Source organism: Paenibacillus sp. FSL H7-0357 (assembly GCF_000758525.1).
Classification (GTDB): domain Bacteria; phylum Bacillota; class Bacilli; order Paenibacillales; family Paenibacillaceae; genus Paenibacillus_AQ.
In genome coordinates, this window is the sequence record NZ_CP009241.1 from 2,825,100 (window position 1) to 3,055,785 (window position 230,686).

The window sequence follows — 230,686 nt, forward strand, 5'->3', positions numbered from 1 at the left end:
GGGCCGTTGAGCTGAACGGCAGCGATGCCGGTTATAAGGACTGGTTCATTCAGCGCTTCCGGAAGCCGGGCTTCACGGTGGAGCTGGGAATCGGCAAAAATCCGCTGCCGCTGGCTGATTTTGAAGACATGGCGCTGGAAACCGGGCTTATTTTGGGTGCTATACTCTCAAATTTGAAATAAAAATGAAACAAACTTTGTAAATTTGCGTAATATAACAGCAAAGGGTACGGCCGCAGTCATTCCTATACGTGCTTTGCGGCTGAATCCTTTTTTAGGGATATAACTGCTGATTAAGCCCTGACCAATATTATCCGAGTGTCTGGATTCAATATATTACCTACATCATTATTAGGAGGACCGTCATGAAATTCAGAAAACTGCTTTCGCTTAAACAATGGTCCCATATCTTCCGTAATTCCTGGCAGTATGTCATTTCTCCCAATGTAACGATAGGGGACAAGCTGCTGTTCACTATACCGGTGCTGCTCTACTGGGTGCTTCCCGATTTTATGCCGTTTCTGCCGATTGACGACATTGGTGTGACGATGCTGCTGATGGGCTGGTTTGTATCACGGATGGACCGCAAATATCCTGCCCTGAAGAGCGGAAGATGAATTTTTAGAGAATCTTTATACGCTCCATTCTGATCTATTTCGCCGATATGGTTGCTTTTACAGGTTACTTTCCTTAAAATAAATTATTGAGTATTTAAATTTAAGATGCCTGGGAGATGGATGAGGATGAACGTCAAAATTACCCGCAATGCGGCTAAAGTGATAAAGAAAACAATGGAGCTTGAAGGCAACAGCGAGCTCAAGCTGCGCGTAGCCATTACCCACGCTCACGGCGACCATGCCCACTACGGTCTGGATTTGGACACGCCTAAAGAGAATGATGTGGTAGTATCCACGGACAAGGAGATCGATGTGATTCTCGATCCGAACCAGCCGCTGCTGGATGGCGTGAAGATTGATTACCTGTATTTCCCTGAAGAAGGTTTTGTCATCACTAATCCGTCTAAAGGAAATCATGGCGATCACTAAACGTTCGCCCGTACCTTATGGACATAAAGAAGGGTTGCTTTATGGCTAACGAAATACAAATTTGCGATCAATGCAATTACACGAGAATGAAAAGCATTCTTCCCAAGCTGCGCAAGATGGCTCCCGATGCGGAGATCAAGATTGGCTGCAAGTCCTACTGCGGACCTTGCGGCAAGCGGGCCTTTATCTATATCAACGGCCGTTACATCAGTGCTCCGACTGAAGATGAGGTGCTGGCGAAAGCCGCAGCCTTTGTTAAGCAGCCGGCAGTTAAGGAATAACTCCGTCATATATCACGAGGGGTGGCAATCGAACGGTTGTTTTGCCGACCCATTGCCACCCACAATAAGATTCGCCTCCGCTGACAAAGCGGGGGCTTTTTATTTTTCAAATTTGCAGAGGTGTCCTATTCAGTCATTGCGGACCTTTCCAGTTCTGCCCGATCCGCTCAGGCTCTGCCTGGTTTGGGTACCGGGGAGGCACATGGTATAATGAACCTGTTGTCTAAACTGATCTATACATAGGAGGGAATGATACTGTATGAAGCATCTTACCGACGGAACGATTCTGAATAATGGGGTTGTCATGCCCTGGTTTGGTCTCGGCACTTACAAAGCAGAGGGCGAGGAGGTCGCAAAGGCCGTCACGACCGCTCTTGAGCTGGGTTACCGGAGCATAGACACCGCAGCGGTATACGGCAATGAAGAGGAAGTGGGCCGGTCGATAGCCGCCAGCGGCGTAGACCGGGACAGCCTGTTCGTGACCACAAAGGTATGGAACAGTGATCAGGGCTATGATACGACCCTGCGGGCTTTTGAGACCAGCAGCAAGAAGCTGGGACTGGATGTGATCGACCTTTATTTGATCCATTGGCCGGGCAAGGATAAATATAAAGAGACTTGGCGTGCACTGGAGCGCCTTAATCAGGAAGGCCGCGTCCGGGCGATCGGAGTCAGCAATTTCCAGATCCATCATCTGCAGGAATTGCTGAAGGACAGTGACACCGTGCCTGTTATCAATCAGGTGGAGCTGCATCCGCGGTTTATCCAGAAGGAGCTGCATGATTTCTGCGCGCAGCATCACATTCAGATCGAAGCGTGGGCTCCGCTGATGAAAGGCAGACTGCAGGAGAATGAGCTGCTGAAGAACATCGCGGACAAGCATGGCAAGACCGTATCACAGGTTATTCTGCGCTGGGGGCTTCAGAGCCGTATCGTGATTATTCCGAAGTCGGTCACTCCGTCCAGAATTAAGGAGAACAGCGAAATCTTTGATTTCGAGCTGTCGCAGGAGGAATTGGCTGCAATCAGCGGACTGGATGCCGGGGAGCGGATCGGCACCGATCCGGATAAATTGTTGTTCTAGGGAGTCCAGCATCTTTCGCACAAAAAACGAGGCTGTTCCAAAAGCCGTGATCTGGCTTATGGGAACAGCCTCGTTGGAAATATCTAAAAAAACCGGGCAGTGATCCATCCGTTACTGGAGGATCGCTGTCCGGTTTTCTTGTACAGTCTGTGAGACAGCACCGTATCGTAATCAGCTTTGAGGGTTGCGCGGTGGGAGCGGCCCAAGGTATTGATAATACTGGCATTCGATCCGCCCGTTATACAGCTTGCGGCGCTTGTCCGCCTTGCGGCCGTACAATTGCTCGAATTCCTTCGACGGGCTGATGGCGAAGAAGGACCATGTCGGGAGATACAGCATCATTTCACCGAACTGGCGGGTCAGACGTTCGACTTCCTTGTCGTTGCTGAGCCGTTCGCCGTAAGGCGGATTGGTAATGATGCAGCCGTATTCGCCTTCCGGCCGTGCCTTCGCGGCAGCGATGTTCTTGAAGGTGATTTCACCGGCGAGACCGGCGCTTTTGGCGGCGGCTTCGGCAATTTCAATCGCCGCAGGATCAATGTCGCTGCCGGTTAATTGCAGCGGATAATCATCGCGCACGGCGTCGAAGGCTTCCTCGCGGGCTTCCTCCCACAGACGTTTCGGGATTTCCGGCCAATGCTCGGAAGGGAACGAACGCCGCAGTCCCGGCGCGATGTTCCAGGCGATCATCGCCGCTTCAATCAGCAGCGTGCCTGAGCCGCAGCAAGGATCGTACAGCGGACGGTGGCCGTTCCAGCGGCTAAGCTGGATCAGGGCGGCTGCCATCGTTTCCTTCAGCGGCGCTTCTGTAGCCTGACGGCGGTAGCCGCGTTTGTGCAGCGCCGGGCCGGTCGTGTCCAGCGTGATCAGGGCGATATCATTCAGCAGAATCATCTCAACCACATAACGCGGTCCATTTTCCGGGAACCATTCCGTACGGTACGAAAGCTTCAGCTTCTCGACAATGGCTTTCTTGACAATCCCCTGGCAGGCGGGTACGCTGGTAAGCTGGGATTTATGCGAGCGGCCTTCCACAGGGAATTCCCCATTCTCGGGAATCCAGTCCTCCCAGTTGATCGCTTTGACGCCTTCGAACAGCTCATCGAAGGTTTTGGCCGGAAACTGGCCCATTTTAACGAGTACACGGTCTGAGGTGCGCAGCCATAAATTGCAGCGGCAGATGTCAATATAATCTCCGCTGAACAATACCCGTCCGTTCTCGACGGTGGTCTCATAACCCAGCTCGTTTAATTCGCGTGCTACTACAGCCTCCAGCCCCATGGGGGCGGTGGCGATCAATTGTAATTTGCCCAAATGCTCTCAACTCCGTTTAACTTGTAGATGGTAACGCAATGCCAGTACAATAAGGTAGTTACCGGAAGGCGATACAACGTATTGCCGGCATTCTAAATATGCGCCTCGTCAAGGACGGCGCAGCTGATCCTTCTAAGTATAGGGGAATGCGCGGGACTTCACAACATGAACTAAAGGAGAATACATATGCCTAACCAAGAAGAATACAGCGAACAGCTTTATACAGAGGATGAGCTGCTGCTTGAAGTGAAGAAAGCAATCGCCGGGAACCACATGCCTGAGGTGTCCATCGCTCCGGGTTATGGACGGCTGCTCACCATGCTGGTGGGCCTGTCCCGTTCGAGGAACATTCTGGAGATCGGCGCGCTTGGCGGGTACAGCGGCATCTGCCTGTGCCGCGGACTAGCGGACGGCGGAAGCCTGACGTCGCTTGAGCTGAAGGCCGAATATGCCGGACTGGCCGAGCGCCACCTGCAGCAGGCCGGATTCGGCGATACGGTGGAATATAAAATCGGCCCTGCGCTGGACAGCCTGAAGCTGCTCGAAGCGGAGGGCCGGACTTTTGATTTCTTTTTCATTGATGCCGACAAGGAGAATTATCCGAATTATCTCGAATATGCGATCAGGCTGGCCTCGCCGGGTGCGGTCATCGCCGGGGATAATATCTTCCTGCGCGGCCGCACCTTGAACACGGACAAGAACGGACCCGCCGTGCAGGCGATGCGCCGTTTCAACGAAATGATAGCGGCTGATCCACGCCTGAATAGTACACTGCTCCCCGCCTATGACGGACTGGCTTTGGCGGTAGTAAAGTAAACACCGGATTTGCGCTTAGGGTACCTGCCGGATTACTCCCTATGCTAGCGGAATAGCCGCGGCTCCGTATTCTTATACAGCTTGAGCCGTACCCAGACGGTATTGATCAGCAGGAAGCAGCCGGAGATGATGAACAGGCCCTCAATACCGATATAGCCCGACAGGAATCCGCCGATCACCGCTCCCAGCATATTGCCAAGGGCCAAGGTACTGCTGTTGAAGCCAAAAGCCCGGCTCTCCTTGCCATCAGGCGTATAGGAACGGATAAGTGCATTGACGCTCGGAAGCAGCCCCCCCATGAAGACGCCCATCAGGAAACGGACAATAATCAGCTGCCAGACGCTGGTTACAAAAGCCTGCGGGATCAGGAACAGCGAAGCTCCGATCAGCGCAAAGGTTAAGATCCGGTGGGCGCCGATTTTGTCGCTCAGCTTGCCCAGTACCGGGGAGGCCAGCATATTGGAGATGCCGGTAACCGCGCTGACCATTCCTGCCCAGAAGGCGATGTTCACAGCGGAGCCGTGCAGCTTCTCCACATACAGGGGCAGCAGTGACATCGGACTGATCATTGCAAACTGCAGCAGAAAGGTAACGCCGAACAAGGCCGGAAGCTGCGGAACCTTGGCCAGCTCCTTGAAGCCTTCCATTACGGAAACCTGCGGAACCTGCGCAGCCTCGACCCGGTCAAATTTCTCTTTGACGAGGAACAAGGCCAGCAGCGAGGCGACGAACAGCAGCGCCCCGACGACATAGAAGATCGGGCGGAACCCGATCCAGTCAGCCAGCGCCCCGCCGATCAGCGGTCCCAGAATAGTACCGGCAACCGACCCGGACTGCATCAGCCCCATGGCGAAGCCCATCCGGGGTTTAGGTGTCGTTCCCGAGACGAGCGCGATGGAGGCCGGGTTGAAGCCGGAGATGGTTCCGTTCAGCAAACGGAGCAGCAGCAGCTGCATTGGAGACTGTGCAAATCCCATCAGCACAATGACGATCGCCATGCCGAAGCTGGAGCGCAGGAGCATGATTTTGCGGCCGTATTTGTCGGCCAGCTTGCCCCACAACGGCTGGAACAGAAATGAGGTCAGAAAGTTCGCGGCAAAAATAAGCCCGGCCCACATTCCGATTGCATGATCACCCTGCACTCCCAGATCTTTGGCAAGATAAAGGGACAGGAACGGGGTAATCATGGTCATCCCGGCATTTACCAGGAATTGGCCAAACCAAAGCACCATGAGGTTGACTTTCCATGTCTCCCAATTCTTCAAAGTGCTTTCACTTCCTTTCAGAGGATTCAAAGAGAAAATATTCACGAAAAATTGACATTCTATCAGTATATCATAGTTTTTTGGCTGGACGGTGCAACACTTGTCATAGTAATGTCATGGGATTGTCATTCCATGAAGGGTGGAGTGGTTGTTACCTACTTTTAAAAAGGGCATAATAAGTTATATGTGTTTACAAATAACCTATCAAATCTAATGGAGATCTTATGATGACCTACAATGACACTTTTATCCGTGCCTGTAAGAAGCAAGAGACAAACCATGTTCCCGTATGGTACATGCGCCAGGCCGGACGTTATGATCCAGAGTACCGTAAAATCAAGGAGAAATACTCGCTGCTGGAAATCTGCAGCCAGCCTGAACTTGCAGCGGAAGTAACTCTGATGCCTGTTCGCAAGCTGGGCGTGGATGCGGCGATCCTTTATTCCGACATTATGAATCCGGTGGCGTCGCTTGGCGTGAAATTCGACATCGTCAAGAATATCGGACCGGTAATCGAGAATCCGATTGCTTCCGCAGCCGATGTGGACAGATTGAAGCCGATTGATGTAGAAGGGGATCTCAGCCACATCCTCAAGACCATTGCCATGTTGGACAAGGAGCTGGAGGTGCCGCTGATTACCTTTGCAGGCGCGCCGTTTACCATTGCCAGCTATCTGATCGAAGGCAGGCCTTCCAAGAGCTATCACCGCACGAAAGAGATGATGTTCAGCCAGCCCCGGGTCTGGGAGAAGCTGATGGAGAAGCTGGGAGATATGGTGATCGCCTATCTGCGTGCCCATGTCCGCAGCGGCGGTAAAGCGTTCCAGCTGTTCGACAGCTGGGTAGGAGCTCTGGCTCCCCGTGATTTTGAACAATATGTCCTGCCAACCATTACGCGTATTTTTGCCGAACTTTCGGATCTCGATGTACCTAAGATCTACTTTCCCGGCGTAAGCTCCGGCGAACTGCTGCCAAGCCTAACGAATCTTAAGGCTGATGTCATCGGAGTCGACTGGCGTGTGAGCCTGAGTGAAGGCAGACGAAGAACAGGCGGCAGATTTGCGATCCAGGGTAATCTGGACCCTTATCTGCTTACAGCACCGATGGAGGTACTGAAGGAGCGGGCCAAGGAACTGATTGATGAAGGCATCCGGGAGCCGGGGTATATTTTCAACCTGGGTCACGGCTTATTTCCCGAGGCTTCTCTGGACACGCTAAGGGAGTTGACTGAGTATGTGCACGAGTACTCGGAGCAGGCGCTGAAAGAAGCTGCACAACCAAGAGCTTAGGATGAACAGCAGATTGCAGAGTATGGACATTATTCGTAAAAGGGGATGGAATCTGTGACAGCAAAAATCGGAGTTCTCGTGATGTCATACGGCACGCCTGAAAGTTTGGAGGGCGTAGAGGCTTATTACACCCACATCCGGCGCGGCAATGCACCTTCAGCCGAGCAACTGAAAGAACTGAAGGACCGCTATGAGGCCATTGTCGGCGGGGTCTTCCCGCTTAGAGAGAACACGGACCGGCAGGTGGAGGCTTTGCAGGAGGCGCTCAACAGCGGCCACAGCGGTGAGGATGTTCAATATATGTGTTATCAGGGGCTTAAGCATGCACATCCGTTTATTGAAGACGGTGTTGAAGCTATGGCGCGGGATGGCATCACCCAGGCGGTCGGGATTGTACTTGCCCCCCATTATTCGGTAATGAGTGTAGGAACCTACATTAAACGTGCCAGGGAAAAAGCTGAAGCCAGCGGAGTCAACATGGAATTTGTGGAGAGCTATCATCTGCATCCCGAGCTGATTGATGTGCTCACCCGCAGAGTGTCTGCCAAGCTTGACCTCTTTGAAGAGACCGGCGCCGCCCGGGATGAGGTTCGTGTATTGTTCAGCGCCCATAGCTTGCCTGAACGGATTCTGGCCATGGGCGACCCGTACCGGGATCAGCTGCTGGAAACGTCAAAAGCGATTGCCGAGCAGGCCGGTGTAACCTCCTGGCAGTTTACCTGGCAGAGCGCGGGCAGAACGGCTGAGCCTTGGCTGGGCCCGGACATTCTGGATACGCTGCGTGAGCTTGGCGAAGCTCAGGTGAAATACGTGCTGTCGGCCCCGATCGGTTTTGTTTCCGACCATTTGGAAGTGCTGTATGACCTCGACATTGAGGCGCAGGCACTGGCTTCGGAACTGGATCTGCGGCTGATGCGCACCGATTCGCTGAACAGTGACCCGGCCTATATGTCGGTCCTCAGCGATGTGGTGCGCACCAAAGCCAGTCAACTGAAGGTGAACCAGTCATGACGGGTTCACCCCGTAAGGTAGTCATCATCGGCGGAGGCCTCAGCGGCCTCAGCGCCGCTTTTTACGTTCGTAAATACTACCGGGAAGCCGGATTACAGCCGGATATTGTGCTAATCGAGAAGGATAAGGCGCTCGGAGGCAAGATCGAAACATTGCAACGTGACGGCTTCGTTGTTGAGAAAGGGCCGGATTCTTTTCTGGCCCGCAAAACGGCTATGAGCGATCTGGCCAAGGAGCTGAAGCTTGATCATGAGCTGGTCACCACCAATCCGAATGCCAAAAAGACGTACATACTGCAGCGCGGCAAACTCCACCCGATGCCGGCGGGGCTTGTTCTCGGCATTCCTACAGAGCTGAAGCCGTTCCTGAAGAGCGGGCTTGTGTCGTTCAGCGGCAAAATGCGGGCGATGCTGGACTTCGTTCTTCCGCCGCGCCGGAGCAGCGAAGATGAATCGCTCGGCCAGCTGATTGAGCGCCGTCTTGGCACTGAGGTGCTGGAGAATATGACCGAACCTCTGCTTGCCGGTATATATGCCGGAGATATGCGCAAGATCAGCCTACAGGCAACCTTCCCCCAGTTCGGTGAGGTGGAACGCCAATACGGCAGTCTTATCCGCGGGATGACTACGGGCCGCAAGCCTGTTGAGACGCATACGGGAACCAAAAAAAGCGCCTTCCTGACCTTTCGCAAAGGACTGCAAAGTATGGTTCATGCCCTGATTCATGAACTGCATGATGTGGAGCAGCGCACCGGAACGGGTGCCGCCCTTATTACCGTCCGCACAGATAGCGGCCGCTCTTCTTCAGCCGAATCCGGTCCGCGGTACGCGGTAGAGCTGGATAACGGCGAAACGCTGCTGGCTGACGATATATACGTCACCGTGCAGAATTTTGCTGCCGCTGAGCTGCTCCGCCCCCATGTGGATGTGTCCGCACTGGATAACGTCAACTATGTATCGGTAGCCAATGTGGTAATGGCCTTTGCCAAGAAGGATATCGTTACGGAATATGACGGCTCGGGGTTCCTTGTTCCCCGCAAGGAAGGGCGCAATATTACCGCCTGCACCTGGACTTCTACCAAATGGCTGCATACAAGCCCTGAGGACAAGGTGCTGCTGCGCTGTTATGTCGGCCGTTCAGGCGATGAACAGAATGTTGAGCTGCCGGATGAGGCGCTTGCGGAGCTGGTGCGCAAGGATCTGCGGGAAATTATGGGAGTTGGCGCACAGCCGCTCTTCACGGAGATTACCCGGCTGAAGCACTCCATGCCGCAGTATCCGGTCGGCCATCCCGGCCGTATCGCAGCGCTTCGCAGTGAGCTGTCGCAGAAGCTCCCGGGCGTCTACGCTTTTGGCGCCGGTTATGATGGCATCGGGATGCCTGATTGCATCAAACAGGCCAAGGAGACGGCTGAAGCCGCAGCCGGAAGCTTGAACAAGCAGCCCGCACCTGTGGGTGCATCCATAGGTTAGAACCAAACGGTGAAGCGGAGGTGGTGGCGCTTCACCGTTTTTTTTATGGAATTCCCGCCCGGCTATTTTGGAGGGAGCAGCATGAGTTATGCTATAATAGAACCAATTTAAAGGCAAAGGGGATTGTTTGTACCCATGTATCCGCCGAGATCACGCACACGACAGAACAATAAGCGCAGCACTAAACGCCGGCGCAGAAGGGTTTGGGCGTGGACCAACGTAAGTTTGCTTTTGTTGATGACCGCTATGCTAACCTATTATTTTATTGGAGATCACGACAAAGAGAATGCTGCCCCGCCACCGCCTTCAGAGGCGGTAGTTTCGCCTTCACCGGATGCCGTGACACCTGAGCCTGAAGCTACGGCGACCGTAACTCCTGAGGTCACAGCTAGTGCTGAACCTACTCCAGAACCCTCTCCAGAGGCTTCACCGGCACAGGAGAATATAACAGAGGCAACGCCATCCCCCGAGGCTAGCAGAGCTCCAGAGACTGCAATAGGTTCCGGAGACGATGGAGATGGCGGAGATGGTGGTAAGAATACCGGCGATGCGGTTTCCGGATTGCCGGAGAATGCCGGGGACACAGTCACGCTGAATTTTGCCGGGGACGTGATTTTTGCCGGCAAGGTTGGGGAACTGCTCCAGAAGAAAGGGTATGATTATTCCTATTCTGCCCTGAATGGAATGTTTAAGAAGGATGATCTCACCGTAGTGAATCTGGAAACACCGATTACTACGGGTGGTGTGAGCGCCGAGAACAAGCAGTTTGTATTCAAGGGAGCGCCAGAGGCCTTGGATGCGCTGAAGTCAGCCGGTGTGGATGCGGTAAATCTTGCCAATAACCATACGCTGGATCAAGGGGAGCAAGGTCTGCTGGATACTTTGAGCAACCTCAGCAAGCGGGGGATTCCTTATGTAGGAGCAGGAGCCGACAGCAAGGAAGCTTATACGACCCAGTATTTTGAGCGCCAGGGAATCCGGATAGCCTTGCTTGGCTTCACACGTGTTATTCCTCATACCGACTGGATCGCCGGAGCGAAGAAGCCCGGTGTTGCTTCTGTCTATGACAGCAGAGAAGGGCTGAAGGCCATCGCCGCAGCCAAGAAGAAGGCTGACTTGGTCGTTGTAGTTGTCCACTGGGGGAAGGAACGGGTTGAACAATATGATGCGACCCAGCAGGAGCTGGGACGCAGCTTTATTGATGCCGGAGCGGACCTGGTGATGGGCGGCCACCCGCATGTGCTGCAGGGGATAGAGCCGTACAAGGGCAAATGGATCGCTTACAGCACAGGCAATTTTATTTTCACACGGTCCAAGGTTCCTGCTACCTGGGAGACCGCTGTTTTTCAGGCACAATGCACTGACAAAGGCGAGTGTTCGCTGAAACTGAGCCCGATGGACGCCGAATTAGGCCAGCCGGTGCCTATGAATGATGTGGATGGACAGCTTTTGCTGAATAAGGTTCAATCCTTATCTTCAGGACTTGTAACTATCAGAAACGACGGAACCGTCGTACAAGCCGGCAAATAGGGCTAAACCAACAAGATAGTCGTAAGCAGCTCGCACCGGTCCCTGCAGATTTCACGGGGGAATCCGGAGACAGACCATACTTCTGCTGGAGGTACTTATGATGAAAAACATGTGTGTAGCCCACCGTGGATTCTCCGGGAAAGCGCCGGAGAATACGCTCGCAGCCGTTCGCATGGCGCTTGCTCTGCCTTATGTACGCTGGATGGAAATTGATGTTCAGCTGACCAGGGACGGGGTGCCGGTCGTCATCCATGATTTTACGCTGGACCGGACGACGAACGGACACGGCAAGATTAAGAACATGGATTATGAGCATCTCCGGCGCCTGGATGCGGGAAGCTGGAAAGGGCGTGCCTTCCGGGGGGAGCGGGTCCCTTCGCTGGAAGAGGTGCTTGAGCTTGCTTCCGGCCGGCTGCGCCTGAATATTGAACTGAAGACCAGCGGTGATATGTATCCGGGTCTGGAGAAGGCAGTCATTGACCTTATCTCTTCCAAAGGGATGCGGGATGATGTTGTGCTGACCTCATTTGATGCCGGGGCATTGCAGCGGATCAAGGAGCTGGATCCGCGGTTTCGCACCGGTCTGATTTATGATTCCAGAACCGGTGATCCGGCCCGTAAGCTGAAGGAGCTGGATTGCTCCTTTCTGTCCATCAGCTTTGCAAGGCTGAATCCGGGGCTGGCGAAGCTGCTTGCCGAACGCGGTGTCAAAACGATGGCCTGGACGGTGAACAAGGCGAAGGAGATGCGCCGTCTGGCTGAAATGCATTCCGATATCATGATCTGTACGAACCGTCCGGATATCTGGGGCGAAACTTTTCTGAAGGCTTAAGGACATTACCAATGGACGGGAAAGGAGCTGATTATAATGTGTGCAGATGTTAATAACATATACTGTGTTGGACGCAATTATAAATTACATGCCGAGGAGCTGGGAAACCAGGTTCCGGTGGAGCCGCTGATCTTCCTGAAGCCCTCTCATGCGGCGGTATCTCTCGATAAGGCCATTATTCATCTCCCGCAGGATGCCGGACTTATTCACTATGAAGGTGAACTGGTACTGCGCATCGCGCGTGATTATGTACCGGGCATGAGCGTGGAGGAACTGGTGGATGTCATGGCGCTCGGCCTGGATTTCACCCTGCGTGACGTGCATAATGATCTGCAGAAGAAAGGCTTGCCATGGACGGCTGCCAAAGGCTTCAAGAACGCTGCTCCGCACACCCCTTATATTGCTTTTCCCGAGCAGGAGGAGCTGGAAGCAACAGATTTCACCGTGTTGAAGAATGGGGTGGAAGTGCAGCGCGGGAATGTGAAGAACATGATTTTTTCGCTGCAAAAGATTGTTGAATTCATTGCCGCCCGCTACGGGCTTGGCAAAGATGATGTGATATTCACGGGTACCCCTGCCGGGGTAGGTCCGGTTGTTTCAGGCGATTCCTTCGAGCTGTACTGGGGCGAGAAGCTTATGGGCACCTGCCTGATCGGTTAACCTTAATCAGTCCTCGTCTTCCGGAGATTCGTCTCCGGAAGATGCTTATTCTTGCAGAAGCGGAGTTGAATCTATGTTATGGGTGATCGGTGCCTGCGGCGCTTTGCTGGTCGCCGGAGCGGCTTATGCCAAACAGTCGCTGAGCTTATCCGGCATGCTGGCGGCGGTTGTTATGGGGACCATTTATTTTGGTGCCGGAAATGCCTTCTGGTTCGGCATCCTGCTGCTGTTCTTCATCTCTTCCAGTATGTTATCCAAACTTCATCATGAGAATAAGGCCGAACTGGAGCTGACGTATGACAAGACAGGACGCCGGGATGCCGGGCAAGTGTTTGCCAACGGCGGAATGGGCATGCTGCTCGTCCTGCTGAATGCCATTTATCCCCTGGAGATTTGGGGATTTCTCTTTATCGGCGTAATGGCAACCGTGACCTCGGATACCTGGGCCACGGAAATTGGCACGCTCTCCAAGAAACCTCCGCGGTCGGTGCTCACGGGCAAAATCCTCCAGGCAGGAACCTCCGGCGGCGTATCGCTGCCGGGCACTCTGGCCGCCGCCGCAGGCGGAGCCTTCATTGGAGTTGCCTCCTGGGCGCTCCGGGCGGCCTCCGGCATGCCGGACCATTCCTTCCTGCGGCTTACGCTCGCCGGACTCGTGGGCGGTCTCGCCGGCGCTTTCGCCGACTCGATCCTGGGCGCTACGGTGCAGCGGATGAACCGCTGCACTAAATGCGGCCGCGAGGTGGAAGCCTCGCAGCATTGTGGTCAGCCCACGGTGTATGCCCGCGGCTGGCGCTGGATGGACAACGACGCGGTCAATGCGCTGAGTTCGGTCATCGGCGGCGCTGCCGCGCTGCTGATCGGCTTTACAGCCAGTTAGAAAGTCAACAATACAGCAATGCGCCATATAGTCAGGAGGTGAACCGGATGAGCAGTGCAGCAAATCACAAGCATACTGCCATTCTGGATGCCGCTTATGAGCTTTTCGGTTCAGGAGGTTTCTACGAGACGAAAATGTCCGAAGTGGCGGAACATGCGGGAATCGCTAAGGGTACAGTTTATTTGTATTTTAAAAGCAAGGAAGAGCTCTTTATGGCTGTCACCCGCCGCGACTGCGAGGGCTTCATGCAGCAGCTTGAGCACAAGCTGGAGGACTGTACAGCTCCGACAGAGAAGCTGGCGGTGATCGCCGAACATCATCTGATGTATTATTACGAGCGCAAGCAGCACACCAAGCTGTTCTTCCGGGCTCCCAACAACAACCCGGAGCTGGTGGCCTATATGGCGCTTTTTATGGAGGAATATATGCAGGCCGTGGTGAAGGTGCTCCTGGAAGGCGGGGCCTCCGAACCGGAGCTGATGGCTCAATCCTATATCGGGATGCTGGACCGGCTGAAGATGGATATTCTGTTTCAACCCTCCTTTACGGAAGAGGACGCGTATAAGCGGGCAAAATTTGCTGCGGCGCTGTTTATTCACGGGGCAATCGGCAGTCTGAGTGCGGAGAATGGCTATTAAACGGCCAAAAGGGTCAACTAAACGCAGCATAAATCGGTAATGAAAATATAAGGCAAGCGAGGACAGCGTATGAATATTATGACCGTGGAACATCTTTCCAAAAGTTATGGAGAGAAAATTTTGTTCCGTGATGCATCGTTTGGTATGGATGACCGGGACAAGATTGGTGTCATCGGTGTGAATGGAACAGGCAAATCGACCTTTTTAAAAATCATCGCCGGGCTGGATACCGCCGACGAGGGACAAATCGCAATCGGCAACGGTGTGCGGGTGCAGTATTTGGCGCAGAATCCGCCCTATGAACCAGGTAATACCGTGCTGCAGCAGGTATTTGCAGGAGATGATCCTGAGCTTGCTACCATGCGTGAATATATGGAAATTATGGCCCTGCTGGAGAAGAACCCCGGCGACGCCGGACTGGAGGGCAGACTGGTGCGGATCGGGCAATCTATCGATGCCGCCGGAACCTGGCATCTGGAGAGTGAAGCCAAAACCGTGCTGACGAAGCTCGGCATCACCCGTTTTGACGCCTTGATGGAGACGCTCTCGGGGGGGCAACGCAAGCGTGTAGCACTCGCGGCCGCCCTGATTACACCTTCCGAGCTGCTGATTCTGGATGAGCCGACCAACCATATTGATACCGACTCCGTGGCATGGCTGGAGCAGTATCTGCAGAAGCGGCGCGGAGCGCTGCTGATGGTTACGCATGACCGTTACTTCCTGGAACGGGTAGCCAGTGTCATGCTGGAGCTGGACGGAGGGCGTCTGTACCGCTATGAAGCGAACTACTCGCGGTTCCTGGAGCTGAAAGCGGACCGTGAAGAGCGGGAAGCGTCGGCCGAGCAGAAGCGCAAGAATCTGCTGCGCACAGAGCTGGCCTGGATTCGCCGCGGAGCCAAAGCACGGTCCACGAAGCAGAAAGCGCGAATCGACCGCTTCGAGAAGTTGAAGGAAAGCCAGGGCGGCGCTTCGGCTGGAGCAATGGATATTTCCGTCGCTTCGACCAGGCTGGGCCGCAAAATCATTGAAATGAAGGATCTTACCAAGGCGCTGGACGGCCGGACACTGATTAAGGATCTGACCTATATCGCCGTACCGCAGGACCGTGTAGGGATTGTTGGTCCAAACGGCAGCGGTAAGTCAACACTGCTTAATCTGATTGCCGGCAAACTTCAGCCGGACAGCGGCGAGGTTCAGCTGGGTGCAACGGTCAAACTGGGTTACTTTACACAAGAGCATCAAGATATGGACGACACCATGCGGGCGATTGAGTATGTAAAGGAAGAGGCGGAGATCATCCGCACCGCTGACGGCAGTGTCATAACGGCCGGGCAGATGCTGGAGCGTTTCCTGTTCCCTCCGGCGATGCAGTGGACACCCATCTCCAAGCTGTCCGGCGGTGAGAAAAGACGCCTCTACCTGCTTCGTGTACTGATGGGGGCGCCTAACGTGCTGCTGCTGGACGAGCCGACCAATGACCTGGATATCGGGACGCTCGCCGTTCTGGAGGATTATCTGGACGAATTTCCCGGCGTAGTGTTCACTGTATCGCATGACCGTTATTTTCTGGACCGTACGGTGGATAAGCTGATCGCTTTTGAGAACGGGCAGATCCGGCTGCATGTCGGTGACTACAGTGAATATGAGGAGTGGCTGGCGAAAAACGTTACTGTCCGCAGTGATAATGGCAAAGACGAAGCAGCGGGTGGGGGCAAACGCAGCTCTGCCCCGGAGCAGAGCCAGAATGTACAGACCTCCCCTCCAACCCGGGAGAAGCTGAAATTTACCTTCAAGGAACAGCGGGAATATGAGGGGATCGACGAGCAAATCGAGCTGGCGGAGCAGCATCTGGTAGATATCACTGCGCAGATGGAAGCCGCTTTTGCCGACTCTGGCCGGCTGCAGGAGCTTGTGGACCAGCAGCGGCAAGGCGAAGCAGAGCTGGAACGCCTGATGGAGCGCTGGACGTATCTGAACGAGCTGGCAGAGCGAATCGCCGGCAAAGCTTAAGATCAGGGATCAGGTAAGAGAATAAGATGAACATACACAGCAAGCCGACTTCCGTTGCTAACGGAGGTCGGCTTGCTTTTTGATATGCGGCAATGAAAGTTTATTGTTTCATTTTACAGAGGATAAATTCTCTTAACCTATGTAGTCTATCACCCGCTCCAATTGCTGTTAGCGTAATACAGTAATAGGGAGGAGGAGATGTTATGCCAAGAATAACTCAGTCTGTCAGAGAATTGAAAAGGTTTATAGAGAATGCGGAGTCGGTCTGGGTTGAAGTGTTTTACTCGGCTGATACTAACAGAGTAATCATTGTGGACGGAAGGGAATATTTAAGGCTGCCGCTGAGATTCAGTACAAGAGCCAAGGTGATAGCTTATTTCAGAAGATATTGGGGTATTGTTTTGAGCAATAGAATGTTCTGTAATCTAATGACTGTTACAAGAAATGGAAGATTGTACGTGATTGCAGGAGATACAGGTCCCCTGCCATACTATCCCCGGAGACTTCGGGTTACGAGTCGTACATCAACTAGACTTCGGGTTACGGCCAGCCTGTCCTTTGACGTAGATACAGATGAAGGAACTGAAATCATCCGTTACCTGATCGCCAGATCCGGGGAGCGGCTTACGATTCTGGACCGGAGTAATAAGGTCGGTGATCCAAGGTATCAACCCTGCCGGTAAACTGGATGAAGATTGATTTGCACAACAAGTGGAAACGGCTTCGCCGTCCTCAAAAGGACGGTATCCGTTTCAGCGAGAAATAGAAGGATAATTTATAGCGTGAAACATATAAATTCTTATCTTTTAAAAAAAGCAGGCTCAGTCCGATTCCGCTGACTGAGCCTGCCTTCATGTTTTAATTCGTTAAACGGTCTATTTGCCCCCGGCCACGGCAATCATCTGCACCACCGGACGCGAATCGCCGGTTAATACAGCCTCGTCGGCGTTCATCTGCGAGGAGCCGTCACCGTCCAGGAAGATGCCTTCCCTTCCTTCTCCGGGGACATGCTCCAGTACGGCTGTGCGGAACTCTTCCGCTGTACTTAGCGTTGGAGTGACGATCAGCCACAGCTTGCCCGCGCTATCGTAGACCAGGCCGGAGCGCATCCGCTGCTCATCAGCATTAGGAAGATGTTCTGCGGCAGCAGACAACGCCCACAGCTCTTCATGCTGCAGATTCATGCTGATCCCGCCCTGTGCCCAATAGTTGGAGCGGTCAGTGACCTCCAGTTCCTCGCCGGAAGAAACAACCCGCACCGACAGCTTGCCGCTTGCGCCGTCCCAAACCATCGTTCCACGGGCGTATTTGGCATTGAACCAGCCGGAGCCGTAGGCTCCCCGGGCTCCGCTCGACGGATTATCATTCATGATGGCTATCGACAGGAGATCGGTCCCATAGAAGAAACCGCCGTTAATGCCATACGCGGCGATTTGCCGCAAGGGGGCACCGGCAGTACGCAGGACGATATCTTCCGGTGCCAGCGACATCATGTGCAGCTGAACCTTGCCCGAAGTTTCCGCCTCCAGATAGGAGTAGGCATGAGGGAGGCCGTCAAAGACCTCCGCAGGCTGTGTATCCGGTTTAGCCATTGTAATGGCTATCACCGTAATCAAGATAAGCATGAGCAGCACCGCAACGGCAATCAGCCAGTGTTTGCGCCGTAAAATCCGCTGCAGCTTGCTGCCGGTTTCAGTTTGAACCGACATAAGCGGCAAGCAGCTTAGCGGTATTGAGCACGGCCTGCTTGTGTGTGCGCTCCATGGAGTGTGACGCATGCACGCCCGGGCCGATCAGCGCGGCGCGGATATTGTTGCCGCCTCTTAACGCAGCGGAGGCATCGGAACCGTACTGCGGATAGATATCTACCGCGAACGGAATGGCCAGACTGTTCGCCAGATCGATCAGGCGGCCGGTCATGGCATAGTCGTAAGGGCCGGAGGAGTCCTTTGCACAGATAGACACATCGGTCTCCTTGCAGCTCAGGTCATCACCCATCGCGCCCATATCGACAGCGATGAACTCGTTGATCTCTCCGGGGATCCAGGCGGTCCCGTGTCCGACCTCTTCATAATTGGAGATCAGCAGAGAGAGGTTGTGCAGCGGTTTCCAGCCTTCGCGTTTCATGCTTTCCAGCAGGCCCAGCAGAGCGGCCACACTGGCTTTGTCGTCCAGATGGCGGGATTTGATATAACCGCTTGGCGTAATCACTGCGCGGGCATCAAAGGAGATAAAGTCTCCGACGCCAATGCCGAGCTTCAGTACGTCATCTTTGGTAGAGACGAGTTCGTCGATGCGAATCTCCATATTCTCCTCAACGCGTTTGAAATCGCGCGCATCCGGATAGACATGGACCGAAGGATGGCTGGTCAAAATGGTGCCGGTGTAGGTCAACCCGGTACGGGTATGTATGACGCAGTACTCATTCTCAATACTGCTCATGGTAAATCCGCCGACAGAAGTGAGGCGAAGTGTTCCGTTCGGTTTAATGGACCGTACCATAGCGCCTAAGGTGTCCACATGGGCGCTGATACCGATGGTGCGCGAAGGATCAAGGCCGGGGACGGTCAGAATAACGCCGCCTTTTTCGTTCCAGCTTAAAGGTACGTTCAAGGCTGCTGCTTCTTCAGCCACAAGATTCATGACCTGGGCCGTGAATCCGCTGGGGCTTGGAGTATCCAGCAGTTTTTTGAGAATAGAGAGAATATAGTCTTCATTAGGCTGAATGGTAAGCAAGGTTAAGCCCTCCTGTTCATGATTAAGGAATAGAGACCTAGTGTTGAGTAGTGTGTTCTGTGGAAAGGCTGTCATACTGTGTACCCAGAGAGTCCAGTGAACTACCTGCGTCACGCAGTTTGTTCAGCTCTGCTGTCAGTCCTTTAATCTGCTTCTGCAGCTTATACTGGCGGAAAATGCCGTAAGAACCGACAACGACTCCACCGATCAGCGCACAGCCCAGAATGACGAGAATGAGCGGGATGCTGACAACATCAAAACCGAAATTAACCGGTACCGTATCGACGTTCATGACTGCGAACACAGCAGTAAGCAGAGCGAAGAAAAGACCGAGAATAAGCGACCATTGCAATTTCATATGATTTCCTCCTAGACGGTATGACAATATAAATCCCTCGCCCGCAAAGGGCAAGGGATTAATGTAATACTAAGCTTTCTGCCTTATTTGGTCAACTGTTCCATTTGCTCAATCACGCTTTCGAACACGCTCATAGCTTCGCGGATCGGTTCAGGAGAAGACATATCTACTCCGGCTTTGGACAGAATGTTGATCGAATAGTCACTGCCGCCGCTCTTCAGGAAGCCAAGGTAGCGGTCCACCGCCGGTTTGCCTTCTTCAAGAATCTGCTTCGCGAAGCTGGTTGCAGCCGAGAAGCCGGTAGCATATTTGTAGACGTAGAAGCTGTTGTAGAAATGCGGAATCCGTGCCCATTCCATTTCGATATCTTTGTCCACAACCATGTCTTTGCCATAGTATTTGACGTTAAGGTCATAGTACACAGCCGAAAGATCCTGCGGAGTAAGCGATTCGCCGTCTTCCGCGCGCTGGTGAATGATTTTCTCGAACTCGGCGAACATTGTTTGCCGGAATACTGTAGTCCGGAACTGGTCGGCATAATAGGTAAGCAGGTACATTTTTTCCTTCGGATCAGTCGACTTGTTCAGCAGATAATCCATCAGCAGCGCTTCGTTAGTTGTGGAAGCCACTTCCGCAAGGAAAATGGTGTACTGTGCATCCCGGTATTTCAGCGCATTGTCCGAATAGTAGGAGTGAAGGGCGTGGCCCATTTCATGCGCCAGCGTGAACATGCTGTTCAGGTTGTCGTTATGGTTCAGCAGCACATAAGGATGGGTGCCGTAGGAACCCCAGCTGTAGGCGCCGGTGCGTTTGTTCTCATTCTCGTAAATATCGATCCAGCCATTGTCATAGCCTTCCTGCAGCACACTCAGGTAATCTTCGCCGAGAGGCTTCAGGCCTTCTTTGGTGATTTTCTTGGCTTCTTCAAAGGTAATGTCCAGCTTATATTCGTCCACAAGCGGAGCGAACAGGTCATACATATGTAACTCGTCAACCCCGAGCAGCTTCTGGCGCAGCTTCATGTAACGGTGCATCAGCGGCAGGCTTTCGTGAATGGTGTCGATCAGGTTGGTATATACCTCTTTTGGAATGTTGTCACCGTACAGCGACATTTCCAGAACGGACGGATACTTGCGCACACGTGAGTAGAATACGTTCTTATTCACATTTGCACTAAGGGTGGAGGCAATGGTGTTTTTTTGCTTGCCATAAGTTTCATAGACTGCCTTAAAAGCATTCCGCCGCACTTCGCGGTCAGGGCTCTCCAGGAACTGGATATAGCTGCCGTGTGTCAGCTCTACTTCCTTGCCTTCTTCATTCTTGACCTTGGGGAACTTCAGGTCCGCATTGTTCAGCATGCTGAAGATCGTTTGCGGTGCCTGGGAGATATTGCCAACCTGAGCGAGCAGGGCTTCTTCCGCTTTGGACAGGACATGTGCCTTTTCGCGCTTCATTTCCGTCAAAGTGAACGTGTAAGCCGATAAGGAAGGGTCAGCAATGAACCGGTCCAAAGTCTCATCCGGCAGGGACAGAATCTCAGGTGTTACAAAAGAGAGAGCTTCTCCGGCTTCGACACTAAGCTTTTTCGCTTTTTGGGTAAGTGCCTGATAGGTTGGGGCAGCCGTATCTTCATCCTGACGCATATGAGCATATACATACAGGCGTTCAGTCAGCAGCGACAGCTGGTCATCGAGCTCGAAGCAGGCCTTCAGCTTGTCGGAAGAATCAAGCTTTCCCTGGAAATCAGCCGTTTTCTTGATCAGCTCTTTAACTTCAGCATATTCTGCATCCCATTCCTTCTGTGAAGCAAACATATCTTCAAGCTTCCAGCGGTTCTCGGCGGGTACTTCACTTCTCTTCAATAATTGTTCCATAGAAATCCTCCTTGAATGATGGGATGTAGTAGGCATAATCTTCTGCGGCGCAGCTGAAGCGGAATAGTTGCCCGGCAGCAGGCAGAGCGCAAGCAGAAGCGGCAGGGATTTGGCGCGAAAGGACATACTGCAGCCTCCTAGATCTTAAAGTCAGCTTAGTATGCCCTGCCAAATTCTGATTATTAACGCTTAAGCACAATTTACAGAAGTTATGCCAACAAGCTATAAATAATGAAGACAAAAGCCAAGGCAATCAGGATTACGGCAGTCAGGGCCATGCCGCGCTTCATGCGCGGCGGCATCTTGTCCTTGCCCATAATCAGCACAGCCCCAAGGCATAGAACAACGACTACATATATTACGAGATTCTCGTTATCCATGTCCGGTTATACCTGCTTGAAGGCAGCGATGATATTCTTGTATTCTTCTTCATTATCTTTATAGGATTCTTTGTTGAACCGGTTGTTAACCCATTGCATCATGGCCGGACGGCTCATAAAGGTATGCGTTTCTTCTCCCCATTGATCAGAAATTTCACGGAGAATAATATAGCGTCCCTGAACCTCGACAGTCATCATGTTCCACTTGTCTGTTTTGTATATTTCATGTTTTTTGATCATTATCATTACCACCCTGGCGATTTTTGGCTTTTGGCTCAATGATAACGCACCGGGGAAGGGAAAAGCAAATGAAATCACTAATATAGGAAATTCATGGATTGCTTTGCAGGAATAGTTGGGTTATAATGTAAGCATACGCCATATATGGCGGTATTTTTAGGAGGTTGTTCATTTGAAAGGTACAGTAAAATGGTTTAACGCAGAAAAAGGTTATGGTTTCCTTCAAGTAGAAGGCGGCGAAGATGTATTCGTTCACTTCTCAGCAATTCAAGGCGACGGTTTCAAGACTTTGGACGAAGGTCAAGCAGTTGAATTCGATATCACTGACGGTAACCGTGGTCCTCAAGCAGCTAACGTAGTTAAATTATAAGAAACGGCCGGACAGTTCAGCTGTCAGCCGCAATATATATTTGATTTATGGCAAAGCACTTGCAAGAGTGGTAACCATCAACTTACAAGACACACAGTTCTTTCGGGAACTGTGTTTTTTTATTTGGGTTTTTTATTATAGAGAAGAGACCTTACCTACCATAGTCTGGGCAGTAAGGTCTCTTGTTTTATTGAGCCGGCGGGAAGGGCGAATCCGGCGGCTTGCTGGCGGCAGGTTTTATTTTACGGTTAAAATAACGTCCGGGGCCTCCTCCAACATCAACGAGATGCTTGCCGAGAAACCCAAGGAAGGCGAGCAGTGAAAAGCCCGTGGCCACCAGGTAAAAAACTTCGCGTCCGGCGTCCTGAAAAATCAGGCCTCCGAATGTACCGCTTAGCAGGCCGGAGGCGCTGGACCACACCACCGTGAATAGAGCGAGTCCTGTTGCACGCAGATGGTCGGGAATGATCCGTGTAATGTACCGGACGGCCGTCACATAAAAAACTCCGAACGAAATGCTGTGCATCGCCTGAATAGCGATAATGGCCCCGGGAACATCGGCCAGCGACATAAGCAGAAAGCGCAAGGCATACATAAGGCTGCCAATCGCGAGCAGCGGCAGCTCTTTGAATCTTTCTCCATATTTGCTGAGCAAAAAGAAGACAGGGATTTCGCTAAGTGCCGAAGCGAGCAGTGCCCAGCCGATGACTTCATCACCGGCATTCATGCCTTTCAGGCTGAGTGTTAGAAAAGCTTCATTCATTCTGTGGCCGAGGGCGAGTACGAATACACAGCCGAAGAACCACAGCACTTCCTTTTGCAGTAAAATTTCTTTAAGTCCGCCGCTCTTGACAGGGGGCTCTCCAGAGCTGACACTGCTCCCGGTTGCTTCATCATTCCGCTTGGCATCCTTCAGCCCGAAGGTGATAAGGAGTGCGGCAGCAATGATAACAAGACAGACGGTAATGCTGTAGGAAGGACCTAAGGCCCGCAGAACGTAGCCGATGGTGAGCGCGAAGAAGGAATACCCGAGAGAGCCGAATACGCGTATGGCAATGAAGTTGCGTCCGTGGCGCTGCGCTATTTTGATGGCCATAGTGTCTGCAAGCGGAAAAACCGGGTAATAGAAGAAATAGAAAAGGGAAATAATAAGCATAACACTTGTAAAGCCGGTGGCCCTAGCCAGCATTATTGCAGTTACCAATTGACCTGCCAGGAGGATAGCCATGATCTTTTTGATCGTGCCCAGCCGGTCGCTGACCATGCTCCAGAACAGATTGGAAAGAATGGAGATCAGCGGTCCGACAGAATATATCAGTCCGACCTGAGGGCTGCTGAAGCCCAGATGGGTATAGAATAGCGGGAAATACGAAACTACCAGCACACTTGTGCCGTAAAGTGTGAACATAAAGGATCGCAGCCAGTTCTGATCGCTGTACCGGCCGCCGGTCCGTCCTGAATACATGAAGTTGCACTCCTCCGGATATCAAATACGGATAGTATAGCATAAAGAAAAGTCGGCATGTTTGTTAAAATTGAGGTATTTCTGAATCTTTCAACCTTTTGCGAAAGTGATTTTGTTGTTTGTACAAATACGTTGATGATATTATAATAATGATGATTTGGATAAGGAGACAACAATGTGGAGGCACTGTCATTGAGTGAATTTGAGCAAGGCCGTTACCTTAGCCCGCGGGGCCCTATTGGGCTTATGAACAGGGTCTACAAGTACGTGCTGCCGGAAGTGCGGGAATGTCTGGGCTTCTGGCGCCAGGATGCGGAAGGGATTCCCGATCCCGAGCTCCGCAAGCAAGCGCTTGCCAGCATTGAGACGAAGCAGTTTCATTGTGAAGGCGGCGGGATTTATGCCGCCGGTAATTTGTCAATGAGACATATATTGATTCCGTTAATTGTCGCATACCAAACGATCAGTGATTATCTGGACAACTTATGTGATCGCAGTACTTCGCTGGATCCTGCCGATTTCAGGCTGCTGCATCAATCCATGCTGGACGCAATTACCCCCGGTGCAGAGCCTGTTAATTATTATGCGCTGCGCAGCGAGCAGAATGACGGCGGATATTTGTACAGGCTGGTCCGGAAGTGTCAGGAGATGACCGCGCTTTTGCCCGGGTATGCTTCGGCGGTCGCGGAGATTCATGATCTGGCTGTACTGTATACGGATTTGCAGGTTTATAAGCACATAAGCCCCGAACTCAGGGAAGATGCCCTGAAGGAGTGGTGGGCGAAAGAGGGAAAGCGTGCTCCGCATCTTCAATGGAATGAGTTTGCAGCAGCAACAGGTTCCACGCTGGGTGTATTTATGCTTTTTCTGGCCTCTTGCGACCCCAAGCTGACTAAATCGGCATCGGTTTCGATTCGTGCTGCGTATTTTCCGCATCTTTGCGGATTGCACATTATGTTGGATTACCTGATCGATCAGGATGAAGACCGGGCCGGCGGTGATCTTAATTTCTGCAATTATTATGACAATTCAGATACTATGCTGAACCGGATCGCTTCCATCGTGGAGTGGGCCCGTAAGGATGTCCGTAATCTTCCCGAGACCTCCATGCACCGCATGGTGATTGAGGGGCTTCTGGCACTTTATTTATCCGATCCGAAAGTCAGCGAACAGCGGGAGGTTCGCACGGTATCGAAGCGTCTGATGAGAAAGAGCCCGCTGACCAGACTGTTCTTTTTTGTGAACAGCCGCTGGATCCGCAAACACATGTATTAGATGTCGTGGAGCGCATTCCCTCAATAAGGGATGGGCACCGCACAATTTTAAGGAGGAACTAACAGGATGACTAATGTTAAAAAAATCGCAGTATTGACCAGTGGAGGAGACTCACAGGGCATGAACGCCGCTGTTCGCGCGGTAGTGCGCAGCGCAATTTTTTACGGGGTTGAAGTGTATGGTATCCAGCGCGGCTATCAGGGTCTGCTGAACCGCGACATTTTCCCGATGGATCTGCGCAGTGTAGGCGATATTATTCAACGTGGAGGTACCATTCTGCAGTCTGCGCGATGTCTTGAATTCGTGAAGCCTGAAGGTCAGCAGAAAGGTGCGGACATCCTGAACGAAATGGGCATCGACGGCCTTGTGGTTATCGGTGGTGACGGCTCTTACAAAGGGGCTAACAAGCTCAGCAAGCTGGGAATTAAGACAATGGCTTTGCCGGGTACGATTGATAATGACATTTCTTTCACGGACTACACGATTGGATTTGATACGGCAGTAGGGGTAGTTGTAGATGCCATTAACAAGCTTCGTGACACCATGTCCTCGCATGAGCGTTCCTCCATTGTAGAAGTTATGGGACGCCACTGCGGAGATATTGCTCTTCATGCAGGCCTGGCTTCCGGAGCCGAAACCATTCTCGTACCGGAAATGCCTTATGACCTCAACGAGGTGGCTGACCGGATGCGTGACAACTTTGCCAGAGGCAAACGCCACAGTATCGTTATTGTCGCTGAAGGTGTAGGCAAGGGCGAAGACGTTGCACAAGCGTTGAAAGACCGCCATGCTTCACTGGACGCCCGCGTAACGGTTCTGGGTCATATTCAGCGCGGAGGTACTCCGACTCCAGGCGACCGCAACCTGGCAAGCCGTTTGGGTGACTTTGCTGTTCGCAAACTGCTCGAAGGTGAATCGGATAAAGGCTGCGGCATTATTAAAGGTGAGCTGACGCTTACCGATATCGATACTGTGGTGAATACGAAGAAAGATTTCGATACGGAATTGTACGAGCTGGCTTCCCGTCTTTCCCAATAGAATACAAGAGAGCAGCAAATGCTGCTTCACAAGCCGCCTAGAGATAGGCGGTTTTTTTATGTTTGACAATATACCCCCACCCGTATATTATATACCCCATGGGGTATAATTATAAGGAGGAAAAGAAGATGGGTAAAACAATCATTATTATTGGTGGCGTTGCTGGTGGAGCGACAGCTGCCGCGAGGCTGCGGAGACTGAATGAACAGGATGAGATCATCCTGTTTGAACGCGGGGAGCATGTATCGTTTGCCAACTGCGGACTGCCTTATTATATTGGTGAAACAATTGATTCCCGCGATAAGCTGTTTCTTCAGACGCCTAAGGGTATAAAGGAACGATTTAACATAGATGTTCGTGTGCTTACTGAAGTAACGGAAATTGTACGCCAGCATAAACTTGTTCATTACCGTGATGTCCGAACGGGTGAGACGGGGGAGATTCCATATGACATCCTGATTCTGTCCCCGGGAGCCAGACCTATTGTGCCTGATATTCCAGGTCTCTCCGAGACCAAGAATGTGTTCACCTTAAGAAATATCCCGGATACGGACCGGATTAAATCTTTTGTAGACAGTATGCGTCCTAAGCATGCCACGGTTATCGGCGGAGGTTTTATCGGGCTGGAAATGGCGGAGAACCTCCGTGAACGTGGACTTGAGGTGACGATTATTGACCGCGGTGCACAGCTCCTCAATCCGCTGGACCCGGAAATGGCCAAACCTGTGGAAGAGCATCTCCGGATGCACGGCGTGGAAATAAGGCTGAATGAGGGGGTGGAGGCTTTTGAGCAACAGGGCGGAATGCTGCGGCTTTCTTCTGGAGACGTGATCAGGACCGAGATGATCATTATGGCAATTGGAGTCACTCCAGAGAATGAGCTTGCCCGCCACAGCGGTCTAGAGCTGGGAATCCGCGGCGCGGTTAAGGTCAGTTCTACCCTGCAGACCAGCGATCCCGATATTTATGCCATCGGTGACGCCATTGAGGTCAAGGACCGCAATCATGGATTCGCCACCATGGTTTCTCTGGCATGGGGAGCGAACCGGCAAGGCCGTCTAGCGGCAGATCATATCAACGGTCACGCCATCTCCTACGATGGAGCTTTGGGAACGGCAATCATTAAGACCTTTAACCTGACCTCAGCAGTTACCGGGAACAATGAGAAGACGCTCACAGCTCTCGGTGTCCCTTATGAGGCCATTCATATCCATCCCAATTCACATGCGGGTTATTACCCCGGGGCATCCCCGATTGCCATGAAGCTGCTGTTCAATCCCGACAATGGTGATATATACGGAGCACAGGCTGTGGGGGCAGACGGTGCTGACAAGCGGATTGATGTCATTGCCACTGCTATTCGCGGCAAGCTGAAAGTGAACGAGCTCGCAGATATAGAGCTGGCCTATGCACCGCCATATTCTTCAGCTAAGGACCCTGTCAATATGGCCGGGTATGCCGCTTCCAATGTTGTGGATGGATTAGTCAGCAATCTGCAGTGGCATGAGGTGGATGCTTTCTCCGCCAAGGGCGGACTGATCATCGACGTCAGGGACGAGGTGGAACGGCTGGCAGGTTCCATTCCCGGCTCAGTGAACATTCCATTGTCCGAACTGAGAAACCGGCTTGCCGAGATTCCTGCGGATCAGGAGATCGCGGTATCCTGCCAGGTAGGGCTTAGAGGCTATATTGCTGCAAGAATGCTGAGTCAGCATGGGTACAGCGTGAAGAATGTTGATGGTGGATACAAAACGTATGCTGTAATGGCAATGAAGGATATCCTGCCGCCAGAGGAGCGCAGCAAAGATACGGCAGCCCATTTGCCAACTTCTCCGGATTCACTAGATGACAGGGCACAAAGCGGCAGCGGGGAGCAGCTGCTGTTGCTGGATGCTTGCGGACTGCAGTGTCCGGGCCCTATACTCAAAGTATATGAGACTGTAAAGTCCATGCAGGAAGGACAGCAGCTGGAGATTGCTGCTACGGATTTCGGTTTTGCCGCAGATATTAAGCAGTGGTGCCTCAAGACGCAGAATACACTGGAATCGGTGGATGTGTCGGAAGGGAAAGTGAAGGCTCTTGTACGTAAAGGGTTAAACAGGGTGACGGGAGAAGCCTTGCCAGCAGTGCCTTCTGAAGCCAAGGAGGGTACGACGATGATCGTGTTCAGCGGTGATCTGGACAAGACGATTGCTTCCTTCATTATTGCCTCCGGTGCGGCAGCGATGGGCAAGCAGGTGACCATGTTCTTTACCTTCTGGGGATTGAATGTTCTTCGTCAGAGAAATGCTTCTCCGGTTAAGAAAAAAGGGTTGGATAAAATGTTCGGAATGATGATGCCTCAGGGTACCACAAAGCTGCCGTTGTCCAGAATGAACATGGGCGGGCTGGGTGCAAGACTGATACGGCATGCAATGAAACGGAAAAATGTGGACTCTCTGGAACAGCTGATGCAGGGTGCGCTGAATGCCGGCGTAAAGATCATTGCCTGCACGATGAGTATGGACATCATGGGCATCAAGCAGGAAGAATTAATAGCTGGCGTTGATTTTGGCGGGGTAGCCAGTTATCTGGGAGCCGCTGAGGATTCGGGTGTGAATTTGTTTATCTAAAGGATGTGGGATGTATGGAATATGATAAAGGCATCAAAAACAGATTGAAGCGTATTGAGGGCCAGGTGCGTGGTGTGCTGGGCATGCTGGAGGAAGGGCAGGATTGCCGGGAGATTGTGACCCAGCTGACGGCAATAAGAACAGCTGTAGACCGCACTGTGGGTGCTGTTATCGGCGCTAATCTGGAGCAATGCATTCAGGAGGAGCTGGAGCAGGGCAATTCACCGGATAAAGTGATTAAGGAAGCGGTAGAGATGCTTGTAAAAAGTCGTTAACTCAAAAAAAGGAACAGTCGCGGATGAGCGCGCTGTTCCTTTTTAATTAACTGCGAGAACATCACACTTCTTCGGCATGGTGCCGAAAAAAGCAGTGCTGCACTCAAAGCCATTATTGTTCTCCAGCCCCGGTGGCCAAAGCAAACCGCCGCTGGACTTTGACTAGCCGTGTCAGCAGCAGAATGGCTCCAATCGCCAGACCGGTAATCAGTCCAACCCAGTAGCCGTAGGCGCCCATATCGGTATAAGTCGCCAGCACATAGCCAGTAGGCAGGCCGATTACCCAATAGGCGGCGAAGCAAATGATGAATGCCGGGTTTACGTCCTTATAGCCCCGCAGCACCCCTTGCGTCGGTGTGGCAATGGCATCGGAGATCTGGAAGAAGATCGCGTAAATCAAAAAGTGCTGAATCAGGGAGATGACCTCGGGTTCGTCGGAATAAAGTCCGGCAACCGAATCGCCGGCGAATAAGAGGACGAGAGCTGTCAGCAGCGACAGCACGGCGGCCGAGGCAATGCCCATAATGCCGTATTGGCGGGCATCCTTCTGCCTGCCGGACCCGTTCTCAAAGCCGACGAGAATCGTCAGGCTCATACAGATGCTGAGCGGAATCATGTACAGGGTGGAGGCGAAGTTGATCGCCGCCTGATGAGCTGCAATGGTTACTGTGTCGAACCGGCTCATGAGCAGTGTTACTGCCGAGAAAACCGCCGTTTCAAAAAAGATGGAAAATCCGATAGGCACGCCGATCTTAAGCAGCTCTTTGAAGCTGCTCAGCGATATGGCGTAGAACTTGCGGAACAGCTGCAGGCTTTTGAAGGGCTCGGAGCGGTAAATGAAGGTCAGGGCAATTCCGAAGATCACCCAGTAGGTGATCGCCGATGCGACCCCGGCTCCGACTCCGCCAAGGCGCGGGAAACCGAAATTCCCGAAGATAAGCAGATAGTTCAGCCCAACATTGACAGGTAAAGCAATTAGCGTGATGAACATCGAAACTCTTGTCTGCCCTAATGCATCGATACAGCTGCGGACTACCGTATAGCCGAACAGAGGGATGATGCCGAAGGAAATGGCACACAGGAAGCGGAAAGCGATATTCCGTACTTGCGGCTCCAGATTCATAAAATCAAGAACAGGCGACAGAGCGAAACCGCCGATCATGAGGACGAGCAGAGAAACAATCAGCGAGAGCCAGATGCCCTGGGTCACCTGATAAGCGACATCTTTATCCCGGCGGTTGCCTATTAAATTGGACACTATCGGTGTTATACCCATGAGTATGCCACTAAGCCCGGTTTGAATCGGGATCCATAAGCTGGTGCCGATGGCTACGCCGGCCAGATCATCCGTGCCGAATTTGCCGGACATATTGGTATCAAAGAAAGTAATGGCTGACAATGCAATCTGCGTTACAAGAATAGGAAATAAAATATGCAGGAATTGGCTTGCCTTTTGCTTAAGAGAAGAAGTATGTATCATCGGTTTCTGCCTCGTCATCTGAATTTTATAAAAGTGTGTAACCTATAAATCCTTATATTATCAGTAAAAGACCCGGCAGGGCGCCGGGTCCTTGGCTTATATTTGCTGATTGATTTCATCAAGGATAATTGCTGTAGTCATTATTTCTCGTAATCTACACCCGAAGTATAACGGTTGTTAGCATTCCAGAGGAGGAATTCATCCACTTTCTCGTCTTTCAAAGCCCGGATCTGGTCTTCCACCTGCGTCTTGCCGTATTTCACATAATGGCCGCTTCCAAGCCAGCTTGCGGTGAAGTCCTGAATCCAGGGGCGGATAATCGGTTTGTAGCTTCCCAGAGGGTCGAGCTTCTTATGTGTATCCACCATAGAACCCTTAATGGTCGCGTAAGGGTCTTTGTCAGGGTCTTTCACATCGAACCATCCTGTTGAGTAATGGCTTGGGTATACCATCGGGCTGATGACGTCTACATTCTTCGATATTTTCACGAAATCCTGGCCTATGCCTTCCGCAGCGGGAACAGAAGCGGCGTATCCGAAAATATCAACGGATACCCGTACGCCCAGCGGATTTAGCTCTGCTTTGGCGTATTTAACGAAGTCGCCAATGATCTCTACACGTGGTCTGTCGTTCTTGGTATATTTAAGAGTATCAGCACGTTTCTCGAAGCCTTCCGGGAAACGGACGTAATCGAACTGGATTTCCTTGAAGCCCAATTTGGCGGCTTCCTTGGCGATGTCTACATTGTATTTCCATACATCTTCATTATAGGGATTGACGAAGCTGTCTCCGCCTTTATTGCTCCAGACTGTGCCATTTGTATTTACGAATGACATTTCCGGCTTCTTCTTGGCGAGAACAGAGTCCTTAAAGACTACGATCCGGGCAATCGGATATACGTCATGCTCCTTTAGGCGGGTCATCAGCTTGTTGATGTCACCGATGAACGGCTGGGGATGACCCAGCTTCTGAAGTTCCGCATTGTCTGTCTTGTAGGTAATATATCCCGCATCATCCTTAATATCGATGACCATGGAATTTAGTTCCGTTTTATCAAGCAGGTTAAGCAGCGTTTCCATCCGTGCTCCGCCTGCACTGTAGGCTGTCACATAAATACCTTTAACCTTGGGGGCATCCGGCTGCGGATCGGCAAGAATCGCGTCGTCAGTACCTCCTGCTTCATTTCCGGGTGAAACGCTTGTAACCGGAGTAGGGGATGTGGTGCCGCCTGTGGCGTTTGGTGATGCCGATGCTCCGTTTGGATTGCTGCTGTGCTCTGCGATGATGGGGGGATTGGTGGCGGACTGTAATGCAGCCGTCACGTCAGAGTCGTGTCCGCCATGCGGCACGCCAACGCCTCCCAGGGCCATCATCAGTAATGCCCAGGTGATGTTCATTTGCTATTCTCTCCCTTTATGTACATTCCCTTAAAGTATAAAGGAACGGCAGCTGCCAAAAAGAACAGACTTGTAACAATCCCTGTAATTTTTGGCTGTTAAAAATAACCGCTCTTGTTGTTTATAAACGGGATGTACAGATTTTAAACGGTCCTGTTAAAAAGTAAATGCCGCCCGGACCCGGCACATAGCCGAACCCCAAGCGGCAACTATGAAGACTTGCTTCGAAACGTCTTACTCACTGAAGATACGCAGAATTCTGATGCTCGCAAATGCTGTAATGGATGATATCCATGGCATCTGCCGGTTCCAGAATACTCAGACCGTCACGCAGAACGATTACGGAATTCAATTCATTCTGCTTGAGAAACGGCATCATATCAGGATACCACCTCATGACGATTGCTGACAGTTTTACCGTTTCCATTTCCATAAAAATCACCCTTTCCTTTTTCGAATGGTACTGAATTGAATTCAGGGTACACCCGTAAAACGAAGTGCCGGAAAAAAGAGGGGTAAATCCCAATCTTCATGAAATTGTAAGGGTCCTGTGTGAGTATAATATATCACAATTTTAATTTATGCGCATTTCTTTCAATGTGATCTTTTGCGGAAGGAACCCATGACTCCAACGGTTTCCACAATGTTCACAAAAGCCTGGGGATCGCTGGTTCTAATGATTCTTTTAAGCTCTGCGAGCTCGTAGCGGGTAGTCACTGTCATTAGCATGTCCCGTTCAACATGAGAATAAGCGCCCTCTGTTTTGATCTTTGTGACCCCGCGTTGCAGGCCCAGAAGCTGCTGAAGCAGTTCGTCTGTCCTTGTAGTTACGATGTACACAGTCACTTTAACATGACTGATGTGAATCAGGTCGACGACCTTTCCGGTTACATAAATGGAGACCATCGAAGCAAGAGCTAAATTCCAATTGTCGTCAAAATAGGCAGCGGCCAGAATGACGATACCATTCAGCCCTACAAGCACATTCCCGATCGGGAAGTCGCGGTAGCGCGTAATAATGGAGCCGATAATGTCAAAGCCGCCTGTAGATCCTCCAACCCGGAAGGAAATACCGCTGCCGACACCTACCAGCACTCCGCCGAAAACGGAGGCAAGAAGCATATCCGACGCTACAGCTGTCTGCGGTACCAGCGTCATTAGCCAAGTTGTGGCCCCTACGGATAAAATGCTGAGAATAATAAATCTGCGCCCGAGCTGAAACCACCCTGCCACAAGCAGCGGCACATTGAAGAGCAGATATAGCAGACTGATGTTAAGGGGAGTGAAATAACCCACTAACATTGCCACACCGGATACCCCTCCGCTTAACAGCCGGTGGGGGATTAAGAACAGATTGAAGCCGCTCGCTATCATCGCCGAACCCAAGATGATGGCAAGGTAATTTCCTAGTTGTCTTAGTCGTAACAAGCAAATTCACCTCTGACGTGTAATGTAAGTAATGAAAGAAAGGAATACACTGGTATTCCTGATCGGGTTTGTGATATAATGTATAGGATATTCTTGAGTAGAACGTTACAATGGTACTTTTGCATTGCTTCGGATGTGAAGCTACAATTGTTCAGGCTAAATAACCAAGCTTGATCATAGGACATTTTTTCGTCCCAATACGCGTAAACCATGCAGAGATTACGGCATGTTTGGACAGCCTATAAATGTGTTTACCGCTACTTAAGAATACAGACAAGCATGTGGAATGTCCACTGTATAGAAGGAGCATGAATAATTTGAAAACATTCGCAGAATTCGGCTTGGAGCCAAAAGTACTTCAAGCAATCACAGAGCTAGGATTTGAGGAAGCAACACCCATTCAGGAGCAGGCAATCCCGCTCGCGCTGACTGGAGCAGACTTGATCGGCCAGGCACAGACCGGTACGGGCAAAACAGCCGCTTTCGGTATTCCCCTCATCTCCAAAATTGCTCGGGAAGAAGAAAAAATCCTGGCGCTAGTTATGACGCCAACCCGTGAGCTTGCGATTCAGGTTGCTGAAGAAATCGGCAAACTGACCCGCTTCAAGGGTCTGCGTTCACTGGCTATTTACGGCGGACAGGATATCGGCCGTCAAATCCGCGGGTTGAAGAAGAAACCACAGATCATTATCGGAACACCTGGACGCCTTCTGGATCACATCAACCGCAAGACGATCCGTCTTGATGACGTGCAGACCATCGTATTGGATGAAGCTGATGAAATGCTGGATATGGGCTTCATGGAAGACATCCAGACGATCCTCAAGCTCGTGCCGGAAGAACGTCAAACCATGTTGTTCTCAGCTACAATGCCTCCTAACATTCAACGTCTCGCCCAACAGTTCCTGAAGAACCCGCAACATGTTTCCGTAATTCCAAAACAAATCAGCGCTCCATTGATTGACCAAGCCTATATCGAAGTTCCTGAGCGCCAGAAGTTTGAAGCACTGAGCCGTCTGATCGATATGGAGTCCCCAGATTTGGCAATCGTCTTCGGACGTACCAAACGCCGGGTTGACGAGCTTGCCGAAGGCCTCCAGAAACGCGGATATTCTGCTGACGGATTGCATGGCGACTTGTCCCAGAACCAACGTGATGCGGTTATGCGTAAATTCCGTGACGGCAGCATTGACGTGCTTGTAGCTACTGACGTAGCAGCGCGCGGACTCGACGTTTCCGGTGTAACACATGTTATCAACTTTGACCTTCCGCAAGATCCGGAAAGTTATGTACACCGTATCGGCCGTACAGGCCGCGCAGGTAAAGAAGGAACAGCATGGTCATTCGTGACTCCGCGTGAAATGGACCACCTGCATCTGATCGAGCGTGTAACCCGTCACCGGATTACCCGCAAACCGCTGCCAACAATGGCTGAGGCAATTGAAGGCAAACAACGCATCACTGCAGAACGTCTGCTGGCAATGGTTGAAGAAGGCGGCGAGCTGAACGAATACAAAGGCATCGCGATTCAATTGCTGGAGCAATATGATTCTGTACAACTGCTCTCCGCAGCAATGAAATTGCTTACCGGCGACAACAAGGATACACAGGTTGAATTGACACCGGAAGATCCGATCCGCGCAAAACGCCGCGGCGGCAAGAATGACATCCGTAGCGGCCGCAAGCCTAATGGCGGCTACGGCGGCAACCGCACTGGTTCCGGCACAGGCGGTGGCTATAAAGGCAACCGTGATAGCGGCAGCAGCTATGGCGGCGGCTATAAAGGCAACCGCGACAGTAGCAGCGGCAGCACAACCCGTGGTGGTTACAGCAGCGGCTACGGCAGCAACAGCAGCAGCGGCGGTTACAAAGGCAACCGCGACAGCAGTGCCGACCGCAAACCATCGGCGCGTCCAAGCAGCACAAGTACTCGTCCGGCTAAACGCGAAGATTACGACATTTAGCAGCACCGGCGATAATGGAAGAAGACGAGTACCGGTTAACGGTTCTCGTCTTCTTTTTGTACAATTGAACATATTTAGGCTTTGTGTTTCATGCCTTAGATAACAAAAGTACGAGTGATAATAACGAGCAGGATGAACAGAACGAGGATAGTGCCTGTGGAAGTCCAGACGTTGCAGCCAACTGGTGAGGACATAGGTAAAACCTCCTTTGAATTAAGGTGATTGTAATGGTTACGTTCCTAATATATGGACGGATCGCCGGGCTTGCATAGACCATAACCCAGAATCTTAAGAATGGGCGCTGGAAAAGTCCGGGTCAAATAAGGTATAGTTAAGATACGCAGTATGCGCGAGACAGACAGGAGGAAGGGAATTGGAGTTTAAAGGAGCAATGGGCGGTCTATACCGCGTCACGGAATGGATTTCACGTATCGCCTTCAGTAACATTTTGTGGGCAATCTGTTCGGTTCCGTTTCTGTTCATGGGAGTAATGAAGATGATTATGTGGGGATCGGGTGCAGGCGGCCCCAATGAACAGATCACACTGAACTGGGCGATGGGCATTTTGGCACCGTTTACGGTGTTCCCGGCAACAGCGGCACTATTTACGGTTGTACGCAAATGGGTTATGGGCAATAGTGATGTTAGCACATTCCGCACTTTTTTCCAGGGGTACAAAGAAAATTATTTCAAGAGTATGCTTGGGGGATTAATCTACACAGTGCTGTTTGTTGTGATGTACGTAGATGTGACCGTATACATGACGCAAATGGCGAATTTCAGAATCGTCGGTATTTTGATGCTGGTGCTGATGATTATTTTGTTCGTCTCCATGTTTAATTTCTTCTCGATTGTGGTTCATTATCAAATGACCTTCAAAGAAGTGGTGACCAACTCCGTTCTGTTGACAATCGCCCGGCCGATCCGCGTATTCTCCACGCTTATTGGTGCAGCGGTTCTTGTCTATATAGGTCTGAAGTATCCGGTGCTTTACGCCTTGTGTATTCCTACACTTATTGCCTTTTTCGCCTTCTTTAACTTTTACGCTACATACAACAAGCTGCAACTGCAGGTGGAGAAGAAGAAGCAACAGGAACTGGAAGCCCAAGAAGCCCAGGAGGCCGCTGAAAGAGAAGCTGCGGAATTGCTTGAGGCAGAAGATTACGATGAAGATGATGAAGATGACGACGATGACGACGATGATGATGATGAGTATGATTCAGATAAAGATAAAAAACGGATTTAACATTAATTACACATAAGCCGCGAAATTAGGCGAGAAATTTATTCCAGTGTAAATTAAAGCGCATACAGGTTTACTTTTTCGTCAAAACGCAATATAATAGTAACAAATCCTGCGATGTACGTTTACGGTTGCTCGTTGTTTTGAACCAATGATAATGTCTTGGGAGATCTATACGAAGCGCGGCTGAAAGGCCCTGTCTATACGACGCGGGGAATTCAAAAACGACTTCTGCGGTCACCCACCTGCTATAGCAGGTTCAGAAGACACTGTAGCCGGACGGCATAGGCGGGTTTTCTACTGTTTTTGACAAGGTGCCCTGTTTCCCGCTTACCCGCGGGGATGGGGTACCTTTTTGTTTATAGTGAACAAGGTGAAAGTGAGCAATGCCCTTTTGTTCCTGGGATAAGAGTGTTACACTTAGACTAATGAACTTGGGATTTGAAGAGGGGGAAGAATTTTGTCGTTGAAAAGAACCTTGGTCGGTTTATTTCGCAGTCATGACGGAACAAGCGACCGTGCAAAAGATCCGGCATTAAAGACGCGTTACTACACTCTTTCTAGAGATAAGGCGTGGGAAGAAGTATCCTCAACGCTGAAGAAGATTCCTGGCTTCAAGGTGCTTCATGAAGTGCAATCTGTAGGAGAGATTACGCTTGAGAAGAGAACGGCATTCGGGCGTACGCTGGATATTACCGTGTCGGTGCTAAATACCTCACCGGTGCGTTGCGGCGTAGATATGTACTCGGCATCCAGAGGTTCGCTTGGCGACCTGGGCGCCAACTATCGAGTAATTCAGCGTCTGTACCAGTCTCTTGATAGGAAGCTGGGCAAATTCAAGACAGAATAAAGGCAAGCTGCACTTTTCTGTTCAGAGATTGTATACGGTTTCGTGAAGTGTGAAGATGCAGCCTATCATTGAACAATAAGGCTACCCATAAGCAAAAAGCGGGAGAAGGATGACCTTCTGCCGCTTTTTTTTAGAGAATAAGAACTTATAGATTTTCATGTACTACGAATGAAATACAATTCGGCTGCAGGCTACAGCAGTTCCTTTACAGCTGCAATTGCAGCCTCGTAATTGGGATGCTCGGACATTTCGCCGAGGTACTCCACATAAGCCAAAGTATCGTTTTTGTCGATTACGAAGATGGAACGCATGTCCAGACGGAATTCTTTAATCAGGACGCCGTAGGCTTGTCCAAAGGCTGCTTCCTTGTGATCAGACAGTGTGATGACCCGGTCAATGCCGGCTGCGCCGCACCAGCGGGCTTGGGCGAACGGAAGATCCATACTGATGGTGAGAATAACGACATCATCGCCGAGCTCTGCGGCCTCGCTGTTGAAGCGGCGGGTCTGCGCATCGCATACACCGGTATCCAGAGAAGGCACCACGCTGATCAGCTTGATTTTGCCGGCGTAATCACTGAGGGAAGTATCTTCCAGCAGATTCTTGCTCACTGTGAACTGTGGTGCGGAATCTCCGGCTTTGAGCTGCGGACCCACCAGTGTGATGGGGTTGCCTTTAAATGCGGCCACGCCTGTTCTTTCTTGCGTCATATCCTTGGTTCCTCCTTGAATTGCAATATTGGATTCTTACTGCCACAATAAATTATAATCTTTTTAGAAGCTGGATGTCCAACCGACAACTTACATAAAGGGTGGGTGTTATGATATTCATACGATATGAAAAGTGGAGAAGCTATCTCCGGTATTATCCGGTAACCTGTTTGCTTATTTTGGCGAATGTGATTATGTTTATTGTTCTGACGTTAAACGGCGGCTCCACAAATATCCAGACACTGATTGATTACGGGGGAACCGTTAATGTCAGCCCGCTGAAAGAGGAATTGTGGCGTTATGCGACAGCGATGTTTCTGCACAATGGCTTTGCCCATCTGTTCTTTAACTGTTTTGCGTTGTTGGTGTTTGCTCCGCCTTTGGAACGGCTGATGGGCTGGTGGCGCTACGCGCTGCTCTATCTGGCGGGAGGTTTCCTTGCCAATCTTCTGGGAGTCGCGGTCAGCAGCCGTTCAGTGGTGGATTACGGTACGGTGTCAGTAGGGGCTTCAGGAGCGATCTACGCCGTATACGGCGCATTCCTCTATATTGCGCTGCTGCAGAGAGCGATGATGGATGAGAGCTCACGTAAGACGTTGTACGGGCTTTTGGTGATGGGGATTATTATGTCCTTCGCTACACCTCATGTGGACTATACAGCCCATATTGGCGGCCTCGTGGCCGGGTTCTTTCTTTATGGACTTATTATACGGGTATTCAAAAAAAACCGAAGGTAGGAGGTGTTGGATTCGTGGAACTTAGACAGCTGCAATATTTTTTGAAGGTAGCACAAAAAGAGCATGTTACCAGAGCGGCAGAAGAGCTGCATGTGGCGCAATCTGCGGTTAGCCGCCAGATTCATCAGCTGGAGCAGGAGCTTGGAGTGGACTTATTCATGCAAAAGGGGCGCAATCTGCAGCTCACCCCGGTGGGGCAGCTTTTTTGCAAACGGGTAGAGTCGGTGCTGAAGGAATTGGAGCGCTCGGTAGCTGAGGTGCATGAATTTCTGGACCCGGAGCTTGGAGAGATCCGCATCGGATTTCCGCATAGCCTGGGTACGCATCTTATACCTTCCATTGTGGCGGAGTTTCGCCGGCATTATCCTCAGGTTAAGTTTCGTTTCAAGCAGGGGTCTTTTCCGTCTTTGATTAAAGACGTGCTGTCCGGTGAAGTGGATCTGGCTTTTATTTCTCCCTTCCCCGAAAATGACGGTCATGTGGCCGGAGATATTGTAATGACAGAAGAGCTGTTTGCGATCCTTCCGCAGAATCATCCGCTTGCCGGAGAGAAGGTAATCCGGCTTGAACAGCTGCGGGAAGAAAAGTTCGTCTTGTTCAGCCAGGGATATTCACTGAGGCCGATCGTATGGCAAGCCTGCCTGCAGGCAGGGTTTAAGCCGCAGATTGCTTTTGAGGGCGGAGAGACTGATACCATACGGGGTTTGGTTGCCGCTGGCATGGGAGTGAGCCTGCTGCCGGAAACGGCATTGTATCAGACCAATCCTATGCAGCCGGCTCAAGTGAGGGTGATAGATCCCGTTGTGACCAGAACGGTGGGAATCATTCACCGCAGTGAGGGCAAGCTGCCGCTGGTAGCCCGCTCCTTCCGCACTTTCCTGCTGACATATTTCAAAGATAGAAATAACAATACCCCGGTCGGCTCGTAGCCTTCCGGGGTATTTGCTCTGTATATCGACAGCGGGTTAACTAGATGGTTTAATCACGATTTCCCAAGAACATCATGATCAGACGCAGCAGTTCAAGCAGGGAGACCAGAGCGGCAGCAACATAAGTTAAGGCAGCTGCATTCAGGACCTTGGCTACGCCGCGCTCTTCCTCGTTGCGGATGTAGCCTTGCTCAACCATGACCTGGCGGGCCCGGCTGCTGGCGTTGAATTCAACCGGCAATGTGACAAGCTGAAAGGCTACTGCAGCCGAGAAGAAGATAATACCGAGACCAATAAGATTCAATGAGCTGAAAATAAATCCTGCCAACAGCATGAAGGGGGCTACGCCGGAAGCGAAATTGACAACCGGGAACATCCGGTGGCGCAGTGTGAGCATTGGATAATGTTCTTTATGCTGAATGGCATGGCCGATCTCGTGACATGCGACAGAAACAGCGGCGATGGAGCTTTCATAGTATACAGGCTCCGACAGGCGCACAACCCGGTGGACCGGATCATAATGGTCGGAAAGGGTGCCGCGCACAGGCTCGATCGGTACATCATAAAGGCCATTGGCATCAAGCATGCGCCGTGCGGCTTCATAACCTGTCAAACCATTCATGTTGGCAACCTTGGACCATTTATTAAAGTTGCCTTTAACTCTGAACTGAGCCCACAACGAGAATAGAAAAGCGATAATAACTAACAGGTACATCAAAGGCATCATATAACATTCCTCCACTATGGTGTAAAAATAGTATTTACATTGGCGGCCCCTGCAAGAGCAGCAGCCGGATCGCCTCCATGCACGCAACGCCCTGCGGAAGCAGTGCTGACAGCGCTCGTTTGGCTTGGACCGGTTTCAGTCCGCTGATCATCGGTTCCAGTGCCTTCACTTCGCGCTCAAGCCGCTGCATCTGCAGCTCCAGCTCCACGAGTTTATCCGAAACATCGGTTTCTGGTGCGGCTGAATTCCACTTGCTCATCATGGTTTTAATTTCTTCCAATGTATATTTCTCATGCTTTAACTGATTGATACGTTCCAGAGCGATTAAAGTTTCATGGCTGTACAGCCGATAGTTCTTCATGCTTCTGGTTTCTGGTACAATGAGTCCCAGCTTCGTATAATAATCGATTGTACGTTCACTGATGCTAGCAGCTTTGGCCAGTTCGCCAATCCGGTACAGGATCATATCCCCAAGTTCTTCTCACCTCGCTAACAGAATCCGGCCGGTTTGATCCGGCGCTCTTCTTACTATATTTACACTTATAATGATATCAAATGATAAACCGTACAGTCAAACGTGACACTTACTTTAAGTATATGCAGGGTTAAAGCCAAAGATACCTTCGGAAAAGCAGGTCTTCCTTCTATAAGATTGTACACCAAGATTGTACACCGAATGGACCTTGCGATCTGCGGCATAATAACAAGGTTGGATGGGATCTATAATTATATTACACGATGTGTCATGTTTATTGGAGTGACGGAAGAGTGCGCTGCTTCTTTTGCTCATGAAAAGAATAGGGTTCGGCAAAATAAGCGTCATTCTCTTGATATATGTTCAGGATACTTAACATACAATACAGCATCTTGGATCATTTACATTAATGAAAATACATATTCATACATGGAGAAGTCCGTTTTTGCTGTATGCGTTTGCATGAATAAGTTTTGCTGATCGGCTGGAAACCTGTGATTCAACAACGAAAATGCGTAGCTACAGGCAAACAGTGAAGAAATCATGTGCCTCAAGAAATAAATCGCAACATTCATAAAAATAGTCTTGTCAATTTACCTGACTTCTGATTATAATGACATTAAGAGTTTCACGCTTTGTTAGAAAATATAACATTGGGGAGTGGGGTAAAGAATGAAAAAAAAGATGATAATGATGTTTCTGGCCATGATTACACTGATGGTCTACCCGGTCAGCGCATTTGCCGCTGAAGGTCCGGCAGCACCGGATCTCCAAATCGGATTGGATACGGCGTTTACTTTCCTGGCATTTATTCTTGTATTCTTTATGCAAGCGGGGTTTGCGATGCTTGAAGCCGGTTCGGTCCGGATGAAGAATGCAGGCCACGTAGCTGGTAAGACCGTATTGACACTCGCAATTGCCAGCTTGTGTTTCTGGGCACTGGGTTTTGGCCTGGGCTTCGGTAACGGCAACGGGTTCTTCGGAACTACAGGCTTCTTCTATGGTGGTGAAACACAAGCAGCATCATTCGATTCCCTGGCATTCTCAGATGTAACCTTAAACGTTAAATTCCTCTTCCAAATGGCTTTTGCCGCAGTTTCTCTGGCCATCGTATCCGGTGGTATGGCGGAACGCGCTAAGCTTAGTGTATACATTATCTTCGGAATTCTGTTCTCTGTAGTTATCTACCCTGTCGTAGCTCACTGGGTATGGGGCGGCGGCTGGTTGGCTGAACTGGGTATGCAGGACTATGCAGGTTCAACGGTTGTCCATCTTACAGGTGCAACGGCGGCTGTAGTCGCGACAATCTTGCTGAAACCCCGTCTTGGCAAGTTCAACAAAGAAGGCAAGCCGGTTATTATTCCGGGACATAACCAAGTATTCACAGTACTCGGTGTTATCATCCTCTGGTTCGGCTGGTTCGGATTTAACCCTGGTAGCGCGTTGTCTCCAATGGGCGGATTCTTCGGCCACGTAGCATTGACAACTAACCTGGCAGCTGCGGCTGGCGGTCTGGCTGCACTGATCGCTTCTTGGCTCTACTTCGGCAAGTCGGATATCCCGGCAATGCTGAACGGTGTTCTGGCTGCACTGGTTGCAATCACAGGCGCTTGTGCATTCGTAGTGCCTTGGGCGGCAATTCTTATCGGGTTTGTAGCGGGAGCATTCACTTTCATGACTTCACAATGGCTGGAACGTGCCGGCCTTGATGATCCAATCTATGCCTTCTCTGTACATGGTATCGCTGGGATGTGGGGAGCGGTGTCCACCGGGTTGTTCGCAACACCTGATCTGATCGCGGAAGGCGCGCTTGTTGGTAAACCCGGATTGTTCTACGGCGGCGGATTCCACCAGCTCGGCGTACAGGTGCTGGGTGTGGCAGGTACCTTTGTCTTCGTAGCAGTTCTGTCCTTCATCATTCTCTACGTAATTAAGTTGGCTATCGGCTTGCGTGTTACCGAAGAGGAAGAATTGATGGGCCTTGATATCAGTGAACATGGTACTTACGGTTATCCTGAACAAATGAAACTGATTGCAGAATCGGAATCCAAGACCCTTAAAAATTAACTACTTCATAGATGGGGGGCGGACCGAGTGGCTTCGATGGAGTCAGCAGAGTGGAATGAAGATAATAATTATTTGTCCATCGCAACGGCCGGTTCGCCGCAGGAGCTTAAGGCAAGGCGCACGGCCTGTCAAACCGTACTTCTGGTACAGTTAAACGTTGTTCCAATCGGGGAATGGATGACTCGTGTCAATGCAATGCATGACAGTATTGCGAAGGCGGCAGTAATCATATGTGAGGCGCAGATGAAAGAGGCGGGCTACGGCCCGCCTCCCTGCGCCTATTCCTTTATTGTGTTTGGCAGCGCAGGCAGGCAGGAAGCTACGCTCTGGAGTGATCAGGATAACGGCCTGATTGTGGAAGGGGAACCGGATGGGCTCAAGAAGAGTTATTTCCGGGCCTTTGGTGCGATGTTGTCGGATTTATTTGAACAAGTGGGTTATGAGAAATGCAGCGGCAAGGTGATGTGCTCCGAGCCGCTCTGGTGCAAGACACTGACGGAATGGAAAGAACAGCTGCAGAGCTGGATGCACCAGCTGGAATGGGAGCCGATACGTTATCTGATTATTTCCTCCGATATGCGCCATGTAGCCGGGAACGCGGAGTTATCCGCGGAGTGGCGGGAGGCTTTTCATGCCGGATTTATCGGCAACGAGAAGCTGTCCGCGGCGGTATTGCGCAATACAGTCCGCCACAAGGCGACACTAAATCTTCTTGGACAGGTACTGACGGAACGGTTCGGCGATTATGCCGGGGGATTTGATGTCAAATATGGTGTTTATATTCCGCTCGTGAATATTGTTAGACATTTGTCTTTATTTGAGGGAGTCTGGGACAGCTCCACGCTGAAGAGGCTGGAAGTATTGGGGGCGCTTGACAAGTACCAGCACCTTGAAGAGATCCGCCGGGCATTTTTGACCGCACTGCGGATGCGTGCGAACACTCCCTACAGTGTAAACGACGGCTTGTTGTCCAGCAGTGATTATATTGCTGAAAGTGATCTGAAGAATAAGCAGCTCATGTCCGAGCTGCGGGAAAGTCTGCTGCTTGTCAGGCGCCTGCACAGGGCACTGCAGCGTCAGCTCCGGTCAGCGGAAAGGAGACAGTCATGAAGGAGCCGAACAAAGGCGGCGGATTCTGGAACAACCTGAGACAAGGCGGAATGCCGTCCGCCATCGCGTCGATGAGAGGCGGGGAATCGGCACAGCAAACGGCGCAGCAAATGGCCTTTATCCGTTCCCTGATGCGCGAGAAACGGCGTCCTGAAGTGCTGCATACCCCTCTCGCTGAACTTGAGACCGTTATTTTTGACCTGGAAACGACAGGTTTCTCCCACCAGCATGGGGATGAGATTATGTCGTTTGGTGCGATTCGTGTAGTAGGGGAAGAAATAAAAGAAGATGAATGCTTTTATACACTGGTAAACTGCCAGACGGCGATACCGGATAATATCACCAAGCTTACAGGAATTTCCAAAGAGATGACATCCGCTGCACCTTCGTTAATGGACGGGCTGCATAATTTCATGTCCTTTGTGGGCCAGCGGGTGCTGGTGGCGCACGGAAGTGCACATGACAAGTCTTTTCTGAATGCTGCATTATGGAAAACCTCCAAAGTGCAGCTTACCCACAGAGTGCTGGATACGATGATGCTGGCCCGCTGGCTTGAGCCGCACCGCAGCAATTATACGCTGGATGAACTTCTTGCCGTACACGAAATTCCGATCCAAGGGCGGCATCATGCGCTGGAGGATGCCAAAATGACTGCGCGGTTATGGGTGTCTTATCTGAATGAGATCTCCCAGAAGCGGCAGGTTGATACCTTGGGAGATCTTTATGCTTATTTAAGCAGAGCATAGAGCGGAGCATGCAGCAGCCTGTAACCCGCTGTTCCACTTGAATCAGGCAGCCGGTTGATATGAAAGCCCCTCAACGTTATTTCCTCATTCTTGTCCGTACCCGGAGAACCGATCAGGTATACCTTGAATTCGGGACCCAGTGCGCTTAGTCCCTTAATGTCGGAGGGAGAAGGCCAGGGGGCAGAATGGGGATGGGAGTGGAACAAACCGACAGGGGCGGGGTCGTTATAGAGTGCCTTTACCCATTCGCGGGGATCGGGAACGAAGGCATGCAGCGGGTCAGGCGCTACGTTGCTCATGGGGACATAGTCCTTGATGTGCATGCCGCCCGCTGCGGCAGCACCCAGCAGTACGCCGCAAGCTTCATGCGGATAACAGGTCAGCAAATGCTTCCCCAGCATGAGCTGTACGGAGCTATCCAGTCTGATGGGCTGGGTTTTTCCCTGGTATGCTGTCATATATTCACCCCTCTCTCTTCATAGGATTTCGTCTCTGACGGAATCCTCTTTTTTTGGTACAGAAGAAGCTGATTTTACTTGGATGTAAAGGATGGTTTGAAACTGCACATATTGGGGGTACAATAGGAGCAAACCATCCCATTTGCAAAGGAACGGTCTTCCCATGAGAGCTGTGAATAAACGAAATGTAACTGTTGTGGCCTTGATTGTGATATTGGCCGTTCTCGTAATTGCGCATGAATTCAGGGCTGAGCCCGAGTCAGTACCAGTAGTGCAGCAATCAACCAAGCTGGAAAGCGGTGCAGGTGCTGGCTTGCTGGCTCCCCCCTTCACTTTGCAGGGAAACGACAGCACTGTTTATGACGTAGGAGGACCTCGGGAGAAGGCGCTGATGCTTAATTTCTGGGCTTCCTGGTGTGAACCATGTCAGCTGGAGGCTCCAGAGCTGAATGCAATGGCTGTTAAATATAAGAATGTTCTTGATATTTATGGAATCAATGTGACCAGCCAGGATTATAAGCCCAATGCCGAACGTTTCATCAAAAAATATATGCTGTCCTTTCCGGTCATGTTTGATCTAAAGGGCAAGGTGTTCGATAAATATAACGGTGCGGTGTTTCCTACCAATGTGTTGATTGACAAAAATGGGGTAATCTCCGAGATCATTCTCGGTGTCTTGACTCCCGAAGAGCTGGAGAAGAAAATCATCACACTAACCGGCTCTTAAAGAAACGGCAACTATTAAAGCCCCCCTGCGGAACGGGTGTTTTCCCGGCTGCAGGGGGGCTTTGTCAGAGGCATTTGTGAGGCCGAATCTTTAATGGTTGACTAAGCCTCTAGGCTCACTGCTGGACTTCTTGTCGTTTTCGCGTGAGATTTGTCCCAAAAGGGCATAGCGCATACTGTCGACCAATGCTTCCCAGCTGGCCTCAATGACATTGCTGGATACTCCAACCGTACTCCAGGTATTAGTATAATTTCTGGATTCGATCAGAACCCGTACCTTCGCAGCGGTCTGATCCTGTTCATCCAGCACGCGAACCTTATAGTCAGAGAGATGCATCTCATCCAATTGCGGGAAGTAGGGCAGCAGTGCCTTGCGCAGGGCGTTGTCCAGCGCGTTGACCGGGCCGTTGCCTTCTGCAGCGGTATACAGGTTCTCTCCGCCGGCCTTCAGCTTGACGAAGGCCTCGGAAACGACCGGACTGCCGGCTGTCTTCTCCACAAGCATTTTGAACGATTCAAAAGTGAACAGCTCGTTCATCTCGCCGGTGGCTTCACGCAGCAGCAGCTCTAGTGAGGCGTCGGCACCTTCGAATTGATATCCCTGATGCTCCAGGTTCTTGATCTTGTCAATCACCTTGCGGGCCTGCTCGCTGCTTGGGTCAAGACTGAGGCCCATATCCTGGGCTTTAGACAGGACATTGCTCTGGCCGGCCAGCTCAGAGACCAGCACGCGCTGTTTGTTGCCCACCAGTTCAGGAGCAATATGCTCATAGGTACGCGAGTCGCGCATGATCGCAGAGACGTGAATGCCGCCTTTGTGGGCGAATGCGGCCGTTCCAACATAAGGCTGATTAACCGGCATATTCACATTGGCAACTTCGCTCACGAAGCGTGCGGTGTTGGTCAGCTGGGGGAGGGAATCCCCCGGAATACAGTGATAGCCCATCTTAAGCTGCAGAGTGGGAATGATCGAGCACAGGTTGGCGTTGCCGCAGCGCTCACCATAACCGTTGATTGTGCCTTGCACCTGCCGGGCACCTGCGCCAATGGCACTGAGCGTATTGGCGACCGCAAGCTCACAATCATTATGGGTATGGATACCCAACGAAGCGCCCGGAAGGATCCCGGCCATACCGGATACAATGTCTTGAATCTCATTCGGGAGTGTGCCGCCGTTTGTATCGCACATGACCAGCCAGTCCGCACCGGCTTCCCGTGCTTTAGCCAGGACGGCAGCTGCATACTCCGGATTGTTCTTATAGCCGTCGAAGAAATGTTCGGCATCGAAGATCACTTCGAGGCCTTTGCGTTTCAGATAAGCGATGGAGTCGCCGATCATCGCCAGATTCTCTTCTAATGTAGTTTGTAGGGCAGTATGCACATGGAAATCCCACGATTTCCCGACCAGAGTAGCCGCCGGTACGCCGGCATCAATCATTCTTTGGAGATTGTCGTCGTTCTCGGCTACAGAGTTCTTGCGCCGGGTACTGCCGAATGCGGTGATTTTGGCATTTAAATGAAATTCCTTGACCCTTTTGAAAAATTCGATATCCTTATTGTTGCTTCCCGGGATGCCACCTTCAATGTAGTGCACACCCAGATCATCGAGTTTTCTGGCAATCTTCAGCTTATCATCCGCCGACAGGCTGATGCCTTCGCCTTGGGTGCCGTCGCGTAGTGTCGTATCGAAGATGGAGATGGACTTAGACATGGGAGTCCTCCTAAAAGTTTTGTGAGAATGGCTTCCTGGATTTACTCCGTACAGAATTTACTTCGGAAGCATCCGCTTAAGGGAAATGAATTTTTATATTATAGCATTTTTACGCGGGAATGTAACAAAGAACTTTACAGCGTTTCTGCTTTTGTTGACCTTCCGGCAGTTGAAGAGGTATGCTAAATCCGACAATGGAAACCCTGAAGATAAGAAGGTAGATATTGTGCAGAACGTGGATCAGTATTACCCAACGAGCGGCAGGGTTATTCTGCATGTGGATATGAATGCTTTCTACTGCTCAGTGCATGAGGCGGAGGATCCGGAGCAATACAAAGGCAAACCGACGGCGGTTGCCGGAAGCGTGGAGCTGCGAAGAGGGATTATTGTCACCTGCTCCTATGCTGCACGCAGGCTGGGAATCTCAACAGGCATGCAGGTGCAGAAGGCACTCCGGATTTGTCCATCCTTAATTGTTATTCAACCGAACTTTCATCTATACCGTAAGTATTCGAATGCATTCATGCAGATTGCCTACAGCTATACTCCGCTGCTTGAAGCAGTCTCAATAGATGAATGTTATCTCGACATTACCGGCTCCAGACAGTTCGGGACTCCACTGGAGATTGCCGGGGCCATCCAGCGCAGGATCATGGAGGAGCTTGGACTGCCTTGCTCCATTGGGGTTGCCCCCAATAAGCTGCTGGCCAAAATTGCCTCGGATCTGAAAAAGCCCAACGGAATCTCCGTCCTCCGGCTGCGTGATGTGCCGGATATTCTGTGGAACAAGCCATGTAATGAAATGTTCGGCATTGGCGGAAAAACAGCCGAAAAGCTCCGGAAGCTTGGCATCTACAGCATCGGCCAGCTGGCTGCGGCCGATGAGAAGATGCTGGTGGATTATTTCGGGGTCATGGGCTCATGGCTGAAACGGGCGGGCAACGGTATTGACCACGGCATTGTGAATCCCGAGCGCGAACAGAGCAAGTCGATCGGGCATACGACAACCTTGCCGAGAGATGTAGTCGGTCTGGCAGAGGCCCGGCCGATTCTGCTGAATCTTAGCGACCAGGTTGCCCGGCGGCTGAGGAAGCAGGGCTTGGTGGCAGCAGGTGTGCAGCTCACGATCCGCACACCCGACATGAAGACCATTACCCGGTCGCGCCAGCTGGAGACTCCTTCGGAAAGCGCTGAAGACATCTATAAGACGGTGTGCGAGCAGTTTGCCAAGCACTGGAAGGGGGACAAGCCGGTGCGTCTGCTGGGTGTTACCCTGCAGGGACTGAGCCCCAAGGAGGACTCCGCTATCCAGCTGGATTTGTTCGATTATGAACGTCAGCCGAAGAAGGAGTCCCTGAACAAAACGATGGATATGCTGCGCAACAAATTCGGCGAGAATGCGGTGCTGACGGCCGGCATGCTCAGTGACAGCCACTCGGCCCGCCTCCGCAATCATAAGGAGCGCGGCACCTCACTGCAGAAGGACAATCTCGAAAGTGTTGATCCTGATAAAACATGAGAAAAGCCTTGCCTGGCACGGACATTCAAGCAATGGAATATGCGTCGAAAATGGAAACGAATTGAAAACTCATTGAAATTGTATTCTATTTATATTAATATGAGAAAAATAACAGGCTGCTACAGCAGGCTGTATTGTTTAACGGGAGGCAGAGAAAAAATGGCTAAATACACTTGGGTCGAAAAAGATACTTGCATCGCTTGTGGTGCTTGTGGCGCGACGGCCCCTGATATTTTTGATTATGATGATGAAGGTTTGGCAGAAGTGATCTACGAGAATGACAGCAATCACGGGTGTACTGTAATTCCGGATGATTTGTTCGACGATTTGCAGGATTCTGCAGATGGATGCCCAACGGACTCCATTAAAATTGCGGATGCTCCTTTTAATAAAGAAGGTTAATCCAGAGGTTTTTCGTTGACTACAGGATATAAGGATCGCTCAGCGCGAACCTTATATTTACATAAAGACATCTCTTCGCCGGCGTAAATTCGGTTGGGGGATGTCTTTTTTTGATGGACTGACCGATATATATATAGAAAGAATCACAAACCCGCGGAGGCCCCGATGAAAAACTCGCAGCATCTTAAGGCGTATGTTCAGTTGCATCCTGAAAACAAGATGGCATGGTACTTGCTTGGTAAGGAATACTATAAGAACGGCCAGCAAGGCAAAGCGAATTACTGCTTCAATCAGGCCGGTGAAGTATACGAAGCTTTCGAGCACAGCAAGGTGCCGGCCGAAATGCTGCGTGAATATGAAGACGGCCTGCTTCAGGCTGCCCGGCAGCGTCACCAGAACAAGCAGAGAATGCGCCGTATTCTGCTTACGCTAGTTCTGCTGCTGCTGGTGTTTCTGCCGGATGCAGCTGCGCCGGGTACCCTTCCCGGTCCCGGTGAAACGGACAACTCGGCTCCAGAGATTGCCGGCGGAGCTCCGGTAGATTTACCGGAGGAGCTTACGGCAACGGCGGTGCCTGAGACTGGAGTACAGCCGGCCCCGGATCCGGTAAAGCTGGCTTTTACGGCACAGCCGGGGGATGCTGCCGGACCTGGCAAGGCGCTGGCGGGCTTGCTGCAGAGCAGCCAGCCGACCGGCTCAACGGCGATCCTGCGAATGGAGCGCTCCGGCAAATGGCTTATATGGAAGAAGGAGCTGCCGCTCGAGGCAAGGCTGGAGAAGAGTGAGGAAGGTCGGATTGTATACCAATCCTACAATTCGGCGGTCTGTGCCTGCCAGCCCCCGGATTCAGCAGAGCTGAAGAAACAGGCGGCAGGATGGCAGGAGGACCAGGAGGAGCTGGCAGTGCTGTGGAGCGCCATGCGATCCTACAAGAGCAGCAAGGGCGTGCTGCCGAAATCCCTTGGGGAGCTGGAGGCGCCGTTTCCGGGAAATTGGCTGGGTGGAACGACTCCGCTGATGAAAGCGAAGTTTGCCTCGCTGCGTGCAGCAGCTTCCCCGGCAGTCCCGCAGGCCCCGGCGGCTACTGCCAAGCCGGATACTGCCACGGCAACGGGGATTCCTGCAGCTGGCCAGAACGGCAATTCTTCTGGAGCAAGCGGTGATGCGGCGGCGGAAATGCCCTTTTTTACAGGACCGCTGACTATTATTGTAGATAAACAAAAACACCGCCTGGCAGTGACCAGCGGCTCGATAATTCTGCGGAACTATGAGATTGGACTCGGCGGCGACAAAACACCTGAAGGGACTTTTACGATCACAGACAAGGTGGTCAATCCGAATGGCCATGACAACGGGGAATTCGGCAGCCGCGGGATGCAGCTCTCGGACAGCAACTATGCCATACACGGCACAAATGAGCCTGACAGCATAGGCAAAGATGAATCGCTGGGATGTATCCGGATGAACCGCAAAGATGTGGAGGAATTATTCGCTATGGTACCGATGGGAACGAAGGTTCAGATTACTAAAGGGGTTCTGCCTGAGGAGCTGCTGCTTCCGGAGGAAGCCTATCCCTCTGGAGCACCTCAAAATCAGACCAACCCCCACAAAGTCTACCACTGGCTGAATTAATTACCTGCTACAAGAAATAGAACAATAATAAGAAGAATCAGCAAGGCCAGACTTACACTAATCCACAGGATTGCTTTGCGGTTGACTTCTTCCTTCTTCTGCTGGAGTGTAGGAGGTTTGCGTTTAGTTGACATACTGGTCATCCTTCTTTCTCTCTTGATCGGTGATTACCCTTACATTGTAATGCGTTTGCAAGAAAAATACTATACTCTGCATTTCGCTCGCAGACATCACCTGGGCAAAAAACTTTTCTTTTCTTCCCGAAACGGATAAAATTAAGAAGAAACCTATAGAAACGGGGAGTCGCGGGACATCACGTATTATCCCTTGAAGGAGCGAGAACGGTGCTGTATCGAAATTTAGGTAAACCAATTTTCTTTAAAATGGACCCGGAGAAGGCACATCATCTCGTCATAGGCGGTTTGAACAAAGCGGCCTTGGTTCCGGGCGGCAGCGCGGCCATGCGCTTGATGTACGGCGTTCCAGAGACAGCCGATCTTGCGGTAGACCTGTTCGGTCTGCATTTCCCTACTCCGGTGGGTCTTGCAGCAGGACTGGATAAGAACGCTGAAGCGGTGGGCGGCTTCTCATCAATTGGCTTCGGATTTATGGAAGTGGGTACGGTTACGCCCAAGAGCCAGCCGGGCAATGACAGCCCGCGGTTATTCCGTCTTCTTCCGGACGAAGCGCTGATTAACCGGATGGGCTTCAATAATGAAGGCGCAGAGGCCATGGCCCAGCGGCTGAAGGTGCTGAAGAAACGCAGAATTCCTGTGGCGGTCAATATCGGGCGCAATAAAGTGACCCCAAATGAATCAGCACATGAGGACTACCGGCAGTGTATCCGTACGCTTTATCCGTACGGTGATTTTTTTGTGGTTAATATCAGCTCTCCGAATACACCGGATTTACGGAGTCTCCAGCATGGCAGTGAATTATCGAACCTGCTGGCCCAAGTGAAAGAAGAAATGGAACTCCAGCGTGAGAAAAGCGGTATGGCCAAAAGTCTGCTGGTCAAGATTGCTCCCGATGTCAGCGACACCGAGCTTGAATATATGGTACATACACTCTCGGAAGCCGGTGTGGACGGCGTGATCGCTACGAACACCACACTCAACCGTGAGGGGCTGAAGAGTGACAAAGCCGGAGAGACAGGGGGCCTCAGCGGCAAACCGCTGCGCGACCGTTCCACAGAGATTATTCGCAGCATTTATCGCCAGACCGGCGGCAAGCTGCCGATTATTGGTTCAGGCGGTATTTTTACCAGCCAGGATGCTTATGACAAAATCCGGGCGGGTGCCAGCCTGGTTGAAATTTATACAGCTCTCATCTATGAAGGACCGGAGGTTAACCGCAGATTGCATGCCGGACTTAGGCAGCTTCTGCGGCGGGACGGATTCCGTAATATCCTAGAAGCGGTGGGCGCTGATCATCACTGAAGGATGAATGGACAGGAGGACGAAGGCGATGGACGGCAGGGACTGGGGAACTTTTTTGCTTCCATATGAACAGACTGTGGAGGAACTTAAGGTTAAATTCAAGACGATGCGCTCGGAGCTCAAGAAGAGAGAGGAATATACGCCGATCGAGTTTGTAACCGGACGCGTGAAGCGGCTGTCCAGCATTCTGGAGAAGGCCAAGCGGCTGAATGTGAAGATGGAAGATCTGGAGACAGGCATTGAGGATATCGCCGGCATACGCATCATGTGCCAATTCGTTGAGGATATCCGCAGAGTGGCGGAGTATATCCGTGCCCGCAAGGATCTTGAAGTGCTTTACGAGAAGGACTACATCACCAATTACAAGGAAAGCGGCTACCGCAGCTTCCATATGATTATTAAATATCCTGTTCAGACGGCTCTGGGGCAAAAGATTGTGCTCGCCGAGATTCAAATCCGCACACTGGCGATGAATTTCTGGGCAACCATCGAGCATTCGCTGAACTATAAATACCGTGAAAGCCTGCCCGATGAAATGCGGGTGCGGCTCAAGACGGCGGCAGAGGCCGCTTCCATACTGGACAGTGAAATGTCCAGCATCCGTGAAGAAATTCTAGAGGCTCAAAAAACCTTCGAAGAAAATTCCAATATGACGACTCAATTGCTCAAGGCGATTCATCAATTGTATTTCTATCATCTGGTGAACGAGGCGATTGAAAGCCAGGAACGTTTCAATGTGATCTGGCAGGCGCAGGATATGGATGCGATGAAGGAATTGCTGGACCATGTGCGTGAGCTGCTCTCTAATGCGAAGAAGGACAGTCTGCCGGATGGTCTATGAACCGCTGTATCTGGCGTACCTGGTCTATTTCAATAGAGACAGAGATTATTTTGAATGTCATGAGGTGCTTGAAGAGCTGTGGCTGGCTAAAGACCGTGATCCGCTGTACAAAGCACTTCTTCAGGTAGCGGTCGGGTTGTATCATTTCCGCAACGGGAATGTGCGCGGCGGGAGGATTATGCTGGGCGGGGCACATATTGTGCTGCAGAAGTATCCGGATGAAACGCTGGGAATTCATCTTGCGAAGCTTGTACAGGAGACTGGTGAGTATGTCCGCAAGCTGGAAGGCTATGATGAACAGCCGTTTCCCTATTATGATCTGACCCTTGAAATTGCAGATCCCGGTCTGGAAGAGGCTGTAAGGATTGCAGCTGCCCGGATTACACCCAACTTGCCGCAGCGCAGGGGGCCCCAGCGGCCGGCTCACTCACCGCACCGCAAATGAAGCATTAAATACCAGCAAGACAACAAGGAGCACTCCACCGGGGTGTTCCTTGAATTATTCATTCCTACATTCAGAAACAACAAGCAGGAGGAAAGCAACATGGCGGCACAATTGCCCGGCACGTTCACGCAGCGGATGAAAGAACTGTTGGGAACGGAGTATGAACAATTTGCGGAGACCTACAAGGAAACTCCTTATGGCGGCATCCGCGCCAATACCTTGAAAATATCGGTGAAGGACCTGCTGGCGCTAGCACCTTTTGAGCTGGAGCCGATTCCCTGGTGTCCGACCGGATTCTATACCGGGGAAGGCGCCAGACCTGGCAAACATCCGTATTACCATGCCGGCCTATATTACATACAGGAGCCGAGTGCAATGGCTCCTGTAGAGCTGCTTGATGTGCAGCCGGGTGACCGGGTGCTGGATTTATGTGCCGCACCGGGCGGCAAATCTACGCAGATCGCCGCTAAGCTGCAAGGCGAAGGTCTTCTGGTCAGCAATGATCTTCATCCGGAGCGGACCAAGGCTTTGGCCAAAAATTTGGAGCTTTACGGTGTCCGCAATGGCATTGTACTGAATGAAAGCCCGGAACGGATCGCAGCAGCATTTCCCGGGTTCTTTGACCGGATTCTAATCGACGCGCCATGCTCCGGTGAAGGCATGTTCCGCAAGGATGAAGACATGGTGAAGCAGTGGGAGCCGGGAACGCCGGAGAAATATGCGGCGATGCAGCGGGACATTCTTGTCTCTGCCGCTGCGGCGCTGAAGCCCGGCGGGACATTGGTCTATTCGACCTGCACGTTTGCTGTAGAAGAGAATGAGGGGACGATAGCCGATTTTCTGGCCGCACATCCCCGGTTCTCACCGGTTCCGGCAGGAGGCACAGGCTCTTTCGCCCCGGGGTTCGGCGAATTGCCGGAGACGGCCCGGCTGTGGCCGCATAAGGTCAAGGGCGAGGGGCATTTCATGGCCGTGCTGCGCCATGATGGAAGCCTCGCTCCGGAAGAGGAAGACGGAGACCGGGACATTGCGCTTGGGATCGCTGCGCGGAACAAGTCAGGCAAAGCATCACCTTCAGCTAAAGCAGCTGGAGGCAAAACAGAAAGAGGACGCGGCGGCAAAGGCGGCCGTGCATTCGGCAAATCCGGCAACGGCTCCGGCAGAGAACAACAAAGCATAGGAGAAGAGACACGGCTTGCCGCCTATACCGATTTCTTTAAGGAGCAGCTCGGCTGGCAGCCTGCGGGATATCCCGTGTGGTTCGGCGAACATTTGTATATCTCGCCATTGCCGAAGGAAGCCTTGGATGGACTGAAGACGATCCGTCCAGGCTGGTATGTAGGTCATGTGCGCAGCGGCCGGTTTATTCCCGGGCATCCGCTCGCTACGGCCCTGCACCCGGAGGAGAGTTGCCGCAGTCTTTCCCTGTCCGGCAGCAGCGGTGAAGCGGTCTCCTATCTTAAAGGCGAAACATTATCCATTCCGGCAGAACGACTGTCTGTGAAGTCAGGCAGTGCACTCAAAGGGTATGTGCTGGTCTGTATCGACGGGTACAGCGCAGGCTGGGCGAAGTGGCAGGACGGAATGCTGAAGAATGAATATCCGGCTGGGTGGAGGTGGACATAAGGCATGGGGGCATCGGGAAATAATGCTAAGAAACAACGGATCGATAAAGTGCTGTCCCATATGGGCGCAGGTTCCCGCAGTGATATCCGCAAGCAGGCGAAGCAGGGGCTGATTACTGTTAATGGGATTGTGGTAAAGGACAGCGGGTTTCATGTTGACCCCTATCTTGACAGGGTAGAGCTCAATGGGGAGCCGATTCTGTACCGCGAGCATATCTATCTGATGATGAACAAGCCCCCAGGTGTCTTGTCTGCTACAGAAGACAAACGGGACCGGACTGTTCTTGATTTATTAAAGCCGGCGTATGCGCAGTTCGAGCCGTTTCCGGTCGGGAGACTGGACAAGGATACGGTTGGACTGCTGCTGCTTACCAATGACGGCAAGCTCGCCCATGAGCTGCTGTCCCCGCGAAAACATGTGCCGAAGACGTATGAGGCTATCGTGGAGGGCGAAGTAGACGCAACGGATGTGGCTGCATTTGCCGCAGGTGTGGAACTGGAAGATGGTTATGTTACTCTCCCGGCACAGCTGAGAATCCTTGGCAGAGAGCGCGGCAGCAAAATCACCTCACAAATCTCCCTAACCATTACCGAAGGGAAATTCCATCAGGTGAAGCGGATGTTTATTGCGGTTGGCAAAAAAGTGACGTTTCTGAAGCGGGTGTCTATGGGGGATTTGAAGCTGGACGAGAGCCTGCCATTGGGCGCTTGCCGGGAGTTGACGGCAGAAGAGCTGAGTCTGCTCGGTGCAGACGGCCGGGAAACATGAGAAATAGCCCCGCTGCTGATTTAATACCGGCTTAATTAAAGTACGTGTTTTAGTTGACGGGGGTTTTGTAAGCTTGCATATATAGATATAAAAGACAGACAAGGATGGTGGGGTATGAGATACAAACTGATTGCGCTGGATGTAGACGGAACACTGTTGAATGATGATCACCACTTAAGTGATGAGAACAAAGAGGCAATTGCTGAGGTTACGCGGCTGGGCGGCCAGATAGTATTATGCACAGGCCGCAGCCCGCAGAACTCGATTCCATTTATGGAAGAAATGGGCCTGTCGGGGTATGTGCTGGGACACAACGGAGCGGCGACTGTCCGAGTCAATGACCGCAAAGTGCTGCATCAATTTGGGCTGGATGCCCGTGGACTCGACCCTTACATTGATTATTGCCGGCAGCATGATATCCATTTCGATGTTAATACCGCTTTTGATATGTACGTCGATAATGTGGAGAATCTGACCCAAGAGGCTAATTTTATGTACGAGCACTTCCGGATTATGCCTGCTTCACTGCCGGCCTGGGATGATTTCCGTGAACCGATTGTAAAATTCACGGTTTTCACCCAGTCGGACATTCTGGATGAAGCACAGCGTGAATGGGGCACTTGGACGCAGCAGTACAACATTTTGCGCAGCGGCGAATTTTTTGTAGACTTCATGCATCCCGAGGCTTCCAAGGGGAATGCGCTGAAGAATCTGGCTGTGCAGCTTGGGATTCCTCAGGAGGAAGTCTTATCAATCGGGAATTATTATAATGATATTTCGATGCTTACCTACGCCGGACTGGGTGTTGCGATGGAGAATTCACCACTCGAGGTCAAAGCAGCGGCAAACGCGGTTACTGGAACCAACAACGACAGCGGGGTCCGCGACGCGCTGGTGAAGTACTGCCTATCGTAATGCTTGAGAAAGTATGAAGTAAGAATAGTGTGAAGTGAGAATATAAATGTGAAAGCATAGACTGGTGCCCTGAGGCGCTGGTTTATGCTTTTTTTCTGCTTATTTGATCTGCTTTATCAATCTGCGATCACTGATAAAACATTGCTAGATATAAACAGCAGTGCACTAGAAATGCAAAAAAGCGGCTGCACCGCCCCTTAAAGGGACGGCGGGCCGCTTGGTGCCACCGTGCGTTGCTGCTTGAGCGGAATTAGACAAACAACGAACGGGAAATGATGACAAGTAAAATAAAGAGCACCAAAATCGCACCGGTCGATGTAAAGCCTGGATGTGCACCCATGTCTGATTCCTCCCTTAATTCATGTCTAGTTCCCATGCCGCGCTGTTATGCTATGGCGTCTTTGGGATAATGTCATCATATGCCGGGGGAGGCATCACGAACTGGTCAGTTGCCTATTGCTCGTCAATATGGGCTTTTAGGATCCTCAGCCCTTTGGGCAGGTGATTCTTCAGTTGACCGGAGCTGGCTTTGCCCCAGCCAACGGGAAGTCCGTCAACCGTGACCAGTGTCCAGCCGTGCAGCTCAGCCGGAACCGTCAGGCTCTCTCCGCGCAGCCAGACCTGAATTTCATGACTATCGGCCGCAAGGTCCCAGCTACGGGCAGCTTGACTGGGCTGAAGAGACATTGCCAGGGCATGGGCCGGTTCGATCCGGTTTTTCTTCAGATGGGCCACATGCAGCCCGGCCCGCGGGATTTTGAGGCCTTCGAGCAGACCGGCATGCAGGCTATCGTTAAATGTCTCCGGGAGCAGGTACAAGGATTCTCCAAAGAGCAGAGGTACACCCTGGCCGGTGAATCCTGGCAGATGCTCCGCTGCCCAGCCCAGAAACTGCTGGTAAGCATCGCGCACGGAAGAGGTTGTTCGCGGGCTGTTTTTGCCCCGTCCGCTGCCCCGTTTGCTGCGGCTATTCGCAGTTTCTTCTGCAGGTGCCTTGCGCAGCAGGGCGACGAAATGTCCTTCGCCTTTCTCCAGATGCGGCCAGAGGCGTTTCTCAGCAATCAGCTCCATATCGGGATAGTGCTCTATAAACCGGGCGATGGTATCTTCATTCTCGCTGCGGTTGAAGGTACAGGTCGAATACGCCAGGCTGCCGCCCGGTTTCAGCATGATATAGGCATCCTGCAATATATCCCATTGTCTTGCCGCACACATCTCGACATGGCCCGGAGACCATTCGCTTACAGCAGCGGGATCTTTGCGGAACATGCCTTCACCAGAACAGGGGGCATCCAGCATAATCCGGTCGAAGACCTGCGGGAAACGCCGTGACAGCTCCCCTGGAGCTGCACTGGTCACCAGTGCGTGGGAGATGCCGTGGCGTTCGACGTTTTCGGCTAGAATTTTGGCCCGCTCGGGATGGATCTCATTGGACACAAGCAGACCTTGTCCCTGCATTAGAGAGGCGATATGTGTTGTCTTTCCGCCGGGAGCGGCGGCAAGATCCAGCACCGTCTCACCGGGAAGCGGCCCCAGCAGCTCGGCCGCGGACATTGCCGAGGGCTCCTGAATATAATATAGTCCGGCGGTGTGGTAGGGATGCCGTCCGGGCCGGGCCGGATGTTCGTAGTAATACCCTGAGGGGCACCAAGGTACCGGTGTAAGGCCGAATAGTGAAACCGCATGTTCGGCAGCGCGGATGCCGGTTCCAAGCTGGCTTTTTAAAGTGTTGAATCGCAGACCCTGGGTCCGCAGCAAAGTATAGCTTTGCAGAAAAGCGTCCGCCTCCTGCCCCAGCATTTCTCTCATGGAAGTGGTATAAGCGGCGGGCAGCTGTTCTTCCGTCATCATTCATTCTCCTCTTGTCAAAATCAATTCAGGCTCAAGCGTTCTTCTTGGTTGCTGTTTCAGGTGGATACCGATAAAATCAAGGTAGGGGACCTTAGCGTACCAGTAATTGTACATATTTATTACTATATCATAATTGCCGGGTCTCACCGTAATCAGGGCAATTGTAAAGGGGATGTACCAGATGAACTTGCTGCAAGCGCTATTCTTTCCGCCGGAACAGCCCGGTGGTGTTTCTTCAATGATTCCTTATCTCCAGGAACGTTTCCGTTCCAGCCGCTGGGATATGGATCTCTTCTGGTTGCCCAAACGGATTCGCGGCAAGGGGCGCGAAGAGATTGTATTTGAGACCTTTGATTGGACTAAGTATGGCGAAAGTCCGGTTGTACAAAAATATATTCAGACCTACCGCGATTATATATGGTGGACTAAGCTGCGGATGAGTAAAAAGTATGATCTGATCCATGCCCATCATCCGATTGCCGGTCTGGCGATGAAAAAGATCTATCCGGAAATCCCGCTGATCCAGACCCTGCATTCCAGCTATGAACGTGAGCTGATTCTGAATGGAATCATTGAAGAAGGCGGTCCGGAGCATCAATTTCTTGTCTCGGTATACCGTGAGCTGGAGCATGTCAGTGACCGCCTGATGACGGTTTCACGCTCTTTTGCCGATTATTTAGCGCCATATATTGACCAGCCCTCGAGCGTTGGCGTCATTCCAAACGGCTTCGATGAGAAAAGATTCAAGCCTGTTCCGCATGACAACAGCATCCCGCAATTGGTGACCGTAACCCGGCTTGTGCCGGCCAAAGGGATAGATACGTTGTTTAAAGCTTGTGCCGAGCTGAACAAACGGGGCCATGAATATGTGCTGCACATCATTGGGGATGGTCCCAGCCGCGGTGAGCTGGAGTCATTAGCCCAGAATCTGGGCATTTATAATGAGACGATTTTTTACGGATACACTTTACACCCGGAAGAATTCATGCCTTTCTTTGATATTTTTGTACTCCCTTCACGCGCGGAGGCCTTTGGCTCGGTGTTTGCGGAGGCGGCGCTCAGCTGTCTGGCTCTTGTCGGCACGAATGTGGGAGGGATTCCGGAACAAATTGAGGACGGGGTGAACGGACTTCTGGTCAATCCTGACGATGAGGTGGCATTGGCGGATGCGCTGGAAAAAGTAATCAGCGATCCGGGTTACCGCTATGAGCTGTCCCGTTCGGCTTGGGATAAAGCAAAAAGCCTGTATTCGCTGACCCGGGTGGCCAATGAGCTCAAAAAAACCTATCTGCAATATCAGCCGGGAACGAAAGGGTGAGCAGATGATTCCTTTTCGTTTCCTGCATGCCGCGGATCTGCACCTAGACAGCCGTTTTGCCGGATTGGCGCAGCTTCCGCAGGCTATACGCTCCTATTTACGGGAGTCCACCTTCGCCGCCCTCGGGCGGCTTGTTAACGTAGCCGTTCATGAAGAAGTTGATTTTGTGGTCATCAGCGGGGATGTGTACGATGTCTCCGATGCTTCGCTGCAGGGACAGCTGCGGTTTCAGGAAGCGCTGCAGGAATTGGGAAGGCATGGCATCCAGGTCTTTCTGATTCATGGCAACCATGATCCGCTCGACGGGCCGCGTCTGGCAACAGAACCGCCGGAGCATGTTACTGTATTCAGTTCCGGAGAGCCGGGACAGGCCATCGCCCGCCGCCGGAGTGACGGGAAGGAGGCTGCTGTGGTCAGCGGAATTTCCTATCCAACAGCAAAGGTAACGGAGAATACTGCCTTGAAATTTAGCCGCAGGCCCGGAAGCAGCCTGTTTCATATTGCGCTGCTGCATGGCAACGTGGATGGGGATCTTCAGCACGAAACCTATTCCCCTTGCACCCGCAAGGATTTGATCAGCCGGGGATTTGACTATTGGGCGCTGGGACATATACATAAACGCAGTATTCTGCATGAGCGCCCGTCTATTGTGTATCCGGGCAATATCCAGGGCCGCAGCATTAAAGAGACCGGACCCAAAGGTTGTTATGTGGTGGATGTGGATGAAGCAGGAGCTGCATCGCTCCAGTTTCATGAACTGGATTCCATCCGCTGGCAGGTGCGGGAGATTTCCATTGAAGGATTGGCGGATGAGGTGAAATGGATTGAAGCTGTCGAGCAGGCAGTTGAGGAAATCAGGAATGAGCTTCCGCAAATGATGTCGGTTGTGCGGTTTCGGCTTACGGGTAGGGGAGGCGTGCACAGGATACTGGCAGAAAAGGGTGCAGCGGATGATTTGCTCTCTGAGCTGCAGCGGCGTGAGGCGAACCGTGCGGAGCGGAAAGAATATGCCGGTCTCGTGTGGACAGAGGGTTTCTCGGTGGAAACGGGCCTAGCGATAGACCGGGAACGGCTGCTGCAGGAGGACAGCTTCCTGGGTGAAATGCTGCGGCTGTCGGGGCGCAGCGGGGAGACGACAGAAGGACTGGATGAACTAATCGGAAGTGCATTGAAGCCGCTCATGGAGAACCAGGAGCTCCGCAGACTGCTGTCCTCGGCAGATGAAGAGGAGAAACGGGGCTGGCTGAAAAGCGCGTCAGAGCTGGGGATTACACTGCTTAGCGGGGTGGAAGAGACCGCTGAGGGGGAGAAAGCAGACATCAGACTGCCAGGTGCAACGGGTACAGCCAGCGAAGGGACCGGGCAGGAGCGGGGGAGTACAGGATGAAGATACAGCATGTGCAGATCGGAGGCTTCGGGCGTCTGCATAACCGGGAACTGGAGCTGCAGGAGGGCGTAACTGTTCTGTTTGGACGTAATGAGGCTGGTAAAAGTACTACGATGCAGTTCATCCGGGCGATGCTTTTTGGGATCCCGACCAGGGTGAATCTGGCGGAAAGATATGAGCCCGCACAGGGTGGTCTGCATGGCGGCATGCTGACGGCGAATGACGAGCAGGGAGGTCTATGGAGAATCCGCCGTTATGCCGCAGGTGGAGAGACGGCGGGACGCAGCGAAAAGCTGAACATTACCGTCAGCTATCCGGATGGACGGTCCGAGGAAGTGGGGCAGGCGGAAATGGAGCGCCGTCTGCTCGGCGGCATTTCCAGAAGCATGTTCCGGCAGCTGTTTGCCGTGTCGCTGGACGAGCTTCAGGAGCTTGGGGCACTGCAGTCCGAGGAGATGAGCAGCTATCTGTTCCATGCCGGGATGGGCGGTGGCGGCGAAATTATGCGGGCCGAACGGCGGTTGATCCAGGAAGCCGAGAAGCTGTATAAGCCGCGCGGCAAAGTGCAGGATGCGGCCAAAATCCTGCAAAGCATCGACAAGCTGGAACGTGAAATGGCTGAGAGCCGTTCTTATCTTCCCCGGTATAATGAGAATACTGCTGCTTTGGAAAATGCACAGCTGGAGCTGGCGAGGCTGGAAAAGTTGCGGACTTCCACCGGGGAGATGCTGGTCAAACTTCGGAAGGTGCAGGACATCCGCGAGTTGTGGCTGAAGTGGCGGGAAGCGGGGCTGGAGCTGGCAGAGCTGCCGGTGATTGAGGTCTTTCCGGAGAACGGTGCAGTTCGCTGGCAGTCCCTTGAAGGGGAGATCCGCAGCAGCGAAGCAGCGGTATTCCGCATGGAGCGTGTGGAGCAGGAACTTATCGCTGAGCTTGCCCAGCATCCGCCGGATCTGTTGCTGATTGCTCAAGGACCGGCACTTGAGCGTCTGGACCGCCGGCGTTCCAGTTATGAGGACCGGAGGGCGGAACGGCAGCGTCTCACGGGCGAGCTTGCTGCGCTGCATGAGCATCTGGAGCGCATCCTGCGCGGGATTGGCGCAGGCTGGAGCCTAGCCGAGCTGGCGGACTTCTCCGGTGCGGCGGCGGATCGTGAAGCCGCACGGCGCTTCGCGGCATCCTTCGCCGGGTATGACCGGCGAATGGAAGCGCGTGAGGCGGAGCGGCAGAGCCTCCGCTCCCGTCTCGCCGCAGCGGGCGCTGCGCTGCAGGCGGCGGAACGTTCGCTTGCGCGCGAGCACGCAAGCGGCGCCGCGGACTTCGCGGGCCTCGCCCCGCGCAGCCCGCGTGAAGTGCTGCAGCTGTGGGACGAGCTGCAGCAGGCCGCCGAGCGCTGGCGCGAAGCGCAACTCGGCGGGGCAGGGCCGCTGCGCGGCCCCAGCGCCGGTGGCGGCTCCGGCGCGGGAGAGCGCCGGGCTGCACTGTACCGGCGCTTGCTTGCGGCAGGTGCAGCGCTGACGCTGCTGCTGCCGGCCGCGCTGTACCTGACCGGTGCGCCGCCGGTCAGCACCTGGACCGCGCTCGGCCTGCTGACCGCCGCGGACCTTGCCCTGTGGGCCGGTCTGCACGCCGCGCGCAGACCGGGAACGTCCCCGCCGGAGCATGGCGGGGACGGGAGCGTGGCCGCAGCGGAGATGCTGCGGCTGCGCGGGCTGCTGCTCTCCGGGGCGGAGCCGGAGAGTGCTTTAAGCCGGCCGGGCCGCAGGCCGGCGGCAGCGCCCAGCCCTGAAGCAAGCGGGCTGGAGGCTGGCATGAAGGAGCTTCGCAGGCTCATGGAAGCCTGGAATGCCTGGCGGCAGCGGGTGGAACGGCTGGCCGGGGAGCGGGAAACCTGCCTGACAGAGGTAGAGACGCTCTCCGGGCAGGAGCGGGCGCTGGCCGAAGAGATGGACCGTGCTGAGGCTGAATTTACCCAGCTGGATGAGAGCTATGAAACATGGCTGCGCCAGCACAGATTGCCGGAAGGCTTGTCGCCCGAAGGGCTGCCGGATATATTCGCCAGAGTGGAGCAGGGGAACGAGCTGCTGCGCCAGGAGAGCAAACTGGCGGCCCGGCTTAAGGAGCTGCAAGAAGAGTGTGCTGCTTATGAACAAGAATGCCTGAATTTATGGCATGAGGCAGCATCGGGAGGCGAACTGTCGTCAGCTGCCGCCGACAACGCTGCAGCAAGATTAGCAGATCCCTCGGGTTTGTTGCCATCCGTAAATTCTGAGGTTTTATCCCTGAACGATATAGCAAGTACAGGTAATACACGGGTTCTGCCATTAATAGAACCTGTCGCTGGAACTGCCGCGCTCACCTTGCTGAGCTGGCTGGAGATCAGGAAGCGGGATTGGGACCAGCTCAAGACGGAACTGCTCCGCCGGGAAGCTGCCCAAGAGCGGCTGCATGAAGTACAGGCGGAGCTTGCCGGGGGCCGTAAAGCGCTTGAGGTATTGAATGGGCGCAGCGGCAGATTGCTGCAGGAGGGCGGTGCTACGGACGGCGAGGGATTTCTGCGCCGTTCGTCAGCCGTGCAGCGGCGTCTGGAGCTGACCAGATCGATCCGCCAGTGGGAGCTGGCCATGTTCGGCGGATGGGAGAACGGGGAAGCGGTGGAACTGCAGAAGCTGCTGGAGCATCATGATGCTGCTGCGCTGGAGCGGGAACGGTCCGCAGCGGAGGATGCTGCGGCAAGTATTGAGGAAGAACGTAATGCGCTGCTTCAGCACCGGGGCAAGCTGCTGCAGGAGCGCGAGTATTTGAAGGAGCGCTGCCTGGAAGACACGGTGCTCCAGCAGCTGGAGGAGCAGCGGGCGGCGCTGAAGATTCTGGCCGGACAGTATGCTGTATCAGCCTTGGCTGCCGAACTGATGGGAAGGACACGCCGCATCTACGAGCAGGAGAAGCAGCCGCAGGTACTGCAGCTGGCTTCGGCGTATTTCAACAAGCTGACGGAAGGGGAATACCTGAGAATCGTGATGACGCTTGGGCACAAGGAGTTGAAGGCTGAGCATAAGGCTGCCGGGCTTCTGGACAGCGGACTGCTCAGCCGGGGAACGGCGGAGCAGCTGTATCTGGCTATCCGCCTGGCCCTGGCAGAGACGATGACCCGCCAGGCCAGCCTGCCGCTGCTCTTCGATGACCTGTTCGTCAACTTTGATGAACGCCGCCTGCATGCGGCACTGGCACTGATCGGTGAATTATCGGTTACCCGGCAGATTGTCATGATGACCTGCCATCGGCATGTAGCCGAAGCGGCTGCACGTTTGATACCGGCAGCCGCTGTGATCTCTGTATAGAAGCTGTACGGCTGCGAACCAAGCGGCCGTACGGCTCTTTAAATTAAAAGAAATTATATGCTTCACGCTATAAATTATCCTTCTATTTCCCGCTGAAGTGGAGTCATCCGGAGGGAATAGTTGCTTTATCCTTCCAGCTGTTATTTCCGTGTGATCCGAATCACCGGTTTGACAGCTACAATGGTGATGGCTTTGCCTTCCGGGCCGGAAGGGTCAGCTATCCGGGGCGGAGGAGACATAGGCGCGCGCAGCAGCATAATAACCCAGACTAGCGCCAAGGCACCGAATATAGGGTAGAAAACTCCCAATAGTGAGCTGAAGCCAAATTGGCTGAATAAATAACAAATCAGCATCAGCAGGGGAGTGACGAGGGACGGGGCGATGGGCAAATGTTGCTTAAGCTGTACTCCGACTCCATAGATGTTGGCTACAAAAGTGCTGAAGATTTCCAGAAAGATCAGCAGCAGATAAATGCTCTGCACAAGCGGGCCTAGCCGGAAGGCGATGCTGCCCATAGGGATTTCAAACTGCAGGATGCCAGGCATTTGCGAGCTCATGGCAAAATGAGCGGCCAGCAGCATGAACCCGATCCCTGCCCCGCCGAGGATGCCGCCCCGCACCAGGGATTTTTCATCATCGGTATGGCGGGCCAGCGGAACAAGCACGGCTTGGGCCATCCCGAGGTTGAAGGCGGTATAGAGCAGTGGCGACATCCACGCCCCGAAGATGCTGCGATCGGTTTCAAGGAACAGAAAGCGCCCTGCTCCCGGCACACCGAGCGTATTGGAAATGATGATTAGCGACAAAGTAAGCATTAAGGGCACGACAACACTGTTGATTTGCAGGATACCGGAAATTCCGCGTTTCAGTAAAAAGTATGAGCCGAATATTGTAATTAACAGACCTGCCTGGAACGGCAATCCCAGATTCTCCTGGAATATCGCCCCTGCCCCTGCCAGCATGATGCTGTTGACTGCGACGAGAACGATCAAGGTAAAGAGGCTGATGCTGCTGCCAACCCGCTCGCCGAAGAGATGGCGGTTAAAGTCTTCATAAGAATCAGCTTCGATGCGCCGGGCAATCACCATCATTTTGGTGCCCAGCCAAATAAAGAGCACCGTCGCGAGCAGAATGGTTAATACCGCCCAGTGGCCGTACCGGGTGAAAAACCTTAGGATTTCCTGGCCGGTGGCAAATCCGGCGCCTACAATTGTGCCAATATAAGTGAAAGCGATTTGCAATGTGCGGACATGGGATTTCATGGCTCGCCTCCTTCAATGCTATGAATATAAAAAATGGGCACCGCCCGCAGGATTGCCTTGTGCAGTCCATATAGTACAGGTTATGATGAGGAACAGAAGGACATGACTTCCGCCTAATGGCAAATGGGTGTATTAGAGTGGAACGTCTGGAATTATAAAGGGTAATGGAGGTTCAAAGTTATGGAAGTATTGAAACAGCGGATTTTGCAGGAAGGGGTCGTCGTTTCGGATCAGGTACTGAAACTAGACGGTCTGCTCAACCATCAGGTGGATCCCATGCTGACGATGGAAATGGGACGGGAGTTTGCCGGGAGATTTGCGGACGCCGGAGTTACGCGGGTAGTTACCGTGGAGTCCTCGGGTATTGCCGTGGCATTTGCCACCGCTTATGAAATGAAGGTGCCGCTTGTATTTGCCCGCCGCAAAAAAACATTGCTCGCCGATCCTGATGCTTTGTGCGAAAGAGTACCATCGTTCACCAAGGGAATCGTTACTGATATTATGTTGTCCCGCCAGTATATCTCCCCGGATGATAAGATTCTTTTTATTGATGATATTATCGCCAATGGTGATGCAGCACGCGGACTGATCAAGATCATCCAGCGTTCAGGGGCCGAACTGGTGGGGCTGGGCGTAGTGGTGGAAAAAAGCTTTCAGGCAGGAGCCCGCACCATCCGGGAACAGGGCATCCGTCTGGAGTCGCTGGTCCGAATTATGTCTCTAAGTGAAGGAACAATAGTCTTTGGCGACTAAGCAGTGGCAATTAATAGGTGTATAGCCTATTTTTAAAACATCTGCTTTTCACCCTATGACTTTTCCTTTATAATAAACATTAGACATAGGAGAGGAGGCGTCACAATGGGGAAAGAACCGGTGACAGAGCAATTCTTTATAGATAAATTATCCGAGGCCAAGGATCATTTCGAGCGTGCGCTGGATTGTAAACACACGGAGTTCGACGATCTGTATCCCTATATGATTGAACATCCTCAATTTTTCTGGTACAAACGTTATGTAGCCTGGTCGGAACTTTTGACAATCACAGGTTTGTGTAAAGAACTGGATTTCAACTGGAAACAGAATTTCAGTGATCATCAGGTTGAATATCTGGAAGAACGTGTGATGTCCGCTAAAGTTCTTGATTTCTGGTTTGAGAAGAATGAAGCGCTGATATAGTATCTTCATAAGACATACAGAATTGCTTTCTAGTAAGGAACTGAGGCCCAGATGATTTATCATTCGGGCCTTTTTCATGAGTGAATTGCGGGAGACAATGGACAAGCTAACTAACGGAGGGAGGGGAGTATTACCACATGATCAGTGATGAACAGCTGGATGCGTACCGGATATCCGGAGAGAAAATACGTGTCGTACGTGATGCGTTGGAGAGCAATGACGTCAAGGGTATTGTATTGGCCTGGGACGAGTCACAGGTGATGGTGCGCCGTCCCAATAAGCGGATAGTGAAGCTTGACCGTAATTACGTGTATCAGCCTTTTTCGGAGCCTAGACAAGATCCGGACAATATATAAGCAACTCACAGCATGACAGCCCTTGTCCGGTTATGGATAAGGGCTGTCATTATTTATATACTTCATTATGATATTAGATGGACATAGCCATCTGTTCGACGCTGTCTTCCTTGGGGAGAACGGCGAGCTCGGGATTCAATCCGAGATAAGCGCGCATGCGCAGCATCATTTCATTGCGGAATCCAGGCCACAGGATGTTGATCTCTCCCACATAACCGCGGCAGGCATACTGTGCTTCAACGCCTCGCTGATCCTGGCGGATGGTGGTGATCTTCAAATGATGTGAAGCCAGCTCACGGGTTACCTCTTGCAGCATTAGCGAGGTCTTCTTAGTTGCGCTGGACACCAGTTCCATGTAAAGCTGTGGCGTCTTAAACAGACCACTCTTGCCGATCACCCGGCAATCCCGTTCAAATACTTTATGAATAAACGTTAGCAACAGATAGCTTCTGACAAGGGACAATTCGTCTTTGGTTATATCTTCAGGAATAGCTGGTGTGATTAGTGTACTTCTCTTGGTAGTCGCCATTATAAATCACCTCATTTATATTATGCGAACCCTTGTTCTTATTATACCTCTTATTCATCAATAAAAGCAATATTTAACCAAAAATTAATGAAACCAAAGAAAAATCGAAAAAGATTGACTCTGATTTCTCTGTATGATATGATCTATCTTGTGACCGCGAAAGCGAGTCATCATAATATGCGGTCATGGCGGAATTGGCAGACGCGCTGGCTTCAGGTGCCAGTGGTAGCAATATCGTGGAGGTTCGAGTCCTCTTGACCGCATCCTGTTTTACAAAGAAACCCCTTCCTAGGAAGGGGTTTTTCTTTTGTGTGGCTTAGTATATTTAGGCGAATTGAACGTGCCGCCAGCGTTAGTTGCCTTTTCTTCTGGCATGTGAATGTCTTTGTTCAGCTCTTATGGAGTATAAGAATCCGGGGCAAGAAAACAGGGAGGCCTATTGATTTCAAGGAGTAATAACGTTATTCTATGACTATAAAATCAAAATCGGTCATAGAGTATTGAGGAGGCGGCATGGCGAAGAAATTTAGCGATAAGGAAAAGGAAATTATACAGGGAAGGCTCCTAAGCAAGGCTGAGATATGCTGGGGAAAGTATGGAATTAAAAAAACCAGCGTGGACGAGCTCGTCAGAATGGCGGGTATTTCAAAAGGTGCATTTTATTTATTTTATCCATCAAAAGAACTGCTTTTTTTCGATGTTCTTAAAAGCGTTGATAAACGTATAAAGAATGCAATGCTTGAAGCATTAAAAACCTCTAATGAGCCTCCAAAGCAGAGTTTTATCCAGGGTCTAAAGCAAATGTTTATAGAGGTCCAGAAAAACCCGTGGATTCTAAATCTTCAAAACGGTGATTACGAGCTTTTGATCCAAAAGCTGCCGGAAGAAACTGTTAAAGAACATCTATCGGATGACGAGGACAAGATCTCAATGCTCTTAAAGTACCTTGAGGTTGAATGTGATATAGGCTTTGTATCATCTGCGATGAGGGCGATATTTTTCACAGTACTTCATAAAAATGAGATTAGCGGAGAGCATCATGAAGAAGTGGTACATTTCTTTATCGAAAGTCTTGCGGAGAGGATTTTTGAAGGGAGAGTGGAGCGATGAAGTCAATCTATAAAAGTCCCTTGGGTAAAGAAAAAATACTTCACATCTATGACAAGCTGCAATCCCGGCTGGATACGAAATTTGAGAGCAGATACGTGGATACGCGATTTGGCAAAACCCATATTTTAGTCGGGGGTGATGAAACGGCACCACCCTTAATTTGCTTTCATGGAGGAAATGTAGTAAATCCAATAACGCTCAAGTGGTTTGAACCTCTATCGAAGAACTATCGTATTTATGCGCCAGATACCATCGGACATCCGGGCAAAAGTGATGAAATCCGGCTCAATCCCAAAACAAATGAATATGCTGAGTGGGTTTGTGATTTTATGGATGGTCTGGGTCTAGCGAAGGCGAAATTTATCGGCCCCTCATACGGAGGCGGAATACTTATACGTTTGGCTGCCTACGCACCTGAGCGTATTGAAAAAGCAGTATTTCTTGTACCTTCAGGTATTGCGGGAGGTAAAATGACCGGCATGATGAGGAAGATACTCATTCCGCTTGCTGTATATAAAGTTATTTCTACCGATAAAAATTTATACAAGGCTTGTGCAGCAATGTTCGATGATGAAATCCATGAAGATTTGTTGTTGCAGATACAATACATATATGATTATGTCCGGTTGGAAACGGTATTTCCCAAGTATGCAACCAAGGAAGAATTGATGGCGTACACCGCACCTTCCTTACTAATTGTCGCTGATCAAGATATATTTTTTCCTGCTGAACAGGTTGTTCCAAGGTCGAAAGAGATTTTTAATCAGCTGCAAAAAATTGTTGTCCTGGAAAATGCAAGCCATTTTCAAAACAACAGAAACCTTGAAACTATTATTAATGAAATAGAGAATTTTTTTGAATAGTTCTGCCCGTATTGGCAGGCTCTTGATTTGGCAGTGATGCCATCAAGGGCCTTTTTTGTATTTATTAGAGTTATGAGGAAATGGAAAGTGTGCTTTACATTGAAAAAGGTGAATGCTATTATTATGGAAAGTTAACTTTCCGTAATCAGTGAGGTGAAAGCATGGAAAACAGATTGGAGCAGCTTCGTAAGGAGCGGGGGATTAAGCAGGAGGAGCTTGCCGAGGCATTAGAAGTTTCGCGGCAGACCATTGGTTCGCTCGAAAATGGGAGATATAATCCGTCCATTATTCTAGCCTTTAAAATTGCCCGCTATTTCAAGCTGGCCATTGAAGATATTTTTATCTATGAGGAGGAATCGGAATGAAAATGAACAAGACAGTTTGGCTGTTTACTATTCTGCTGCTGCTTGGAGGTATTTTGACTGTAGTCGGCCTTCTGGTGATTGATGAAAGTACAGAAAAGCTTGCCGGAATATGTGTGGGGATAGGCTCGGGGCTGTTCAGTATGAGTGCTGCTAATCTTATCGTTCAAGGGTATTACCGGAAGCACCCCAAGCTCAAAAAGCAGGCTGTGATTGATTTCCGCGACGAACGCAATACAGCTATCCGGATGAAAGCCAAGGCCAAAGCCTTCGATATTATGTTTGTGGTCATGATTGCACTGCCGTTTCTGTTTATCTTTGCAGGGATTTCTCTATGGGTGGTGTTGACTACCATTGGCCTTTATTTATTTGGCTATTTTACGCAACTCTTCTACATGATTAAATACAGCAAACAGATGTAGCCGATTTAGGAGAAGCGGGAATACAAGGAGTTACATAACACTGGAGGAAGATCACAATGGATGTTGCTGCGAAGAACAGGATGCATTGGGAATTAACCTATATTTTTTTTCTTACGGCGCTGATAACGACATTGGCGGGAATTGTTCGTGAGTTGCCACATGCGATTGCCATTGCCGGATTCACAGCTGCGTTTGCGGCAAATATTTGGATCTGGAAGAAGAGTATCAGCCGGACTGTTATTTATCTGCACAATGGTTTGAACATCGTCTGCGCACTGTTTCTGGCGTATATGCTGTCAGCCTACATATTCGTCTCGGAGAGTGCGATTATTGGTGCTGCCCTCGGAGTGGTGGTAATGGATGTGTTTAGTTTCACCAAGAGAGGGCGGTTCACACTTAATGCCAAACTAATGGGACAAAATAATACAGCCGTGCGGCTGTCCATCTGTCTTCCGGTTCCCGGGAAACGGGGGCTGATTCCGGTTATCGGTGTGGGGGATTTGGTCTTTTATTCGATGCTGACAATGGTTGCATTGAAATCGGACAGTGAGTTCGGCCTGTTATTTGCTGTATTGCCCATTCTGGCAGGACAGCTGCTGAACATTGCCGTGATTCTTGCTGTTAAAGATAAAAAGGGATTCAAAGGCTTCCCGGCAACCTTAATGCCCGGATTGTTGTTTATTGGTTTTTATTTTACAGGTATCCCGGCATAAAAAGCGGCTTCCAGACCTCGGGGATTTGCCCGGGGTCGGAGCAATATACCGTTTGCAGATAGCGGCTTACCGGAGTCAATTGCTGTTCAACCAGCACTTCTTTGATCTCGGAAGGTTTGGTTGGGATCGAATGTCCGGCAGCTTCCATGAAACGTTCAATGGGCAGCAGCATCCCGCAGCTCTTGCGGTAAGACATCCGGTGCGGATAACGCGGGGAGCTTCCGGAGTCATATTTGGACAGCCTGATATGTTCAAAATGATCACTCAGCAGTTCATAGGCGGAGAATTTCAGGATGGCAAAATGTTCGCCGGGTTCTCTGCGGGAGTACATAGCAGCCATGGCAAGGCAATCACGCTCTGTCGGCCACAGGAAGACATGCCGGTCAAGGCAGGCGCGGAATTGCTCCGGTGTTGTTTCCGGGTCCATGGCCTCAGGAGTGATCCGCAGATGGGCATTTAACCAGACTGAGCGGCCTTGATAGCGGGACTGCTGCAGCGTCGTCCGGTGCACACCGCATGCATGCTCAGGGTCCAAAAGCACGGATGCGGCCAGTCTGTCCAGTCCGGCAATAGCCGGAAGATTACGTGCTCTGGTGAAATGGTAGAGCGAGCGTCTTAACGGGCTTTTAGTGATAGCTGCTAGGGTGGTTGTTTTCATATTGGCATTTTGTCCTTTACGGTCTACTGTTTTTGAGACGCCGGTAATACAGCCAGGTTCTGCCCGCAAACGACCCGAAGAGGAGCATGCAGATGAACATTAGCGAAGTGTTCCATGCCCGGGAAGCGGTGATTCCGTCATTTAGCATGCCATCAATGAATGCCCCCAAATTCACGCTATAGAGCAGAAGCAGCGGGAGGAATAGCGAAGTATAGCTGATGGCGATTTTTCGGGCGTGCTTCAAGCGGTGGAATTGATCGCTGTATATTTCAGGGCGCTCAGCGCCTTCCGAATATTCCCGGCTCCAGATCGTCCATTTCTGCAAGGAGGAGAGGGAGCTATAGACGTTCTTCCAGCCGGCTTCCCTGTGCAGCTCCAAATAACCTTCATCGGAAATCACTTGATAGTCGGCATGATAGTTCATCCGCCGTGGGCTGCCTTTGCAGAAATAGAACAGCGTCCCGCCTAGACCGACTTTACACAGATTAAATCCAAGCCGTTCTTTGTTCTCAAGCCACTGCTCCAGCCGGTCCGGAGCGTACATCCAGGCTAGTTTGATCCGGATGATCTTGGGTCCGGCAGGGTCGGGCTGTACGTCAAGTTCGTAGCTGTCTTGATTGTCCCCGCGTAATGTTTTATTGGCTGCCCTGATCTTGATAACGGAATAGAACGCGAGTACCAGCAGAGCGATGGCAAAGGCTCCAGCGATATAGGTAACCAGCCACATGGGGCTTTTCACTACCCGGAGGGGCGTATCATGGGAAAGGGAAAAACCTATCGTGATTAGCGGAATTAGTGCAATTAATAACAAATAAAAGATAATCGCCATGAAAAAATAAGAAATCTTCCGGTTTCGCTTGATCGCTTCCTGGCGGGAGGGGTAGGCGTTAATTTGGCCGGGTTGCCGTTCATTGGCATAAATGGTCCACTTCCCTTGATGCACGTTCCTTGTCCAGCCCTCAGCGGCCAGATAGGTGGACAAGGAGGTTTGAGCTGATGGAGCATACCCGATTTGATAGGTAATGTTACCCGGCTTGCCCTGCCGGAAAATAAACCGCCGAAGTTTAATATTCCATCCTTCAAGCAGCCATCCCTGGCTGGCCATCCCGGTCAGCCAGGTTTCTGTTTTGAGCAAGTCATAGCTCCAGAAAGGCCGAAATACAGTCTTCATAAGAATTCCTCCTCGCAGTTAATCGCATTGTTGTGCAGTTCTTTCAATCTGCCAATTTCTACGGTCATCACTTTTTTTCCAAGCTCCGATACCTCATATACCGTTTTTCTCTCTTCATCGGCAAATACGGTGATCAAGCCGTCTTTGTTCATTTTGGTCAATGTTCCATAGACCGTACCTGACCCCAGTCTGAGCCGTCCGCCTGACAATTCTTCAACATGCTTGATGATTCCGTATCCGTGGCGCGGTTTGGTCAGGGACAACAGAATGTAGAATGCTGTCTCGGTCATCGGCACGTACTTTTTAAGTGCTTTTTCAATGGAGGACACCAGGATCACCTTTTTCACAAAATATATGTCTCATCGTGACTATGTCATAACGTGACTATATCACGACGTGACTTATTATGCAAAAAACTTTCCCGGGAAATAAGAAATGAGGGGGATTACAATCCATTAATCCTACTTTTTATTATTTTTGCAGGAGAATATCTTAATCGGTTGAAATTTTTTACAATGAAATAAGGTATTTAATTCTGTGAAACAAATAATCTCATACAGAGAGGAACTGATATTATGAAAACATTAGTCATTGTGGATGATGAGCCCTCGGTGGTGAACGGGCTGCGCACTTATGTAGACTGGGCAGCACAAGGGATTCAATTGATCGGAACTGCGGATGACGGAGATACAGGGCTTACGCTCATACGTGAGCTTAGGCCGGATATTGTGCTGACGGATGTGCAGATGCCTTCCATGGACGGAATTACGATGGCTGCGGAGGTCCGTGCGCTGCTGCCGGATGCCAAAATTGTGTTCATCAGCGGGCATAACGATGCAGAGTATTTGAAATCGGCGCTGCAGATGCATGCGGCTGATTATATTTTCAAACCAGTCAGCAGAAAAGAATTGTACGCCGTGATGGGAAAAGTGACTGCTGCACTGGATGCGGAGAGGCGGGAGCGGGACCGGGTAAAGGAAATGCAGGTTAAGCTGACCCAGAGCATGCCGCTGCTGCGCGAGAAATTTCTGCTGTCAGTGGTCACCGACAACTTCAACATGGCCCAGGTGCAGGATAAACTGCAATTTCTGGGACTGCCGCTGCTCTCTGCGGACAGCTATATCATTATGGTCATCGTAATTGATGATGTTCCGCAGGTAATGGATTCACGCAGTGAGCGGGATAAACAGCTTTTGTCCTATACGGTGCTGAATATCATTCAAGAGTTAACGGATAAGCAAATGCGCGGTGTGACGTTTGAGAAGGAGCCGGGAGAGTATGTCGGCATTTTGTTGACCCGTTCTTTTGGAGGGCAGGAGGCGGACAGGGAGATCAAACCGGAGCTTGCGGGCAGGGCGGCAGATGTTCTAGATGCAGTGCCCCGGCCAGGAGAAGCTGGAGAAAATGCGGAGCCTTCAGCTGACCGCTCTCCCGAGAACGAATTGCTGCTGCTGGCGGAATCGATCCGCGACAATCTGCGGAAATGGCTGAAGCTGAGCGTAACCATCGGGGTGGGGGATGGAGTAGGCAGCCTTTCTGAGGTGCCGGCCTCCTATAAGCAGGCAAGAGCTGCCGCCGACCAGAAATGGTATCTGGGTAAAAATCGCATTCTGACGATGGACAACATTGAGTCCGGAGAGAATCTGCGTTACCGCTTTGAGCCGGAATGGAGCGAACGCGTAATCACCGCACTTAAGTCAGGCGATCAAAGCCGGCTGCAGGGGGAACTGAGTGGAATATTTGGACTGCTGGAGCTGAACCGGGGGCAGGGCTCCCGTTACGCGCAGAATGTCAGTCTCCACCTGATTCTGCAGTCCAGCCAGGTGCTGCTGGAGCTGAACGGCATGACGGCAGAGTGGGAGAAACGGGAAATGGAAGCCTGGAAGCTGGTTATGCGCCAGGAAACGATACAGGATTTGCTGCGGTATACGGAATCGTATTTGCGGCATGTCTGTGATTTTGTGGAGGCCAAACGCAGCGGAAAGTCCAGTGAGGTCATTGAACGGGTCCGCCGCCTAATCGGAGAGCGTTATGCGGACAATTTGACGATCGCCGATATTGCAGCAGGCGTATATCTCAGTCCTACCTATGTAAGGCTGCTGTATAAGCAGGAAACGGGCGAAACCGTGTTTGAATATTTGACCAAAGTACGGATTGAAAAGGCGAAAATGCTGCTGAGAGATCCGCAGAACAAATTTTACGAGGTCTGCTATGCCGTAGGTTATACCGATCCCAGCCATTTCAGCAAGCTGTTCAAAAAAATGACCGGGAGCACACCCAGCGCCTACAGAGAACAGCAAAATTAGAACTTGAGCCTCCCAAGGGCGATACGACAAAAAGGCCGGAGAAATGAGGTGTCACCTTTATGAAATTGGGATGGAGCTATCTGACTGGACTTGGACAGGGGATTCTGGCCGCAAGAAAGTGGCTGCTTGTCTATGCCCTGCTAATCTTGCTGCCGGTGTCCATTTTACTGGCCTCCTTCTATCAGCGGTCCAATGAAATTCTGGAACAGGAAGTTACCCGTTCGATGCAGCTTACACTTAAGCAGGCAGGGCTGAATTTAACCTACAAGCTGGAACACATCCGCGACAGCAGCAATTCAGTGTTTATGAACCAAATCCTCTACGATAATCTGCTCCAGAAGGTCAGTATCACGGAGCAGCTAAAACAAATTAAGGAGCTCCGCAATCTGGCCGAAACCGCACAGGAGAATGAGGATATTTTCCGCCTGCGGTTTTTTGTTGATCCTTCCCGCCTGTATGCCGGAGACCGGATTAATCTGTATTCCTTTGAGGATGCAAAGCAATATCCATGGTATGAATCGGTGATAGAGGCCGGTGGGGGGATGGTATGGACCGGTGTTTATCAGGAGAAGTATAACGACATTGGTAAAAAGAATATTTTCTCCGTTGCCCGGATGCTGCGCAATCCCCAGGAATATGAAGAGATTGTAGGTATTCTCGTGATGGATGTGTCCGAAGGTCTGATCGGGGAGATTATGTCGGAGCTGCAGTTCTCGGACAAGTACGCTCCTTTTCTATCGGATGCCAGCGGCAGATTGATCTACAGTTCAGATAGTGCCGGTCTGAATAAGTCGGATAATAAAGCAGGGAATTTGCAAAAGGACGCGGATGTCCTGCCTAAAGAGCTGTTTGATACCATCGAACACTCGGAGGAAGGCATACTAAAGCGCTCGTTAGGCCGTGAAGAAGTAAACGTAGTGTACACCACCATCGGAACGACTGGCTGGAAGCTGGTCGCACAGGTATCGGAGCCTGAGATTTCACACAGGGCTACAGCGATGAATCAGTTCACCAGTATTGCTACACTCGCGGGAATTACGGTTTTGTTCCTGGTACTGGTCTTTGTTCTCTTCATGTTCATGATTCAAGGCATGCAGCGCAGAGTGCAGATGATTCTTAAAATGATCCGCAAGGAAGGGATCGGCTGGCTGGAAGACCGCCGTTCTATGCCTGATGGTGATTTCCGGCTGCTGGAGCGCAGTGTGGACCATCTTATTCACAAGGTCAATAACCTGATGGAAGAATCGTATCAGGCCAAGATGCAGGAGCGGGAGGCTCAGCTTCGCACACTTCAGGCGCAGATCAATCCCCATTTCCTGTACAATGCCCTCGATATGATCAACTGGTCGGCCATTGCCCATGACGCTGAGGACACGAGCCAGATGATTGAAGCGCTGGCCCGTTATTTCCGGCTCAGCCTGAACCAAGGGCGCGACAACGTCAGCATTGTGGATGAGCTGAATCTGGCCAAGGTGTTCCTTGAGATTCAGCAGAACCGCTTCCCGTCCACGTTTACGTTCACCATTCAAGCGGAACCGGGGCTTGAACAATATATGATGCCGAAGCTGACGCTGCAGCCTCTGGTGGAGAACGCTCTGCTTCACGGCATTCGCAAGACGAAGCAAAAACAAGGGGGAATCATGATCACAGCTGCTCATGAGCAGGGGGATATCGTGCTCACAGTCTCTGATGACGGGATCGGTATGAGCCAGGATCAGGCCAACCGTCTGCTGATCGATCCCTCTGCCGGGAGTCAGCCGGGCGGTTTGGAGGGCTCGTTTGGGCTCTATAATGTCAATGAAAGAATCCGCTATTTCTCAGGCAACCGGTATGGCTTGTCCATTGAGACGGAGATCGGAAAGGGAACCCTTGTTACTGTGAGATTTAAAGCGGTTTCATCAGAATAGTTCCTGCGTTTTTTTTTACAGTCGCCTGAGACCAGAAATAATCGCTTTACCTCCTACAAGAGTACCAGGGTCGATCTTTATAATTAACCCATAAACAGTTGGGGGTGAGCCATCTTGGGCGCAGGTGTCACGGATTTGAACCCGAAGAGCAAGGTTAAGCCAACCAGAATCAGGTCCGCAAGCAGGTGGAGATATGCATGGAGAAACAGGGATTATTATGTACTGCTGATCCCCGGATTATTGTTTCTCCTGCTCTTCAAATATACACCGCTTTACGGGGTGCTGATTGCTTTTCAGGACTTCAACATTTTTGAAGGCATTAAGGGCAGCGAGTGGGTGGGGCTTGAGCAATTCCATAAGCTGATCCAGTCGGAAGAATTCGGAAGGGTGTTTATGAATACGCTGTTAATCAGCGTTTATAAAATTGTGCTGCTTTTTCCGGTTCCCATCTTCATCGCGCTGGTGCTGAACGAGGTTCGGCTGATGTTCTTCAAACGGACGATTCAGACGATCATTTATCTTCCGCATTTTCTGTCTTGGGTCATTATCTCTGGCTTATTCGTGACCATCCTCTCTACATCGGGCGGGCTGGTCAACAACATCATCCAGTGGTTTGGCGGAGAGCCGATCAGTTTTTTTGTCAGTAATGAGTATTTCCGCAGTCTCGTGGTTTTTACCGCAGGCTGGAAGGAAACGGGCTGGAATGCCATCGTCTTCATTGCCGCCATTGCCGGTATCGATCAGGAGCAATATGAAGCGGCTGCTATTGACGGGGCGGGCAGAATCCGTCGGATGCTGCATATTTCCATTCCGGGAATTCTGCCGACGGTGGTGCTGATGTTCATACTCCGTCTCGGTTCAGTACTCGACGCGGGTACAGAGCAAATTCTCACAATGTACAATCCGGTGGTATATGAAACAGCTGATGTCATCGGAACCTTCGTGTACCGGATCGGTCTTGGCAAGATGGACTACAGCTTCAGTACAGCAGTCGGGCTGTTTAACTCCGTCGTCGGTTTCATCCTGATTGTCTCAGGCAACTATATCAGCCGCAAGCTGCTTAAGCGCGGAATCTGGTAATCCGGGAAGGGAGAGAAGATAACAATGACCAAACGAACCAAAGGAGATCTGGTGCTCGATATCTCCGTGTATGTCTTCCTGATCGCCCTGGGGATTATTATGCTTCTGCCGCTGCTGAACGTGTTATCCAAATCGGTCAGTGAAGAATGGGCAATCACTTCCGGTAAGGTGGGCATCCTGCCTGTTGGATTCCAGCTTGACACTTTGAAGGAGGTTATTTCCTCCTCGATGTTCATACGCGCCTTTTGTGTATCCATTGGTGTCACTGTAGTAGGAACGGCTATTTCGATCCTGATGACCGCACTTACCGCGTACCCGTTATCCAAACGTAATCTGCCGGGTATTTCCTTCATTATGGTGCTGTTCATCTTCACTATGCTGTTCAACGGAGGGCTGATTCCCAATTATCTGCTGATGCGCCAGCTGCATTTGATCAACAATCTATGGGTGCTGATTCTGCCCGGGATGATCAGTGTCTTTAATATGCTGGTTATCAAGAGTTATTACGAGAGTCTTCCCGAAGCGCTGGAGGAATCGGCACGGATTGACGGTGCCAAGACGTACACTATCCTGTTCCGGATCATCCTGCCGCTCAGCATGCCGGTTATCGCCACCATTGCCCTGTTCTATGCCGTGGGTTTCTGGAATGATTATTTCGGCCCGATGATCTATATCAACGATACCGCGCTTAAGACTTTGCAGCTGTATCTGCAGGATGTCGTAATGGATGCCAGTGCGGCCAATGCCGTGAACAAAAGCGTGGACGATCTCATGAATATGTCACCGGAAGGCATACGCGCAGCGACTGTGGTAGCTTCCACTGTCCCGATCCTGTTTGTGTATCCGTTTCTGCAGAAGTATTTTATCAAAGGGGTGCTGATCGGCTCTGTAAAGGGCTGAGTTTTGTCCCCGCAGCTTGCGCTATGAAGCCGCTCTTTGACAGAGCGTTTCATATACAGCATCACCCCATATTATTGGAGGAGGGTTATAAGGATGAAATATAGAAAAGGATTGTCTCTCATGATGTGCACCGGGCTGCTGCTTGCAGCAACGGCCTGCGGTTCATCGGGCAACAATGGCAACAAAGAGAGCAAGGGAACAGAGGAGGGGGCGAAGGCTCCGGCGGCTACAACCGCTGCAGTAACTGAAAGCGATTCCAAACCTGAGCTGAAATCGCTCAATCTGTGGTCAAAGGATGATTACAACACGTATCCGCTTGCCAAAGTGATTGAAGAACAGACCGGCTACAAGGTGAAATACGAAATGCTACCGGCGGACAAAGCGATGGATAAGCTAAACCTGCTGATTTCCTCCGGTGAGCCTTATGACGTCATTACCATTTCCGGTGAAAAAGCTGTGTATACCGATTACGCCAAAATGGGTGCCCTGGTGGATCTGGGACCGCTAATTGATGAGTTTGGTCCCAATATTAAAGCTTCTATCTCGGAGGCGTCCTTTGATGCCATGAAGGTAGACGGCAAAATCTACGCTATTCCGAACAGTTCTTCGCAGTTTGCCGGGGCTGATCTGATGATCCGCCAGGATTGGCTCGACAAGCTGGGGCTTAAGATGCCGACGACGCTGGATGAATTTACAGCAGTGCTCAAGGCGTTCAAGGAAAAAGATCCCGGCGGCAACGGCAGCAACGGCGCACCGATGTCAATTGACGGTGCTCTCGCAACGACAGCCAATATTACTGGTGCATTCGGAATTGGCACAAGCTGGAACCAGGTCGACGGCAAGCTGGTGCCGACACCGCTGCACCCGGGATTCAAGGAATATTTAACTTATATGTCCGATTTGTATAAGCAGGGTCTTCTGGACAAGGAATTTGCAGTAAACAAGGATGCTACCCTGAAGGAGAAGTTCACCAGCGGCAAGGTGGGTGTGATTCAGCTTCCCTGGTATGACATTCCGGGCATTGCTGATGCGCTGGCTGCGAATTTCCCGGACGCCAAGTTTGCCTACCTTCCTGCCTTAAAAGGGAAAGACGGGCAAATGGGCCTAGGAATGAGCGGCGGGTTCGACCGCATTACCTTTATTCCGAAATCTGCCAAACATCCGGAAGATGCGATTAAATGGATCAATGCCAAGCTGGAGAAAGAAACGTTCAAGCTGATCGCCATCGGAGAGGAAGGCAAACATCATACGTTTAAAGATGGCGTGTACAGCCCGATTCTGCCGCTGTTCACGGATGAACGGGGCAATGCCAGCAACTATCTGACCGGTATCGACGAAAAGCTGTATCCAATCTATTGGCAGGCCCGTGTCCAGAAGGATGCACGTCTGTTTGCCGGCTTCTCCTTCCTTAACAATGAGCTGCCAGCAGAGGCCAGAATTTCCGATCCGCTTGCGCTTGCTCCATCCCTGCCGGAGTATTCCAAGAGCAATGCTTCACTGGGTCAGATGATCAATGACTTTGCTGTCAAGGTAATCGTAGGTGAGGAGTCCCCTGATGCGGTAACAACATTTGTTGAAAAGTACAATGCAGCTGGCGGAGAAGCGAGTGTCAAAGAAGTTAATGACTGGTATGCGGCATCCGCTAAATAAAAGGCTGAGTGTTTGGAGGAAAACAGAATGAAAACCTACAGGATGCGGAGCAATGAAGTTCCGCTCCAGGACAACTGGGATGTGATCGTTGTGGGCGGCGGCCCTGCGGGCTGCACGGCTGCCGCCGCCGCCGCGCGTGAAGGGGCAAAAACACTGCTGATTGAAGCGACGGGAAGCCTTGGCGGAATGGGAACCTCGGGACTGGTGCCGGCATGGTGTCCATTCTCTGACATGGAGACTATCATCTACAGAGGGCTGGCGATGAAAGTATTTGAAGCCCTGAAAGCTCAGATGCCGCATGTTGACAAGGATGCCATGGACTGGGTGCCGATTGAACCGGAGAAGCTGAAGGTCATCTATGATGAGCTGGTTCAAGAAGCCGGTGTAACTGTATTGTTCCAGACCCTGCTCGGCTCTGTGGAAACCGGTGAAGACGGTAGAGTGGAAGCACTGATTACGGCCAGCAAAAACGGACTGCAGGCTATGCAGGCCAAAGTATATATCGACTGTACAGGAGATGCCGATGTTGCGGCTTGGGCAGGGGCGGAATACCTCAAGGGCGATACCGAAACCGGTGACCTCATGCCGGCCACGCACTGCTTCAACCTCGGGAATGTGGATGAATATGCTTATCTGAACGGACCGTTGCTGCATGGCAATAATAAAACCAGTCCGATCTATGACATTCTGCGGTCCGGTAAATATCCGATGATCCCGGATTCGCATATCTGCAACAATATGATTGCTCCCCGTACGGTAGGCTTCAACGCCGGCCATTTATGGGAAGTGGACAACACGGATGCCTTTTCGGTATCGGCTGCCCTGATGCAGGGAAGGAAGCTTGCCGCAGTTTACAGGGATGCGCTTGCCGAGTTTATGCCGGCTTCCTTCGGCAGCTCTTTTGTAGCCAGTACAGGTTCGTTAATGGGAGTGCGTGAGACAAGAAGAATTACCGGGGATTACGTACTGAGTGTGGATGATTATGTGAACCGCCGCAGCTTCGCGGATGAAATCTGCCGCAACAGCTATTTCATTGATATCCATGGGACGGAAAAGGAAGAGAAGCAGGCTGGAGGCAAGCAGGAAGTCATTAAACGTTACGGTCCGGGCGAATCGCATGGCATTCCTTACCGTTGTTTGACCCCACGGACGTTGAGAAACGTCCTGGTCGCCGGGCGTTCCATCTCTTGTGTGCGCGAGGTCCAAGGCAGTGTCAGGGTGATGCCGGTCTGTCTGGCCATGGGCGAAGCCGCCGGGATTGCCGCAGCACTGGCAGTGAAGCTTCCTGACAATGACGTGCATGCCGTGGATATCCCTACCTTGCGCAGACGTCTGCAAGAAGAAGGAGCATACCTGCCGGAGATAGCCGGGGCAGAAGCCGTCAAACCGCACGATGAAGCGAAGAATGGTGTAGTCTAAAATACCTTAGCCTCACCGAAATCTATTTGCGGATGGGCCTGCGATTGAACAGGAGCGCATTGATCTCGCCGCCGACCAGTATAATGATTGAACTGATGTACAGCCAGATCAGCAGGATCATGACGCCTCCGAGACTTCCGTAGGTTTTGGTGAAATCACTGAACTGGTTGACGTAAATGGAGAAGAGAATGGAGGTTATGATCCAGCCGATGGTGGAGAACATCGCGCCGGGCATAACCTCTTTTAGCGTAAGCCTCCGGCTGGGTGCAATCCAGTAGAGCAGAGTGAACACGACGAACAGCACGAACAGCGGTACAATATATTGCAGCAGATCCCATACCTTCTGCAGACCGTAGGGCAGATCAGCAAGCAGAAAGATCTGTGTCTTCAGCCAGCTCCCCAGTACGAGCAGCAGAATGCTGAGCAGAACAACCACACCGATGATCATGGTGGCCAGGAAAGCAATCCCCCGTATTTTCCAGAACACCCTGCTCTCATCAATATCGTAGGCGCGGTTAAGCCCTTTGATGATAGCGTTGATGCCTTTGGAGGCAGCCCACAGCGTGGCCAGCATCCCGAAGGACAGCAGGGCCTCACTCCGTCCCTCGGACACATCCTGCAGAATCTCTTCAATTATGGAGACGGCTTCGGCAGGCATGATCTGCTGTAGCTCCGCAATCCTGTCCTCGATAGAAATATGGGCGTAACCAATCAGCGTCATAATAAAGATCAGGAAAGGAAACAGGGAGAGGATCAGATAATAAGTCAACTGCGCACTGATACCCTGCACATCGTCGAGTTTGATTTTTTGAAACAGCTGCTTCATCAAAGAGAACAAACCTGCGGTATCCTTAGTCTTGTTCATAGTTCACTCCTCTACCCGCTTTTTCTTTTATGTTATGCATGTACATATTTTTAATATTAACATAACCGCAATTTTTCCAAACATAAACGAAAGATTAATTGTTTACTGATCGTTCCCGATATACTATGATAGCTGTGTAAAGAATGATTTAGGTAGTGGGGTAACAGAAGATGAATTTTTTGCTAATATGAGAACAATCATTCTAAAAAAATAATGAGTGATGTCATAGCTATCTACATAGCGGGTTTTGTTTAATACAAGTATATACTTTAGCTCCAAAGACTTACAGGCTGATCTAATTACGGGAAGGAGAATCATAATGAGTTTACCGCTTATGGATTATAACAGAATTCGCAGCTGGTTTTACCGCAATGCCCGCCCTTTGGATCTCGCCAGATGGAGGTTCCATTTTGAAGAAGGGTCTTTGTCCGCAGTGTTGGAGGCCTTATCTGCTTATCAGAATGAAGAAGGCGGTTTTGGACATGCGCTTGAAGCCGACTCATGGAATCCGAACTCCACACCGATTCAGACAGCGACAGCGGTAGAGAAGCTGCTGGAGGTTCATTTTGATGACCGGACCCATCCGATCGTTCAAGGGATGATGAGGTATCTGGACAGTGGAGCCGAGATGGATGAAGGTATCTGGAGGAATGTAGTGGACTCCAATAATGATTATCCTCATGCCCCATGGTGGCATACGGATTCGAACAGCACTGCCCGCAGTATGTATAATCCGACAGCGATTCTGGCCGGGGCAATCCTCAAATTTGCTGACAGAGACAGCCGGCTCTATGAACAAGGCATGCAAACTGCCAAAGATTTGGCAGGCAGGTTTCTGGAGCATCCCGATATAGAGATGCATCCGCTGAAATGTGTGCTCACGATGCTGGAGTGTATCTCTGCCGCTAAGGCCGAGGAGCATTTCGCTTATCCGCAGCTAATAGTAGCTGCCAGAGCCCAAATCGCAGTGCTGCTGGCACGCGGAGCCGGGGATTGGAACGGATACAGCTGCAGACCTTCTGCATTTATCAAAACTCCGGATAGTTTGGGTGCCGCGGATCACGCAGCGCTGGTTCAACAAGAGCTGGACTACATACTGAGCACCCGAAATCCGGAGGGGGTTTGGAATTTAACCTGGAGCTGGGCTGCTTATGAGAAAGAATTTGCAGTCGCCGAAAACTGGTGGAAAGCGAGTATTGCGATTGAAAAATTGCTGCTGCTGCGCGCATTTAAAGGATTGGGATATTCTTGATGTTTTGGTTATGATGATGGTATACTCATCGGCATAATATAATTTCTCAAGGGATTGTGATGAGGATATGGTGAAATCAGTCGAACTGACCTCCTAAAATGAAAAATGCAATAATTTTAGGAGGTCAGAATATATGAATTTTAATCACATTGTCATGGATAACTGGAGTAGAAAGCCCTATTTTGAACATTATTTAAATAATGTCAGATGCACCTATAGCATGACTTCAAATATTGACATAACCCGTCTGCTTTCAGAACTTAAGACTAAGGGGATTAAGTTGTACCCGGTACTAATCCACATGATAACTACGGTGGTAAACCGACATAGTGAGTTTCGCACCTGTTTTGATTCTGAAGGCCGGTTAGGTTATTGGGACAGCCTGTCACCTAGCTTTACAATCTTCCATGATGATGATAAGACTTTTTCAAGCATCTGGACTTTGTACGGTGAAGATTTTGGTGATTTCTACAGCCGTTATCTTGATGATATGAAGATGTACGGAAGTGTTAAACAATTTGCCGCTAAAGCGAACGAACCACCTAACACCTTCCCCATTTCTAGCATTCCGTGGGTCAGCTTCACGGGCTTTAACCTGAACGTGTATAACGAGGGAACCTATTTGCTGCCCATCTTTACAATGGGGAAATATTTTCAGCATGACAAAAAAATACTGTTGCCCTTATCGGGACAATTCCACCATGCCGTTTGCGACGGCTACCACGCCAGCGTGCTGTATAATGAACTGCAATTACGTGCAGATACCTATAAGGAGTGGTTGCACAACAATTAATTAGCCTGTACAGTTCATTATCAAGAGTTGCTGTAGGCAGGAACATATTCATGTTCATAAATGGCCTGCACTTTTTCCAGAACTTTGCGGCTCTCGGAGGCGAACTTCAGGCGGCTCACCTCATCTTTGACGAGAAATACTCCGGGTACATGGCTGTGCTTGCCGAAAGCCGCTTTGTACAGCAGACCGGCCCCGTAGCTGGGATGGGGGAAGAACAGCTTGATAATCGGCTTCAGATAAAAAGGTAAACCCGATTTTTTGCCGCTGCGGATCGTATTATTGCCCCCCGGGTCTGCGCTGCGGATCATTATTCCTTCAGCGGCTAGCTGCGTGGAGATTTCTTTGGTCCAGAGTGAAAGTGCCATTTTGGAAGTAGCGTAGGGGCCGAACAGTTTTTTGAAGGATGACGGACGTTCCAGGGTATCCGGATTAAATTCCTTCAGTGTCAGAACTGCATTGGAGGCAGTGTTGATCACCGTTTTATGAGTTCCTTTCAGGAGCAGTCCTTTTAGTTCCATCATTATAATGTACGGGACCACTGTTTGCAGCTCAAAGTGCAGCTCCCGCCCCTGCTTGGAATAACTCAATTCCGCAAAGCTGCCGCCGGCGTTGTTAAACAGCAGATCAATCCGGGGTTCAGCCGTGACAATCTCCCCGAGCGCTTTTCCCAGACTATGAAAATCTGAAAGGTCCGCCTTATAAATCCGCAGCCGCTTGCTGCTTAGTGCTTCAAGGATAGGGGCATCATCTTCGGGAAATCCTGAGCGGATGAGTGCGATCACCTCCCAGCCTTCACCCAGCAGTTTGCGGGTCAATTCCAGGCCAATTCCGTTGTTGGCTCCTGTAATCAGCGCGGTTCCGCGCTGTGTTTGTGTTGTCATAGTAATCTCTCCTCAAAGTGCAGTAATAGTGGCCTTAGGCCTGACGGTTGATGATGCGCTCATTGTATAACTTGGAGCCGACTCCAAGTCAAGGAGAGGTGGGTTTGAAGTTGAATAGATTAGGGGATTAGAAAAGTGCAGAGGATGTCTGCTTTGTCCTTGCCGGGCGGCGGGTTCTTCCTTAAACTGATAGGGATTGGAAAAAGGAGGAACTTTATATGAATCAAGTCATCTATTCCCCGTCAAAATATATTCAAGGCGGCGGTGAAATCTCGAAGCTGGGCGCTTATTGCAGACAAATGGGAGCCACAGGGGCTTATGCCATTGTAGATCCTTACATCCTCGCTACCTACGGAAATGATATTGTCAGCAGCTTTGACGCTGAGTCTATGCCGCTTGTTCAGCGTGAGTTCAAGGGAGAATGTTGTCTAAAGCTGGTGGAGCAAATTGTTGCGGAGCTGGACTTGAACGCGACAGGTGTAATTCTGGGCATCGGCGGCGGCAAAACACTGGACACGGCCAAAGCCGTAAGCCGTTATACCGGATTGCCGGTGGTCATTGTTCCGACAGTGGCTTCTACGGATGCGCCCTGCAGCGCATTGTCGGTACTTTATTCGGAGGAGGGCGAGTTTGACCGCTATCTCCCTCTGCTGCAAAGTCCTAATGCCGTAATCGCCGACGTAGATATTATTGCTAAAGCCCCTCCGAGATTGCTGGCGGCAGGAATGGGCGATGCGTTGTCCACTTTTTTTGAAGCAAGGGCTTGCCGTAATTCCGGCGCTGTGACCCATGCAGGGGGACAGAGCTCGATCGCCGCATTTGCGCTGGCGCGTGCTTGTCTGGATACGCTTCTCGCTGAAGGAGCTGAGGCCTTAGAGGATGCCCGCCAAGGAATAGCCTCGGCGGCTGTCGGCCGTATCGTGGAAGCGAATATTTACCTTAGCGGCATCGGCTTTGAGAGCGGCGGACTTGCCGCCGCCCATGCCATTCATAACGGACTGACTGTGCTTGAGGAATGCCGGCATATGCTTCACGGGGAAAAGGTGGCGTTCGCCACGCTGGCGCAGCTGATGCTGGAGCATGCAGCGGAGGAGGAGATCGCTGCCGTTGTTACTTTCTGCCGGGAGGTCGGCCTGCCTGTAACGCTTAAGGATATGGGCCTTTCTGGGATGGAGCCGGGGAAACTTATGGCTGCGGCCCAAGCCAGCTGTGAGGCAGACAGCCCGATGGCAAATATGCCGTTTGAGGTATCCCCGCAGGATGTATTTGATGCGATCATTGCCGCTGACCGCCGGGGGCAGCAGGCCGGATAACGATTGTTAATTATTGCGTACCTGTCCCGTACATATTTCTCCTTCAGGTTCCAAACAATGAGAACAATGGCACCATAGCATCGAAGGAGGAGATCCTCTTGAAAAAGAGCAATCATACGGGCAAACGCACCATTCTGTATCCATTCATTACTGTTGTCGCATTGATGACGGCGCTGGTTCCGGCCGCTGCAACTGCGCACGGAACATCAGCTGGTTCAGTTTCACATCACGTCAGGGGCAGCCGGTCTGTAGTGTCTTCATCCGTCCTTGCCGAACCTGCCGTGATCGGCAGCGCTAAGGCTGAAGGAACCCAGGAGAAGAAACAACATACCCGCAGCAGGGTAGCCATCATTGTCGATGATTTCGGCAATGACATGCGTGGTACGGAGGAAATGTTCAAATTGCCGGTTAAGATCACTGTTGCCGTAATGCCGTTTCTACCGACTACAGAGAAGGATGCACGGCGCGCACATGAGCAGGGCTTCGATGTGCTGGTGCATTTGCCGATGGAACCGAAGCAAGGCAAACCCGAGTGGCTGGGTCCGGGTGCAGTTCTGACCCGGATGAGCGATTCCGAGGTACGCAAGCAGGTCGAGGCTGCACTGGACAATGTTCCTTTTGCCGTGGGAATCAACAATCACATGGGCTCCAAGGTAACCGGTGATGAGCGGGTGATGGGCATTGTGCTGGCGGTCTGCAAGGAACGCGGATTATTTTTTGTGGACAGCCATACGAATTACCGTTCGGTAGCCGGCAGAATGGCCCGTGAGATCGGGCTGCCGCCTGTGGAGAATCATATCTTTCTGGACGATGTTCATACGGCAAGCCATGTCGTGAAGCAAATGCGGCTGGTGCAGGAAAGGGCGCTGAACCAGAACTATTGTGTAACGATCGGCCATGTTGGCATCCAGGGCAAAGAGACCGCTGCGGGCATCCGCAGCGGCATTGGTGAAATAAAGGACAGTGTCGAGTTTGTAGGCATTTCCGAACTGGTCCGGGACGAATGGCAATGGAATTCGAAGCTTACACTTCCATAAGATACCCGGCAATACCGTTAGCAATCGCTTCAGCAATTTCCTCTTGGCCCTTCGGACTGCAAAGCTTCTCGCGGTCGGTCGGGCTGCTCACAAATCCCGCCTCAACGATCACTGTTGTGGCGGTTATTTTGTTGAGCAGATAAAAAGGCTTACCCTGTCTCGGGCTGGCTTTTACATTATAGAGCTGATTGAGCTGGTCCTGTATCGAACTGGCCAGCAGGAAGCTGCGGCCTTCCTGGCGGTACAGCACGAGCGGCCCGTGTTTGGAGGGGGAAGCGGCCCAGTTAATATGAACGCTGACCACGACATTTGCCGGAAGCGTCTCGGCCAGCTCCTTGCGCTGGGCAAGATCCCGCAAATGGCGGGAGGAGCTGCGCAGCCAGCGGTTCTCATCGCTGGGGGCATAGTCACCGGTCCGGTTAAGGATCGCATCAAAGCCGTCACTGCGCAGCAGCAGGAACAGCCGGCGGGAGATAGCGAGCGTGATATCCTTTTCAAGGATGGTGCCATATGACGTACCACCGTCAATTCCCCCATGCCCGGCATCAATCAGAATGATCCGCTGATCATGGCCGAGCATATGCTGGCGCTCTTCTTTCGCCCCGGCTCCTGAAGGCGCCGGAGACGCCTGCACAATTCCTGCATGTCCCAGGGGAAGCATAAGCAGCAGGGCGGTTGACACGATAACGAACAGCCGGCGCAGTGTAACGTTTCCCCGGGTGGATTGGTTTCTGGTTTGGTTCAGGTAGTTCAAGTAGTTCAAGCTGGATGACCTCCTTGTGCGGTAATGATCTTTTGACCGGACTGGATACTTTGTTAGATTGTGCTGGAACAGGCAAACCTATACGAAAAGCAGTATCACGGTTTAGATATAGCTGTTCTAGAGCACACTAGGAACATGGAGATCCAGACAGAAGTCAAAGGTGTGTGCCCAAATTCAGCATTCAGTTACAGGAGGTGGCGAAATGGCTTCCAGCGGTGATGAACTGGTGAAGTATATTACGGAAAAGGTAGTCGTTTATATCGAAGATCCGCGTGCCAGCCGGGCGCGCCGAAAGGCCGAGAAAGAGCCGTGGGCAGAGAAATGGTTTGGCATGCTGCCGCTCGGCTGGTCGATCTGGCGGAGCAAATGGAGCCGGAACGACAAGAAATGATCCGGGTGCAAGAGTACCGGCAAATCGCAAGTACAGCTTGAACTAAAAACAACCTTCCAAGATGCCCTGTATATGGCACTGTGGAAGGTTGTTTTGTTGCATACTAGCAGGAAAGACGTTGTACTGACAAAGGGTAAGCTTAACGTTTTGAATTTGTAAGCGCACCGATCACTGTTTTGGCGGCTAGAGGCAGCTGGTGCAGGGTACCGCTTTGTTGAAGCGCTGAGAGAGGGAGGTAACGTTTGCCTTTCGGACCCGCAGCGGCATAGACGATGGCCGGACTGCTGCCGCTTGTCTTTCCGCTGGAACCGGCAGGCAGCCAGCGCTGATACCCCGTAATCATAAAAGGCGCTCCGGTCGTATCGTTCCTGCCAGCAGACTGAAAGACGAGACTGCCGCTTTGATTCAGCAGAACAGTGAAGTTTTCTGCGCTGTCCAGCATCAGCTTGGGGCTGGTCAGCCACTGCAAATCAGCGTATGGATCATCCAGACCTTCACTCCGGTAGGTCTGCAGGGGAGACCAGTCCGAGTCCAGCCCGGAGATTGTATTGACTCCATCTAACTGTACCTTCAGGACCTCTTCTGCTTTGTCTGAACTCCACGGCAGAACTTGCGGTACCGAAGCATTGATATATATATCCGTATGGTCGAGCGTTAATTTCCACACCGGGAGCAAAGAGGCGTAAAGAGGTGTCAGTTCAAGCTTTCCTGAATAATTTGAAGAGATGAGTTCCTCCTGCACCAGAAACTGGCGCAGATCGGTCAAGCTGTAAGGCAGCCCGGAGGTTCCGGTGCCGTATTCGCTAAGCATATAACCGCCCTGCTCTGTAGCCGAGACAATCAGGTATCCGATGCGCTGCCCGCCGTCCATGATATTAACAAGCCAGCTATGTGTGCCCGGTCCCAGCGGATAATAGTCGGTACGGGCTTCTTTCCAGCTTGTGAAGGGAGCATCGGCGGACAGCTTGCGGATGGTCAGCTTAGTGAAGTCCTGCAGCGATTCCGTTGATGGTTGTGTCTTGATTGCAAGTGAGGCCAGCGCATCATGGGAGACTGCTTGTGTGACAGTGACGCGGGTGTCCTTAGCGGCATAGACAGCCGGAAAGGCAGAGCTTGCCGACAGTCCGATTGTGCACAGGCACAGAATGAGGAGGAAGCGGCCGCGACGACCAGGCACGGCCTTCCGCCTTGATTTTATAGTCATGTCGTCGTTCACCTTTCTTGGTCCAAATCAAATCATATTCATGGAACGGGTATAAATTAATTGTAGCGGACAAGCTCTAAAAAGGGTGTTGCATACTGTCGCGCCGGCTTGCGGGAATTCCGCTGTTTTTTTGCCTGCTTTTAGCGAGCAGGGTCGCATTCTATGTGCTGCGCAGATGGAACAGGCCGTAGGTTACGGCAGAAACTGCAACCTGCGGCTCGTATTGCCAGGAGGTCTCCTTCCGGCGGCGGTTGTATTGCTCCTGGATCGCCAGCCGCTTCTCTTCGTCCTGTTCTTTGAGCAGCTCCTCATAATAAATGTCTACGATGCTCAGCTCAAGCCGCAGCCTTTCCCGGGCCTCCTCCGCCCAGCTGTAGTCCAGTTTCGCCAGCTGTGAAGTCAAATAAGCCTCCAGCCGGTCGGCCCCGGCGGCAATGGTAAGCTCGGAGGGCTGGACGTGAATGTTCTCCGGCAAGCGGGGAGTTAATTCCCGTGAATTCAGCTTCGTGCCAAAGTCGGCGGCAATGACCCCGCTGGTTAAGGAAATTCCGATAAAATGCAGCTCTTCCCGTTTCAGATCGCAAGTCATCTCTACTTTGTAACAGACGCCTAGCCACGGTTCATAGGCCGCAGAGAACAGTGTCATCCGCTGCCTGTTTCCCGGGTCCTCGAACAGCTGCAGACATTTACCTTCATCACGCGCGGCGGCCCAGATCTGCTTCAGCCGCTTGCTGCCGTATACTATATCCTCGCGGCGGATCATGCCCGGTCCGATCCGCGGCAGTACCGGCACAACGCCAAAGTAGCGGGCGAGAATGCCTTCCTGCGGATCTGCTTCAGCGGGAGCTGCCCCTGCGGATGGCGGCTGCCCGAAACCGGCAGCCGGGCTGTCCGCGCCGGCTTCCATCTCTGCCGCGCCATGGTTGCCTCCTGCGCCCGGCAGAAGCCCGGCCGCAGGGCGGCTTGCCGCACCCCGCTGTGCCCGGGGCGGAGGAGCGGCCTGCGCGGCCAAGCTGTCGTACTTCTCCGGGTCGAAGACGAAGGTGAACGACAGCGTCTCCGGATCGACGCCGGTGCGTTCCACGAACCCCCAATAATAAGGCCGGTCGGTGAGCATCCGGTCGGCGCGCGGTGAGAGCTTCACTGTCACATGCAGCGGAGATACCTCAAGGATCGAACACTCCGTTGCTTCCAGATAATCCATGACATGCTTGCGGACTTGCTGCGGAGAAAGGGTCATCAGGTGGCCTCGCTTTCATTCTGTATGCCTTGGGTCAGCTCGCTGATGGATTCGCCGATGTGGTCGAGTCCGCTGCGCAGCTCCTCGTCGCTGCGGGCTTCAAGCATGATTTTATAAAGGCTTTTCTCCAGTGATTCCTTTTTCTCGAAACGTTCCAGGATCACATCCAAACCGCCGATAACCATCTCGAACATGTTGATTTTCTCATGCAGCAGATGCAGGATATGCTCTTCGATGGTGCCTTTTGTGGAGAGGTTGTAGATGACCACATCGTTCTCCTGGCCCAGACGGTGGACACGGCCGATCCGCTGCTCGACCCGCATCGGGTTCCACGGCAGATCGAAATTGATCATATGGTGGCAGAACTGCAGATTGATGCCCTCACCGCCGGCTTCCGTGGCAATCATCACCTGGGCCCGTCCACGGAAAAGATCCATCATCCAGTCCTTCTTGCCGCGGTTCATCCCGCCGGAGTATGACACACACTGCAGCCCGTGTTCACGGAAGTATTGCAGCAGATACTCCTGCGTGGCGCGGTATTCAGTGAAGACGATAACCTTTTCGTTCATTTCACGGATCAGCTCCATCGTTTTCTCCGCTTTGGTATTCGTCTTGACGGTGCGGATGCTCTGCAGCAGCTCCATCATCCGCTCCCGTTTCGGAGAATCGGCAGGTAGCTTTTTGATTAGGTTCACCAAGGTAATGAATACAGCATCGCGGCTGCTGCATACCTCACGCTGAAGCGTAACCAGAGAGAGCATGCTGCTGAGATTGCCGCCTGATTCCTGATATTGGTCTTTGACAAAGGCGGTAACGCCGTCATATAATACCTTCTCTTCCGGTGAGAGCGTGAGCGGAATATTGCGGACCTTGCGCTTGGTGAAGTTGACCGGGCCCTCGCCGCGGCGGTTGCGGATCATAACTTTGGACAGCTCGCCTCTCAGCTGGACTTCATTCTTCGGCTGGCGTTTGTCCACGACGAAATTAGCGGCAAAATCCCCCTGATTGCCAAGCTGCCCCGGCTTCAGCAGGGTGATCAGGTTGAACAGCTCGCCGAGGTCATTCTGTACAGGAGTGGCGGTGAGCAGCAGGCAGTACTTTTTGCGCAACTGCTGAACGAACTGGTAGTTGGTGGACTTCTTGTTCTTCAGCTTATGGGCCTCGTCGATTATCAGCATGTCGTATTCGCTGCCGAGCAGCAGTTCTTTATGCGGATCACGTTTGGCGGTGTCCATGGAGGCGACCACAATGTCATTTCCCCAGGAATAGGACTTCTTTTGTGCTACGGCAGTAATGCCGAATTTGGCGTTCAGCTCGCGTACCCACTGCAGGACGAGTGAGGCGGGAACCAGAATCAGCACTTTGCTTACCAGTCCGCGTACCAAATATTCCTTAAGCACGAGACCGGCTTCGATCGTTTTGCCGAGTCCGACTTCGTCGGCGAGAATCGCCCGGCCAGACATTTCAAAGAGTACCTTATGAGCGGTATCAAGCTGGTGGGGAAGCGGAGACAGTCCTGACAAATGCTTCAGGCATTGCAGCTCGTCGAAGCTGGTGACAAGGCCCGATTCTTCACCCTGCACGGCAAGCCGGGATAACCTCAGGTCTCCCCAAGGCCCGCCTTTCTCCAGTCTCGACTCCAGATCATGCAGCCAGTTTCGCTCAAAGGATAGGGGAACAGGCAGCAGCGGTACGGGTGTCTTGACCTCTTGCGTCAGGGAATTGCGGGATAATTGCGTCATGTTGCAGCCTCCTCCGGCGCTGTATCATATCGAACTAGCGTAGAAGTAGTATGCGCGTAAAAGAGAGAATTCATAACCTGATATGGATTGCGAAAGAGTTGTGCATATTAAAGATTCACTCACCCGCAGATGAAACTTTTAGTTTCTGATTTAATAAAAAAACGAGCAAGAGTGAGAAAAGGCGTCATGAATGCCGATTTTTCGCCATGGGGCTTCTTATATCGAAAAAGACCTCCGATACAATATGTGGTATAGTTTAAAAGCTGACGCACACAATATATTGTTACAAATGCTTGAAATATTGATTTATCAGAGCATTTGACGGTTATTTGTTATTGACAAGAGGAACTTCCTTTGCACAAGCAGGGCAGCTGGGAGTTTTTGTTGTGGGTCACAAAACGTAAGCCCACATCATGGAACGGAAGATTTACATATCATACATCCGGGAGGTTTTTCTATTGAGTACAGTGAAACGTAAGCAGCGCCTTGAGGGCCTTAGCGAGAAAATATTTTTGGACCGGTATGCGTGGAAGGATGCGGACAGCAATAATGCCAAAGTAGGCGATGTTGTTCTCGTCCTGACCAAAGACGATCCCAAATTCCCTACCAAGGAAGTTGGCGAAATTGTGGAGCGCAGCGGACGGATTGTTACCGTGAAGACACGCAGTGGTGAACTGGTGAAATCGGATGTAGAAAAGCTTACGCTTAATATAGAGAAAACTCCGGAGGAAATGTGGGACCGGCTCGCAGCCGCCATGGCTTCGGTAGAGAAAACGCCTGAGCTTCAGGAAGAATGGACAGGCAAGTTCCGCTCCATTCTCGATGACTGGAAGCTTGTACCGGGCGGCCGGATCGCCGCAGGTGCCGGTGCCAGTGAAGAGCTGACGCTGTTCAACTGTTATGTAGTACCTTCGCCTAAAGACAGCCGCGGCGGAATTATGCAGACACTGTCGGAAATGACCGAGATTATGGCCCGCGGCGGTGGTGTGGGGATTAACCTGTCTTCGCTGCGTCCCCGCCGTGCTATCGTTAGAGGCGTGAACGGATCATCCAGCGGCTCTGTCTCCTGGGGCGGGCTGTTCAGCTATACGACCGGCCTGATTGAGCAGGGCGGCAGCCGCCGTGGCGCGCTGATGCTGATGATCAATGACTGGCACCCGGATGTGGTTGATTTCATTACTGTGAAGCAGACTATGGGTCAAGTGACCAATGCCAACCTTTCAGTATGTGTCAGTAACGCTTTTATGAAAGCTGTTAAAGAGGATCTCGACTGGGAGCTTGTATTCCCGGATACGACTGACCCTGATTATGATACGATTTGGGACGGAGACCTTGATAAATGGAAGGCGGACGGCCGCCGGGTCATTCCTTACCGTACTGTTAAAGCACGCGATGTATGGCATACGATTATTGAATCAGCCTGGAAATCGGCAGAGCCGGGCGTCGTATTCATGGAATACTACAACCAAATGTCCAACAGCTGGTATTTTAATCCGATTATCTGCACCAATCCGTGCGGTGAGCAAGGACTTCCGGGCTGGGGCGTCTGCAACCTGTCCGCCGTCAACCTTTCGAAGTTCTACGATGCGGAGAATCATGATGTGGACTGGGCCGATCTGGCGACGACTACCCGTTATTCTGTTCGTTTCCTGGACAATGTCATTGACAAGACTCCGTATCATTTCCCGGAAAATGAAGCCAACCAGAAGTTGGAACGCCGCGTAGGCCTTGGAACCATGGGTCTGGCTGAGCTGATGATCAAACTGAACATCCGCTACGGCAGTCCTGAATCGCTGGAGTTTCTGGACAAGCTGTACGGCTTTATGGCCCGCGAAGCGTATCTGGCCTCAGCGGAAATTGCCGGCGAGAAGGGTTCGTTCCAGGCGTTTGATACCGACAAATATCTGCAGAGCGGATTTATGAAAAATATCACCGAAGTTTATCCGGAGGTGGGTGAATCCATCCGCAAGCATGGCATGCGCAACGTTACCGTTATTACCCAGGCGCCTACAGGCAGCACAGGTACAATGGTAGGAACTTCGACTGGTATTGAGCCTTATTTTGCCTTCAAATATTTCCGTCAAAGCCGTCTCGGCTACGACGAGCAGTTCGTGCCAATCGCACAGGAATGGCTGGAAGCCCATCCGGGTGAAGAGCTGCCTGATTATTTCGTAACTTCGATGGATTTGTCGGCTAAAGATCACATCCGTGCGCAGGCTGCAATTCAGCGCTGGGTGGACAGCTCGATCTCCAAGACCGCCAACTGCCCGTCAGACTTCACCGTTGAAGAAACTGCCGAGCTGTACGAAATGGCCTTCGATCTGGGCTGCAAAGGTGTAACTATATACCGCGATGGCAGCCGCGATGTGCAAGTGCTGGAAACCACAAAGAAGGAAGACAAGAAAGAGGCTCCGGCAGCGGAAACGGCTGCACCGGAAGCAGTAGAAGCTGCACCGGCCAGCGCAGTTGTGGCAGCGAGCCCTGCACCACAGGCCAATGCCAATGTTGTCGACAAGCAATACAAGAAACGCCCGCAGGTGCTGCGCGGCGCAACCTATAAGATCAACACTCCATTCGGCATGGCGTATATCACCATCAATGACCTGGATGGCATTCCGGCAGAAATCTTCCTGAATGTCGGCAAAGCAGGCTCCGACGTCTTCGCCATGGCGGAAGCATTGGGCCGTGTCTGCTCGCTGTTCCTCCGTTACGGCGACCACGGCGAGAAGGTCGAGCTGCTGATCAAGCATCTCAAGGGCATCGGCGGCTCCGGTGCCATCGGCTTCGGCGCGAACCGCGTCGAGTCCATCGCCGACGCGGTAGCGAAGGCACTGGAAACACATGTGCTGAACAATGCACATGACGACCATGTCCCAGCTCCGATCGCGGCAACGCTGGAGCTGGAGGATTTCAACGAAGCGCTGAACGCCGAGTTGAAAGCGAGCGTACCACCATCTGCGGCAGTAGCGGACGACGGCCACGGCGGCCATGCCGCACACAGCCATGGGGCGGTCTCCCGCGACCTCTGCCCATCCTGCGGCAGCGCCTCGCTGGTTAACATCGAAGGCTGTAAGACCTGCAGCAACTGCGGGTATAGCCGGTGTGGGTAAGAAGTAGGTAGAATGTGTTTGTGTTGTAATTTGTGATTTTTCATTTTAAATGAGAATTGTTTCATTTCACGTGAGAAAAAGTTCATTTTAAACAAGAAAAATCTTCAATATTCACCTAGGTGAATATTTATACATTTAGATGCAGTAAGTTTCACGACTTTACTTTCAAAACCGGCAAGCCATTACTTAGGGTTTACCGGTTCTTTTTCTTGACCCTAATTGTAAACGGAAAGATGTTAATATCCGGATGATACTTACTTAATGGAGACACAATCAGCGCGTTTCGATATGGGAGAATCGTTATTTTGGGACTGCCCTAACGGCCTCCTGTATCGTGAAAGTGATAGAAATCCGCCCGTAAGCTGATTTTTTGGCATATAATGGGGTATGATTAATATCTAATTCTATATGATTGACAGGTGAATACATTGGATAGAAACCCACGCGATAGAGATGATTTCTCACGGTTCCTGGTACATTTAACAAGAGATTATAATAAGGATAATGCGCTCGATAATCTTGTGAATATAATCAAAACACAAACGCTTGAAGCACGGAACCATCATTGTCTGTTTAAATATGATTTCGATAAATTAAATTTTACCAAGAAACTCAAAAATAGCTTTAACACAGTATGTTTTACAGAGGTGCCTTTACATCAAATTAAAAATATTACTGCCGATATAAAACGCCAAATCAAACTAAAACCATATGGGCTGGTCTTTTGGAAAGCTGAACTATTTAATAAGGGAGCAAGTCCTGCTATTTATATCAATTCAACAGGCTCTCAATTAAAAAAATATTTGCTAGATGACTTTCGTAAAAACTTTGAAGATATTAGTAGATATGCAGAGTTAACAATTGAAAAATCTGAATTTCATAAAGAATTAGTTCAATATTATTCTCTAATAAATATCGTTGAACCTAAGCATGACTTTATGTGGGAAAGAGAATGGCGCTACACAGGCAGTTTTAAGTTTCGACTTGTTGATTTAGTTGGAATAATCGCAGAGGATTCTAAATCTTTTCGGGAAAAATGCAAAGCGGAAATAACTTCAGAAAAAATTCTTGCAGACTTAAAAAGAGTTCCTATCATTTCACCTGAATGGGGGTATGAAGAGATGTTCGAGGAACTAGCAATTAAACTGTGGAATAATGCTGGAAAATAGGCCCTCCTATATAAGGGACTGAGTCCGTTTGTGAGAAGGGATCAAAACACATTGCAAGTTTAAGCAGCCAGTCGCAGGACTTCAATCGGCGACTGGTTATTTTGTTTCGTTTGAATTCGGATTGAGTTACAGTAGGTAAAGTAGTCTCGAACGGTCTGTAGAGCGATTGTAGTCGTTGTGCAGGTTAGCCCTTCGAGATAGAACGTTTCAGACTTTAGCGTTGAATGAAATGATTCAATGGGGGCATTTCAAAATTACTGATTTTTGTGTGAAAATTGAAAGTGCTTCCTTTATAAGAGATCACTGTGAGTTCTGGATGATTTAGCAGGATGAAAGACACTTAAATAATTGAGGACCTAATAATTTCACAAGAGGTAACAGATTTATTCAATGTGAATTATACGGTACGCTAAAACTTACACTTTTGAGGTACTGAGATAATCAGCACCTCTTTCCAATTCTCTGATGGAGCAACTTCACCAAAGATACCTTCCTTTTAGTGTTGAGCTGTTCACAAAATCAAGAACATCGACACTAATCCTGAAAGTATACGTATAAATTAATCCTCCGGTATCCTACGCATTCGTAAATCTCTTAAAGCCGCTTTGAATTTCAAAGAGTCGTTTAGTAAAATCTCAAGCAGCTTTAGTCTTAAATAATATAAAGGCAGCTTTCTTTTTCCTTTCTCCGAGCTATTGCGCTTTCCAGTCAATTTGATTCTCAACCATTGGTCCAAATGCTCCCAATCAGGAAAATCTTCGGCTAGATCACTTAATAGACTATCATATAAATTATCAAGCCTTCCTGGCCATCTGCCGCTTAAATCATAGATACGATTAAAGTTTTCAACCCTGGCAATGGCTGTGTCTTCTTTTGATGAAGCTGTTAACTGAACAACGAATTTATCACGTGTCCCGAATCTAATATCTATTTCCATTTCATCAATAGCTTCATGTTTGTACGGGATAAATGCCCTTTGAATCGCCCCCGGTATGGCCGAAGTATCAAGTGGGTCTTGTTGAATCTTGATCCGCTCGTTACAGGCTAAACAAACAGGGATGAGATTATCTGGAAGGATCGCCAAGGCCGGATATTCATGTTTGGGAAAATAATGATCCAAATCGGCAATTAAACTTTGTGAAATGTCTATTTCACAAAGACATGCAGGACATAGTTTAACATTTTCATTTTCTTGCTGGTAACCTTCAAAAAAATAGGAGCGTTTAAAAGGGTGTTTAGAAAACGTTCCGATATGGTCAAAACCTGTCTTATTGAAGATTAGACTGTAGAATGGCACGATAAAACCATTGAGTGCACTTTTAAGTATTGGCGGAAGCTTGGTTGACTGAAAACAGAATGTGGATGTATCGTACTGATCGAAAAAGCAGATATCGTTTCGAAAAGCATCATGCACCTGACTCCGTTCCTGAATAGATAACTCATGGAATAAACCCAAGTATCCTGAAACGACGGGGCCATCTGAACTTTTGCTTTTAGATAGATACCATGAGCCCGCTCCGGTTGGTTTACCCGCGTTAAAGTGCGCAAGAAAATGCTTTTCAACAAATTGCGCATGCTGGACTGAATATTCCAACAATTGGTCCACAAAGTCCAAAACTATATTGAATTCATTATGATATTTTGATTTGTTCATTCGAATCAGCATGAGGTTTCAATCCTTCTCCTCCAGCTCCAATAAACGATTGGAGACACGGAAGTAGTGGTAGCCAGGCCCCAGCATATCTTGCAGTTGTTTAAGCTTGTCATAATTGTTCTCCTCATCAGCCAATCGAAAGGCTTCATCAATCAGTTCTTCAGCATACGATCCGATAATGCCTCCAGTCCCAAAAATTTGCTTGCTGATTTCTCCTAAATTAGCTCCGAAGGTGGAAATACGTGTGGACTTGATTTCTGAACGCGGTTGTCCATTGTCCAAAATCAGCTTAAACTGATAGAGCTGTTTCGGATCAACATCGGTCAAAATCATGGAGGAATGGGTAGCAATAACGACTTCATGGCTGGCGGCAGTGTCTTCTAATGAGATGAATTCGTTTAGATAATTGATAAAATTTACATTCCAAGCTTCGTTCAGATGTACATCAGGCTCGTCCAACAAAAGCAGAATGTTGTCTTCACAGCTCATGAGCAGGAGGATACCTAAATGAGCAAGCCATAAATATTCACCATCACTAAGGTTTTCACTAGTAAATATGACATCAGATCCTTTTAGCTTAAAAGCAAGCTCCGCCTGTTCCAACAGTCCCATGCGTTTGGCATAAATCAGGGATGACAGAAAAGACAATGGTGTCGTCGCTTGACTGATATTTTTGTGAAAGTAGTTGAAATGCGAAAAATTAGGGTCTTGCTCCAAACGAAAAACAGCATTCCTACGATAGTGATGAGTGGAGGACTGTGTAAAAACCTGCTTGATTTCACCGTTAAGCTGAGTGAGTGTTCTGCTTACAAAATCATATAAAGGCAAGGAGCCTGATTCCTGTTCGCTGTAAACTAACTTCATAAATTCCCGCTCTATCGAGCCGCTCTCTTTTCCGAACCTGGATGCAATCTTTCCATCGTTTCCCGAAAGCGAAAAAGAAACTGGAGTAAAGTTCCCGACCAGGTCAAAAAGCTTTTTTCTCTTACGGCAATAGATGCGATTTAGTTCAGGATCGCTGGAGATATCAGAGAAAACGCACAACGTAATAATGACATAAAGTGCAGTTTCACCATTAATAAATAAATAACGAGGATCCTCGTGCAGCCGCTCAATTTTGCTGAGAAGACGGTCCAGTCCTGCCGCGTCTTCAACTTCATGTTGCGGATCAGAGATATAATCAAATACGTCACTGATTAAAGCATCTTCCGGCGTTTGAAGTAAGACGTCATCCAACATATTATTGGGACCTGTAGACTGAGCCAAAATTTTGGTTGGATGATACTCCTGCCTGTCGCTGAACGGATTCGTTTGCATATCTTGATTACTGCCATCAATAGAGTAGGTTAAAGGACCCTCCAAATTCCATACGGAGATCTTCGTTTCTCGGCCACTGAGCATTATAGAATAATCGATTTGAAACCGGAATCCCGGTGACTCGTCCTGCATGATGCGGGTGAAAATGAGGCTGATTACCTCTAGCAGGGCCGATTTGCCGGAGCCGTTCTGCCCGATCAGAAAGCGGCAGGATGCCCGGTATTGTGAATTCGTACTCTCGTGAAAGTCAATCGTGAATTTTTTTAACAATTTATATTCCTCAACATAGATTCGATTCAGTTTCACAAATTTTCACCCTCCATATACGAAATTGCCGGCTGCCAGCGGTGTATACTCAGTGGATTTCCCTGGCGATCGACAACGGTGGTTTCGTCTTCAGCCTCATTAAGGGAGTGTATCCTTATCTCCTTATCTAAGGTGCGTTCCAGAATTCCGAAGGATTCAAAGAGTAAAATGGTCTGGAGCGCCGCTTGTACACCGATGATTTTTTTCGCTGCTTCATGCGCTGCAAGTGGTTGGGGATTTCTGAAAAATCGATTAAGAAGCTTTATCTGCCATTCAGCCAGTTCGTTCAAAAACCAACCAAGGTTTGAATTAATACTTTTGCGTTGCTTTTTCATGAGTTGCTTTCGCTCGTTCTGTCTTATATCCATCATGATCTTATGAGAATCTTCTTCTTTCCAGACAGACTCTTGGGCAGGCGGAGAAGCTTCCATAGGAGCATCGGAAAGTTCCTGATTCGTCGTTTCAGCTATCCAACGTGCCTGATCTATAATTTGATGCAGTTCCTCCGCAATTTGCTCTTCCAAATCAAGTACCTCGCGGAGCAATTGTTGCGGATCTCCAAGAGTCTGAGGCTCCGGCTCAATGTAATTGTAATTTGTCGCGCTCAGAAGATAATTTTCTTTCTCAATTTCTTTAAATGAAGCGAATGTAATGTTCTTTGACTCGACATGCCTGAGCGGGTATGAACGGAAAGGGTATGTCTCGTTTTTGGATTTAAACCATTGATCCGCGTCCTGAGTGCGTCTGCGCCAGGCGGAGAGCAAATTGTGAAAAGTATCTTCCTCCTCTGAATGACGATTTTCTCTTTGAGCGACTTCGTTGGATTCCATTTCATAGAACCAGACATATTTAGTCTCGGTTACATTAGAACTCTTTTTTCGAAATAAAAGGACGGAGGTTTTTAACTGAGTATGAGATTTAAACATCCCGCGCGGCATTGAAACAATACCATCCACTACTGCCATTTCAAATAGGGTTTTCCTTGCTTCTGCATGCATTTCGCTGAAGAAGAAACTTTCCGGCAAAATAATTGCAGCTCTTCCCCCTGGCTTCAACAGCGACAGACTTATCCAAAGAAAAAGAATTTCAGACGTCTGCTTTTGTCTGATATTGAATTTGATTGAGGGTGAAATTTTCAAATTCATTTTCATTGAAAATGGTGGGTTGGTTAGAACAACGCTTGCCTGGGATTCCACGTAGTCTACTCCTTTTTCCAAATAGTTATGATGATCTACTGTCGAAGATGTAAAGCCACTTAAATATAAGTTGGCTTTCGATAATCGAACTGAAAAAGCATTAGTATCTAATCCTTTTAGATGCCTTGTAAAAGGTAAAGAAGCAATCAAAAAGCTTCCAATTCCGCAGGATGGGTCTACTAAAATATCAGATTCCTGAACTTCAGTCATGCGCACTAAAGTATTCGCAAGCCTCTGTGGTGTGAATACAGCCGACCTTTTTTGCTTAGCTATAGTAGAACCAAGAATATCAAAGATGTACCCAAAATCTGCACTACCATTAGTCTCCTCAACAATATCCTCTACTAATTCCATAGCTTCAAACAGCATTTGCATCGGTGCATTCCAATAGAAAGGCCCCGTAAAGCCATGACCGGCTGCATGCTCGATTTGCTTCTTGGCATCCTCGACCAGTTCATTGACAGGGAGGTGTATGGTTCTTTCCTTGACTTTACTCCACGTTATTCCCTTGTGCGATTGAGGAGTATCCAGCACTTTAAATAAAAACAGAAATATAATAATGTCAATGCTTTCTTCCGATCCGCTTATTCCGTTTCGCCACAGCAGATCCATAAGCGCGTTTAATTTTTTTTCTAATATTTTCCTATTCAGTTCAAGCATACTGCTCGTCCTTTCTTAAATGAGGGCTATAAAAAATTGTTTTGAGCGAAATCCAATAACTGAACCAGCCGTTCTTTAGCGAGAGATTGGTTTTGCCGAATCATATTCATAGAATAGACGACGTCAGCATATTCCTTTTGAAGCTCAAACGGCGGCACGGGGACCCTCCATGACTTTAAAAATGAAACAGAGATGCGCCGACGTCCAGTACTGCCAGTCAGGAACTGCGCGGTATACTTGCGGGAGCTTGGGAGAGATAATAATCGGTGTATCCAGAAGGCGTGAGTAACATCAGAGATCGGACGAAGCACTGCAAATTCTCTCGACCCAAAACCAATGTCTTGCACCAGACCAGTAATAACGCAGCCTTTTCCATTTTCTAGACTTGGAGAGCTAGTAGGGAACAGAACATCACCGTTAGCAAAAGAGCTATAACTGCCTTCAAGCATTTCTCTAACTCGTCGATAATCAGATAATAAATATCCCTCTGCCAATAGATCTTCCATTTTAATATAAGGTGCCCACAGGTCATCGGGAACCGAAATGCCTTTTTTGGAGGGATTGATTGCGACTGCATCACTTAATGGTATAATATTGAATCCCTTTGGATTTTGAACCGGATCGCCAAAAAAATGGATGAACATTGCATTAAACGTTTGCTGCATCAAGCTGTCCGACTTTCGCCTCATATCAAGCAGGCAGTTTGCTTTTTGGAATACTTGAACAATTTTCTTTTGTATCGGCAACTTAGGAAGAGTGATGCTCTCATGGTAAAGAAAGCGGTATTCAATTGTTGTCCGGTGTACTGTTTTGTTTCTATCCCAAGAAATCGGATAACGAGAGGAATTAAGAAGTAAATACAGGTAATCTTCATCAATAATATCAGGACGAAGAATAATGACCTTACCCGTACCATCAGGAACATTACCATCCTGATTATATTGGGAAAACCTGCCAATATCTGGTCCGAATAGGTTGATAAGGATATTTCCCGCTTTAATATGTTTGCTTTGCGCTGTTAATTTAGTAATACTAAAAAGCTCATTGAGCGGAATGGGGGATGATGAGACCAAAGCGATCCCTACCTTTCTTTATTACGGAAAACTATGGAAGTAATACCATGTGTATTTTCTCATTTCAAGGAACTTCACGCAATAGGGAATTGAATTGGATTAAACGTGCAATTAAAGGGGGGGGAATGCCTGTGCGAAAGAGAAGGTGGACCAAAGTGATGCCAGTTATATTGGCGGCAATCCTCTGTGTGACTATGTTACCCTTGTCTACTGCTGCGACCAATGAACAAAATTGATAATATTTCAAGCAATTTGGGTTTGACTAGACATAGGTTTTATTTTTACTGGTTCTACAATAAAGTTTTGTTCTCAGAAATTATTATAAGGAAATGCAAGAAATATAAAAAAAGTCCCGATTTGGAGTTTGAACTGTGACCCGTAAGATGGAAACTTTGAAAAAAGTGACCCTCTTATGGGTCATTTGTGTTTTAATCGAAATAGCGAAATAGCGGAGGAAGCCTTCATGAATAATAAAACAAGAGGAAGCTCAAAAATATTCAACGAAAAAGAGATTAAACTACTAGAGAACAATCCAAATGTAGAGAACGTGACGGAAAAGAGTATCACCTATTCGTCAACGTTTAAGTTGGCTGCGGTTAAGGCCTATAAGGAGGGTCAAACTCCAATGGAAATCTTCCTTAGTGCGGGATTTGACGTAGATATTATCGGTCGCAAGAAGCCTAAGCATTGCCTAACCCGTTGGCGTAATACGTACAATGCTCTGGGAGATGCTGGATTACTAGAGGAACAACGAGGAAAGGGATCCCCGGGCAGACGACCAGCTGGAGAACTTTCTATCGAGGAAAAGTTCAAACGTGCAGAGGCACGAATCAAGCTTTTGGAGATGGAGAACGATTTTTTAAAAAAGCTAGAGGCGCTCGAAAAGCAGAAGATGCAGAGGGAACATTGACACCCTCCGAGCGCTTTGAAATTATTAACCAAACGATACGTAAGCACGGTTTGCAGCGAGTGACGCGTTATTTGCGCAGGCTAGCCAGTGTGAGCTTAAGCGGATATTACCGTTGGCAAGCTGTTGAGGAAGCCAGACAGTTGCGAGAGGAAGCGGACGAGCGTGACGCTTTCCTCATCAAGAAACACTATGATGCTTTAAATGGTAGAGCAGGAGCATTGGTCGTGAAGATGAGGCTGGAACGGGAGAACGGTATCATCATGAATCATAAGAAAATTCGAAGATTAATGCGAAAATATAAGCTCATTGCTACGATCCGGCAAGCCAATCCCTATCGGAAGATGGCAAAAACCACACAAGAGCACCAAACGTGTCCCAACTTACTCAAGCGTCAGTTTGACCAAAGAGAGCCCGAGAAAGTGCTACTGACGGATATTACCTATATGCATTATGGCGATGGACAATGTGCTTATTTATCCGTGGTGAAAGACGGGGCTACGAGACAGATTCTAGCTCACTACCTCTCTTCGTCATTGGCCATGCCAATTGTAGAACGAACACTGGAGAAACTACTTGAACGACTGGATGGCAATATTCATCCAGAAGCTCTGTTACACTCGGATCAAGGAATGCACTATACTCATCCTAGATTCCGCCTTCTCGTACACAAAGCTGGGTTTACACAGTCCATGTCACGGAAAGGAAACTGCTGGGATAACGCCGCCATCGAGAGCTTCTTTGGCCATATGAAGGATGATTTGGAGTACAAGTCATGTATGACTCTCGTGGAATTACGAACAAGGGTGGATGACTATATCGCCTACTATAACTCCGAGCGATATCAATGGGCATTAAAAAAAATGACTCCCGATGAATTCAGGAGTCACCTATTAACCGCTTCTTAAAGGTCTTCTTTTTTAAACTTTCCACAAATACGGTCACAGTTCAGTTTCCTATATCGGGACTTTTTGATTGTAAATTATTTTCGGCATTTGTTGACATGATATCAAATATCTGATCTTATCAATCCCAGTAGGACAGCAAATCCGTGACCTAAATGAACGGCCCTAGTCTTGATTTTATCTCGGACGATGGATTTTTTATTGTTTTAAGGCTTGTATCGCTTTACAAAATGTCAAAATAACATTAATAAAAATATCGGAAATCTAGATAAACAAATGGAAGTACATAACCTCGGCACTAGGCATAGGCGAATTGGAGAATAACCAAGAAAAAGCCAAATCGTTTTCACTGCTTTCAATAGGCGGCAAAAATGACTTGGCTATTTGTCCTGAATTTTATTAGCTTAATCTTGCTGTTTTGTATAGGCCATTAAATTAAGCAATCTTGAAGAAACTCGAATTCATCTTATTATGTTTGCTTATAATCACTTTTTCATGCGCGTATGCTTTTTCTTTTTGCTCGCAATCTTTTTATTGTAAGCCATCTTTTCTTTAGCAAACGGATGTTTAGAAAGTACAAAGTCTTGGAAAGCTATTTGATGGTCGTATTCATTTAGAATAGGAACGAATATAGGATTGGATTCTAGGCTGTTAAAGAACACTTTCATAGTGTGTGGCTCTATTAAGAATCTCTTGAAGTCTTCAATGGAGGGGTGCTTGGAAGACCACAAGGTTGATCTGGAAAATGTCTTTTTTTTATTGTTGATAATTGAGTACCCTTCGATATCAGGTGAAGTAAAAAACTTACCAATTGATGAAATATCGGTGATGAAGACACCATTTATTTCTGCACCGGTAAATTCAAAGATATTCAGACAGAGTATTTTAATTACTTTTTTGTGGGTAGGAGGGAGTTCGGGAAGAGTAACGCTTGAGTACTCTTTAATCTTTTCCCATTCTTTTATAATTATTTTTTCTCTGCGATTAAGCTGTTTAATTCCATAGTTTATGGTATCGCTCCGTTGTTTAAGTTCTTTGTCCGAGAAGGTTTTTTTAATACATTTCATTTCCATAAGAATCAAATAATCTTCAAATGTAGCTAAAAAATCAAATTCAACCCTCAAACCGTCATAGGCATCAAACTCAATATTATTAGTATTTACATTAATATGGGGGTTATTAGATAGGAGTGTACGTATGATTTCTTCAAAATGTTTGCCTTTTTGTGAGATCTCTATATTCCACAATGCAAGTTGTTGCTCCACCAAGCGAGAAACATTTATTTGCAAAACTAATGCTGGAGCGAAAATAATATTGTTATTACCAACATATACGAGTGGTTGAGAAAACAAATCCAATTTGGAATTGGGTTTAAATACAAACAAATCTAAAATTTCCTCTGCTTTCTTTTCTGGATACTCGTATAAATATTGAAAGTGACGATTTAATAGTTCAAGAGGAATAACAGGTGAAAGATTCTTATGGTCTTTTTTATTATTGATATCAAAGTTAACTGTTTTTTTTCTAAAGAGGAATGCAAGAATATAAAGATATTTAATTCCGTTAAAAATATCATTTATTGAAATATCCTTACTCAAGCCAACTTTTATATCCTGAAACCAAAAATCTATGGAGTATTCCAGGTAAAATGCTTGAGCCTCAATAAATATTGATAGGTCTTTTTCAATTTTAAAAAAGGAATGTTTATCAATTGAAAAAAGTGAATTGATATCCGTAAAATTAACATTATGAGAAATACCGGTAATTGCTTCTGATATAGAATTAATTGAAATGCGATTTCGTACAAGTTTATTTTGAGACTGCATAAAGGCCATATACTTATATCGTTCAATTGCACTTCGGTAAATTTTATATTGCCTTTCATTAGGCGGGACAAAATAATGGATGATTTCACTTTCCTCGCCCCGTACTAATTTCATTTCCCACCCACTATATTTAACTTTCTCCCAAACAAATTCCAATACATTTCTGTGTTGAGTCAAAAAGCTAACTAATTCAATACCAGGGCAACTATAAGGTGAAACTATAGTACTTTCATCTAGTGGTACTGGGTGTTCTATTTCTTTCTTTGATCTGAAATATAAATATCTGAATAAAGTATCTGCCATTTCGATTCCAGCTTCTAAGTCATCATGAATAGAGAATTTGCCTCGACCTTCTTTTTTCATTGAAGCTATGTCAGATTCCAGACCAGTATATAATCCTTCTTTTTTTATTTTTTCAGATAATAAATTATTTGAAAATTGCGCGTGCTTTTCAAGCATTATACAAAATACTTGTATTTGTTGGATTAATGGTAGCTTAAAAAATTCATATTTAACAAGTTCACTGGTGTTTTTTTTATTGTGATCGGCGATGATAAGTATTGTTTTTGCTAAATTAGTGCATATCTCCTTGAAAGGTGCAGCCTCATTACTTAGCATCTCTGAAGAAGACATTGCTTTTTCAGCTAAGTTACACGCCCCGATAAAAACACCAATAATTTCCTTCCTTTTTTCAAAATTAAAATCTAAAGGGTCAGGTAAACAACCAGATAGCAAAACAGTATTCCTAAACTTATTTGGGCTAGTTATGTACAAAGTGCTAATTATTAACGCGGATTGCTTATAATCTTTAGACTCTAAGGATTGCTTTAAAACATCTGCATTAAAATCAGAATAATCAATGTCATCGATTGTCATATAAAAACTCCTCTTTGTTGAGATCAAAATTCTAAACTTTAAGTAGAGTGGGTTACGTAGGGTTGTTGATACTATTTAAACGAGCAATCTTAATTAATTCTAAAAGTTTTGCCATTTCACTCAATTCAATTGAATGCATTAACAGAATTGATTCAAGTGCTGTCTTTACTGAAGAAATTAAAAAAGTTATAGAAAACGATACTACAAGTAATGCCAAAGCCATCGCCATCTTTTCTTCTATCCTACTTCCGCTGCTAATAAGTACTGCTACAGATTCACTCCATACGGGAAAGGCTATAACTGCTGTCAAAGTAACGGGCCACCACTTTTTTGCTGTTAAAGAGTTACTCGAGTTTTTATAGTATTCAATAAGAGTATCAATGTCTATGTTTTGAAAGTCTGGCTCTAAGAGCTTATCGTTTAATTTGTCACTTCTGTAAGCCCTAAGAAAATTTTGTTTATTAGTGCGTTTGAAAAATGATTTTTTGAGCAGAGGTGAATAGTCCGGATAATGTATGAGGGCATAATTAATTGAGAGATAATCAGAAATACGCGTGAAAACAAATGAAAGAATGACTCCAAGTGTAATGAAAAGTGAAACACTATTAATTTCCATTCCCATCAGTTGACCGAAGGCCCCGACTAATATTGATAAAATACTTAGCAGAGTAAGTAATAAGAAAACTTTGGATTTTCCAGTAATCCAAATATGGTTTTCTGTTAACTCGTTTTTAAAGTAATTAAATAGTTTTGCTTCTTTAATCAGAAAATTTGTTGAGAGAGAACTCATAAAATCACTCCAATTTAATGTGTTGATATTGATACGGTTGGCATTGTAAATTAGTTCCATTGTTTAAATAGATGAAATATAGAATCCTAATTAAAAAGCAGACAGATAGTTGGTTTTGCTGTGGTATAATATGTAAAACTGAATTTTAGCGAGAATTCTAACAAGAGAGTTGTCGAAGTTTGGATTATCAAACCAATGTCCCTTCGTTCTTGTATACCCCTCGAAAGACTATAATACATCCACCAGTAGAAACGAGAATACAAGAACTTCTTTTTCAAAATTATCATGGGAAGATTTCGAAAACTATGCTTAAGATTGGTCCAAACTGAGTCGAATATTATTCATTGTCAGTTATAAAGTGGAAGAGGGCAAGATCAAGCCGGAATTGATATCTATGCCAGAGAGAAAGTAACAAATACTTACAAAGTATATCAATTCAAACGGGCGCAGAAGTTCAATCCTGCGAAGAATAAAGAAGCTGTTGATGAATTTGTTGTGAATGAATGGTCCGAGAAATCGAAAACGTTTATTCTATGCACTTCTGAAAGTATGACTGGCACAGAGAAAGCGGACGAACTCGAGCGTTGAAGCTTATAGTGAATCACAGGATATGGATAGATTAATGGTGTTGAAGAAGTTGTTCACTACACAAAAAATAATGGACTTGTTGATAATACTGATGTCTCTCCGTTCTCAACTTCCTTAGATACCTTAAACATACCAACAATTGAAGTTTTAAACCCTGAAGCCAAGGATATTTATTGGATTGAAGTGCTAAAAAAATTGGCTGATCTTGTTATAAAGCATTTTTATTTTTAAAATAGCTAGTTTATAGCTCTGGTACATAGGAGGAGTATTATGTTCAACAGTGACGTTCCTATAAAAGGTGAAGCTGAAGACGCATTAGGAAGATCTGCTTTTGCTCATTCTTTAGGAGAAGCATTTCTTAGATATAAGAACCCTGAAAGTTTTGTAGTTGGACTATATGGAGATTGGGGGACTGGAAAAACATCAATCATTAATCTTTGTTTAGAACACATTGAAAACCAACAAGCAGACCTACAAAAGAAGATGATATTGCTTAAATTTAATCCGTGGAATTACTCTGACCAAAATCAATTAATTCAACAATTTTTTAATGAAATGATAGCAGTAATCAAAAAAAGGACTATTGCAGAAAAGACAAAAATAGTAACACAAAAGTTATTATCTTATTCAGCATTATTGAAACCACTGAAATATTTTCCGGTAGTTAGGCAGTATTCAGAACTGACCTCTGATATAGCAGAAGCTTTGAAGCAAGAGCCTAAAGAATTATCGGAACTAAAAAGTGAAATCAATGAGCTATTATTGAAATTGGAAGTAAAGGTACTGGTAATAATTGATGATGTTGATAGGCTTAATAAACAAGAAATAAAACAAATATTCCAATTAATAAAGTCTTTGGGGGATTTTAATAATACTGCGTACTTAGTTGCATTTGATAAAAATGTTATAGTGACTGCTCTGGAAGAGGTCCAAGGAGGTTCAGGTATTGAATATCTCGAAAAAATTATCCAAGTCCCCTTTGTAATTCCTGCTGTAAGTGAAAGTGAATTAGAACAAATATTATTCAAAAAATTAAACAGTATCATTGGAGATATTCCAGAAGAATCCTTTGATACGACATACTGGGGAAACGTCTATATAGGAGGAATCAGACAATTTATAAGAAACATTCGTGATATCAACAGACTTTGTAACGTACTTTCATTTAGTTTTGAAATGATTAAAGATGATGTGAATCTTGTGGATTTAATTAGTATTGTCACAATTCAAGTGTTTCTTCCTGATCTTTATCGGCAGATAAGAGAAAATAAAGGATTATTTATTGAAACCATAGACTTTTATTGGAATATAGAATACAAGAAAGATGAAATGAAAAAGAAATATGACGAAATCATTGCCTCTTCTACAATCCAGGAAAAGATGGATGATCTTTTGAAAAGAATTTTCCCGAGAATTGAAGAGGTCTTGGGAGGGACGAGTTATTCCGGTTTTGAAAGAACCTGGAGGAAGCAAAAGAGAATTTGTAGTCCGGAGTTTTTTGATAACTATTTTAGATTATCATTATCGAAAGGAGATTTATCCAGTCAAATAATTAAAGAGGCAATCTATGAAAAGAGTATTAATGAAGATGAATTTCGGATTTTTGCTCGAAGTCTAATTAATGACAATCGAATTTATAGATTTCTTGAAAAAATCTTGGATATTGTTGAGGAAGTACCTATCGAAAACATCAGAACAATTACTTCGGTTTTATTAGATTTAGGGGATAGTATTCCTGAGAAATTAGATATCTTAGGTTTGCCTGATTCGGGCTTTAGATTATCCAAGGCGCTTTATCATTTGTTTTGGCGTTTTGATGTTCTTGAGAAAAGAGAAAATATTATATCAGAAGTCATTCAATCATGTAACAATAGCATTTACTCCCCTGTACGATTTTTAAGTCTTTTACGTAAGGAATATGGAATTGAGGGGACCCCTCCAATTTCAAAAGAAAAACAAACAATGTCTGAGGAGAAGCTTCTTAAAGCTGAGGAATTATTGCTCATAAACATTATACAGTGGTCAAAAGAAAGAAGACTTATAGAACATAATAAGTTTGCTTCTATATTATATACTTGGAGACGATATGGAGAGAAAGAGTTACTTGAAGAATATATAAAAAATATAAATAATAACGATAAAGATATAATTCTCTTTATTTCTCATTTTGTAAGCGAAGGAACGGCGTCCTCCCTTGGAGACCATGCTGGGCGTAAAATTTGGAATATTAATAAAAAAAATTTAAGTGAATTTTTCGATTTAGATGAACTCACGGAGCGAGTCAGTGACTTAAAAGAGAGTTTACTATATACAGAATTAGATGCGGAAGAAAAACGGGCAATAAAGCTGTTCCTACAAAAGAAGAACGATGATTGATTTTGACTAGGAAGTGGAGGAACCCACTCAATAGACATTAATAGAACGATAAGTCATTAGGTACCAGTTTGCCACTTGTGCAACGCAATTAGTGTTATGATTGTTATTACTGGTTGTGTATCTGATTAAAATTACTGAGAATATTTTCGATAATTTAAGTGCTGTATATTATGCATGAATGCTGTATAAACCACAAAAGCGTTTTTTCTCGCTTAAAATGAAATATTGGAGGGATTCTAACTGGTTGAACTAAATTTTCTCATTTGAAATGAAACAGCATCCCTTATTATATAAGGGTTTTCTAACAGTAAATTCTCATTTAAAATGAAAAATCACAATTGTTCTGATGGATCATAAAAGCTCAAAAAACTCCACGACTCATGCGAAAAGTGAATAAAAATTAACTCCCCTGCCTACAGAAACTAATATTCTGTAGGCTTTTTATTCAGATTCCCTATATATGATAAAGCGAAAACCAACATCTTGCGAATTGGATATCTACTTCATTAAGCTACCCTGAATATCATTAACGCTGGACACTCAAAAATAGCAATATGAAACTAAGCGCGGCTGACTTGTTTTTTTAAAAGCTGAGCCTTCATTTTGTATGAGGTGGATGGATGTTATGAAGCAGAGGGGGTGGATATTGTAACGGTAAAGCCTAGCTTTTCAAGCCTACGCACAGATTGTTTGACGATCATCTCTTGCTGCCTCGCCTCAAAATAATGGACCCCAAATCACGGTAATCTTCACCGCGAGTTAATAGATAATAAGCAATTGTCATCATGGAATGGGCCACTGCTATTGCAGCTCTGTGTTTCCCCTTGCGCGCTGCAATGCGTCGGGCGATCCCTGGAATGGTGTCCAGCCGGTCCAGTTGTTCCTGAAAAAGGTCGAGCCGTTTTGCTAAAGCATATCCCGGCTGGAAATCCCAGCGTTCTTGGATTAAATTTCGGCGACTAACGGATGGGTTCGCGACACCATAGCTTAACGACCTTCCTCGCCGACCGTAAGAATAGTATAGAACGTCGACACGAAATTTTCATCATCTGTGGTGCCGCGAAGCGCGGCATGGGGGGCTAACGGGCAGTTTAGTGTAGCTGTGGGAACAGAAAATGGCGCCATTTTAGTAGCGCCAGATTTTTAAAGCTACTATCCCAAAAGGAGTGTCTTGTAAAAACCATCCGTAACCATATTGTGAATTGTATAATATAGGTTTGTACATTTTGCTTTTAAGGTCCAAAAGTCAAAGCCTATTGTATTGGAATTATCCAAGGCTTTACTTACTTAATATCTTATAAGAAATTCTTGAAATTACAGAAATTTATCCAATAGGGGGATGCTATTATACAAATACAAATAAAGACGAGGTGATGATATGCAAGCGAAATTGGCAGCGGACGCCATTCCCCTCCCCAAAAAGCGGAATTCATGGATAAGAACGATAAAAAAGTATAAAGTGATGTACGCTCTCTTGTTCCCGGCATTAGTTTACTTTGCCGTATTCAAATACATTCCTATGGCGGGAATCATTATTGCTTTTAAAAACTATAACCTAGCTTTGGGACTATGGGATAGCCCATGGGTGGGATTTAGAAATTTCACAGATTTTATGAACGGTGTTTATTTCTGGGACATCATGAGAAATACGATTATCATATCACTGTATAAGCTATTGTTCGGTTTCTCAGCTCCTATCATACTTGCTTTGCTGCTCAATGAAGTTTATACCCAATGGTTTAAGAAAATCGTACAAACGATCACTTATTTACCCCACTTTCTATCATGGGTCATTGTTTATGGAATGATGGTGGCATTATTAGCCCCAGGGGATGGTCTTTTTAACATGATTTTGAAGGAAGCTGGAGTTGAACCCATCTCATTCCTAACGGAACCTGCCTGGGGCAGACTGCTGATCATCTTATCTGAAATATGGAAGGATATTGGATGGGGAGCGATATTGTACCTTGCAGCATTAGCAGGAATCGATCCAAGTTTATATGAAGCGGCTAGAATTGATGGCGCTTCCAAGTGGAGACAGCTATGGCATGTAACACTTCCCGGCATTCGAGGCGTTATGATTCTGATGCTGATCCTTAAATTAAGCCATATTCTAGATGCTGGTTTTGACCAAATATTCATGTTTGCCAACAGCTTTAATCAGGAGAAGATCGACATTATCGACACATGGGTATACCGTGAAGGGCTCGAGCGGCTTAAGATTGGCTTGGCTACTGCTGTGGGATTATTTAAAGCGGTCATCGGATTTGTTTTAGTGTTGGCAGCAAATAAGCTCGCCAAAAAATTCGATGGGCAAATTTGGTGAGGTGGTTATCAAAATGATCAATTTGACAATCGGAGAGAAGGTCTGGCAAGCAGTCGTTTATTTTATTCTTATTTTGCTAGCTCTACTTTGCTTACTACCCTTTCTATATGTGGTTGCTGTTTCAGTGACGCCAGAATCGGAAGTGTTAAGAAGAGGAATTGTTATCATACCAGAATCCTTTACCTTTCTAGCCTATAAAGAAGTATTCATTTCTCATGGTATCGGGCAGGCGTATAAAATTACATTGTTTCGAACGATAGTAGGCACTGCTCTCAATGTGTTCTTTACGGTAATAGCGGCATATCCGTTATCCAAAAAATATTTGCCGGGGCGAAGCCCATTTTTACTATTCATTGTCTTTACCATGATGTTTGGGGGAGGATTAATTCCGACTTATTTACTAGTCCGCTCTCTGGGATTGCTAAACAGTCCGTGGGTATTGATTATTCCACATCTCATTAGTGCATTTAATCTGGTGATCATTAAAGGCTTTTTCGAGCAATTGCCTGCTGAAATCGAGGAATCAGCGAGGGTAGACGGTGCAAGTGAACTTCAGTCGTTATGGCGGATCATTTTACCTCTGTCCTTGCCCGTCCTTTCCACAATTTCATTATTTTACGCAGTCGGGCATTGGAACAGTTACTTCGATGCTATTGTTTATATCAATGATTCCAACTTAATGCCGCTCCAAGTGATCTTGCGCAACATCCTGCTTAACGTCGCAACACAAAGTGCTGATTCGCTTGCCAATACCGGAGCTGTTAGTACGTTCGCTATACAAATGGCAGCAGTTGTCGTGACTACAGTTCCGATTTTGATCGTTTACCCATTTATGCAAAAGCATTTTACCAAAGGTGTGCTCTTGGGATCGGTTAAAGGTTAAAAAGATATTCCAACCTGAGTTGTTACGGGAAAACCGTGATAATATAGAAGCAAAGGAGAGGTCATTATGCAACGTAAAGCGATTACATTTGCTATTCTGACAGCAATGGTCGGTGTGGGAACGGTATTGTCAGGATGTGGGGAACAAAAAGAGGTTACATCGACTGCTTCGGGTAATTCACAAGGCCAGTCTAGTCCCTTTGAAACCAAATTGAAAATTTCGATGTTTAACCAAGGCACTTTCAACGCTGCTGCGCCGATTCCTCCCCGTGAAGAAGATATCCAACGCCAAATGTTGGAGAAAGCAGTGAATATCGACTTGGAAATGATGATTCCTCAATCAGGGCAAGCAACGACTAAATTAAATACGCTCATTGCCGGCGGAGATATTCCAGATTTGATCTTCTTGAAGAGCCGGGCTGATTTGGCGCAATATTATGACCAAGGCGTTCTTGCGGATTTGACACCGTATCTGGATCAATTTCCTGAATTACAGAAACGTTTTAGCAACGACTCCTGGGAGGCGATGTCCTATCAAGGAAAAACCATTGGAGTTCCAGGTTATGATAATGTAAACGGTATCAGTCGAAGCTTCTTCATCCGCAATGATTGGCTGAAAAAGCTGAATATGGAAGTGCCAACGACACCTGACGAGCTATTCGAAGTTATGAAAGCCTTTACAGAGAAAGACCCGGACGGTAACGGCAAAAACGATACGTACGGATTCATAGGCGGTATGAATAAAGAAGGCAATCTGCAAACCTACGGCTTCGATAGTTTGATGTGGATGTTTGGCGTCAATCCTCCCTCAGCCATTGATGTGAAAGACAATAAACCGGTGTTCCTGTTCACCGATCCAAAAATGAAAGAAGCGCTCACTTATATCAATAAAATGATGGAAGCCAAAGTTGTAGATCCAGACTGGGTGACGATGAATACTCCCGATTTGTTGGACCAAAAGTTATTTAAGGGTAAAGTTGGCTTCATGATAAGAGATGCCCGCAGGCTGGAACCAGATTATCAGCAGAAAATGAAAGAAATCAGTGGAGAGGTGCCGGAATGGATCGTTATTCCTCCAATGATAGGTCCTTATGGTGATCAAATTGTAGAGAGAAAATCGTTCCAAGGCAATTCATGGGCCATATCCAAGAAAGCGGATAAGGACAAAATCATTCGTATCTTGTCCATGCTGAATTATCTCTTTACGGACAAAGAAGCCTATCCGAATTTTGCATACGGAATTAAAGGGATTCATTGGGATTTGGTAGACGGCAAGATCAAAAATAAAACCTCCGAATTATCGAAGGAAATGAAAGATAAGTACCTATGGGTCGATCATTATAGAATGCCGCGTCGTGGTGATGATGCTGAGTACTTCAGCTTCCAGAATCCTAAGACGGCAGAAGCTTTTAAGAACAATCAGAAATACGTTACGGCTACTTTGCCCGGTAATTTATTGACTGAAGACCCGAGCGATTCATTGGCAGCTGACCGCCAACGTTACATTAATGAAAGCTTGGTCAAATTTATGACTGGCAAAGAACCTCTTTCCAACTGGGAGAATTTCCTCAATACACTGGAAACCAAGTTTGACATGCAGAGATATAAGGAGTCAGTAATCAAACAATTTAAAGAAGCAGGCTTAATCAAGTAAATCAAGTAGAAACGGCTTCGCCGTCCTTTTAAAGGACGGTACCGTTTCAGCGAGAAAGATAAGGAACATTTATGCGCGAAGCATATAAATTCTTATCTTTTAAACGAAGAGAGTGGCTGTAAATAGCCCCTCTCTTTATTGTCATATGTTAGTATTTGTTTAATACAGATTTAAAAGGAAGATGCTCGATGCGAAGAAGAATCAGCTTGCCTTTAAAATTATTTTTTATCGTGTTTGCATTTGTATTAAGCTGCATAATCTTGATAAGCCAATTGTCTTATCGCTATGTCCAAAAGGAAATAAGAACCACTGACATTTATTACACTAACCAAATACTTGACAAGATAGACCAGTATTTCACAGTTAATTTTTCCTCCTTCCAGACGATCCTGTTCTCGGTCGAGTCATCGGTGAAAGCCAACATTGACAATACGGACGTGATTAAAAAGCAATTAAGAGAGCTGTATGAACTCAACAGTAATTACGTCAGTAATATTTATTTGATCAAAAGCGATTTATCCATCCTAGGCGGAAGTACACCTACCCGAATATTTGATGAACCTTTATCTGAAAGAGAACCATTGTTTGATGCAGCTGACAAGAACAGAAGGATTACATTTGTCAGTGATCCTTACAAATCTAAATATTCCGGCTGGACAGTTACGATGGTTCGATATCTGAACGGCGCTCCGTTTCCTATGGCCATTGCGGTAGATTTGGATCTAAATTCCATTGAAGAAACCTTGTTCAAGATTAATAAAAAAGAACAAATGAATTTGGCTCTAATCACCGCATCGGGAAAAATCATTGCCGGATTTTCGGAAAATAAAGGACCACTGAATATTCAAGATCATACTTTTTCAATCGGGGAAACGTCAGCGGAACAACTTCTGGATACTACAGAAACAAGCCTTCAACTGCATACCAAGGATGGTATTCCGGTCTCCCTTCTGAAAAAACCGACTGAGAAATTCAACTGGACCATCATCTCGATCAACGATGAATCACGCTTGAAAGCTGCTTTGTCCAGATTGGAAACCTATTATATCGGGCTTCTAGCTGCAGGTTTTCTCTTAAGCCTGTTCATTTCCTTTTTTATTGCCAAATATATAAGGACCCCACTCTATGCGCTAAAAACAAAAATGAAGCGGGTGGAGCAAGGCTCCCTCACAACTACAATATCAATTAACCGAAACGATGAGTTTGGAGATCTCTCCCGAGCATTCGATCGTATGCTGCAGCAAATTGTGGAACTGATTCGGGGAGCAGAGCTTCATAATGAACTTGAACGCAAGCTGGAAATTCAAGTGCTGCAGTCTCAAATAAACCCTCATTTTCTGTATAACACGCTTGGTTCTATCAGCAATGTCATACGACTCGGACAAATAGAGAAAGTAGATGTGGTGATCGAGTCTCTCATTTCAATATTGGAATATGGGATAGCCGACGCTTCGGAGAAGGTATCACTGCGTCAGGAATTGCAAAATGTATCGGACTATATCGCGATCCAGAACATCCGCTATAACAGAAACTTCCACTTAATCGAAAATATCGAAGCAGGGCTAATAGATTTTCCGGTTTTTCGAATGCTGCTGCAGCCCCTTGTGGAGAATAGTATCTTCCATGGTTATAACGGTGGGGGGATCGAAGGCCCTATTACTATTCATGCGTACAGGGAGAGCGGCAATGTCATCATAGAAGTAGTTGATAAGGGCGAGGGGATTCCAACTGATAAAATAAAGCATATTTTAATTTCAGAACCGGGGGATGTGGAATTGAAAAGGAAAAGAATCGGGTTAAACAATATTCATGACCGAATCAGACTTCACTACGGAGAACAGTTCGGGCTCCAAATCATAAGCATACCTAAGGAAATAACCCGGGTTCGCGCCTTATTCCCAGCAGGCTTATTTAAAGGAGATGCATGATGATGAGAGACTACACCTGCTTCATTGTTGACGATGAAGATCTAATCATTCAGAGATTGGAATTGTTTTTTCACGAGCTCTCCCTTAGGGATAGGCGATTTCATTTAGTGGGAAAAGCGAATAATGGGCTGAAGGGGCTAGAGGAGATCGTAAAGCTTAAGCCGGATATCGTGATATCTGATATCGTCATGCCGCGAATGGATGGGATTTCCATGATTGAGCAGCTAAAGCCAAAGCTTCCCCATACCCAATTCATTCTTTTGACCGCTTATTCATCTTTTGAATACGCCCAGAGAGCTATTCAAGCCAACGTATTGGAGTACATTGTTAAGGTTCCGCTTAGGGACGCGGATTTGGATCGAGCTTTAGATAAGGCAGCCGGGATTTTAAATGAGGTAAAGAAAAAAGAATCGGAATTTCAATCGTTAAACGTATCCGTGCTTGAAAATAAATATAGAGTCCGCAAGCAATTTTTTAACGAGCTTATCAGGGGCGAAATTCCTTCTCATCGGGCATCGGATTTTGCCAATCGCATGCAGTTCCATTTCTTTCAAGCCAACTATCGCTGCTTCATTGTCGAAATGAATATGTATGAAAGTTTCCGAAACGATTATTCAGCGTCTGATCAGAACATATTGAGGTATGCGATTACAAATATAATCGAAGAAACGGTGATGAATGGTGGCAGTGGTGTAGCTGCGGATCTATCCGATAATCGTTTTATTGGCTTTCTTTCCTGGGAAAATAATCGCAGTGATCTGGAAACGGAATATGATTGCCAGACATTGGGGGGGCAGATCGTCTCTCATTTGCATCAATATTTGAATCAAAGGGTATCCGTCGCTTTTGGAGGTCAGCACCGAGGCTGGGAATCCATCAAACAAGCTTACACGGAAGCACAAAATGTGAGTGATGATTTCTATTATCATACAGAGAAAGTAGTAAAAACACCCATGCATCGGTTCCATTACCATAATGACAGAAAAGAAGAATTTCAGCAGAAACTGGCTGATTTTCTTGCTGGGGTGAAAAGAAAGGTTTCCAAGGAAGAGCTGGAGAAAGCATTTGCTGATCTGAACCAATTTGTTACGGACCATAAAATCCATAAGTCCATCATGGCGCCTATGCTAAGAGACTTGTACAGAGACATTATTGTGAAATTTAAATCGGGGAACAAGTTGACGACGGAAGTAGCAGAGTTTCCCATAGAATTTTTAGCTTTTCGGGAGCAGCTTGCCTATATTGGCGACTTTACCTTCGAATATGTACATGCTGGCCAACTTTTACATCGTATAGAAATCATGAGTGCTATGCGGTTTATAGAGAAAAATCTGAAACAGCGATTAACGCTCGAGGCGATTGCCGAGGAAGTGAATTTAGCTCCATCGTATTTTAGCAGCTTATTCAAAAAAACAATGAACGAGGGCGTTATCAGCTACATCAATCGTAAAAAAATCCAATTAGCTCTCGAGCTGTTAAATGTTCAGGATTATTCTATTTTGGAATTGTGCGAGGAAGTAGGAATTGTGAATGAAGGTTATTTTTGCAAATTATTTAAAGAATATACGGGTGATACTCCTAAGCAATATCGGATAAAAATGACACGGTATGAATCCAAATAAGGTTGCAAAAAATGTGTGATTTTTTCGCGAAATCATGTAAAAAAAAGGGGAGCAAAAGGATTACCATGATAGAAGGATCTAATCATGGAGGTTATCAAAATGGAGCTTATTAAAGCAGATGTAACCGTCGTCGGCGGAGGTATTGCCGGGATATGCGCTGCCATTGCTGCCGCACGCCAAGGGCTGCAGGTTTCACTTATTAATGATCGGCCGGTTCTTGGGGGAAATGCGAGCAGCGAGGTCAGGGTTCATATCAACGGGTCGGCATATCTCGGAAACAGTCCATCCTATTATGCACGCGAAGGAGGGTTGGTGGAAGAACTCAAGTTGAAGATTTTCCACTATAATCCGTTATACAACAAGAAGCTGATGCTTTCACTTTCGGATACGGTCTTGTTGGATATGGTTTATGCTGAGCCTAACATTTCTCTATTTCTGAATACATGCGTGCATAAAACGGGCATGGAGAACGGCAGAATTAAATGGGTGGAGGGCCTTCAATTGGCTTCCGAAAGGAAATTTCGTTTTGAAAGCCGAACCTATATTGATTGCTCCGGAGATGGAGTTGTCGGATATCAGGCAGGTGCTCTCTTCCGATGGGGGAGAGAAGGGAAACATGAATACAAGGAAGAATTGGCTCCTGAAGTGGCTGACCATTACACCATGGGCGATACGATCCTGTTTCAAGCCCGTGATGTAGGATATTCCGTTCCATACCAAAGACCTGGCTTTGCGTATGATATTACGAAGTTGGCCTTTTTCGATAGTATCAGAAAAGGCTTAAACCATCGGGCTTTTCCAAGAAAAATCAACGGGCTTGGCGGATTGTGGTGGCTGGAATACGGCGGACATATGGATATTATCAAAAATAATGAAGACATCGCGTTGGAGCTGCGGAAATTGGTGTACGGGATTTGGGATTATCTCAAAAATAGTGGTGAATTTGATGATGTAGACAATCTCATTTTGGATTATGTATGCCCGATCCCGGGAAAGCGGGAGTCGAGGCGGTTTATTGGGGATCACATGTTGTCTCAGAACGATCTTACAGCAAAGCCGCATTTCGAAGATGCTGTATCAGTCGGTGGATGGTACATGGATCTACATGCTAATAAGGGCATCTACGATGAGGGGCCGGCTACAGCTTGGAATTTCGTGCCTGGATTGTACAATATCCCTTTCCGCAGTTTATATTCACGAAATATTCCTAATCTCATGTTCGCTGGTCGCAATATAAGTGCTACCCATGTGGCTTTCGGATCTACAAGGGTAATGGCAACCTGCGGTTGTATGGGGCAGGCGGTTGGAACGGCTGCTTCGTTATGCTTGAAATATGAGATAGACCCCGCCACTATAGTCGAAGCTCATATGGGGGAGCTGCAAGCGCTGCTGCTTCGAGATGGGCAAACCATTGTAGGCCTTCAAGAGGAATTGGAGCCTTACTTCGCTGACGGATTAACTATTAGTGCCTCGTCTCAGCGTAGCTATGACAATCTTCATCCAACCGAAGAGATTTCCTTGGAGAAAGGGTTATGTCTGGTCTTGCCGATTCAGACATCCGTGGCTGAAAGTGTACGGATCAAAATTAAAAATAGGTCCAAGCATTCGGGAATTCTACATGTGAAGCTGTTTGGCGGGGAGCGGAAGGAAAACTACATTCCAACCAGCGAGTTGAGAGGCTACCGCTTGGTTATTACAGCCGGTCATGACGACTGGATTACGCTAGACTTGGACTGCAAGAAACCGGCTGACGACAAAATTTACATCGTATTGGAGGGCACGGCGAGCCTTGCCATATACGGTAATGAAGAGAAAATGACAGGAGCTGTCAGCTTCTATTATAGACCGGAAGAGCCGTCCAGACTGAAGAAATTTAATAAGAGCATTTGCTTCAAGGATCTGTTACCATCCCAGAATATGTATAGTCCTGAAAATGTCGTTAACGGCTTCTCCAGACCTTATGGTCTGCCGAACGGCTGGATTTCTAAACGTACGGATGGACAGGAATGGTTGGAATTCTGTTTTGCCAGCCCCAAAAATCTGGACGAAATCCAGCTTGTTTTCAATTCGCAGCTGGATTTGGAGCATTTCGACGATCCGATCGAGTCCCTTATCCAAGATTATGCTATGACCATAACCTTTGAAGACGGAAGCGAGAGGGAAATCATAACTCGTGGGAATTATCTCACCTTGAATAAACATAAGGTGGAGGCGAAAGATGTAACCCGAATCCGCTTCGATTTCTGTGCAACTTATGGTTCGCCTTATTTTGAAGTGTTTGCTGTAAAATTGTTTGCTCCTAAAATCGATAAATGAGGACAGGTGAAGTCACGATGAAGGAATTATTCCCTCGTAAAGGGCTCCCTAATATAATTCAAAAATTGGAAAATGGGGATACCGTAACAATCGTCTATTTCGGCGGCAGTAATACGCGTTCTGAAGGCTACAGGGTCATGACGGCGGATTGGCTTCGTAAGCAATATCCTAAGGCGGATATCCGCTCTGTGAATGCAGGCATTAATGGGACAGGATCGGATTTGGGCTGTGCCCGTTTAGAGACAGATGTACTGCGTCATCGGCCTGATCTAGTATTTGTTGAATTTGTTGGTAATGATGGCGGAGAGCCCGAATCCAAGGCGCGGATCGAAGGGATTGTCCGTCAGATCCGCAAGCGGAGCCGGTTTACCGATATCCTGTTCGTTTATACGCTGAAGGAGCGGGATGTGGCCTTATTTCAGTCTGGGGAATACCAGAAGGGGGCTCTAATGCAAGAGGAAGTGGCCGACTATTACGGTATTCCTTCGATTCATCTGGGCGTAGCCGTCAGTCACTTGGTATCGGAGGGGAAACTCGTTTTTACCTCAAGGGAAGACGTGTCCATTTCCGGAGCCGTTGTTTTTACACATGATTCGATCCATCCGACTATTCCCGAAGGACACCAGATTTACACGGATACGATCACCCGGTCATTTGAGAAAATTAGAGAACTTCAAGATCATCCGGGAAGGTCAGTACATCACTTACCTCAGAATCCGTTGGTCCCGGCTAATCCTTGGGAGTATGCGACCATGCAGTCACTGGATAGTCTTACCGATTTTTCCGCAGGATGGTCTTACATGACTCCCGATGATTGTGCTTTAGTGCGCGAGTACAATTGGTTGTTTCCCGGCCTGTGGCGAGCAGTCGATCCTGGAGAAGCTATTACGGTGCAGTTCGAGGGAACCCACATCGGGTTATTCGATATCGGGGGGCCGGATTCTGGGAGATTGAAGGTGTCGGTGGATGGTGGGGAACCCTTTGTTGTCGATCGATTCACACTACACAACGATCATAATCGTAATCAGTATGTATTCTTGCCGGAGCTCCCGAATGGGAAACATACGGTTCGCTTCGAAGTCGATACCGAGAAGACAGACAAAGCGGCCGTGTTTGAGGCATGCGGCAATGAACGAAGTAGAGAGCATGTTCGGCAGCATCCAGATTGGTATGATCAAACGGTGATCCAGCTTGGGAAGTTGTTATTGGTGCAGCCGCCATTATAATTAATCATTAGGTTTGTCTACTTGGAAGACCTACATCATAACTGACTGCAGTTGAGCGGTGAGTTATGATGTAGGTTTCTTTATTACTGAAAATCTTATAAGAAATTCTAGGAATTAAAGAAATTTCATGGTCATGTGACATGCTAAGATTGTACTAGATTAACCATATTCCTCCTTCGGAAATAACTGAGGCTATAAGCACAGAAAGTTTGAGTTAGAAATGTCATTTATATGACAAGGAGGGATGGTCAGTGGACTGGTTAAGCAAAAAACATGGGTAAAAGCGGATGAACTTTATACCAAAGCGTAGAGTCAATAATATAGGGAGCCGGAATTCCCCTCATATTATTGGGTCAATACCTTGCCGGAACATGTATATCCCTGAAATTATGAAGAGGGTAGCTTATTTTAAAGACCCCAGCATGCTAGGGATCTTCTTAGGTGAACTAAGGGTTAATTTGCTACAGCCGCCAGATCAATTCAGCAAAGTTTTAACAGGCTCTGTTTGACAAAAGGCATGGCTTTGGGTATCTTGGTACTATAAAAACTAATTAAGTACCAATGTGAATCGGGAGGAGTTTTAATATGGACAATATTTCAATAACACATGGCAATCCCAAATCGGCGTCCGGAGGCAGACTCATAGGGATGGCACTGGATTATATGGCCTATCCGCTGATCGGAACGGCAGATAAAGCATTAATTGAGAACACCCTGCAAAAATTATGGGGACTCGGAAAGAACCGTTTCAGCCATCAATATGCTTTTGAAGCAAGACTGGACAACAGAACGATAGGGATCATCTCCTGCTACCCGGTATCTGTAATGGACAAGTTGGTTTGGCCCACTGTCCGGGAGCTAATCAAACTGCGGAAATGGAATCTCATCAAGCATTCGCTGCTGCATTTGCAGGAGCTGTGGTCTATGGTAAGCTTGAATGAGGGAAGAGCGGATGAATACCATATAGGAGCGTTGGCTGCATTGCCGGAAAGCCGGGGGTACGGGGTAGGTTCGAAATTGATTCATTATGCAGAGGAAAAAGCCAGATTAAGCAACTACGGCAAATGCTCCCTGACTGTCAAGCAAGAGAACATACGGGCCATCAAGCTGTATGAGCGGCTGGGATACCGGATTACGGATTCCATAGAGAAAAAACCGTATTATTTGTACCGTATGGTAAAACCCCTTCCGCATATCCTTACATGAGTGTTAAGGTATAGACGCTAAGCTGGATGAAGGGTGGACTGGCAAGGACATGGACAACAGGGTCTATTTAAAAATTTTAAAATGCTTTGGAGCCAAAGGCACGCGGTTTACCACGGAGGACCTGGCGAGAGAACTGGGCACGAGCAAACGTACAGTGTATGCCTACTTTTCGAGTAAGGATGAAATGATAGAGAAAACGATTGATTTTGTCTTTTCGCAGATTATCCAATCGGATACAGACATCCTGGAAAATACAGGGCTCCCGATTCAGGATAAAATCAGACTTTATTTTCAGAATATTCCCGACGCCTATTCGATTGGCACGATCATCAGGCACATGGATGACCTTCAGCGGTATTATCCCCGGCTCCACGAGAAGGTGAATCATCACCTGGATACGATTTGGGATGGTGTTATTGCACTGGTGGAGGAAGGGATAAACCGTGATGAGCTGCAAAAGGTGGACACTGTAATTCTCAAGCTCATGCTGAATGAGACTCTGAGAAAGCTGCTGGACTATGAGTTTATTGCGGGCCATCAGGTCAGCTTCGAGTCCGGCATCAAGGCGATGAGTGATATTGTTTTATATGGCCTGATCAAAACAGACCATCCTAAATCAATTGGGTAGTAGAAGGCGTCCATTATAATGTAGAGAATGGAAACCGGGTAATTCCTGAGGATGTGAAAGACCGTGTAAAGCTCCGGATGAATAAAGAAGAAAAAGTAGGGAATGACCCTATAATGTGAGACAAATCAAAACACCTTCAAGAGAATGTACCCTTGTCGTAGGGTATGAATGGGAGATGATCTTGGGGTGTTTTTGTGTTGGCAACGGCAGCTCCCGGTATTATTCATTTTGTGCTATTCATTATTAGCATTGTACTAACTGCGAAATGCTAATCTACTCTACAATATGAATATTAGTTCAACGAGGAGGCAGTTGCAGAATGAAACTTAAAACGGTGAGAAGTAAAAGCATGTTTGATGAGAGTTGGAGCTTTCACAAAGGGGAGATCCGGATTCCCTACGCAGTCAAGGGTGGGATGACAGGCGGTATTACCGATGCGAGCTCTCTGAAGGAGGGGGAGTGGCTGGATATCGCTTTTAACGATAAAGGGATGGGCGAACAGCAGCTTGAATGGAGTTCTGTGAATCTGCCGCATGACTGGTGTGTAGAGCAGCAATATGTTCAGGATGAGTCGCTGGGCTCGCGGGACGGCAGCCATGGTTATTTGCCGGGCGGGATAGGCTATTACCGCAAAACCTTCGAGCTTCCGGCAGACGCTGCCGGGAGCAAGTGGACAGTACGCTTTGACGGAGTATCCGGCACCAGCACGGTATGGGTCAACGGTCATCTGATCGGCTCGCATCATGGCGGTTATATAGGTTTCAGTTATGATTTGTCGGATGTTCTCCGTTATGGGCACGAAGGCAGAAATGTCATTCTCGTCAAAGTGGATGCAACAGAATGCGAAGGCTGGTGGTATGAGGGCTGCGGCATTTACCGACATGTCTGGCTGGAGAATACAGACCGCCTGCATGTGGCCGAATACGGCACCTATGTAACGACACCGGAAGTTACTAAAGAACAGGCTATGGTCAATATCCGCACCCGCATCCGCAATGATTATACAGAGGGCCTTCCAGTATCCCTGCGCACGGTGATATATGATGGTACCGGATTGCAGGTCTGTGCTAAAATGGAGGACGCCTATGCGGACTGGTACACCGAGACGGAACTGGAGCAGATTTTCGAAGTGGAGCAGCCTGTGCTCTGGTGTCCTGAATCACCATATCTGTACAAGGCAGAATCGACTGTCATATATGAAGGAAAAGAGCTTGACCGGTATGAGACGGTGTTCGGCATCCGCACCATCCGCTTCGATGCGGATGAAGGGTTCTTTCTGAACGAAGAACCGCTGCTGATTAAAGGGACATGCAATCATCAGGATTTCGCCGGGGTCGGCGTGGCGCTGCCGGACAGCCTGATCGAATATAAGCTCAGACTGCTTAAAGAAATGGGCTCTAATGCCTATCGCAGTGCACATCATCCGCCGACTCCTGAGCTGCTGGATATGTGCGACCGGATCGGTATGCTGGTCATGGATGAGAACCGCAAGCTTGACAGCAGCCCTGGCGGCCTGAGCCAACTGAAGCGGATGCTCTACCGGGACCGGAATCACCCTTGTGTGATCATCTGGAACCTGGAGAATGAGGAGGTTTTGGAAGGCACCGTAACGGGCGCCCGGATACTCAAGACGCTCGCAGATACGACCCGCCGGATAGATCCGACAAGGCCGACCTCTGCTGCGATGAACCACGGCTGGAATGAGAATGGCTACAATGATGCAGTAGAGATTACAGGCTACAATTACGGGCACCGGGAACACCTCAACATTGATATCCGAGACCACGAGCAGTATCCGGAGCGTCTCATGATCGGCAGTGAATGTGCCAGTTATACCGCAACCCGGGGAATCTATGAAGATGATCCGGTAAGGGGCTACTGCTCCGAATATGGCACGAATATTCCTTCATGGGGATGCACCCCGCAGCAGGCGTGGAGTGATCTTGTGAATAACCGTTTTTTGACTGGCGTCTTCATGTGGACCGGGTTCGATTACCGGGGAGAACCTACTCCATATCTGTGGCCGTGCGTGAACTCGCATTTCGGGCTGATGGACACCTGCGGGTTCCCTAAAGACAGCTATTACTATATGCAGGTGGTCTGGAAGGATGAGCCGATCGTTCATTTGCTTCCGCATTGGAATTGGCCCGGGTCGGAGGGGAAGCGGATCGAGGTGCGCGTGTTCTCGAATACCGATACGGTGGAGCTGAGCCTGAACGGCAAAAGCCTGGGTGAACAGCAGGTGGACAAGACCGGGTATTTATCGTGGGAGGTCGTATATGAGCCCGGAGAGTTAAAAGCAGTCGGAAAACGCGGCGGTCATGTAATTGCCGAGAAGGCTGTTGTTACAGCAGGCCAGCCATACCAGATTTGCTTGTACCCTGATCGGCTGGAGGGTCAAGCGGATGGTTTGGATACGATTCCGGTTCGGGTTGCCATCCTGGATGAACAGGGGCATATCGTTCCGGCGGCCGACAATGAGATCCGCTTTGAAGTGACGGGCGCCGGGTCTCTGCTCGGTGTAGGCAACGGGAATCCAAGCAGCCATGAGCCGGACAAGTCTTCGATCCGGCGGGCTTTTAACGGCTGGTGCTTGGCCTTGATTCAGACTTCATCAACAGCAGGCTCCATTAAGGTGAAAGCCGTATCAATGGGACTGGCAGCGGCTGAAGTAGTACTAGCGGCAGCACCCGGGGAACCTTTATTTCCGGCCAGTGGAACGATAATATAGACATAACGAATTCCATACAGAGGATGTCTCGCGAATGATGCCTAAGCTGAAGAAATATATGCCTTTTACTTACAAAATGATGATCCCTTACTTGCTGCTAGTTCTCTTGACCGATGTATTCATCGGTTCCATCTCTTATTCGATGCTGACTGATTCAAGGACAGAGATGGCAGAGTCCAACATCAGGACGGGTTTGGAGCAGGCCAGGAATAATATCCGCTATCAAATGGATGAGATACAAAGGATGTCGGACAACTTGTTCGGAAGCCAGCAGTTGCAGCGTGCGCTTGAGCAGAAGGGGACGCCGTTTGAGATTTATCTGACGATGATCGATGATATTATTCCCCAGATAACCGCCCCCTTGCAGCTATTCGGAAACAAGATCCGCTTCATGCTCTATACACCGAACAGTGATCTGAATATTATATCAGGGGATAACCTGGATGAGCCGATCTATGATAGCGACTATTATATTCTGCCCATCCAGGATATCACCGGCAGTGAGTGGTACCGGTCTCTTAAGGATTCGATGCGGGATAATATATGGCTGCAGATTGATACGGACCAGAAGCTGGACAATCTCTCTCATGTCCGCAGGCTGGTCAGCTTCAGTGATAACAAAACGGTGATCGGGTTTGTGCGTGTTACCGTTTCCCTGGAGGATCTGTTCGGCGGCTTCGATACGTTCCCCGTAGAAGAGGGGATTACTCTGCGGCTGGTGGAAGAGACCACCGGGTCCATTCTGTTCCAGCGAGGAACAGCCATTTATGACGATGGACGTGAGAACTTTCTAAGTTTGCATGCGCAGATCCCGGGCAGTGATTTCGTAATTGAAGCCATGGTTCCGCAAAAGTATCTAACCCAGGATGCTGGCCGGCTGCGTAAGGTGATTATTGCAGTCTGTACGCTCAGCTTCCTCGTCATGACCTTGATCGGATATGTGGTGGCTCGTATTTCCGGACGCAAGATGAGCCGGATCGTAGGCTTGGTGCGTTCCTTCCAGGAGGGGAATTTCCAGAAACGGATTCGCTTCTCTGGTAATGATGAATTTGTGCAGATTGCGGATTCATTCAATGACATGGCCGCCAATATTCAGGGGCTCATTAACAGCGTCTATGTGCAGGGGATCCAGAAGAAGCAGGCCGAGCTGGAAGCCCTGCAGGCACAGATTAATCCGCATTTCCTCTATAATACGCTTTCGACCATAAGCAGCCTGGCTAATCTGGGCGAAATCGCCAAGGTCACGGAGATGGTCGAGGGACTGTCGCGTTTCTACCGGCTGACGCTGAACCAGGGCAATGTGTACATTGAACTGGAGAAGGAGCTGGAGCAGGTGGAGACGTACCTGGAAATCCAGCGGGTTAAATATGCGGATGCATTCACTCTGTATGTCGATATGGACGAGGAGATTATGCATATGCAGGTAATTAAGCTGGTGCTGCAGCCTTTTGTGGAGAATATCTTCAAGCATGCCTGGTTTGGTGAGTCGATCGCTATCCGTCTGACGGGCCGGAGAGTCGGCGGCAGTATCGAGCTGAAGGTTATTGACAATGGCATCGGCATGCGGCCCGATGATATCAGGAAAATGATGCAAGGGCCTAACCATTCTGGTGGTTATGGGGTTAAAAATGTGCATGAGCGGATTAAGCTCAGATACGGGGACACGTACGGCGTGACCATTGCAAGCATTTACGGGGCAGGCACAACGGTTCAGCTTCTGCTTCCCGCCGGGCTTCAGGACAGCGAGGAGATTGATGAGCAGTTCCGCTGATAAATTACGAGGTTGCATCATGTACAAGCACAGGAGGAAATAATTTCGATGAGTATCAATGTATTGCTGGTAGATGATGAAGCTGTTGATTTGGAGTGGTTGCGGCGCAGAGTGCTGGCAAGCTCGCTCGATATTGTAGTAGTGGGGACCGCGAATAACGGATTCAATGCGCTTAAAATGATGGAGCAAGTACGGGTAGATATCATCCTGTCCGATATACGTATGCCCATTATGACCGGAACGGAGTTTGCACGCAGGGCTAAAGTGATCCATCCCAAGATCAAAATTGTCTTCATTAGCGGCCATGAGGATTTCAGCTATGCCAAAGAGGCCATTCAGATCAATGCCTCCGGTTATTTACTGAAGCCTGTTAAGGACAAGGATCTGTACGAAATGCTGGGGTCCTTGTGTACAGCCATAGAACAGGAGCGGGAGCAGAACCGTTCCTTAAGCGAAGCACTGTCGCTTGTGAACAAGGAGCTTATCTTACGCTGGTTCGATGAAACCTCCCCTGAACCCGCTGAGCCGCATCTGCGTAGCGCCCTGATTCCGTTGTTGCTGAAGGGGGCAGCGGCGGCAGTTGTCGAGATTGATGATCTGGAATGGAAGATGCGTGATTTGTCCGAGGAGGATGTGCGCGAGAAGACGCGGCAAATGGCCGGATTGATTAAATCCATTGTTGAGAATGCCAAGATGGGTACACTGATTGCCGCTTCGCATCACCGGTTTGTAATTCTGTGCAATCTCCCGCAGGACAGCTTCCTGAATCTGCTGGAGGAGCTTATCCGCAAGGTGGCAGAGTCTTCTCTCTGCACAGTGACTGTCGGCGTCGGTCAATATGCCCAGGAAGAGGCGGGGCTGCATGAATCTTATCAGCAGGCGCAGGCTGCACTCAGCGCGAAATGGCTACTCGGCAAAAATCGCCTGATCCGTGATAGCATGGAGCCTTCGCCGCGAGAGACACCGGGCGTCCGCATTGAACAAACTGTAGAACAACTCCTTGAGGCCATCATTCAGTATGACCTGGTGGCGATCGACGACCATTTGCTGGAGCTGTTCACGAGTGCCAGCAAGAAGGATGTCTATGAGCTGATTATCCGCATCACCTCCAAACTTCATGCGGATTTGCAGCAGCAGAATGAGAATCTATATGAGCTGCTGCAGTGGGAATCTCACCAGCCGGATATTCTGTTCCAGTTCGAGACGATTCACGACATTCTATCTTGGATGAGACGGAGGTTCTTCGAACTGTCAGAGCTGCTGTATGTGAAGCGGCAACGCCAGAAGCGCAGGCTGATTGATGAGATTATAAACTATGTTGAGGAGAATCTGGAGAAAAAGATTACCTTAAAAGAGGTGGCCGCCCATTTCAGCTTCACACCGAATTATTTAGGCTATCTGTTCAAGGAAGATTACGGACTGCCTTTTAATGAATACGTGAAAGAACGCAAGACCAGCCGGGTATTCGAGCTGCTGAGTGATCCAACACTTATGATATACGAGATTGCCGAGCGCATGGGCTACAAGAACCTTATTTATTTCAACCGGCAGTTTAAGCAGATTACAGGTATGACGCCGGGAGAGTATCGTAAAAAGCATAAAGTATAGCCAACAGAACGTTGCCCAGGTCGATCATCGGCCCGGAGGCGACGTTTTTGTATTTTTAGGAAAATTTATATTTTAACTATCGTTGGAAAAGTATTAGTATTTGTTGACATGCTCAATCCACAAGAGATGAATGCTTCTTTATACTAAATACATAGAGAAAATGAGAGATGGAAAGGGGATTCGAGATGAAACTGAAACAATATGGCTTCTGGCACAAAGTAAAGAAGCATAGAACCTTGCTTCTTATGCTGACTCCGGCGGTGTTGTTTTTCCTGTTGTTTGCATACGTGCCTATGGCGGGGATTGTGCTGGCGTTTAAGCAATACAATTATAGCGATGGTATCTTTAACAGTCCATGGAACGGACTGGACAACTTTAAATTTTTCTTCGGTTCCGGTGACGCCTGGCGCGTAACACGAAACACAGCGTTATACAATATTGCTTTTATTGTTGTAAACAATGTGCTGCAGATTTTTGCGGGCATCCTGCTGTTCGAGGTTGCAGGCAAATGGTTCCGTAAGATTACGCAAACAATACTGTTCCTGCCTTACTTCATTTCCTGGGTAGTAGTTGGAGCCATTGCCTACAACCTGTTTAACTTCGATGTTGGTACCGTTAATGTATTGCTTAAGGGGTTAGGCATGCAGCCGGTTGATATTTACAACACTGCAGCCTACTGGCCGGTTATTCTTGTAGTTGTGTCAGCCTGGAAAGCGCTGGGATACGGAACAATCATGTATCTGGCGGCAATTACCAGTATTGATACCGAAATGTATGAAGCAGCTGAAATTGATGGTGCGAATATATTCCAGCGCATCATGAAGATTACAATTCCGAACCTGATCCCTACGGTGATCATTCTGGTGCTGCTGGCTATTGGCAACATCTTCCGCGGCGATTTCGGGATGTTCTACAACATGGTCGGCAACAACGGCCTGCTATTCTCATCGACCGATGTTATCGACACCTTCGTGTTCCGTTCCCTGACGACTTCCAATGAAATCGGAATGTCTGCTGCGGCCGGGTTCTATCAGTCGCTGCTGGGCTTTGCGACTATCATGCTCGCCAATTACGCAGTACGCAAATACGATAAAGATCGTGCTTTATTCTAGGAAAAGGAGGTAGCCCAATGAGTTCAACTACTGCAAAGATCCAAACACCAAAGGTACGCAAACGTGCCAACACAGACCGGCTGGTACTGTCAATCATCGGATACTTGACGCTTACAGTACTCGCTATATTCTGCATCTTTCCTTTCTTGCTGGTGGTATCGGCCTCGCTAAGTGAAGAGAGCTCCATTATCGAGAAAGGTTTCCAGCTTATCCCGTCTACCTTTTCCACGGAAGCCTACAGCGTACTGTTCAAGTATCCGGCTGATATGCTCAGAGCTTACGCTGTGACGATCACCGTTACGCTAATCGGTACCTTGTTTGGATTGTTTCTGACTTCCATGACAGCATATGTGCTATCCCGAAGAGACTTTGAATGGCGCAGCCGCTTCTCGTTCTACTTCTTCTTCACTACCTTGTTCAGTGGTGGGTTGGTGCCTTCGTATCTGTTGATCATCAACTTCCTGCATCTCAAAGACACGCTAATGGTGTTGATTCTGCCGATGCTGATGAACGTGTTCTACATTATCGTCATGAAGTCGTTCATGAGCAGCATCCCTGATGCGATTACGGAATCCGCCAAAATTGACGGAGCAGGCGACTTCCGGATCTTCATGCAGCTGATTGTGCCTTTGTCCAAGCCTGCACTGGCTACCATCGGTCTGTTTATAGCCTTGGCTTACTGGAACGATTGGTACAACGCGCTGCTCTATATTTCGAAGTCCGAGTTGATGCCACTTCAGTACTATCTCTACAAAATGCTGGGCAATATGGATGGCATGCGTAAGGCGATGATGGCCTCGGGTGCGGTTGTAAATACTGATTTGCCAACCGAAGGCTTGAAGATGGCGATGACGATTGTGGCCACAGGACCGATCCTGCTTGCTTATCCATTTATTCAAAAATATTTTGTACAAGGTCTCACTATTGGTGCTGTCAAAGGATAATCCCGGGGCAACCCGGTTATCAATATATAATCTAACCAACTATTTCATTAGGGGGAAACACTTGTCATGACAAACAAGAAAAAGAAACTCACAGTTACGCTGGCAACGATGATGACACTGGGGACCATCCTCAGTGCATGCGGAGGCGGTAACAATACCAATAATACAGCTGCGGAAGCAACGAATGCAGGAGCAACCACTACAGAAGGAGCAGCCACGAATTCCGGCGCTCCTGATACTTCCAAAGAGGTCAAGCTGAAAATGATACTGGTCGGCGGCCAACCTGGCGATTACGACAAAGTATTCGGAGAGCTGAATACCAAATTAAAAGAGAAAATCAATGCTACTGTAGAAACAGAATTTCTGGACTGGTCGGATTGGACACAGAAGTATCCGCTGAAATTTGCCGCCAATGAGGATTTTGACCTCGTTTACACAGCTAACTGGGCTTTCTATAACGATCAGGCGCTTAAAGGTGGATTCATGGAGCTAACTGATGATATGCTGTCCAAGTATATGCCGCAAACCTGGGAAGCTATGCCTAAAGTGAACTGGGAGCAAGCGAAAGTCGATGGCAAGCTCTACATGGTTCCGAACAATAATGTTGAGGTTACCGACAAGGTTGTATTATATCGGGAGGATTTGCGCAAGAAATACAATCTTCCAGAAATCAACAGTCCTGAAACCTACGCCAATTACTTGAAAACGGTTGCTAAAGAAGAAAAAGGCATAACCGCTTTCGGAGCTAAGCCTGCTGATGGCTGGAAGTTTCATGAGTTAGACCAAACACTGCTGGAGCAGAACAACAACTTCAACCTGGTGGATGCGAACCTTCTGCCGTTGGCTTACAAGCTGGATGATGCTTCCGGTAAAATATTCAACATTTATGATACTCCAGAATTCACATCATTGCTTAAATATTATAAAGATCTGGCCGACAATGGCGCATGGTCTAAAAACGTAGTCAGCAACAAAAATGATGTATGGCAGGATATCAAAGCAGGGAAGATTTCTTCTTATGCCCATAACCTGGGTACTGTAGCCGCTAACCTTTCCGAAATGCGCCGCGACAAACCGGATGTGGAACTGGGAATTGCCGATCTCACTCCGGACAAAAAGAAAATCGCCGCGATCTCAACACAGAACGGCATGTCAATTCATGCAACCTCGGAGAATCCAGAACGTGCTCTGATGCTGATCGATCTGCTGCAAAATGACAAGGAAATTCACGACTTGACTATGTATGGTATCTCCGGAACTCACTATAATCCTGAGGGCGATAAAAAGTTCACTGCAGGCCCTGCAGCTGCTAACTACACTGGCTTCTCGAACTGGGGCTGGAATTCCCCGCTGAATCGTCAAGATGCAGCTTATCCGAAGGAAGCTGACGATATGTTCAACACCTGGCAGTCCAGCATTTATCACTTCCCGCTGGAAACCTTTGTCTTCGACACAGCAAAAGTGAAGAATGAAGTGGCAAATATCGGTAACGTAATGCTGCGTTACGCCATACCGCTGGAGTACGGATTGATTGATGATATTGAAAAAGGCCAGGCAGACCTGATCAAGCAGCTGAAATCAGCCGGCATCGACAAGGTCCAGACTGAAATGCAATCGCAAATTGACGCCTTCCTTGCAGCACAAAAAAAATAGCTGAATAAGAGTGGAACTTTATGTAACGGCTTCAGGGCTGCTCTCAAAGCATGAGCTTTGGGGCAGCCCTTTTTCTCTATATAAGGAGGGCCTGTACGTGAACGGTTGACCCCAGGGTAACCTGGTTATCAGAAAAAAATTATTGTATCTTTGAAAGCGCTTAACGAAACTGAGAGGAGAAATCCAAGTTTCATAAAATAAAATATGGAGGCTGTACTATGAAAAACAGAAAAAGAATTCTGGCAATCATTCTTACATTTTCAATGATTCTATCTATGACATCATTTGGTTTACCCGCAAAGGCAATAGCCTCGTCTGCTCCTGACTCATTCTCCAAAGGAGCAGATATTAGCTGGTTGCCACAATTAGAGGCTTTAGGGTATAAATTTTATAATGATCATGGGAAAGAACAGGATCTTCTACAGATTTTAAAGGAGCATGGAATTGATTCCATAAGAATTAGGGCATGGGTTGATCCCTCAGATGACCCTTCCAATGGTCATAACAGTACAGAAGAAGTAGTTGCATTAGCCTCTCGTGTAAGCGCTCTCGGTTTTAGGGTTATGATTGATTTGCACTACAGTGATACTTGGGCTGACCCTGGAAAACAGATCACTCCTGCAGCATGGGCTAACGATGATTTAGAACAATTAAAAGTACATGTATCGGAATATACCTCTGAGGTGATGAATGCACTAAAAGAAGCAGGTGTAACACCAGAATGGGTACAAATAGGAAATGAAATTAATAATGGAATGATGCATCCGTTGGGGAGTTACAGCAATACGTCCAACCTCGTTCAACTGATTCAAGCCGGATCAAGCGCAGCGAAAGCGGTTTTTCCAGGAATCAAGGTTATTATCCATAGAGCAAATGGAGCTGAAGCGGGTGTCGATTCCTTTTTTGCCGGTCTCGTAGATGCCGGTCTCAAAGATAGCGATTACGATATCATAGGCTTGTCCTATTATCCGGATTCAGTCTTTACATCCTCAATTAATGAATTAAGCGAAAACATGAATAAATTGGAAGAGAAATATGGGAAGGAAGTTATGATCGTTGAAGTCGGGGGGGACGTTTCCAAGGATGTCGATAGCGTGTATAACATGCTTGTAGCCGTTCAAAATAAACTGCATAACGTTCCAAACCATATGGGAACCGGTATATTTTACTGGGAACCTACAGGAATCATGTTTGACTATCCCTTATCCGCATGGAATATAGATGGCACATCGACATTCGCTATGGATGCATTCATTGATGGTGCTGCAGAAATCAACCGTAATCCGGTTGTATCGGTGGCTCTTGATAAACATACGGCTAATATTGAAGTTGGTGGGACGGATAAATTATCAGCAATCATCGACCCTACGAATGCAACCTATAAAGGAGTAATATTTACCAGTTCTAAGCCAGAAGTTGTCAAAGTAGACCGTTATAGTGGGACTATTTCCGGAATTTCCACTGGAACTGCAACCGTATCAGTTGTTACCTATGATGGAGGATTTACTGCCTCAAGCGAAGTTACCGTAGTACCCAGTACAAGTTTGATACAGAACCCTGGTTTTGAGGACGGATTGAATTCGTGGAGCATCTCAGCGGATGAAAGCGCGGTTAGCACCGATATTGACGTGCATTCCGGTACATTGGCATTACACTACTATAGTGCGACCCCTGCTGAATTTAGGGCTTCTCAAACCATCACAGGGCTGGAAAATGGAACATATTCATTATCGGCCTGGGTCTCCGGCGGTGGTGGTGAAGAAGTTTCGGAGATTTTTGCCGGCAGCAAAGCTCAGAGCTTTACCAATACAGGCTGGAAACAATGGAGCAAGCCTACTCTGGATAATATTGAAGTCACGGATGGAACGCTAACCGTAGGTGCCCATTATAAACTTTCTGGCGGGCAGTGGGGGAATATTGACGATTTTGAGCTGATCAAGAAAGATAACACCCGATTGGCAGATTTAAAAGTGAATAATGCTACGGTTCCTGGATTTGATCCAAACCTTCAGCAATATAATGTGGTTCTGCCGTATGGTACGACTACCATACCTTTAATTGCGGCAACAACAGCAGACGGCGGAGTGGCAGTGATTACACAAGCAACTGCTTTACCTGGCAGCGCAAAGGTTGTTGTAACGGGAGAGGGTACAAGAACGTATACCATTCATTTCACTGTGGACCCGAACCCTGTTATGAATTCCAGCTTTGAAAATGTCAATGGAGATGGTACTCCTGAAGGTTGGACCATTCCTGATTCTACGCCTTTAGCATCGAATTCTGCTTATAAAGGTGCAAAGTCACTTGGATTTTGGAAGGAAGCGGCATATACCTTTGAAGCATTTCAGACGATTACCGGCTTGACGAATGGAACCTACACTTTGTCGGCTTGGTCGCAGGGTGCTGGCGAAGAAATGAAGAATCAGTTATACGCAGTTAGTGGTGATCAGACCCAATTAATTTCCAGCTTTGCGAATAAGGGTTGGAATGTATGGAACAAAGCAGCTATAGAAAATATTAAGGTCATTGACGGAACGTTGAGAATAGGGGTTTCTCTGGATGCGAAGCCTGGTGACTGGGGTTCCTATGACGATTTTGTTCTGGTTAAAACCAGTGACTCCCCAGTTACGCCAGTTCCCCCAACTAGCGGAGGTACCGGCAATAATCCTTCTGGCAGCGGTACCGGGGGAATTAGTACTCCAAAAACGGAGCCTGTTAGCACTCCAAAAACAGAGCCTAGTACTCTTATCACTGGCAATACTACGTTTTATACCGTGATGGTCAAGGCAACAAAGGATATGGCAACAAATGTAGCCACTGCCAAGCTTGATTCGAGCATGATCACCGACATGGTCCAAAAGGTCAAAGAGTCTGAAGCTGCTGGACAAAAAGTAGTGATCGATATCAAGATTGATGCTGCAGCAAATGAAAAGTCTGTAAGTTTAGTAATTCCGATGGAGGCTCTCAAACCGTTAGTCGACACGGCCAAAGCTGATCTAAGAGTGGATGCAGGCATTGCTGTGATCACCTTTGATCCAAAAGCAGCAGCTGCCATTGGTGGTAGTACAGCAGCGGATAGCAGAATAAGCATCAAGAAGCTTGCAAAATCCGACTTGCCAGAAAATGTTCAGAACAAAATAGGGGACAGACCGGTGTTTGATTTCTCTGTAAAAGCAGGTAATGCTGAAATTACAGAATTCAATGGCGGAAAGTTAAAGATTAGCGTGCCTTACACTCCATTGACGAGTGAAAAGAAGAATGCCATTGTTGTATATTACATCGACAAAGCAGGAAACCTCAAACCGGTTAAGGGAGGTTATGATGCGGCAACAGGAAAGGTGAACTTTCAGACAACCCATTTCTCAAATTATGCTGTGGGATATAACGAAGTGACATTCAATGATGTTAACTTGGAGAACTGGTATAGCGATGCGGTTGGCTATTTGGCGGCAAGAGGAATTGCGAATGGCGTCGGAGAGAGTACATTTGCACCTGAGAAAAATGTGACGCGGGCAGACTTCCTGATGATGGTCATGAATGCTTACGGAATCGAGATAGATACCGCAATAACCGATAATTTCTTGGATGCAGGGAATAAGTACTATACCGGGTACTTGGGCACTGCACGTAAATTAGGGTTCATTTCTGGTGTGGACGGCAATAAATTTATGCCGGAAGCAACGATAAGCCGACAAGATATGTCTGTTATTCTGTACAACATTCTGAAGCAGCTGGATGAGCTGCCTACAGGTAAAAATGTTAAGGGCTATGAAAGCTTTGTTGATACAGCTGCTGTAGCCGGCTATGCAAAAGATGCGATGAAGTTATTAGTGGAGGCGGGATGGATCACAGGAAATGGTAATGAGTTAAATCCTAAGGCCTCTGCTAACCGAGCGCAAATTGCACAGATAGTATACAATTCTATTAAATAACGATATGAATTCAATTTCTAATAGCGGTACAAAACTCTGCTTTTTTACGAATAGATAGTCGTGGTTGGGTTCCAGTGACTGAACCCAATAAAATCATTTTTAAAACTGAAACTGTGGATGAGGATTTAATAGAAGCTCAAAAGAAGTCAGCAGAACGGCAGAGCATTCTAAATCGGTTTTCAGCTCTGTACATGGTCTTGCTCGAATGTAAGTTGGGGGAATTATTAAATCAACTGCGGTTCTTATAAGAGCTGGAGTGGTCGCCGATTTTATTTCTGTGTATTTTTTAATCCTCACATTTTTTTGCTTGTGTTATTAGCCATTTTCAGGTGCTGAAACAGCCTCTACTGAGAAGGTTTCTTCAATGTGATCTCGTTTGATTAACATATTGTAGCCGGCATCGGCAATGATATTAGGATCAGTATCCATTCCGAATTTGTTTATTTTAGTATTCCTGAGGTAGGATTGTATAAAATGATTAACATGATTGAAACCAACAAAACTTGAAACATCAGTAACAGACAAGCTTGTTGTGTTCAATAGATCTAAACTCCGATTGATACGATAATCAATAAGGTAGCGGTAGGGTGTTGTATGGACAATCTTGCGGAAGCATCTACTGCATTCTGCAACACTGATGTTGGCCGATTTTGCTAAGGCATATTTGAGTGCAGTTAAATAAAAATCATGATCGAAATTGTTATCGTTAGGATATTTTTTTAGAGGGTGGAACGTGAAACGCTTAAGGCAGAAAGAGCAATCTGCCTTAAGCGTTTTGTATTAACGCGCGTTTATTTTGGAGGTGAATTAACAGGAGGGTTAGTTACTCGCACAGAGTCTCGATATATGATTTTACCTTGAACAAGAATACGTCCGTTGCGGCGATTTGGGTTGGCTACTTTATCTATAATTGATTTTACTGCTGTAAGGGCCATTTCCTGAATATCAACCTCTACCGTAGTAAGCTGTGGATTGGCAAACGTTGCATAAATATCGTTATCAAATCCAACCACAGAGAAATCCTGAGGAATACTGTACCCCATACTGGTCAGTCTTTCGCACAAATTATAGGCAACCTGGTCACAGTTGCAGACAAATGCGGAGGGCATCTTCTCAGGGAGCTGAATATCAATAAATTTTCCACGTTCATCACGGTCATTTAGCAACAATCGCTCATCATAAGCTAACCCATGCTCAAGCAAGGATTTATAGTATCCCAGATAACGGTCTTGTATGCTGCTGGTCGAATGAATATTGCCGACATAAGCGATTTCCCGGTGACCGCATTGTACCAAATAGTTTGTAATTTCATAGGCTCCATAAAAATTGTCCGAAATGATTGAATCGATATCAGCATGCTCATCGTAGAAATCCAGAAATATCTTAGGGAGTTCCATTTTTTTAACAGTTTCAATATATTTTTTGTCAAACTGTCCGAGAATGATGATGCCATCGACTTTCTTCTCGCTATAAATTCGAGGAAAGTTTAGTTGCTCTTCATCCTCATTGCTTAGAATATTTAATATACCAAAATATCCGTAATGGTCTAAATGAATTGCAATTTGCTGGTACATACGAAGATAGAAGGAGTCGCTAACTCCAGTGAACCGGTAAGGAATCATAACGCCTATATTATATGATAGCCCATCTTTAATTGACTTTGCTGCGGAATTAAATCGATAGCCCATTTCACTGGCAACCTTTTTGATTTTAATCTTTAAGTTTTCACTAACTCCTTCTTTATTGCTAAGAGCTTTAGATACCGTTACGCTACTGACTCCTACTTTATCAGCGATATCTTTCATTGTAATGTTGCCTCGCATTTGCCTTATTCACCATCCTGATTTACTTTATCAAAAATCAGTTTTGAAAAATTGATCATATTTAAGTATACATTTATCCCATCCAAATAAAAAGACTAATTAAATACAGTTATTCAAAGTAATTATTAAGTAATTAATTAAGATAATTATAAACAAAATAAAAGTTTAATGCAAATAATTATTGACTAGAAAACGTATTCAATATAGAATCTGTTTGTAGTTTATCGATAACCTAATTTTTAGATTGAGAGGGGTTAAGGAATGAGAAAGAACAAGATGTTTTTTGGATTTATGGCGTTAATGCTCGTAGGAACAATGATGGCAGGTTGTACTTCAAACAAGAATACGTCCAGCACGAATACGGGTGCTAATACCGGAAGCAATGGAGAAGCAACAGAACAAACCGGAAAGCCCTCTGGTGAGATCACTGTAATCACCCAAAGAACAGATATTGTGGATACAGTGTTCAAAGAATACGCTGCTGAATTCAACAAGATTTATCCTGATGTGAAGGTGAAATTTCAGGCCTTGTCCGACTTTGAAGGACAAATCTCAGTTCGTATGAACTCCGATGACTATGGTGACGTTTTGCTGTTCCCGACAAGTATTCCGATTAAAGATGCTGCAGACTTTTTTGAACCGCTTGGCGATTATTCCGATCTGAGCAAGGAATACATCGGTATTGAGGAAAGAACGGTAGGAGGAAAGGTATACGGTATTCCCACTGCGGTTAACTTCACAGGTATTTTGTATAACAAGAAAGTGTTTGAAAATGCAGGCGTGACTACTACCCCTAAAACACCGGATGAGTTCTTGAATGCATTGAAAGCGATTAAAGCAAAAGACAACTCGGTTGTTCCTTTGTACACCAACTATGCTGATTCCTGGCCTTTGACTCAGTGGGAGGGTGGACTTACGACGGTTGCAGGCAGTGTGGATTATGTAAATGTGGAGCAGCCAAATACGGATGAAAACTTTGTTCCGGGTAAACCACATTATGATTTGTACAAAGTAATGTATGACGCTGCCAAAGAAGGCTTGATCGAAGCTGACCCAACAACAACGAACTGGGAAGCTTCCAAGAATGACATGGCTAATGGAAAAATCGGTGCTATGGTGCTTGGTTCGTGGGCAATCGTTCAAGTTCAAGGGTTAGCTGAAAATCCTGATGATATTGCCTACATGCCGTTCCCTACAAACGCATCTGAAGTAATTTTGCCTTTGGCTGGCGACTATAATCTTGCAATTAGCAAACACAGTAAAAATAAAGAAGCGGCTAGAGCATGGCTCGATTGGTTCATTAAAGAATCCGGTTACCCGACCGAACAAGTCGGCGGTATGAGTCCAGTTGTCGGCGCGGAGCTTCCCGCCTCTTTAAAGCAATTTGAAGGCACTGACATTAAGTTTGAATTGCCGAGTCCTGCCAAGGAGGGGCAAGAAGGTCTGGTCGACAAGATCGACAAAGAGGGTGAAGTCGGCCTCAGACAGCCTGAATTCAAGAAACGTATTATCGAAGCGGCAATTGGTAATACAAACGAATCCTATGATGAAATTATGAAGGATTTGAACGATGCATGGGTGAAGGCACGTGCAAAAGTAGCTCAATAATAGGCGACTTTTTATATCTAGTTGAGGTTAGATGAATATGGATAGGGGAACGTATGACTTAGTACGTTTCCCTTACATTGTTCATTCGCGTTGGCGTGAAATTGTATACAGCTAGATTTATTGGAGGTATGAGTGGTGTTTAAAAATTTAAGCTATAAAGCACAGCGGAAAATTATTATTATTTCCTTTTCCCTGATTCCGGTCGTTTTATTGTTCACCCTTGCTTATTTGCCCGTATTCAATATGTTCAAGTACAGCTTTACCAACTGGAATGGCTATAGCAAAAGCTTTGATTATGTGGGCTTTGATAATTATAAAACCATATTTACGGATTCCAAGTATTTTTCCGTTTTCAAAGTCAGCTTGTATTACTTTGCTGCATCGTTTGTGCAGATGGCGATCGCCCTGTATTTTGCAACCATTCTGAGCTTTAATGTAAAATTCAAAAACTTCTTTAAGGGTGTTCTGTTTTTTCCTTATCTATTAAATGGTGTAGCCATCGGCTTTATCTTCCTGTTCTTCTTCAGACCTGACGGTACGCTTGATACCATCTTGCGCGCTGTAGGGTTGGGAGACTTTATTCAAGGATGGTTGCTTAATCCTAAAATCATAAACGTTTCTTTGGCAGGTGCTGCTATATGGAGATACATGGGCTTTAACTTTATTATATTCCTGGGTGCAATTTCCTCGATCGGCAAGGATATTTATGAAGCTGCAGAAATAGACGGTGCTAATCGATGGCATCAATTCAGACATATTATTCTTCCGAGCATCAAGCAAATTGTTCAATTGAACCTGATTCTTGCGATAAGTGGTGCGATTAGTGCTTTTGACATTCCATATATTATGACCGGTGGTTCTAACGGTAGTAATACATTCGTTATCCAGACTGTAACAACAGCGTTCAAGTATAACAAATTGGGTCTAGCTTCTGCCATGGCAGTCGTTCTCCTCTTTATCGTTATTATCGCCACATTGCTGCAACGGTTGTTGATCAAGGAGGAGAAATAATTCATGTATAGACTAAAGTATGCCGCAGGCGGCCTAGTTAAATATGTATCCCTGCTTTTCGGAGCGTTTGTAGCTCTTGTGCCTATCGTGGTTGTATTTTTTGCTTCATTTAAAATGAATAAGGAATACAGCAGCACAAGCCCTTTGACCCCACCGGAAAATTGGCTGAATTTCGCCAACTATTCCAAAGCACTTGTTAACGGAAAAATGCTGCTTGGCTTCGGAAACACCATCATCATCCTTGTTGTTTCAATTGTTGGCGCTACCTTGATCGGCTCGATGATCGCTTATGTTCTGAACCGCTTTGAATTTCGCGGCAACAAGCTTTTAATGGGGGCATTTTTGCTGGCTACCCTGATTCCAAGTGTAACGACGCAAGTAGCTACTTTTCGTATCATCAACTTTTTCCATTTAGTGGATACCAGATTTGCGCCAATTTTGCTCTATTTGGGAACGGATATTATTGCCGTTTACATTTTCCTTCAATTTTTGAATTCCATATCAGAGTCTTTAGACGAATCGGCAATGCTGGACGGGGCATCCTACTTCACTATTTTCTGGAGGATCATTCTTCCGCTGCTGGCTCCGGCGATCGTTACGGTTATCATCATCAAGGGTGTTGGCGTCTACAACGACTTCTATACCCCGTTCCTGTATATGCCAAGTGAGAACTTGCAGGTACTGTCTACTGCATTGTTCAAGTTTAAAGGTCCATACGGTTCGCAATGGGAAGTTATTTGTGCCGGAATTATGATTACCATTGTTCCGATTCTGGTTATTTTTCTTTCACTGCAAAAATACATTTACAACGGCTTTGCACAAGGATCAGTTAAATAAAACATTATAAATAGTTAGAAGGAGATCATTACAAATGACAACTGTGAAAATTATTGGAGAAAACCTTAAGAATATTCCTTGGCAAGACAAACCGGAGGGGGCTGTTGGCCCTGTCTGGAGACATAGCGAGAACCCTGTTGTTAAGAGAAATCCGGCTAAAGGAATCGCAAGAATATTTAATAGCGCTGTAGTAGCGTATGAAGGGTCTTTTCTTGGCGTTTTTCGTGCCGAGACGATCAATGGACGTCCGCATTTGCACTTAGGTAAAAGTGAGGATGGGTACAACTGGGAAATCGAAGAAGAGCGTATTGAGTTTATTGACGAAGAAGGAAAGCCATTCCAACCTAACTATGCTTATGACCCGAGGTTGTTAAAGGTTGAGAATGCTTATTATATTATTTGGTGCACTGATTTCTATGGCGCATCGATAGGGATGGCCAAGACAACGGATTTTAAAACATTTGTTCGATTAGAAAATCCGTTTCTTCCATTTAACCGTAATGGCGTGCTGTTTCCGAAGAAAATTAACAACAATTATGTGATGCTATCTCGTCCAAGTGACAGCGGACATACTCCGTTTGGCGATGTGTTTCTGAGTGAAAGCCCTGATCTCGTATATTGGGGCAAGCATCGTCATGTAATGACTAAGGGTGGGCAAGGCTGGTGGCAGGCAGTCAAAATTGGCGGAGGACCAGCTCCAATTGAAACCTCTGAAGGTTGGCTGATGTTCTATCATGGTGTAACGGGTACTTGTAACGGTCTTATTTATAGTATGGGAGCTGTTATCCTTGACCGTGATGAGCCGTCCAGAGTGAAATACCGTTCAAGCACATATGTGCTTACACCGGAAGAATGGTACGAAGAGCGCGGGTTTGTGCCGAATGTGGTGTTCCCTTGTGCGACATTGCAGGATGCCGAAAGTGGAAAAATTGCTATCTATTATGGAGCTGCAGACACCTATGTAGGGGTTGCCTATACCACAGTTAAGGAAATTGTGGATTACGTGAAAGCGACCCATGAAGATATAGCAGATGATGCAGAGATTGGAAAAATGTAACTCTTCAATTGAACAAGAACGAGAACGGATTAGATCAAATATGATGTAATCCGTTTCAATATTAAGGAGGAAGAGATCATGGGAAAGGACATGATATTGGAGCAGCTTAATTATTGTTTTTGCAGGAACTCTATTATTTACGATGTCGCTAGGGTTATTTTCCTATCAAATATCAAAACAACTATTCAGAATAATGCTAGATTCACGAATCAACATACCATCTCTCAAACAGCTGACATACTTGAATTAGTTCTGAAGCGTTATGAGGATTCACTCCAGTAGTCATTGTCCAATCGCGATATTCAGGACATGGTCCGACATATTATTTCCGAGCGGCTTACTCCAAATTGCTTCGGTTGCAGTTGATCTGGCTCAGGAAGCTGAACGTGGAAATTCACTAATGGAAGATATTATTGTGGAAATGGGGCAGGTTGTTGGCACCAATCAGGCAAAGGATACAACGCTGTTAGCTGAACAGAAGACGAATATGCTGATAGATAATGTGATCCGTCTTCAGCAGACAGACTTATCGGTAATTAAGGTGTGGGAAGTGATGCAGAACGTAACTAGACAGACGAATAATTACAATTGAAATGAACGACACGGTCAATACAATATCTGAAGTGAGTCCCTTGTATGCGCGTCTGATTAAGGTAGTACAGGATACGAATCAAATTTTCCAGTCTGTGCAGGATAAAGCTTGTTGAGCTGTTAATCGAATTGGAAAACGAGTCAACCAAATTGAAAGAGAAGCTGGCTATGTTCACGACCTAATGTGTGCTGGCCCGGCTTTCACTTGAAGGGAGGTGATGTTCAGGCAGTCATTATTATTCATTATGATGGTAACCGGACGACTAACATCTTGATTATGGAGGGGTAAAATGAGATCGGTAAGAAAGGGTATGATTATTTTTCTGATCATGATTCTGTTATTCACAACATTCGTTCAAGGCACAGTGACTGCTGATTCCTTGTCGGGAACTTCTTCCGCGGGTTCTGTTAATCAGACGTCACAATCACAGCATTGGGCTCAGTCCAGCATCGACAAGTGGACTCGTCTTGGCGTGGTGAAGGGGTACGAGGATGGTACCTTTCATCCCAATCAGCAGGTAACAAGAGCAGAGCTCGCAACGATGATCAATCGGATTTTCGGGTATACTCAGGCTTCCGGGCAATCATTTACCGATGTGCCCAAGGATGCTTGGTACAGCAACGCGCTATCCATAGCCAAAGAAGCTGGATACTATGAAGGTTTCCCTGGAAATCTGGCCAAGGCAACTACATCTGTGTCCAGACAGGATGCAGTAACGCTAATTGTGAAAGCGTTTTATTTGAAGTCCCAGGTAGATGGAGCATCCAAATCTTATTCTGACTATGATGCTATTCGCCCATATGCACGAGAAGCCATCGCTGCTCTAAGTGATGTTTTGAAGGGGTATCCCGACGGTTCATTTAAACCGGATAAATCCATTTCCAGAGCAGAGGTGGTCAAGGTATTTGACTCGTTAGTTTCGGAGTTGTACTCCTCTGCAGGTACCTATAATGGTGGAAAAATCAATAATCATGCCGTTATCAGTGCAGATGGAGTAACGCTTAAGGATTCAGATATTTCAGGCAATCTGTATCTATCTGCCGGGATCGGAAACGGTGATGCAACACTGGAGAAATCGCAAATCAAGGGCATAACTTATGTAGCCGGTGGCGGCGAGAACTCTATTCATATGAATCAGACCACTGTAGGAGATCTTGTAGTTCAGCGTCCTGACGGCAAGGTTCGTATCGTGTTTTCAAAGAAATCGAACGCTGGGAATATTATAGTGAATTCTCCGGCGATTCTAGCCTTCGATAGCGACTCCTCAGTGAATCATTTGACCATTAACAGCGGTGGGGCTGGAACAATCATTGAGGGAGCAGGTACAATTTCTGAAATAACCGTTTTAGCTGATGGTGTGACGGTTAACGGACAAATGCTCACCAAAAACACCAGCTATGTTCTTAAACAAGGCAAGCTTGAGGTTGTAGGCACTAAAACAAATACGACAGGAACGACGGGGAATGGAACTAGTGGTTCCGGCAATCCAGTCGACCCAGTCAATCCAGAGAATAAAACGATTGATTTGGTGGATGTGAATGCTACTGCGGAGACCGGATCGTTGTTCCAATACCTGAATGAAGTTCGGGGAACTCAGGTATTGTTTGGACATCAGCATGATACGACAGAGGGTTTATCTATTACAGCCAAGGATGGTACCCAATCCGATGTGCTAAATGCGGTCGGCGATTTACCGGGAGTGTTCGGCTGGGACACGCTAAGCCTGGAGGGGAAAGAAAAGCCGGGTGTAGGGCTGAACAACAAACAGCAGAATAGGGATAATTTAGTCGCTGTGATGAAGAAGGCGTATGAGGAAGGCGGCGTAGTGACTTTAAGCGCTCATATGCCGAATTTCGTCACCGGAGGCAGCTTCAATGATACTAAAGGCAAGGTTGTATCCAGCATTCTTCCAGGCGGAGAAAAGCATGAGGAGTACAACCAGTTCCTGGATTTGATTGCGGATTTCGCCAACAATCTGAAGGATGATGACAACAAACAGATTCCAGTCATCTTCCGCCCGTTCCATGAGCAAAACGGAGGCTGGTTCTGGTGGGGAGCCCCATACAGAACCAAGGAGCAGTACATTGAGTTATATCGATACACCGTAGAGTATCTGCGTGATGTCAAGGGCGTTAACAACTTCCTGTATGCCTACTCGCCGAACAGTTCGTTCAACAATTCGGAAGCTACCTATATGGAGACTTATCCTGGAGACGAATATGTGGATATCCTTGGCTTTGACTCTTACTATAATGGTAATTCGGAAGGCTGGTTCGGAGGCGTTTTGCAGGATGCCAAGCTGGTCTCCAGACTGGCTGATTCCAAAGGCAAGGTAGCGGCCTTGACGGAATTTGGTTACTCCAATTTGCGGCCGTCCGGAACCAACGATCTTCACTTTTTTACCAAACTGCTGGATGCTTTAAAATCCGATCCGGATGCCAAGAAAATGGCTTATATGATGACCTGGGCCAATTTCAGTACTGATAACTTCTTCGTTCCTTACAAGAACGGGCTGAACGGACTTGGGGATCATGAGCTGCTGCCGGATTTGGTGAATTACTACAATGATCCGTATACTTCCTTTAACAAAGAAGTGAAGACTGACAACATTTACACGAAGGATGTGGAGGCGTCCAAAAAGAATCCTTATCTGCATATCGCAACACCAACCAATAATGAAACAGTTCTTATTGAAAGCGCTTCACTCATTAGGGCACGCGTGTTGCATCAGAATACTGAGAAAGTAGTCTATCTGATCGGCAGTGATTCTGTTGAACATCCGATGACGATTGACAACAGTGGATTCTATTATTTGGCTTCATGGACGCCGGGTGCTGCACTTTCCGGGCTGAGCACGACCATTACAGTCAAATCGTATGCAAAGGACGGCAGCGTCATTAAGCAAACGATTCAAGTATATGTTAATGATACGCTGCCAAATTCAAACACCTTGGTAGTGGATACGTTTGAGAATTACAATGGCAATAATGAACTGCTTGACAATGCATACAGTCCCGGAGGTGACTTGAGCACAATTTCTCTCGACACGGAACACAAGAATAGCGGTCAGTACGGCCTGAAATTCGCTTACAACGTAGGGGTTCAAGGATATACCGGACAAATGAAGAATATGGACAATGTCAACTGGTCCGAAGCAAACCAGCTGAAATTCTGGTATGAGCCGGACGGAAGCAACCAAAAGCTGGTTGTTCAAATCAAGATGAGCGGCATTTCCTTCGAGGCCTATCCATCCTTGGCCGGACAGACGGCAGGTGAGATTGCGATTCCGTTCAGTGAGTTCAAGCCTGCTCCTTGGGATACCGCCAATGCGGGCCAAGTGATTACAAAGAAGTACCTGAAGGATGTCCAAACGTTCTCAATATTTGTGAACAAGAGTTCATCGGTGGCTGCTACAACTGGTACCTTGTACTTTGATGACATCCAGGCGTTCAATGACGGAACAGGCGGAGTTCCCGATGGCGGTACGGCTGCAGGGCCTCAGCTTCTGTATGGATTTGAAACGGATACTGAGGGATGGACCATTGAGTCAAACACTGCAAGTGCAGAGCCGGTGACTGTAACCTCTGAGGCTTCTACAGAAGGCGCTCAGGCACTTCGCGTTGCCTTTTCTCTTGCTGGAACTGAGTTCGAATTGACGAAAAATGTGACATTGGATTTGAGCGCTGTTGATACGCTAAGCGCAAAGGTAAAGCTTTCGAATGGAACAGCGAAGGCTCGTCTGTATATCAAGACGGGTTCCAATTGGACCTGGACAGACAGCGGACCGTTCGATGTGGACTCCACTGCATTTACCACCTTGTCGCTGCCTCTTGCCGGAATTTCCGATTTAAGTCAGGTGAGGGTCATAGGCGTGAAGTTTGACAGCTTTAGCGGATCGGGCAATACTGCGGCTTATCTCGATGAGGTACGAATTTCGACTGATAGCGTCATTCCCGAGAATCCGAATACAATCAAATTTGAGGCGGAGAGCGGCACTTTAAACGGAGGAGTAACTGTATCCACTGAAAGTGGCGGGTTTTCCGGTACAGGCTATGTAACAGGCTTTAAGACTTCCGGGGACACTTTGCAGATTCCAGTCAATCTGGAGCGTGCCGGGACGTATATGCTTGCCATCCACTACAAAACAATAGGCGGAAGTAAAGTAAATACGGTCAAATTGAACGGTACAACCCTTGCCAATTACACCTTCGCTGAAGCGGGTGTCTGGAAAGACGCTGTACTGGGACAATATGATTTTAAAGCGGGCGCCAATACGATCGAGATTGCGACTAGCTGGGGCTGGATGGATATCGACTATATTCAACTGACTGGCGGGGGAGGACCAGTGACCTCTGTGAATCTGAAGTCATCAGGAGCTTCGGGTGCGGTTGACATCCCGGTAACGCTTTATGCGCTCGCAGACAATTCGGCGGAATACCGCTTCCTGGCAAGAAAGGCAGGCGGCGAATGGGAGTATGTGAACAACTACAGCAAAAACTATTCCTATGTATGGGCGGCCCCTGGTTCAGGCGAATACGAATTGAAAGCATATGCGCGGCAAATTGGCTCCACAGCCGAATTCGATGCCGAGAGTGCGATTCTGGATTACACCGCACTGCCTGATTACACTGGCAAGCCACTTGTGAATCCGATATTCAGCAGCCAAATGGTTTTGCAGCGAGACAAGGAAGTGTCGATCTGGGGCTGGGCGGAGCCTGGAACTGAGATAAGCGTCAAGCTTGATGCAACGGCCTTCACGGGAACTGCCGATGCTAACGGGAATTGGAATGTACCGATTGGAGTCAATCAAACAGGCGATTCTCATACGATCACCGTGACAGGTGCGGGGCAGACAGTTACACTTACTGATGTTCTCTTCGGTGATGTATATCTGACATCCGGGCAGTCGAATATGGCATTTCCGATGTCCCAGGTTACCAATGCGGCAACGGAAATCAGTAATGCGAATAACCCGAACATCCGTTTCTTTACCGTTCCGCAGCTGACCAGCCGGTACCCGGTTTCCATGGTTACAAGCGAGAAGAAATGGCAGGTGGCTTCGCCGGAAACAGTACCTGGGCTTACAGCAGTAGGTTATTTCTACGCGAAGAAGCTGACAGAGGAAACAGGCGTTCCAGTCGGAATTATTTTCTCTGCGGTAGGCGGAACAAAGATCGAGAACTGGACCAGCTATGAAACGCTCGAATCCATGCCTTCTTTGGCTCAGGCTGCTTTGGACATCAAGAGCGGAGCGGCGAACATAGATACAGCAACATCTCCAACAGCACTTTATAACGGGATGATTGCGCCGGTAGCCCCTTATACGTTGAAGGGCGTACTGTGGTATCAGGGCTCGGCTAATTGGGGCGAGGCTCGTTATTACAAAGCGCTTCCTACGTTGATCAAGGATTGGCGTCAAACTTTTGGTGATGATCAATTACCGTTTACAATTGTTCAGCTTGCGGCATTCGGTACACTTCAAAGCGTTGACAATCCAGCACAACCCGATACCAACCTCGGTCAGCCGATCGTTCGGGATGCGCAGCTTCAGACAGTGCTGAACGATCCGCTTACGAGTCTGGTTGTAACGACAGATGTGGGTACGCCGGGAGATATTCATCCAACCAATAAGCGAGACGTTGGCGAACGCGCCGCAATTAGTGCGTTGGGCAAAATCTATAATAAACCTATAGAATACTCCGGGCCTATCTATCAATCTATGGAGAAATCAGGAAACAAACTGATTCTTTCCTTTGATCATGCCGGATCGGGATTAATGGCAGGAGTAAAGGTGGATTTGGTGCCGGTAACGGAAGATACGAACGGGCTTAAAGGCTTCGCGATTGCAGGTGCAGACGGCGTCTATCACTGGGCGGATGCACAAATCGTTGGCGACACGGTGGTCGTTTCTTCAGAGCAGGTCAGTGCCCCTGTTACAGTGAAATACAACTGGAATGATTCGCCAATAGGAAATCTATATAATAAAGATGGTTTGCCTGCTTCTCCTTTCAGAACCGACAATGTGTCGTATTTGTCCGTATTTGGCGGAAGCGGCTCCGGGTTCCATACACCTGGCGAAGCGGTAACCATCAAGGCACCTTCCAAGGCAGGCAAGAAATTCGACAAATGGGTTGGGGACATCGGGGCGATTGCGGACCCTCTTTCCTCCAACACGACTCTTGTCATGCCAAATGAGCATTTCACGGAAGTGGGAGCTACGTATGCAGATAGTTCGGAACAGCCGGACAGCATTATGGCATATGCCAAGGATGCAGTCTTGACGGGCGCCGGAGCAAGTTTCAGTAAAACTCCTGTCAGCCCTGACACTGAATATGCAGGAGATGGATATATCTGGTTTAGTGGGGACGGAACGGCCGATTTCACACTAAATATTCCGAGCAACGGTGAGTATGAATTGAGTTTTGGCTACTATATTCCAAACGGTTCGAAACATACATCTGTAAGTATTAATGGAGGTGCGTCCTCGGATATTACGATTCCGGATACCCAAGGTAAAGTGGCCGGGTTCTCACTGGGCAAGCAACAGCTAACGGCTGGTGCAAATGTTGTCAGCTTCGCCAAGGGCTGGGGATATTACGGAATTGAATATGTGAAGGCCGTTGCCGTTACCGAGACAGTTCCAAACAACACGATAGAGGCCGAAAGCGGTATCCTAACCGGGACAACAACAGTTGCGACTTCAATCGGCGGATATTCAGGGGACGGGTACGTAGCCTTCAAAAACGACGGTTCCATTACTCTCACATATGACGCCAAAGCTGCGGGGAATTATGATTTGGTACTAGGATACAGCTCACCTTATGGCGACAAGAAGACCCAACTGACCATCAACAGTGGAGCAGCAGTAGAGTTAAACCTTGCTTCTTCAGGCTTCTTCACAGAGAGTGAAGCGATTCCTGTCAATCTGGTTCAAGGTTCAAATACGATTCTGATCAATAGTGGCTGGGGCTATTACAACCTCGATTACATCAGACTGACCCCTTCCGTTGTTGTTGAGAATCCGAATATCATCAAATTTGAGGCGGAGAGCGGTACGTTAAATGGAGGAGTAACCGTGTCCACAGAAAGTGGCGGGTTTTCCGGTACAGGCTATGTAACAGGCTTCAAAACTTCCGGGGATACTTTGCAGATTCCGGTCAATCTGGAGCGTGCCGGGACGTATATGCTTGCTATCCACTACAAAACAGCAGGTGGAAGTAAAGTAAATCCGGTCAGCCTGAACGGTACGAGAATTGCTAATTATAACTTTGCCGAAACGAGCATCTGGAAGGATGCCATATTGGGGCAATATGACTTCACAGCGGGCGCTAATACCATCGATATTGGAACCGCTTGGGGTTGGATGGATATTGACTATATTCAACTGACTGGCGGGGGAGGGTCTGTGACCTCTGTAAATCTGAATTCAGCAGCAGGAGCTTCAGGTGCGGTTGACACTCCAGTAACGCTATATGCGCTTGCTAACAATTCGGCAGAATATCGCTTCCTGGCAAGAAAGGCAGGCGGTGAATGGGAGTATGTGAACAACTATAGTAAAAACTATTCCTATTCATGGAAAGTGCCTGAACAAGGCGAATATGAATTGAAAGCCTATGCTCGGCAAATTGGCTCCACAGCTGAATTCGATGCCGAGAGTGCGATTCTGAAATACACCGCCCTGCCTGATTATACTAGCAAGCCACTCGTGAATCCGATGTTCAGCAGCCATATGGTTTTGCAACGAGATAAGGATGTGGCGATCTGGGGCTGGGCGGATCCTGGAACTGGGATAAGCGTCAAGCTTGATAATACTACTTTCTCGGGAATTGCCGATTCAAATGGAAATTGGAAAGTATCGATAGGAGTAAACCAAACAGGCGCACCTCATACGATAACTGTGACGGGCGCGGGGAAGAACGCTACATTTACCGATGTTCTCTTCGGCGATGTGTATCTAACATCCGGGCAGTCAAATATGGCGTTTCCGATGTCCAAGGTTACCAACTCAGCAACGGAAATCAGTAATGCGAATAACCCGAACATCCGTTTCTTTACCGTTCCGCAGTTGACCAGCCGGTCTCCGGTCTCAATGGTTACAAGCCAGAAGCAATGGCAGGTTGCATCGCCGGATACGGTACCTGGGCTTACAGCAGTGGGTTATTTCTTCGCGAAGAAATTGACGGAGGAAACGGGTGTTCCAGTCGGAATTATTTTTTCTGCGGTAGGTGGAACAAAGATCGAGAACTGGACCAGCTGTGAAACGCTCGAAACCATGCCTTCTTTGGCTCAGGCTGCTCTGGACATCAAGAGCGGAGCAGCGAACATAGATACGGCAACATCGCCAACAGTTCTTTATAACGGGATGATTGCACCAGTAGCCCCGTATAAGCTGAAGGGTGTGCTATGGTATCAAGGTTCAGCCAATTGGGGTGAGTATCGTTATTACAATGCTCTTCCTGCGTTGATCAAGAATTGGCGTCAAACCTTTGATGATGAGCAATTGCCGTTTACAATTCTTCAGCTTGCAGCATACGGTGCACTTCAAAGCATTGACAATCCTGCACAACTCGAAAACAATCCCGGTGAGACGGTCATTCGGGATGCTCAGCTTCAGACGGTGCTGAACGATCCGCTTACGAGTCTGGTTGTGACGACAGATGTAGGTACGCCGGAAGACATTCACCCAACCAATAAACAAGATGTTGGCGAACGCGCCGCAATTAGTGTGTTGGGCAAATTCTATAATAAATCGATAGAATACTCCGGGCCTATCTATCGTTCGGTAGAGAAGTCAGGAAATAAACTGATTCTTTCCTTTGATCATACCGGATCGGGATTAATGGCAGGAGTTAAGGTGGATTTGGTTCCGGTAACGGAAGATTTGAACGGGCTTAAAGGCTTCGCGATTGCAGGTGCAGACGGCGTCTATCACTGGGCGGATGCACAAATCGTCGGCGACACGGTGGTCGTTTCTTCGGAGCAGGTCAGTGACCCCGTTACAGTGAAATACAACTGGAATGACTCGCCAATAGGAAATCTATACAATAAAGATGGTTTGCCGGCCTCTCCTTTCAGAACCGACAAGGTATATTATTTGTCCGTATTTGGCGGAAGTGGCTCCGGGCCCCTTACACCTGGCGAAGCGGTAACCATCAAGTCACCTACCAAGGTGGGCAAGAAATTCGACAAATGGATCGGGGATATCGGGGCAATTGCAAACCCTTTTGCCTCCAGCACGACTCTTGTTATGCCAAATAAGTATTTCACGGAAGTGGCGTCCACGTTTGTAGAGGATGATGGGCAGACGGACAGCTTAATGGCATATGCTAAGGATGCAATCCTGAACGGAGCAAGCTTCAAAAAAGTCCCTACCAGCCCTGACACCGAATATTCGGGAGATGGCTATGTCTGGTTTGGCGGAACAGACGGAACTGCCGATTTCACACTGACTGTTCCGAGCGACGGTGAGTACGAACTGAGTTTTGGTTACTATAATCCATACGTCGTAAATAAAAAAACATCTGTAAGCATAAATGGAGGTGCGTACTCGGATATTACGATTCCGAATAACGAAGGCAAAGTGGCTGAGTATTCACTGGGCAAGCTACAGCTGGTGGCTGGCGCTAATGTGATCAGCTTCGCCAAGGGCTGGGGGTATTACGGAATTGAATATGTGAAGGCGGTTGCCGTTACCAAGACAGTTCCGAACAACACGATAGAGGCCGAAAGCGGCACCTTAACCGGAACAGCAGCGGTTGCGACTTCTGTCGGCGGTTATTCAGGGGACGGATACGTAGCCTTCAAAAGCGATGGTTCCATTACTCTCAATTATGATGCCGAAACAGCGGGGAATTATGATCTGGTACTAGGATACAGCTCACCGAATGGCGACAAGAAGACCCAACTGGTTATTAACGGTGGAGCCGCAGTAAATGTAGACCTCGCTTCTTCAAGCTCATTTACAGATAGAGAAGCGATTCCTGTCAGTCTGGTTCAAGGTTTAAATACCATATTGATCAATAGCGGCTGGGGCTACTACAACATCGATTACGTTAAACTGACTCCTTCCGAGGAGGTTGTAGAACCATCGTTCCCTTCTTTGGTCTACGGATTTGAAGATCAGACATTACAGGGCTTTGCTTTAAATACTGCCAGCAATAATCAGTATAATACAGCCTTGGCTACTAATCTTTCGGTTACGAACGCTGTGTACGCACAGGGCAACTATTCAATTAAGGCAGATTTCAGCTTGGTTGCCGGCGGCGGATTGTTTCAAATCCGCCACGTAGGTCAAACCGATTTGTCCGGCGCTTCGACAATTACGGCTAAAGTGAAAATCGTACCTAGTGACGAGGGGACATCATTGGCTGGCGTAAGAGTCCATTTGTTTGCACAAAGCGGAGAGTCTTGGCAGGGCTGGACGATCTCAGATCCGTTTACAACTCAATCTGCAGTAGATGAAAATGGATTTATGACCGTTTCGCTGGATATTAGTAGCCTAACAACTTTAAATTTCATGAAAGCATTTGGACTTCAGGTCAGGACACTTTCCGGTCCAACTGGTCAAGCAACAATTTATGTGGATGAAATAACAATAAAGTAAATCTACTAGCACGAAACCCTCGGGTTCATTTCGAGGCCGCTGAAAAAGGTTAAGTTTGGACTTATGAAATGCCCAAAAATAAATAAAGGCGAAATTCCATTCAATTATGAATGAGAATTCGCCTTTATTTTATAGATTACTTCTTGTTTTCTACTTCAATAGTGTCATTATTCTTTTGAGATTTACTGCAACTATGGCCATTGCCCCTTGCATGTGCATGCCAACAAGACCTCGTCCACTCTGCCTTGATCCGCCATGGTCTGATCGACAATCCGTATTTTAGCCATAACGACCTGCAATGCCGATGGGTAGAGGAGAAGAGGTGGTACCGCACCTTTGATTATGTCAAGGGCGACGCAGAGTGCTTGGTTCAGGTTTACGGTTACTTTTTGGTCAACCAGATCCATAATAAAGGGTATCATGCAGTTATTTACCGATGCGCTGGGTAGCTACAGAAGGAGGGGCATTCAGTGAAATCATGCTTATTTCGATGGAATGACTTAAGATTAAGGTATAAATTAATGGTTGTATATTTTGCTGTCGTTTTTATCCCGGTCATGCTGACTAATTCCGCTTTCTATTGGAAAACTGCCGAGAGTGTGCAGAGGCAAAAGACCGCTGATTACCATTTGTCCTTGGAAAAGAATAAGGAAACCTTTCAAAAAATGATTGAAGGATTGATTGGTTACTCCTCTGCACTGTATAGCGATGTTTCCTTATACAATTCACTGGACACCTCATATACCGATGAGGATGCCATGCTTCAGGCCTACAACACCGTCATCAACCCTGCATTAAACCGCTTCGTGCCTATCGAAAAACAACTATATAACGCCTATGTGTATACGAATAACCCTACCTTGATTTCAGCAGGGGTGTTGAAACCACTGTTGAAGGACAAGGATCTGGAGGTATTGTACGAGGAACTGAAGAACGATCAAGCTCCCGGCAAGCTGTTGGTGTACACGAATCCCTCTGTATGTGAGGACCAGACCATTTCCCCGACGAAAGGTGCGTGTGGACAGCTTTACCTTAGCATTATCCGCAAATTGGATTTCTATAAAGGGTATAGCAATTACGATAAGCTGCTCAAAATTGACATCATACCGCAGTTTTTAGAGAATACCTTGCAAGACAATTCAAGTTCAAGGCTTGTATATTTGTTGAACCCGGAGGAAATCGTGGTTTTTTCGTCGGGGGGCAAAGCTGTTGGGGAAGTGTTAGGGGAGCAAAAGACTGATCATACTATGGTGTTGTCCAGAAACTTTGATAACGTGAGCTTTTTGAAAGGCTGGAAGATGGTCGGAGTTTACCCTGATAATCAGGCTTTGCAAGCAGTATTAAAATCCCAGTCGTTTATCTTGTATCTTACGATCGTGAATTTTTTGTTTCCAAGTGTTTTTATTTTTCAGTTCTCCCGCTCATTGAATACAAGAATTGGACTTTTGCTGAAGCAGATTAAACGAGTGAAAAACCAGAGGTTTGAGCCTCTCCCCATAAAGCCCTCTACCGATGAAATCGGCCAGCTAACAGAAGAATTCAATCGGATGACCGTGCAAATCAGCAGGCTGATTCAGGATGTGTACTTGGCGGAGCTTGATCGCAAGCAGGCTCAGTTTAATGCGCTGCAAAGCCAAATCAATCCACATTTCCTGTTCAATACGTTGGAATCCATTCGCATGAATTGCGTGAGCAACGGAGAATTGAAAACGGCTTCAATCATCCGCAGGCTGGCAAAAGGCTTTAGAAGGTCTATCGAGTGGGGGAATGACCGGATTCCGTTGAGGGAAGAGATGGATTTTGTCTCTGATTTTTTGGAGATTCAGAAATTTCGCTTCGAGCAGCGGTTTAGCTACCAGTTGTCCATGGATGATTCTGCATTGAATATTCTGATCCCAAAGCTGAGCATCCTGCCGCTAGTGGAGAATGCCTGTATTCATGGAATCGAGAACAGCGGAAAAACGGGTCTCATTCAGGTATCTGCGCATATTCATGATGGCGTGCTTGTGATTGAGGTAACCGATAACGGACTGGGCATGGATGAAGAGGACATGGAAAATCTGAGGGATTTTATGGAAAAAGGTGTCAATTATGGGCGCCATGTTGGTCTGAAAAATGTCCATGATCGACTAAAATGGCACTTCGGATTAGCAGCCGTTTTAAATATTGATTCTAAAGCAGGTGAAGGAACATCCGTCAAGATTTATGTTCCTGTTAGCGAGGAGTGAGATGATGCTAAAAACCATTATTGTCGATAACGAGCCGAAAGTGAGGGAAGGACTGAAAAAGATCATCCCTTGGGAGACATTTGGCTTTACATTATGCGGTGATGCTGAAGACGGCAAGCAGGCCCTTGTGCTAATTGAACGTGAAAGGCCCTCTTTAGTAATCACAGATATCCGAATGCCGTTGTTGAGTGGATTGGATTTGATGATGGAGGTTTCGGGCCGATTTGATTGCCAATTTGTCGTGATTTCTGGTTACGGCGAATTTGATTATGCCCAAAGGGCGCTGAAATATGGCGCTATCGATTATATTTTAAAGCCCATCGATGAGGAACAATTAATTGAAGCCCTTCAGCGCACACGGTGTCGTATTGCGCTTGCTAATAATTCCTTGCCACTAGAAATACCGGGGAATGTAGTGCAGAATAGCGAAGCAGTAGAAGAGGTCATCCGGTATATTCGAGAGCATTATAAGGAACCGTTAATGATAAAAGAGATAGCGGATAAGGTTTTTCTGAATCCCATTTATTTGGGTCAGCTCTTTAAAAAGCAAACCGGAAGCTATTTTAATAATTTTGTTCATCAAATCAGAGTGGAAGAAGCTAAAAAAAAATTGAAAGGCTCATCCAATAAAATAGCAGATATTGCGTTATCTGTGGGTTACAGCGATTCCGATTATTTCGTCCAGCAGTTTAAAAAACTGGTTGGCTGCACCCCCTCTCTTTATCGGGGGAAATGAGGAACAATGTTAAATTTGTCAGGTATACTCCTAAGATGTCGCGGGTACGGAATCTCCCGAATTCTTGATATGATTTGTAATGTCAAAAACATAAGGAGGTTAACGATTTGTTTAAAAAGAGAACGCTTACAATGATGGCTGCAACAACCATGCTTCTAACAACGGTGCTTGGAGCATGCAGCTCAAATGAGTCCCAGCCCTCATCCTCACCAGAGTCCACACAGAATTCTATCAAGACGGCTAGCTTTTCGTATTTCATTATGACTTCGGGCGACAATGTGCCGGAACACACCAAGCTCGGAGATATTATTCAGCAGAAAACAGGCGTGACCATCAAGTATGAGCGTCTTGTCGGGGAGAAGGATCAGAAGATAGGGGTTATGGTAGCAGGCGGGGATTATCCAGACATGATCTTTACGGATGCAACCACAAAGTTTGTTGATGCGAAAGCGCTTATTCCGTTGGAGGATCTGATTGAGGAGCATGCGCCCAACATCAAGAAGCTCTACGGTCCTTATTGGAACCGCTTAAAAAGCTCCGACGGACATATCTATTCGCTGCCGATGGGAGCTCCTGTGACCAATGCCACCAAAGGAATCAGCGCTGCCTTCTGGGTCCAGAAGGAGGTTCTGAAGGAGGCGGGATATCCCAAGATCACAACCTTCGATGAATATGTTGATGTTCTGCGGGATTACTGGAAGAAGCATCCGCAGATTGATGGCGCAGATACCATTCCTTTTGAAATTCTGACATACGATACCCGCAACTTCACACTCACAACAGCTATGCAGTTTCTGGCGGGTGGTCCCAATGATTCCAGAGCCATGGTGGACCCTGAGAAAAATGAACTGACATTTTACCAAACCGATGAGAACATAACGAAACGGTATTATTCCAAACTTAACGATATATATAATGAGGGTATGATTGACAAAGAAGCATTCGTTATGAACTATGAACAATACCTGGCAAAGCTGTCAAGTGGACGTGTTCTGGGCATGTTCGATCAAAAATGGCAGTTCCAGACGGCCTTGGCCTCCCTGAAGCAACAGGGCAAGAGTAACCGCATGTTCGTTCCGCTTCAGCTTACCTTTGACGATAGCATCAAAGGCGATTATCTGGATCTTCCAGGCATGAACTATAATACCGGCTGGTCCATATCCGTGAATTGTAAGGACCCGGTAGGAGCCATCGAGTACGCGGACTATTTGGCCAGCGATGAGGGCCAAATTCTCCGAAACTGGGGAGTGAAGGGTGAAGACTTCATGGTCAGCGACAACGGGCGCTTCTACCGCACGGAGGAGCAACGCAAATACTTGTCCGATTCCAAAAACGCTCTGAATTGGAGTGGCAACGTTGTTTGGTTCTGGCCAAGCGCTTCCGGCACCATGCCGGACGGAAACCATTATGAGTCTTACAGGCAGCCGGAAATAATTGCTGCCGATTATGATGAGATGGATAAGGAAATCCTGAAGGGTTACGGGGTTCAGACCTATGAGGATTTATTCAATCCGCCGAATACCAAGAGAAAATATTTCCCGTTGTGGAGCATTGAGCTCTCCGATAAAGGAAAAATTTTCAATCAAAAGCTCGACGACCTGAACAAGAAATATCCTCCGCAAATGGTCTTATCCAAGACGAAGGCGGATTTTGAAAAGTCCTGGAAGGATTACGTCGCTGATGTCAACAAGCTGGATGTAAGTAGCTGGCTGGAGGAGCTTACGGCAGGAGTGAAGGATCGTCAGGCTAACTGGTAATTATAATTGATGACGGCACACGGGGGACTAGAATGCCACCTTGTGCCGATCATCAAAGAAAATGAGGAGGGGAACCATGGACGCTGCAAGTGAATTAAAGGCAAATCCAAAGGCAGGATCGGTCAAACCGACCCGTTCATTATGGAAAAAGGTCAAGCAACAGAAAGCTCTCATGGCCATGTCCATTCCTTTTGTACTGTTCGTTATCGTGTTTTCTTATTTTCCCCTGTGGGGATGGCTGATGGCATTCCAAGATTTCAAGCTGGGCACTCCCATGCTACAAAATCAATGGGTCGGGCTGGAAAATTTTCGAGAGCTGTTCCGGGATGATTCTTTCCTTCGTGTCATTCGCAATACATTGGCGATGAGCATTATCAACCTGGTATTCGGCTTTTTAAGCTCCATTACGCTTGCCCTCTTGCTTAATGAATTGCGCAGCATTATGTTCAAGCGTTTTGTGCAAACCATAAGCTATCTTCCCCATTTTATATCTTGGGTTGTTGCGGCAAATCTAATCATGAATATGCTTTCCATTGAAGGAATTGTGAATCATATCTTAGTAAGTCTTCATTTGATACAGGAGCCTATTTTGTGGTTGTCAAAAGGAGAGTATTTTTGGTGGATCATAGGCGCATCCAATGTCTGGAAGGGTGTTGGGTGGGGAGCGATCATTTATTTGGCGGCCATGACGATGATCGACCCTTCTTTATATGAAGCTGCAAGTATTGACGGTGCAGGCCGTTTTCGAAAGATTTTCCATATCACGCTTCCCGGAATCAGACCGATCATTGTCATACTGCTCATTATGAGCATTGGTCATATTTTAGACGCCGGGTTTGAACAGCAGTACTTGCTGCAGACTCCAATGGTTGTGGATCAAGCGGAGACGATTGACCTGTTCGTACTCAAATATGGTATCAACTTATCCAGGTATTCGTTTGCCACCGCCTCCGGCATATTTAAAACGCTGATCAGCGTCATCCTGCTGGTTTCCGCTAATCAGTTCGCCAAGCGCATGGGGCAAGAAAGGCTTTTTTAGGAGGGAAGAGAATGGAAAGAATAGATACGGGGCAGAGAAGAAACTGGAAGCTGTCCGCATTTGATTATGTCAATGTGTTGCTGATGCTGATGCTGTTGGTTGTCACATTATATCCTTTTCTCAATACATTGGCTGTGTCCTTTAACCAGGCTACAGACACTGTGTTGGGCAGCAATTTCATTTGGCCGCGCAAATTTACTACTTTAAATTATTCGAATTTGTTTGAGGACAATATGATTTATCATGCCTTTTACATTTCCGTTTCTCGGACGGTTATAGGAACGATAATTAGTGTATTTTGCACGGCTATGCTGGCTTATACGATCAGCAGAAAAGAATATTTTCTGCGCCGCCAAATATCGTTTCTCTTTATCTTTACCATGTATTTCAGCGGTGGACTGATTCCAGGCTATATGCTTATCAAAAACCTTCACATGAATGGCACCTTCTGGGTATATATTATTCCCGGGCTAATCGGGGCTTTTAATCTGATTGTTATGCGTTCTTTTATGGAAGGGCTGCCGGATAGTTTGGTGGAATCTGCGCAAATAGATGGAGCCAATCATTTTACGATTTTCCTTAAAATTGTTTTTCCACTCAGTATGCCGGTTCTGGCGACAGTGGCATTGTTCGTAGCTGTGGGACAGTGGAACAGTTGGTTTGACACCTTTTTGTACAACTCTTCCAAGCAAGATCTGAGCACCTTGCAATATGAATTGATGAAAAAGCTGCAATCCGCCAGCATGAGCGTTAGTGGAAACGCAGAAACCTTGTTTTCAAACTCCGAGAACCAGCAGGCGAACATTGTTACACCAACCTCCATACGAGCTGCCATTACGATTGTGGCTGCAGTGCCCATCATCGTGATCTACCCGTTCCTGCAACGATATTTTGTGCACGGATTAACCTTGGGCGGTGTGAAGGAATAGGCTAGAAGAGGGGTGCTTGCTTTTATTGCTATTTTCTAAGTGTCCGTGTCTGACGAAATTCTCTTCGTCAGACACGGTTTTTGTGCGCCTTTAAACTAAGATTAGCAAAATAATCAATGGCAAACTGACGAAATAATCGCGCTGCCTGTGGCAGATAGCGTTCTACAGTATATGAGAGAGAGAGGGTTCTCTCACATACAGGTTCTTCAATATGCAAGAGTTTCATAGAAGTGCCTGTAGACCCGCCCCACGTAATTGCAGGTATAAAAGCGATCCCCTGCCCTGCTCTTATAAGACCACGAACCGTTGATGGATCATCGCTTTCAAAAATAACATGAGGTGTGAACCCCGAGTGCTTGCAGAATTTATCAGTGATCTCCCGGAGACCCTGCCCTGTTTTTAGGCTAATAAAATCATCACCCGCAACCTCATTTAAATAAATACTTTCCCGCATTGCAAGAGGATGTTCGATAGGGACTGCAAGGAAAATTTCTTCCGTTAGAATGGGAATACTTGTAGTTCCTTCTAGCTTGATGGCGGATGAGGAAATACATAAATCATAGTCTGGCTTGGTTATTGAATTGGAGAAATGTTGTATAAGGTTGAAACTTATATGTGGATACTCCTTTCGGAAAGAGCTTAAGAGATCGGGTAGCAAATTTGAAGCAGCTAAGACGGCAAGTTTTACGGATCCAATTGATTTTCCAGTTAAATCATTAAGTTCATTTTTACCATCCTCTATAGCAGTCAAAGCTTGTTCTACTCTTCTTAAGAAGGCTCTTCCATATTGATTAAGGTATATATACTTTCCGCGGCGGTCAAACAATAAAACTCCAAGTTCTTTTTCTAATGAAGAAATTGTTTTGCTAAGTGCCGGTTGAGGGATATGAAGTTCTTCCGCTGCTCGTGTAACGTGTTCATAACGGGCAACTGTCCGAAAATATTTAAGTTGTAATAGTTCCATAAATAACTCCTTTTATACATTTAGATGTATACATACTATACATAATGATATCTTAGACGTTATATATATTCAATCTTATAATATAATTAGTGGAGCAGTAGGCTGTTAAAAAGGAGAAAATATATGATGAATGAATTGGACTTAGCTAAAAGTTCAGGACGATCTTGGACCACTCGCCGTGACAAAAAAACACGTCAATTAGCTAAGGTTGAGAAGCTAGTGAAAGGCCGCATAATACCCACTGACAGAATAGTTGAAGTTCTTGAGAACCTTATAGTGACTGGTGACTGTGTGGCACTGGAAGGCAATAATCAAAAGCAGGCGTCTTTCCTTTCTACTGCACTTAATAATGTAGATCCGGGTAAAGTTAATAATTTGCATATGGTCATGTCAAGTGTTTCAAGACCGGAGCATCTTGAAATCTTTGAAAAGGGTATTGCTAGGATACTTGATTTTTCATATTCTGGAGCTCAAAGTCTTCGAATGGCACAAATGATTGAGGATGGCATTGTGAAAGTAGGTTCAATTCATACCTATCTTGAGTTATATGGAAGGCTATTTATTGATTTAACGCCAAACATAGCTTTGGTTGCTGCAGACAAGGCAGATGCAGAGGGGAATCTTTATACCGGACCAAACACGGAAGAGACACCCACTATAGTTGAAGCTACAGCATTTCGTGATGGCATTGTTATTGTTCAGGTTAATGAAATGGTTGATGAATTGCCAAGGGTGGATATTCCAGGTTCATGGGTAGACTTTATCGTTGTAGCTGATAAGCCCTATCAGCTGGAAGCTTTATTTACGAGAGATCCCAGACTGATTAGTGAGATGCATATTCTAATGGCTATGATGACTATTCGTGGAATATATGAGCGTCATAACGTAACTTCACTTAATCATGGAGTAGGCTTTAATACGGCAGCCATTGAGCTGATTCTTCCAACTTACGGGGAATCCCTCGGGTTAAAGGGAAAAATATGCAAAAATTGGGCGCTTAATCCTCATCCCACACTTATTCCTGCTATTGAAAGTGGCTGGGTGGAAAGTGTCCACTGTTTTGGTGGGGAAGTAGGTATGGAAAAATATGTTGCAGCACGACCGGATGTATTCTTTACTGGCCGTGACGGAAGCCTTCGCTCTAATCGGGCGATGTCGCAGGTTGCTGGACAATATGCAGTGGATTTGTTTATAGGATCTACTTTTCAAATAGATGCTGATGGAAATTCATCAACGGTTACCTTAGGCAGACTTGCCGGCTTTGGAGGAGCGCCTAATATGGGAGCCGATCCTCATGGGAGAAGACATGCAACGGATGCTTGGTTAAATATGATTACTGGGGAAAGCCCTGTAGTTCGGGGGCGGAAACTAGTTGTTCAAATGGTGGAGACCTATCAAAATGGTCATACACCTGTATTTGTTGAGTCCTTGGATGCGATTAAAGTTGGGCATGATGCTAAATTGCCTATAGCGCCGGTAATGATTTACGGTGATGATGTTACACATGTTGTAACAGAAGAAGGAATTGCTTATTTATTCAAGGCAAGGAGCCTTGAAGAGCGGCGTATGGCGTTAGCCGCAGTAGCTGGGGTAACACCCATAGGACAAACATGCAGTATTGAGATGGTGCAACAATTAAGACAGGATGGAATTGTGGCTTTGCCGGAGGATCTTCATGTTAGGCGGACTGATGCCAAACGTTCCTTACTGGCAGCAAAAAGTATAGATGATCTAGTGAAATGGTCCGATGGATTATATGAACCACCGGCTAAGTTCCGTAACTGGTAAGGTGATTCATGGGAGGTGTAAGAATTATGGAGCAATTGTCTTTTGAATATAAAGCTACAAAATCCGTGACTAAGCATGCATATGTTGGAGTAGTTGCTTCAGGGGATTTGGAAATATTACTAGAGCCATCAAAAAAAGAGGTTTCGTACGTCGTTGTAAGAACTTCTTCTGATGGTTTCAGGCAGACATGGAAGAGCGTTTTAGACAGATTTTTTTCTGTAAATGACATTGCAGCAAATATTGAAATTAACGATTTCGGCGCAACTCCAGGAATGGTTTCGATGAGATTATTACAGGTGTTGGAGGTGTGCAGCGTTGAAAAAACAGAAGGATAGTTTTGTAGAGCTAAATGCCCGCGAAAGGTCAAGGGCCCTACTTGATAAAGATACGTTTAGAGAATTGCTTGGGCCATTTGAAAGACTGGAATCTCCACACTTGTCACAGCAAGGTATAGTACCGCAAAGCGATGACGGTGTAGTGGTAGCTCGCGGTTTAATTGATGGAAAATCCGCTGTAGTTATAGCTATTGAAGGGGCTTTTCAAGGAGGCGGGATTGGTGAAGTTTCCGGTTCGAAAATCGCCGGAGCACTGGAACTTGCAATTCGTGATAACGAGAAAGGTGTAAGAACTCTTGCAGTAGTTGTGTTGGACAGCGGTGGTGTGAGACTTCAGGAAGCCAACTATGGATTGCTTTCGATTTCGGAAATTCAATCCGCTATTGTTGCTTTACGTAAGCTTGTACCGGTAGTCGGTATTATACCGGGAAAGGTAGGTTGTTTTGGCGGAATGTCCATGACAGCAGGCTTATTCAGTACGATCTTAATGACTCCTGAAGGTAGGCTCACACTGAACGGTCCCGAGGTTATTGAACAGGAGGCTGGTATAGCTGAATGGGATTCTACAGACAGACAAATGATATGGAATACGATCGGAGGTATACAGCGTCATGCTACAGGTTTAGTAGATGTTCTTGTTGAAGACGACATAACTGCGATAAAGGGAGCGCTTCAAACTACTTTCAGAAGTGAACAATGCAACGGATTCAGAAGCTCTCAAGTAGATTCTTATCTTTCCAAGCTTTACGCTATTGACCCTACTAAAACGCTAACTCCTTTAGAATTACGTCAAATGTGGGAAAGCGAAGCTAGTATGGGGGTTGTTGAACATGAAGTAAAGGACCATATTGAAAATTTTGATGAAGAAGTGATAAGTCGCGGGAAAATCTGGTTTAAAGCCCTAACGGGCTTGTTAAATCCAGGATTCGGGAATGTGCCGTCAGTATTATGTGCTGATAATGAATTAAGCGGGGAACTTGTTCGATATATTACAGTGGTTCCAAATCCCAATAGCCGTTTTCCAAGAGCTCGTCATGGTGAAGTGGGTTTGGAGGAAGGTTGGACTATTGCAAAATATGTCCGTGAAGCAATAGAAGAAGATGCAAACAAAGAAATACGTCGGGCAATAGTTGCAGTAGTAGATGTACCGAGTCAAGCTTATGGTTATAAAGAAGAATTACTAGGAATATTTTTATCCTGCGCAGCTTCAGTAGATGCTTATGCAACTGCAAGATATGCCGGTCACCCGGTTATCGCATTACTTGTTGGGCCAGCTATATCTGGAGCATTCTTGGCACATGGATATCAGGCGAATAGGATTATAGCGTTTGATGATCCGGGTGTTATAGTGCATGCAATGTCAAAACAGTCTGCTGCCAGAATTACAAAGCGAAGTGTTGATGAATTGGAGTCAGCTTCTAAAAAAGTCCCGTCAATAGCCTATGATATTCGGTCCTATTCAACCCTTGGAGCTTTGCATGAATTAATGACGGGTATCAATGCGGATGACCCAGGCAAAGAGGATGTTGAAAAGGTATTAACTAGTCTGGCAGCGGCTATAAAAGCTGCACGTGAATCTCCAAAGGACTTGAGCAACCGGCTCACTTCCCATAATGCTGTAACAGGAAGGGCTGCTTCCATAAAAGTACGGGAAAGGCTTGCAGAGGAATGGAATTAAATCCGCACGATTTAGTACGATTTAGAAATATTGACAGTATAATCTTTGATTCACCACAATCTCCATGGGCTATTCAATCTCTGATGAAAGCGCCCTTCGTAGTGGTACGCCGAGCTCCAATACTAGGGTGTGCGGTTCCGGTGGGGATACGCGGAAATCGTCGAAATCAGAGGTCCGCTGCGACTATAGAAATCGATAATATAATTGAGCGTGTCTCTCCAGAAGAGCTCGCATTCCGCAAAAGCTGGAGAACAAATAAGCATCTTCAAGAAATCGGGATTTCTTATGCCCTTGAGTTTGTAGACAGCATTTTAACTCAGGAGGGAATAAGCTGGGGACCGACTGGAAGCATAGGTTATGAGCTTGCTAGTGGAATTAATACCGCTACAAAAAACAGCGATATGGATATTATTATTCGAGTTTCGGAGTGTTTGCCTGTGAACACTTCAAAACAGTTGATGAATAGACTCCTGCAGACAACTGTCAAAGTTGATGTGCAACTAGAAACATTAAAAGGCTGTGTAATACTTGCTGAGTACGCAAGAGGGGAAAGTTCAATTATGCTACGAACAACAGATGGGCCTCGGCTCGTTGAGAGTCAATCACTATAGGATTATGTTTGGAGGTGCAGAGTGAGCATTGCATATTTATTTCCAGGTCAAGGATCACAAGCACCTGGCATGCTTCATGATTTACCTAAACACCCTATAATAACTGAAAAAATTGAGGAAGCAAGCATGGTTTTAGGAGAGGATGCACTTACACTGGATACAAATGAAGCCCTTTCTTCTTCAACAAGGGCAGTTCAGCTTTCTTTACTTATTCACGAAGTAGCAGCAGCCAGCTTATTAAAGTCTAAGGGAGCGGTTGCAGACATGGTTGGAGGGCACTCCATAGGAGCTTTTGCAGCAGCTGTTGTGTGTGGTTCGCTCCGCTTTTCAGATGCAGTAGCTGTAGTGGAGTTAAGAGGAAGGCTAATGGAAGAGGCTTATCCATCAGGTTTTGGGATGGGGGTTATTATTGGACTGGATGAAAGACATTTAACTTTACTAATAACCAAGATAAATACAGAGAATAATCCGGTTTATATTGCAAATCTGAATGCACAGGATCAGATTACGATTGCAGGGAGTATTTCTGCTGTAGAACAAGTTTTTATATTGGCCCGTTCAATAGGAGCGTACAAAACAAAGCTGCTTGACGTAAGTGTACCATCTCATTGCAGACTTCTTAGTTCGGTTTCTAATGAACTCACTAAGGAACTGAAGAGTGTTAAACTTAAGGATTCAAATATTCCGTATATTGGGAACTGTAGGGCAAGGGTACTAAGAAAAGCAGAGGAAATAAGGAATGATTTATCAGAGGGTGTAGCAAATCCCGTTCGTTGGCATGAAGGTACTACATTAATGTTTGAACGGGGCACCCGATTATTTGTTGAGATTGGACCAGGAGACACTCTTACAAATCTCGCAAGGAAGGGTTTTCCTGATTCACGATGCATATCTGCCATGAACAGTGGACTAGATTCGGCGATGTTACTAATTACAAGAGAAAGAGAGAAGTGCAACAACGGATAAGCTGGAATTTTTTGGGGGTATCATGGAGAAAGAAAAAATAGTATTTCTAAACGAAATTTCTTTAACAATCAGTAGCTTCGCATTGCAGTCCATACTTTATGAAGTATCATGTTTTCCATCCCCAGGGCTGGTTTCTCCGACATCTAATGGAGCGCACGAGGATATGGACTACTTTACCTTTATTGATAGCACTGCAGTCTTGAGTAAGTATCTAGCCCTATTTGTGCAGCATGGATATAGTAGTCAAACTTATCTGGAAATTTTTAAAGATGTTAGAGCCCTCGGAGTCAAAGCAGAAGAAGAAATGTTTATGAAAACCAAAGGGATAAATACTCACAAAGGGATGTTATTCCTGATGGGCATAGCTTGTGCTGCAGTAGGTAAAGCTTTTTATGAAAAAAAAACCTTTGGTGAATTAAGAAATATAATAATAAAGATGGCTAACGGTTTGGTAGAAAATGATTTTATAGCACTGCTAAATAAGCCGGAACTATCACACGGGGAAAAAATATACCTGAAATATAAAATTGATGGTATAAGAGGTGAAGTAGAAAGAGGAATGCCGATTGTTTTTCAATATTCCTTAGAACTATTTAAACAAAATGCAGATTTAAGTATTAATGACAGGCTAGTTCATACATTGATTGGTTTAATGGCGCAATGCAATGATACGACGATACTTCATAGACACAGTATAGAAAAACTGGAAAGCGTTAAAGAAAAAGCGAGAGGCATCATTGAAATAGGCGGTATGAAAAGTACCCAGGGTAAAGAACGGATAGCAATAATGAGCCAGGAGTTTATAACAGAAAAAATCAGTCCGGGTGGAAGTGCAGACTTACTTGCCATCACCGTGTTTTTATTTTTAGTTGAACAATATATGAATAAGGAAATTTAAAATTGAACGGGAGTGATTATTATGACAACAAACAGAATGAAGGAGCTTTTACAAGACCCGGAAATTAATGAATTAATAAGACAGAGGGAGCACAGTAATTTTCTTGAATATCAAAAAGCTTTAGTGAAAAAATATAGAATGCGTAATAAGTATATTAAAAAGGGACAGATTTTATTTGTCGGCTCTTCATTAATGGAACATTTTCCTATTGAGGAAATGCAAGCTGTACTGAGTTTAGACCGTTTTATCTATAATCGCGGAGTTGGTGGCATCACTACAAAAGATCTGCTTTCTCTAATGAATGAGTGCATTTTTGAATTAGAACCTTCAAAAATATTTATAAATATTGGATCAAATGATATCGGCGGTGGTCTGGATAATGAAAAAAAAGAAATACTTTTAGAAAATTATAAAGAAATTCTGCTGCGCATCAAAGAAATATTGCCTACATGTGAAGTGTACGTAATGGCTTATTATCCAGTAAATGCAAAGGGGAATTTTGGGCTGGATTCAGAAAGTCAAAGCAACATGTTTGCTTCTCGTAATAATACAAATATTTTGTCAATAAATGAAGAAGTCAAAGAATTAGCTATGAAATTAGGGCTTAACTTTATAAACGTTAATGAAGGTTTAACAGATGAAGAAGGGAATTTAAGAGCAGAATATACTGTGGAAGGTGTTCATATGTGGCCAAATGCATATTCAGTTATTCTTGAGAATATGAAAAAGCACTTATATTAACTCGACTTTCATAGCTTGAATTCGATAACTATTCCTTGATGTAACAGGGATGGGGCAAAGCCAAATCCGCTGCTGGAGTTAATGCTAAATGAGCGCTAAAAGCGTCTTGCCCCTCTACTGACTTTCTAAATCGTTAGTAATATTGTTCAATCTAGTGAAAAGTAGGATTTCATTATAGCGAAGAAATAATTAACGAAAAGCTGATATGGGATTTACAAACGGACTTGTTATTAATCATGAGAATAAGACGCTGATTTGCATTTAGAAATAGAAGTATGCAAGCGTATTATAGCCCATCCCGAAGGGGAATTGAAAAGCTGCAATCGGCTGCAACCTTAATAATAACATCAAAGAAAGCGTTGACATCTTTATTGGTGTATTCTTATAATAGATTTGAAATCGATTTCATTTGTTGCCTTATTCGCTTCAACTATTTTATGGTTTTGAGAGTGGGAGGGATGAAAAGGGGCAATCTGTTTTCTTTAATGAAATCGATTTCAAGAAAATGAGATTCCAAAGGAGTCATATTACATTTGATGCCTTAGGTGCTCAAACCTTTTATACGGTTTTGAGAGAGGGAGGAATGAAAAAATAATTCTGTTTTCTTTTTTTATATCATGAAAATGAAATCGATTACAAATAATGAGAGTCGAAAGGAGTCATGTATGCAGTCCATAAGCACATCGGTAAAGCGCAAGCGGGGGCATAACAAATATTTCGCGGCTGCCATGGCACTGGTTTTGCTGTTCCCAGTCGTGTTCGGGGGAATGGCACGAGATATCGCATACGCGCAGGAGACGCCACCACAGACGCAGACAGACAGCAAGTGGTATCAGAACTTTGAGCAGGCCGGGCCGGATGGAACCTATGGAATTTCTGCCGTTGGCACCTCATCAACAGCGTCGGTTACAGACCGGACACCTGGAGGCGGAAGCCGGGGAAGTGTACGCCTGATCCAGACGAACGACAATAATCCCGGCGGCGGAGCCTGGAACACCGATGTTTACGGGTTCACGGTATCGCCGCAGAAGGATACAGTTACAGAAGCGACCTATTATGATGCTTCTGCCTATAACTATTTAAATTTTTACATTCTGGACGCCGATGTTCATAACCCGAATGTTGTCATCCGGGATGCAGACGGGAAAGTATGGAATGCCAATACGGACCAGGCACTGTCCGTGAAGGATGAGTGGACGAGGCTTTCGATTCCGCTCGATAAGACAAAACTCGATTTTTCGCGGATTGTCTCCATTTCGCTGGGCGAGTATTGGGGCTGGGGCAACATCTATTATTTTGACGAGCTGTACTTTGCCAAATCTGCTGCCGCTCCGCCGCCCGCTTATCCGGATGATGGCGTAGAGCCGTCGGCGCCTGTCATGTACCAGAGCTTCGAACCACCCGGCAGTGATGGCAGCTATGGCTTGGCAGGTCAGGGAAGCGCGACCGCCGCCAAGCGTGTCACCACGGATGCTGCTTATTCCTCAAGCTCCGGCAGTCTTAAAATGGTGCAGAACACCTATACGGACGGGGAAGGGAAGGAACGGAACGAAGCCTGGGACACCGGCGTTTATGGAGCCGGAATTAAACCTGAAGGCGGCTTGACCGTATCCGGTGCGACGTATATGGATGCTTCCCCCTTCAGTTATCTGTTGTTCTATGCCAAGGATACGACAGCGGCAGCCGGATCCAGTATTCATGTTGTATTCAAGGATGCCCAAGGCGGGGTCTGGGATACGGAAACAAGCGCAGCGGTCAAGACGGAGTCAAAGCAATGGGTGAAAATGACCGTAAAGTTGGACAAATCGAAAATTGATTTGTCCAGACTGCAGCAGATTGAGCTCGGAACGTACTGGGGGTACGGTAATGTGTACTACTACGATGATCTTTATCTGGCCCAGAACGAAACGGATGCTTCGCCTGCCTTTGAGCCAGAGCGCACGGCCTTGTTCAATGATTTCGAGAGCGGAACCGGATACTCCGCAGGCAGCGCTGCCACCGCCGAATCCTCAGGGGATATAGCCAACGCAGCAGGCAAGGCCGGTGTCATGGTCACGACAGGCAAAAATGACTGGCCTTATACGGCCGGGAGTTATTTGAGCGTACAGCCCAAAGCAGGCGGTACGTTCGATGCGTCGGCTTATTCATATCTTGCTTTCTATCTGAAGGACACCCAGGGCAGCAATGGAGTGGAATTCCGTATCAAGGACGCCAACGGGGGCGTCTGGGACACGTGGGGAACCTCCAGCTCGACCAAGAATAAATGGGTCAAAATGCTGCTTCCGCTGGAAGGTGCCTCGAAGATTGACCTGACAAAAATCGTTTCGGTCGACGTCGGCTTTTACAATGCCGGAGTGTATTATCTTGATGATATGTATTTTGCCATAGCCGAAGACGATGTGCTGGCCGGCTTCATCAGCGTAACCCAGAATATCGGAGCGGTCTGGTATCAGAATTTCGAGACGAGAGGACAGGACGGACAGTACGGGATTACGGCCGGTACTGGGGTGAGTACCGCACTCAGCATGGAGAAGTCTGCGAGTGCATACAACTCTGCGAGCATTCGGGCTGTGCTGTCCGAGGATTCGTCCAACCCTGCCATGAATGGCATAACCGTCAGGCCGCAGGCGCTCGAAGAGTCCCCGGATAAGAACCTGCCATACGACTATCAGCCGGAGTTCGACGCCACAAATTTCAGCCATCTGATCTTTTATGTGTGGGATGAGCAGGGCGGTCAGACGCTGTCGGTACAGTTGAAGGAAGCTGGCGGCAGAACGGTTGACTGGCAGACCGGAGGGACGACAGCAGACGGCTGGAATCGGATCGTCATGCCTTTGGACAAAAGCGTGAGTTTCCAATTTGCACGCCTTAGCGCGGTGACGGTGACACCGGGGAAAGCGGGGACCTATTATCTGGATGAATTTTATTTCGGTAAAAATGAAAGCGCAGTCTTTCCGAATGCCGGCTTTACGCAATTGGTGCTGAAGGATGTGGACGGTGAAGCGATGCCTTATTCGGGCAATCTGCCGCTGGGTTCTTTCGAGAAGCAGCAGGACAGAACGTACCTCTCTTTAAACGGGGATTGGAAAAAAGAAAGAACCACCCTGGATTCCCAGCTGTCAGCAGCACCCCGGGACAGCGCCAGAACTGCCGGTCTTGAGGAAGAGGCGGGCGGCAGACAGCAGACTGGTTACAACGACTCCGGCTGGGCCGGCAAGACGCTGCCTCTCCCGGAGGATGAGAGCGCGGTTTACGAATCTCCGAGCGGACCGGAGAACAAGAGTGACAAGTCGGGTTATCAGGGCGGGGTATGGTACCGCAAGCATTTTGAGGTGAATAGCTCACTTAAGGGGCAGCCTGCACAGCTTACTTTCCTCGGCGTCAACTATTTCGCGGATGTGTGGATCAATGGACAATATGCGGGCGGGCATCAGGGCGGTTACACGCCGTTCGCACTGGACGCTTCCGGTCTATTGAACTATGGCGGCGACAATGTGATCGCGGTGCGGGTCGATAATCCGAAATGGGACACGTTCAATAACGGGGAAATACTGCCATACGCGACGTCCGACTGGTTCAACTACACAGGAATCCTGCGGGACGCCTACTTTGAATTTATGCCGGACACTTATGTGGTGCGCAGTGATGTGCGTACGCTGGATACCGATGGACATCTGTCGGTCCGCTCCTTTCTGAATCATACGGGCAAAACGGCGGAGCAGGTTCAGCTGTCTTATACAGTCTATGAAGCGGAGATCGGAGAGGGTAACCGGCTCAGCGAATATGCACAGAACCTGACGGGTACGGAAGCCGCCGCGGTGCAAGGAGGAGTATTTACGGTTCCGGCCAGCGGGCAGGCGGTACAAACGGTCGAGGTGAAGGTACCTGAGCCGCAGCTGTGGAGTCCGTCTGAACCGAATCTGTATATTTTAAAGGTAGAGCAGAAGACCGGCGGAGCAGTAACGGACACCTTCTATACCCAGTTCGGTATCCGTACGCTGGAAGCGGAGGGTGTACAGCTTAAGCTGAACGGAGAGTTGGCCCCGTTCCTTACCGGGGTCGGTTATACGGAGGACAGCAGCGACAAAGGACCTTCTCTGGATGATGCTACCCGGTACAGCGACCTGCTGAAGATCAAGGAGGAGCTGAAGGCCAATTTCGTCCGGACCGGGCATTTCCCTCACAGCCTGCCGACCTATCAGTATGCCGACCGGATCGGCCTGGCCCTCTGGCAGGAAATTCCAGCCTATTGGTTCAGCGGAGAAGCCTTCGACCTGCAGCGTCAGCGGGGCCAGGCCAAGCAAATGATGGAGGAAATGATCTTCAGTAATTACAACCGGCCTTCCGTCTGGTTTGACGGAGTCAGCAATGAGTCAGGCGGGCAGCTGGAGCGTGTCAACTTTATCCGAGAGCTGCGCGACGCTGCACATGCCATCGACGGAACAAGACTGGTCGGCCAGTCCGCCGTGGCGAATCCGTACAAAGGCGTGAGCGACCATTCGCATTCCCCGGCGGATATCATCGGAATGACCATGTATTTCGGAGCCTTCTACGGTGCAAATACAGACTTGGAGACACAGGAGGAAATCGAGGCTATACATGCGCTGCATCCGGGCAAGCCGATCATCGCCACAGAGTACGGCTACTGGTCGGGTGACGAAACCGCCTCGGACACAAGGCAGACGACGCTATTCACCGGCACCTTCAATGCCTTTGCCCGCACAGCTACCCGGGCGGAGGACGGAACACCGAACCCGGGCGGACTGCTGAGCGGCGCGGCCTGGTGGACCGCATATAACTGGTATACCAATATTACGGGCCTGCAGACGATGGGCCTGTATCATATGGACCGGACAACGCCGAAGCAGGTGAAGGATATTCTGGCGGAGCGGTATAACCGGTATAACCGGATTTCGGCCGGAACACAGCCGCAGCCGGCAGGTATTTCGGCTTGGTTCCAGAGCTTTGAGTCGGGCCGGGGTTATTTATCTTCATCCGCTCAGCTGCAGCTGGAATCAGCAGCGGACAGTGCAGCCGGCAACGGCACGAAGAGTCTAAAGATCACAGCAGACTCCGGTGCGGACGGGACTTATGCCGCATTTGTTCCGCAGGGCGGCGCGATCAACAGTGATCTGACAGGCTACAATTACCTGAACTTCTACGCTAAGGACAGCGTGGGGGACAGACCTCTTTCCGTTACGCTTGTGGATGCCGAGGGGCGTTCCTGGACAACGGAGACGGAAGGGAAGACGGTAAAAGACACATGGACGCGGCTGAGTGTTCCGCTTCTGAAGGCGCAGGGCGTGCCGCTCTCCAGCCGGCAGCTGAATACGCTGGCGATTACCCAGATCAGGATCGGTGTGAATGCTTCTGAACAGCTATGGGTCGACAACTTCTTCGCGGCAACCTACAAGAACGGCGCGGAGCCCGCTTCGTATCCTGTTGGTTCCAGTGGCTGGTTCCAGTCTTTTGAGGAGACAGACGTACAGGTCGGCCAGGGTGTGAATGCCGCTGCGGCGGTGGACCGGACATTCGGGGTCAATCCTGGAGGAACGGGAAGTGTGAAGCTGGAAGTCACTGGAGACGGCGGCTCACCGGGAGCAGATAAGCAATCTGTCATCATTAGACCCCAGGGCGGCGCAGCTTCGATAGATGCTTCCGGCTTCAATTATCTGGCTTTCTATGTTAAGGATATGCAGGGGTCGAACACCGTCCACGTTACCTTTGCGGATACGGACGGTACGGTCTCCGTGAACAACTGGACCGATGTCGGTTCAGTCAAGGGGCAGTGGACGAAGGTGTATCTTCCGCTGATGAAGACCTCTGCGGACATCAGCCGTCTAAAAGAAATCCGGTTGTCGGAGTGGAATCCCGGCACCTATTATTTTGACGATCTGTACTTTGCCGAATATCCGTCGGATGAAATTCCCGCCACGTATACGGAAAAGATTCCGGAGAAGAACCATCCGGAAGGCCAAATCAAGGTAGCTGCGGTCGGCGATAGCATCACAGCGGGAGCCGGGCTGAAATATGCCGGGGTAACAAGTTATCCGGCACAGCTCCAGTCGCTGCTCGGCAGCAACTTTGCCGTCAAGAACTTCGGTGTCAGCGGCCGTACGCTGCAAAAGGATGGCGACGATCCGTACTGGAAGGAAGCGGCATTTGCGGCTAGCCAGACTTATGCACCAGACGTCGTGGTTATCCAGCTTGGCACCAACGACACGAAATCCTGGAACTGGAAGAAGGGGCAGAACCAGTTTCTGAGCGATTATAAAGAGCTGATTCAATTGTATCAGGCACTGCCAAGTCATCCGAAGGTCTTTGTCAATCTGCCGCCGGTAGTGTTCAACGACGATCCGAACGAGGCTTATGGCATTGTTGCCTCCGTCCTGCAAAACGGAGTCATTCCTCTGATCCGTCAGGCGGCCGAAGCGACAGGCGCAACCCTGATCGACGTGAACGCGGCCACAGCCGGAAGCAGCAGCGACTTCCCGGATAAGATTCATCCGAATCCAAAGGGAGCCTGGACTTTAGCCAATACAGTGGCCAAAGCCATCCGGGGCACACTTTACAGCATTGGGGATACAGAGGTTACGACCTGGAAGGATGGCAAGGCCGGTGCGTATTCGATTATGTACGATGATGGCATCTACGAATCCAATTTACGGTTTGCCGGATTGCATGAAAAATACAGCCTGAAGGGAACATTGGCGCTGATCAGCGGCTGGATCGACGATGCCTATAATGACACTGGCGCTTCCACGGGAACGTGGGAGCAGTGGAAAGCGCTGCTGGATAAAGGGGTTTTCGATGTAGCAAGCCATACGGTTACTCACCGCAATCTGACCACGCTCAGCGCGTCAGATGTGTCCTCCGAGTTCAAGGATTCTGTCGCCCGGATCAAGGAGAAGACCGGCTATAAGCCGGAAACGCTGGCGCTCCCGTACAATACGGGCAATGCGGCGGTTGCGGAGGAAGCAGCCAAATATTTCGTTGCCGCGCGCCAGGGAGGCAACAATGCCGGCAACGCCAGCGGCACAGAACAGTATTACAATCTGAGCAGCACAATGGTTGAAAGTACGACAACGGCTGCCCAACTGGATGCGTGGACCGACTTTGGCATCGCCAAGGGCAACTGGCTGATTCTGACCGGCCATGGCAATGATGGTGAAGGCTGGTCCTCACCTCCGCTCAGCCTGTTTGACAATCATTACGGATATGTAGCCCAGCGGATAGATGCTCTTTGGAATGGTACCTTTGCCGAGGTGGGCAAATATTCGCGTGAAAGACAGAACGCAACGGTTAAGGCTGCTAAAGCCGCTTCCGGTGCAATTGAGGTTAAGCTGGAGGGCACACTGGACCCGGCAGTTTACAATGAGCCGCTGACCTTGAGAACGAAGGTTCCGGCAGAATGGAGTGAGGTTACTCTCACCCGGGGAGCCGCTTTGCAGAACCTGAAGCCGGTCCGTGAGGGTGAAGGCACATTCGTCTATTACGAAGCCGTGCCTGGAACGCAAATGCTGGTTATCAGCAAGAAAGGAACGCCTGCTACCAGCCCGGATACCGGAACCGGCACACCGGCCCCGTCCGTCTCCGCTGGCATAGCAGACGGTGCGAAGTCTGTTCTTGCTCCCGGCACAGCGGAGCTTACGAAGGCGCTTGCCGCCGCTCCGGCGGATGCCAATGGAGTGCGGACGCTTACGTTTGAGGCCGGATCAGCCGCGGGTAAGACAACATTCGAATTGCAGCTGCCAGCCTCGTATCTGGCTTCGATGAAGCAGGTGCTGATCAAATTTATTACCCCTGCAGGCAGCCTGCTGCTTCCGGGCGATATGTTTGCAGGCATGGCTAAAGACGCGAAGCAGATTGCTGTGTCCGTTAAGCTCGCGGATCTGTCCGGTGCGGATGAGGACGTCAAGCAGGCTGCGGGCAGCCGTCCGGTTGTCGAGCTGGGCGCAGCCGTGGACGGCAACCCTGTCAGCTGGCAGAACAATCTAGCGACCGTTACGTTCCGCACGCCTTACCAGCCTTCTTCCGCCGAAGCGCTCAACCCGTCTCGGCTGACGTTCTGGCAGATCGGGGAAGACGGGAAGGGACAGCCGGTAGTCAGCGGACGATATGACAGCGCAGGCGGCGAGATGTTATTCACCACACATCACTTCAGCCGCTATGCAGTTGTCTCTGTAGCCAAGAGTTTCGGCGATTTGGGCCGCTACGGCTGGGCGCAGCCCGCGGTGGAAGCTCTTGCCTCTAAGGGCGCCATCCGGGGAGTCTCGCAGCATTCGTATTCGCCTGCGCAAACTATTACCCGCGCGGATGCGGTAGTCATGATTATGCGGCTGCTTGATCTGCAGGTGCAGGCGTCCCATTCCTTTACGGATATAGCGCAGAGTAATTATTACTATGAAGATGTGAATGCTGCGCGGACGCTGGGCATTGTGCGCGGTACGGGCAGCAGCGAGTTCCGGCCGGAGCAGCCGGTAACCCGTCAGGAAATGATGATGATGCTGGACAACGCCATGCTTGCTGCAGGCAAGGAACGCTCCGTGGGCAGCGGGGAGGCATTGCCGGAATTCCGGGATGCTTCGCAGATATCCGCTTATGCCAGGGAAAGTGTCGCCCGGGCGGTTTCAGCCGGCTTGTTCCAGGGTTATAACGGTTACTTACAGCCCGCTTCGCCGATCACCAGGGCTGAAGCTGCTGTCACGCTTTATCGGTTGTACGGAATAATGTACTAGTTGAATTGGCGGCCGTTTCGGCGAACGTATTTTGCCGGAGAGGGCCCGATCCTTCGAAAGGAAGGGCAGAAATCAGGCATAGCTTGTGCTGTGCCTGATTTGTTTTGCCGTAAAACGTAAAGAAGTGAAGGCTATATTGAATGAACTTAATAACTACACAAAAGGGCAATACAGAGGGAGGGGGATTTTGGAAGATTATTGAGATAACAAGTGGAAAGTTAGAAGGGCTGTAGGAAGGCAGATTGTGTGTCTTCAAGGGCATTCCTTATGCCACGCCGCCTGCAGGCAGGGAACGAAAGGAGATTGAAATCGATTTCATTAATGCTATAATGGATTTATCAAACCTTGAAAGTATGTGAACTGATGAAGGATAGCAAAATTATCGATGTTGCCCGAATTGCCAATGTCTCACCTGCCACGGTATCCCGCGTATTGAACGACAGTCCGCTGGTAACCAAGGAAACGCAAAGCAAGGTACTGAAGGCCATTCAGGAATTGAATTATAAACCGAACGCCATGGGCAAACAGCTCCGATCCCGGAAGACCATGACGCTGGGCGTCGTCGTACTCGATATCGGTATATCCTATCATGCCGAGATTATCAAGGGAATTGAACAAAGGGCGAACGCAATGAATTACAAAATCCTCATCTGTGATTCGCAAAATGAGAAGGAGAGGGAACTGGAGTATTTGTCGCTGCTCCAGAACCGGACAGTAGACGGCATTATTCTGGTGGCGCCGATGCTAAGCGACGGAGAGATCGCAGCCTTCGCTGGTGAAGGCTACACGATTGGGGTTATCGGACGCCGGCTTGGACATCTTAATATTCCCTGCTTCACTACGGATAACTGGAAAATCGGCCGTGATGTGGTCACTCATCTGGCAGCGAACGGGCACCGGCGTATTGCTTTTCTGAACGGCTACGAGGATGCGCTGGATAGCATCGAGCGGCTGCAAGGGTTCAAGGAGGGGCTGGCTGCGGCCGGACTTCCTTTTCTGCCAACTCTGGTTGACAAAGGAGAATTCTCCGAAGATGGAGGATATGCGGCTTTCCGTCGTCTATGGGAAAAGAGCAGTGATTTCACAGCGGTTTTTGCCGCCAATGACGAGATGGCACTAGGTGTGTACAAAGCTTGCTCTGAGTATGGCATTGCGATTCCGGACCGCATGGCGGTGGTGGGCGTCGACAATATCCGGATTACCAACTATGTATCGCCTAAGATCAGCTCAGTTGAACAGCCGCTGTACGAGTTGGGGGCGCTGCTGGCGGACAAGGTTATCGATCAGATCAACGGTAATCTCCAGCCGGGTCAAAGGGATTTTATGATCGATTCCAGGTTGGTTGTCAAAGGTTCTTCGCAAAAAGGGGCTGATTCGAAATGAATGCCTACTTACGCGGCTGGAACAACACTATCCTTTGGTGGGGGGATCATGCATGAAAATGCCGCACAGAAAGGTAGATCGCTACTTCGGGAAGTTTTTTTCCGTAATGGTAGTCACGATTTTTCTGACAATCTCCATCCTGTCCATCATTCTGTATATGAATTTTGAGAAAATCGCGCTCCGCCAATCCTATGATCAGACGATGGACAGTCTGGCGCAGACGACTCAGGAAGCCTCCGTGATGGCTGTGACCGCCGCCACATTCGCCAAGCAGATTCACAGCGACCAGAATGTCGCCAATCTGCTTAATTTTCCCGACGTCAGTGCGCTGGACATCGCCGCTTCCATCCGGCAGCTGACCAATTACCGTGAAACCTCGCCGTTTATCGAGTCTATCTATGTGTACAATGCCGAGGCGCGCACCTTCTATGTCACTTCCGATATGAACGTGCCTTCTGTGTTCAGCGAGCCGGATTTTTACGACCAGGAGCTGCGCAGCATGCTCCATCATGTGAACGATTACAACACGCTAATGCCGATTCCCCGCAAGCTGAGGATCGATGGGCTCGTCGGAAACATCGCTGAGCGGGAACGGGATACGTATACTTTTTTGCTGTATGACACGCTCAGCAAGAAGTCGCGGAAGAATGCGGTCGTCGTCAACATCAAGGAGACGCAGCTGCATAAGCATATCGACGGTTCTCTGACGAATGATCCGACGAATACCTTTCTGATCGACGAGAACGGCACACTTGTCACGAACAGCTGGAAGACACCGATGCTGACCAGCCTTAAGGGCACGCCGTATATAGACCGGATATTGCGCGATCCGGAGGGCTCAGGGTATTTTGCCGCTGCGGTAGATCATGTCAAATCACTGGTCACCTACAGCAGGCCTGACTATCTGGGCTGGAGGTATATCCGCATTGTGCCTTATTCAGTGATCAGCCGGAATATCGACAGTATGCGGACCAAGACGATGATCGTTGCCGGGGGCATCCTGCTCGCCGGACTTGCGCTGTCTTCTCTGCTGTCCCGGCGGATTTTCAGCGGGCTGAACCACAAGCTCTCCCGGCTGGGTAAGCTGGAAACAGAGCAGCGGGAGAGTGTCCAGGCCATGCGCACGGATTATCTCCGCAGCCTGTTGAAGGGATATACACAGATGAACGCCCGGCATGCAGCCGCCCGGTTTGAACACTACAGCATTCCGCTGGATCCTGTACAGCCGGTCCGTGTCTTGCTGATCATGGTGGACGATCACCTGCTGTTCGTGAACCGATACAAAGCGGAGGACCGCAAGCTGTTGCTCTACGGAGTGCTCAACATTGCCCAGGAGCTGTTCGCTGCCGCCGGCATTCCCGCCGCCGCGGCGGATATCGGGGATGAACAGGCGGCGGTGCTGCTTCAGATGTCCGGCGATGCCGAAGGTGACCGGGAGCGGTGCCAGGAGTCGGCTTCCTGGATTCAGGCGGCGGTCAGCGAATATTTGAAGCTGTCGGTCACTGTTTCCTCCAGCCTGAGCGGCCCGGGGATTGAAGCGGTGCACGCCTTATATCAGCAGGCGGTTGAAGCCTCATACAGCTGGGTGTTCAGCGGAGCCGGCAGCCATATCGAAGCTGAAGAGGTGGAACAGAACAAGACCAAACGTTATGAATATCCACTGCATAAAGAGAAGCAGATGATTGATGAACTGATGCTGGGGCGGATAGCTGATGTAAGGCAGCAGTTCCGCGAGATCATTATAGATACGGCTGGTTATACCTATATTTCCTACCAGTTTGCCGTTTCACATCTGACCTTTGCGCTGCAGAACGCGCTGCGGATTATCCGGCAGCATTCTCCGTCGAACGAGGACTGGGAGTTCATTAACCTGCAGCTGTATATGCCGCACTCCAGGATAGAGACGATGGAGCAGTTCATTGAACGTTGTATGTCCCTATTTGATCAGCTGGAGAATCAGATGAATGAACGGAAGAAGAGCCGGCAGGATGAATTACCGGGCCGGATCAAAAAAATTCTCGATGAACGTTATGCTGATCCGAATCTGTCTCTGGACATGCTGGCAGAGGAGCTTGGCATGTCCGCCACCTATATCGGGCGCGTGTTCAAACAGCATACGCTGCAGACGATACTCGGTTATATCCAGGAGGTGCGGATGAGCAGAGTGCGCGAACTGCTGCTGCATACGGATGCCCCCGTCGGAGAAATCGCAGAACGCGCCGGCTTCTCGAACAGCCCGTACTTTTTCAAAGCGTTCAAGAAGTACAATGGTGTAACGCCTGCGGAATACCGCAGAACGGGCCGGGGGCGAAAGGATGATGACGGCGTAGAGGCAGGCATTGCAGCTGATTAGAAGAGAAGGCGATCCATGGCGGCTAAATCGCGCAGGATCGCCTTTTTTAACGGACGGAGGTAGCAAATAAGCAGTCAGTTCGGAAAAAATTAGTCTGCTTTTTAAGCGGAAAGTGAGTCATATCGCATATGGTAAGTTGCCCGGAAAGAGGCGGTCTCCTAGTATGGAGCTTGAAGCCGGGAGTACCGGCGGAATATACAAACAGAAGGAGAAGGAGGCCGATTCGATGTCCGGAAAGGGCGGGATCATCCGGGAGCTGCGTCAGAGCAAGACGCTTCTGCTAATGATTGCACCAACCATTGTGTTTTTCATTGTGTTTAGTTACATCCCGATGATAGGCGTGTATTACGCCTTTACGAAGTTTGATTTTGACGGAGGGCTGTTTGGAAGCCAGTTTGTCGGGATGGAGAATTTCAAGTTCTTATTTAATACTGGAGTGCTGTGGAATCTGACCAAGAATACCGTGCTGTATAATCTGGCGTTCATTTTACTGGGTAATATCATGCAGATTATTTGTGCCGTATTCCTTGCTCAGCTGTCCGGCAAGCTGTTTAAGAAGACAGCCCAGTCGCTGATGTTTCTTCCCTATTTTCTGTCCTGGGTGCTGGTAGGCGCGTTCGTCTATAACCTGTTCTCAGATCTTGGGGTAGTCAACAGCGTACTTAAGCAGCTTGGACTTCATTCCTATGATTTCTACCTGCATACGGCACCGTGGAAGTTCATTATTGTGTTCTTTAGTGTCTGGAAAGGGCTTGGCTACGGCACTGTCATTTATTTGGCGGCCATTATGGCGATCAGCGATGAATATTACGAAGCGGCGAAAATCGACGGGGCGACTATCTTTCAGCAAATCCGCAATATTACGCTGCCGTTGCTGAAGCCTACATTCATTCTGCTGATTCTGTTCAGTCTAGGTGGAATTATGAAGGGGCAATTCGATCTGTTCTATCAGATTATCGGCAGCAACGGTATGCTCTACGATGCCACAGATATTATCGACACGTTTGTGTTCCGTTCCCTGACAGTCAATTTTGACATCGGTATGGGTACGGCAGCCGGCCTGTATCAATCATTCTTCGGCTTCGCTTTAATCATGATTGTCAATTACATCATCCGTAAGACGAACAAGGACTACTCCTTGTTTTAGAAAGGAGGTATACGCATGAGTACCCAAGTCAAACAACTGGCCAAAGCGGATGCCTTCAAGGGCAGCCGGATCAAGCAGGACAAGGAAACCATCGTTTTTAATATCATCGGCTACACGCTGTTGACATTCGTTTCCCTGATCTGTCTCATCCCCTTCTGGCTGATCGTCGCCGGTTCTTTTACCGATGAGCTGGAGATTATTTCAAAAGGCTTTCAATTGTTCCCGGACACGGTCTCGTTCGAGGCGTATAAGTCCTTATTCAGTACGCCGGAGCAAATATACCGGGCTTATGGTGTAACGATCGGTGTGACCGTCGCCGGCTCGCTGCTGGGTATTTTCCTGACCTCGATGGCCGGGTATGTCCTCTCCCGCAAGGATTTCGCGATGCGCAACGGCATTTCGTTCTTTATTTACTTCACAACGCTGTTCAGCGGCGGCCTGATTCCCTGGTATATTCTCATGACCAAAAATCTGGGGCTCAAAGACAGCTATTGGGCGCTGATTCTGCCTCCGCTGCTGAGTGCCTGGAACATTATCCTGATGCGCAGCTTCATGAAGTCGATCCCTGAATCCATTGTAGAGTCCGCCAAAATTGATGGCGCAGGTGATTTCAAAATCTACCAGAGGCTGATTCTGCCGCTGTCGACGCCGGGACTCGCCACAATCGGACTGTTTCTCGCACTCGGCTACTGGAACGATTGGTTCAATGCCAATATGTTCATTACAACGGATAGTAAATATCCGCTGCAATTCCTGCTCTATAAAATCCTGTCCAGCGCAGCGGTGCTGCGGACGAATAACGGGGCCTACTTGGCTGCTAATGTCGTGCCGCCGACAGAAACACTTAAAATGGCCGTTGCTGTAGTGGCGACAGGGCCAATTATCCTGCTATATCCTTTCGTTCAGCGCTACTTCGTGAAAGGGCTTACTGTTGGAGCGGTCAAAGGTTAGAACCGGCTTGCCGGCTAACATAGTATTTTTTTATAAGTAATAAAGGGCAAGGTCAGACAGGCTCGAAGCATTTAGCACATTAATTGAGGAGGAATCAAGTTGGGGAAAATCAAAAAAAGATGGACGCTGCTCGTCTCGCTCTCCATGCTGGCATCGCTGCTGGCAGGCTGTGGCGGATCGAATAACGGTGCGGCGGAAAAGAACAATCCGGATACGTCCGGAGGCAATGCCAGCCCATCGGCAAATGAGGCTACAGCAAAAAAGGTAAAGCTGACCTGGTATCTGGTTGGCGATACGCATAAGGATATGGACAAGGTGATGGACGAATGGAACAAAATGCTGGAAAAAGATTTGAACACTACGGTCGATCTCAAGTTTACCACCTGGAACGACTGGCAGACTAAATATAATCTGCTGTTAACCTCCGGTGAGAAGATCGACATGATCTTCGCATCGAGCTGGGCAGATTTCTACAAGCTGTCCAAGCAGGGGGCGTTCCTGGATCTGACGAAGCTGCTCCCTGAATATGCGCCGGTAACCTGGGGCAATGTGCCGAAGGATGACTGGGGCTCCGTCACGGTCGGCGGCGGTATTTACGCGGTGCCGAATACGGTTCCGGAATACACGCCAGCCGGCTACGTCTACCGGGAGGACTGGCGCAAGGAATTGGGCCTGCCGGAGTTCACCGACCTGAATTCGATTGAGGCTTACATGGATGCCGTGAAGACGAAGAAGCATGTTACCCCGATCAATGGCTTGGTCTATGATAACGTGAAGTTCCTATCCGAATACTGGAATGATTTCCGGATGATTGGCGGAAGTGAGGTGATCGCGGCCAATTCTTACGATACTCCGCGGGACATTCAAATCGTACCGTTTACCGACAAGTACGAAGCTTGGGTCAAGAAGATGAAGGAGTGGGCAGACAAGGGCTACTGGAACAAAAATTCGCTGTCCTCGAAGCAGGAAGCCGGCGATTTCATCAAGACCGGACAAGGAGCGATCTACTGGCGCAACCCGTCCAGCGCCGGAGGCTTTATTAATGAGGTGAAGGCAAAAAAACTGAATATGGACATCGGCTACTTCCCGTTCACCCGGTTCCACAATTATGTAATGCCGACGCTGCCAAGCTCGAACGCGATGGCTGTTCCGAAGAGCTCGGAGAATCCGGAGCGCTCGCTGATGGTGCTTGATAAGCTTCGCAACGACCCTGTTTACTTTGATCTGATGACCTACGGGATCGAAGGCAAGCACTGGGCCAAGGGCAAGGACGCCAAAACGATTGTCATTCCGGCACCGGGTGTCGATCTTAATGTGACGCCGCGTTTCGATATCGCAAGCTGGGGCTGGCGCTATGAGCCCAACATGCTGAAAGAAGAAGGAGGCTGGGACGGCCTCGATAAGCTGAAGGTAGAATTCAATGCAATCAGCAAACCGGATATTTTTGGACCCATTTATATGGATTATGATCCGGTCAAAACTGAGCTTGCAGCGGTCAACCAGGTGTTTGAGCAATACGGCAAGCCGCTGATGCTCGGGCTGATACCTGATGTGGACGCTGCACTCAAGACCTATCGCGACAAGCTGAAAAAAGCCGGGGTCGAAAAACTCCTGGCTTATGTGCAGGAACAATCGAATCAGTATTTTGACGAAAAAGGAATTAAATAAAACTTGGAATGATGAGGAACAGCGGCGGAGGCAATTTCGCCGCTGTTCCAGTTCATATTCAGAGAAGAAAGGGTCAAGTCATCAAAACTGTTAGCACTATAAGGGCATTTTGAGAAGTTCATATTATTCAGGGAGAGTGAACTGTTATGGCAATCAAAAAAATGCTGACTCTGGCAGTTGTTCTGGCTATTTCCGTGCCTATGGGGGCGGTGTCCTCACCGCAGCAGGCGCAGGCTGCAGGTGAAAACGTACAGGTATGGCTGTCCAATCCCAACACAAATACTTGGTTGGCAAGACAATCGGATGTCAGGTTCTCTGCATCCAGCGCAGGTGCCGACTATATGATTGCTGTCAATGAAGGAAGCACGTATCAGACGATGGACGGTTTTGGAGCTTCACTCACAGATTCATCCAGCTGGCTGCTGCAAAACAAACTGTCTGCAGCCAAAAGAACCGAGGTCATGAATCAGCTGTTCAGCGCCAGCGGCATCAACATCAGCGCCCTCCGCCAGCCGATCGGCGCGAGTGACTTCAACTGGGAAATGTGGACCTATGATGATACGAACGGGAACAGTGATGATATGAACCTGAGCGCTTTCTCGCTCTGGAGGGATGAAGCCTATATCCGCCCTATGCTTAATCAGGCCTACAACGTTAATCCGGGCCGGATCAAGCTGTTCGCCGCCCCGTGGAGTCCTCCGGCCTGGATGAAGACGCAAAAAAGCCTCTACGGCGATACGGGCGGCACTCTACGTACCGATAGCTATGATGCCTATGCCAATTATCTGGTGAAATATCTGCAGCAGTATGCTGCACTTGGAACGCCTGTCTATGCCCTCTCCCTGCAGAATGAACCGAAATTTGCCCCACACTATCCCGGACTGCTAATGTCTGCCAGTGAACAAAGCAATCTGATCAATGTGCTGGGCCCGAAGCTGGCACATAACGGACTTAACACTCAAATTATGGCCTATGACCACAACTATGACGATATCAGCTATGCCTCGTCAGTGCTGGGGTCTAGCGCATCTGCCTATACACAGGGCAGTGCTTTTCATTATTATTCGGCCCTTAGCCATTCCAACCTGACCACGCTGCATAACCAGTATCCGACCAAACGGATCTGGTTCACGGAAGGCGGCAGCGGAACGTGGATTGGCGGCGGCACGAACATGGGAATGTTCCAGGATCTGATGATGCATATGATCCGCTTCCCCAGAAACTGGGCAAAGTCCTATCTCATGTGGAATGTCGCGCTGGATCAGAATGGTGGCCCCGCGCTCGCCGGAATTGATACTGCCAACCGCGGCCTGCTGACCATCCGCTCTGACACTACGGACTCAGTGACCTACAACCCGCAATTTTACGGTCTGGGACACAGCAGCAAATTTGTCGACCTCAATGCGTCCCGCATTGATTCGAACACGTTTCAGGACAGCATGGAGGACGTAGCCTATAAAAATCCGGACGGCACCATTGCACTTGTGCTGTCCAACCGGCTCTCCAGTGCTAAGACCGTCAAGATTCAGTGGAATTCCCAGTCATTCACGTACACGGTTCCTGCCGGGGGCGCGATCACATTCAAATGGTCGTCCACCTCGGCCCCGGTGACCGGCGGCACCTATAAGATCTTGAGCAAAACAAGTGAAATGGCCCTGGATGTGACTGATGTTTCTACTGCGGATGGAGCGCTTGTCCAGCAATGGGAGTATACAGGCGGAAATAACCAGCGGTGGACGATCAGCGATGCAGGAAGCGGGTATGTCAATATCGTTAACACAGCCAGCGGCAAAGCCCTGGATGTGATAAACGGCTCCACCACGGACGGTGCGGGCGTTCAGCAGTGGGCGCTTACCGGTACGGGAGGAAATAATCAGCAGTGGAAGCTTGAAGCGGTAGGCGGGGGTTATTATAAGGTGGTGAATAAGCACAGCGGCAAAGTGCTGGATATTCCAGGTGCTTCAACCATGAACGGGACCAAGATCCAGCAGTGGTCCTATACCGGAGCGGACAATCAGCTATTCTTTTTTGTGGCCCCGTAAGGTTTGCTACCCTCCGTATATGGTGAGGGACGTTTATGAAGTAGTCAAAAAAATATAACTATCAACATTAAATAGCTTGTGGCAGAAACTGCCGCAGGCTATTTTACATTTATTTGAAATCTGTCTAACTACCCATATGTATATTAAGAAACAGCGCATAAGAAACTGATGCGCTGTTTCTGTGGAATCCTCTAATTTGATATCTGGACTGCCACATTTAGATAGAATATGAATGTTTATTTTAAGAATTTAACAAATTTGGTGAAAGGCCCATCAAATTACTCTCTAACAAAAAAGCATGACAAGGCATTAATTATAAGTATTAGCTATGGAGAAGCTGTTGATTTAAAATCAAGCTAATTAGCGATGCAATCAGACGATAAGTGCATTCCATATAACAGTTTCAATAAATGAGGAGTGTGACTTTGAATACAGCACTAGTGAACCATAAGTTATTTTCCAATAAAGACTTAAGCAAGCTGTTTATTCCTCTAATTGTTGAGCAATTCTTAGAATTTTCAGTTGGCCTAATAAGCTCTATAATGATCGCAGCTGTTAGTGAAGCGGCAGTATCCGGCGTATCATTGGTGGAGTTTGTCATGGCCTTGCTAATCAGTATCTTTGCCGCGCTTGCTACTGGTGGTGCTGTGATTGCCGGGCAGTTCCTTGGAAACAAGCAAGAGAATGAAGCACGAAAAGTCTGCAATCAATTAATATGGTTACTGGGCTGCTTAGGGTTAATCGTCATGTTACTAATATACTTGATGAAAAATTTCATTTTACATGGACTTTTTGGTCAGATTAGTGAAGAGGTATACGGACATGCTAATACCTATCTGATGATTGTAGCGTTATCCATTCCTGCTCTGGCACTTTATAATGCAGGTGCTGTCATTTTTCGTACGATGGGAAATTCAAAGCTACCCATGAAGATCATGCTTTATATGAATATTTTGAATGTCGTAGGAAATGTATTATTTGTTTATCTCTTTGACATGGGTACTTCAGGTATTGCAATTTCCACATTAGCTTCGAGACTTGGGGCTGCAGGTATGATTATCTTTCTCGCATTCAACCCTAAAAATATCTTATATCTACAAAAGACATTCCGGCACAAATTTGATTTGGGAATGATCAAGCGCATATTGGCGATCGGCGTACCCTTTGGTTTAGAAAATGGCATGTTTTATTTCGGAAGGCTTCTGGTACTGAGTCTTGTATCTACCTTCGGAACAGCTGCAATAGCTGCCAATTCAGTCGGGGGCACGATTGTGTCGTTTCAGGCGCTCCCCGGAATGGCCATAGGGTTGGGTTTGACGGTCATCGTGGCCAGATGTGCAGGTGCCAATGATTATGAGCAGGCCAGATATTATACGAAGAAAATTATCCTCATTATCTATATCGCACAGATCATTAGCTCGATCGTCATCTTGTTGCTGTTACCGGCTATTTTGAATGCTTATGACTTATCAGAAGCAGCAACTCTTTTGACGACCAAAATCGTATGGAGCCATGCCATTGTAATGATGCTAATATGGCCTCTTGGCAATACATTGCCAGTTGTCTTCCGTGCTTCAGGGGATGCAACCTACCCTATGAAAATTAGTATGCTAACGATGATATTCTGTCGTATTGCACTTGCTTATGCATTTGTATATTGGTTCCACATGGATATGTTTGCAACATGGATCGCCATATACTGCGATTGGTTAGTAAAAGGAATCATCTTTGTCTGGCGATATGTAAACGGGAAATGGACAAAATTCCATACTATAAGGAGATGTAGTTAATGAAAACTACAGAAGCCGCAAAAGAGTATCTTGAAAAACTGTTTCCAGGGTATGAATCCAATTTATTGGAGACTGCCCCACTTTAATCGGCTGTCAAGGAATTGACCAGCTTAAATACATGCGTCCGGCCGCACTTAGCTTTGGTGTTTCTCCCGTAGAAGTGTGGATTAATATCATTTTATTAAACTATCCTGCCTTTAGGAGGGTTCGTGGTGGAATTGAGAGTAATAAATTACTATTTAACTGTAGCTAGAGAAGGAAGTATTACCAAAGCAGCTGAGGTTCTTCATGTTTCACAGCCCAATTTAAGCCGCCAACTCAAGCAGTTGGAAGAAGAGCTAGGTGTTACCTTATTTATCCGAGGGAATAAAAAAATCACTTTAACAACTGAGGGGATTCTGTTTCAGCAAAGAGCTAACGAAATCGTTTCCTTAGTTAGCAAGACCACGCATGAATTTACCCATCAGAAAGATTCTGTTGGGGGAACAGTGTCTATTGGATGTGTAGAAACTAATGCCTCACGTATGCTTGCAGAGGTGCTAAGGGAGTTTTCCAATCGTTATCCGCTTGTTCGATATGACCTATATAGTGCGGACGGAGATGATATTCGCGAGAAGCTTGATAAGGGTATCATTGATATTGGGATACTACTAGAACCGATTGAAACCGCAAAATATAACTATATTCATTTGCCAACCTTGGAAAAGTGGGGGATTGTAATGCGTGAGGACGATCTTCTAGCACAAAGAGATTCAATCGGGATAGAAGAAGTGATAAAGCTGCCTCTTATTCCACCCAGAAGAATGATTGTTAGAAACGAACTGTCCAGCTGGTTTGGTATTTCAGAAGAAGAACTCCAGATATTTGCTACCCATAATTTACTGACGAATGCATCGCTATTGGTTGAGGAAAAGTTGGGTTATGCCATTTGTGTCGAAGGCGCTCATGAAATTCGCGGCAGCAAAAATACTCGGTTTATTCCTTTCACACCACTGCTTACCACTGGACATGTATTTGCATGGAAAAAGTCACAAATCTTCAGTGCCGCAACTGAGCTGTTTATTCAATATATAAGGGATAACAAAAAAGCATGAAAAGGCATTGATTATAAGTATTTAGAAATGGCTCATTCGGGAATTTGGTATACATATTTCGGCGTGCAAGCTATATCCACCTCACTAATGTAGCTCTGTCAAACGCGCTAGAGACATTATGGAATTGCAAAGATGTAAACTTGAAGCATGTGTCTGCAAGAGGAGATTACTTTGGGATGAATAGTGAAGGTGTTCAAAAAGAATGGATTTTGTTTTGTACAGGTGTGGTGTAGAAATGTTCTCGTAAACGAGTTGGTATATAAGGACCATCAGTACTCGATAGGAGGGCAAAGCTTTTTGGAGAATCCGTTCTTGAAAGAAAATGTTCTACCCTCATTAAATAGACGGAGTAGGTACATTTAAGGATAATCAAGCGTCTAAAACTACTTTTAAAAACGAAATAGAGTTTGGGCAGATTGATGTATTAGTTAATAATGCGGGTATCATGCCGCAAGCCTTCATGTTTTTTTAAAAAAATGAGGAATGGGAGCAGATGATTGACGTCAACAACAAAGTGGTCTATATGCGATTGCTGCGGTACTCCCGTCGATGAGAGAACGTAAATCAGGTCATATCATTAGGTATTAACAGGCAAATGGTCTTAAGGTAACTATAAATCCAGCAAATTTATTCGACCTGCATAATGGACTTGGGAAAACGTTATTAATGCCCGGACTTTTAGGGGCATCCTCCGGAGCTGTGCTTGCAGCCCTACTCCGGATTAACTTCACTTCAGACATTGTCTTATCTGCTTGTTGAAGCGTGCTAGGATCATTAGCGCTATTGGTACAGAGTATAGAATCGTGCCAACGTGGGTTATATAAAGATTGTTCTTGGTATAGGTCTTATTTTTTTATATTGTTCCTTTTGATTCTACGAATCGTGGAGAGCAGGCGTTTCTTCGGCAGGAGTCGGGGGATTTACCAAATTAGTAGACTTGTCATAATCGTAATTATTATGGATAAACATGAAATAAATATTTTTAAGACTACTAATTCAAAATTATTGTGATATAATCGTAATAATTACGATTAATAATTTGGAGTTGAATGCCATCATTCGTTATCTGTTGCAGCGTTTGCTGCAGATGATCCCCGTGCTGTTAGGCATCTCTTTCATTACCTTTGCGCTGATGCACTTAACGCCAGGTGATCCGGCGGAGATTATGCTGCGTGTTGACGGCATTAAGCCTACACGTGAAGCTATTGAAGCGACCAGGCATATCCTTGGTCTGGACGGTCCTATACATATGCAGTACTTCCATTGGTTGTACCGGGTGCTCCATCTCGATTTAGGGATATCTTACAGCAGCAGCCGTCCCGTGTTCACGGAGCTAATGGATCGTTTTCCGGCCACAATGCTGCTCAGCGCCTGTTCCTTATTGGCTGCAATTCTTATTGCCCTGCCTCTTGGAGTGGGCTCAGCACTGTATCCGGGGAGACTGCCCGATCGGCTGGGCAGAGTAGTCGCACTGCTCAGTGTTTCAATGCCAGGGTATTGGCTTAGCCTGCTCCTGATTTATTATGGTGCAGTGAAGCTTAAACTGTTTCCTGTTACGGGAATGGAGGGGGCTGCCAGTGTAATTCTGCCTGCATTTACACTAGGCTTTGGTATGGCAGGAGTCTATATCCGTTTGATTCGTTCCAGTCTGCTGAACGTTCTGGGCAAGCCGTACATCACGGCAGCCAGAGCCAAGGGACTGCAGGAATGGAGGATTATCACAGGTCATGCACTCCGCAATGCGCTTCTTCCAAGTCTTACCCTCCTTGGTGTTAACATAGCCGGGCTGCTCGGCGGCTCTGTTATTGTTGAAACTATATTTTCCTGGCCGGGAATCGGTAAATATGCCATCGAGGCTATTTTTGGGAAGGACTATGTTGTCATTCAGGGTTATGTATTATTGATGGCTGTTGTCGTTGTCCTGATTAACCTGGCAGTGGATCTGCTGCATCTGCTGCTGGATCCTCGAATCAGGCTGCGGTGAAGCTGTAGAAGGAGCCGCTTGTCATGTTTCGTATTAGCTTATTTAAGAATACAGGAGCCCGGTTGGGAGCGGGCATAGTGCTCTTATTCATTTGTATAGGACTCTTCGCCCCCTGGCTGTCACCCTCCGATCCGCTGCAGATTCACATGGAACACAAATTGAGCATGCCTTCCTGGCAATACCCGCTCGGTACCGATCATCTGGGACGCTGTGTCTTATCCCGGTTGATCTATGGAACCCGGACATCCCTGTATTATTCATTCATAGTGCTGATCGTTGTTTTTGCGATCAGCATTCCGGTTGGTCTTCTTGCCGGTTACGTTGGCGGAAAGCTCGATCACTTGATGATGCGGATCATCGACATCCTGCTTGCCTTTCCGAGCCTGATTCTATCCCTTGCTATTGCAGCCATGCTGGGACCCAGTATGAAGAACCTGTTAATCGCATTTGCCGCAGTGTGGTGGACGGGGTACGCCAGGGTGATCCGCAGCATGGTGCTTGAAATTAAGGAAAGTGGATATATTCTGGCAGCCAAAGCGTCAGGCACTCCCCATCTGCAAATCGTACTCAGGCATATCCTGCTGAACGCTGCCCGACCCATTCTGGTTCTTGCTTCTATGGAGGTGGGTACAATTATGCTCTCGATTGCAGGTTTGTCTTTTCTGGGTTTGGGAGCCCAGCCGCCAACACCGGAATGGGGGATTATGCTGAACGACAGCCGCGCCTACATTCAGACGCAGCCGCGGCTAATGCTGTTCCCCGGACTGGCAATAATGCTTGCTGTCCTGGGCTTTAATCTGCTGGGGGAGGGCTTGCGCCGGTCAGAGCATGATTTCGGTACTATAGGGAAGTGGGGATTCAGAAGATGATGGAAGGACCTGCACTGCTGAAAGTCAGTCATTTATGTACCAGCTTCCATACAGGGAGTCGAAAAGTTACGGCTGTGGATGATGTCAGCATCGAAGTGAAGCCGCAGCAAATTGTAGCACTCGTCGGTGAGAGCGGCAGCGGCAAAAGTGTTACGGCAATGTCCATCTTAGGATTAGTAGATCCGCCAGGCATTATTGAGAGCGGAGAAATCCGGCTGGGATGCAACAACCTACTGGAGTGCTCCAGCCGCCAGTTGAGGAAGCTCCGGGGAACAGAAATGGCTGTTATCTTTCAAGATCCCATGAATGCGCTGAATCCGGTGCTGACTATTGGCAGGCAGCTTATGGAGACGATTATGCTGCACAAGCGGGTATCGGGAAAAGAAGCTAAGGCGCTTGCCTTGAGGCAGATGCAGCAAGCAGGCTTGGCCGAACCTGAGCGGCTTTTCAATAAATATCCTTTTCAGATCAGCGGTGGCATGTGTCAGCGGGTAATGATCGCCATCGCACTGGTTTCCGGTGCACGCCTGCTTATTGCAGATGAGCCTACAACAGCATTGGATGTAACCATTCAAGCCCAGATTCTCAAAGAGCTGGACAGAATTAGATGGGAGAACCATGTCGGCATCTTGCTGATCACACATGACCTCGGCGTTGTAGCTGAGCTCGCAGATTATGTATATGTGATGAAGTCCGGGAAGATCGTGGAATCGGGAAATGTGTTTGAACTCTTTTCGAATCCAGTGCATCCATATACTAAGTATTTGATGGAATGCAGATAACAACTGTAATAACGCATAAACACAAAGGAGGTGGGAGCTATGAAGCTGTTGGAAGCGGTAAGCCTGAACAAAAGGTATAGTGCAGAAAGGGGGTGGTTCACGCATAAGGCCAAGAGTGTTCAAGCCGTGAACAATCTGTCACTCAGTCTTGAGGCCGGTGAAAGCCTGGGACTCGTGGGTGAAAGCGGGTGTGGTAAAAGCACTTTGGCCAGAATTCTGCTGGGATTGGAGAAACCGTCCTCCGGAAGGGTTCTGTACCGAAGCACGGATTATACGGATTGGAGCCACAGCAAGATGCGTATGATCCGCAGCAATATGCAGATGGTGTTTCAGAATAGTCTCGCTTCCTTCAACCCTTTGTTTACGGTAGAGCAGATTATCGGCGAGCCGCTGCGAAACTACGGAGCGGGCAAGGCCGAAAACCTCAGGGAAGTGGTAGCAGATACACTCGATCTTGTGGGTCTGGAGCAGCGGCATATCCGCCGCTATCCGCATGAACTCAGTGGCGGCCAGCAGCAGAGGGTTGGGATCGCCAGAGCGATCGCGCTGCGTCCGGAGCTGATTGTATGTGATGAACCCTTCTCGAGTCTGGATGTTACCTTGCGGAAGCAAATGATGGATCTGCTGCAGGAGTTGAAGCATGGGCTGGGGTTATCCTATGTTTTCATTACACATGACTTGTCCGTTGTAAGCCGTTTGTGTGACAGTGTGGCTGTGATGTATCAAGGGGGAATTGTGGAGAAGCAATCGGGTGTGCATATCATGCAGCAAGGGAGCCACCCTTATACACGAACATTGCTGTCATCAGTACCAGTGCAGGACCCCAGGTTAAGAAAGAAAGTCTAGCAAAGCTTGGCACTACAGCCGTTCTGATGATGTTAAATGGAGAAGGGGAGTACTGGGAATGAGAACGAATTCAAAGACAAACAGCTTATTAACACAACTATTATTCTTAATGCTTCTTGCGGTAATTATGGTGACATCAGGCTGCAGCAACAGCAACAATAATAGCAGCACTCCAACGGCTGGTTCGAATAACACTGCCAATAATGAAGCCGCACAAGCAGCCAACGCTCAGGACAAGGTAATCACTGTTGCTATATCGGCTGATGCCGGTATGGATCAGCTGGACGCCGGTGCCTATAAGGGCTCGATGAATGTGCATGCGATGATATATGACGGATTGGTGGAGTACGGAGAAAAGGGCGAAATCCTGCCGGCTCTTGCGGAGTCCTGGGATATTTCCGAAGATGGAAAAGTATATACTTTTCATCTCCGCCAAGGAGTCAAATTCTCAGATGGTACGGAGTTTAATGCTGAAGCTGTTAAATTCTCCTTTGAACGCTGGATTAAAGATCCGGCCAATTCGTTGAATGTGGCTACAGCGATGCAATCTATTGATGTTGTGGATGAGCATACGATTACCATGACCTTCACCAAAGCTTATTATCCCTTCCTGACTGAGCTTTCCTTTGCAAGACCAGTACGGATGATCAGCCCTTCAGCGGTGGAGCCAGCAGGGGATGTTACCGGCAAATTCATTAAAGCGATTGGAACCGGGGCATGGATGGCCGAGAGCTTCACAACCGATCAGGAAGCCGTACTCGTCAGAAATCCCTATTATTGGGGAGAAATGCCGAAGCTGTCCACAATCATTCTGAAGGTCATTCCTGACCCGCAATCCAGAGTACTGGCGCTGCAAAGCGGGGATATAGACATTGCCGGGGGACAAATGGGTAAGATTCCGGTTGAAAGTGTACCCGTGATCGAAGCGGCTTCGTCACTGACTTTACAAAAAGCACCTGGAACAAACTCTCATTTCATGATCTTCAACTACAATACACCTGTTCTTCAGGATCTGAATGTGCGCAAAGCCATCAATTTGGCAATTAACAAAAAAAGTATCGTCAATGATCTGATGGATGGCATCGGCAGTGAAGCTAAAGGGTTGTTCCCGCTGACTGTTCCGTATGTGACGGACTCCAATAATACCTGGTACGGTTTCGATCCGGAGGAAGCGAAACAGCTTCTCGCGGATGCAGGTTATAGTGATTCAAACGGTGATGGAATTGTCGAGAAGGCTGGTACGCCGCTTGAGCTGAACTTTGTACTGCAGCAGGCTGAATTCCCGGAATGGAAATCGATCAGTGAGCTGATTCAGTCCGAACTCAAAGAGATTGGGATTGCTGTGAATCTTCAGGTTCTGGAGCCTAATGCCTATTACGATGCCTTATGGACAACCAAAGCTTATGATCTGATCATGTACCGGACCTACGATGATGCATATAATCCGCATGCGTTCCTCCTATCTCTGTTCCATGAAACTGAGGAAGCACCTGCTGTGGTCTGGTCAGATGCTGGACTGGAATCACTGATTGACACGGCCGTAGGTACAACCGGTCTGCAGGAACGCCAGAGCGCTTATGACTCTATTTTCACCAAGCTGTACCAGGAGGCCATGTTTGCTGCTATATACTTCCCCGATGATATCATGGCAGTGAACAAGAGAGTAACAGGGTTCAAAGCCGGGTATACCACCTTCTCGCCAATCTTCTGGAATCAGCTTGATATAGGTGGAGAATGATGTTGAGAGAAATTTCGAAGTACTGGACCTCAAGCTCGGAGAGTTATGACAAGGTCATACAGACCCAATTCCGCAGCAAGACAACCATTAACCTGTGGAAGCAGCTGCTTACTAAAGGCTTGGGAATCAAGTCCCGGCAAAAGGTGCTGGATGTGGGAACCGGGCCCGGTTTTTTCTCCATCCTCTTATCGCAGATGGGACATCTGCCTACAGCCGTTGATGCATCTCAGGGGATGATCGATAGAGCTTCACAGAATTTTGAACATTTTGGATACAAAGTTCCTGCTTATGTCGGTGATGCTGCGGATTTGCATGCTGAGCTGGACGACAGCTTTGATGCAGTGGTTTGCCGGGATGTGGTATGGACGCTGCCCGATCCACAGAAGGCTTATGCCGAGTGGTACCGGATTCTGAAGCCTGGAGGGGCCCTGATTATTTTTGACGGTAATTATTTGTATAACGAGAGCAAGACTGTATTTCGAAGACTATGGTATGCCTTGTCTTGGACACTGATTCTGCTTACAGAGAAGAGAATCCGGCAAAGGAGTAATCAGGATAAAAGTATGCTAAGCGAGCTACCGTTTGTTAATGTACTGCGGCCTGAGGCTGATGAGAAAGAGCTGATACGGGCCGGATTCCGCAGCATAGATGTTCAGCGGAACTTTATTCCTGCCCGTGCGATGCCGCTGAATTATTTGAAATACGGCTACCAGAATGTAAACCGGTTCATGATTATAGCCAAGAAGGAGTGAATGATACATGAGTATCCAGCAGGAAGTAGAAACATATTGGGAAGGTGAAGCAGAGCTGTATAGTGAAGGCATTCAGCGGGAACTGAACGGATTCCAGCGGGAAGCGTGGCTGAAGCTTATCCTGGCGAAAGCACCGCAGAAGGATAGACTGCATGTTCTTGATATTGGCTGCGGCCCCGGCTTCTTCTCTGTGATTCTCTCCAGTGCCGGGCATTTGGTCACTGCAGTCGACTGCACAGACAATATGCTGGAAGAAGCGAGAGCACATACCAGCCGGGAAGGTGTCACCGTTACTTTCCGCAAGATGGATTCACACAAGCTGGACTTTGCAGCGGAGAGCTTCGATCTGATCGTATGCCGCAATGTCACCTGGAGCCTTGCCGATCCGCAGTCAGCGTACAAGGAATGGAGAAGAGTACTCAAGCCGGAGGGAAGGCTGCTGGTTTTCGATGCCAACTGGAACCGTCATCTGTGGGACGAAGAGATGCAGCTGAAGCATGCCGAGGATCAGCAGGCCTACATAGACAGGGGCTTTGGTGAGCTTCCGCATCACAAGGACATCGAGGAGACTGACCGTCTGAGCCTTTTATTGCCGCTGACCAGAGAGTGGCGTCCTGAGTGGGATGTACGGACCCTCAAGGAAGAGGGGTTCTCCGCTGTATATACAGAAGAGAACCTGAACGCCAAAGTACTGGATGAGAAGCAGCAAGTATTGAACCGTTCAACACCGATGTTCATGATTTGCGCCGAGAAATGATAATGAGCAGCTATAATAATAATGAAATGAGAAAAAAAGCAGCGATTCTCTAAAGGAGAGTCGCTGCTTTTTGTATGGAATTTTCGCTTTCAGCTCAATCTTGGCAACGTCCAAGTTGGAGGGTTGTCCATTGAAGTTACAAGGAACAATCTTTGTACAAATGATACTGTTATTATTGAACCCGTGGAAAATTAATTTGTGACTAAAGGCTAAAATATCACGTCTACTCTTTCATTAATTATTTATAATTATTAAAAAAGGAGATGTCACCGCCATGGATTATAAAATCGGTCAAGTTTCTAAAATCTTAAATATCCCCGTTGAGACACTGCGTTATTATGAAAAACTTAATATAGTTCATCCTATTAAAGACGATAAAAATAACTATCGCTTATACGAGCCCTGGGATATTAATTTCCTAACAGAATGCAAACGTCACAGAAGTCTGGACTATTCACTTTCCGAAATTCACAATATAATGCATTGTGATAATTTGGAGCAATACTCAAAGCGAATCGAAGAAAAGCAAATCGATTATAATCATAAATTGAAGCACTATACTTTACTGATGAAGAAAAATGAAGAATTGGGAAGAGATTTACTTAATATAAAAAATGATTTAGGAGCATTCCATTTTACAGAACAACAAAATTCTTATTATTTGCTTCATCGATATAATTACAGCTATGAAGAAAAAGATGATTTCCATGGTGTTTTGGAAGCATGGTTAAATTATCTGCCATTTGTTGAAATCTTAGTTGAAATGCAAATGAACGATATTATAAATAGAGATGTTACCAATGACCACGCATGGGGGTTCTCTATTAAAAAAGAATATGTTGAAGCGTTTAATATTCCACTTAGTGATAAGGTGAAATATATAGAGAATGCGTTGTGTGTTACAACTGTTATCAGTGTAGGTGAAAAGGGGAGCTTCTCACTCAAACTGTTGGATAACGCATTAGAATTTATTCGGAAAGAGGGGTATCAGCTGGCTGGAAATGTGATTGGACATATTCTGGCCCGTGTTCATGAATCGGACGGATACCATCGATATATTAAAGTTTGGTTACCGATTGAATAAGTAAGTGAATTTTTGAACAAAGTTCTTGAGCCTGTAGTACCTATAGGGTTTATATTCAATCTGTAAGTAATATAAACTCTGGAGGGCTCACCATGCTTAATCATTTGTTCTCACCTAAAAAAATCAATCAATGCGAAATTCCCAACCGGTTGGCAGTCACCGCAATGGTCTCCAATTACTGCAATCAAGATGGAACTGCAACAGACAGGTACATTGCTTATCATGAAGAGAAAGCCAAAGGGGGATGGGGGCTGATTATTACAGAGGATTACGCTGTTAATCCTCATGCAATGGGATACAAATGTATTGCAGGACTTTGGAATGACGAACAGATCGAAGGTCATAAGAAGCTTACAGACACTATTCATCAATATGACAGTAAAGTGTTTTGTCAAATTTATCACGCGGGCAGACAAAGCAATAGTACAGTAAACGGCGGCGTTCAGCCTGTTGCTCCTTCTGCCATTCCATGTCCTTGGAATCGGGAGATTCCGCACGAGTTGACTATTTCTGAAATTGTGCAGATTGTTGGGGAATTTGGAGACTGTGCGTTGAGAGCAAAAAAAGCAGGGTTTGACGGAGTGGAAATCCATGCAGGACACGGGTATTTGATTGCAGAATTCATGTCCACTTACGTCAATAAGAGAACGGATAAATATGGCGGTTGTCTGGATAACCGATTAAGATTCGTAAAAGAAATAGTTGAGAACGTTCGGCAAAAAGTGGGAAGCGATTATCCTGTAACCATCCGTTTTTCTGCAGATGAAGGTGTTCCGGGAGGCAGAGATATCTCGGAATCAAGAATACTGGCAAAGCAGTTTGAAGCATGGGGAGTAGATGCTCTTCATGTATCTAATGGCGTTTATGGAAGTCACAATAAGGGAACTGTCGCCCCAATGTATATTCCGCATGCCTGGACGATAGATTTTGCCGCCGAGATCAAGGATATTGTTGATATTCCTGTGTTTACCGTAAACCGCATTAATGATCCGTACATGGCTGAAGGTATCCTGGAGATGGGCAAAGCTGATTTTATTGGCATGGGAAGAGGTTCATTGGCAGATCCTGCCTTGCCTAACAAAGCAAAGAATGGAGAGTTTAGCTCTATTCGTTACTGCATTGGGTGTTTACAGGGCTGTGTTGGAGCGCTGTATACAGACACCCCCCTGGCTTGCCTGGTTAACCCGTCGTTAGGAAGGGAATGGGAGTTAAACTATACTCCGGTTTCCGCACCGAAAACTGTTGTGGTAGTTGGAGGTGGTCCCGGCGGTTTGGAAGCAGCCAGAATAGCGGCGGTCAAAGGCCATGAGGTTAGCCTATATGAACAAAAAGGATATTTGGGCGGTCAATTTGTATCGGCAGCCTACCCGCCAAGCAAGGGAGAATTTACGACCTATACAGCCTGGATCATTGATGAGTTGGATAAGCTGGGTGTGGATATCCATTTGAACACTGAAGTCAGTAAAGAATTGTTACAAGAGATTCAGCCGGATACTATTATTGTAGCTACGGGTGGAACTCCAATGCTTCCTCCAATTAAAGGCATTGACAAACCGCATGTATCTGCTGCCGAAGATGTGCTGCTTGGAAATGTTCCTACCGGAGACAAAATTGTGATTGCAGGCGGCGGTGAAGTGGGAACGGAAACAGCTGCGCATTTGGCGCTTCAGGAGAAGGAAGTCGCAGTTGTAGAAATGTTCCCAACACTGATGAAGGAGTTAGACAGTGTGAACCGCTTCAATCTGACGAAAATATTAAATGAGTACGAAGTTAAGCAATATACAGAGACTAAAGTCGTTGAAATATTGGATGACGGAGTTGAAGTTGAAAATAGTCAGGGGAGATTTATACTTCAGGCAGATACTGTTGTCCTAGCACTTGGCTATAAGCCGAATAATACGTTGGTGAATGAATTAAAAACGGTCTCCGATAACGTCGTAGTGGTTGGTGGGGCACTAAAAACAAGCAATGCTCTTCATGCGATTCGAGAGGGTTTTGATGCGGGGATTAGTATAAAATAAGCAAAGGTCCAAACATTCACCGCAGTTGCGAGAGATCCTGTACTCTGAAATTTCCAAGTTCATCTTATATAGGGTGAAACTGTTTTTATGTTGATGATATCCATTTAATTACTAATGCTGCCTATCTTAAGAATCTTCAATTCCTGTGTTATAAAAATTTAAATGAACAAATTTAAATTTAAATTCTATTAATGCACAAATTACGTCAAGTTTGATCTTTATGATAATTAGCTCGACTTATACAGATTAATTATTTTTAAAATGAATTGACATATCTTTTGAGTGTGACTATACTTATTTCAGCAACTGATTTTAATAAAGTTAGTTTCGTGACATCCACTCGAAAGAAGGTCATTATCCATGAAAACATTAGTTATTATAACGCATCCGAATTTCGAGCAATCAGTTGTCAACAAACGCTGGACTGAAGAATTGCAGGGTCTTGCAGATGTGACCGTTCACAACCTGCACGCTGCTTACCCCACTGAAGAAATTGATGTGGAACGTGAGCACCAGTTGATGCTTGAGCATGACCGCATTGTATTGCAATTCCCATTTTATTGGTACAGCTCCCCTCCTCTCCTGAAAAAATGGCAGGATCATGTCCTGACTTACGGCTGGGCCATAGGCAGTGAAGGCAACAAGCTGCACGGCAAGGAGCTTATGTTTGCCGTGTCTACGGGCGCTCCCAAGGAGAACTACCATGCTGAGGGGAGCAATAAATACACTGTGGAGGAGCTCCTGCGGCCGCTCGAAGCAACTGGCAACCTGATCGGCACATTAGTGTTGCCTCCATTTATTCAGTATGGCATGATGGGAATCTCGGAGGAAGAATTGGAAATCTCGGCCCGCGAGTATGCCAAAGCGGTACTGGCGTAAGCTTTGCCTATTTACAGCAGAAACATTGTTAAGTTTTTCGGAAAAAATCGTAAATTAATATCAAACAGGCAAAATAAGCATCGGTATCCATAAACCCGGATCCCTTGATTCTTTTGCAAAACAAGGCTGACCCAAAAGCTATGAAATGGCTACCTGGGTCAGCCCTTGTTGTTTTTGAGTAGGCTCAACGTCAACCTTGGTAAGGATACTCCGCCAACGGACCGTTGTTCCAATCGTTGTGTTCTGTTTTCTCGGTTACTTGATTGCTCACCGGAGATTTCATCCCAAGCAAGGCTTGTTTCCGAAGTGGAAGTTTACCTTTGGTGCCGAACGTAATCTATATGTTTGTCCAGCGAGTCACGAACTGAAATACCGAACCACAGAGTGCAAGGGTTACCGGCAGTATGCATCCGATCCGGAACATTGCAAAAGTTGCCCATTGCTGGAGCAATGCACACAGTCCCGAAATCACCGAAAAGTGGTGACGAGGCACGTCTGGGAGGACAGCAAAGATTGGGTCCGTAAAAACCGGCTAAGCACGTCCGGCAAGAAGTTATACCGCAAACGAAAAGAGACGATAGAGCGAAGCTTCGCGGATGCTAAAGAGCTCCATGGGTTTCGCTATTGCCGTTTGCACGGACTTCCGAACGTCAGGGAACAAGCGCTGATGACGGCTACCGTGCAGAACATGAAGAAGATGGCGATCCACCTGGATCGCCTGGAAAAGCGGGGGTAACCCCCTCCTTTTCCCCATTTCACTTCTGCCTGAACGTAAAAAGAAACCCACAGTCATAAAAATGACCTGGGTTTCTCGACAATCTGAGCAGCGATTCTCTAAAGGAGAGTCGCTGCTTTTTGCATGGAATTTTCGCTTTCAGCTCAATCTTGGCAACGTCCAAGTTGGAGGGTTGTCCATTGAAGATTTTGATATCATAAACGATTGGTGTACCTCGGCTGGTGTAACCAACATGCTTTTTCAATTTTCAATCAACACAATAAATTAACAGAAGTTGCGAAGTTCCGGGTGGAAGATGGGAAACAGACATTTAAGATTACATTAAATTCGAAGGAAAATTACTCGGTGAGTAAAGAATTTAACGAAGTATTTGGTAAAGGGGAAATTGTTGAATATCAAGTAATAATAGAAGAAAACGAAGTAACAATAAAAAAAATTAAAGCCAATGAGTAGTTGGGCTGAGAGTGTAAGAGCTGTAACGATAGAGGGTTCATTTCAATGTAATAGGATACATAGAATTATGAGCGATATTTTTTGTTGAACAACAGCCATACCTTTATATTCGGGGGAAAGGCCGGTTTCCGGATGGCAAGCCTTTTACAGATAGGCTCTGCTTCTGGCAGCCGCGTTTTTCCAGAACGCTCTGTCCTGTTCGTCCGCCTGCAGGGCAAATAATTCATAGAAATGTGGCAGATGGTAAGAGGGATCGCTGAAAGGAGTTTCAGGAACGAACTTAATCAGCTTGGTCGCCGGATCCCACGTCGGATCGCCTCTTCCGACATTCCGTTCTCCTGGAAGAGGTTTCTGTATTCTCCCGTATAGAAGGAGCCTTTTTTGAAGATGTTCATAACAATCCTCCACTTGGATATGGTTTTCTCAAAGTCTAACATAAGCGGTGGTATAGAAATTAAAGAGTTTTCCTTGAAATTTATAGATGATTCAGGCCTGGTTCTCCACACCGCAAATCATTTCCGGAACATCTAAGAATAGATCAATGTTAAGTGGCTATATGTCATGGACTTCGATCAAGGTGCTTCACTATACTGTAATGGACAAACCGTGAAGCAAAAAAAATGTAAGGGTGATGGGTAGGAATAGGGTGAAAAATCATGTTTCTCACCGCTGACGGCTCTTTCGGCATTGTCGCGGTCAGAGTTGATGCATTGGGAGATGATGACGTAGAAAGCAGAGGGCATATTCTTCTGTGGACCTCCCCGGATCTGGTTACCTTTCATAATCCTGGTCTGGTTCAACTGCACAAGGAGCTTTATGTCAAAGAGGCTGTTTGTGACCTTGATGGCACCGGTGAAGAATGCACGCATAAGCAGACAAAATTTATAAATGACAAGGGGGAAATTACGATGGCAAAAAAACAAGGATTCAATCCGTATCTCCCGTCTTGGGAATATGTACCCGACGGAGAGCCGTATGTTTTTGAAGGCAGAGTGTATGTGTATGGCTCTCATGACCGTTTTAACGGACACGCTTTTTGCTTGAATGACTATGTCTGCTGGTCGGCACCGGAGGACAATCTGGCCGATTGGCGGTATGAGGACGTAATCTACCGGACTACGGATGATCCGTTTAACCCTGAAGGCAGCATGTGCCTGTATGCTCCCGATGTCACCGTGGGACCGGACGGGCGGTACTATCTCTACTATGTACTGGACAAGGTTCCCGTCGTTTCGGTAGCTGTCTGCGACAAGCCGGGAGGCAAGTATAAGTTCTACGGCTATGTCAGATATGCCGATGGAACACGCCTTGGAGAGCGGGAAGGCGACGAGCCGCAGTTTGACCCCGGCGTACTGACCGAAGGAGAGAACACCTACCTGTACACCGGATTCTGCGCGTATGGAGACCAATCCAGACATGGCGCAATGGCAACGGTGCTTGGCCCGGATATGCTCACAATTGTCGAAGAACCTGTATTTGTTGCGCCGAGCCAGCCATACAGCAAGGGGAGCGGATTCGAAGGTTACGAGTTCTTCGAAGCTCCTTCCATCCGCAAAAGGGGAGATACCTACTACCTTATCTATTCCTCGATCTCCATGCATGAGCTGTGCTATGCGACCAGCAAGCATCCGACAAGAGACTTCACCTACCAGGGAGTCATTGTCAGCAATTGCGATCTTCATATCGATACGTACAAGCCGGGGGATCAGCCGATGTATTATGGCGGTAATAACCATGGCAGCATCGTTGAAATCAACGGAGAATGGTACATTTTTTATCACCGGCACACCAATGGGACGGCATTCTGCCGGCAGGGCTGCATCGAAAGGATTGAATTCCGCGGGGATGGCACTATTCCCCAGGTGGAGGTAACATCCTGCGGTCCGAACGGAGGGCCGCTCGAGGGCCGGGGGGAATATCCGGCATACCTTACCTGCCATTTGTTCTGCAAAGATCAGGAAATATACACCGGAGGCTTCGGCCGTACCGGAGCATGGATGGACAGCCGGTTTCCGAAAATTACCCAGGACGGCAGGGATGGCGACGAGGAAATCGGCTATATTGCCAATATGACGGATTCGGCTACCGCAGGTTTTAAATATTTCGCGTGCGAGGGAGTCACCAAAATCAAAATCAAGGTGCGCGGATATTGCCAGGGCGTGTTTGAAATAAAAACGTCGTGGGACGGACCGGTTCTCGGACGGATACCGGTAGGGTTTGCAAATGTCTGGAAGGAATACTCTACTGATCTAGCTATTCCGGACGGTGTACAAGCACTGTATTTTACGTATACCGGCAATGGCGGTGCCAGTCTGGCCTCATTTACTTTGGAATAATCCCAAGTGGATTTTGAATACTCTTTAAAAAGAATGCAGCGCTTGGGGTATACTCTGGTGCTGCCTTTTTTTCTCTTGCCGGTTGGCTGGTCCGATGGCTAAAGACCGGAAGAATAACTGGCCTTGTAGTCTGAAGGCGTCATATTCATATAAAATTTGAACCACTTGGAAAAATAACTGACATGCTGGTAACCGGACTCGAATGCGGCTTCCAATATATTGTATGATCCGGTGCGAAGCAGATTCGCCGGATCGGCATTTGCGGAATCGATCTGCACGCGTATCACGATATAGTATCGCTATGTTCAACACTATTAGGCAGATTAAAGGAGGGTACAAGCATGACAAGCATGGTACACAAGCAGCAGTTGTGGTACCGCCAACCGGCGGGAGAATGGAATGAGGCTTTGCCGATTGGAAACGGGCGGCTCGGTGCTATGATTTTTGGCGGTGCAGCCGAGGAGAAGCTGCAACTTAATGAGGATTCCGTATGGTACGGCGGTCCGCGTGATCGCAACAATGAAGATGCGCTGCCTCATTTACCCGAGATTCGCAAGCTGATTCTGGAGGGAAGGCTCATGGAGGCTGAGACACTGGCTGCAATGTCGATGGCGGGACTGCCCGAAGCGCAGCGGCATTATTTGCCGCTGGGTGAGCTACTGCTGTCATTCGGAGGTCACGAACAGCCTGCCGATGACTACAGAAGAGAGCTTGATTTGGAGTGCGGCGTATCCCGGATTAGTTACCGGATCGGTGAGGTTTGGTATACCCGCGAGATGTTTGCTAGCTACCCGGATCAGGCCATTGTCATTCGAATTTCGACCGACAATAAGGAAGGAGTTTCCCTGAAGGCGAGGTTTAACCGCCACAGTTGGAGATACCTGGAGAAAACAGAGAAATGGCAGAACAGCGGACTGGCGATGAGCGGAGATTGCGGCGGCAAAGGGGGCAGCTCCTTTGCCGCTGTCTTGAAGGCTGTCACGGAAGAAGGTATCTGCCGGACCATTGGCGAGTATTTGCTTGTGGATGGTGCATGCTCGGTTACGCTACTGCTGGCCGCAGGAACCACGTTTCGCCATCCTGATCCGGAGCTTTACGCCAAAAGACGGCTGGAAGAGCTGAGCCAGGTTCCATATGAAGATCTGCTGGCCCGGCATATCGCAGAATACCGCGGACTGTACGGACGAGTTGAGCTGGCACTGCCGGAGATCCCACATAAACGTGCTTTACCGACCGACGAACGGCTGAAACTGCTCCGGAAGGGAGAGGAGGATAACGGTCTGATAGCGACCTATTTCCAGTATGGCCGCTATTTGCTTATCTCCTCCAGCCGTCAAGGCTCCTTGCCCGCGAATCTGCAGGGTATCTGGAATGACAGCTTCACCCCAGCTTGGGACAGCAAATTCACGATCAATATCAATGCGCAAATGAATTATTGGCCTGCGGAAATCTGCAACCTGGCTGAATGCCATGAGCCACTGTTTGATTTGATCGAGCGGATGCGGGAGCCAGGGAGGGTCACAGCCAGGGTTATGTACGGTTGCCGGGGGTTCACGGCACATCACAATACGGATATCTGGGCAGACACAGCTCCTCAGGATACCTACCTGCCGGCTTCTTTCTGGCCGCTGGGCGCAGCCTGGCTGTGCCTGCATCTCTGGGAGCATTACCGGTTCAGCCAGGACCATTATTTTCTGGCACAGGCGTATGAGACGATGAAGGAGGCGGCCCAGTTCCTGCTTGATTATTTGATGGAAGACGCCGAAGGCCGGCTGATTACCTGCCCGTCCGTCTCCCCTGAGAACACCTATAAGCTGCCAAGCGGCGAGTCGGGAGTGCTCTGCGCCGGGGCTTCGATGGATTTTCAGATAATAGAAGCGCTGTTTGGAGCCTGCATCCGCAGTGCAGAGATTATCGGCAGGGACGAGGCGTTCCGCGAAGAACTCGCCTCCGCTCTGGAGCGGCTTCCCAAACCACAAATCGGGAAATATGGCCAGATCCAGGAGTGGATGGAGGATTATGAAGAGGTGGAGCCGGGGCATCGCCACATCTCCCATCTTTTTGCACTTTATCCCGGCGACTCCTTTAGCATGGAGCATACGCCAGAACTGGCTGAAGCCGCCCGGACGACGCTGGAACGCAGGCTTGCGAACGGCGGCGGTCACACCGGCTGGAGTCGGGCCTGGATTATTAACTTTTGGGCCAGATTGAAGGATGAGGGCAAAGCCTATGCAAACGTCCGTGCTCTTTTGGAGCATTCTACGCTGCCCAACCTGTTTGACAACCACCCTCCGTTCCAGATTGACGGCAATTTTGGAGGAGCGGCGGGGATTGCCGAGATGCTGCTGCAAAGCCATGCCGATGGAATCAAGCTGCTGCCCGCGCTGCCGACAAGCTGGAGCGAGGGGAGCGTCAAAGGCCTGCGGGCAAGGGGCGGATATACCCTCGATTTCACCTGGGCGGAGGGTCTTGTTACGGAAGCTGTTGTGATCTGCACAGTTACCGGTCCTTGCTGCCTGGAAGCTCCCGGTCTTGACCCCGTTTCGTTCACAGGAGAAGCCGGATGCTCCTATACGTTCACCCGGTAAGAAAATATATCACCTCCAAGACCATATTCACCTGCCAGGGTGTTTTTGTCTGTATAATATAACAGTGCTGGCTGGGGTTGGCGTATTAACGCCAGCCTTTTTTCGCTTGGCAGGGACTTCGTTTGAGGCAAATCCAATTCCGCTATGCAATCGACGTTTCTTGAAATCGTTCTGCATCGCTTTTGCTTCACCCGCAGAAATAACTTTTCTGGAAGCCTTCACTCCATCCAATTTCGGTAATCCGGTATGGACAAGCCTTGTACTTTAGCAAGTCAAAGGAGTACATGAATAACAAGCGCTTACATTCTATCGTATTTTTTGGGGGGAAGAACTATATTTTATGAATTGGAAGCGCATTCTTGGGAGGTATAATTATAGTTGTCACCAGGTAATGAACCAATATAAGCAACTAGCCAAAAAGGGGAGGCATAACAAAATGCACAAAACGGCAAAACGTTCCGCCCAGGCAGTAGCAGCCGGTGTATTCGCGCTAGCACTGGCAGTGACCGGCTGTAGTTCGAACAACACGAACAGCACGAACAGCACGAACAGCACGAACAGCACGAACAGCACGAACAGCAATACATCCAATGGAGGAACCGCTAGTCCAGCGGCAAATGGGGACGATAATTCACCGGCAACGTTCTCGGTATTTATGAGCGGTCCCGGGCAGCAGCCTACAGCCGACAACAAGATTCTCAAACTGATCAAAGAAAAAACCGGGGTCAGCTTCAATATGGAATTTCTCGTGGGCGACCTGAAGCAGAAGCTGGGAGTAATGATTGCCGGCGGAGACTACCCGGACATTATGTCGGGCGATGACAAATTAATCAATGCCAAGGCTTACATTCCGCTTGAGGATTTGATTGAGAAGCACGCTCCCAACCTGAAAAAACATTATGCTGCAGTCTGGAATCAGATCAAGGATGAGACCGACGGCCACATCTATGTTTTGCCGAGCTATGGTGTATATCAAGGTAAAATCACTGAACCGACTTACCAGGGACCAGGCTTCTGGCTTCAGAAGGCCGTACTTGAGGAAATGGGATATCCGACACCGAAGACCCTGGATGAGTATTTCGATATCATTGCCAAATATAAAGAAAAACACCCGGATATGATCGGATTTGAATCGCTCAACTTCGACTGGCGTGTATTCCCGCTTCAGAATGCTCCTGAGCACTTGTCGGGCCATCCGAATGACGGGGCCGTTGTTGTAGACAACAACAAAGCGCAGATTTTTGCCGATAAGGATATTTCCAAGACCTATTACAAGAAGCTTAATGAAATTAACGATCAAGGTTTGATGGACAAGGAAGCCTTCGTACAGAACTATGACCAGTACTTAGCCAAAGTCGCAAGCGGCAAGGTCATCGGTATGTTCGACCAGCACTGGAACTTTGAGGATGGCGAAAAGTCCTTAATCTCCCAAGGCAAAATTGAAAATACGTATATCGGCTTTCCACTGCTCTATCCAGGCGCTGAGGAATGGTACCGTGACCGCGGAGCGGTCGGCACCAACCGCGGATTCGGAATTTCAATCAATGCCAAGGACCCTGTCCGGATTATCAAATTCTGGGATCAAATGATTACGGAAGATTGGCAGAAAACGATCCAATGGGGCATCAAAGGCGAAGATTATGAAGTGAAGGAAGACGGCACATTCTACCGGACGCCGGAGCAACGGGCGAACGCAGATAAAACAAGCTGGCAGGTAGCTAACAAAATCACAACCATGCATGGGTATATGCCTAAAATTCAAGGTACCTACAGCGACGGAAATGCAGGAGATCCAGGAACTCAGCCGCAGGAATTCTTCGACAGTCTGAAGCCTTACGATCAGAAAATCCTGAAGGCGTATAACAAGAAATCATGGTCTGAATTCTTCAAGGAACCCAAAGAAAATAATATCTACTTCCCTGCCTACTCCATCGTTCTTCAGGACGGTTCGGCAGCCCAGCTTGCGCAGTCCAAGCTGAATGACCTTCAGATCAAGTACTTGCCCAAGGCTATTATGGCCAGTCCGGCTGAATTTGAAGAGGTCTGGCAAGATTATGTCAAGCAGATTCAAAAGCTGGATATCAAGGCATATGAAGACCGGATAAATGAAGGAATCCAGTTGCGCATCAAAAACTGGAGCGTGAAGTAATTCAAAGCTGCAAACAGAGCGGGAAATCCTATTTCCCGCTCTTCATTAATCCGGATAGTATGGAGAGAATGATCTTACAGGAGGGGAACACTACATGTCTGATACCGTACTGGACAAACAGGTCAAAACACAGAAGACCAGAAAACGCAGAGTCGATCCGGAAATCGGTGTGAGCCTTAGCTGGAAAACGCTAAAAACGCAAAAGCAGCTTATTTTCATGTCCGTGCCGCTTGCTATTTATTTAATTATCTTTAACTATGCTCCCATTTGGGGCTGGCTGATGGCCTTTCAGAACTACCGCCCGGCGCTACCCTTCGGCAAGCAGGAATGGGTAGGCTTGCAGCAGTTTAAGTTTTTATTTGAAGATGAGACCTTTATGATGGTGCTGCGCAACACGATTGCCATGAGCTTTATTAACCTTGTGCTTGGTACTGTTACAGCAATCGGCCTGGCTTTGCTGCTGAATGAGATCAAAGTCAAGTTTTTCAAACGTATCGTTCAGTCAATTTCGTATTTGCCGCACTTCTTGTCCTGGGTTATCGCGGCGGGCATCGTTGCCACTTCGCTGTCGATTGATGATGGAATTGTCAATATAATCTTAATGAAGCTTCATTTAATTAAAGAACCGATTATGTGGCTCAGTGAAGGGAAATATTTCTGGGGCATTGTCGGGGCTTCGAACGTGTGGAAAGAGGTGGGCTGGGGTACTATCATTTATCTGGCGGCCATTACCTCGATCGATCCTTCTCTGTATGAGGCAGCGTCCATAGACGGCGCCAAACGTTTTCAGAAGATGCGCTATGTCACACTTCCGGGGATTAAGGCTACATTCGTTATTTTGCTGATTATGAACATCGGACATATTCTGGATGCCGGCTTTGAACTCCAATATTTGCTTGGCAACGGGCTCACTGTGGACTGGTCGCAGACCATTGATATCTTTGTACTGAAGTATGGTATTTCTATGGGGAATTACTCTCTGGCTACGGCGGCAGGGATCTTCAAAACCATCGTCAGTGTCGTTCTTGTATTCAGCGCAAATTATATCGCAAGACGCCTCGGCGAAGAGCGATTAGTATAGAGGAGGAAGCCCATATGAAAGCAGTGACGAAAAGTTCAAGCCGCATTGAGCCGGTTGTATTTCATACGATTAACACGATATTTATGCTCTTTGTGGTTGCCATCACGCTCTATCCATTCCTCCACACGCTGGCTGTTTCTTTAAATGACGGCAGTGACACTCTTGCCGGTGGAATCAATATCTGGCCCCGTGAATGGACCTTGGAGAACTATAAAGCCGTCTTTATTTCAGGGACGATTTATCATGCCGCTTTTATCTCTGTGTCCCGCACGGTGCTCTCTACAATATTCGGCGTTTTTCTGACCACCATGCTGGCATATACCCTGGCGCAGCCGCAATATATTTTTCGTAAAAAAATCAGCATGCTGTTCATCCTGACCATGTATTTCAATGCCGGGCTGATTCCGAACTACTTCCTGATTAAAGAGCTGGGCCTGCTTCATAGCTTTTGGGTATATATCCTTCCCAGCTTGGTCAGCGCGTTCAACCTGATTATCATGCGGACGTATATCCGCGGCCTTCCATTCAGTCTCACGGAGTCGGCGAAGATCGACGGGGCGGGGGATTTCCGGATTTTCTGGAAAATCATTTTCCCGCTGTGTACTCCTGTGCTGGCAACCATAGCTTTGCTCATTGCCGTTGGCGCGTGGAATAACTGGTTTGACACGTTCCTGTACGCATCATCGGATATCAAGCTGAGCACACTGCAATATGAAATGATGAAGCTGCTCGGTTCCATCATGAGTACGAATAATGATCCTTCGCTAATAGCTGGCAATCAGAACAATCAGGTGCAGTCATTGGTTACACCGGCTTCTATGCGTGCAGCCATCACCATTGTTACCGCCGTGCCGATTTTGTTCGTTTACCCTTTCTTGCAGAAGTACTTCGTGGTAGGATTGAACCTGGGAAGTGTCAAAGAATAACTGGACGTATCTATTGAAATAGATCATAGGTGAATAATAACCGTTTCGGCAGCGACCGAAGCGGTTTCTCTTTTCAATAACGGTCAGCTTATCGGAATCATAATTCAGAAATAAAGTTGGTGATACAATGCTTAAGGTAGTGTTTGCCGATGATGAGCCGCTGATGTTGGAGGGGCTGCGATTTTTGTTGGACTGGGAGGACCTGGACTTTGAAGTGTGCGGCGAGGCTCTCGATGGCGAAGATGCGCTGCAGCTTATTCATAACACGCGGCCTGATTTGGTCATAACTGATGTACGCATGCCTGTAATCGACGGACTGGAGCTTATTGAAAAATTTTCTGAAAGCGATTTCCAGCCTAAGTTCATCATCTTTAGCGGGTATGCTGACTTTGAATATGCCAAAAAAGCTCTTAAGTATGGTGTGTCCAACTATTTGACGAAACCCTTGGATGAAAAAGAACTCACAGAGGCACTGCAGGCTGTAGCCCAGCAAATACAAGCTGAACGCAAGGTTGCTTCAAGGCGCGAAGCGGTTTCCGCTTTCATGCAGATGGAAACCATATCCCGTCTTTTGATGCGGGAGAACACTCCAGAAGAAGAATTGGCGGCAGGGGCGAAGGCGTTTAATATCCGTCCCGATTCCCGGATATGCTGTGTATTGGCCCGGGGTGCTTCGCCGGGCAGCATGCAGCTGCGAAGCCAGGTTGGTTCCATGAACGCCAAGGAGCCGTTCAGCAATATAACCGCTTATCCTTTTACAGCCGGAAGCCATAAGCATGGCTATTTGCTGGTTTCCCCGCAGGAAGGCCCGGTGCTTGACCCGAAGATGATTGCGAGCTGGGTCCATGAGGTGCGGACTGAATACAGCGGTCATGTACATTTCTCAGCAAGCCTGGAGCATCGCGGGGCGAAGTTCCTGAATACAGCCTATCATGAAGCGCTGGCGGCTGAATTACACCGACCGGACTTGGATAACATCGATATTGGTTTCTTTCGGGAACAGGACAAGGATCAAATGGCGTCGCTTTCGGCAGGGCTGAGGAAATCGCTGCTGCAATCGGTTACGGAAGGGGAATTTGACCGGTTAAGCGCTCAATTGAGCGATATATTCAAAATTTTCTCGAGTGATGTTGCTTCAAATGCATGGATCGACGCTTTTCTGGCCAATATCAAAGCAGAACTGCTCCGTGAAATCGACGCTAGAGGAGGGGAAGCGCCCATATGGGCGAATAAGTGGTTTCCGCCCCGGGTCACCGCTTGCTGCTTGCCGCTGCTTGAGCGGCAGACAGAGGAAGAACTTCATGAGGTTGCAGAATGGTTCGCCGCAGCGGACAACCGTCAGGAGGACCAGATCGTATCGGCGGCGATGGATTATGTCCGGGCACATTATCAGGAGAAGCTGAAGCTGCAGGACATTGCGAAGCACTTGCATGTGAATTCCGCCTATCTGGGACAACGAATCAAGAAACACCATGGCAGTTCCTTTAACGAATTTCTCCATGAATACCGCATTGAAGAAGCCAAGAAGCTGCTGCGCCGGACGGATATGTGCATTTCGGATGTCGCGGGGCGTGTGGGCTATTCCGACGCGGATTTCTTCGCTGCCAAGTTCAAAGCGCTGAATGGCGTCTCGCCTTCAGTATACAAAAAGGGCTAATTCAAAGTGGAGGAGGGAAGCGGCATGAAGGGTAAACGGAAACCATCTGCCTTCGTCAACGATATTCCACTCAAATATAAATTTCTGTTTATCTATTTGCTGTGCGTACTTGTCCCCATTCTCAGCATTAACGCCCTCTTTTATGTTCAGATCAGCCGTAATGTGGATGCTCGTGAAAGAGGCAATCTTGAGATCTCTGTAGATCGCGTAGTCTATGATATCATGCAAATCGTGAATGAATGTGTAGCGATAAGCAATACGGTCGCCGCGGACAGTAACTTTAATGAAATAATGGATTATACTTTTCCGGATAACGAGGCTTATTATGAAGCCTATGACAGTGTTCTAAGGGATAAGATGCGGCAATACAGCACTCTGCATTCCTATATTTATTGGATGGGTGTGTATACTACGAATCCGACCATCCAGAATGGCGGCAGCTACTTTGTGTTCTCCGACAGCGACAAGGAGAGTGAATGGTACCGCAAAATTTCCAGTGGTGCGGACAAGGTGCTGTTAACCGCGTATCAGGGAACCAACCCGCTTAATCCGCCTCAAAAGGAGGTGTTTGTCAGCCTTATCCGCAAATTGGATAACTTTACGGGACAGCCCTACCATAAATATCTGCGGATTGATCTGCGGTTGAACAATATCCAGGAGCTGTTTCAGAAGGAGCGCGACTATTTGCGGTTCAAGCTCTTGGATGAGCAGAGCCGTGTTGTGTTGGAATCGGATCAATCCTTCTACGCACTGGATAAAAACGCCTTGTTAAACGTTGACACGGGCGACAGCCAGCCGTCCAAGCAGATAGTCCGAACTTTGGGCAGTGCAGGATATACAGAGGGCTGGAGGCTGATCGGAACTCCGGAAAGCAGAAAAAGCAATGGTGAGATGAGCCGGGCACTTCGGGTTTCACTAATTTTTGCTGTATTGACGATAATTATTCCCACACTATTAATGATTGTAATTATACAATCTTATAATCTGCGGGTAAGGTTGCTCTACAAACATATGAAGCTCGTCAAATACGAACATTTTGAGAACATTGATATGTATGAGGGGAAGGATGAAATCGGCGGCTTGATCCGCAGCTTCAATCTGATGACGGAGAAAATTCGCAATTTGATCAATGATGTCTATAAGCTGGAAATTCAGAAAAAGGACCTTGAGCTTGAACAGGTAAGGGCTGAATTGAAGTATTTGGAAAGTCAGGTGGACCCGCATTTTCTCTTTAATACATTGAATGCCATATTGGTCATCTGCAAGAAATACAAATATGAAGAGGTCACCGATGTGATCCGGAATCTCGCTCTTATTCTGCGCAGGCTGCTAAGCTGGAAGGACGATCTGATTACCGTCGAAGAAGAAATATCCTTTATTGAAATGTATCTGCAAATTGAAAAATTCCGCTTTCAGAGCCGATTCACTTACGATCTGGACATCGACCCTGCCGTGCTGAATTGCCGGATTCCCAAGATGAGCGTACAAGCTTTGGTGGAGAATTCCTGCAAGCATGGCCTGCAGTCGGTCAAAGGTGCAAGGAAGATTCACGTGTCTGCTTCTATGAACGACGCAGGTCTAATGATTGTTGTGACTGACAACGGAAAGGGAATCGAGAAGGAGAAGCTGGAATGGATCGAGTCCCACCTGCAATCGGAGCAAGAATTCGGTAAAAATATCGGGCTCCGAAATGTTTATAAGCGCCTGATGATGTATTACGACGACAGAGCCGGGTTTACCATTGAAAGCATCGAGTATGAACGGACGGCTATCACCATTCAAATTCCCATAGATTTGGCAATGGTTTCAAAAGTGGAGGAATCTCATGTTTAAAGTGGTTTTGGCTGATGATGAAACGATTGCATTAGAGGGATTAAGAACGTTGACCGATTGGGAGGAGCTGGGCTTTGAAATCTGCGGAGTATGCGAGAACGGGGAAGAAGCGTTGACCGCGGTTACTGAGTGCTCTCCGGACCTTGTGATTACAGATATCCGCATGCCCGGCATCGATGGACTGGAGCTAATCAAGCGCGCACGCCAGTTGGATATGGAGCCGCCCATCTTCATCGTCCTTAGCGGTTACGGCGAGTTTGAATACGCGCGGACAGCAATCCGTTATGGTGTGAGACACTATTTGCTGAAGCCTGTTCTAGAAGCGGAATGGGAGAAGGCGCTTGCTGCAATTACGGACGAGCTGGAAACGCGCATGAAGCAGAAGACGCAGCAGAACATGCTGGCGAACCAGCTTCTTCCCGTTGCGATCGCCCGTATGCTTGAAGGGCAGTGGACGGAGCCTGAAGAGGAGATTGCCGAACAAATGGATCGTCTGGACGAGGCGGTATCGGGGTGGACTTATATACATGTAGATGGCCCCAAAAGCAGTATCTCGGAAGTCTGCCGGGAACTGGCTGGTTCGGTGGGCGCCTTGTTCATTGATTTGTCCGGCAATCAGGCGGGAATTGTTGTGGATAGCTCAGCACGAGCGGCGGAGCTGGCTAGGCGGGTACATGCCGAGCTGTCATTGTCTGGGAACGGTGTGAAGGGGGCTGTCAGCATTGGGCCAAGTGTGCGGTCGCTTCGGGAGCTGCCTGTCTCCTATATGGTGGCTGCAAGGGCCGCTTCCCGCCATTTTTTCTATTCGGAGCCGGGCGGGCCTATTGATTCCGCCACGAACGCCCGGAGCGAGCTTAGCTATAATCTACCTTCCGCAGAGCTGACCGAGGAACTGATGAGCGCAGTGGAAAGATTGCAGGAGCAGAAAGCCTGGGATAAATTGAAGGAAATATTCAGGATGTTCAAACAGAATAGGACTGCGCCTGAAGTTGTACAGATGACCAGCGTTGATATCATGCTGAAAAGTATAGAGCTGGTGCAGGAGTTCGGAGGGACGGCTGAGCAGTGGAGCGACTCTTTTGACTTTTTTAAAACAGAGCCAAAGTCGCTCGGAGCGCTGGAGGACACCCTTCGGGTTTTGTTGAATTCATGTATGGGATATATCAAGCAGCATAAGGAACGCGGCTCCGAGCATCCGCTTATACGGGTGGAGTATTTTTTGAAGGACAATTATTCAAAGCCACTGACCGTGAAAGAGATTGCGGAGCGATTTTATATCAATCCGGTATATCTTGGCCAGGCTTTTATCAAGAAGAATGGAATCAGCATCCTCGAATATATTCATAATTTGCGCATCGAACAAGCCCAAAAGCGGCTGATTGAAACGGGCGAGACCGTGCGGAACATTGCAGAGAATGTGGGTTATGTGCATTACCATCATTTTTTAAGAGAGTTTGAGAAGCGGACCGCGCTGAAACCAGTCGCTTACCGCAACCAGGCTCACTCTGAAGGATGATGGGTATATTTCTTTAATTTGGTAATGGTGAACGCATACAAAAGCGATATCATAGACTTAACTGTCTGATAACATTCAAATTAGGAGGTTTTAGATGATTACACAGGCAAGCAGCGGGTTACCCGCATTGCATGAATTGTTCCGGGACGGCTTCAAAATTGGCGCTGCGGTCAGCACTGATATTTTATCAGCCCAAGCTCCTTTCATTGCCAAGCATTTCAACAGCATTACAGCGGAAAATATAATGAAGCCGGAGGAAGTCCAGCCACAGGAAGGAATCTATACATTTGATGCATCCGACCGTATCTTTGAGTTCGCGGAGGCCAATCAAATTGGAGTCCGGGGCCATACGCTTCTCTGGCATAATCAGACAGGAGATTGGATGTTCCGCAATTCGGCGGGTGAGCCGTGCACCAGAGAGCAACTGCTCAGCCGTCTGCAAACCCATATCAATACGGTTGTAGGACGATACCGGGGGCGGGCGTATGCCTGGGATGTGGTCAATGAAGCCATCGAGGATAAGTCCGATCAATACCTGCGGGATACCAAATGGCTGGACATCATCGGAGAAGATTATCTCCGCCAGGCTTTTGAGATGGCCCATCAGGCAGACCCGGACGCCTTGCTGTTCTACAACGACTATAATGAGACCGCTCCTGTCAAACGCGACAAAATCTACAAGCTGGTCCGCAGCTTGCTCGATCAAAATACACCGATTCACGGGATAGGCATGCAGGCGCATTGGAATATCTATGGCCCTTCAATCGACGAAATCCGCAGTGCGCTTGAGCTGTATGCTTCTCTTGGCGTTAGAATCCACATTACAGAGCTGGACCTCTCTATGTTCCGGTTCGAAGACAAGCGAACTGATTTGAAAGCGCCAACAGATGAGATGTTGAAGCTGCAGGAGGAACGTTATGCGGAGATTTTTGCCCTGCTGCTGGAATATAGAAAGGCTATTGATTCTGTTACATTTTGGGGTGTGGCTGATGACTATACCTGGCTGGACGGTTTCCCGGTTCGCGGACGTAAAAACTGGCCTTTTTTGTTTGACGAACACCAGCAGCCCAAAGCTTCGTTCGGACGGCTTGTCGATCTGGCGGCTTCGAAATCATAACATTCACTGAAATTTGAAACGCTTAACAACAATGGAGGAATCAAATGACACAGCAAATGAATCAGGCCGTCGGAAAGGTACCGCCAAGCGGCAATCCGCTGGTTGCGCACAGATACGGGGCCGATCCCTATGCCCTGGTATTCGGGGACAGGGTCTATCTGTACATGACCAACGACGTGCTGGAGTACGATGGGAACGGCACGGTAAAAGAGAACTCTTACAGCAGCATCCGTACGATTACGGTAATTTCCTCCGCCGATCTGGTCAACTGGACCGATCACGGCGAGATCGCGGTGGCCGGGCCGGAAGGGGCGGCCAAGTGGGCTACCCAGTCATGGGCGCCTGCGGTGGTCCATAAAGTGATTGACGGCAAGGACAAGTTCTTCTTGTACTTCGCCAATAATGCCAGCGGCATCGGCGTTCTGTCGAGTGACAGTCCGGTGGGGCCATGGATCGACCCCATCGGAGAGGCGCTGATTCTGCGCTCCACTCCGGGAGTCGAGGATGTAACCTGGCTATTTGACCCGGCGGTTCTGGTCGATGATGACGGCAAGGGCTACATTTATTTCGGAGGTGGTGTCCCGGAAGGACAATTCGCGGAGCCTGGCACAGCACGGGTCATGAAGCTGGGAGATGACATGACCAGCGTACTGGGTACTGCTGAGGTTATTCCTGCCCCCTTCATGTTCGAGGATGCCGGCATACATAAGCGAGAAGGCGTCTACTACTATACCTACTGTTCAAATTTCTATGACGGGGAACGTCCGGAAGGCAGTCCTCCTGCGGGAGAAATCGCGTTTATGACGAGCAGCAATCCTATGGGTCCCTGGATCTATCGCGAGACGCTCCTGAAGAATCCGGGACATTTCTTCGGAGTATCCGGAAATAACCATCATGCGATTTTCCAATTTCATGACGAGTGGTACATCGCCTATCACGCACAGACATTGTCCAAGGCACAGGGAATTGCGAACGGCTACCGTTCGACGCATCTCAACCGTCTTTTTCATAACGAGGATGGTTCCATTCAGGGTGTTGAAGCAGACTATAAAGGTGTGCAGCAAATCAAATTTTTAAGCCCGTATCAACGCGTACAAGCGTCAACAATAGGGTGGAGCGCAGGCGTAAAGACGGAATTCGGGGCAGTCGTGGGAAAACGGGTTGTAACGGATATTGACAATGGTGACTGGATCGGATTATCCGGGGTCGATTTCGGCAGCAAAGGGGCAGGGGCATTCAGTGCTTCCGTCATAAGCCTTGAGGGCGGCGGTACCATCGAACTGCATCTGGATGAACCGGCAGGTCTATTAATTGGCGAACTGTCCGTTCCCGCCGCGAATGGGCCGGAGAAACGGATGGAGTTAAAGACGGAGGTCCAGGGAGCGGCAGGAGTCCATCACCTGTATCTGGTGTTTGCGGGCCAGAGCGGGACCGGCTTGTTCAAGCTGGAAGACTGGGGATTTATAGAGCAGCGGAGTTAATCCCAAGGAGGCCAATACATTGAATACCGCCATCATTACCAATCCTGTTATGTGGGCAGATGTCCCGGATGTTGATGTCATTCGGTTTGGGCCTGTGTTCTATATGGTTAGTACCAGCATGCATTCCATGCCGGGTTGTCCGATTATGAAATCGGTGAACCTGAACGATTGGGAAATTGTGAATTATGTCTATGATACCTTTGAGGATAACGAGGCCCACCAGCTGCAGGACGGAAAAGGTATTTACGGAAAAGGCTCTTGGGCGGCATCCCTTCGATACAAGGACGGGATATTCTACGTCTGTTTTTCATCCAATGACATGGACCGGTTCTATATCTACCGCACGGAGGATATTGAACACGGAATATGGGAGCGTTCGGTGATACCGGGGCTTCACCATGACCCTAGTTTGCTGCTGGATGACGATAGCAAGAATTATGTGATCTACGGTAATGGTAGTATCCGTATTAAGGAGCTGACGGAAGATCTTACGGCTGTGAAGCCAGGTGGAATCGATCAACTGCTGCTCGAAGGCGAACGGACAGACATTGGTCTGCGGATCGAGGGTTGTCATGCGTACAAGCTGAATGGTTATTACTATTTATTCTTTATTGAATGGCCAAGAAGCGGCAATCGGCGCAGACGCCAGCTATGCTACCGTTCGCGCGAGCTTCTGGGTCCTTATGAGCGGAAGATTATTCTGAATGATGATCTGGATTACCATAATAACGGTGTCGCGCAAGGCGGCATTGTAGATACTCTGGGTGGCGATTGGTACACGGTGCTGTTCCAGGATCATGATGCTGTCGGACGGATTCCCTGCGTGTTTCCCATGAGCTGGGAGAATGATTGGCCGGTCGTCGGGGAGAACGGCAGAGTGTCTCAAGTTTTTGCGACGAAGCTTCCTGCCGCTGAGCCGAAGCCGCTTGTCATCAGCGATGAGTTCGACTATGCAAACAACCGGCTGGCACTGAACTGGCAGTGGAACCATAATCCAGACAACGGGCTATGGTCTGTCACTGAGCGGCCGGGTTTTCTGCGGCTCCGCACCGGTCAAATAGCAGACAGCATCCTATGGGCACGCAATACGCTGACGCAACGTACAGAAGGTCCGGCCTGCAGCGCGGAGACGGTGCTGGACCTCTCCGGCCTGCGGCCCGGCGACCGGGCAGGTATGGTAGCCCTGCAAAACGGGTTCGGCACTGTTGGGATTGCAGCCGGGGAGCAAGGCCGGTTCAACGTGGGCATGTGTGTCAATGGCGGCGACGGCGGCGAGGAGACAGTGGAGAGTGTGGAGTTCACCAGCGACCAGGTTTATCTCAGAATTGTTTTCAATTTTGAGGATAGTCTGGATCAGGCCGATTTCTTCTATTCGGAGGATGGAACCGCTTGGAAGCCGATTGGCCGGACGCTGTATATGAAATATACGCTGGACCATTTTATGGGATACCGGATTGGCCTGTTCAATTACGCAACTAAACAGTCCGGCGGTTATGCCGATTTCGATTATTTTCATTATCACAGGCAGGGTTAGGCTGGACCCGGAAGTATACAAGTGATAGAACACAGACAGTCCAATATGGAAATAACGTGATGAGATCCAGAGGCGCATTCTTCCGGTTTTCTTATTGTTGTGACCGAAGGCGGGCGGAGAGTTGGGCGAGGATGCCGCAGACGTTTGGGTCTTCCCGGGAATGCCGGATGCGCCCCTGGAGCAGATTCCTCTGTTCTTGCGCGATGATGCGGCGTTGCCTGTCCTTGGTGAACTCAGTAAATAAGAAAGAGCTATATAAGCTGAAACTGGGGAGCCGTTCTCAAGTTATTGGTCCGCCCGGGCTTTTGGTTCTTTGGAGGAAAGCTTGTCACGGTAGGCCCGGGGGGAATAGCCGGTAAGCTGCCGGAACTGCCTGCAGAAATGCTCCACATTCACATAGCCGCAGAGCGCCGCGATTTCGGCGATTTTGTGCTGGCCAAAGCCAAGCTTTTCTTTGGCCAGCCGAATCCGGCAATGAATAACGTCCTCCATACAGGAAATACCGAAGGTTGATTTATAGATGGTCTGCAGATAGCCTGCGCTGATGTGCAGATACTCGGCCATCGTTGACACGGTCCAAGGGTGGCCTGGGTTGTTGTACAGAGTTTTGCGTAAGTCCAGAAGATTATAATATTGCGGACTCAGCTTGTCTTGGGACGCTTCTAATAGCTTGTTGAAGAAGATTCTGAACAGGTAGTCGATGGAAATCTCGCGATAGTCGTTCTGAAAAGTGTTCTCCAGGGTCAACAGTTGAAACAAATGATGGCAATAGCCGGGGTCTGGCAGTGAGAATGGAACACCAACAGGCAAAGTGGTTTCTGTAATATAGGATTCGTCCGCATCGAAACGGACCCAGTCGTTAACGTACTTTTTGGAACAAGCACGGTAATAGATGTAGTGCTTAGGCGGATATAGAACAACAGAGTGGGCCGGAAACTCCTTCAATTCTCCGTTTACTTCAAACAACGCCGCAGTTTGTGTGAGTACCAGAAGCCAGGCATCCAGCCCTTCGGGTATGCTGTACACAAAATCGTCGGAATGCGCAGCGTCATACTCTACGTAGTGAATCGTGGGCATTGGGTTCTCCTTTCTTTGGATAGATCAATTAATGATCAGTAAATGTCATTGTTAGAGTTACAGTGCTTCTCTATAATTTATATTGTAAATTAAGGAGATTTTGGCGAAATCCAAAATTAAGTCACTGAGTTTCTAATTTATGGAAATTAGAAATCATCAATAATGAAGGAGGGTCATTTGTTTCATGATACCACAACAAAACGAAGATCGGAATTATATCCTTTGCTATACTCGATTACCGCAGGAGGACATGGTGTACGCTCCAAAACTGGCACACAGCATGCATTTAGCTTACAGCAATGACGGGCTTTTTTTTCAAGAATTGAACCATAATTCGGGCGTTTTATTCGCCAAGGGGACAGAGAACGAGGATGGTACACTACGGGCCAAGAGCTTGAAGAATCCGTATCTGTTCCACACCTCCGAGGGGAATTTCGGGGTGATCGCCGTTCGTACGGAGGCAGAAGGCGAAACCGATGCCCAGAGCAAGGGAAAAGTGTTACTGTTCTCTTCCGGTGATTTGCTGCAATACAGCGAGGTTGGACTGCTGGAGCTTAAGGCCGATACCTTTGTAAGTGAAGTTTCCTGCGAGTACGATACCGACCGGAAGGGCTACCTGATCCGCTGGATCGACGAGCTGGGGAATGGTTATCAGAATTTTATAACCAATATTATGAGCTTGAAGGATATCTCGGCACCGGAAGCGGTGTTGCCTTTTACCCTGGATACAGTGCTTGCCGATATTGAGGGGATTCTGCCGCGCAACTACATCCCTGTAGCCAAGGAAGTAGCCCGCAGGCTCTACTGTAAGCTTACGGTTCCGACCAACATTGTAATTGAAGTTCCGGACCGTGTGACAGCGGCATCGGAAGAGGACGTGAAGGCTATCCGGGCCACGGCGCTGTACAGCGACGGCACTAAAGCGCTGAAAAGGGTGAATTGGAATACGGACGAAATCGAATGGGACAAGGCGGGAACCTACAGAATTTCCGGTGAGGTCCATCAGGAGCATTACCCGTTTCCAATTGCGTTCGACCGTGCGGACCCTTGCATTGCAAAATGGAAAGGGAAGTATTATTTCATTGCCACCAACGACGCGGACCAAAATCACACGCTGTATATGCGGGAAGCCGATACCATCCCCGGTCTGGTAAATGCCGAGGAAGCATTGATTCTGGATTCGAAGACGTATGAGCAGATTGGCGGGCTGCTGTGGGCGCCGGAATTTCATATCATTCAGGATGAGCTGTATCTCTTTCATGCGGCAACACCGGGGGAATTTCTATATGAGGAGTCACATGTAATGAAACTGCGGGCAGGCGGAAATCCGATGTGCGCAGCCGATTGGTCGATGCCCCGGCGTGTAGTGAAGAAGGACGGGACGAATTTGTGCGAAGCAGGGAAGACCATTTCCCTTGATATGACCGTAATTCAATGGAACGGAGAGTATTACGCCGCATGGTCAGAGCGCCAGTTCATGCCTGTCGATCTTGGAGCTTGGATCTATATCGCCACAATCGACCCGCAGGAGCCGTGGAAGCTGACCAGTGATCCGGTGCTTTTGACAAAACCTGATTATGGCTGGGCCAATAATCACACCTTTGTGGATGAAGGGCCTTTCGCTCTCTATACCGATGACAAATTATTTTTGACCTTTGCCAGCGCAGCGGTGGATGCAACTTATGTTGTGGGGCTTTTAACTGCAGACAAGGGTGCAGATTTACTGGATATCTGCAGTTGGACCAAGGGGAACTATCCACTGCTGACTTCAAGAAACGTGCCGGGGGAATATGGCCCAGGCCACAATTCCTATGTGACGGACGAGGATGGAGTCATTTGGAACGCCTACCATGCAAGACCGGGAATTGACGGACCGAGAAGCTCGGGCTTGCGCCGCGTGCATTTTGACATTGACGGTGTTCCGGTCCTGGATCTGACAGAGGATAAAGATCTGAACCAGGAGCTGAAAAAGATATTTATAGAAGTAACCGTGAGATAAACCGCCACATTTCCAATCAAATATACAATATAAAAAAGGAGATGCAACATGAAATCAATTCCGAAGCCTAACCAACCTCTCGTCACCCATATCTATACCGCAGACCCGTCCGCGCATGTGTTTGAAGGTGAAATTTATATCTATCCTTCCCACGATCTCGATCATGATGGACCGAGCAATGACAACGGGGATCAATATGCAATGGAAGACTATCATATTTTCTCAATGGAGAATCTGGCTTCACCGGTGGTGGATCATGGGGAGGCGCTTCATCTGAGAGACATTCCCTGGGCCTCGCAGCAGTTGTGGGCACCAGATGCGGCTTTCAAAAATAATACCTATTATTTATTTTTTCCTGCCCGTGACAAAGAGGGCATTTTCCGTATTGGTGTAGCGACTTCTCCTTCTCCGGCAGGTCCGTTTCAGGCACAGCCCGAGTATATTCCAGGGAGCTACAGCATAGACCCTGCCGTCTTTGTCGATGAAGACAACCAGGCCTATATGTATTTCGGCGGTCTTTGGGGAGGGCAGTTGGAGAAGTGGCAGACTGGAGATTTTAATCCTGAGCAGGAAGGGCCTGCCTTGGATAAGCCGGCGATCGGGCCGCGTGTGGCGGTGCTGAGTGAAGATATGCTCTCATTTGAGGAGCAGCCGCAGGAAATTTCCATTGTGGACGTGGAAGGAAAGCCTATTCTTGCCGGCGACGAGGACCGGAGGTATTTCGAAGGGCCATGGGTCCATAAGTATAACGGGCTGTACTATCTGTCTTACTCAACAGGCACAACGCATACGCTGGTATATGCCGTCAGTGAGCAGCCTATGGGCCCGTTCACCTTCAAGGGAGAAATTCTGTCACCTGTGATCGGCTGGACTACCCATCACTCGATTATACAGTTTGAAGAGAAATGGTACCTGTTCTATCATGACTGCTCGCTCTCTAATGGCGTCAACCATAAGCGGTGTGTCAAATATACAGAGCTGAAGTATAACCCGGACGGCACAATTCAACCCCTCAATCCGTACCCTTCCAATTAAGCAGAGGGAGTACTTCCTCTGCTGATCGAATAAACAAAGAAGTAAGCGCTAATATTCAGAGAGGAGCAAAGGTATGTTAAGAATAGTGCGTGTGGAAAATGGTATTGTTCAAGGACTGCCGGCGGCTGATCCGCGTATTACCAGCTTCAAGGGAATTCCGTTTGCTGCCCCGCCTGTGGGGGAGAACCGCTGGCGTGCTCCCCAGCCTGTGCAAGACTGGGAAGGGGAATTGAAAGCGTATGATTTTGCCCCGATTTCGATGCAGGTCCCACCCATCATAGATGTGAATAATATTTATTCCCGCGAATGGTCGGTTGACCCGGATCTTCCGATGGATGAGGACTGCCTTTACCTGAATGTCTGGACACCGACCGTCTGCGCAGATGAGAAGCTTCCCGTCTTTGTATGGTATTTTGGCGGAGGATTTCAGGTCGGCCATACAGCCGAAATGGAATTTGACGGCGAACGTATTGCCCGCCGGGGAATTGTCGTGGTGACCGTGAATTACCGCCTGAATGCGTTTGGCTTTTTGAGCCATCCCGAGATTACTGCGGAATCCCCCGTGGCTCCCGCGAATTTCGGGCATCTGGATCAGCAGTCGGGCACGCAGTGGGTGAAACGCAATATCGCTGCTTTTGGCGGAGACCCTGACCAAATCACAATCGGGGGACAATCAGCCGGCGGTGGAAGTGTGCTGAGCCAACTGGCCTCGCCGCAGAATGAAGGGCTGTTTCAGCGAGCCGTGATTATGAGCGGGATCTTTACTCCGCTGTACCCGAACAACCCCGTGCCTCCGATAGAGCGTACCCTCAGTCAGGCTGAAGAGGAGGGGGCAGCCTTCTTTGAATTTATGGGAGTGTCGACTCTGGAAGAGGCCCGCAAGCTGGATGCCCTCTATGTCCGTGATAAAATGCTGGAGTACGGCAGCTTCTGGGGAACGGTCATAGACCAGTTGTACTGTCCGGGCAACCCCTATAACCTTTTTCTGAAGGGACAGCACCATAAGGTGCCGGTCATGCTGGGAAATACCTCTTCCGAATTTTTCGCTGTTCCCGATGCCGGCAGCGTGGAGGAATTCAGAGCCTTGGCGGTTGAAATGTTCGGCGGTAAAGCGGAAGAGTACCTTAAGCTATGCGGTGTTGATTCAGGGAAGCTGGAGGAAATGATCCATAAGGCTTCCGTGAGCAATATTGAATATGCGGTCCGTGTTGCCGTTAAGGCCAATTGCGATTCCGGCAGCGGCGTACCAATGTATTATTACACTTTTGATGCGGAAATTCCGGGCTGGGATGATCCGGGAACCTTCCATTCGGTGGATTTGTGGTTCCACTTCGAAACGCTGGCCAAATGCTGGCGGCCTTTTGTGGGCAAGCATTATGATCTTGCCCGCCACATGTGCAATTACCTTGCCTATTTCATCGGCACGGGCGATCCGAATGG

The 230,686-nt window shown here is 48.2% G+C and carries 179 protein-coding genes, 1 tRNA gene, 1 other RNA gene and 5 pseudogenes (2 of these 186 only partly in view); 140 read left to right on the plus strand and 46 right to left on the minus strand.

The features are described 5' to 3' along the window. The 5 genes from H70357_RS12175 to H70357_RS12195 form a co-directional block, all read left to right on the plus strand. Nucleotides 1–182, plus strand: partial view of a M14 family metallopeptidase gene (locus H70357_RS12175; RefSeq protein ID WP_038589570.1) — the 3' end only. It extends 1,027 nt beyond the left edge of the window; 182 of the gene's 1,209 nt are visible here — the last part of the coding sequence; the start codon falls outside the window, past its left edge; it ends in the stop codon at nt 180–182. Between the two features lie 182 nt (nt 183–364). Continuing rightward, nucleotides 365–616, plus strand: coding sequence for a hypothetical protein (locus H70357_RS12180; protein ID WP_038589573.1), 252 nt, complete (start codon nt 365–367; stop codon nt 614–616). Between the two features lie 126 nt (nt 617–742). Beyond that, nucleotides 743–1,045: a HesB/IscA family protein gene (locus H70357_RS12185; RefSeq protein WP_038589576.1), complete on the plus strand. Its 303-nt coding sequence runs from the start codon at nt 743–745 to the stop codon at nt 1,043–1,045. Nucleotides 1,046–1,086: 41 nt separating this feature from the next. Beyond that, the gene (locus tag H70357_RS12190) at nt 1,087–1,326 is read left to right on the plus strand and encodes a DUF1450 domain-containing protein (protein WP_038589579.1); all 240 of its coding nucleotides are present in this window, start codon (nt 1,087–1,089) and stop codon (nt 1,324–1,326) included. Between the two features lie 259 nt (nt 1,327–1,585). Beyond that, a complete protein-coding gene (locus tag H70357_RS12195) occupies nt 1,586–2,410 on the plus strand; it encodes an aldo/keto reductase (RefSeq protein ID WP_038589582.1) in 825 nt (274 codons plus the stop codon). A 171-nt stretch (nt 2,411–2,581) separates the two neighbouring features. Here H70357_RS12195 and H70357_RS12200 read toward each other — a convergent pair whose 3' ends face one another. Then, the gene (locus tag H70357_RS12200) at nt 2,582–3,724 is read right to left on the minus strand and encodes a THUMP domain-containing class I SAM-dependent RNA methyltransferase (protein ID WP_038589585.1); all 1,143 of its coding nucleotides are present in this window, start codon (nt 3,722–3,724) and stop codon (nt 2,582–2,584) included. Nucleotides 3,725–3,910: 186 nt separating this feature from the next. Between H70357_RS12200 and H70357_RS12205 the strand changes: the two genes are divergently transcribed. Next, the gene (locus tag H70357_RS12205) at nt 3,911–4,540 is read left to right on the plus strand and encodes an O-methyltransferase (RefSeq protein ID WP_038589588.1); all 630 of its coding nucleotides are present in this window, start codon (nt 3,911–3,913) and stop codon (nt 4,538–4,540) included. A 44-nt stretch (nt 4,541–4,584) separates the two neighbouring features. On the opposite strand, the gene H70357_RS12210 is transcribed toward H70357_RS12205, so the two are convergent. Then, on the minus strand, nt 4,585–5,805 hold the full coding sequence (locus H70357_RS12210) for an MFS transporter (protein ID WP_038589591.1): 1,221 nt from the start codon (nt 5,803–5,805) through the stop codon (nt 4,585–4,587). Between the two features lie 227 nt (nt 5,806–6,032). Here H70357_RS12210 and hemE point away from each other — a divergent pair, with 227 nt between their 5' ends. From hemE to H70357_RS12260, 10 genes are all read left to right on the plus strand, one after another. Then, the gene (hemE, locus tag H70357_RS12215) at nt 6,033–7,094 is read left to right on the plus strand and encodes a uroporphyrinogen decarboxylase (RefSeq protein ID WP_038589594.1); all 1,062 of its coding nucleotides are present in this window, start codon (nt 6,033–6,035) and stop codon (nt 7,092–7,094) included. A gap of 54 nt (nt 7,095–7,148) precedes the next feature. Next, on the plus strand, nt 7,149–8,105 hold the full coding sequence (hemH, locus tag H70357_RS12220) for a ferrochelatase (protein WP_156130861.1): 957 nt from the start codon (nt 7,149–7,151) through the stop codon (nt 8,103–8,105). Continuing rightward, on the plus strand, nt 8,102–9,577 hold the full coding sequence (gene hemG, locus H70357_RS12225; RefSeq protein WP_038589600.1) for a protoporphyrinogen oxidase: 1,476 nt from the start codon (nt 8,102–8,104) through the stop codon (nt 9,575–9,577). Before hemH ends, hemG begins: the two co-directional genes overlap by 4 nt. Nucleotides 9,578–9,712: 135 nt before the next feature. Beyond that, nucleotides 9,713–11,107 carry a CapA family protein gene (locus tag H70357_RS12230; protein ID WP_038589602.1) on the plus strand — a complete coding sequence of 465 codons (1,395 nt, stop codon included), beginning with the start codon at nt 9,713–9,715 and terminating at the stop codon, nt 11,105–11,107. Between the two features lie 100 nt (nt 11,108–11,207). Then, nucleotides 11,208–11,939 carry a glycerophosphodiester phosphodiesterase gene (locus tag H70357_RS12235; protein ID WP_038589605.1) on the plus strand — a complete coding sequence of 244 codons (732 nt, stop codon included), beginning with the start codon at nt 11,208–11,210 and terminating at the stop codon, nt 11,937–11,939. Nucleotides 11,940–11,975: 36 nt separating this feature from the next. Next, entirely contained in the window at nt 11,976–12,599 is a 624-nt protein-coding gene (locus tag H70357_RS12240) for a fumarylacetoacetate hydrolase family protein (RefSeq protein WP_038589608.1), read from the plus strand. Between the two features lie 73 nt (nt 12,600–12,672). Further along, nucleotides 12,673–13,479 (plus strand): DUF92 domain-containing protein, encoded by an 807-nt coding sequence (locus H70357_RS12245; protein WP_038589611.1) that lies wholly within the window; start codon nt 12,673–12,675, stop codon nt 13,477–13,479. 47 nt (nt 13,480–13,526) lie between these two features. Beyond that, the gene (locus tag H70357_RS12250) at nt 13,527–14,117 is read left to right on the plus strand and encodes a TetR/AcrR family transcriptional regulator (RefSeq protein WP_038589614.1); all 591 of its coding nucleotides are present in this window, start codon (nt 13,527–13,529) and stop codon (nt 14,115–14,117) included. 69 nt (nt 14,118–14,186) lie between these two features. Next, nucleotides 14,187–16,127 (plus strand): ABC-F family ATP-binding cassette domain-containing protein, encoded by a 1,941-nt coding sequence (locus H70357_RS12255; RefSeq protein ID WP_038589617.1) that lies wholly within the window; start codon nt 14,187–14,189, stop codon nt 16,125–16,127. Between the two features lie 203 nt (nt 16,128–16,330). Then, the gene (locus H70357_RS12260; RefSeq protein WP_038589620.1) at nt 16,331–16,810 is read left to right on the plus strand and encodes a DL-endopeptidase inhibitor IseA family protein; all 480 of its coding nucleotides are present in this window, start codon (nt 16,331–16,333) and stop codon (nt 16,808–16,810) included. 192 nt (nt 16,811–17,002) lie between these two features. Here the strand turns inward: H70357_RS12260 and H70357_RS12265 are convergent, their stop codons facing one another. From H70357_RS12265 to H70357_RS12290, 6 genes are all read right to left on the minus strand, one after another. Beyond that, on the minus strand, nt 17,003–17,836 hold the full coding sequence (locus tag H70357_RS12265) for a hypothetical protein (RefSeq protein ID WP_038589623.1): 834 nt from the start codon (nt 17,834–17,836) through the stop codon (nt 17,003–17,005). Further along, on the minus strand, nt 17,820–18,863 hold the full coding sequence (locus H70357_RS12270) for a M42 family metallopeptidase (RefSeq protein ID WP_038589626.1): 1,044 nt from the start codon (nt 18,861–18,863) through the stop codon (nt 17,820–17,822). Before H70357_RS12270 ends, H70357_RS12265 begins: the two co-directional genes overlap by 17 nt. Nucleotides 18,864–18,900: 37 nt before the next feature. After that, nucleotides 18,901–19,221 carry a LapA family protein gene (locus tag H70357_RS12275; protein ID WP_038589630.1) on the minus strand — a complete coding sequence of 107 codons (321 nt, stop codon included), beginning with the start codon at nt 19,219–19,221 and terminating at the stop codon, nt 18,901–18,903. Nucleotides 19,222–19,304: 83 nt separating this feature from the next. Further along, nucleotides 19,305–21,095: an oligoendopeptidase F gene (pepF, locus tag H70357_RS12280; RefSeq protein WP_038599338.1), complete on the minus strand. Its 1,791-nt coding sequence runs from the start codon at nt 21,093–21,095 to the stop codon at nt 19,305–19,307. 209 nt (nt 21,096–21,304) lie between these two features. Further along, on the minus strand, nt 21,305–21,475 hold the full coding sequence (locus H70357_RS36280; protein WP_038589633.1) for a hypothetical protein: 171 nt from the start codon (nt 21,473–21,475) through the stop codon (nt 21,305–21,307). A 6-nt stretch (nt 21,476–21,481) separates the two neighbouring features. After that, nucleotides 21,482–21,715: a hypothetical protein gene (locus tag H70357_RS12290; RefSeq protein ID WP_036702226.1), complete on the minus strand. Its 234-nt coding sequence runs from the start codon at nt 21,713–21,715 to the stop codon at nt 21,482–21,484. 172 nt (nt 21,716–21,887) lie between these two features. Between H70357_RS12290 and H70357_RS12295 the strand changes: the two genes are divergently transcribed. After that, on the plus strand, nt 21,888–22,085 hold the full coding sequence (locus H70357_RS12295; RefSeq protein WP_019911834.1) for a cold shock domain-containing protein: 198 nt from the start codon (nt 21,888–21,890) through the stop codon (nt 22,083–22,085). A 187-nt stretch (nt 22,086–22,272) separates the two neighbouring features. Here the strand turns inward: H70357_RS12295 and H70357_RS12300 are convergent, their stop codons facing one another. After that, entirely contained in the window at nt 22,273–23,550 is a 1,278-nt protein-coding gene (locus H70357_RS12300; RefSeq protein WP_052091991.1) for an MFS transporter, read from the minus strand. Nucleotides 23,551–23,742: 192 nt separating this feature from the next. Here H70357_RS12300 and H70357_RS12305 point away from each other — a divergent pair, with 192 nt between their 5' ends. The 4 genes from H70357_RS12305 to H70357_RS12320 all read left to right on the plus strand — a co-directional run bounded on the left by H70357_RS12305 (nt 23,743) and on the right by H70357_RS12320 (nt 28,750). Next, on the plus strand, nt 23,743–24,825 hold the full coding sequence (locus H70357_RS12305; RefSeq protein ID WP_038599341.1) for a tetraprenyl-beta-curcumene synthase family protein: 1,083 nt from the start codon (nt 23,743–23,745) through the stop codon (nt 24,823–24,825). A gap of 66 nt (nt 24,826–24,891) precedes the next feature. Then, nucleotides 24,892–25,863, plus strand: coding sequence for a 6-phosphofructokinase (pfkA, locus tag H70357_RS12310; RefSeq protein WP_038589639.1), 972 nt, complete (start codon nt 24,892–24,894; stop codon nt 25,861–25,863). Nucleotides 25,864–25,991: 128 nt separating this feature from the next. Next, nucleotides 25,992–28,475: a CoA-disulfide reductase gene (locus tag H70357_RS12315; protein ID WP_038589642.1), complete on the plus strand. Its 2,484-nt coding sequence runs from the start codon at nt 25,992–25,994 to the stop codon at nt 28,473–28,475. A 14-nt stretch (nt 28,476–28,489) separates the two neighbouring features. Next, entirely contained in the window at nt 28,490–28,750 is a 261-nt protein-coding gene (locus H70357_RS12320; protein ID WP_038589645.1) for a metal-sensitive transcriptional regulator, read from the plus strand. Between the two features lie 112 nt (nt 28,751–28,862). On the opposite strand, the gene H70357_RS12325 is transcribed toward H70357_RS12320, so the two are convergent. The 4 genes from H70357_RS12325 to H70357_RS12340 all read right to left on the minus strand — a co-directional run bounded on the left by H70357_RS12325 (nt 28,863) and on the right by H70357_RS12340 (nt 33,055). Continuing rightward, nucleotides 28,863–30,230: an MATE family efflux transporter gene (locus H70357_RS12325; RefSeq protein ID WP_038589648.1), complete on the minus strand. Its 1,368-nt coding sequence runs from the start codon at nt 30,228–30,230 to the stop codon at nt 28,863–28,865. A 140-nt stretch (nt 30,231–30,370) separates the two neighbouring features. Continuing rightward, entirely contained in the window at nt 30,371–31,627 is a 1,257-nt protein-coding gene (locus H70357_RS12330; RefSeq protein ID WP_038589651.1) for a putative glycoside hydrolase, read from the minus strand. 238 nt (nt 31,628–31,865) lie between these two features. Then, a complete protein-coding gene (locus H70357_RS12335; RefSeq protein WP_038589654.1) occupies nt 31,866–32,060 on the minus strand; it encodes a hypothetical protein in 195 nt (64 codons plus the stop codon). Between the two features lie 161 nt (nt 32,061–32,221). After that, nucleotides 32,222–33,055, minus strand: coding sequence for a YitT family protein (locus tag H70357_RS12340; RefSeq protein WP_038589657.1), 834 nt, complete (start codon nt 33,053–33,055; stop codon nt 32,222–32,224). A 317-nt stretch (nt 33,056–33,372) separates the two neighbouring features. Here H70357_RS12340 and H70357_RS12345 point away from each other — a divergent pair, with 317 nt between their 5' ends. Further along, nucleotides 33,373–35,019, plus strand: coding sequence for a degradosome RNA helicase CshA (locus H70357_RS12345; RefSeq protein WP_038589660.1), 1,647 nt, complete (start codon nt 33,373–33,375; stop codon nt 35,017–35,019). Between the two features lie 95 nt (nt 35,020–35,114). On the opposite strand, the gene H70357_RS35855 is transcribed toward H70357_RS12345, so the two are convergent. Next, the gene (locus H70357_RS35855; protein WP_144024380.1) at nt 35,115–35,213 is read right to left on the minus strand and encodes a dihydroorotate dehydrogenase; all 99 of its coding nucleotides are present in this window, start codon (nt 35,211–35,213) and stop codon (nt 35,115–35,117) included. A gap of 179 nt (nt 35,214–35,392) precedes the next feature. Between H70357_RS35855 and H70357_RS12350 the strand changes: the two genes are divergently transcribed. The 3 genes from H70357_RS12350 to H70357_RS12355 all read left to right on the plus strand — a co-directional run bounded on the left by H70357_RS12350 (nt 35,393) and on the right by H70357_RS12355 (nt 37,112). After that, nucleotides 35,393–36,265 carry a YesL family protein gene (locus H70357_RS12350; RefSeq protein WP_081965784.1) on the plus strand — a complete coding sequence of 291 codons (873 nt, stop codon included), beginning with the start codon at nt 35,393–35,395 and terminating at the stop codon, nt 36,263–36,265. A gap of 103 nt (nt 36,266–36,368) precedes the next feature. Continuing rightward, nucleotides 36,369–36,561, plus strand: a non-coding RNA gene (gene ssrS / locus H70357_RS34800) — 6S RNA. A 161-nt stretch (nt 36,562–36,722) separates the two neighbouring features. Beyond that, on the plus strand, nt 36,723–37,112 hold the full coding sequence (locus tag H70357_RS12355) for a DUF1499 domain-containing protein (protein ID WP_038589663.1): 390 nt from the start codon (nt 36,723–36,725) through the stop codon (nt 37,110–37,112). Between the two features lie 191 nt (nt 37,113–37,303). On the opposite strand, the gene tpx is transcribed toward H70357_RS12355, so the two are convergent. Next, on the minus strand, nt 37,304–37,822 hold the full coding sequence (gene tpx, locus H70357_RS12360; RefSeq protein WP_038589666.1) for a thiol peroxidase: 519 nt from the start codon (nt 37,820–37,822) through the stop codon (nt 37,304–37,306). A gap of 110 nt (nt 37,823–37,932) precedes the next feature. Here tpx and H70357_RS12365 point away from each other — a divergent pair, with 110 nt between their 5' ends. Then, nucleotides 37,933–38,559, plus strand: coding sequence for a rhomboid family intramembrane serine protease (locus H70357_RS12365; RefSeq protein ID WP_038589669.1), 627 nt, complete (start codon nt 37,933–37,935; stop codon nt 38,557–38,559). 14 nt (nt 38,560–38,573) lie between these two features. Further along, a complete protein-coding gene (locus H70357_RS12370) occupies nt 38,574–39,488 on the plus strand; it encodes a glutamate biosynthesis transcriptional regulator GltC (RefSeq protein WP_038589672.1) in 915 nt (304 codons plus the stop codon). A gap of 49 nt (nt 39,489–39,537) precedes the next feature. Here H70357_RS12370 and H70357_RS12375 read toward each other — a convergent pair whose 3' ends face one another. Further along, nucleotides 39,538–40,215 (minus strand): zinc metallopeptidase, encoded by a 678-nt coding sequence (locus tag H70357_RS12375; protein WP_379142704.1) that lies wholly within the window; start codon nt 40,213–40,215, stop codon nt 39,538–39,540. 34 nt (nt 40,216–40,249) lie between these two features. Next, nucleotides 40,250–40,681: a MerR family transcriptional regulator gene (locus H70357_RS12380; RefSeq protein ID WP_038589674.1), complete on the minus strand. Its 432-nt coding sequence runs from the start codon at nt 40,679–40,681 to the stop codon at nt 40,250–40,252. A 681-nt stretch (nt 40,682–41,362) separates the two neighbouring features. Here H70357_RS12380 and H70357_RS12385 point away from each other — a divergent pair. The 3 genes from H70357_RS12385 to H70357_RS12395 are packed head-to-tail and all read left to right on the plus strand — an operon-like array spanning nt 41,363 to nt 44,613. Continuing rightward, a complete protein-coding gene (locus H70357_RS12385) occupies nt 41,363–42,757 on the plus strand; it encodes an ammonium transporter (protein WP_038589677.1) in 1,395 nt (464 codons plus the stop codon). Between the two features lie 36 nt (nt 42,758–42,793). Continuing rightward, nucleotides 42,794–43,867, plus strand: coding sequence for a DUF294 nucleotidyltransferase-like domain-containing protein (locus H70357_RS12390; protein WP_038599349.1), 1,074 nt, complete (start codon nt 42,794–42,796; stop codon nt 43,865–43,867). Further along, nucleotides 43,864–44,613, plus strand: coding sequence for an exonuclease domain-containing protein (locus tag H70357_RS12395; protein WP_038589680.1), 750 nt, complete (start codon nt 43,864–43,866; stop codon nt 44,611–44,613). Before H70357_RS12390 ends, H70357_RS12395 begins: the two co-directional genes overlap by 4 nt. On the opposite strand, the gene H70357_RS34305 is transcribed toward H70357_RS12395, so the two are convergent. Further along, entirely contained in the window at nt 44,595–45,071 is a 477-nt protein-coding gene (locus H70357_RS34305; protein WP_052091993.1) for a M67 family metallopeptidase, read from the minus strand. The two genes, H70357_RS12395 and H70357_RS34305, sit on opposite strands and share 19 nt — an antisense overlap. A gap of 163 nt (nt 45,072–45,234) precedes the next feature. On the opposite strand from H70357_RS34305, the gene H70357_RS12405 reads away from it, so the two are divergent. Further along, nucleotides 45,235–45,798 (plus strand): TlpA family protein disulfide reductase, encoded by a 564-nt coding sequence (locus H70357_RS12405; RefSeq protein WP_038589683.1) that lies wholly within the window; start codon nt 45,235–45,237, stop codon nt 45,796–45,798. A gap of 90 nt (nt 45,799–45,888) precedes the next feature. On the opposite strand, the gene cimA is transcribed toward H70357_RS12405, so the two are convergent. Further along, a complete protein-coding gene (cimA, locus tag H70357_RS12410; RefSeq protein WP_038589686.1) occupies nt 45,889–47,508 on the minus strand; it encodes a citramalate synthase in 1,620 nt (539 codons plus the stop codon). A gap of 226 nt (nt 47,509–47,734) precedes the next feature. Here cimA and H70357_RS12415 point away from each other — a divergent pair, with 226 nt between their 5' ends. The 3 genes from H70357_RS12415 (at nt 47,735) to H70357_RS12425 (ending at nt 51,061) form a co-directional block, all read left to right on the plus strand. Next, nucleotides 47,735–49,027, plus strand: a complete 1,293-nt coding sequence (locus H70357_RS12415; RefSeq protein WP_038599352.1) for a DNA polymerase IV — start codon at nt 47,735–47,737, stop codon at nt 49,025–49,027. 159 nt (nt 49,028–49,186) lie between these two features. Then, nucleotides 49,187–49,429, plus strand: a complete 243-nt coding sequence (locus H70357_RS12420; protein ID WP_038589689.1) for a ferredoxin — start codon at nt 49,187–49,189, stop codon at nt 49,427–49,429. A 165-nt stretch (nt 49,430–49,594) separates the two neighbouring features. Beyond that, the gene (locus H70357_RS12425) at nt 49,595–51,061 is read left to right on the plus strand and encodes a L,D-transpeptidase (RefSeq protein ID WP_038589692.1); all 1,467 of its coding nucleotides are present in this window, start codon (nt 49,595–49,597) and stop codon (nt 51,059–51,061) included. On the opposite strand, the gene H70357_RS36285 is transcribed toward H70357_RS12425, so the two are convergent. Beyond that, nucleotides 51,058–51,195: a hypothetical protein gene (locus H70357_RS36285; protein WP_179091796.1), complete on the minus strand. Its 138-nt coding sequence runs from the start codon at nt 51,193–51,195 to the stop codon at nt 51,058–51,060. The two genes, H70357_RS12425 and H70357_RS36285, sit on opposite strands and share 4 nt — an antisense overlap. Before the next feature lie 210 nt (nt 51,196–51,405). Here H70357_RS36285 and H70357_RS12430 point away from each other — a divergent pair, with 210 nt between their 5' ends. From H70357_RS12430 to H70357_RS12455, 6 genes are all read left to right on the plus strand, one after another. Beyond that, complete coding sequence (locus H70357_RS12430) at nt 51,406–52,500, plus strand: quinone-dependent dihydroorotate dehydrogenase (protein WP_038589695.1); 1,095 nt, start codon at nt 51,406–51,408, stop codon at nt 52,498–52,500. Nucleotides 52,501–52,528: 28 nt separating this feature from the next. Continuing rightward, nucleotides 52,529–53,341, plus strand: coding sequence for a GTP diphosphokinase (locus tag H70357_RS12435; protein WP_038589698.1), 813 nt, complete (start codon nt 52,529–52,531; stop codon nt 53,339–53,341). Further along, nucleotides 53,331–53,786 carry a DUF309 domain-containing protein gene (locus tag H70357_RS12440; RefSeq protein ID WP_038589699.1) on the plus strand — a complete coding sequence of 152 codons (456 nt, stop codon included), beginning with the start codon at nt 53,331–53,333 and terminating at the stop codon, nt 53,784–53,786. The genes H70357_RS12435 and H70357_RS12440 overlap by 11 nt, the downstream gene beginning before the upstream one ends. A 99-nt stretch (nt 53,787–53,885) precedes the next feature. Further along, a complete protein-coding gene (locus H70357_RS12445) occupies nt 53,886–55,412 on the plus strand; it encodes an RsmB/NOP family class I SAM-dependent RNA methyltransferase (protein WP_038599354.1) in 1,527 nt (508 codons plus the stop codon). A gap of 3 nt (nt 55,413–55,415) precedes the next feature. Next, nucleotides 55,416–56,180 (plus strand): pseudouridine synthase, encoded by a 765-nt coding sequence (locus tag H70357_RS12450; protein WP_038589700.1) that lies wholly within the window; start codon nt 55,416–55,418, stop codon nt 56,178–56,180. A 114-nt stretch (nt 56,181–56,294) separates the two neighbouring features. Next, on the plus strand, nt 56,295–57,095 hold the full coding sequence (locus H70357_RS12455; protein WP_038589701.1) for a Cof-type HAD-IIB family hydrolase: 801 nt from the start codon (nt 56,295–56,297) through the stop codon (nt 57,093–57,095). Between the two features lie 250 nt (nt 57,096–57,345). Here H70357_RS12455 and H70357_RS36615 read toward each other — a convergent pair whose 3' ends face one another. Beyond that, on the minus strand, nt 57,346–57,435 hold the full coding sequence (locus H70357_RS36615; protein ID WP_218642532.1) for a YjcZ family sporulation protein: 90 nt from the start codon (nt 57,433–57,435) through the stop codon (nt 57,346–57,348). A gap of 113 nt (nt 57,436–57,548) precedes the next feature. Further along, the gene (locus H70357_RS12460) at nt 57,549–58,943 is read right to left on the minus strand and encodes an RsmF rRNA methyltransferase first C-terminal domain-containing protein (RefSeq protein ID WP_038589702.1); all 1,395 of its coding nucleotides are present in this window, start codon (nt 58,941–58,943) and stop codon (nt 57,549–57,551) included. Nucleotides 58,944–59,127: 184 nt separating this feature from the next. Between H70357_RS12460 and H70357_RS12465 the strand changes: the two genes are divergently transcribed. From H70357_RS12465 to H70357_RS12475, 3 genes are read left to right on the plus strand one after another with little or no spacing between them, the layout of a single operon-like run. Beyond that, nucleotides 59,128–60,264 (plus strand): glycosyltransferase family 4 protein, encoded by a 1,137-nt coding sequence (locus H70357_RS12465; RefSeq protein ID WP_038589703.1) that lies wholly within the window; start codon nt 59,128–59,130, stop codon nt 60,262–60,264. Continuing rightward, nucleotides 60,215–61,651, plus strand: a complete 1,437-nt coding sequence (locus H70357_RS12470) for a metallophosphoesterase family protein (RefSeq protein ID WP_231578418.1) — start codon at nt 60,215–60,217, stop codon at nt 61,649–61,651. The genes H70357_RS12465 and H70357_RS12470 overlap by 50 nt, the downstream gene beginning before the upstream one ends. Next, a complete protein-coding gene (locus H70357_RS12475) occupies nt 61,648–64,992 on the plus strand; it encodes an AAA family ATPase (RefSeq protein WP_038589704.1) in 3,345 nt (1,114 codons plus the stop codon). Before H70357_RS12470 ends, H70357_RS12475 begins: the two co-directional genes overlap by 4 nt. A 140-nt stretch (nt 64,993–65,132) precedes the next feature. Here the strand turns inward: H70357_RS12475 and H70357_RS12480 are convergent, their stop codons facing one another. Continuing rightward, complete coding sequence (locus H70357_RS12480) at nt 65,133–66,254, minus strand: YkvI family membrane protein (protein WP_063848039.1); 1,122 nt, start codon at nt 66,252–66,254, stop codon at nt 65,133–65,135. Nucleotides 66,255–66,434: 180 nt separating this feature from the next. Between H70357_RS12480 and H70357_RS12485 the strand changes: the two genes are divergently transcribed. The 3 genes from H70357_RS12485 (at nt 66,435) to H70357_RS12495 (ending at nt 67,786) form a co-directional block, all read left to right on the plus strand. Further along, the gene (locus H70357_RS12485; RefSeq protein ID WP_038589705.1) at nt 66,435–67,007 is read left to right on the plus strand and encodes a xanthine phosphoribosyltransferase; all 573 of its coding nucleotides are present in this window, start codon (nt 66,435–66,437) and stop codon (nt 67,005–67,007) included. Between the two features lie 105 nt (nt 67,008–67,112). Next, nucleotides 67,113–67,430, plus strand: coding sequence for a hypothetical protein (locus H70357_RS12490; RefSeq protein ID WP_038589706.1), 318 nt, complete (start codon nt 67,113–67,115; stop codon nt 67,428–67,430). A 137-nt stretch (nt 67,431–67,567) separates the two neighbouring features. Then, a complete protein-coding gene (locus H70357_RS12495; RefSeq protein ID WP_038589707.1) occupies nt 67,568–67,786 on the plus strand; it encodes a hypothetical protein in 219 nt (72 codons plus the stop codon). A 73-nt stretch (nt 67,787–67,859) separates the two neighbouring features. On the opposite strand, the gene H70357_RS12500 is transcribed toward H70357_RS12495, so the two are convergent. Further along, nucleotides 67,860–68,315 carry a YhjD family protein gene (locus H70357_RS12500; RefSeq protein WP_052091994.1) on the minus strand — a complete coding sequence of 152 codons (456 nt, stop codon included), beginning with the start codon at nt 68,313–68,315 and terminating at the stop codon, nt 67,860–67,862. 179 nt (nt 68,316–68,494) lie between these two features. On the opposite strand from H70357_RS12500, the gene H70357_RS12505 reads away from it, so the two are divergent. The 6 genes from H70357_RS12505 (at nt 68,495) to H70357_RS12530 (ending at nt 71,785) form a co-directional block, all read left to right on the plus strand. Then, nucleotides 68,495–68,578, plus strand: a tRNA-Leu gene (locus H70357_RS12505). Between the two features lie 250 nt (nt 68,579–68,828). Continuing rightward, entirely contained in the window at nt 68,829–69,425 is a 597-nt protein-coding gene (locus tag H70357_RS12510) for a TetR/AcrR family transcriptional regulator (RefSeq protein WP_038589708.1), read from the plus strand. Further along, a complete protein-coding gene (locus tag H70357_RS12515) occupies nt 69,422–70,288 on the plus strand; it encodes an alpha/beta fold hydrolase (protein WP_038589709.1) in 867 nt (288 codons plus the stop codon). Before H70357_RS12510 ends, H70357_RS12515 begins: the two co-directional genes overlap by 4 nt. 161 nt (nt 70,289–70,449) lie before the next feature. After that, on the plus strand, nt 70,450–70,653 hold the full coding sequence (locus H70357_RS12520; RefSeq protein ID WP_038589712.1) for a helix-turn-helix transcriptional regulator: 204 nt from the start codon (nt 70,450–70,452) through the stop codon (nt 70,651–70,653). Beyond that, complete coding sequence (locus tag H70357_RS12525; protein ID WP_038589713.1) at nt 70,650–71,072, plus strand: hypothetical protein; 423 nt, start codon at nt 70,650–70,652, stop codon at nt 71,070–71,072. The genes H70357_RS12520 and H70357_RS12525 overlap by 4 nt, the downstream gene beginning before the upstream one ends. A 56-nt stretch (nt 71,073–71,128) precedes the next feature. Next, a complete protein-coding gene (locus H70357_RS12530) occupies nt 71,129–71,785 on the plus strand; it encodes a hypothetical protein (RefSeq protein ID WP_038589714.1) in 657 nt (218 codons plus the stop codon). On the opposite strand, the gene H70357_RS12535 is transcribed toward H70357_RS12530, so the two are convergent. From H70357_RS12535 to H70357_RS12545, 3 genes are read right to left on the minus strand one after another with little or no spacing between them, the layout of a single operon-like run. After that, entirely contained in the window at nt 71,766–72,443 is a 678-nt protein-coding gene (locus tag H70357_RS12535) for a DUF7002 family protein (RefSeq protein ID WP_038589715.1), read from the minus strand. The genes H70357_RS12530 and H70357_RS12535 overlap by 20 nt on opposite strands. A gap of 16 nt (nt 72,444–72,459) precedes the next feature. Continuing rightward, the gene (locus tag H70357_RS12540) at nt 72,460–73,614 is read right to left on the minus strand and encodes a DUF2812 domain-containing protein (RefSeq protein ID WP_038589716.1); all 1,155 of its coding nucleotides are present in this window, start codon (nt 73,612–73,614) and stop codon (nt 72,460–72,462) included. Continuing rightward, the gene (locus H70357_RS12545; RefSeq protein WP_052092522.1) at nt 73,611–73,904 is read right to left on the minus strand and encodes a PadR family transcriptional regulator; all 294 of its coding nucleotides are present in this window, start codon (nt 73,902–73,904) and stop codon (nt 73,611–73,613) included. Before H70357_RS12545 ends, H70357_RS12540 begins: the two co-directional genes overlap by 4 nt. A 285-nt stretch (nt 73,905–74,189) precedes the next feature. Here H70357_RS12545 and H70357_RS12550 point away from each other — a divergent pair, with 285 nt between their 5' ends. The 6 genes from H70357_RS12550 (at nt 74,190) to H70357_RS12575 (ending at nt 82,876) form a co-directional block, all read left to right on the plus strand. Continuing rightward, complete coding sequence (locus H70357_RS12550) at nt 74,190–75,920, plus strand: response regulator (RefSeq protein WP_038589717.1); 1,731 nt, start codon at nt 74,190–74,192, stop codon at nt 75,918–75,920. Nucleotides 75,921–75,979: 59 nt separating this feature from the next. Beyond that, complete coding sequence (locus tag H70357_RS12555; RefSeq protein ID WP_052091995.1) at nt 75,980–77,827, plus strand: sensor histidine kinase; 1,848 nt, start codon at nt 75,980–75,982, stop codon at nt 77,825–77,827. A gap of 168 nt (nt 77,828–77,995) precedes the next feature. After that, entirely contained in the window at nt 77,996–78,907 is a 912-nt protein-coding gene (locus H70357_RS12560) for an ABC transporter permease (protein ID WP_038599366.1), read from the plus strand. Nucleotides 78,908–78,931: 24 nt separating this feature from the next. Next, complete coding sequence (locus H70357_RS12565) at nt 78,932–79,807, plus strand: carbohydrate ABC transporter permease (protein WP_038589718.1); 876 nt, start codon at nt 78,932–78,934, stop codon at nt 79,805–79,807. A 93-nt stretch (nt 79,808–79,900) separates the two neighbouring features. Next, nucleotides 79,901–81,457, plus strand: a complete 1,557-nt coding sequence (locus H70357_RS12570) for an extracellular solute-binding protein (RefSeq protein WP_038589719.1) — start codon at nt 79,901–79,903, stop codon at nt 81,455–81,457. A gap of 27 nt (nt 81,458–81,484) precedes the next feature. Further along, nucleotides 81,485–82,876 carry an FAD-dependent oxidoreductase gene (locus H70357_RS12575; RefSeq protein WP_052091996.1) on the plus strand — a complete coding sequence of 464 codons (1,392 nt, stop codon included), beginning with the start codon at nt 81,485–81,487 and terminating at the stop codon, nt 82,874–82,876. 22 nt (nt 82,877–82,898) lie between these two features. Here the strand turns inward: H70357_RS12575 and H70357_RS12580 are convergent, their stop codons facing one another. Further along, entirely contained in the window at nt 82,899–83,741 is an 843-nt protein-coding gene (locus H70357_RS12580; protein ID WP_063848040.1) for a YihY/virulence factor BrkB family protein, read from the minus strand. Nucleotides 83,742–84,060: 319 nt separating this feature from the next. On the opposite strand from H70357_RS12580, the gene H70357_RS12585 reads away from it, so the two are divergent. Both H70357_RS12585 and catA read left to right on the plus strand, forming a co-directional pair. Further along, the gene (locus H70357_RS12585; RefSeq protein WP_038589720.1) at nt 84,061–84,993 is read left to right on the plus strand and encodes a hypothetical protein; all 933 of its coding nucleotides are present in this window, start codon (nt 84,061–84,063) and stop codon (nt 84,991–84,993) included. A gap of 133 nt (nt 84,994–85,126) precedes the next feature. Further along, a complete protein-coding gene (catA, locus tag H70357_RS12590) occupies nt 85,127–85,786 on the plus strand; it encodes a type A chloramphenicol O-acetyltransferase (protein ID WP_038589723.1) in 660 nt (219 codons plus the stop codon). A gap of 20 nt (nt 85,787–85,806) precedes the next feature. On the opposite strand, the gene H70357_RS12595 is transcribed toward catA, so the two are convergent. Continuing rightward, nucleotides 85,807–86,667 (minus strand): SDR family NAD(P)-dependent oxidoreductase, encoded by an 861-nt coding sequence (locus tag H70357_RS12595; RefSeq protein ID WP_038589724.1) that lies wholly within the window; start codon nt 86,665–86,667, stop codon nt 85,807–85,809. Nucleotides 86,668–86,885: 218 nt separating this feature from the next. Here H70357_RS12595 and H70357_RS12600 point away from each other — a divergent pair, with 218 nt between their 5' ends. Then, nucleotides 86,886–87,980: a glycerol dehydrogenase gene (locus tag H70357_RS12600; RefSeq protein ID WP_038589725.1), complete on the plus strand. Its 1,095-nt coding sequence runs from the start codon at nt 86,886–86,888 to the stop codon at nt 87,978–87,980. A 98-nt stretch (nt 87,981–88,078) separates the two neighbouring features. Next, complete coding sequence (locus tag H70357_RS12605) at nt 88,079–89,017, plus strand: divergent polysaccharide deacetylase family protein (protein WP_231578419.1); 939 nt, start codon at nt 88,079–88,081, stop codon at nt 89,015–89,017. On the opposite strand, the gene H70357_RS12610 is transcribed toward H70357_RS12605, so the two are convergent. Continuing rightward, a complete protein-coding gene (locus H70357_RS12610) occupies nt 89,004–89,780 on the minus strand; it encodes an N-acetylmuramoyl-L-alanine amidase family protein (RefSeq protein ID WP_231578420.1) in 777 nt (258 codons plus the stop codon). The genes H70357_RS12605 and H70357_RS12610 overlap by 14 nt on opposite strands. A 202-nt stretch (nt 89,781–89,982) precedes the next feature. Here H70357_RS12610 and H70357_RS12615 point away from each other — a divergent pair, with 202 nt between their 5' ends. Then, complete coding sequence (locus H70357_RS12615) at nt 89,983–90,171, plus strand: YqzE family protein (RefSeq protein ID WP_038589726.1); 189 nt, start codon at nt 89,983–89,985, stop codon at nt 90,169–90,171. 139 nt (nt 90,172–90,310) lie between these two features. Here H70357_RS12615 and H70357_RS12620 read toward each other — a convergent pair whose 3' ends face one another. The 3 genes from H70357_RS12620 to H70357_RS12630 form a co-directional block, all read right to left on the minus strand. Then, complete coding sequence (locus H70357_RS12620) at nt 90,311–91,375, minus strand: hypothetical protein (protein ID WP_038589727.1); 1,065 nt, start codon at nt 91,373–91,375, stop codon at nt 90,311–90,313. Between the two features lie 160 nt (nt 91,376–91,535). Continuing rightward, nucleotides 91,536–92,615 (minus strand): YqhG family protein, encoded by a 1,080-nt coding sequence (locus H70357_RS12625; protein WP_038589728.1) that lies wholly within the window; start codon nt 92,613–92,615, stop codon nt 91,536–91,538. Next, nucleotides 92,615–94,357: a DEAD/DEAH box helicase gene (locus H70357_RS12630; RefSeq protein ID WP_038589729.1), complete on the minus strand. Its 1,743-nt coding sequence runs from the start codon at nt 94,355–94,357 to the stop codon at nt 92,615–92,617. Before H70357_RS12630 ends, H70357_RS12625 begins: the two co-directional genes overlap by 1 nt. Nucleotides 94,358–94,770: 413 nt before the next feature. Between H70357_RS12630 and H70357_RS12635 the strand changes: the two genes are divergently transcribed. Continuing rightward, nucleotides 94,771–97,467: an adenosylcobalamin-dependent ribonucleoside-diphosphate reductase gene (locus tag H70357_RS12635; protein WP_442950462.1), complete on the plus strand. Its 2,697-nt coding sequence runs from the start codon at nt 94,771–94,773 to the stop codon at nt 97,465–97,467. A 428-nt stretch (nt 97,468–97,895) separates the two neighbouring features. After that, on the plus strand, nt 97,896–98,636 hold the full coding sequence (locus H70357_RS12640; RefSeq protein WP_038589731.1) for an abortive infection system antitoxin AbiGi family protein: 741 nt from the start codon (nt 97,896–97,898) through the stop codon (nt 98,634–98,636). A 59-nt stretch (nt 98,637–98,695) separates the two neighbouring features. On the opposite strand, the pseudogene H70357_RS35220 reads toward H70357_RS12640, so the two are convergent. From H70357_RS35220 to H70357_RS12660, 5 genes and pseudogenes are all read right to left on the minus strand, one after another. Beyond that, a pseudogene (locus tag H70357_RS35220) lies at nt 98,696–98,884 on the minus strand (IS3 family transposase); the annotation flags it as partial. A 311-nt stretch (nt 98,885–99,195) separates the two neighbouring features. Beyond that, nucleotides 99,196–100,302: a hypothetical protein gene (locus H70357_RS12645; protein ID WP_038589734.1), complete on the minus strand. Its 1,107-nt coding sequence runs from the start codon at nt 100,300–100,302 to the stop codon at nt 99,196–99,198. Nucleotides 100,303–100,308: 6 nt separating this feature from the next. After that, entirely contained in the window at nt 100,309–101,913 is a 1,605-nt protein-coding gene (locus H70357_RS12650; RefSeq protein ID WP_038589735.1) for an AAA family ATPase, read from the minus strand. After that, nucleotides 101,910–103,769, minus strand: a complete 1,860-nt coding sequence (locus tag H70357_RS12655) for an HsdM family class I SAM-dependent methyltransferase (protein ID WP_038589736.1) — start codon at nt 103,767–103,769, stop codon at nt 101,910–101,912. The genes H70357_RS12650 and H70357_RS12655 overlap by 4 nt, the downstream gene beginning before the upstream one ends. 26 nt (nt 103,770–103,795) lie before the next feature. Next, nucleotides 103,796–104,842: a restriction endonuclease subunit S gene (locus H70357_RS12660; protein WP_038589737.1), complete on the minus strand. Its 1,047-nt coding sequence runs from the start codon at nt 104,840–104,842 to the stop codon at nt 103,796–103,798. A gap of 463 nt (nt 104,843–105,305) precedes the next feature. Between H70357_RS12660 and H70357_RS36620 the strand changes: the two genes are divergently transcribed. Beyond that, nucleotides 105,306–105,752 carry an HTH domain-containing protein gene (locus H70357_RS36620; protein WP_038587473.1) on the plus strand — a complete coding sequence of 149 codons (447 nt, stop codon included), beginning with the start codon at nt 105,306–105,308 and terminating at the stop codon, nt 105,750–105,752. Beyond that, nucleotides 105,749–106,657: an IS3 family transposase gene (locus tag H70357_RS35225; RefSeq protein WP_231578421.1), complete on the plus strand. Its 909-nt coding sequence runs from the start codon at nt 105,749–105,751 to the stop codon at nt 106,655–106,657. The genes H70357_RS36620 and H70357_RS35225 overlap by 4 nt, the downstream gene beginning before the upstream one ends. Nucleotides 106,658–107,139: 482 nt before the next feature. Here the strand turns inward: H70357_RS35225 and H70357_RS12675 are convergent, their stop codons facing one another. Together H70357_RS12675 and H70357_RS12680 are read right to left on the minus strand one after the other, a co-directional pair. Continuing rightward, entirely contained in the window at nt 107,140–109,356 is a 2,217-nt protein-coding gene (locus tag H70357_RS12675; protein ID WP_038589738.1) for a hypothetical protein, read from the minus strand. Between the two features lie 52 nt (nt 109,357–109,408). Beyond that, a complete protein-coding gene (locus H70357_RS12680; RefSeq protein ID WP_038589739.1) occupies nt 109,409–110,146 on the minus strand; it encodes a hypothetical protein in 738 nt (245 codons plus the stop codon). A gap of 858 nt (nt 110,147–111,004) precedes the next feature. On the opposite strand from H70357_RS12680, the gene H70357_RS12685 reads away from it, so the two are divergent. From H70357_RS12685 to H70357_RS34805, 17 genes are all read left to right on the plus strand, one after another. Next, the gene (locus tag H70357_RS12685; protein ID WP_038589740.1) at nt 111,005–113,110 is read left to right on the plus strand and encodes a KAP family P-loop NTPase fold protein; all 2,106 of its coding nucleotides are present in this window, start codon (nt 111,005–111,007) and stop codon (nt 113,108–113,110) included. A gap of 1,378 nt (nt 113,111–114,488) precedes the next feature. Next, nucleotides 114,489–115,436 carry an ABC transporter permease gene (locus tag H70357_RS12690; protein WP_038589741.1) on the plus strand — a complete coding sequence of 316 codons (948 nt, stop codon included), beginning with the start codon at nt 114,489–114,491 and terminating at the stop codon, nt 115,434–115,436. Nucleotides 115,437–115,449: 13 nt separating this feature from the next. Beyond that, complete coding sequence (locus H70357_RS12695) at nt 115,450–116,319, plus strand: carbohydrate ABC transporter permease (protein WP_038589742.1); 870 nt, start codon at nt 115,450–115,452, stop codon at nt 116,317–116,319. 66 nt (nt 116,320–116,385) lie between these two features. Then, nucleotides 116,386–117,972, plus strand: a complete 1,587-nt coding sequence (locus tag H70357_RS12700; RefSeq protein WP_038589745.1) for an extracellular solute-binding protein — start codon at nt 116,386–116,388, stop codon at nt 117,970–117,972. A 188-nt stretch (nt 117,973–118,160) separates the two neighbouring features. Then, a complete protein-coding gene (locus H70357_RS12705; protein WP_038589747.1) occupies nt 118,161–119,900 on the plus strand; it encodes a sensor histidine kinase in 1,740 nt (579 codons plus the stop codon). Between the two features lie 2 nt (nt 119,901–119,902). Further along, a complete protein-coding gene (locus H70357_RS12710; protein ID WP_231578422.1) occupies nt 119,903–121,522 on the plus strand; it encodes a response regulator in 1,620 nt (539 codons plus the stop codon). An 84-nt stretch (nt 121,523–121,606) separates the two neighbouring features. After that, the gene (locus H70357_RS12715) at nt 121,607–123,838 is read left to right on the plus strand and encodes an FAD-dependent oxidoreductase (protein ID WP_038589753.1); all 2,232 of its coding nucleotides are present in this window, start codon (nt 121,607–121,609) and stop codon (nt 123,836–123,838) included. 17 nt (nt 123,839–123,855) lie between these two features. Further along, on the plus strand, nt 123,856–125,064 hold the full coding sequence (locus H70357_RS12720; protein WP_038589756.1) for an SGNH/GDSL hydrolase family protein: 1,209 nt from the start codon (nt 123,856–123,858) through the stop codon (nt 125,062–125,064). A 585-nt stretch (nt 125,065–125,649) separates the two neighbouring features. After that, a complete protein-coding gene (locus H70357_RS12725) occupies nt 125,650–126,270 on the plus strand; it encodes a GNAT family N-acetyltransferase (RefSeq protein ID WP_038589759.1) in 621 nt (206 codons plus the stop codon). 49 nt (nt 126,271–126,319) lie between these two features. After that, the gene (locus tag H70357_RS12730) at nt 126,320–126,898 is read left to right on the plus strand and encodes a TetR/AcrR family transcriptional regulator (protein ID WP_038589762.1); all 579 of its coding nucleotides are present in this window, start codon (nt 126,320–126,322) and stop codon (nt 126,896–126,898) included. A 319-nt stretch (nt 126,899–127,217) separates the two neighbouring features. Next, complete coding sequence (galA, locus tag H70357_RS12735; protein ID WP_052091997.1) at nt 127,218–129,629, plus strand: beta-galactosidase GalA; 2,412 nt, start codon at nt 127,218–127,220, stop codon at nt 129,627–129,629. Nucleotides 129,630–129,663: 34 nt separating this feature from the next. Beyond that, a complete protein-coding gene (locus H70357_RS12740; protein WP_038589765.1) occupies nt 129,664–131,400 on the plus strand; it encodes a sensor histidine kinase in 1,737 nt (578 codons plus the stop codon). 48 nt (nt 131,401–131,448) lie between these two features. Further along, a complete protein-coding gene (locus H70357_RS12745; protein WP_038589768.1) occupies nt 131,449–133,008 on the plus strand; it encodes a response regulator in 1,560 nt (519 codons plus the stop codon). Between the two features lie 185 nt (nt 133,009–133,193). Continuing rightward, nucleotides 133,194–134,120, plus strand: coding sequence for an ABC transporter permease (locus H70357_RS12750; protein WP_038589770.1), 927 nt, complete (start codon nt 133,194–133,196; stop codon nt 134,118–134,120). 17 nt (nt 134,121–134,137) lie between these two features. Next, on the plus strand, nt 134,138–135,064 hold the full coding sequence (locus H70357_RS12755; protein WP_081965787.1) for a carbohydrate ABC transporter permease: 927 nt from the start codon (nt 134,138–134,140) through the stop codon (nt 135,062–135,064). A gap of 66 nt (nt 135,065–135,130) precedes the next feature. Continuing rightward, nucleotides 135,131–136,717 carry an extracellular solute-binding protein gene (locus tag H70357_RS12760; protein ID WP_038589773.1) on the plus strand — a complete coding sequence of 529 codons (1,587 nt, stop codon included), beginning with the start codon at nt 135,131–135,133 and terminating at the stop codon, nt 136,715–136,717. Between the two features lie 218 nt (nt 136,718–136,935). After that, entirely contained in the window at nt 136,936–140,649 is a 3,714-nt protein-coding gene (locus H70357_RS34805) for a glycosyl hydrolase 53 family protein (RefSeq protein WP_063848041.1), read from the plus strand. 315 nt (nt 140,650–140,964) lie between these two features. Here H70357_RS34805 and H70357_RS12770 read toward each other — a convergent pair. Together H70357_RS12770 and H70357_RS12775 are read right to left on the minus strand one after the other, a co-directional pair. After that, nucleotides 140,965–141,294, minus strand: a pseudogene (locus H70357_RS12770) (helix-turn-helix transcriptional regulator); the annotation flags it as partial. A gap of 146 nt (nt 141,295–141,440) precedes the next feature. After that, nucleotides 141,441–142,472 carry a substrate-binding domain-containing protein gene (locus H70357_RS12775; RefSeq protein WP_038589779.1) on the minus strand — a complete coding sequence of 344 codons (1,032 nt, stop codon included), beginning with the start codon at nt 142,470–142,472 and terminating at the stop codon, nt 141,441–141,443. A 261-nt stretch (nt 142,473–142,733) separates the two neighbouring features. On the opposite strand from H70357_RS12775, the gene H70357_RS12780 reads away from it, so the two are divergent. The 12 genes from H70357_RS12780 to H70357_RS12840 all read left to right on the plus strand — a co-directional run bounded on the left by H70357_RS12780 (nt 142,734) and on the right by H70357_RS12840 (nt 164,869). Continuing rightward, a complete protein-coding gene (locus H70357_RS12780; protein ID WP_038589782.1) occupies nt 142,734–144,080 on the plus strand; it encodes an extracellular solute-binding protein in 1,347 nt (448 codons plus the stop codon). Nucleotides 144,081–144,215: 135 nt separating this feature from the next. Then, nucleotides 144,216–145,091: a carbohydrate ABC transporter permease gene (locus H70357_RS12785; protein ID WP_038589785.1), complete on the plus strand. Its 876-nt coding sequence runs from the start codon at nt 144,216–144,218 to the stop codon at nt 145,089–145,091. Nucleotides 145,092–145,094: 3 nt separating this feature from the next. Next, a complete protein-coding gene (locus tag H70357_RS12790) occupies nt 145,095–145,928 on the plus strand; it encodes a carbohydrate ABC transporter permease (RefSeq protein ID WP_038589788.1) in 834 nt (277 codons plus the stop codon). A gap of 34 nt (nt 145,929–145,962) precedes the next feature. After that, nucleotides 145,963–146,985, plus strand: coding sequence for a glycoside hydrolase family 130 protein (locus tag H70357_RS12795; protein WP_038589791.1), 1,023 nt, complete (start codon nt 145,963–145,965; stop codon nt 146,983–146,985). Between the two features lie 400 nt (nt 146,986–147,385). Next, on the plus strand, nt 147,386–147,577 hold the full coding sequence (locus tag H70357_RS12805) for a hypothetical protein (RefSeq protein ID WP_038589796.1): 192 nt from the start codon (nt 147,386–147,388) through the stop codon (nt 147,575–147,577). A gap of 289 nt (nt 147,578–147,866) precedes the next feature. Next, complete coding sequence (locus tag H70357_RS35860; protein ID WP_052091998.1) at nt 147,867–158,180, plus strand: CBM35 domain-containing protein; 10,314 nt, start codon at nt 147,867–147,869, stop codon at nt 158,178–158,180. A gap of 245 nt (nt 158,181–158,425) precedes the next feature. Continuing rightward, nucleotides 158,426–158,629 carry a hypothetical protein gene (locus H70357_RS37120; protein ID WP_379144876.1) on the plus strand — a complete coding sequence of 68 codons (204 nt, stop codon included), beginning with the start codon at nt 158,426–158,428 and terminating at the stop codon, nt 158,627–158,629. A 21-nt stretch (nt 158,630–158,650) separates the two neighbouring features. After that, a complete protein-coding gene (locus tag H70357_RS12820; RefSeq protein ID WP_156130862.1) occupies nt 158,651–160,408 on the plus strand; it encodes a sensor histidine kinase in 1,758 nt (585 codons plus the stop codon). Between the two features lie 4 nt (nt 160,409–160,412). Further along, nucleotides 160,413–161,144, plus strand: a complete 732-nt coding sequence (locus H70357_RS12825) for a response regulator transcription factor (protein ID WP_038589804.1) — start codon at nt 160,413–160,415, stop codon at nt 161,142–161,144. Between the two features lie 107 nt (nt 161,145–161,251). Continuing rightward, the gene (locus H70357_RS12830) at nt 161,252–162,901 is read left to right on the plus strand and encodes an extracellular solute-binding protein (protein WP_081965790.1); all 1,650 of its coding nucleotides are present in this window, start codon (nt 161,252–161,254) and stop codon (nt 162,899–162,901) included. A gap of 76 nt (nt 162,902–162,977) precedes the next feature. After that, complete coding sequence (locus H70357_RS12835; protein ID WP_038589807.1) at nt 162,978–163,940, plus strand: ABC transporter permease; 963 nt, start codon at nt 162,978–162,980, stop codon at nt 163,938–163,940. Between the two features lie 11 nt (nt 163,941–163,951). Next, nucleotides 163,952–164,869 (plus strand): carbohydrate ABC transporter permease, encoded by a 918-nt coding sequence (locus H70357_RS12840; RefSeq protein WP_038589810.1) that lies wholly within the window; start codon nt 163,952–163,954, stop codon nt 164,867–164,869. Nucleotides 164,870–164,936: 67 nt separating this feature from the next. Here the strand turns inward: H70357_RS12840 and H70357_RS12845 are convergent, their stop codons facing one another. Then, nucleotides 164,937–165,833 carry a LysR family transcriptional regulator gene (locus H70357_RS12845; RefSeq protein WP_038589813.1) on the minus strand — a complete coding sequence of 299 codons (897 nt, stop codon included), beginning with the start codon at nt 165,831–165,833 and terminating at the stop codon, nt 164,937–164,939. Nucleotides 165,834–165,959: 126 nt separating this feature from the next. Between H70357_RS12845 and mdcA the strand changes: the two genes are divergently transcribed. The 29 genes and pseudogenes from mdcA to H70357_RS12980 all read left to right on the plus strand — a co-directional run. Continuing rightward, complete coding sequence (gene mdcA / locus H70357_RS12850; RefSeq protein ID WP_038599394.1) at nt 165,960–167,621, plus strand: malonate decarboxylase subunit alpha; 1,662 nt, start codon at nt 165,960–165,962, stop codon at nt 167,619–167,621. A gap of 26 nt (nt 167,622–167,647) precedes the next feature. Next, the gene (locus H70357_RS12855) at nt 167,648–167,956 is read left to right on the plus strand and encodes a malonate decarboxylase subunit delta (RefSeq protein WP_038589815.1); all 309 of its coding nucleotides are present in this window, start codon (nt 167,648–167,650) and stop codon (nt 167,954–167,956) included. Continuing rightward, nucleotides 167,937–169,634 carry a biotin-independent malonate decarboxylase subunit beta gene (gene mdcD, locus H70357_RS12860; RefSeq protein ID WP_038589818.1) on the plus strand — a complete coding sequence of 566 codons (1,698 nt, stop codon included), beginning with the start codon at nt 167,937–167,939 and terminating at the stop codon, nt 169,632–169,634. The genes H70357_RS12855 and mdcD overlap by 20 nt, the downstream gene beginning before the upstream one ends. Continuing rightward, on the plus strand, nt 169,625–170,245 hold the full coding sequence (locus H70357_RS12865) for a malonate decarboxylase holo-ACP synthase (protein ID WP_038589821.1): 621 nt from the start codon (nt 169,625–169,627) through the stop codon (nt 170,243–170,245). The genes mdcD and H70357_RS12865 overlap by 10 nt, the downstream gene beginning before the upstream one ends. A 21-nt stretch (nt 170,246–170,266) precedes the next feature. Next, on the plus strand, nt 170,267–171,211 hold the full coding sequence (mdcH, locus tag H70357_RS12870; protein ID WP_038589824.1) for a malonate decarboxylase subunit epsilon: 945 nt from the start codon (nt 170,267–170,269) through the stop codon (nt 171,209–171,211). Nucleotides 171,212–171,233: 22 nt separating this feature from the next. Then, the gene (gene citG / locus H70357_RS12875) at nt 171,234–172,109 is read left to right on the plus strand and encodes a triphosphoribosyl-dephospho-CoA synthase CitG (protein WP_038589827.1); all 876 of its coding nucleotides are present in this window, start codon (nt 171,234–171,236) and stop codon (nt 172,107–172,109) included. Between the two features lie 21 nt (nt 172,110–172,130). Further along, nucleotides 172,131–172,850, plus strand: a complete 720-nt coding sequence (locus tag H70357_RS12880; protein ID WP_197073686.1) for a GDSL-type esterase/lipase family protein — start codon at nt 172,131–172,133, stop codon at nt 172,848–172,850. A 665-nt stretch (nt 172,851–173,515) separates the two neighbouring features. After that, nucleotides 173,516–181,588, plus strand: coding sequence for a glycoside hydrolase family 2 (locus tag H70357_RS12885; RefSeq protein ID WP_038589830.1), 8,073 nt, complete (start codon nt 173,516–173,518; stop codon nt 181,586–181,588). A 345-nt stretch (nt 181,589–181,933) separates the two neighbouring features. Further along, a complete protein-coding gene (locus H70357_RS12890; protein WP_331281759.1) occupies nt 181,934–182,971 on the plus strand; it encodes a LacI family DNA-binding transcriptional regulator in 1,038 nt (345 codons plus the stop codon). A gap of 52 nt (nt 182,972–183,023) precedes the next feature. Continuing rightward, nucleotides 183,024–185,324 carry an AraC family transcriptional regulator gene (locus tag H70357_RS12895; RefSeq protein ID WP_038589833.1) on the plus strand — a complete coding sequence of 767 codons (2,301 nt, stop codon included), beginning with the start codon at nt 183,024–183,026 and terminating at the stop codon, nt 185,322–185,324. A 226-nt stretch (nt 185,325–185,550) separates the two neighbouring features. Further along, nucleotides 185,551–186,471 carry an ABC transporter permease gene (locus H70357_RS12900; protein ID WP_038599402.1) on the plus strand — a complete coding sequence of 307 codons (921 nt, stop codon included), beginning with the start codon at nt 185,551–185,553 and terminating at the stop codon, nt 186,469–186,471. A gap of 15 nt (nt 186,472–186,486) precedes the next feature. Further along, complete coding sequence (locus H70357_RS12905) at nt 186,487–187,422, plus strand: carbohydrate ABC transporter permease (protein WP_052091999.1); 936 nt, start codon at nt 186,487–186,489, stop codon at nt 187,420–187,422. 99 nt (nt 187,423–187,521) lie between these two features. Next, nucleotides 187,522–189,090, plus strand: a complete 1,569-nt coding sequence (locus tag H70357_RS12910; RefSeq protein ID WP_038589835.1) for an extracellular solute-binding protein — start codon at nt 187,522–187,524, stop codon at nt 189,088–189,090. 146 nt (nt 189,091–189,236) lie between these two features. Continuing rightward, complete coding sequence (locus H70357_RS12915) at nt 189,237–191,132, plus strand: RICIN domain-containing protein (RefSeq protein ID WP_052092000.1); 1,896 nt, start codon at nt 189,237–189,239, stop codon at nt 191,130–191,132. 425 nt (nt 191,133–191,557) lie between these two features. After that, the gene (locus tag H70357_RS12920) at nt 191,558–192,922 is read left to right on the plus strand and encodes an MATE family efflux transporter (RefSeq protein ID WP_231578423.1); all 1,365 of its coding nucleotides are present in this window, start codon (nt 191,558–191,560) and stop codon (nt 192,920–192,922) included. Between the two features lie 212 nt (nt 192,923–193,134). Continuing rightward, nucleotides 193,135–194,016 (plus strand): LysR family transcriptional regulator, encoded by an 882-nt coding sequence (locus tag H70357_RS12925; RefSeq protein ID WP_038589841.1) that lies wholly within the window; start codon nt 193,135–193,137, stop codon nt 194,014–194,016. Nucleotides 194,017–194,060: 44 nt separating this feature from the next. After that, a complete protein-coding gene (locus H70357_RS35265) occupies nt 194,061–194,249 on the plus strand; it encodes a DUF3737 family protein (protein ID WP_081965792.1) in 189 nt (62 codons plus the stop codon). Between the two features lie 170 nt (nt 194,250–194,419). Beyond that, nucleotides 194,420–194,595 (plus strand): annotated as a pseudogene (locus H70357_RS36625) (SDR family oxidoreductase); the annotation flags it as partial. A 460-nt stretch (nt 194,596–195,055) separates the two neighbouring features. Beyond that, nucleotides 195,056–196,000 carry a nickel ABC transporter permease gene (gene nikB / locus H70357_RS12930; RefSeq protein ID WP_231578424.1) on the plus strand — a complete coding sequence of 315 codons (945 nt, stop codon included), beginning with the start codon at nt 195,056–195,058 and terminating at the stop codon, nt 195,998–196,000. Between the two features lie 23 nt (nt 196,001–196,023). Continuing rightward, the gene (gene nikC, locus H70357_RS12935; RefSeq protein ID WP_052092001.1) at nt 196,024–196,869 is read left to right on the plus strand and encodes a nickel transporter permease; all 846 of its coding nucleotides are present in this window, start codon (nt 196,024–196,026) and stop codon (nt 196,867–196,869) included. Beyond that, complete coding sequence (locus tag H70357_RS12940; RefSeq protein ID WP_052092002.1) at nt 196,866–197,651, plus strand: ABC transporter ATP-binding protein; 786 nt, start codon at nt 196,866–196,868, stop codon at nt 197,649–197,651. Before nikC ends, H70357_RS12940 begins: the two co-directional genes overlap by 4 nt. 39 nt (nt 197,652–197,690) lie before the next feature. After that, nucleotides 197,691–198,497 carry an ATP-binding cassette domain-containing protein gene (locus H70357_RS12945; RefSeq protein WP_038589844.1) on the plus strand — a complete coding sequence of 269 codons (807 nt, stop codon included), beginning with the start codon at nt 197,691–197,693 and terminating at the stop codon, nt 198,495–198,497. A 58-nt stretch (nt 198,498–198,555) separates the two neighbouring features. Then, on the plus strand, nt 198,556–200,235 hold the full coding sequence (locus H70357_RS12950; RefSeq protein ID WP_038589847.1) for a nickel ABC transporter substrate-binding protein: 1,680 nt from the start codon (nt 198,556–198,558) through the stop codon (nt 200,233–200,235). Beyond that, the gene (locus H70357_RS12955; protein ID WP_038589850.1) at nt 200,235–200,987 is read left to right on the plus strand and encodes a class I SAM-dependent methyltransferase; all 753 of its coding nucleotides are present in this window, start codon (nt 200,235–200,237) and stop codon (nt 200,985–200,987) included. Before H70357_RS12950 ends, H70357_RS12955 begins: the two co-directional genes overlap by 1 nt. A gap of 7 nt (nt 200,988–200,994) precedes the next feature. Then, entirely contained in the window at nt 200,995–201,744 is a 750-nt protein-coding gene (locus H70357_RS12960) for a class I SAM-dependent methyltransferase (RefSeq protein WP_038589853.1), read from the plus strand. 274 nt (nt 201,745–202,018) lie between these two features. Further along, nucleotides 202,019–202,828 carry a helix-turn-helix domain-containing protein gene (locus H70357_RS34320; RefSeq protein ID WP_052092003.1) on the plus strand — a complete coding sequence of 270 codons (810 nt, stop codon included), beginning with the start codon at nt 202,019–202,021 and terminating at the stop codon, nt 202,826–202,828. A 92-nt stretch (nt 202,829–202,920) separates the two neighbouring features. Next, nucleotides 202,921–204,849: an oxidoreductase gene (locus H70357_RS12970; protein WP_038589856.1), complete on the plus strand. Its 1,929-nt coding sequence runs from the start codon at nt 202,921–202,923 to the stop codon at nt 204,847–204,849. A gap of 360 nt (nt 204,850–205,209) precedes the next feature. After that, on the plus strand, nt 205,210–205,728 hold the full coding sequence (locus tag H70357_RS12975; protein WP_038589859.1) for an NAD(P)H-dependent oxidoreductase: 519 nt from the start codon (nt 205,210–205,212) through the stop codon (nt 205,726–205,728). 259 nt (nt 205,729–205,987) lie between these two features. Then, nucleotides 205,988–206,464 (plus strand): annotated as a pseudogene (locus tag H70357_RS12980) (transposase); the annotation flags it as partial. Between the two features lie 600 nt (nt 206,465–207,064). On the opposite strand, the pseudogene H70357_RS36630 reads toward H70357_RS12980, so the two are convergent. Beyond that, nucleotides 207,065–207,241 (minus strand): annotated as a pseudogene (locus tag H70357_RS36630) (glycosyl hydrolase family 8); the annotation flags it as partial. Nucleotides 207,242–207,825: 584 nt separating this feature from the next. Here H70357_RS36630 and H70357_RS12990 point away from each other — a divergent pair. After that, the gene (locus H70357_RS12990) at nt 207,826–209,253 is read left to right on the plus strand and encodes a family 43 glycosylhydrolase (RefSeq protein WP_038599423.1); all 1,428 of its coding nucleotides are present in this window, start codon (nt 207,826–207,828) and stop codon (nt 209,251–209,253) included. A 98-nt stretch (nt 209,254–209,351) separates the two neighbouring features. On the opposite strand, the gene H70357_RS37125 is transcribed toward H70357_RS12990, so the two are convergent. Continuing rightward, nucleotides 209,352–209,540, minus strand: coding sequence for a helix-turn-helix domain-containing protein (locus H70357_RS37125; protein ID WP_038589865.1), 189 nt, complete (start codon nt 209,538–209,540; stop codon nt 209,352–209,354). A 54-nt stretch (nt 209,541–209,594) separates the two neighbouring features. Between H70357_RS37125 and H70357_RS13000 the strand changes: the two genes are divergently transcribed. The 11 genes from H70357_RS13000 to H70357_RS36905 all read left to right on the plus strand — a co-directional run bounded on the left by H70357_RS13000 (nt 209,595) and on the right by H70357_RS36905 (nt 225,379). Beyond that, a complete protein-coding gene (locus H70357_RS13000) occupies nt 209,595–211,841 on the plus strand; it encodes a glycoside hydrolase family 95 protein (RefSeq protein ID WP_038589868.1) in 2,247 nt (748 codons plus the stop codon). 436 nt (nt 211,842–212,277) lie between these two features. Next, entirely contained in the window at nt 212,278–213,990 is a 1,713-nt protein-coding gene (locus tag H70357_RS13005) for a type 2 periplasmic-binding domain-containing protein (RefSeq protein ID WP_038589871.1), read from the plus strand. A gap of 94 nt (nt 213,991–214,084) precedes the next feature. Further along, nucleotides 214,085–215,071, plus strand: a complete 987-nt coding sequence (locus H70357_RS13010; RefSeq protein ID WP_038589874.1) for an ABC transporter permease — start codon at nt 214,085–214,087, stop codon at nt 215,069–215,071. A gap of 14 nt (nt 215,072–215,085) precedes the next feature. Then, nucleotides 215,086–215,997 (plus strand): carbohydrate ABC transporter permease, encoded by a 912-nt coding sequence (locus tag H70357_RS13015; protein ID WP_038589877.1) that lies wholly within the window; start codon nt 215,086–215,088, stop codon nt 215,995–215,997. A 127-nt stretch (nt 215,998–216,124) separates the two neighbouring features. Further along, nucleotides 216,125–217,654: a response regulator transcription factor gene (locus tag H70357_RS13020; RefSeq protein WP_038589879.1), complete on the plus strand. Its 1,530-nt coding sequence runs from the start codon at nt 216,125–216,127 to the stop codon at nt 217,652–217,654. A gap of 24 nt (nt 217,655–217,678) precedes the next feature. After that, nucleotides 217,679–219,487, plus strand: coding sequence for a sensor histidine kinase (locus tag H70357_RS13025; protein ID WP_038589880.1), 1,809 nt, complete (start codon nt 217,679–217,681; stop codon nt 219,485–219,487). Then, complete coding sequence (locus tag H70357_RS13030; RefSeq protein WP_038589883.1) at nt 219,480–221,003, plus strand: response regulator; 1,524 nt, start codon at nt 219,480–219,482, stop codon at nt 221,001–221,003. Before H70357_RS13025 ends, H70357_RS13030 begins: the two co-directional genes overlap by 8 nt. Before the next feature lie 94 nt (nt 221,004–221,097). Then, on the plus strand, nt 221,098–222,120 hold the full coding sequence (locus H70357_RS13035) for an endo-1,4-beta-xylanase (RefSeq protein WP_038589886.1): 1,023 nt from the start codon (nt 221,098–221,100) through the stop codon (nt 222,118–222,120). A gap of 44 nt (nt 222,121–222,164) precedes the next feature. Then, a complete protein-coding gene (locus H70357_RS13040; RefSeq protein ID WP_038589889.1) occupies nt 222,165–223,601 on the plus strand; it encodes a glycoside hydrolase family 43 protein in 1,437 nt (478 codons plus the stop codon). A 19-nt stretch (nt 223,602–223,620) separates the two neighbouring features. Beyond that, complete coding sequence (locus H70357_RS13045; RefSeq protein WP_038589892.1) at nt 223,621–225,135, plus strand: glycoside hydrolase family 43 protein; 1,515 nt, start codon at nt 223,621–223,623, stop codon at nt 225,133–225,135. Nucleotides 225,136–225,256: 121 nt separating this feature from the next. Continuing rightward, nucleotides 225,257–225,379: a hypothetical protein gene (locus H70357_RS36905; protein WP_269322524.1), complete on the plus strand. Its 123-nt coding sequence runs from the start codon at nt 225,257–225,259 to the stop codon at nt 225,377–225,379. Nucleotides 225,380–225,420: 41 nt separating this feature from the next. On the opposite strand, the gene H70357_RS13050 is transcribed toward H70357_RS36905, so the two are convergent. Then, on the minus strand, nt 225,421–226,212 hold the full coding sequence (locus H70357_RS13050; protein ID WP_038589895.1) for a helix-turn-helix transcriptional regulator: 792 nt from the start codon (nt 226,210–226,212) through the stop codon (nt 225,421–225,423). Between the two features lie 184 nt (nt 226,213–226,396). Here H70357_RS13050 and H70357_RS13055 point away from each other — a divergent pair, with 184 nt between their 5' ends. From H70357_RS13055 to H70357_RS13065, 3 genes are all read left to right on the plus strand, one after another. After that, complete coding sequence (locus H70357_RS13055; protein WP_038589898.1) at nt 226,397–228,211, plus strand: family 43 glycosylhydrolase; 1,815 nt, start codon at nt 226,397–226,399, stop codon at nt 228,209–228,211. A gap of 48 nt (nt 228,212–228,259) precedes the next feature. Further along, entirely contained in the window at nt 228,260–229,246 is a 987-nt protein-coding gene (locus H70357_RS13060) for a glycoside hydrolase family 43 protein (protein ID WP_038589901.1), read from the plus strand. Between the two features lie 73 nt (nt 229,247–229,319). Then, a protein-coding gene (locus H70357_RS13065) for a carboxylesterase/lipase family protein (RefSeq protein WP_038589904.1) crosses the window boundary here: on the plus strand, nt 229,320–230,686 show its 5' portion. It continues 166 nt past the right edge of the window; the window shows 1,367 of its 1,533 coding nt (coding positions 1–1,367); the start codon lies at nt 229,320–229,322; its stop codon lies off the right edge, out of view.

Coding starts and splice junctions, on each gene's coding strand:
- H70357_RS12620 (WP_038589727.1), bottom strand. CDS start 91,375: ATGACTATAAAATCAAGGCGGAAGGCCGTGCCTGGTCGTCGCGGCCGC.
- H70357_RS12895 (WP_038589833.1), top strand. CDS start 183,024: ATGAAAATGCCGCACAGAAAGGTAGATCGCTACTTCGGGAAGTTTTTT.
- H70357_RS12240 (WP_038589608.1), top strand. CDS start 11,976: ATGTGTGCAGATGTTAATAACATATACTGTGTTGGACGCAATTATAAA.
- H70357_RS12470 (WP_231578418.1), top strand. CDS start 60,215: ATGAGCTCAAAAAAACCTATCTGCAATATCAGCCGGGAACGAAAGGGT.
- H70357_RS12450 (WP_038589700.1), top strand. CDS start 55,416: ATGGGGGCATCGGGAAATAATGCTAAGAAACAACGGATCGATAAAGTG.
- mdcA (WP_038599394.1), top strand. CDS start 165,960: ATGAATGAATTGGACTTAGCTAAAAGTTCAGGACGATCTTGGACCACT.
- H70357_RS13035 (WP_038589886.1), top strand. CDS start 221,098: ATGATTACACAGGCAAGCAGCGGGTTACCCGCATTGCATGAATTGTTC.
- H70357_RS12955 (WP_038589850.1), top strand. CDS start 200,235: ATGTTGAGAGAAATTTCGAAGTACTGGACCTCAAGCTCGGAGAGTTAT.
- H70357_RS12940 (WP_052092002.1), top strand. CDS start 196,866: ATGATGGAAGGACCTGCACTGCTGAAAGTCAGTCATTTATGTACCAGC.
- H70357_RS12990 (WP_038599423.1), top strand. CDS start 207,826: ATGGCAAAAAAACAAGGATTCAATCCGTATCTCCCGTCTTGGGAATAT.
- H70357_RS12695 (WP_038589742.1), top strand. CDS start 115,450: ATGATCAATTTGACAATCGGAGAGAAGGTCTGGCAAGCAGTCGTTTAT.
- H70357_RS12680 (WP_038589739.1), bottom strand. CDS start 110,146: ATGAGTTCTCTCTCAACAAATTTTCTGATTAAAGAAGCAAAACTATTT.
- cimA (WP_038589686.1), bottom strand. CDS start 47,508: ATGTCTAAGTCCATCTCCATCTTCGATACGACACTACGCGACGGCACC.
- H70357_RS35855 (WP_144024380.1), bottom strand. CDS start 35,213: ATGTCCTCACCAGTTGGCTGCAACGTCTGGACTTCCACAGGCACTATC.
- H70357_RS13005 (WP_038589871.1), top strand. CDS start 212,278: ATGCACAAAACGGCAAAACGTTCCGCCCAGGCAGTAGCAGCCGGTGTA.
- H70357_RS12275 (WP_038589630.1), bottom strand. CDS start 19,221: ATGAAATTGCAATGGTCGCTTATTCTCGGTCTTTTCTTCGCTCTGCTT.
- H70357_RS12740 (WP_038589765.1), top strand. CDS start 129,664: ATGATGCCTAAGCTGAAGAAATATATGCCTTTTACTTACAAAATGATG.
- H70357_RS35860 (WP_052091998.1), top strand. CDS start 147,867: ATGAGATCGGTAAGAAAGGGTATGATTATTTTTCTGATCATGATTCTG.
- tpx (WP_038589666.1), bottom strand. CDS start 37,822: ATGACGCAAGAAAGAACAGGCGTGGCCGCATTTAAAGGCAACCCCATC.
- H70357_RS12745 (WP_038589768.1), top strand. CDS start 131,449: ATGAGTATCAATGTATTGCTGGTAGATGATGAAGCTGTTGATTTGGAG.
- H70357_RS12915 (WP_052092000.1), top strand. CDS start 189,237: ATGGCAATCAAAAAAATGCTGACTCTGGCAGTTGTTCTGGCTATTTCC.
- H70357_RS12950 (WP_038589847.1), top strand. CDS start 198,556: ATGAGAACGAATTCAAAGACAAACAGCTTATTAACACAACTATTATTC.
- H70357_RS12865 (WP_038589821.1), top strand. CDS start 169,625: ATGGAATTAAATCCGCACGATTTAGTACGATTTAGAAATATTGACAGT.
- H70357_RS12550 (WP_038589717.1), top strand. CDS start 74,190: ATGAAAACATTAGTCATTGTGGATGATGAGCCCTCGGTGGTGAACGGG.
- H70357_RS13055 (WP_038589898.1), top strand. CDS start 226,397: ATGATACCACAACAAAACGAAGATCGGAATTATATCCTTTGCTATACT.
- H70357_RS12700 (WP_038589745.1), top strand. CDS start 116,386: ATGCAACGTAAAGCGATTACATTTGCTATTCTGACAGCAATGGTCGGT.
- H70357_RS12230 (WP_038589602.1), top strand. CDS start 9,713: ATGTATCCGCCGAGATCACGCACACGACAGAACAATAAGCGCAGCACT.
- H70357_RS12730 (WP_038589762.1), top strand. CDS start 126,320: ATGGACAACAGGGTCTATTTAAAAATTTTAAAATGCTTTGGAGCCAAA.
- H70357_RS12490 (WP_038589706.1), top strand. CDS start 67,113: ATGGGGAAAGAACCGGTGACAGAGCAATTCTTTATAGATAAATTATCC.
- H70357_RS13015 (WP_038589877.1), top strand. CDS start 215,086: ATGAAAGCAGTGACGAAAAGTTCAAGCCGCATTGAGCCGGTTGTATTT.
- H70357_RS12545 (WP_052092522.1), bottom strand. CDS start 73,904: ATGACCGAGACAGCATTCTACATTCTGTTGTCCCTGACCAAACCGCGC.
- H70357_RS12395 (WP_038589680.1), top strand. CDS start 43,864: ATGAAGGAGCCGAACAAAGGCGGCGGATTCTGGAACAACCTGAGACAA.
- H70357_RS12500 (WP_052091994.1), bottom strand. CDS start 68,315: ATGGCGACTACCAAGAGAAGTACACTAATCACACCAGCTATTCCTGAA.
- H70357_RS12635 (WP_442950462.1), top strand. CDS start 94,771: ATGGAACGGAAGATTTACATATCATACATCCGGGAGGTTTTTCTATTG.
- hemE (WP_038589594.1), top strand. CDS start 6,033: ATGACCTACAATGACACTTTTATCCGTGCCTGTAAGAAGCAAGAGACA.
- galA (WP_052091997.1), top strand. CDS start 127,218: ATGAAACTTAAAACGGTGAGAAGTAAAAGCATGTTTGATGAGAGTTGG.
- H70357_RS12180 (WP_038589573.1), top strand. CDS start 365: ATGAAATTCAGAAAACTGCTTTCGCTTAAACAATGGTCCCATATCTTC.
- pepF (WP_038599338.1), bottom strand. CDS start 21,095: ATGGAACAATTATTGAAGAGAAGTGAAGTACCCGCCGAGAACCGCTGG.
- H70357_RS12720 (WP_038589756.1), top strand. CDS start 123,856: ATGAAGGAATTATTCCCTCGTAAAGGGCTCCCTAATATAATTCAAAAA.
- H70357_RS12475 (WP_038589704.1), top strand. CDS start 61,648: ATGAAGATACAGCATGTGCAGATCGGAGGCTTCGGGCGTCTGCATAAC.
- H70357_RS12575 (WP_052091996.1), top strand. CDS start 81,485: ATGAAAACCTACAGGATGCGGAGCAATGAAGTTCCGCTCCAGGACAAC.
- H70357_RS12750 (WP_038589770.1), top strand. CDS start 133,194: ATGAAACTGAAACAATATGGCTTCTGGCACAAAGTAAAGAAGCATAGA.
- H70357_RS12835 (WP_038589807.1), top strand. CDS start 162,978: ATGGACGCTGCAAGTGAATTAAAGGCAAATCCAAAGGCAGGATCGGTC.
- H70357_RS12645 (WP_038589734.1), bottom strand. CDS start 100,302: ATGCTGATTCGAATGAACAAATCAAAATATCATAATGAATTCAATATA.
- H70357_RS34805 (WP_063848041.1), top strand. CDS start 136,936: ATGAAAAACAGAAAAAGAATTCTGGCAATCATTCTTACATTTTCAATG.
- H70357_RS12420 (WP_038589689.1), top strand. CDS start 49,187: ATGGCTAAATACACTTGGGTCGAAAAAGATACTTGCATCGCTTGTGGT.
- H70357_RS12250 (WP_038589614.1), top strand. CDS start 13,527: ATGAGCAGTGCAGCAAATCACAAGCATACTGCCATTCTGGATGCCGCT.
- H70357_RS12705 (WP_038589747.1), top strand. CDS start 118,161: ATGCGAAGAAGAATCAGCTTGCCTTTAAAATTATTTTTTATCGTGTTT.
- H70357_RS12290 (WP_036702226.1), bottom strand. CDS start 21,715: ATGATCAAAAAACATGAAATATACAAAACAGACAAGTGGAACATGATG.
- H70357_RS12905 (WP_052091999.1), top strand. CDS start 186,487: ATGAGTACCCAAGTCAAACAACTGGCCAAAGCGGATGCCTTCAAGGGC.
- H70357_RS12235 (WP_038589605.1), top strand. CDS start 11,208: ATGAAAAACATGTGTGTAGCCCACCGTGGATTCTCCGGGAAAGCGCCG.
- H70357_RS12185 (WP_038589576.1), top strand. CDS start 743: ATGAACGTCAAAATTACCCGCAATGCGGCTAAAGTGATAAAGAAAACA.
- H70357_RS12760 (WP_038589773.1), top strand. CDS start 135,131: ATGACAAACAAGAAAAAGAAACTCACAGTTACGCTGGCAACGATGATG.
- H70357_RS12845 (WP_038589813.1), bottom strand. CDS start 165,833: ATGGAACTATTACAACTTAAATATTTTCGGACAGTTGCCCGTTATGAA.
- H70357_RS12425 (WP_038589692.1), top strand. CDS start 49,595: ATGAAAAACTCGCAGCATCTTAAGGCGTATGTTCAGTTGCATCCTGAA.
- H70357_RS36615 (WP_218642532.1), bottom strand. CDS start 57,435: ATGGGTGCACATCCAGGCTTTACATCGACCGGTGCGATTTTGGTGCTC.
- H70357_RS12510 (WP_038589708.1), top strand. CDS start 68,829: ATGGCGAAGAAATTTAGCGATAAGGAAAAGGAAATTATACAGGGAAGG.
- H70357_RS12380 (WP_038589674.1), bottom strand. CDS start 40,681: ATGATCCTGTACCGGATTGGCGAACTGGCCAAAGCTGCTAGCATCAGT.
- H70357_RS12335 (WP_038589654.1), bottom strand. CDS start 32,060: ATGGAAATGGAAACGGTAAAACTGTCAGCAATCGTCATGAGGTGGTAT.
- H70357_RS12880 (WP_197073686.1), top strand. CDS start 172,131: ATGACAACAAACAGAATGAAGGAGCTTTTACAAGACCCGGAAATTAAT.
- H70357_RS34320 (WP_052092003.1), top strand. CDS start 202,019: ATGGATTATAAAATCGGTCAAGTTTCTAAAATCTTAAATATCCCCGTT.
- H70357_RS12405 (WP_038589683.1), top strand. CDS start 45,235: ATGAGAGCTGTGAATAAACGAAATGTAACTGTTGTGGCCTTGATTGTG.
- H70357_RS12480 (WP_063848039.1), bottom strand. CDS start 66,254: ATGAAATCCCATGTCCGCACATTGCAAATCGCTTTCACTTATATTGGC.
- citG (WP_038589827.1), top strand. CDS start 171,234: ATGGAGAAAGAAAAAATAGTATTTCTAAACGAAATTTCTTTAACAATC.
- H70357_RS12600 (WP_038589725.1), top strand. CDS start 86,886: ATGAATCAAGTCATCTATTCCCCGTCAAAATATATTCAAGGCGGCGGT.
- H70357_RS12435 (WP_038589698.1), top strand. CDS start 52,529: ATGGACGGCAGGGACTGGGGAACTTTTTTGCTTCCATATGAACAGACT.
- H70357_RS12485 (WP_038589705.1), top strand. CDS start 66,435: ATGGAAGTATTGAAACAGCGGATTTTGCAGGAAGGGGTCGTCGTTTCG.
- H70357_RS12330 (WP_038589651.1), bottom strand. CDS start 31,627: ATGAACATCACCTGGGCATTACTGATGATGGCCCTGGGAGGCGTTGGC.
- H70357_RS12755 (WP_081965787.1), top strand. CDS start 134,138: ATGAGTTCAACTACTGCAAAGATCCAAACACCAAAGGTACGCAAACGT.
- H70357_RS34305 (WP_052091993.1), bottom strand. CDS start 45,071: ATGACAGCATACCAGGGAAAAACCCAGCCCATCAGACTGGATAGCTCC.
- H70357_RS12685 (WP_038589740.1), top strand. CDS start 111,005: ATGTTCAACAGTGACGTTCCTATAAAAGGTGAAGCTGAAGACGCATTA.
- H70357_RS12780 (WP_038589782.1), top strand. CDS start 142,734: ATGAGAAAGAACAAGATGTTTTTTGGATTTATGGCGTTAATGCTCGTA.
- H70357_RS12690 (WP_038589741.1), top strand. CDS start 114,489: ATGCAAGCGAAATTGGCAGCGGACGCCATTCCCCTCCCCAAAAAGCGG.
- H70357_RS12580 (WP_063848040.1), bottom strand. CDS start 83,741: ATGAACAAGACTAAGGATACCGCAGGTTTGTTCTCTTTGATGAAGCAG.
- nikC (WP_052092001.1), top strand. CDS start 196,024: ATGTTTCGTATTAGCTTATTTAAGAATACAGGAGCCCGGTTGGGAGCG.
- H70357_RS12455 (WP_038589701.1), top strand. CDS start 56,295: ATGAGATACAAACTGATTGCGCTGGATGTAGACGGAACACTGTTGAAT.
- H70357_RS12595 (WP_038589724.1), bottom strand. CDS start 86,667: ATGACAACACAAACACAGCGCGGAACCGCGCTGATTACAGGAGCCAAC.
- H70357_RS13040 (WP_038589889.1), top strand. CDS start 222,165: ATGACACAGCAAATGAATCAGGCCGTCGGAAAGGTACCGCCAAGCGGC.
- H70357_RS13025 (WP_038589880.1), top strand. CDS start 217,679: ATGAAGGGTAAACGGAAACCATCTGCCTTCGTCAACGATATTCCACTC.
- hemG (WP_038589600.1), top strand. CDS start 8,102: ATGACGGGTTCACCCCGTAAGGTAGTCATCATCGGCGGAGGCCTCAGC.
- H70357_RS12825 (WP_038589804.1), top strand. CDS start 160,413: ATGCTAAAAACCATTATTGTCGATAACGAGCCGAAAGTGAGGGAAGGA.
- H70357_RS12495 (WP_038589707.1), top strand. CDS start 67,568: ATGATCAGTGATGAACAGCTGGATGCGTACCGGATATCCGGAGAGAAA.
- H70357_RS13050 (WP_038589895.1), bottom strand. CDS start 226,212: ATGCCCACGATTCACTACGTAGAGTATGACGCTGCGCATTCCGACGAT.
- H70357_RS12375 (WP_379142704.1), bottom strand. CDS start 40,215: ATGATGCCTTTGATGTACCTGTTAGTTATTATCGCTTTTCTATTCTCG.
- H70357_RS12900 (WP_038599402.1), top strand. CDS start 185,551: ATGTCCGGAAAGGGCGGGATCATCCGGGAGCTGCGTCAGAGCAAGACG.
- H70357_RS12315 (WP_038589642.1), top strand. CDS start 25,992: ATGGGTAAAACAATCATTATTATTGGTGGCGTTGCTGGTGGAGCGACA.
- H70357_RS12385 (WP_038589677.1), top strand. CDS start 41,363: ATGAAAAAAAAGATGATAATGATGTTTCTGGCCATGATTACACTGATG.
- H70357_RS12975 (WP_038589859.1), top strand. CDS start 205,210: ATGAAAACATTAGTTATTATAACGCATCCGAATTTCGAGCAATCAGTT.
- H70357_RS36285 (WP_179091796.1), bottom strand. CDS start 51,195: ATGTCAACTAAACGCAAACCTCCTACACTCCAGCAGAAGAAGGAAGAA.
- H70357_RS12465 (WP_038589703.1), top strand. CDS start 59,128: ATGAACTTGCTGCAAGCGCTATTCTTTCCGCCGGAACAGCCCGGTGGT.
- H70357_RS12255 (WP_038589617.1), top strand. CDS start 14,187: ATGAATATTATGACCGTGGAACATCTTTCCAAAAGTTATGGAGAGAAA.
- H70357_RS12265 (WP_038589623.1), bottom strand. CDS start 17,836: ATGTCGGTTCAAACTGAAACCGGCAGCAAGCTGCAGCGGATTTTACGG.
- H70357_RS12195 (WP_038589582.1), top strand. CDS start 1,586: ATGAAGCATCTTACCGACGGAACGATTCTGAATAATGGGGTTGTCATG.
- H70357_RS12520 (WP_038589712.1), top strand. CDS start 70,450: ATGGAAAACAGATTGGAGCAGCTTCGTAAGGAGCGGGGGATTAAGCAG.
- H70357_RS36280 (WP_038589633.1), bottom strand. CDS start 21,475: ATGGATAACGAGAATCTCGTAATATATGTAGTCGTTGTTCTATGCCTT.
- H70357_RS12320 (WP_038589645.1), top strand. CDS start 28,490: ATGGAATATGATAAAGGCATCAAAAACAGATTGAAGCGTATTGAGGGC.
- H70357_RS12960 (WP_038589853.1), top strand. CDS start 200,995: ATGAGTATCCAGCAGGAAGTAGAAACATATTGGGAAGGTGAAGCAGAG.
- H70357_RS12675 (WP_038589738.1), bottom strand. CDS start 109,356: ATGACAATCGATGACATTGATTATTCTGATTTTAATGCAGATGTTTTA.
- H70357_RS12615 (WP_038589726.1), top strand. CDS start 89,983: ATGGCTTCCAGCGGTGATGAACTGGTGAAGTATATTACGGAAAAGGTA.
- H70357_RS12775 (WP_038589779.1), bottom strand. CDS start 142,472: ATGCGAGGCAACATTACAATGAAAGATATCGCTGATAAAGTAGGAGTC.
- H70357_RS12585 (WP_038589720.1), top strand. CDS start 84,061: ATGAGTTTACCGCTTATGGATTATAACAGAATTCGCAGCTGGTTTTAC.
- H70357_RS13010 (WP_038589874.1), top strand. CDS start 214,085: ATGTCTGATACCGTACTGGACAAACAGGTCAAAACACAGAAGACCAGA.
- H70357_RS12710 (WP_231578422.1), top strand. CDS start 119,903: ATGAGAGACTACACCTGCTTCATTGTTGACGATGAAGATCTAATCATT.
- H70357_RS12540 (WP_038589716.1), bottom strand. CDS start 73,614: ATGAAGACTGTATTTCGGCCTTTCTGGAGCTATGACTTGCTCAAAACA.
- H70357_RS12555 (WP_052091995.1), top strand. CDS start 75,980: ATGAAATTGGGATGGAGCTATCTGACTGGACTTGGACAGGGGATTCTG.
- H70357_RS12795 (WP_038589791.1), top strand. CDS start 145,963: ATGACAACTGTGAAAATTATTGGAGAAAACCTTAAGAATATTCCTTGG.
- H70357_RS12445 (WP_038599354.1), top strand. CDS start 53,886: ATGGCGGCACAATTGCCCGGCACGTTCACGCAGCGGATGAAAGAACTG.
- H70357_RS36620 (WP_038587473.1), top strand. CDS start 105,306: ATGAATAATAAAACAAGAGGAAGCTCAAAAATATTCAACGAAAAAGAG.
- H70357_RS12970 (WP_038589856.1), top strand. CDS start 202,921: ATGCTTAATCATTTGTTCTCACCTAAAAAAATCAATCAATGCGAAATT.
- H70357_RS12365 (WP_038589669.1), top strand. CDS start 37,933: ATGATATTCATACGATATGAAAAGTGGAGAAGCTATCTCCGGTATTAT.
- H70357_RS13060 (WP_038589901.1), top strand. CDS start 228,260: ATGAAATCAATTCCGAAGCCTAACCAACCTCTCGTCACCCATATCTAT.
- H70357_RS12245 (WP_038589611.1), top strand. CDS start 12,673: ATGTTATGGGTGATCGGTGCCTGCGGCGCTTTGCTGGTCGCCGGAGCG.
- H70357_RS12715 (WP_038589753.1), top strand. CDS start 121,607: ATGGAGGTTATCAAAATGGAGCTTATTAAAGCAGATGTAACCGTCGTC.
- H70357_RS12530 (WP_038589714.1), top strand. CDS start 71,129: ATGGATGTTGCTGCGAAGAACAGGATGCATTGGGAATTAACCTATATT.
- H70357_RS12260 (WP_038589620.1), top strand. CDS start 16,331: ATGCCAAGAATAACTCAGTCTGTCAGAGAATTGAAAAGGTTTATAGAG.
- H70357_RS12855 (WP_038589815.1), top strand. CDS start 167,648: ATGGAGCAATTGTCTTTTGAATATAAAGCTACAAAATCCGTGACTAAG.
- H70357_RS12840 (WP_038589810.1), top strand. CDS start 163,952: ATGGAAAGAATAGATACGGGGCAGAGAAGAAACTGGAAGCTGTCCGCA.
- catA (WP_038589723.1), top strand. CDS start 85,127: ATGAATTTTAATCACATTGTCATGGATAACTGGAGTAGAAAGCCCTAT.
- H70357_RS12725 (WP_038589759.1), top strand. CDS start 125,650: ATGGACAATATTTCAATAACACATGGCAATCCCAAATCGGCGTCCGGA.
- H70357_RS12300 (WP_052091991.1), bottom strand. CDS start 23,550: ATGTATTCAGGACGGACCGGCGGCCGGTACAGCGATCAGAACTGGCTG.
- H70357_RS12630 (WP_038589729.1), bottom strand. CDS start 94,357: ATGACGCAATTATCCCGCAATTCCCTGACGCAAGAGGTCAAGACACCC.
- H70357_RS12790 (WP_038589788.1), top strand. CDS start 145,095: ATGTATAGACTAAAGTATGCCGCAGGCGGCCTAGTTAAATATGTATCC.
- H70357_RS12805 (WP_038589796.1), top strand. CDS start 147,386: ATGGAAGATATTATTGTGGAAATGGGGCAGGTTGTTGGCACCAATCAG.
- H70357_RS12625 (WP_038589728.1), bottom strand. CDS start 92,615: ATGACCCTTTCTCCGCAGCAAGTCCGCAAGCATGTCATGGATTATCTG.
- H70357_RS12525 (WP_038589713.1), top strand. CDS start 70,650: ATGAAAATGAACAAGACAGTTTGGCTGTTTACTATTCTGCTGCTGCTT.
- H70357_RS12390 (WP_038599349.1), top strand. CDS start 42,794: ATGGAGTCAGCAGAGTGGAATGAAGATAATAATTATTTGTCCATCGCA.
- H70357_RS12325 (WP_038589648.1), bottom strand. CDS start 30,230: ATGATACATACTTCTTCTCTTAAGCAAAAGGCAAGCCAATTCCTGCAT.
- H70357_RS12535 (WP_038589715.1), bottom strand. CDS start 72,443: ATGAAAACAACCACCCTAGCAGCTATCACTAAAAGCCCGTTAAGACGC.
- H70357_RS13020 (WP_038589879.1), top strand. CDS start 216,125: ATGCTTAAGGTAGTGTTTGCCGATGATGAGCCGCTGATGTTGGAGGGG.
- H70357_RS12570 (WP_038589719.1), top strand. CDS start 79,901: ATGAAATATAGAAAAGGATTGTCTCTCATGATGTGCACCGGGCTGCTG.
- H70357_RS12885 (WP_038589830.1), top strand. CDS start 173,516: ATGCAGTCCATAAGCACATCGGTAAAGCGCAAGCGGGGGCATAACAAA.
- H70357_RS12565 (WP_038589718.1), top strand. CDS start 78,932: ATGACCAAACGAACCAAAGGAGATCTGGTGCTCGATATCTCCGTGTAT.
- H70357_RS13030 (WP_038589883.1), top strand. CDS start 219,480: ATGTTTAAAGTGGTTTTGGCTGATGATGAAACGATTGCATTAGAGGGA.
- H70357_RS12190 (WP_038589579.1), top strand. CDS start 1,087: ATGGCTAACGAAATACAAATTTGCGATCAATGCAATTACACGAGAATG.
- H70357_RS13000 (WP_038589868.1), top strand. CDS start 209,595: ATGACAAGCATGGTACACAAGCAGCAGTTGTGGTACCGCCAACCGGCG.
- H70357_RS12515 (WP_038589709.1), top strand. CDS start 69,422: ATGAAGTCAATCTATAAAAGTCCCTTGGGTAAAGAAAAAATACTTCAC.
- H70357_RS12440 (WP_038589699.1), top strand. CDS start 53,331: ATGGTCTATGAACCGCTGTATCTGGCGTACCTGGTCTATTTCAATAGA.
- pfkA (WP_038589639.1), top strand. CDS start 24,892: ATGACTAATGTTAAAAAAATCGCAGTATTGACCAGTGGAGGAGACTCA.
- H70357_RS12945 (WP_038589844.1), top strand. CDS start 197,691: ATGAAGCTGTTGGAAGCGGTAAGCCTGAACAAAAGGTATAGTGCAGAA.
- H70357_RS12655 (WP_038589736.1), bottom strand. CDS start 103,769: ATGCTTGAACTGAATAGGAAAATATTAGAAAAAAAATTAAACGCGCTT.
- H70357_RS12205 (WP_038589588.1), top strand. CDS start 3,911: ATGCCTAACCAAGAAGAATACAGCGAACAGCTTTATACAGAGGATGAG.
- H70357_RS12460 (WP_038589702.1), bottom strand. CDS start 58,943: ATGACGGAAGAACAGCTGCCCGCCGCTTATACCACTTCCATGAGAGAA.